This window comes from Nocardioides ginsengisegetis, from assembly GCF_014138045.1.
Lineage (GTDB): Bacteria > Actinomycetota > Actinomycetes > Propionibacteriales > Nocardioidaceae > Nocardioides > Nocardioides ginsengisegetis.
Genome location: NZ_JACGXA010000003.1, coordinates 1 through 224,960 on the forward strand (window position 1 = coordinate 1; position 224,960 = coordinate 224,960).

The window sequence follows — 224,960 nt, forward strand, 5'->3', positions numbered from 1 at the left end:
CGGTAGTAGGACTCGTCCGGCAGCCCGAGGCCGCCCTGCACGAGGTGGAAGAGGTAGCGGTCGGAGTCCTTGTTGTCGGTGGCGATGTAGCTGCCGAAGAGGCCGTGCCCGCCGATCCGCTCGAACTCGCCGAGGAACGCCGCCAGGTCGCGGGTGTCGCGCAGGGCGGCGACCGCGTCGATCAGCGGCCGCACGGGCCGCAGACCGCGGTGGTTGATGGTCTCGGTGTCCATGAACGACGCGTAGAGGTCGTGGATCTTGCGCGCCTCGTCGTCCAGCGACGCCGGATCGGCGGACGCGATGTCCTCGATGATCCGGCGGACCTGCTCCTCGGCCACGTCGGCCAGCTGGACGAAGGGTCCCCAGCTCGAGCGGTCCGAGGGATCTCGGTCTCGTCGAGCCACCGCCCGTTCCCGTGTCCGAAGAGGTCGTCCTGGGGACGGATGTCGGGGGTTCATGCCCGGTCGGGCGTCATCCAGCATGCTCACGGGACCGACCGTAACCGATCGGTCAGTCGCGCACCCGGACGACCGGACTTGCCGAGGGTGCGGCGTTCGTCCATGTCGACCAGCGCCTGTCCGAAGTCCTCGAGCGCGTACGTCGCCCCGATCGGCGGCTTGATGACGCCCGACTCCATCATCGGCAGGATCTCGGCCCACTGCTCGTGCATGTAGCCCGGCCGCATCATCGCGTAGGCGCCCCAGCCGACGCCGCGGACGTCGATGTTGTTGAGGAGGAGCCGGTTGACCTTGACCTCGGGGATGCCCTGGCCGGACGCGAAGCCGACGACCAGCAGCCGCCCCTGCGCCCCGAGCACCCGCAGCGAGTCGGTGAAGGCGTCGCCGCCGACCACGTCGAGGACGATGTCGACGCCCCGGCCCCCGGTCAGCTCCATGACCTTGTCCTTGAAGTCGTCGGAGCAGCACCGCCTCGTCGGCGCCGGCGTCGAGGGCGACCTTGGCCTTCTCCTCGGTCGAGACGACCGCGATCGTGCGGGCGCCGTAGCCCTTCGCGACCTGGATGGTCGCGGTGCCGACGCCACCGGCCGCGCCGTGCACGAGCACGGTCTCGCCGGCCTTCACGTCGCCGCGCTCGGCCAGCGCGAACTGCGCGGTCAGGTAGTTCATGGGCAGCGCAGCCCCCTCGTCGAGGCTGATCGAGTCCGGCAGTGCGAACGTCGAGACCCGCCGGGTTGCTGACCAGCTCACCGGCAGCGCCGTACGGCGCCACCCCGGCGACCCGCGTCCCCGGAGCGAGCCCGCCGCCGGACACCACGACCCCGCGAAGTCCACGCCGAGGGTGAAGGGCGGCTCGGGCTTGAGCTGGTACTGCCCCTTGCTCAGCAGCAGGTCGGGGAAGGAGATGCCGACGCGGTGCCCTCGACGAGCACGTCGTCGGGGCCGGGCGTCGGCTCGGCGACGTCGCGGATCTCGAGATCGCTGGGACCGGTGGGCGTGATGACCTGGACGGCGCGCATGCCCGGCACGCTACCGACCGGGGCCCGCTCGCCGACCGGCCCATCCGATCCGCGAGCGGCTCCGAACGGGCTACGTGAGGATCGACGACGCCGTCCGGGCCGGGCTCATGCACGCACTCGCCCGCTTCACCCGTCCGCTATGGCGACGAGCTCCGCTTCGCCGGCGAGGACCTGCCGAAGCCGGAGAAGGTCCGCGTGCCCACGCGCTACGGCCACGTGCCGGTCCACCTCTACCGCCCGGTCCGCGCGGCCCGGCGCGCCCTCGGCGCCTACGTGCACTTCCACGGCGGCGCCTTCCTGATGCGCTACCCACAGATGGACGACTTCTGGTGCCGGTACGTCGCCTCCCGGGCGGGCGTCGTGGTCGCCAACGTCGACTTCCGCGCCGGCCCCTACGTGCGGTACCCCGTCGCCCAGCACGAGGCCCACGACGCCGCCGCCCACCTCGCCACCCGCGGCAGTGACCACGGCATCGACGGGACCCGCGTCGCCGTCGGCGGCCTCTCGTCCGGCGGGGCGCTGGCCGCCGCCACCTGTCTGCAGGCGCGCGAACCGCGGCTCCTTCGCCCCGGTCCTCCAGGTGCTCGGCGTCCCGGCCCTCGACATGGCCACCGCCGTCGACACCGGGGCGCCCGGGATGATCTCGCCCGCCCTGCGCAGGCTCGTGCGCCGGGTCTACTTCCCCGACCCCGCGACCCGTGCGGACCCCTACGCCTCGCCGCTGCTGACCGACACCGTGCGGGGGCTGCCGCCCGCGGTCGTCCTCACCGCTGAGCGGGACACCCTGCGTCCCGACGGCGACAAGTACGCCGCCCGGCTGCGCAACGCCGGGATCGAGGTCGTCTCCGACATGACGCCGGGTGCCGACCACTACTTCCTCTCGCACGACCTCGACCGGGCGCGACGGACCATGGAGATGGTCGCCGGACAGATCAGGCGTCGTACGTCGCCCGCCTGAGACTCACGCGTGGATTCAGCGGGGGTCGACCAGCGAGTTCATCTCGAAGTGCATCGGGTCGGTGTAGTGCCACCGGCCGCCCCAGGTGAAGCCCCACTTCTCGAAGATCGCGACGACCTGGCGGTCCATCTCGCCGACGGTGCCGCGCTGGTTGCCGGGCACGTTGAGGTCGAGGGCGAGCCCGAAGGAGTGGTTGGACAGCGTGGTCGTGCCGGCGATGAAGCGCGGGTAGTAGCAGCCGGCGTACTCGTCGGGGTGGATCTTGTCGGCCAGCCCCTGGTCGACGACCTCGTTGAGCGCGGCGGTGAGCTGCGGGAAGAGCAGCCGGTTGCAGGTGACGCTGCCCAGGATCGGGACCTGCTGGGTGGCGATGTGGGAGGCGACCCACGAGGCCTCCGGTGCGATCCGGCCGCCGCCGAGCACGGTGTAGTTGAAGGTGCCGACCGCGTCGGCGACCGAGCCGACGAGGAACGCCGTCTGCTTCGCGTGGATGTCCAGGCCGGCGCGCGCGACGATGTCGAGGCTCTGGACCGACGCGGTCGTGCCGGCGACCTTCTCGACGGGCTTGCGCAGCGAGGACGGCGACGTGCTGCCGGTGTAGATCAGCAGCGCGTTGTCCTTCTTCATGCCCAGCGAGTCGGCCCACTTCTCGTTGACGACGGCGTCGATGGCGTTGGGGATCTGCGGCGCGAACGCCCCGACGTGCAGCTCGGGGGCGTCCTTGCTGGAGCCGAGCTGGAGGTAGCCCTTGCCGGTGATCGGCAGCCGCTTCTTCAGCTCCGGGAGCAGCGCGACCTCGCCGCCCGCGACCCGGTCCCAGACGGCCTGCGTGGTGGCCGAGGCGTACGGCGTCCAGTTGCGGTAGGTGCCCGCGTCGACGGCCGCCACGTTGAGGGCGTGGTTCTCGATGCTGACCTGTGCCATCGAGAGGCTCTCGACGCGGGTGACGCCCTTCAGGTGCTGGATCCGCTTCACGACCGCGGGGCTGAGGGTGTCCTGGCTGTAGACGAGCATGTCGGCGGCGTAGAGCCGGCCGCTCAGCTTGCCGGGCGGGTCGACCGCGTGGTCGGCGTCGGCGACGGGGCTGGTGCTGTTGCTGGGGCTCGTGCCCGGGTCACCCGCGCCGGACGTCGCGGCCGCCGGGCTGGTGGCCGGGTCGTGGGCCGCGGCCTTCCCGTCGCAGCCGGCCGTCGTGAGCAGGGCGAGGGGCAGCAGCAGTGCCGCCAGTGCGCGCGCGTTCCGCATGTGCCCTCCCTCACGGGTCAGACTAGGTCGATGCGGCAAGCCGCACAGCCGGGTCCGCCGATCGTGACGTCACCGCGACCTGCCCCCGGACCTGCCCAGGCCGCCCGGCGTCCGGATCGTCGCCCACGACAGCAGCCCGCCGAGCACGAGCAGGACCGCGCAGGCGACCATCGCGGAGCGGTAGGCGTCGTCGAGCACGGCCGGGTCGGCGTAGTCGTCGCCCCGGAGCCCGACCAGCAGCGGCAGCGCCGCGACGGCCAGCAGCGAGCCGGCCCGCGCCACCGCGTTGTTGACCCCGCTCGCGAGGCCGGCGTGCTCGTCGGGCGCGGCCGCCAGCACCGTGGCCGTCAGCGGCGCGACCAGCAGCGGCAGGCCCAGCCCGAAGACGGTGATGCCGGGCAGCACGTCGAGGACGTACGTCGTCCCCGGACCCACTCGCGTCAGCAGCAGCACCCCCGCCGCCATCACCAGCGGCCCGAGGGTCATCGGGATCCGCGGCCCGATCCGGGACGCCAGCCGGCCACCGCGCCGGGCCAGCAGCAGCATGCAGACCGTGATCGGCAGGCTGGAGATGCCCGCGCGGAGGGCGCCGTACCCGACCACGACCTGGAGCTGCAGGACGAGGAAGAACAGCACGGCGCCGAGGGCGGCGTAGACGAGCAGCGTCATCGCGTTGGCGCTGCTGAACGTGCGGTCGGCGAAGATCCCCAGCGGCAGCATCGGGTGGTCGCTCCGGCGCTCGACGAGCACGAACGCGGCCGCGGCCAGCACGGCGACCCCCAACGCAACGGGCACGAGTGGCCGGCCCCACTCGATGAGCGCGTACGTCGTCCCGCCGAGCGTCAGGCACGCGAGCAGCGCCCCGGTCGCGTCGAACCGCGCGGGGGCGTGCGGGTCGAGCGTCTCGGGCACCGACCGGGTCGCGACGACCACGCTCAGCGCGCCGAGGGGGACGTTGAGGAAGAAGATCCAGCGCCAGTCGGCGTACTCGATGAGGGTGCCGCCGAGGAACGGCCCGAGCGCCGCCGCGATGCCGCCGAGGCCCGACCAGGCGCCGATCGCGGCCGCCCGGTCGTCACGCACGAAGGCGCCCTGGATCATCGCGAGGCTGCCGGGCATCAGCAGCGCCGCGCCGGCGCCCTGCAGGACGCGGGCCGCGATCAGCACCTCCGGTGTGGGCGCGAGCCCGCACAGCACCGAGGCGAGCGTGAAGGCGACGGTCCCGACGTTGAACACCCGCACACGGCCGAACCGGTCGCCCAGCGAGCCCCCGAGCAGGATCAGGCTGGCCAGCGAGAGGAGGTAGCCGTTGGAGACCCACTGGAGCTCGGCGAGCGTCGCGTCGAGGTCCGCGCCGATCGTGCGCAGCGCGACGTTGACGACGGTGCCGTCCAGCATGGTCATGCCCGAGCCGAGCAGGGCGGCGGCCACGACGGCCCGTCCGGCATGCGTGCCCATCCGGACCGCGCCCGGCGCCGAATGCTCCACGTGCCCCACACTATGCGCCACGCCGCGGCCCCTGCCCGTACGACGGAGCAGCGACTCGTCGACCACGTCGAGCGCCTGGGGGCCGAGCACCCGCCGATCGAGCTGTCGTCCGTCGACTTCACCGTGCACCGGCCCGCCGTCCTCGCCGAGCGCTACGGCCACGTGCTGGACTACATGGCCCGGGTCGAGCTCGAGGTGGACCGCAACGTCCTCGAGCTCGTCACGCTGCTCCCGGACCCGCCCGAGGTCGACCGCCGCTTCTTCGCGGACGTCTGGCAGCCGCAGGAGGTCCAGCACGGGCTGATCCTCGACCGCCTGCAGGTGCAGGTCGGCCGGCCGCCGGCCACCCCCGACCTCGACACGGTGGGGGCGAAGATCAAGGTGCTGGGGATGCTCGCCCACGTCGCCGCGATCCAGGACGTCGTGCGGATGCTCTACTACCTGACCGGCGCGGCCACCGAGCGCTCCGCGGTGCTGGCCTACAACCTGCTGCACCGGGGGGTCACGGAGATGGGCGAGACGGCGGTGGCCGACACCGTGATCGCCCCGATCCGTCGCCAGGAGCCCGGCCACTTCGCCTTCTACCAGCTCTCCGCGCGCGGTCTGTGGAGCGAGCTCACCGGCTGGCAGCGCTGGCTGGTGCGCCGGTTACGGCGATTCTCGTTCGCCCCAGTGGGCGCCAACCACGACGGCCAGCGGGCCGATTTCGGCGAGGTGATGGCCACCCTGGGCATCGCCGACGAGCCGAGCCGCTTCGCTGGCGAGATCTCCCGGGTCGAGCGCGAGCTGCTGTGGGCCCGCGAGCAGGGCCTCAAGGTCCCGGCGTACGTCGCCCGCGGGTTCCACGAGGCCGTCGAGCTCGCTCATGCCCGGGCCCGCCGCGCGACGGGCTGAGGGCTAGGGGCGCAGCACCCGCGCGGCGATCCAGGCGATGTCGGCGGACGTGTCGGCCGGGGAGGCCGAGGGCTGCATGACATGGCTGAGCACCACCCGGACGACCATGTCGATGGCGGCCTCGAGGTGCTCGTCGTCGAGGGCGAGCGCGTAGGGCTCGATCCGGTCCTTGATGACGATCTTGGCCGCGGCGAGCAGGGACTCGGCGTGGGTCGTCAGCAGCGGCAGCAGCTCGGTGTCGGCGCCGTGCGTCGCGGAGACGACGGCGTGCAGGAGCGGGTTGTCCTGGGCCAGCTCGAGGACCCCGCGGGTCGCCCCCCGGATCGCCTCGACCAGGTCGGTCGGGGCGTCGTCGAAGGCGAGGTTGACCACGCCGAGGAAGCGGTCGAGCTCGTGCAGGATCATCGCCTCGGCCAGGCCCGGCTTGGTGCCGACCTCGTTGTAGACGGTCTGCCGGGAGACCCCCACCCGGTCGGCGATCCGGGCCATCGTCACCTGGGCCCAGCCGACCTCGGTGGTCAGCGCCACGGCGGCCTCGACGACCCGCTCCCGCATCGTCGCCGTCAGGGGGGCTCGGTCGGGGGCGGTCGTCACGGCACCAGTCTAGGGAGCCGGTCGTGCTCAGTCGGTCAGGGACAGTGCGAGCACCGGGCAGGACGCAACGGCCGCGGCCACCTGCCCACGGTGCTCCTCGGCCGGCGTCTCGTCGCGCAGGTGCATGACGTCGTCACCTCCCTCATCCTCACGGAGCTCGAAGAACTCGTGCGCCATCGCCTCGCACATGCCGAGCCCCTCGCACCGGTCGCGGTCCACGTGGATGCGCATCAGAGGGCCTCGCTCCGGCTCAGGGGGATGAAGTCGACCTTCTCGCGCACGCCGCAGTCCGGGCAGCACCAGTCGGCGGGGATGTCGGCCCAGGCCGTCCCGGCGGCGAAGCCCTCATGCTCGTCGCCGGCGTTGACGTCGTAGGTGTAGGAGCAGCCGGGGCAGCGGGCCGCGAGAACCTCCTCGATCGGCTGGTTTCGAGACGGTTGCAGAGCAACCTCCTCAACCACCGATGGCGGGGGCGGGTACGCCGCGAGGATGCGCTCGCGCTTGCGGGGCTGGAGGTTGGCGCGGGTCAGGTCGCCATCGAAGTGGGCGAGGACGCGGGGGTCCATCACCCGGCGCCAGACCGGCGGGAGGATCGCGAGCACGATCATGCCGGCGTACCCCGTGGGCAGCACCGGGCTCTCCTCGAAGTCGCGCAGGGTCTGGTAGCGACGCGTCGGGTTGGCGTGGTGGTCGCTGTGCCGCTGCAGGTGGTAGAGCAGCACGTTGGTCGCGATGTTGTTGGAGTTCCACGAGTGCGAGGGGTCGACCCGCTCGTAGCGCTGGCGCTCGCCGACGCCGACCTTCTGCCGCAGCATCCCGTAGTGCTCCATGTAGTTGACGACCTCGAGCAGCGAGAAACCGACGACCGCCTGCACGACGAGGAACGGCAGGATCCCCACGCCCAGCCAGGCGACCAGGCCGCCCCACAGCACCGCGGACATCAGCCAGGCGTTGAGCACGTCGTTGCCGAGCCGGAAGGGGTGCTGTTGCTTGCGGGCGTAGCGCCGCTTCTCCAGCCGCCAGGCCGAGCGCAGCGACCCGATCACCGTGCGCGGCCAGAACTGGTAGAAGTTCTCGCCGAACCGGCTGCTGGCGGGGTCCTCCGGGGTGGCGACCCGGACGTGGTGGCCGCGGTTGTGCTCGATGTAGAAGTGGCCGTAGAAGCTCTGCGCCAGCGCGATCTTGGACAGCCAGCGCTCGTTGGCCTCCTTCTTGTGGCCGAGCTCGTGGGCGGTGTTGATGCCGATCCCGCCGATGCAGCCGATCGAGATCGCCAGGCCGAGCTTGTCGAGCGTGGTCAGGTCGCCGAAGCCGCCGGCACCGTGGGCGATGACGTAGAAGGCGCCGACGAAGCCGACGTACTGGATCGGCAGGAAGAGATAGGTGATCCAGCGGTAGTAGCGGTCCTTCTCCAGCGCCTCGATCGCGTCGTCGGGCGGGTTGGAGCGGTCCAGCCCCGCGAGCAGGTCGATCGCCGGGACGACGCCGAGGATCACGATCGGACCGATCCAGAACCACACGCCCCACCCGGTCAGCGCCCACATCCCGCCGGCGATGAACGCCAGGCTCGGGACGACGAGGCCGATCAGCCACAGGTAGCGCTTCTTGTCCTTCCACGCCTCGGTCGAGCCGAGGGGGACCGTCGCGTTGGCGGTGCTCATGCGGGAACCTTCCTGCCGGGGTTTACATGACCATAGGGTTTGTAAACCACTTTGACAAGAGGTTCTGGTTTGTAAAGTCAGGCCCAGCGGACCGCCGACAGGTCGCGCCAGTCGTCCAGCACGCCCCGCGTGTCGACGCAGTCCTCCTCGGCGTCCGAGCGGTTCCACAGCGTCAGGTAGAGCCCGACCGACGGGCCGGTGAGCGTCACGTCGGCCTCCGCCACCGGGCCCGTACGCCGCGTGGTCACCGGCGGGTGCGCGCCGATCTGCACGCGCCACCAGTCGGGTCCGTCCGTGGGAGCCACCACCAGCGTCGTCTCCTCCGGGCGCCGCAGCCGCGACCGGGGCCGGGGCAGGAACCCGCCGAGCAGCTCGTCGATGCCGTCGCGGGCGAGCACGGGGTCGATCCAGGTCTCCGACCCGCGGGGGTAGCGACCCAGTGAGGCCGCGAGCGCGTCGACGGCGTGGATCGTGGTCTCGTGGCACTGCCGCCGCGCCCAGAAGGCCCGGGCCGGCGGGGCGTCGAGCAGGAACACCGGCGCGGCCACCCGCTCGGGCGCGCTGGTCACCGCCGCGGCCACCTCGACGGCCCCGTCGCGCAGCCACTCCAGCGGGTCGGGCGAGGAGCGACCGTCGCGTTCGAGGTCGTCCGGGTCGACCCGCTCGCCGCGGAGCGCCGCCGCGGCCCACCGGTGCACCATCCCCTGGTGCGCGACGAGGTGCCGGACGGTCCAGTCGGGGCAGGTCGGGACGGGCGCGCGAAGGCCGGCCCGCTCGGCGTACCGGACGAAGGAGACCAGGGCAGCACGCAGTCCCTCGAGGTGCTGGGGCGTGGTGAGCTCGGTGGGCATGCCACGAGCCTGACACCTCGGCCGTCCGCAGGCCTCCGATATTTCGTCCGGCGGCCGGCCCGTCAGGCGCTCGTCACTGGAGCCGGGTGCCGTGCGGGCGGTACTTCAGCGTCGTGCAGACGTCGACCTTCAGTGGCAGCCGGTAGTAGCGGTCCACGTCGTGGATCTTGAGCCGGAAGGCCGTGGTCGCCTTGGCGTGGCACTGGCTCGGCACCGTCGGCCCCGGGTCGGTCCAGCTCAGCACCGACTTCACCGTGGCCCCGGCAGAGATCACGACGGGGACGCCCTCGGTGCCGTCGGTGACCGTGTTGGGCGTCGACTCGTGCCCGATCGGGCCGGCCGCGTTGCGGAACCGGTAGGCCGTGTAGCCCATCGTCTGGCAGGCGGTCTCCGAGGCGTTGGTGACGCGGACCGTGAGGAAGCGCGACCCCGCGGCCCCCTCGAGAGCCCCCTTGGACGCCGTGAGGTCGGGGCCGGTGCACACGCGCACGTCCCCCGAGGACGGTCCGTTGACCGACGCGCTCGCGGCGCCCACGGGGGTGGGGGCGCCCAGGGCCAGCGCGAGCGCGGCGGCGACCGTGGGGGCGATCGCGGCGATCGGGTGCCGGCGGGTCCTGATGTCCATCGTAGTCCTCCGTCCGGGGCCCGGACGGGCCCTCATCTCTGGCACGCAGCCGGGGCCGCGAGGGTTGCTTCCGGGGTTGCTTCCCGCCCTCCGGACGGCGAGATTGTGCCCATGAGCGGCGACCTCCCCTTCGGCATCGACTTCGGCGGCACCGGCATCAAGGGCGCGCCCGTCGACCTCGGGACCGGCGACTTCGCGGCCGAGCGCGTGCGCGCGACGACGCCCAAGCCCTCCACCCCCGAGGCGGTGGCGGAGGTGTTCGCGGGGATCCTCGAGCAGTTCCCCGACTCTCGGGGTCCGGTCGGCGTGACCGTGCCCGGCGTCGTACGCCACGGGGTGGTGCACTCCGCCGCCAACATCGACAAGTCCTGGCTCGGCACCGACGCGGACGCCCTCTTCACCAAGGCGACCGGCCGCGACGTGCATGTCGTCAACGACGCGGACGCCGCCGGCCTGGCCGAGGTGCGGTACGGCGCCGCCCGCGGGCGCGACGGACTGGTCATCGTCACCACCCTCGGCACCGGCATCGGCTCCGCCCTGGTGTACGACGGCGTGCTGGTGCCCAACTCCGAGCTCGGGCACCTCGAGATCGACGGCCACGGCGCCGAGAAGCGCGCCGCCAACAGCGCCCGGGAGTCCGAGGACCTGTCCTGGGCGAAGTGGGCCCAGCGGCTCACGACGTACTACCGGACCCTGGAGATGCTCTTCTCGCCCGACCTCTTCGTCGTGGGCGGCGGGATCAGCAAGAAGTCCGACGAGTTCCTGCCGCTGATCGACATCGACACCGAGATCGTCCCGGCGACACTGCGCAACAAGGCCGGGATCGTCGGGGCCGCGCTCTGCGCGACCCGCTGACGGGGACCCGGCTCAAGACCCGGCTCAGGACTCGGCGAGCGCCTTCAGCTTCGTCATCGCGTCGAGGGTCTGCCTGGGCAGCGCCCGCTTGATCATCGGCGTGAAGAGCTTGCCGAAGCCCTTGGTCTGGATCGTGATCTCGTGGGTCAGCGACGTCTCGGCACCCATCGGCGCGACCTTGAAGTCGACCGTCACGTCGGTCATCTTGTCGACGAAGTGCAGGGTGAGGTGGCGGTCCTGCTCGCGCGCCGCGACCTCGCCGTCCATCGTGCCGGTGCGGCTGCCGTCCTTGTAGTGGTACTTCAGCGGCAGGCCGGCGTGGTTGGGGCCGTCCTCGAGCTTGTCGATGCCCGTGCAGCGAGTCAGCCACTCCGGGGTCCGGGTGAAGTCGTCGATGATCGCGAAGACGTGCTCCGGGGAGGCGGCGACGGTCTCGGTGTGCGCGAAGCTGGGCATGCGCTCAGGCTAGCCCGCCCCGGACTCAGTGACCGCGGATCGCCGCGGCGACCGCCTTCGGCACGTCGGGGTGGAAGACGGTCGGGATGATGAAGTTGGGGTTGAGCTCCTCGTCCTTGACGACCAGGGCGATCGCCTCGGCCGCCCGGAGCAGCATGTCGACGGTGATCTCGGAGGCCCGCGCGTCGAGCAGGCCCCGGAAGACGCCCGGGAAGGCCAGCACGTTGTTGATCTGGTTGGGGTAGTCCGAGCGGCCGCTCGCCACCACGGCGGCGTACTTCTCGGCCTCGGCGGGGTCGACCTCGGGGTCGGGGTTGGCCAGCGCGAAGACGACCGCGTCGTCGGCCATGTCCTTGATCCACTCGGGCTTCAGCACGCCGGGCGCGCTCACGCCGATGAACACGTCGGCGCCGGCCAGCACCGTGTGCAGGTCGCCGGTGACGCGGCGGGGGTTGGTCGCGGCCGCCAGCTCGCGGTGCGCGGGCGCGAGGGTGTCGTCGTCGGCCGACAGGGCGCCGGCCCGGTCGACCACGACCACGTCGGTGACGCCGGCGGCGAGCAGGAGCGTGACGATGGCGGTGCCGGCGGCACCGCCGCCCGAGACCACGACCCGCACGTCGGCGAGCTGCTTGCGCACCACGCGCAGCGCGTTGGTCAGCGCGGCGAGCACGACGATCGCGGTGCCGTGCTGGTCGTCGTGGAAGACCGGGATGTCGAGGCTGGCGCGCAGCCGCGCCTCGATCTCGAAGCAGCGCGGGGCCGCGATGTCCTCGAGGTTGATGCCGCCGAAGCCGGGCGCGATCATCTCGACGGCCCGGACGATCTCGTCGGTGTCCTGGCTGGCCAGGCAGATCGGCCAGGCGTCGATGTCGGCGAAGCGCTTGAACAGCGCGGCCTTCCCCTCCATCACCGGCATCGCGGCGCCGGGGCCGATGTTGCCGAGGCCGAGGACGGCCGAGCCGTCGGTGACGACCGCGACGGAGTTGCCCTTGACCGTCAGCCGCCAGACGTCGTCGGGGTGCTCGGCGATCGCCATGCTCACCCGACCGACGCCGGGGGTGTAGGCCATGGAGAGGTCGTCGCGGTTCTTCAGCGGCACCTTGGAGGCGACCTCGATCTTGCCGCCGAGGTGCAGCAGGAAGGTCCGGTCACTGGTCTTGTGGACCTCGACCCCGGCCACCGCGTCGACCGCGGCCTCGAGGAGCTTGGCGTGGTCGGCGTCGCTGGCCGAGCAGGTCACGTCGACCACGAGCCGCTCGTGGCTGGACTCCGCCACGTCGATGGCGGTCACGATGCCGCCGGCCTGGGCGATCGCGGTCGCGACCGCTCCCACCACCCCGTGGTCCGGCGCCGTGTAGAGGCGCATGGTGATGGAGTACGACGAGGTGGTGGCGGCCATGCCAGCACCTTGCTCTCGGCGCGTGGTTACGAGCAAGTCACCTCCGACCGCAACGACCAGAAGTGACCGCGATCACGGGTCGACCGTCAGGCGGCCAGCGCCTTCTCGATGTCGCCGGTGATCTTCTCCGGCGGGGTGGTCGGCGCGTAGCGACCGATCACCTTGCCGTCGCGGTCCACGAGGAACTTGGTGAAGTTCCAGCGGATCTTGTTGCCCAGCAGGCCGCTCTTCTGCTTGCGCAGCCACTGGAAGACGGGGTGGGCGTTGTCGCCGTTGACGTCGACCTTCGCGAAGAGCGGGAAGGAGACGCCGAAGTTGCGCTCGCAGAAGGACGCGATCTCGTCCTCGCTGCCCGGCTCCTGCCCACCGAACTGGTCGCACGGGAAGCCCAGCACGCTGAACCCCTGGTCCTCGTAGCTGTCGTGCAGCTCCTGGAGGCCGGAGTACTGGCCGGTGAAGCCGCACTGGGAGGCGGTGTTGACGACGAGGAGCACCTGGCCGTCGTACGTCGCGAGGTCCACGTCGGTGCCGTCGATCGCGCGCGCGGAGAAGTCGGTGAGGGAGGGAGCCATGCCTCGAGTATGCGTAACAGGGGGTTACTCCAAACATCAACCGTGTCGCACACCACATGCCGAACTAGGTCTGGACCACGTTTCCGATAACCGGCGCTGGGCACGTTCCTCTCGGGCCGCAACCGGTCCGCGACGGAGTCGGTCCACACCCGCCTTCACCCAGGAGTGAGAGATGTCGTTCGTCACCGTGTTCACCGCAGGCGCCATGGGCTTCGTGCTGCTCGCACCGGTCCTCATGGTCTCGGTCCTCGTGTTCGCCAGCGTCCAGCTGCGCCGGCCGAGTGCGCTGGAGGAGTCGGTGACGGAGAACGGGACGAACGACGTCCTCCCCGCCCCGGCCACCCTCAGCCGCGCCGCCTGAGCACGACCGCCAGCAGCACGAGCGACACCGCCTGGCAGGCGCCGAGCACGACCACCAGGTCGAGCCGACCGCCGCTGTAGAGCCACCCGGCGAGCGCACCACCGGCCAGGGCCGCGGCGCCCTGGAAGGCCGCGAACACGCCGTACGCCGTGGCCAGGCGCCCGCTCGGCACCAGGTCGGCCACCAGCGCCTTGACCGTCGAGTCTTGGACGCCGACCGCCGCACCCCACACCACGACGCCGGTGAGGGCCAGGCCGAGGCGGTCGTCGAGCGCGAGCAGCGGCACCGCGGCCACGAGGAACGGCAGCACCAGCAGCACCTTCGCGCCGATCCGGTCGTAGGCGAAGCCGGTCGCCAGCGCCGAGATCGCCTCCACGCCCATCGCCACGGCATAGACGACGGGGACGAGCGCCGGTCGCACCAGGTTGGCGTCGGCGAGGTGGAAGCCGATGATCCCGAAGGTCATCAGGCCCAGCGTGCTGGCCGCGCAGGAGAGCGCGAAGAGCCGGAAGTCGCGCGGCAGCTTCGTCGGCGCTCCGACACGCACGCCGGTCGCGCTGGTGAGGGGCGCCTCCGGCTCGTCGTACACCGTCATGTCGGGCACCCGCGCCCGGATCACCGCGAGCAGCACCAGCGCGATCACTCCGGGGACGGCCAGGGCGGCCAGGCCTGCCCAGGTGTGGGTGGTCAGCGCGACCATGCCGGCCACGACCAGCGGGCCGGCGAAGGCGCCGACCTGGTCGAGCGCCTTGTGCACTGCGAAGCCGCGCCCCCGGCCGACGCTCCGTGCCGCGTGGGCGAGCAGGGCGGACTTCGAGGGGCTCCGGATCGCCTTGCCGGTCCGCTCGAGCAGCACCATCGTGGCGCCGAACGCCAGTCCCGCGCCACCGAGGAAGGGCGCGACCGCCATCAGCGGGACGCACACCACCGTCAGCCCGTAGCCGACGATCGTCAGGGCCCAGTAGCGCCCGCTCCGGTCCGCCAGTGGCCCCGACCAGAGCCGCAGCACCAGCGCCGCCGCCTCGCCCGCACCCGTCACCACGCCGACGACGAGCGCGCTCGCGCCCAGCGAGGCCAGGAACGGTCCGGTGATCGACCGGGCGCCCTCGTAGACCATGTCCGCGGCGAGGCTGACCACCCCGAACCACACCACCGTGCGCCACGGGGACCAGGTGGGCTGTTCTCGTACGTCGGTCACGCGGTCATTCTGGTCGAGTCGGCGCAACTGCCGGGACTGTGGGCTGGTTGCGCGCCGACGTCGGCTGCGGGGCCTCGCGCCTTCGGCGCGTAGATTCATTGATTTCCTTGGTCACCGCAGGATTCACACGGGGTGCCTCCGGACCCTGGTTCCTGGCTTTCGGCTTCTTCGCTCGACCGTCGTGATCGAGGTTTCAAAATTCTCTCGATTCTTTACCTTCTTCGGTCGAAATAGGGGCTCTGGCCTGCGGTTTTGTCGGTGGTCCCTGCTGGAATTGATCCATGACAGCGATGGTTCAGCAGGCTCCTCGACACCAGGTGTCGCGGGCCGTGGCCGCTGTCCACGCAAGCTTGGACGAGGTCTCCGATTCCTCGCTGTGGTCGATGTCGACCGAGGAAGCCGCCGCGACTTTGGCTGAGGCCACCCGGATGGTCGCGCGGGCCCAGGAGATCGAGCTGCGGGTCGCCGAGCACGCCAAGACCGTCGGGGTTGGGGAATCGGTGGGTGCGACCTCGACGGCGAACTTCTGGGCGTATTCCACCCACCAGACCCGGACGTCTGCGCACGGGAAGATGCGCCTCGCGGTCGCGCTCGCGGCGCGGCCCGCGTTGCGGACGGCGGTGGCCGCGGGCGACGTCCTCGTGGAGCAGGCGAGGGTGATCGTCGCTGCGGTCGAGGTCCTCCCCGCCGAGCACCGCGACGAGGCCGAGGCGATGCTGATCAAGTTCGCCGCCGAGCACGACGCGCAGGCGTTGAAGAGACTGGGCCGACGGATCCTGGAGCTGCTGGACCCCGAGGCCGCCGAGGCCCACGAGGCCAAGCAGCTCGAGGACGAAGAACGCGACGCCGCCCGGTCCACCAAGCTGACCATGACCGATGACGGGCACGGCAAGGTCCATGGCCGGTTCACGCTGCCGTCCGCGCAGGCCGCGATGTTGAAGAAGGCGCTGCTCGCGTTCGCCGCTCCGAAGCACCGGGCCGCCGTCGACGGTTCAGTTGGCGAACGGCGGCCCAGTGCGGAGCGGATGGGGCAGGCGTTCGTCGAGCTCATCGAGCGCTACCCGACCAAGAAGCTCCCCAAGGCCGGCGGCGTCAACGCAACCGTGGTCGTCACCATGGACATCTCCACCCTGATGGGCGGCCTCAAAGCAGCCTCGTTGGACACGGGAGAGCGGATCACCGCCGGCCAGGCCCGGAGGCTGGCCTGCGAGGCCGGGATCATCCCGGCCGTCCTGGGCGGGAAGTCCCAGGTCCTCGACCTGGGCCGCAAGCGCCGGTTCCACAGCGAGTCCCAGCGGATCGCGATGGCCATCGAGCAGGGCGGCTGCAACGCCGAAGGATGCGACTGGCCACCCGGCCTGTGCCACGGACACCACCCCATCCCCTGGAGCGAAGGCGGCGAGACCAACAAAGACGGCATGCTGCTCTGCCCCCCATCACCACGCCCGGGCCCATGACCCGAAGTTCACGATGACCAAACAGGCCGGCGGGAAGGTCGCCTTCACCCGGCGGACCTAGGCCGACCGGCCGCAGGATCGCTTTCATGTCGCGTTCATCGTCCGGCGGCTACGGTCGGCGCGTGAGCCGGACCCGCGAGACGAGCATGCCGTGAGGGTGCTCGTCGCCGAGGACGAGGTCCGGTTGGCCGTCCTCCTCGAGCAGTCGCTGACCGAGGCCGGATTCGAGGTGGACGTCGTCGGCGACGGGCGGGCGGCGTTCGCGGCGGCCCTGGACGTCGGCGACGCGGCGTACGACGTCCTGCTGCTGGACTGGATGCTGCCCGGGCTGGAGGGGCTGACCGTCTGCCGCAGGCTCCGCGAGGCGGGGGTCCGGACCCCGGTCCTGATGCTGACCGCCCGCTCGGCCGTGCCCGACCGGATCGCGGGGCTCGAGGCCGGCGCCGACGACTACCTCGGCAAGCCGTTCGACCTCGACGAGCTGATCGCCCGGCTGCGGGCCCTGCACCGGCGGGCGCGGTCCGACGAGCTCGAGGGTGCCGTGGTGCAGGTCGGCGACCTGTCGCTGGACCGCGAGGGCCGCCGGGTGCACCGGGGCGGCACCGAGATCACCCTGTCGGCTCGGGAGTTCGACATCCTGGAGCTCCTGATGTCCCGGGCCGGCCGACTGGTCACCCGGTTCACGATCCTCGACGAGGTCTGGGACGGCGACACCGACGTGCGCAGCAACGTCATCGACGTCCACGTCGCCGCCCTGCGCGCCAAGATCGACCGGCCCTTCGGCACCGACACGATCCGAACGCTCCGCGGGTCCGGCTACCGGATCGACCCGTGAGCCTGCGCGAGCGCGTCACCCGGCTGCCGCTCCGCGTGCGCCTGGTCGCCGGCTTCTCCGCGACCATGCTGGTCGTCCTGACCGCGGCCGGCGGCTTCGTCTACTGGCGCGTGCAGTTCGCCCTGGACCGACAGCTCGACGGCGACCTCACCGCCAGCACCCGGGTCCTCATCCCCCTGATCCAGCCCGACGGGACCGCCACGGCCGACGCCAGCCGGCTCGGGAGCAGCGAGCTCTATCAGGTGCTGGACAGACGGGGGCGGGTCCTGTCCTCCAGCCCCACCTTGGACGGTTCACCGCTGATCACCCCGGCCACCGCGCGGGAGTCCTTGGACGGGCCCGTGCGCCGCGACATCGGGGCCCTGCTGCCGACCACCCGCGACCCCCTGCGGGTGCTCGCCACCCGGATCCCCGCCACCGATCCGGCCCAGCCCGCGGCGGTGCTCGTCGTGGCGGTCCGACGCGACCACCGCGACGAGGCCCTGCTGGAGCTGCTCGGCCAGCTGGCGGCCGCGCTCTTCGGCGCCTTGCTGGTGACGGCCTTCGTCGGCGACCGCCTGGCGCGGTTCGCGCTCCGCCCCGTCGACCGCTACCGGGCCCAGGCGGACGACATCATCGCGGGCGCCAGCGGCGTCCGCCTCGAGGTGCCTCCGGGACGTGACGACGAGGTGACCCGCCTCGGCCACACGCTCAACGCCATGCTGGACGCCCTCGAGGAGGCGGTGGACCGCGAGCGGCACTTCGTCAACGACGCCAGCCACGAGCTGCGGACACCGCTCACCCTGCTCACGACCAGGGTCCAGCTGGCCCGGCGCCGGACCCGGTCGGTCGCCGAGCACGAGGCGGTGCTGGCCGAGATCGAGACCGACGTGGTCCGGCTGGTGCAGCTGGCCGAGCACCTCCTCGACGTGGGCCACGGCAGCGCCGAGGACACCGAGGGCTGCGACCTGGCCACCGTCGTCGAGGACGAGGCGCGGCGCCACGGGGCCGGCCACGAGGTCGCCGGTCCCGTCCCGGTGCGGCTGACCCCCGCCGCCGTGCGTCAGCTCGTCGGCAACCTGCTCGACAACGCGGCCCGGCACGGCGGCGCGCCGATCGTGGTGCGTGTCGACGCCGTGGGCGAGTCCGCCCGGCTCCAGGTGGTCGACGGCGGGCCGGGCATGTCGCCCGAGCTGCTCGCCACCGCCACCCGTCGCTTCACCCGCTCGCCGGAGTCCCGGGCCACGGAGGGCTTCGGGCTGGGGTTGTCCCTCGTCGAGGCACTCGTGGTCCGGTCGGGCGGCGAGCTCCGGCTGTGCAGCGGCGGCCGCCACCACTCCTACGGCACCCTGGCGGCTGCCCCGGCGTGCGCGCACGACGGCGCGATGCGCGTCAGTGTGCTGCTCCCGCTCGACCGCTCCTGACGGTCACCCCACCAGGCGGGCGCGCACCTGCGCGGGCTGCTGGTAGCCCACGTCGTTGCTGTGCCCGTCGAGCTCGATCGCGACCGAGCGGTCGCCCAGGTCGATGACGACCTGGTGCTCCGCGACGTGGGAGACCTCGCCACGGACGAGGTAGAGGTCGCCGTCGAGGCGCTCGAGCGCAGAGCCCGGGGCGCACCGCTCGACGTCGTCGACGGCGATGCCGCGGAGTTGGGGGCGCAGCCGGCCGCGGAAGCGCCAGGCGAGCAGCACCATGCCGAGCAGGGCGAGGTCGGCGATGATCGTGACGACCAGTCCGAGGCTGCTGTGCGCCTGGCCCTCGACCTCGAACGCCGCGGGGTTGCCCGGGAGGACGCGGACGGCGACCTGCTTGCTGGCGCTCGCGTCGTCGTACGTCGCCTTCTCGACGTCGGCGCTCCACAGCGTCTGGTCGGGGTCGACGTCCTTGCTGAAGTGGAACTTCACGAAGTACTGCGGGCTCTCGCCGGCGACGGTCTCGGCGTCGACCACCGTCGCGGTGACGTCGACGCCGGAGCGGTCGACACGCCAGCTCGTGATGGAGCTGTGCACGAGGGGCAGGTTGATCATCACCACCACGAGGGCGATGAGCAGCCAGGCCTTGGTGCTGAATCCGCGCTTCACCGGGTCAGTATCCCGGGCGGTGGTGGGTCAGGCGGTCGCCGGGGCGGCGCGGCCGAGGAGACCCGCGAAGAACGCCGAGCGCTGGTCGTCGGTGGAGCGGTCCAGCTCCTGGGCGACCCGCGAGACGGTGTCGATGCGTTCGAGGGCGCTCGCGCCGTGGGGCACGAGGTGGTCCAGGAGCGTCGCACGCTCGTCGTCGAGCCATGGCAGGTGGGCGAGAGCGCTCAGTCGGGCTCGCACCGACCGCTCGATCTCCCCGAGAAGGTCGGCATCGCGGACTTCGGCTCGCCAGTCCACGGTGCGCCAGTGGTCACCCATGCACGGGAACCTATGTCGAGGCCCGGTCCCGTGGACAGACCCGGGTGGGTGAAATCACCAGAGGGCCCCGGAGTTTCCTCCGGAGCCCTCTGGATCACGTGCGCGAGGGGGGAGTTGAACCCCCACGTCCTTTCGGACACACGGACCTGAACCGTGCGCGTCTGCCTATTCCGCCACTCGCGCGTGATGCGGCGCTCACGTTATCCCAGCGGTTCGGACATTCCCAAACCGGGTAGAGGGCTTGCGTCACGGCTCGATGCCACCCCGTTACGATCGGTCGCAACCCGGCACCCCCGCTGGGCGGCGCGGCATGCCGTGGCCCCGACCATCTCGACCGACAGGTCGGGGGCGACACCCCTGGTGACGACAACGGCCGAGAGGCGAGAGGAGGCGGGCAGTGAGCGGACTGTCGAAGTTCGAGCACAAGCTGGAGACGATGATCTCCGGTGCCTTCGCACGCGCATTCCGGTCGGCGGTGCAGCCGGTGGAGATCTCCGCGGCCCTGCAGCGTGAGTGCGACAACAACGCGCAGATCCTCTCGCGCGACCGGAGGATCGTGCCCAACGACTTCCACGTCGAGCTGGCGGCCATCGACCTCGACCGGCTCAACCCGATCGACAACGGCCTCGCCGGCCACTTCGCCACGCAGCTCAAGGAGCACGCCGACCAGCAGGGCTACCAGTTCCCCGGCGCGATCTCGATCGAGTTCGAGGCCGCCGAGGACCTGACCACCGGCCGGTTCCGGATCCGCAGCCGCTCGCAGGCCAAGGTCACCGGCAACGCCTCCTACACGCAGGTACGTCGCGCCCGCGCGGTGCTCGAGGTCAACGGCACCCGCCACCCGCTGCAGGCCCCGGGCCTGGTGATCGGCCGCGGCACCGAGGCCGACGTCCGCATCAACGACCCGGGCGTCAGCCGGCGCCACATCGAGTTCGTCGTCGACGCCAACGGCGACGACGTCCGCATCGAGGTCCGCGACCTCGGCTCGACCAACGGCATGCTGGTCGACGGCCACCGCATCACCCAGACCGGCGTCCACGACGGGACGCAGGTCAAGATCGGGAACACCACGATGACCGTGCGCGTCATCGAGGAGGACGTGCATGTCTGAGCTGACCCTGTTCCTGATCCGCATCGCCTACCTCGCGATCCTGTGGATCTTCGTCCTCTCCGCGATCTCGGTGATCCGCTCCGACATGTTCGGCGCCCGTGTCCCCGAGGGCGCCCGCGCCACCCGGGGCTCGCGCGCCAAGGCCGGCAAGGCCAAGCCGGCCAAGGCGCCGCCGAAGCGCCGCGGCTCCCCGACCCACGTGCTGGTCACCGAGGGCGCCAACACCGGTGAGCGCGCCGAGCTCGAGAACGCCCCCATCCTCATCGGCCGCGGCACCGACGCGGCCATCCGGCTCGACGACGACTACGTCTCCACACGCCACGCGCGGATCGCCGCGTCCGGCGACCAGTGGTTCGTCGAGGACCTCGGCTCCACCAACGGCACCTACATCGGCAGCGTCCGCATCACCCAGCCCACCACGCTGACGCTCGGCACGCAGGTCCGGATCGGGAAGACCATCCTCGAGCTGAGGAAGTAGCCCCATGACCTCCCCCGACCGCCCGCCGGGCCTGCGCCTCGACTACGCCGCCATCTCCGACGTGGGCCGGGTCCGCAAGGACAACCAGGACTCCGGGTACGCCGGCCCCTGGCTGCTCACCGTCTGCGACGGCGTCGGTGGCGCCGCCCGCGGCGACATCGCCTCCAGCACCGCCGTCCACCAGCTCCGCAAGCTCGACGAGCCCCCCACCGACGACCTCCTCGGCCAGGTGGCCGGCGCGCTGCACCGCGCCCACGACCGGATCGGCGAGCTCGTCGACGAGGACCCGGCCCTCAACGGCACCAGCACCACCGCCACGGTCGCGCTCTTCGACGGCAACCGGCTCGGCATCGGGCACGTCGGCGACAGCCGCGCCTACCTCTTCCGCGGCAAGGAGATCAGCCAGCTCACGCACGACCACACGTTCGTGCAGTCGCTGATCGACGAGGGCCGGATCACCGAGGAGGACGCTCGGGTCCACCCCCACCGCAACCTCATCCTCAAGGCCCTCGACGGCATCCATGAGGCCGAGCCCGACCTCTTCCACGTCGAGCTCCAGCTCGGCGACCGGCTGCTGCTGTGCTCCGACGGCGCGTGCGGCGTGCTCGACGACGGCCGGCTGGCCGACATCCTCTCCACCGGCAGCCCGGAGTTCGCCGCGGTCGAGCTCGTGCGCGCCAGCCTCGAGGCCGGCAGCTCCGACAACGTCACCTGCATCGTCGCCGACGTCGTCGACCACGAGCCGCCGGCCGGCCACGACCTGTCCCCGCTGATCGTGGGCGCGGCGGCCGAGCTGCGCCGTCGTACCCCTCGCGGCCTCTTCCGCGGGCACCGCTCGGGCGACACCGGCGAGCTCGAGCCGATCCACGAGGAGATCCCGGGCGACCTCCCCTTCGCGATCTCCAGCGACCCGATCGACCCCGAGCAGGCCCGCTACGCGCCGCGCCCGCCGCGCCGCTTCGTGTGGCTGCGCCGGCTGCTCGGCGCCGCGATCGTGGTCGGCATCGTGTGGGTCGGCGCCGCGGCGGCCTGGTCCTGGAGCCAGGACCAGTACTTCGTCGGCGAGCACGACGGGGCCGTGGTGATCTTCCGCGGCATCAACGCCGACCTGCCCGGCGTCTCCCTGTCGTCGGTCTACGAGACCACCGACGTCCAGCTCGACCAGCTCTCCGACTTCGACGCGGGCAAGGTCCGCGAGGGGATCGACGCGGGCGACCTCGACGACGCGCACCGCACCGTCGACAACCTCGCGGCCAAGCAGTCCGGCTCCGGCTCCGACTCCAGTTCCGCGTCCAAGACGGCGAACGGCTGACCGGGATGGCTCAGAACGGCGCCCTCATGGGATTCGTGCACCGGCGGCGCCGGGGTGCGGAGCTCTTCCTCCTCGTCCTGGCCCTGCTCGTCGGCATCGGCGCCTACGCCGCGGTCGGCATCGGCGTCGAGGGCACGATCCCGGCCGACATCGTCGGCTATGGCGGCTGGCTGGCGGTCCTGATCATCGCCGCCCACGTCGTGGTCCGGATGGTGGCGCCGTACGCCGATCCCGTCCTGCTGCCCGTCGTGGCAGCCCTCAACGGCCTCGGGCTGGCGGTCATCCACCGGCTCGACCTGGCCTACGAGGCCGACGACAAGGCCCACGGCTTCGCCCAGCAGCAGCTGATCTGGATGACGCTCGGCGTCGTCCTGTTCATCGTCACCCTGATCGGGCTGCGCGACCACCGGGTGCTGCAGCGCTTCACCTACACCAGCGGCCTGTCGGCCATCGTGCTGCTGCTGCTCCCGCTGCTGCCCGGCATCGGCACCACCATCAACGGCGCCCGGATCTGGATCCACCTCGGCCCGTTCAGCTTCCAGCCCGGTGAGGTCGCCAAGGTCCTGCTGGTCATCGCGTTCGCCGGCTACCTCGTGCTGCACCGCGACGCGCTGGCCCTGGCCGGCCGCCGGGTCGTCTTCGTCGACCTGCCGCGCGGCCGCGACCTCGGTCCGATCCTCGGCATGTGGCTGGTCAGCCTCGGCATCCTCGTCTTCGAGAGCGACCTGGGCTCCAGCCTGCTGTTCTTCGGCCTCTTCCTGGTGGCGCTCTACGTCTCCACCGAGCGCCCGGGCTGGCTCGTGCTCGGCGGCGGGCTGTTCCTCGTCGGCGCGCTCGCGGCCTACAAGCTGGTCTCCCACGTCGCCATCCGCGTGGACGTGTGGCTCAACCCGCTGCACTACTACGACGACAAGTTCGGCGCCAAGAGCTTCCAGCCGGTCGAGGGCATGTTCGGCATGGGCTGGGGCGGCCTGATCGGCCGAGGCTTCGGCGGCGGCAGCCCCGAGCGGGTGCCCTACGCCAACTCCGACTTCATCATGAGCTCGATCGGCGAGGAGCTCGGCCTGACCGCGGTCATCGCTGTGATCCTCTGCTACGGCCTCATCGTCGAGCGCGCGCTGCGGGCCGCCCTGGTCTGCCGCGACGGCTTCGGCAAGCTGATGGCGACCGGCCTCGGCGCCGTCTTCGCGCTCCAGGTCTTCGTCGTCATCGGCGGCGTCACCAGCCTCATCCCGCTCACCGGTCTGACCACGCCGTTCCTGTCCTACGGCGGCTCCTCCCTCGTCGCGAACTGGGTGATCATCGCGTTGCTGCTCCGCATCTCCGACCAGGCCCGTCGGCCGATCCCGGACCTCTCGGCCCCGGACGACACCGCGGCCGACAGCGAGCAGACCCAGGTGGTCAAGGCGGTGAGGAGCGAGTCATGAACAAGCCGATCCGCACGATCTCGCTGTTCTGCCTGCTGCTGTTCCTGGCCCTGATGGTCAACGCGACCTACCTCCAGTACTACAAGGCCGGCGACCTCAACAACGACCCGCGCAACCGCCGGGTCATCGAGGCGTCCTACTCCCGCGAGCGCGGGGCGATCCTCGTGGGCCGCGACCCGGTCGCGGAGAGCGTGAAGTCCGACGACCAGTACAAGTTCCAGCGCACCTACGCGCAGCCGTTCAAGTACGCCCCGATCACCGGCTACTTCTCCTACTACAGCCAGACCGGCATCGAGCAGAAGCAGAACGACGTGCTGTCCGGCGACGACTCGCTGCTGTTCGTGACCAAGCTGGTCGACCTGCTCAGCAACAACGCCTCCAAGGGCGGCAGCGTCCAGCTCACGATCAACCCCGACGCCCAGACCGCGGCGTACGACGGCCTCACGGCGCTGGGCGCCGACGTGCAGGGCGCGGTCGTGGCGATCGAGCCCAGCACCGGCAAGATCCTGGCGCTGGCCTCGACCCCGAGCTACGACCCCAACAAGCTGGCCAGCCACGACCTGACCCAGGTCAGCCAGGACTACAACCGGCTCAACCAGGACCCGCGCGAGCCGCTGCAGGACCGCGCGATCCAGACCATCCTGCCGCCGGGATCGACGTTCAAGCTCGTGACGGCCGCGGCCGCCCTGGAGTCCGGCAACTTCAACCCCGACTCGCAGGTCCCCGGCGGCACCACGCTCGACCTGCCGCAGACCACGCACGACCTGCACAACGAGAACGGCTCGAGCTGCGGCGGCGACCGGATCACCCTGACCCAGGCCCTCGACGTCTCGTGCAACGTGACCTTCGGCTGGCTCGGGCTGCAGCTCGGCGACGACAAGCTGCGCGACCAGGCCGAGAAGTTCGGCTTCGGCCAGCACTACCTCGACGACCTGTCCCCGCAGGCGATCAGCCGGTTCCCCGACGGTGACGTCAGCCCGCCCAACACGGCGCTGTCGGCGATCGGCCAGTACGACGTCGCGGCCACGCCCCTGCAGATGGCCCTCATCTCAGCCGGCATCGCCAACGGCGGCACGGTCATGAAGCCCTACCTCGTCGACGAGGTGCAGTCGCCCGAGCTCGACGTGCTCAACAAGACCGAGCCGTCGGAGTTCTCCCAGGCGATCTCGTCCTCCACCGCCCGCGACCTGACCACGATGATGGAGTCGGTCGTCCAGAACGGCACCGGCACCGCCGCCCAGATCCCGGGCATCCCGGTCGCCGGCAAGACCGGCACGGCACAGTCGACGCCGGACCGGCCGCCGTACGCCTGGTTCACCTCGTTCGCGCCCGCCGACGACCCACAGGTCGCCGTCGCGGTCCTCGTGCAGTCCAGCAGCACGGCCCGCAGCGAGATCGCGGGTGGCCTGCTGTGCGCCCCGATCGCCAAGGCCGTGATGGAGGCGGTGATCAACCAGTGAGCACGATGCCCCCCGACGACGGCGCCGAGCGCTTCGCCGACGACGCCCACCGCTACCGCCTCGACTCGCGGATCGCGACCGGCGGGATGGGCGAGGTGTGGCGCGCCACCGACACCACGCTCGGCCGCCTCGTCGCGGTGAAGCTGCTCAAGCACGAGTACGCCGACGACGCGTCGTTCCGGTCCCGCTTCGAGACCGAGGCCCGGCACGCCGCGTCGCTGCACCACCCGGGCGTCGCCGCGGTCTACGACTTCGGCGAGGCCTCCCCGACCGACGGGTCCGGCGTCGCCCGCCCGTTCCTCGTGATGGAGCTCGTCGACGGCCAGCCGCTGTCGGCCCTGCTGCGCGGCGAGCCGATGGACCCCGACGTGGCCCGCGACCTGCTCGCCCAGGCCGCCGAGGCCCTCGGCGCCGCCCACGCCGCGGGGATCGTGCACCGCGACGTCAAGCCCGCCAACCTGATGGTGACCCCCGACCGCGAGGTCAAGATCACCGACTTCGGCATCGCCCGCGCCGCCGACGGCGTGGGGCTGACCCAGACCGGCCAGGTCATGGGCACGCCGCAGTACCTCTCGCCCGAGCAGGCCGCCGGCACCGCCGCGACCCCCGCCTCCGACGTCTACTCCCTCGGCTGCGTGGCCTTCGAGTGCCTGGCCGGCGAGCGCCCGTTCGTCCGCGACAGCCCGATCGCCACCGCGCTGGCCCACCTCCGCGACGACGTCCCCGACCTGCCGGCGAGCGTGCCGGCCGACCTTGCCAACGTCGTACGCCGCGCGCTGGCGAAGAAGCCCGAGGACCGCTTCCCCGACGCCCACGCCTTCGCGGCCGCGCTGCGCGACCCGGCGAGCGTGGCCCCCATGGCCGCTGCGGCGGGCGCGGCTGCCGCCGCGGGAGCGGCCGTCGCCGCCGACGACGGCACCCAGGTCCTCACCGGCCTGGGCCCGGCCGGCGTCGCGGGTGCGCCCGACCCGACCCCCACCCCCGTGCCGGCCGCCGCCCGGCGCCGCCGCCGCGTCCCGTGGCTGATCGTCGGCACCGTCGTGCTGATCCTGGTCGCGGTCATCGGGGTCATCGCGTTCGCCACGGGCGGCAACGACTCGACGCCGACCGACACGCCGACCAAGCACGCCACCAAGCACAGCAGCGCGCCCTCGGCTCCCACGAGCTCCACGGCCCCCAGCTCGACCGCGCCGACCGCGCCGAGCTCGAGCGCCACCTCGGCCTCGCCGACGGAGACCCCGAGCGAGACCCCCACGACGACGCCGAGCACCAGCCCGACGGCGCCCACCAGCTCCACCCCGGCGGCCCCCTCGTCGTCGGCGGCCGCGTCCCAGCCGCCGTCGAGCCCGTCCGCCTCGCCCGCGAGCAGCACCGCCCCCAGCCCCTCCGCGAGCGCGGCGCCGAGTGCGCAGTCCTCGCCTACCGCGTTCGCCGAAGGAAAGGCCGCCCGCTGATGAGCAACCCCGGTCCGACCACGGTCGGCGGACGCTACGAGCTCGGCGAGCTGCTGGGCCGTGGCGGCATGGCCGAGGTGCGCAAGGGCACCGACACCCGGCTCGGCCGGGTGGTCGCGGTGAAGCGCCTGCGGACGGACCTGGCCAGCGACGCGACGTTCCAGGCCCGGTTCCGGCGCGAGGCGCAGTCCTCCGCCTCGCTGAACCACCCGGCGATCGTGGCGGTCTACGACACCGGCGAGGAGCTCGCGACCGACGGGTCCGAGGTTGCCCAGCCCTACATCGTCATGGAGTACGTCGCCGGACGGACGCTGCGCGACATCATCCGCGAGGGCCGCAAGATCCTGCCCGAGCGGGCCCTGGAGATCACCAGCGGCGTGCTCTCGGCCCTGGACTACAGCCACCGCGCGGGGATCATCCACCGCGACATCAAGCCCGGCAACGTCATGCTCACCCCCAGCGGTGACGTGAAGGTCATGGACTTCGGCATCGCCCGCGCGATCAGCGACGCCTCCTCGACGATGACCCAGACCGCGGCCGTGGTCGGCACCGCCCAGTACCTCTCCCCGGAGCAGGCCCGCGGCGAGACCGTCGACTCCCGCTCCGACGTCTACTCCGCCGGCTGCCTGCTCTACGAGCTCCTCACCGGTCGCCCCCCGTTCGTGGGCGACAGCCCGGTCGCGGTGGCCTACCAGCACGTCCGCGAGCCGGCGATGCCGCCGTCGGACCACGACACCGACCTCCCCCCGGAGATCGACGCGATCGTGATGAAGGCGCTCGCCAAACGGCTCGAGGACCGCTACCAGTCCGCCGCGGCGATGCGCAGCGACATCGAGCGCTACCTCGCGGGGCGTCCCGTGCACGCCGCCGTGCCGCCGCCGTCGACCGCGACGACGATGATCCCGCCCGTGGTCCCCGCGCCCGCACCGACCACCACCGTGCCCGCCCACGCGATGACCGACGACGGCGACGACCGCCGGCGGACCGGCACGATGGTGCTGCTCGGCCTGCTCGTCCTGCTGCTCATCGGCGGGGCGGCGTACCTCCTGCCGAAGATGTTCGAGTCGGCGCCCCAGCAGGTCCCCGTCCCCAACCTCATCGGGTTGAGCGAGAAGGACGCCCGCAAGGCCATCGGTGACGCCGGCCTCGCCGTCGGCAACGTCTCCTACCAGGCCGACGACCGCGGCGGGAAGGGCAAGGTGCTGAGCCAGGACCCCAACCGCGACCAGTACGTCGATCCCGACACGACCGTCGACATCGTGGTGTCGGCCGGCAAGCCCCTCGTCGAGATGCCCTACCTCATCGGGCAGGACAAGGAGGCGGCCAAGTCGGCCCTGGAGGCCAAGCACCTCTCGGTGACGCTCACCGAGAAGGAGTCCGACGCGCCCGCCGGCCAGGTCGTCTCGACCGACCCGGCGCAGGGCGAGCAGGTGCCGGAGGGCTCGCAGGTCACCGTCTTCTACTCCGACGGTCCGGAGGAGGTGCCCGACGTGGTCGGGCTCCAGCAGTCCGACGCGGAGAAGGTGCTGCGGGACGCCGGCTTCCAGCCGCAGGTCGTGGAGTCCTCCAACACCACGGAGCCGGCCGGCACGGTCATCCAGCAGAGCCCGCAGGCCGGCCAGCCGCAGCCTGAGAACACCGTCGTGACGATCGTGGTCTCGACGTTCACGGAGCCGACCGAGTCCCCGACGCCCACCGAGACGCCGACCGAGAGCCCCTCGATCCCGACCCCGTCCGCCCAGCAGCGGTCGGCGCCCGGGCGGCTCAGCTCGTCAGCGGCTTGGCGTAGTTGAGGTCCAGCAGGCCGTCGTACGCCGGAGCGGTGAGGCTCTCCTCGGCCTGCACGTCCCAGCCGACCTGGATGAGCGGGTTGGCCGCGTCGGCGCGGTAGTAGCCGAGGTAGTCGTCGCGGTCGATCGCGCTCAGGATCGAACCCTGGTCGCCGACCGCGGAGATGACGTAGGGCTGGGAGTAGGGCACGCCCTGGAGCTGGACGGCGTTGCCCTCGCACTTGATGCCGGTGGTCGAGACGATCCGCTGGCCGTTGATGGTGACCGCGGTGGCGCCGCCGACCCACATCGCGTTGACGACGGCCTGGATGTCCTGCTGGTGGACGACGAGGCGGTTGGGGTCGACGTCGGAGTCGTTCTGGACGTCGGCCGGTGCGTCGGCCAGGGTCACCGTGACGCCGGGTCCGGTGTGCGCGACCAGCCCGGCGGGATCCTTGAGCTTCTCGATCTTGCGCTGGAAGCGGCGTACGTCGCTGTCGTTGACGGAGTTGGTCAGCACCTGGACATCGTCGTTGAGCTGGGCGACCCGCTGCTTGAGGGCGTCGTACTGGTCGGACTCGCCCTGCACGAGGGAGGCGAGGTCGGTGTAGCGGCCCGGGCGCAGGTCGGTGCCGTGGCTGTTGTGCGCGCTGACGATGAACAGGCCGCCGCAGAGCAGCACGACCACCGGCGTGCCGACCCGCCACGGCCACGTGGAGCGGGTCGGGCGGCTGCGCCGCAGCCGGGCGAGCGGGGCTCTCCGGGCGAGCGCGCGCAGCGAGGAGAGACGGGGCTGCTCCTCCTCGGCGGGCCTCGCGTGGGATCCGGGTGTCACGCCGACTAAGGTAGCCCGCGACCTGTGACGACGCGTCATGGGCGCGCAACGCACGCACGTGTCACCACCCGTGTCACCACCAAGGAGCAGCAGTGTCCAAGACGAAGGCCAAGCAGGCGGATGTCCTCGACCCCGGCGCGGGACCGACGTTCTCGGTGCGGTTCCTGGTCGCCGTGCTCCTCGTCGTCGTGGGGATCGCCTGGATCGCCTACTACTACGCCGCCGTCCGGGTCGACCCGACCGTGCTGCCCGCCCCTAAGGCCGGCAGCCCGGCGTTCATGGCCGACCTGAAGAACTGGAACTACCTCATCGGCTTCGGCGCGATCATGGTCGGCCTGGTGATCTCGGCCCACCCCGACACTCCCCTCGGCCGCGGCCGCGGCGTCGTGGTCGGCATGCTCGGCTGCTTCATCATCGGCCTGCTGTGGATCTGCACCTTCTACGTCATCTCCGACGACATCTCCCGCCTGCCGGTCTTCGACGACCTGGCGCAGAAGAACCTCATGGTCGGCATCGCCTTCATGGCGGTGGGCTTCACCTTCGCCACGCGCTGGGAGTGAGTCGAGTCGGCGCAAGCAGCGACCGCGACTGAGGGCTGGAGTCGCGACGAAGCGTGACGCGAAAGCCCCCCGCCCGATCGGCGGGGGGCTTCGTGTTCTCCGCTGCCGATGGGTGGCCTGCGTCTCGTGGGGTGCGCCTGCAGCACTCCGAACGTCGGAATCACCGGTTAACCGGTGATTCCTCCCGCCGGAGTGCGCAGGATCATCACCGAGCGCCGTGAAGTGATGATCCTGCGCACACAGGGCCCCGGCCCCAGCACCTGACCAAGGCCCGACGTCAATGACGCGGGGAGACGGACGGCCACGAGCGCGGGGCGCCCCCGTCCGGCGGCGCCACGGTCCGTGCGAACACCGGTTCACCCTGCTGGGGAGGGCCGGCGTTTGTGCACAGTGGGGATAACACTGTGGAGAACTACATCGATGTAGTTCTCCACAGGCTCCTCCACAACTGGGGACAAAGGATCTGTGGATAACTCCTGCAGACGCGCCGACTCGACCCGGCTGCGGAGGCTGTCCTCCCCGGTGGTTCCTCGACCACGGTGGCTGTCCTACCCGTTCCCTTGCTGGGGAAACGCCCGGGCCTACCCCGATTTGGGGACCGCTTCGTGGGCGCGTCAGGCGAGGGCGGCGGTGCGGAGCAGGGTGGCCACGACCAGGACCACGCCGACAGCGGCGAGGCCGGCCACCTGCCACGTCGTACGACGCTGCCGCGGGGCGTAGACGAGCGCGGCGGCGATCAGGAGGCCGCCGAGGAAGCCGCCGAGGTGGCCCTGCCAGGAGATGAAGCCGCGGCCGACCACGGTGATCAGGAAGTTGATCCCGATCCAGGTCAGCACCGGCTGCATCTGGGCCCGGACCTTGAAGGCCAGGACGAGCAGGGCGCCCATCAGGCCGAAGATGGCGCCGGACGCGCCGAGGGTGGAGCCGCCGACGGGGGCGGCCCAGTAGACCAGGACCGAGCCGGCGAGCCCGGAGAGCAGGTAGAGGGCGAGGAAGCGCGCGCGCCCGACCGCGAGCTCGAGCTGGGGGCCGAGGACCCACAGGGCGAGCATGTTGAAGCCGATGTGCCAGATCTCCACATGGGTGAAGGCGCTGGTCAGCAGCTGCCAGTAGGCCCCGTCGCTGACGCCGGGGATCCACTCACGGGCGGCGGAGGCGGTGCAGACGGCCTCGCTGTGCAGCTGCGGGAAGTACTGGGACGGCTGGCCCGCGGGCACGCACCGGCCGGTGGGCAGCAGCGAGAGCCGGGCGATCCAGACGCTGGCGGACCCGCCGGTCGCCATCACCAGCAGCCAGACGGCGGCGTTGATGCCGATCAGGACCATCGAGGTGATGCCGGCGTTGCCGGGCCGGAGCCCGCCGTACGCCGTGCGTCCGCTCCGGGTGGTCTTCTTGCCCTCGGCGACGCACGTGGGGCACTGGAAGCCCACGGCGGCGTCGCGCATGCAGTCGGGGCAGATCGCCCGGTCGCAGCGCTGGCAACGGATGTAGGACTCGCGGTCGGGGTGCCGGTAGCACGTGGGCACCCCGACCGCCGGAGTCTGGTGCTCGTTCAGCGAACGACCTGGACCGACTCGATCACGACCGGCTCGACCGGGCGGTCGCCCGGGCCCGTCGCGGTGGTGGCGATGGCGTCGACGACGTCGCGACCGGCCTGGTCGGCGACCTCACCGAAGATCGTGTGCTTGCCGTTGAGCCACGAGGTGGCGCCGACGGTGATGAAGAACTGCGAGCCGTTGGTGCCCGGGCCGGCGTTGGCCATGGCGAGCAGGTAGGGCTTGTCGAAGACCAGGCCGGAGTTGACCTCGTCCTTGAACGTGTAGCCCGGGCCGCCGGTGCCGGTGCCGAGCGGGCACCCGCCCTGGATCATGAAGCCGGAGATGACCCGGTGGAAGCCGAGGCCGTCGTAGAACGGGCCGGTGCGGCCGTTGCCGGCGTCGTAGGACTTGGTGCCCTCGGCAAGGCCGGTGAAGTTGTCGACCGTCTCGGGGGCGTGGTCGGGGAACAGGTTGATCGTGATGTCGCCCCGGTTGGTCTTCAAGATGGCCTGGGTGTCAGCCATGACTGCCTCTCACGTGTGGTGGGTACGGCACGGGTGGATCGATGCTGTCCGTGCGTCCCCGATCCTCGCACGCGTGCCAAGTGGTGTTCGAGCGTGGGCCGAGCGTGGGCCGAGCGTGGGCCGAGCGTGGGCCCAGCCTGAGCCGGGTCTGGTTCGGGGCGGGCGGGCATGATCGAATGGAAGAACCAGACGAGAGGAAGTGCCACGAGATGCGTCTCCGCCAGAAGAAGTCCCTCCTCGACCAGGCCGGCGAGTACGTCGAGGCCGTGCGGCCCCAGATCGAGTCCGCGGTCGACAAGGCCATGGACTACGTCGAGCACACCGCACTTCCGCTGCTCCACGAGGCGCGGGACAAGGCCGCTCCCGTGATCGCGGACGCCCGTGCCAAGGCCGGCCCCGCGCTGGCCGACGCCCGGGACAAGGCGGGGCCGGCGCTCGCCGACGCCCGTGCCAAGGCCGGCCCCGCGCTCGCCGACGCTCGCGACAAGGCGGCGCCGTACGTCGCCGAGGCCCGTGAGAAGGCCGCCCCGCTCATCGCCTCCGGCGCGGCGTACGCCGCGGAGAAGGCCACCGTCGGCGCCAACCTGGCCGCGGAGAAGGCCGCTGCGGGCCGTGACCTGGCCGCCGCCAAGGTCGCCGAGCTCCAGGGCAAGCCGGTGAAGAAGAAGGGCGGCAAGCTCAAGAAGGTCCTGCTCCTCGGTGGTCTCGCGGCCATCGCCGGCGCGGTCGCCAAGAAGCTCCAGGGCAACCCGGCCGCCGACAACTGGCAGTCGTCCTACGTGCCGACGCCGGCTCCGCGTCCCAGCGCGCCGGCTCCCGCTCCCGCGGCGACCTCGACCGACGACTCCGACGACTCCGGCGGCTCCTCGCCCGACGAGGCGCTCGCCGACCAGGCCGAGGGAGCACACCCGGTGACGACGCCGGACGACCCGGCCGAGGTCGTCGACATCGACGACGCCCCCACCGCCAACGGGGGCAACCACAAGGCCTGACGGTCGGACAGCACGGTCAGCGCCGGCCGGGGGAGAGATCCTCCGGCCGGTTCTGCTCCACCCAGGCGTCGATCCGCTCCCACCACCCGAAGAGCCACTCGATCCGCGCCTCGCGGCCCTCGGGGATCTCCGCGCGCGGCACCTGCCACCAGCGCATCACGATCACCTTGTCCATCGGCAGCTCCCGCCACACGTCGGCGACGGTGAGCAGGTGGTCGAGCCCGGTGTGGGCCACCAGCACCACGTCGGCGTCGGGTGCCGCGTCCAGCGCGGCGATGAAGCCGCCCGGGCGCGGCGCCAGCACGTTGGTCATCGCCTCGGCCCGCCGGGCCATCCGGTGCATGCCGAGCTGGTTGAGCCGCTCGATCGCCCGCTCCCGGCGGTGCGGGGTGAAATTGCCGCCCTCGGGGAAGATGACGAACGCGTCGTTCTCGTCCAGGCCGGAGGCGAGCTCGGCGATCTGCGACTCCAGGTCCTCGCCCTGACCGGGGTTGGGCGTGATGAACCGTGCCGGGATCCGGTGCAGCACCACGTCGATCATCGGGTCCCAGCCGAGCGTGTCCTTGAGGACGACCCGCGGCTCGCGGGAGTACCAGTGCATCAGCGCGTGGATCAGCGTGAAGGAGTCGCCCGGTCCCGCGTGCCGGCACGCGACGAGGATCGGCACGCCCGGGTGCGCGTCCGGCGCCAGGCCGTCGGTCTCGATCCGCAGCCGCAGCACCCGCCGCGCCTCGCGGAAGAACACCCACATCAGGCCCTGCACCAGGTCGTAGTGGATCCCCTCGAAGTACGGCGTCCGGATCCGCCGGCCGAACCCGCTGGCCAGCCACAGCCCGAGGAGCACCATGAGCATCAGCGCCTCGCAGCTCAGGTAGAGGATCAGCAGCCACAGCAGCCGCAACGCCCGCCACCGGCCCGGCAGGAGCGGCGACAGCGCCGCCGCCGCGATCAGCCACAGCGGGAAGGTCACCCACAGCAGCACCGTCAGCACGACGACCGCCGGGGCGAGGACGCACCGCCGCAGGAACCAGATCACGGCCGGGCGTCCAGGCCGTCCAGATAGGCCACCGAGGCGTCGTACGTCTCCTCGATGCGCTGCAGGACCGTGGAGAAGTCGCGGGTGCCGAGGAGGGTGTCGTCGCGGGTGGACGTGCCGCGCGCGGGCAGCACGTGCGCCTCGACCCCGGGTGGCAGCTCGGCCAGCTCCCGGGCGAAGCGGTGCCTCCGGGCGATCTCGAAGGACACCCGCGCCACCTCCCACGGCCGGCGCGGCACGGTCAGCGGCCGGTCGATGCGGCCGACCTGAAGGACGTAGACGGTGGTGGCGCCGAGCTGGACGGCGCGGCCGAGCGGCACGGAGTTGACGATGCCGCCGTCGAGGAAGTGCTCCTCGCCGACCTTCGCCGGCGGCAGCAGGCCGGGGACGGCGGCGCTGGCGACCACGGCGTCGACGACCCGGCCGGTCTCGAACCAGTGCTCCGCGGCCCGCTCGATGCTGGCCGCGCACACCTGGAACCGCACCGGCAGCTCCTCGAAGGTGATCTCGCCGAGCTCCTCGGCGAGCCGCTTCTTCAGCGGCTTGGCGGAGTAGATGTGGGTGCCGGTCGCCACCGCGCGCCGGACGGTCCGCAGCGCGCGGTCGCCGTACACCTCGCGGGAGTTCTCGCTCGCGCCACGCCACAGCTCGGTGAGCCGCTCGAGGGAGTCCAGCGTGGGGTCGCGGGCGACCATCGCGCCGTTGAGGGCGCCGACGCTGGTGCCGAGCACCAGGTCGGGGGTGATGCCGCGTTCGAAGAGGGCCCGCAGCATGCCGACCTCGACCGCGCCGAGGACGCCACCGCCGCCCAGCACGAACGCGGTCGTCACCGGGTCAGACCCCGGTCGTGCTACCGGTGGTCGAGCCTGCCGAGACCAGCTCGGGGTGCTCGGCCCGCAGCCGCTGGGTCACCTTGTGCTCGACCCAGAAGATCAGCAGCGGCACCAGGCCGGCGACCAGGGCGACGATCGTGAAGCCGGGGGTCCAGCGGGCCCGGCGGGACAGCAGGAACGCGACCACGACGTAGATCATGAACGCCCAGCCGTGGGCGACCCACAGGATGCTGGCGTTCTCGCCGAAGGTCTGCAGGCTGCCGCCCTCGGTGGCGAGGTACTTCAGGGGCATGGCCACCAGGGCGCAGAAGGCGAGCAGGACGCCGACGACGATGGCCAGCACGCGGTAGGCGTTGAACAGCTTCTTCACGCGCCCAACCTACTGGCCGTCCACAGCGGCGCCCGCGACGATCGCCTCCACGGTGCCCTCGCGGGTGGCCTGCGTCTCGTCGCGCATCCAGCGGACCCACACGAAGAGGGCGAACCCCGCGAAGAACCACCACTCGATGGCATACAGCAGGTTGCGTACGGCGGTGAAGGTGCTCGCGTCCGGCAGCTGCTCCAGCGTTGCCGGCTCGAGGCCGGCGGTGCCGTCGTTGGTCGCGGCCGCGCCGATCGGCCACTTCCCGGGCGCGGCCTCGGTCGCCACGACCGCGTAGGCGCCGTAGAGGTCCTGGTGGACGTGCTGGATCACGTCGGCGATCCGCAGCTGCGGCAGCACGTCGTCGGTCGGGTCGGTGTCGCCCTGCCCGGTGCCCTCCGGGGGCTGGAGCCAGCCGACGAGCTCGCCGTAGCCGGTCGGGGCGGCGGGTGCGTCCGCGGGATCGGCTACCCAGCCACGCACGACCGGGATGGCCGAGGCATCCGCGGCGCCGATCGCGAGCGGGGTCACGACCCAGTAGCCCGTGCGGCCGTCGTGCTCGCGGCCCGACACGTAGACCGTGCCGTCGGGCACCCACTGGCCGCCCAGGATCACCGGCTGCCCCACCCGGTTGCCGGGGAACGGGTCGTCCGGGCCGATCACCGAGCGCAGCGGCAGCGGCTCGACGCGGGTCAGGTCGGCGGCCTCGGCGGCCCGCCGCGCCGACCACGCGTCGTACTGCCAGACGCCGAGGCCGACCGCCGCCGCGGTGAGCACCAGGGCCAGCAGGTGCATCGCCCAGTAGCGCGGGGCGAGCAGGGTGGGCACTCCTTCATCCTACGAACGGCGCCTCACCACCCGGCCCGCGGGCAAACTGGTCAGACCACTTGACCACCAGCCAGAACACGTTCTACCCTACGACGCATGCCACTCCAGCCCGTGAACCGCCGATCGGTGCCCGACGAGGTCTTCGACCAGGTCCTGGCCGAGGTCGTCGACGGCGAGATCGAGGCCGGGGAGACGCTGCCGAGCGAGCGCCGGCTGGCCGAGGTGCTCGGGGTCTCCCGCCCGGCCGTCCGCGAGGCGCTGCAGCGGATGACCCAGACCCGGCTGCTCGACGTGCGCCACGGCGGGGCCACCACCGTGCGCGACTACCGGAAGTTCGCCGGCCTCGACCTGCTGCCGGCCCTGCTCGTGCGCCGCGGCAACCTCGACGCCAAGGTTGCGCGCAGCATCCTCGAGGCCCGGCTCGTCGTCGGCCCCGGCGTCGCCGCGCTGGCCGCCGAGCGCGGGGGACCGGCCCTGGCCGCCCAGCTCACCGATGCGGTCGACGCGCTCGCCGCGGCCGAGGACGGGCCCGCGGGCGACGTCGAGCGGCAGCTGCACGCCCTGACGTTCTGGGACCTGGTCGTCGACGCCGCCGACTCGATCACGTTCCGCCTGATGTTCAACAGCCTGCGCACGGCCTACGAGCCGGCGCTGGAGGCCCTCGCGCCGCTCATGGCCGAGGAGGTGGGTCAGGTCGGTGCCTACCGGCTGCTCACCGCCGCCATCGGGGAGGGGGACCCCGAGACCGCCCGGGTCGCCGCGGAGCGCGTGCTCCGTCCGGCGACCACCAGCCTGATCAGCGCCCTCGACGCGCTGGCCGACCTCCCCTCCCAGGAGCACTGATGACCAAGGCATCCCCCGAGATCGAGGCCCTCGCCGCCCAGCGGCTGGCGGTCGACGAGGACCGCATCACTGGCTCGCGACGGACCAACGTGTCGCTCGCGGGCGCCTGGGGGTCCTTCTGGCGGCACCCCTCGCCCTACATGATCGGCAGCTTCCTCGTCGGCTCCGTCGTGGCGCGGGTCCTGGTCGGCGGCGGCTCGTGGTGGGAGCTGGCGATCCCGGCCGCGCTCGTCGCGCTGTTCCCGGTGATCGAGTGGGTGATCCACGTCGGCATCCTGCACTGGCGCCCGCGCAAGGTCGGTCCCGTCCCGATCGACTCCCTCCTGGCCCGCAAGCACCGCGAGCACCACGCCGACCCGCGCCAGATCCCGCTCGTCTTCATCCCCTGGCCGGTGCTGCTCTGGCTGCTCCCGGCGTACGTCGCCGTCGCGCTGCTCGCGGTGCCCTCGCTGTCCGCGGGGCTCACCCTCCTGGTGTCGGTCTACGGCCTGAAGTTCGGCTACGAGTGGACGCACTACCTCGTGCACAGCGACTACCGCCCGCAGTCGGCGTGGTTCCGGTCGGTGTGGCGCAACCACCGCCTGCACCACTACAAGAACGAGCACTACTGGTTCACCGTGACCACGGCCGGCACCGCTGACCGGCTCTTCGGGACCTACCCCGAGCCGTCGGAGGTCCAGACATCACCGACCGTGCGCGCGCTGCACGCCGCCGAGGGGCTGTAATCACCACCGTGACCATCCATCACCTCAACTGCGCCACCCTCCGTCCGCACGGCTCCTTCGGCGGCCGGGTCTCCCCGGCGCAGATGGTGGCCCACTGCCTCCTCGTCGAGCGACCCGGCGGCCTGCTGCTCGTCGACAGCGGCTTCGGCACCGGCGACATCGCCGACCCGCGCCGGCTGGGCCGGCCCTTCACGGCCGTCCTGCGCCCGGCGCTGAACCTCGCCGAGACCGCCCAGGCGCAGGTCAGGGCCCTGGGGCACGCCATCGAGGACGTCACCGACATCGCGCTCACCCACCTCGACCTCGACCACGCCGGCGGCCTCGGGGACTTCCCCGGCGCCCGGGTCCACGTGTTCGGCGCCGAGCTCGACGCCGCCCTGCACCCGACGATGCGGGAGAAGGCGCGCTACATCGGCGCCCAGTGGGCGCACGGCCCGCAGTGGACCCGCCACGACGAGGCGGGCGACGACTGGTTCGGCTTCCGCGGGGTCACGGCCCTCGGTGAGGACGTCGTGCTGGTGCCGCTGCACGGGCACACCCGCGGGCACTGCGGCGTCGCCGTCCGCCGCCCCGACGGCGGCTGGCTGCTGCACGCCGGCGACTCCTACTTCCACACCAGCGAGAAGGAGACACCCCCGTCCCCGCCGGTCGGGCTGCGCGCGTTCCAGACCCTGATGGCCGTGGACAACAAGCAGCGCAAGGCCAACCAGGAGCGGCTCCGCGAGCTGCACGCCGCGCACGGCGAGATCACGATCTTCTCCGCGCACGACGCCAGCGAGTACGCCGCCCTCGCGGGCTCCTAGAGTCCCGTCGGCTCGGCGATCGGGTCGACGCTGTTGCAGATCCCGAAGGGCAGGGTCTCACCGAGCGCCAGCTCGGCCGCGAGCGGCGGGTGCGGCACGTCGTAGCCGATCCGGCCGGTCGCCGGGTCGCCCACGCCCTGCCGAAAGCCGTCCTCGAACGCCGGGGAGCCGTCGCGTGGCCACCAGTCGCCGACGTGCAGCCGGTCGAACAGGTCGAGGCGGTCGACGGGCATCCGCACGGTCGCGAGGTGGTCGCCGAACTCGAGGACGACCGCGTCGAGCGGATCAAGGTTGGTGACGTCGTAGTGCGCCGTGACGCGGTCCTGGTCCTCGCCGGTCGGCTCGGGCCCCAGCGCATCGGCGAAGGGGAGGCAGCCCCGGTGCACGTACGTCGCCTCGGCGGGCGCGCCGACGAGGCCCACGAACGCCGGGTCGGTGGCCCAGCTGTCGGCCCCGTCGGTCGCGGTGCCGAAGGTCACCAGATGGCCCTGCACGTGCCCGCCCGCCAATGCCCCGACGCCGGCCCGGACTGCGCTCGCGACCGGCGCCATGTCGAGGTCGGGACGGAAGGCGAGCACCCAGCCGGCCCCCTGGTCCCCGGTGAAGTGCGCCTCCCAGTCGACGTCGTCCTCGGTGAAGCCGTAGTCGAGCATCAGCTCGGAGTTGTCCGGGCGCAGCAGCCCGTCGGTGAGGAGCGGCGCCTCGGTCGCCGCCCGCTGCCAGAACTGCTCGCGATCGGTCACGAGGTCGTCGCTGGTCATGTCCGGCACGCCGAGCTGGACCCGGACCTCGTCGAGGTCCGTCACGGTCAGGGTCGTCGCCGTGGCCGGGACCAGCGGCAGCACCGCCTCGGCCGGCTCCAGCCCGGCGTCGTACGTCGGGGTGCCGGACAGCCGCGCGGGCGGCGGTGCCACGTCGGGCGGCGGCGGCCCGTCGTCCCCGCAGCCCGCGAGGGCGGCCAGCAGGGCACCGCACATGGCGGCGACAACCGCACGAGAGATGGTGGTGGAGCCTAGGGGACTCGAACCCCTAACCCCCTGCTTGCAAAGCAGGTGCGCTACCAATTGCGCCAAGGCCCCGTGTCGGGCGCGAGCCCGGAGTGGTCAGGCCTTGTCGACGTTGTCGGTGGCCTCGGCCCAGAGGGCCTGCTCGGCGCGACCCTCGTCCATCTTCTTCTTGGCGAAGACGGCACCGGCGGCGGCCAGCAGGACCAGGAGGATCTTCTTCATGCGGGGCTCCAAGCGGTCGGGGCAAGCGGTCATCGGGACGACTGCCTCGACGGGCTCGAGGAGCCGGAGTGGTGGGCCTAACAGGACTTGAACCTGTGACCTCTTCCTTATCAGGGAAGCGCTCTAACCGTCTGAGCTATAGGCCCGTTCCGACACACGACAACGTGCACCGGGGGGGTGGCCGACGAGCGACCGAGGCTGAACGTTACCCCACGCCTCGACGGCCCGACAAAACGGGCCGTCCGTGCTCGGGGAGACCCCTCAGCTGTCCTCGGCCAGGGTGACCTCGATGCCGCCGAGGAGCGCCGCCGCCATGTTGTAGAGGAACGCGCCGAGGGTCGCGATCGCGGTCAGCAGGACCACGTCGATGACCGCCACGAGCATCGTGAAGCCGAGCACCCGTGAGGTGCCGACGTAGTTCTGCACGTCGAACGACGAGGCGTCCTGGCCGCCGACGATGTCTTGGACGGTCTTGTTGATGGAGTCCCAGACGCCGGCCGCGCCGAGCACCGACCAGACCATCAGGACCGAGACGATCGTGACCACGCCGAAGGCGACCGAGAGCAGGAACGCCGTCTTCATCACCGACCACGGGTCGATGCGGGAGAGCCGCAGCCGGGCGCGACGCGGTGGCCGGGAGCCCTGGGCGGCCTTCTTGACGGCCACCTTGGAGTCCGGGTTGGCGTTGGCACGGTGCTCGTCCGCCGCGTTGCTCAGCTTGGCCGAGATGCGCTCGGTCAGGGGCGTGCGGGTCGTGGCGTTCCCCGCCGGGGCAGCAGGCGGGATGGGACGTGGCTTGCTGGCCGGCTGCTCGGAGGTCGGGCGGTCGAGGCCGGTGCGGGTGGAGGTCCGCTCGACGGGTCGTTCCGTCATCAGCTCTCGCTCTCCCCGCTGTCGGACACCTCGGTGTCGGACGCGGTCTGGTCGATGTCGGTCTCGTCGATTGTCGCACCCGCGGCAACCTCAGACGACCCAGCGACGGTGACGTCGGCCACCTCGGCCACCTCTCCCTCGACCCCGCCCTCGGTCAGGCCCTCGAGCTCGTCCTCCTCCTTCGACTCCACCGAGCGGGCCACGACGGCGACCGCGTCACCCTTCTTGGGCGTCACGAACTTCACGCCCATGGTCGACCGGCCGGTCGCCCGGAACTGGTCGTTGATGGGGCTGCGCACGACCTGGCCCGACTGGGTGATGGAGAGGATCTCGTCGCCCTCGACCACGATGAACGCGCCGACCAGGCCGCCGCGGTCCTCGTTGGCCAGCGACATCGCCTTGATGCCGAGGCCGCCGCGGGACTGCAGGCGGTAGTCGCTGATCCGGGTGCGCTTGGCGAAGCCGCCGTCGGTGATGGTGAAGACGTACTGCTCCTTGACGTCGGGGAGCTCTCCCGGTGCCGTCGAGTCGCCGGCCTCCACGGCCTTGGCCTCGGCCGCCTCCTCGGCGGCGACCTGCTCGGCGCGGATCACCGACATCGACAGCAGGGAGTCGCCCTGGCGGAACTTCATGCCCGAGACGCCGGAGGTGGCCCGGCCCATCGGCCGCAGCTGGCTGTCGTCGGCGGGGAAGCGGATCGCCTGGCCCTTGCGGGAGACCAGCAGGATGTGGTCCTCGGAGTTGACCAGCTCGGCGCCGATCAGCTCGTCGTCGTCCTCGCGGAAGTTGATCGCGATGACGCCGGCCTGGCGGGGGCTGTTGTAGTCACCGAGGCGGGTCTTCTTGACCAGGCCGTTGCGGGTGGCCAGCACGAGGTAGGGAGCCTGCTCGTAGTCGCGGATCGCCAGCACCTGCGCGATGTTCTCGTCGGGCTGGAAGCTCAGCAGGCCGGCGACGTGGCCGCCCTTCGCGTCGCGGGACGCCTCCGGGAGGTTGTAGGCCTTCGTGCGGTAGACCCGGCCGGCGGTGGTGAAGAAGAGCAGCCAGTGGTGGTTGGAGGTCGCGATGAAGTGCTCGACGACGTCGTCGCCGCGCAGCGTCGCGCCGCGGACGCCCTTGCCGCCCCGCTTCTGGGTGCGGTACTGGTCGGCGCGGGTGCGCTTGGCGTAGCCGCCGCGGGTGATGGAGACGACGAGGTCCTCGTCGGGGATGAGGTCCTCCATCGACAGGTCGCCGTCGGCCGCGATGATCTGCGTGCGGCGCTCGTTGCCGTACTTCTCCACGATCTCGGCGAGCTCGTCGGAGATGATCTGCCGCTGGCGGGACTCGCTCGCGAGGATGTCGTTGAGGTCGGCGATGACGGCCTCGAGCCGGGCCAGCTCGTCGATGATCTTCTGGCGCTCCAGGGCGGCGAGGCGACGCAGCTGCATGTCGAGGATCGCCCGGGCCTGCACGTCGTCGATGTCGAGCAGGTCGATCAGGCCCTGGCGGGCCTCCTCGACGTCGGGCGAGCGGCGGATCAGCGCGATGACCTCGTCGAGGGCGTCCAGCGCCTTGACCAGGCCGCGGTAGACGTGGGCCTGGCGCTCGGCCTCGGCGAGACGGAAGCGGGTACGCCGCTGGATGACCTCGATCTGGTGGGTGACCCAGTTGGAGATGAACTGGTCGATGGTCAGCGTGCGCGGCACGCCGTCGACCAGGGCCAGCATGTTGGCGCTGAAGTTGGTCTGCAGCTCGGTGTGCTTGAGCAGGTTGTTGAGCACCACGCGGGCCACCGCGTCGCGGCGGAGCACCACGACGAGCCGCTGGCCGGTGCGGCCCGAGGAGTCGTCGCGGACGTCGGAGATGCCCTGGACCTTGCCGGAGTCGGCGAGCTCGGCGATCTTCAGCGCCAGGTTGTCAGGGTTGACCATGTAGGGCAGCTCGGAGATGACCAGGCAGGTCCGGCCCTTGGCGTCCTCGTCGATCTCGATGACCGCGCGCTGGGTGACCGAGCCGCGGCCCGTGCGGTAGGCCTGCTCGATGCCCTGGCGGCCCACGATCAGCGCACCGTTGGGGAAGTCGGGGCCCTTGACCCGCTCGATGAGTGCGTCCTGCAGCTCCTCGCGGGTGGCGTCGGGGTGCTCCAGCGCCCAGGTGGCGCCCTCGGCGATCTCGCGGAGGTTGTGCGGCGGGATGTTGGTGGCCATGCCGACCGCGATGCCGGCCGAGCCGTTGACCAGCAGGTTGGGGTAGCGCGACGGCAGCACCGTCGGCTCCTGGGAGCGGCCGTCGTAGTTGGGCTGGAAGTCGACGGTGTCTTCCTGGATGTCGCGGACCATCTCCAGGGCCAGCGGCGCCATCCGGCACTCGGTGTACCGCATGGCCGCGGCGGAGTCGTTGCCCGGCGAGCCGAAGTTGCCCTGGCCGTGGACCAGCGGCGCCCGCATCACCCAGGGCTGCGCGAGGCGGACCAGGGTGTCGTAGATCGCGGTGTCGCCGTGCGGGTGGTACTGACCCATGACGTCACCGACGACGCGCGAGCACTTGGAGAAGCCGCGGTCGGGGCGGTAGCCGCCGTCGTACATCGCGTAGAGCACCCGGCGGTGCACGGGCTTGAGGCCGTCGCGTACGTCGGGGAGCGCCCGGCCGACGATGACCGCCATCGCGTAGTCGATGTAGGCGCGCTGCATGGAGGTCTGCAGCTCGATCGGCTCGATCCGCCCGCCGGGGCCGGGGCCTTCCGGTCCGCCGGTGCCCAGGTTGCTCGGGGTCTCAGTCATGATTGGTCTCTCTCGCCATGTCTAACGGAAGTCTTAGATTCGTCAATATGGTGCAAGCCAGGAGTCACGAGGTGCGTCCGATCGCAAGGCGGAGGCGCGAAGGCGACCTTCGAGCGAAGCGGGTCGTCGAGCGCCGACAACGCAGCGAGCGGGCGCGCATCGTGTCTCCTGCTAGATATCCAGGAATCGGACGTCCTTAGCGTTGCGCTGGATGAAGGAACGACGCTGCTCGACGTCCTCGCCCATGAGGATCGAGAAGATCTCGTCCGCCTGGGCGGCGTCGTCGAGGGTCACCTGGAGCATGAGCCGCTGCTCGGGGTTCATGGTGGTGTCCCACAGCTCCTCGGCGTTCATCTCACCGAGACCCTTGTAGCGCTGGACGGGGTTCTCCTTGGGCAGCTTCTTGCCCGACTCCAGGCCGTCGCGCATGAGCGCGTCGCGCTCGGCGTCGGAGTAGACGAACTCGTGCTCGGCCGGCTTGTTCCAGCGCAGGCGGTAGAGCGGCGGCTGGGCCATGTAGACGTAGCCGTGCTCGATCAGCGGCTTCATGAAGCGGAACAGCAGCGTCAGCAGCAGGGTGTTGATGTGGTGGCCGTCGACGTCGGCGTCGGCCATCAGCACGACCTTGTGGTAGCGCAGCTTGTCGAGGCTGAACTCCTCGTGGATGCCGGTGCCGAGAGCGGAGATGATCGCCTGGACCTCGGTGTTGGCCAGCACCTTGTCGATGCGGGCCTTCTCGACGTTGAGGATCTTGCCGCGGATCGGGAGGATCGCCTGGACGCGCGGGTCCCGGCCCTGGCGGGCCGAGCCACCGGCGGAGTCGCCCTCGACGATGAAGACCTCGCACTCGGAGGGGTTGGTCGACTGGCAGTCCGACAACTTGCCGGGCAGGCCTCCGCCGCCGAGCAGGCCCTTGCGGTTGCGGGCGAGGTCGCGCGCCTTGCGGGCCGCGATCCGGGCCTGCGCCGCGGCCTGGGACTTGCGGATGATGTCGCGGCCCTCGGCGGGGTTCTTCTCGAACCAGTCGCCGAGCTGGTCGTTCATGATCCGCTGCACGAAGCCCTTGGCCTCGGTGTTGCCGAGCTTGGTCTTGGTCTGGCCCTCGAACTGCGGCTCACCGAGCTTGACCGAGATGATCGCGGTGAGGCCCTCGCGGATGTCGTCACCCGAGACGCGGTCCTCGGGCTTCTTCATCAGGCCCCACTCGAAGCCCCAGTTGTTGACCAGGGAGGTCAGCGCCGCACGGAAGCCCTCCTCGTGCGTGCCGCCCTCGTGGGTGTTGATGGTGTTGGCGAAGGTGTGGACCGACTCGGTGAACGAGGTGTTCCACTGCATCGCCACCTCGAGACTCATGTGGTTCTCGACCGAGTCGGGCGTCTCCGCCTCGAAGGCGATGACCGAGGGGTTGGCCACCTGCTTGCGGCGGTTGAGGTGCTCGACGTAGTCGACGAGGCCGCGGTCGTACTTGAAGACGCGCTCGATGCCGCCGCCCTCGCTCTTGCGGATCGCGTCGGTGCCGGCCTGGTCGACCTCGTTGGCGATCGTCTCGTCGGCGACGGCCTCGAGCAGCTCGTCGGCCGCCGGGCGCTCGTCGCGGACCACGATCTCGAGGCCCTTGTTGAGGAAGGCGTACTCGCGGAAGCGGGTGGTGATGGTCTCGAAGGAGTAGGTCGTGGTCTCGAAGATCTCCTCCGAGGCCCAGTAGATGACCGTGGTGCCGGTGCGCTCGCCGGGCTCCATCGCGCGGACCTGCTCGAGCTCGCCGTCGGGGACACCGATCGTGAAGCTCTGGCGCCACAGGTGGCCGCGGTTCTTCACCTCGACGATGAGGTGGCTCGACAGTGCGTTGACCACCGAGACGCCGACGCCGTGGAGGCCACCGGAGACCTTGTAGCCGCCGCCGCCGAACTTGCCGCCGGCGTGCAGCATCGTGAGGGCCATCGTGACGGCCGGCATCTCCTGCCCGGGCGCGGTGTCGGTCGGGATACCGCGGCCGTTGTCCTCGACGCGGATCGCGCCGTCGGCCTGCAGGGTCACCACGATGCGGTCGCAGTAGCCGGCCAGCGACTCGTCGACCGCGTTGTCCACGATCTCCCAGATCAGGTGGTGCAGGCCGCGCTCGCCGGTCGAGCCGATGTACATGCCGGGACGCTTGCGGACGGCCTCGAGGCCCTCGAGGACCTGGATCGCGGAGGCGTCGTACGACGCGCCTGCATCGGGGGCGGTGCCCCGGAGTGCGGGGGGTGCCGGTGCTTCCGCGGAGAGCTCGGTCGGGACGTCGACGGGGGCTTCGTCGGTCACACACACCTCATACACGTTGGGCGGCACGGCATCGGAGCCGGGCTGCTGGGAGATCTGGTCACACACAGAAGGTCGCGGCGTGGAGGAGCCTGCGACCCGATCGCCATGATACCGGCCACAGCGCCGCATTCCACGTCTCGACCCCGAAGAATGGGGGGATCCTGTGGAAATAGGGCCCCTCAGGGGCTCGTGAGGGCGGCTGCGAGCGCCGAACAGGGGGGCGAACGGGTCCCCGTACGTCCGTGCGGCTCCCAGATCGTCTCCCGTGGCCTCCTGTTTCATGTGAAACCAGGGGCTCCGATCGGGCCCGGGACTCAGCCGTAGGTGTCGCGCGGACCCCGGCCGTCGCGCGCGGACCGGAGACCCTTCTTCCACGTGGGCAGGTGCGGGCCGAGCACCTCGATCAACGCCACCGTGCCGTGCCCCAGCTCCTCGTTGAGGCGGCGTACGACGGTCGGTGCGAGCAGCTTCAGCTGGGTCGCCCACGCGGTGGAGTCGGTGCGCACCACGAGCTTGCCATCGGCGAAGGACTCCGGCGTGCAGTGGGCGGCCACCTCGTCGCCGACCAGCTCGGCCCACCGGCCGAAGACGCCGTGGACCCGGAGGTCCAGGCCCCAGCCGTGGTCGGCAACGAGGCGACCGAGCGTGGCGTCGAGCAGCTGGGGGTCGCGCTCGTCGGGGTGTGCCCCCGACACCCGGCCGCGCGGGGTCCTCAGGTCGCGGCGCTTCTTCTTCCCTTTGGCCGGGGGAGTGGAGCGCGCGGCGCCGCGGGCCATCGCGCGGGCCAGGTCGAGGCCGTCGTCCTGGTGCGGTGCGGGCTCGGGCTCCCCGACGGTCGGGGCCTCCGGCTCGTCGAAGGTCTCACCCTCGGGCTCCTCCGGCTCCGCGTCCATCAGCCGACCCCGTCGGTGCGGCGTACCTGGCCACCGGCGACCTCGAACCGGGCGCCCGCGAGCGCCGCCGGGACATCGGCCGCGACGGCCGCGGTCACGAGCACCTGCTCGGCGCCCGCCACCAGGTCCGCCAGCTGCGCGCGCCGCTCGGTGTCCAGCTCGGCGAAGACGTCGTCCAGGATCAGGATCGGGTCGTCGCCGTCGGAGCGGAGCAGGTCGTAGGAGGCCAGGCGCAGGGCGAGGGCGAAGGACCAGGACTCCCCGTGCGAGGCGTAGCCCTTGACCGGGAGTCGTGTCCCCGAGTCGCCGGGGCCGTTGCCCAGCGTGAGCAGCAGCTCGTCGCGGTGCGGGCCGACCAGGGACACGCCGCGGTCCAGCTCGTCCCTGCGCCGGCGTTCGACCTCCTCGAGGAGGGCCTCGGTCAACTCGGCCTGCGTGGGGTTTCGAGACGGTTGCTGCGCAACCTCCTCAACCACCGAGCGGGGCAGCTCGAAGGACGGCTTGTAGGTGATCTCGGCGTCATCGCGCGAGGCGCCCCGGGCCACGGTCTCGTAGGCCTTGCCGACGTAGGGCCGCAGCTGGTCGACCAGCGCGATCCGCTCGGCGAGCAGCTCGGCGCCGGTGCGGGCGAGGTGGGCGTCCCACACCCCGAGCGTGGCGAGCGCCCCCTCCTGCGAGGACGACCCGCGACGCGCGTGACCGGCCGTCTTGAGCAGCGTGTTGCGCTGCCGCAGCACCCGGTCGTAGTCGGCGCGGACCCCGGCCAGCCGGGGCGTGCGCAGCACCAGGAGGTCGTCGAGGAAGCGCCGCCGGTCCGACGGGTCGCCCTTGACCAGGGTGAGGTCCTCGGGCGAGAAGACCACGGTGCGGACCAGGCCGAGCAGCTCGCGGGCGCGGGGGAGCGGCGACTTGTTGATCCGGGCCCGGTTGGTCCGACCCGGGTTCAGCTCGATCTCGAGCGTCGCCGTCCGCCCGTCCCGGACCACCGCCGCGCGCACCACCGCCTGCTCCGCACCCGCCCGGATCAGGGGTGCGTCGGTCGCCACCCGGTGGGAGGTGAGCCGCGAGAGGTAGTCGATCGCCTCGACCAGGTTGGTCTTGCCCTGCCCGTTGCGCCCGATGAACGCAGTGACGCCCGGCTCCAGCGCGACGTCGGCGGAGGCGTAGGAGCGGAAGTCGTGCAGGGAGAGGTGGGAGACGTACAAGCGGCGCCTAGTCCTTCGTGGGCGCGTCGCCGCCGGCGGGCGGCTGGGTGCGTACGGCGTGACCGCCGAACTGGTTGCGCATGGCGGCGATCGCCTTCATGGCCGGGCTCTCGTCCTGGCGGGAGACGAACCGGGCGAAGAGCGAGGCGGCGATGACGTTCATCGGCACCGCGTTGTCGATCGCGGCCTCGACGGTCCAGCGGCCCTCGCCGCTGTCCTCGGCGTAGCCGGAGATCTTGTCGAGGTGGGTGTCCTGCTTGAGTGCCTCGACCAGCAGGTCGAGCAGCCAGGACCGGATGACGGTGCCCTCGCGCCAGGAGTCGAAGACGTCGGTGACGTTGTCGACCAGGTCGACCTTCTCCAGCAGCTCCCAGCCCTCGGCGTAGCTCTGCATGATGGCGTACTCGATGCCGTTGTGGACCATCTTGGAGAAGTGCCCGGCGCCGACCTTCTTGCCGGCGTGCACGAACCCGGACTCGCCTTCGGGCTTGAGGGTGTCGAAGGCGGGCTGGACCTTGGCGACGTCCTCGTCGGAGCCGCCGCACATGAGGGCGTAGCCGTTCTTCAGGCCCCAGACCCCACCGGAGACGCCGCAGTCGACGAAGCCGACGCCCTTCTGGGCGAGCAGGTCAGCGTTGATCTGGTCGTCGGTCCACTTGGAGTTGCCGCCGTCGACCACGAGGTCGCCCTCACCCAGCAGCTCGCCGAGGGCCTTGATGGTCTCGCGGGTGGGGTCACCGGCCGGCACCATCACCCACACGACCTTGGGGGAGGGCAGCTTCCCGACCAGCTCCTCCAGGCTCTCCACGTCGGACAGGTCCGGGTTGCGGTCGTAGCCCACGACCGTGTGGCCGCCCTCCCGCAACCGGGTCCGCATGTTGCCGCCCATCTTGCCCAGGCCGATGAGTCCGATGTCCATGCGTTCCTCCGATGTGGATCTGGGTCGTGCGGTGCTGCGATCTGCCGGTTGCCCGGCCCGCTCAGGAGAGCAGGCGGCGCGGCATCAGCAGGTAGCGGAACGGTGAGTCCTGCTCGCCGTCGGCCGTGGACCCGCTGATCACGACGGGCTTGGAGGCCTGCGTGAAGGCGAGCTCGACCACGGGCTGGTCGATCGCGGTGAGCCCGTCGAGCAGGAACTGCGGGTTGAAGCCCGTGGTGATGTCCTCGCCGTCGATGGTCGCCTCGATCGACTCCGAGGCCTGGGCCTCGTCGCCGGACCCGGCGTCGAGGGTCAGCACGCCGTCGGAGAAGGCGAGCTGGACCGCGGTGTTGCGCTCGGCGACGAGGGCCACGCGCTTGACCGACTCGATCAGCGCGGCCTTGTCGACCTTGGCCACCATCAGGTGCTCGTTGGGGAACAGGCTGCGGACCTTGGGGAACTCGCCGTCCAGCAGGCGCGTGGTCGTACGGCGCACGCCGCCGGGGGCCGCGCCCTCGAAGCCGATGATGCCCTCGCCGGCACCGCTCGCGGCGAGGGCGATGGTGACCTCGCTGCCCGCGGTCAGCGACTTGGCGGTGTCACCGAGCACCTTGGCGGGGACCAGCGCGGCCATCGACTCGTCGGGGGTGCGGGGGTCCCAGCCGAGCTCGCGGTGCGAGAGCCGGAAGCGGTCGGTGGCCAGCAGCGAGATCGTCGAGCCGTCGATCTCGATCCGCACGCCGGTGAGCACCGGCAGCATGTCGTCGCGGCCGGCGGCGGTCACGGCCTGGGCGACGGCGTGGGCGAACTGGTCGCTCTGCACGGTGCCGGTCGCGGTGGGCATGTCCGGGAGGGACGGGTAGTCCTCGACCGGCATGGTCTGGAGGCTGAAGCGCGCCGACCCGCAGGTGAGCGAGACCCGACTTCCGTCGAGCACCATCTCGACCGGCTTGGCCGGAAGGCTGCGGCAGATGTCGGCCAGGAGCCGGCCGCTCACGAGGGCACGGCCCTCGTCGGCGACGTCGGCCTTGAGGGTGGCGCGCGCCGAGGTCTCGTAGTCGAACGTCGAGAGCACGAGGCCCTCGTCGGTGGCATCGATCAGGAGGCCGGCCAGCACGGGGACGCTGGGACGCACCGGAAGGCTGCGGGCAGCCCAGGCGACGGCATCGGCGAGGACGTCACGGTCGACGCGGAACTTCACAGTGGGTCCTTCGTGGTGGAGAGGCGGTCGCGTGGGCGGACCGGTGTCTTCTGGACTGTGAATCCTGCCATGAGCCGCCAGCCCTTGGGAGGTTCGGTGGGCAATCCACGTTCCCCGGTCGGCCCGCAGGGCGAGCAGGGAACGACAAGTTCGGGAGGTTGTCCCCAGATCGGGGCCCGGATCGATGTTGACAGAGGATCGATCTGTCTGGAGGTACGGAGGAGTCATAGCAACGGTGGAATCTGTGGAGAGGCGACAAAACCGCAGGTCATCCCCCGCAATGGCTCTCCACAGGGGGTGTGGAACTGCCTGGGTGACGACCAGGGGTGGCTGTGCACTCGGAACTCCGTGTCGTTCGTTCTCCCGGGTTCTCCACAGGGGGTGTGGGAAGTCGGCGCCTCTGGCCCACAGGTCGTCCACAGGCCGGGGAACGACAGGAAAGGTGCAGAAATGGCTCGTCAGAAACCGAAATGAGAGCGACGCCCGACCACTGGTCGGACGTCGCAGGTGCTCGCGGACCCCCAGAACGGTTTCTGGAGAGCCATTTTCGGGTCAGGTCAGGTGGATCAGGACTGGCGCGCCTGCATCTTGACCCGGTTGGTCAGCTCGGAGACCTGGTTGAAGACCGCGCGGCGCTCGGCGAGCAGCTGGTTGATCTTGCGGTCGGCGTACATCACGGTCGTGTGGTCGCGGTTGCCGAACTGGGCGCCGATCTTGGGCAGGGAGAGGTCCGTGAGCTCGCGGCAGAGGTACATCGCGATCTGGCGGGCCATGACCAGGTGCCGGCCGCGGCTCGGTCCGGTGAGCTCCTCGATGGAGAGCCCGAAGTAGGCCGCGGTCTGGGCGATGATCAGCCCGGCGGTGATCTCGGGCTCGCCGCCCTCGGGGATCAGGTCCTTGAGCACGATCTCGGCCAGGGTCATGTCGACCTCCTGGCGGTTGAGGTTGGCGAAGGCCGTCACCCGGATCAGCGCACCCTCGAGCTCGCGGATGTTGGTCTGGATCTTGGAGGCGATGAACTCCAGGACGTCCGGCGGCGCGGTGAGCCGGTCCATCGCAGCCTTCTTGCGCAGGATCGCGATGCGGGTCTCGAGGTCGGGGGGCTGCACGTCGGTGATGAGGCCCCACTCGAACCGGTTGCGCAGCCGGTCCTCGAGCGCCTCGAGCCGCTTGGGCGCGCGGTCGGAGGTCAGCACGATCTGCTTGTTGGCGTTGTGGAGCGTGTTGAACGTGTGGAAGAACTCCTCCTGGGTCTGGGTCTTGCCCTCCAGGAACTGGATGTCGTCGATGAGCAGCACGTCGACATCGCGGTAGCGACGCTTGAACCGGTCCTGCCGGTCGTCGCGGATCGCGTTGATGAACTCGTTGGTGAACTCCTCGCTGGAGACGTAGCGCACCTTGGCCCCGCTGTAGAGGCTGCGCACGTAGTGACCGATCGCGTGGAGCAGGTGGGTCTTGCCCAGGCCGGAGTCGCCGTAGACGAGCAGCGGGTTGTAGGCCTTGCCCGGTGCCTCGGCGACCGCGACCGCGGCCGCGTGGGGGAACCTGTTGGACGAGCCGATGACGAAGGTCTCGAAGGTGTACTTGGGGTTGAGCCGGGTCTCGAGTGCCGTGGCCGGGCGGCTGGCGGCCTCCGGCGGCTCGGGCAGGGCGACCTGGGGAACGACCCCGGCCACACCGGGTGCATTTGTCGACATGTCGATCTGTTGACTTGTCGAGGTGTCGATCTGTTCTGCGGGTGCCTCGGCCATCGCCTGCTCGTCGAGCTGCGGGTTGACCGTGACCGCGATGCGGATCTCGCGCCCGAACGCGACGGTGAGCGCATCCTCGAGCTGGGCGCGCAGCCGGCCCTCGAGCTGGGTGCGCGTGAAGTCGTTGGGCACCGCGATGATCGCGGTGCTCTCGTGCAGGGTCACCGGCTCACTGGCCCGCAGCCAGGCCCGCTGGTTGGGCTGGAGGTCGTCGACGACTCCCCGCCAGGCGCTGCCCAGATCGGAAGTGCCCGAGTTCGAGCTGTGCTCCACGGTGTCCCCGCCTTCTTGTCTTCGTGCTGCTGGTGTCGCGGGCGGCCGGGTGCTGTGCCGAGGCCGTTGCGGCCGCTCTCCGGTGCCCATGCTCGGTCCTCGTCGGCCGGCTCGCAGGAGAACTGCGGCGGAACGCGAGGCGATGTTTCGTGTCCACAACTTTGTCCACAGGTTGTGAACCCGACCCGTCCACTGTGGAAAGAGCCGCTCCGGGACCCACCCCGCTGTCGTCCGGTGATGCGTTTCCGCAGGTCAGAGGCCCTTTGACCACAATTGTGGCGGGGGTCACACGAGCGGGTGAGCGGTGGATGACGGGGGTGGCGGGGAACCCCGGAGGCTGCGAACGTAACAAGCCTGCTGGGCGTGGAGCAAGACGTCATCCACAGGCTGCCGCCGGGGTCCGTACCGTCGGTTTGACCCTGTTGAACGCCAGCGCGTACCGTTGGCCGGTCACCCGGTGTCGACCGGTGCCGCATGTCCACGGGGAAGCCTCGCGCCCTCCGCGGGTGGGCGGTGCCAGCCGAAAGGCGTCAACAGTTCCAACGGCACTGCCGATCCGCCGGTCGTGGCTGCCCCTGAACCACCATGGAGAGAAGCTCGTGAGCAAGCGTACGTACCAGCCGAACAACCGCCGCCGTCACAAGGTGCACGGGTTCCGCCTGCGCATGCGCACCCGTGCGGGTCGCGCGATCCTGTCCTCGCGTCGCCGCAAGGGTCGCAAGGATCTGGCCGTCTGACGGCCAGCCTCCCCAGGCCGGCCGCGTGTTGCCCGAGGCCGCGAGGCTGAGGGATCCCGAGTCCTTCCGGACGACCACACGCCGCGGTCGTCGGGCCGGGTCCCGCACCCTGGTGGTCCATCTGGCCACCGGGGCTGCTGTGGACTCCGCACCCACTCCGGCTGCGCCGGCGCGGGTGGGGTTCGTGGTCAGCAAGGCCGTGGGGAACGCAGTCATCCGCAACCGCGTGAAGCGCCGACTCCGACACCTGGCCCGGGAGCAGCTCACCGCTCTCCCGGGCTCTGCTGTGCTCGTGGTCCGGGCGCTGCCGGCCGCCGCCGAAGCCTCCTACGAGGAACTCGGCGCGGACCTCACGCGTTCCCTCCAGCGGGTGCTGACGTGAAATACCTCCTCATCGGCCTGCTCAAGGCCTACCGCGCGGTGATCAGTCCGCTCTACGGCCAGGTCTGCCGCTATCACCCGTCCTGCTCCAAGTACGCCCTGGACGCGGTGACCGAGCACGGCAGCCTGCGCGGCAGCTGGCTCGCCGTACGACGCCTGGCCCGCTGCCACCCGTGGGCGGCCGGCGGCTACGACCCGGTGCCCCGCCGTGCGGACCGCACCGAGCACGCCCCCTCGACTCCAACCACTCAGCAAGGAGCCTGACCCGTGGGAATCTTCGGCGACATCGGCCACTTCATCATGACGCCGCTGTACTACCTCGTCTCGGCGGTCCTCGTGGGCTGGCACAAGGTGTGGGGCACGGTGCTCAACGCGGATGGCGGCATTGCCTGGGCGCTGTCGATCATCGGCCTCACCCTGGTGATCCGGGCGGCGCTGATCCCGCTGTTCGTCAAGCAGATCAAGTCCAGCCGCAACATGCAGCTCATCCAGCCCAAGGTGAAGGAGCTGCAGAAGAAGTACGGCCACGACCGGGAGAAGCTCGCCCAGGAGACGATGGCGCTCTACAAGGAGACCGGGACCAACCCGTTCGCCTCCTGCCTGCCGATCCTGATCCAGATGCCGATCTTCCTGGCGCTGTTCCGCCTGATCGACAAGGCCGCCAAGGACCAGACCGGCAACGGCTTCCTCAGCGACGCGCTGGCCAAGAACTTCGGTGAGTCGAAGCTGTTCGGCACGATCCCGATCTCGGCCTCCTTCACCAGCCCCGACGGGCACACCAGCGTGCAGATCGTGGCCGCGATCCTCGTGGTCGCGATGACGGCCACGACCTTCCTGACCCAGCGCCAGCTGATGAGCAAGAACATGCCGGCCGACGCGCTGAGCGGGCCCTACGCCCAGCAGCAGAAGCTGCTGCTCTACGTGCTGCCGCTCGTCTTCGCCGTTGGTGGCATCGCCTTCCCGATCGGCGTGCTCCTCTACTGGACGACGTCGAACCTGTGGACCATGTGCCAGCAGTTCTACGTGATCCGCAACAACCCTGCTCCCGGCACGCCGGCCGCCCAGGCCAAGGCTGACCGCGACGCTGCGAAGGCCCGCCGTCACGGCGGCGCCGCGGTGGCCACCGAGGTCGCCACCGAGCCCGAGGTCGACCGCCGCCCGGCGACCCGCCAGCAGCCGAAGAAGCAGACCCGCGAACAGCGCAAGAAGTCCGGTGGCGCGAAGCCGTCGGGCACGACCCCCGAGGGAGACCAGCAGTGAGCGACCCGACGACCGACACGACGGTGACCGACGCGACCGACACCCCCGACGTCCTCGACGAGGACACCGTGGACACCGAGGGCACGGAGAGCGCCGACGAGACGGTGACCCCGGCCTCGCGCGCGGACCGCGTCCAGCAGCTCGAGCAGGAGGGCGACATCGCCGCCGACTACCTCGAGGAGCTGCTCGACATCGCCGACCTGGACGGCGACCTGGACATGGACGTCGAGGGCGACCGGGCCGCGGTCTCCATCGTCGGTGCCGACCTCAGCCAGCTCGTGGGCGCGCGCGGCGAGGTCCTCGACGCCCTGCAGGAGCTGACCCGGCTCGCGGTCTACCGCGAGACCGGCGAGCGCTCCCGGCTGATGCTCGATGTCTCCGGCTACCGGGCCGAGAAGCGCGAGCAGCTGGTCGCCCTGGCGGAGGAGACGATCGCGCGGGTGAAGGAGTCCGGCGAGCGGGTCGCCCTGGATGCGATGACCCCGTTCGAGCGCAAGGTGGTCCACGACGCCGTGGCCGCCGCCGGCCTGGTCTCGGAGTCGGAGGGCGTCGAGCCCCGCCGGCACGTGGTGGTCCTCCCCGACTGATCATGAACGACGATGTTTCACGTGAAACACCCTCCGCGCCCGACGTGGCCCGGAGGGTGTTCCGTATCGAGAGGCTTCCCCTCGCCGAGCGCTACGCCGAGCTGCTGGCGACCGACGGGGTCGTGCGCGGGCTGATCGGCCCACGCGAGGCGCCGCGTCTGTGGGACCGGCACCTGCTGAACTGTGCGGTGCTGGGCGACCTGCTGCCCGAGGACTCCTCGGTGTGCGACATCGGGTCCGGAGCCGGCCTCCCCGGCCTCGTCCTGGGGATCGCCCGGCCTGACCTGCGGATCACCCTGGTCGAGCCGCTCCTGCGCCGGACGACCTTCCTCGAGGAGGTGGTGGCCGAGCTCGGCCTGGACCACGTCGAGGTGGTCCGGGGCCGGGCCGATGCGCTGCACGGGTCCCGCCGGTTCGACGTCGTGACGTCCCGGGCGGTGGCTCCCCTCGGCCGGCTCCTGACCTGGTCGATGCCGCTGGTGGCGCCCACCGGAGCCCTGGTGGCGATGAAGGGCTCCTCCATCACCGAGGAGATCCTCGAGGCCGCAACTGAGCTCGAGGCCTTCGGCTGCGCCGAGCCCGAGGTGATCGTCCTGGGTGAGGACGAGCTGGATTCGACCACTCTGGCGGTGCGAGTGGCCTGGGCCGATCCGGGCCGGGTATCTTGGCCGCTTGCGACGGCGCCGGTGAGCAAACCCGGTGCCAAGTCCCGCAGGACGAGCAAGAACCGGAGGCGTGGGGCGTGACGGACGAGTCTCGGCAGGGGACGGAGCACGGCTCCGCCTTGGTGAGTGACAAGTTATCCACCGCCTCGACCCCGCTCGGTGAGCGTGGTTATCCACAGACAAGCGCCAGTCATCCACAACATGGGACGGACACCGACAACGCCGTGGTTTCACGTGAAACACCGACCGCCCGTCCCTTCACCGTCCGGACCGCGGCCGACCTCGCCGACGCCGGGCCGGTCTTCGACGACCACGCGACCCCGCTGGCGCGCGCCGCGGAGCACACCGTGATGGCCCGGACCGGTGCCCGGATGCGGCCGGCCCTGCCCCGCCCGGACGCCACGCGGGTCCTGGTCGTGGCCAACCAGAAGGGCGGCGTCGGCAAGACCACGTCGACCGTGAACGTCGCCGCGGCCCTGGCCCAGCTCGGGCAGCGGGTGCTGGTTATCGACCTCGACCCGCAGGGGAACGCGTCGACGGCGCTGTCGGTGGAGCACCGCCGCGGCGTGCCCTCGACGTACGACGCCCTGGTCGAGGGCGTGCCGCTCGACGAGGTCATGGCCGTGTGCCCCGACATCGACAACCTCTTCGTGGTCCCCGCGACCATCGACCTCGCGGGAGCGGAGATCGAGCTGGTCTCGGTCGTGGCTCGCGAGAACCGGCTCCACCGCGCGATCCAGGCCCACCCCCGGGTCGGCACGGCCGACGAGGTGGGCGAGGAGCGCTTCGACTTCGTCTTCATCGACTGCCCGCCGTCCCTCGGCCTGCTCACCCTGAACGCCCTCGTGGCGGGCGCGGAGATGATGATCCCGATCCAGGCGGAGTACTACGCGCTGGAGGGGCTGGGTCAGCTGCTCGAGACCGTGGAGATGGTCAAGGCGCACCTCAACCCGCGCCTGCAGGTCTCCACGATCCTCGTGACGATGTACGACGCCCGCACCCGGCTCGCGGCCGGCGTGGCCGACGAGGTGCGCGAGCACTTCGGCGAGCGGGTCGTGAAGACGACGATCCCGCGCTCGGTGCGCGTCTCCGAGGCGCCGTCCTACGGCCAGACCGTGATGACCTACGATCCCGGTTCGCCGGGAGCCCTCTCCTACCTCGAGGCCGCCCGCGAGATCGCGATCAAGGGAGTTCCCGCATGATCCTCACCCCACGAAACCACTCGCTTCGCTCCTGCTTCCGAGGGGACCCCGCATGAGCAGCACCACCAACACGGGTCGACCGCAGCAGCGCCGCGGTCTGGGACGCGGGCTGGGCTCCCTGATCCCCACGGCGCCGCCGGCGGCAAGCGAGACGGACGGGGCTTCCCAGGCGTCCACCCCTGTCGACGGTACGCCCACGGCCCCGCCTGCGTTGCCGTCGGCGCCCGTCGACCCGGCTGCCGAGGGGCTGGCCCCGGTCTCGGGCGCCTACTTCGCCGAGCTGCCGCTCGCGCAGATCACGCCCAACGCGGTCCAGCCGCGCCAGGTCTTCGACGAGGAGGCCATGGGCGAGCTGGTGCACTCGATCCGCGAGGTCGGGCTGCTCCAGCCCGTCGTCGTACGCCGCACGGGCCCGGTGACCTTCGAGCTGGTCATGGGCGAGCGGCGCTGGCGCGCCTGCCAGCAGGCCGGCCTGGAGACGATCCCCGCGATCGTCCGCGAGACCGACGACAACGACATGCTGCGCGACGCGCTGCTGGAGAACCTGCACCGCTCGCAGCTCAACCCGCTCGAAGAGGCGGCCGCCTACGCGCAGATGCTCGACGACTTCGGGTGCACCCACGAGGAGCTGGCCACCCGGATCGGCCGGTCGCGGCCCCAGATCAGCAACACGCTGCGCCTGATGAAGTTGAGTCCGGCCGTCCAGCGCCGGGTGGCCGCCGGAGTGCTCTCCGCCGGCCACGCCCGTGCGCTCCTCGCGGTCGTCGACTCCGAGGTGCAGGACCGCCTCGCCGCACGGGTCGTCGCCGAGGGCATCAGCGTGCGTGGCCTCGAGGAGATCGTCGCGGTCGGCGACCACGGCACGGCTCCCCAGCGCGTCACCCGGCGCAAGCCGGTCGCGCCCGGACTCGTCGAGCTGTCCGACCGGCTCTCGGACCGTCTGGAGACGCGCGTGAAGGTGGACCTGGGCAAGAACAAGGGGCGGATCACCGTCGAGTTCGCCTCGATGGACGACCTCCAGCGCATCGTGGACGTCATGGACCCGCGCAACCGGAACGATCGCCCCATCTGAATCGATAAGTCGCTTTGTCGACAAAGCGACAAGTCGCTGAGCAAGCGACCAGAACTGGCATGAAAGAGCCCCCCGATCGCCGGATCGGGGGCTCTTCGGTTCTGTCAGAGCGATTCTGAGCGAGGTGGCGCTGCGGGGGCGGCCGTCAGCAGGACCGGAATTCGCTCCCAGCGGCTCCTGATGAGGCCGATTCCGGGGGTCTCCACCCGCCGCGGACGATGTTTCACGTGCAACATCGAGGTCAGGACCGGGCTGCCCTCTTCGCGGCGCGCTTCGCAGCCCGCTCCCGCTTCTCGGCGGCGTCGAGGGCGGCGGCCTCCTCGAGCGTCGGCGCGGTGCCGCCGTGCCTGGCCGGCACCCACCAGGACCCCGGCGGCTGCTCGTCGGCCGGGTAGTCGGCGATCGCGCGATCGAGCATCTCCGTCATGACGCGCTTGAGCTCAGCGGTCTCGGCGACCGCGTTCTCGCCGGTCGGGTGCAGGGGCTCGCCCACGTGGATCGCGATCGTCTTGCCGCGGGAGAAGTCCTTGGGGTGGTCCTTGGTCATCATCCGCTGGGTGCCCCACAGGATCACCGGCACCAGCGGGACGCCCGCGTCGGCGGCGATCCGTACCGCGCCGGACTTGAACTCCTTGAGCTCCATGGCCCGCGAGATGGTCGCCTCGGGGAAGATCCCGACGGCCTCGCCGGCCCGGAGGTAGTCCACGGCGGTCCGGTAGGACGCGAGTCCCTCGCCGCGGTCGACCTCGATGTGGTGCAGCGAGCGCATCAGGGGACCGGTCCAGGTGTGGTCGAAGAGCTCGCGCTTGGCCATGAAGCGCACCTTGCGCCCGGAGGGGTTGGCGGCGAGGCCGCCGTAGACGAAGTCGACGTACCCGATGTGGTTGTAGGCCAGCAGCACGCCGCCCGTGCGGGGCACGTTCTCCGTCCCGGTCATCTGGAAACGCTGGCCGAGCACCCGGAAGGCGGTCTTGGCCGTGGCGATGATCGGGGGGTAGGTGAGGTCTCGCATGGGGTGACTCTAGGGGCACCCCGGTGACCGGCGGGCGTCGCGGAGGCGCTGTCTCAGCAACGGACCAGCGGCGGATCAACGACGGGTCAGCGACGCATCGCCAGGAAGTCGCCGATCCGCCCGATGGCCTCCTCGAGCATCGCCACGTCGGGCAGGGTCACCAGCCGGAAGTGGTCGGGCTCGAACCAGTTGAAGCCGGTGCCGTGGGTGACGAGCAGCTTCTTGGCGCGCAGCAGCTCGATGACGAACTGCTCGTCGTCCTCGATGGGATAGACCTCGGGGTCCAGGCGCGGGAAGCAGTAGAGCGCGCCCTTCGGCTTCACGCTGGAGACGCCGGGGATCTCGTTGAGCAGCCGGTGGGCGAGCATGCTCTGCTCGTAGTAGCGGCCACCGGGACCGATCAGCTCCTCGACCGACTGGTAGCCGCCCAGGGCGGTCTGGATCGCGTGCTGGGCCGGGACGTTGGAGCACATCCGCATGTTGGCGATCAGGGTGAGGCCCTCGAGGAAGTCGGTGGCCATCTCCTTGGGGCCCGAGATCATCACCCAGCCGGCGCGGTAGCCGCACACGCGGTAGGCCTTGGACAGCCCGCTGAAGGTCAGGCAGAGCACGTCGTTGCCGGCGTACGTCGCGGCGTGGTGGTGGACCGCGTCCTCGAAGAGGATCTTCTCGTAGATCTCGTCGGCGAACACGACCAGCTCGTGCCGGCGAGCGATGTCGACCAGCCCCCGGACGGTCGCCTCGCTGTAGACCGCGCCGGTGGGGTTGTTGGGGTTGATGATCACCAGGCCGTGGGTGTTCTCGGTGATCTTGGCCTCGATGTCGGCGAGGTCGGGGTTCCAGTCGTCGGCCTCGTCGCAGCGGTAGTGGACCGCCTTGCCCCCCGACAGGGTGATCGCACCGGTCCACAGCGGGTAGTCCGGCGCCGGTACGAGGATCTCGTTGCCGTCGTCGAGGAAGGCCTGAAGCACCATCGAGATCAGCTCGGAGACGCCGTTGCCGATGAAGACGTCCTCGACCGAGACGTCCTTGAGGCCGTGGGACTGGTAGTAGTGCGCGACGGCGGTGCGGGCCGACCAGATGCCCCGCGAGTCGGCGTACCCCTGCGACTTCGGCAGGTGGTGGATCATGTCGGCCAGGATCGCCTCGGGCGCCTCGAAGCCGAACGGTGCGGTGTTGCCGATGTTCAGCTTGAGGATCCGGTGGCCCTCGGCCTCCAGCCGCTGGGCCTCCACGAGGATGGGGCCGCGGACGTCGTAGCGGACGTTCTGGAGCTTCCTGCTCTGTCGGATCGGGCGCACGCGCTCATCCTGTCAGGGACCCGGACGCGGCGCGCCGCCCGGCTCGCGGCCTGATACTCCCCAGACCCCTCCGGGTGCGGCCTATGGTGGGAGGTGACGCAGGCGCCCACGCGGTTCCAGCACGACGGGGCGCCGGGGAGGATGCCATGTCGCGCAAGATCGTCCGGCTCACCCTGGACCACCTCGACGCGCTGCCCTCGCCCTGCCGCTCCTGCCTGTTCTGGGAGCTCGACCCCGTCCGCCGCGCCCGGGTCGACGACCCCTGCGGCGAGAAGGACGCGTGGGTCTCCCAGGTGCTGCGGGAGTGGGGCTCGTGCGGGCGGATCGCCCTCGTCGACGACCAGCCGGTGGGCTACCTCATCTACGCCCCCGAGGCCTACGTGCCCGGCGCCGCCGGCTTCCCGACCGCGCCGGTCTCGCCCGACGCGGTGCTGCTGACCACGGCGTACGTCGATCCGGCGCACGCCGGCGGCGGGCTGGGCCGGATGCTCGTGCAGGGGATGGCCCGCGACCTGATCGAGCGCGGCGGCTTCCGGGCGGTGGAGGCCTTCGGCGACACCCGCGGCCGGCACGCCGGCACCTGCGTGCTGCCGGAGGCGTTCCTGGGGGGAGTGGGCTTCAAGACCCAGCGCGCGCACAGCACGACACCGCGGATGCGGATGGAGCTGCGCTCGGCGCTGACGTGGAGGGACGAGTTCGAGGTCGCGCTGGAGCGGCTGCTGGGCGTGGTGCGCCCGCACAAGCAGAAGGCGCCCGCCCCCACGCCGAAGGCGACGAGGAGCGGGCGCCAGGCCCTGTGACGGGCCCTGCGTGAGCAGAGCTCAGGCGATGAAGTCGGAGAGCTCGTTGAGCAGCGTCGCCTTGGGGCGCGCGCCGACGATGGACTTCACGACCTCGCCGCCCTGGTAGACGTTGATCGTCGGGATGCCGGTCACCCGGTAGGACGAGGGGGTGACGGGGTTCTCGTCGACGTTCATCTTCAGGAACGTGATCTTGTCACCGTGGGCCGTCGCGATCTCGTCGAGGATCGGGGCGACCTGGCGGCACGGGCCGCACCACTCGGCCCAGAAGTCCACCAGGACGGGCTTGTCGGACTTGAGGACCTGCGCCTCGAACTCGGCGTCGGTCACGGCAGCGATGTTCGCCACGGGAACTCCCTTTCGGTTGGTGCTTGTCGGTGAAGCGTGCTGGTGCTGAAGTCTGCGATGAGTGAACACGACGCCGGGGACATCTGTTCCCGCGCCGCTCCGTGACGGCTCCGGGGTGACTCAGAGGCCGGCGGTCTGCACCGTCTCGGTCAGCACCTCGGCGGTGCCGGCGTCCTGGGTGCTGGCGGCGTGGTCGAGGTCGGCGAGATAGCGCTCGGCGTCGAGGGCGGCCGCGCAGCCGGTGCCGGCGGCGGTGATGGCCTGGCGGTAGTGGTGGTCGACCAGGTCACCGGCGGCGAACACGCCGGCGAGGTTGGTCCGCGTCGAGGGCTGGTCGACCAGGACGTAGCCGTTGTCGTCGAGGTCGACCTGGCCCACGAGGAGCTCCGAGCGGGGGTCGTGGCCCACGGCGATGAACAGGCCGGTGGCGTCGAGCTCGCGGGTCTCGCCGGTGACGGTGTCCTTGAGGGTGAGCGACTCGAGGCGGTCCTGGCCGTTGATCTCGTCGACGGCGGAGTTCCAGAGGATCTCGATCTTGGGGTCGGCGAACGCGCGCTCCTGCATGATCTTGGAGGCGCGCAGCTCGTCGCGGCGCACGATCAGCGAGACCTTGGAGCCGAACCGGCTCAGGAAGGTGGCCTCCTCGACGGCGGAGTCGCCACCGCCGACGACGGCGATGTGCTGCTCGCGGAAGAAGAACCCGTCGCACGTCGCGCACCAGGACACGCCGCGGCCCGAGAGCTCCTCCTCGCGGGGCAGGCCCAGCTTGCGGTAGCCCGAGCCGGTGGCCAGGACCACCGCGCGGGCGGTGTAGGTGTCGGTGGCGGTCTTGACGACCTTCACGTCCCCGGTGAGGTCGACCTCGACGACGTCGTCGGCGACCAGCTCGGCGCCGAAGCGCTCGGCCTGGGCCCGCATCTCGTCCATCAGGGCCGGGCCCATGATGCCGTCGCGGAAGCCCGGGAAGTTCTCGACCTCGGTGGTGTTCATCAGGGCGCCACCGGCGGTCACCGAGCCCTCGAAGACGAGGGGGTGGAGGTTGGCCCGCGCGGCGTACACGGCTGCGGTGTAGCCGGAGGGGCCGGAGCCGATGATGATGACGTTGCGGGTGTCGGACTGGGACTCGGGCATGGAGTCGATGTCTCCTCGATCGCGGGCTGGGCCTTGGTAGAACCGATCGTAGGTGAGGAATCTTCCCGGCCGGGCCCCGACCAGCCCCGACCGGACGCGACTGGACGCGGCTGGACGCGACTAGGGAGCGGGCAGGGTGATCGAGCGGAGGGCCACGTCGCTGCCGCAGGCGAAGAGGTCGACGACCTGGGTGTCGCCGGCCACGGCGCGGAACACCAGGACCGCCTGCTGGCCGTCGTAGGTGGCCGGGACCAGCCGCCCGGAGCCCCAGTCGCCCCGGGGGCAGGGGCCGACGGCGGTGCTCGCGCTGGTGCCGTCGAAGCTCTGGTCCTGGGTGGACCGCAGGGTGCTGCGCAGCAGCCGGCGGGCGTGGCGTACGTCGGCGGAGAAGTGCTGCTCGCGCACCCGGACCGGTCGCGGGAGGGCGTAGGAGTCCACCGAGTCACCGGCCGCGCTGCCGGCGAGCGCGCTCTCGCTGGACGGGGCGTCCTTCTGGGCGGTCATGGGGACCTCGCGGGCCGAGTCGGCGCTGGAGGCCGCGCCCGAGCCGGAGTCCGAGCCGCCGCCCACGACCTGGCCCAGGCCGACGCCGACCGCGACCACGGCGGCCGCGGCCACCAGCATGCTCGCGGCCCGGCGGCGCCGGTGCGAGGCGAGCTGGACGACGGGGGCGGGGACGGGGATGGGGTGCTCGCCCCGGGCGAGCTCGCCGAGGACCCGGTCGAGCCGGGTGGCGACGTCCTCGGGGATCGGAGCGGTGTGGCGCGCGTCGGCGAGCAGGCGGCGTACCTCCTGCTCCTGCTCGGGGGTCAGGTCCGGCTCGTGGGGCTCACGGCTCATGGGGGCGCCTCCTCTCAGGGGTCTCGGCGGGAGTGCGGTCGGGGGGGGCCGGTGGTCAGGCCGGTGGCCCGCGGGGGGTCTTCTGGGATCGGACGGCCCGGCCCGGGGGCGGGTTCCCCGGATCGGGGTGGTCCGGGTCACGGTCGGGGCGCAGCACGTCGAGCAGCTCGGCCAGCCGTGCACGTCCGCGGGAGCAGCGGGACTTGACCGTCCCCACCGCGCAGTCGAGCATCACCGCCACCTCGGCGACGGGGTAGCCCTCCATGTCGACGAGCACGAGCGCGGCCCGCTGCTCGGCGGGCAGGGAGTGCAGCGCGGCGAGCACGGCGCGACGGCGCTCGTCCCGGACCGACAGGTCGGCAGGGTCCTCGGCCGCGTCCGTGGCCGAGGCCAGCGACCCGCGGTTGCCGTACTCCTCGAGGTCGTCGGGCAACGGGTCGGCACGGCGCACGCGCGCGGCCCGGATCCGGTCGAGGCAGGCGTTGACGACCACGCGGTGCAGCCAGGTCGTCACGGCCGCGTCGCCACGGAAGGACCCGGCCCGCCGGTAGGCGGCGACCATGCCGTCCTGGAGCCCGTCCGCGGCGTCCTCGGGGTTGCCGAGGGTGCGCAGGGCAACGGCCCAGAGCCGGTCCCGGTGGCGCGCGAAGAGCACGCCGAACGCGTCGTGGTCGCCGTCGACGTGGGCGTGCAGCAGCTCCGCGTCGGTGCGGCCGTCCTCGGGCGGCGTCATCCGCGGACTCCCACCTCGGCGATCTCGCCCCGGTAACCGCCCGCGATCTGGGGCAGCGAGGTGAGCCACACGGTGACGTAGCGACCCGTCACCGGCTCGTCGAGGGGCACCCGTTGCCGGGCCGCGGCCGTCACGCTGGCGGCGGGCGTCAGGCCGCGTACGCCGGTGGGTGCGGTGTCGGTGACGTAGATGCTCACGCCGGTGGCGGCACCCACGAGCGTCAGGTCGACCTCGGACACGTCGTGGCTCTCGCCGAGGTCGATGGTGAGCCCGACCCCGGTCTTGAGGCCGCCGGGACCCATGTTCTGGTCGTAGGTCATCGTCCGCCAGGCCGTCGTGGCGTCGCCGTCGACCGCGAGCGGGGCGAGGTCGGGGTTCTCCTCCGGCGGGTCGCCCTGGGGGTCGAAGTCGGAGGCGGTCAGGGTGGTGATCGGGGTGCTGGAGGCGACAGGAGTGCCCTTGGCGCTGCTGGAGCTCGAGTCGTCGGGCTCGGCGCCGAGCGGGGTCTTGCCCCGGCCGAGGTTGTAGGCGACCAGCACGGCCACGAGCAGCACCAGGGCGGCCAGGATCCCGAAGGCCAGGCGCAGCCAGCTGCGACCGGGGACCTCGTCGTCCTCGTCCTCGTCGGGGACCGGGACCGCTCCCGTCCCGGTGCCGGTGCTGGTGTCCCACGGCCAGTAGTCCCGCGACCCGGTCGCCGCCGACGGCCGGGTCTTGCGGACGGGCTGGCCGTCCTCGGGGTCGGGGGCGAAGAGCGGGCGCTCGGGGTGCGGCTCGAAGGGCGGGGGCGGCGGGGCCTTCTCGGCGCGGGCGGTCAGCCAGGACACGTCGTCGGTGGCGTCGTCGAAGATCGGCAGCCCGGCCTGGGTGGGCAGGTCGACCGAGGGGGTGGCGGCCGGGGTCGGCGCGGCCCCGGGCAGCTGGTCGTGGGTCGAGGTGATCGCGGCGTCGTCGGGCACCGACTCGTCGACCGGGTCGGACACCGGCGCGCTCACCGGGCCCGGGACCTCCTCGGCCTCGGGCTCCGGCTCGGGCATCTCGGCCAGCGGGGGCAGGACCGGCATCCGCGCGGTCTCCTGCCCGCGCGAGCCCTCGCGGCGCTCGCGGCTGGTCACCTCGGCCTCGGCCATCCCGGACGGGTCGCCCACGAAGTCGGTGAGGGCGTCGCGGATGCCCTGGGCGGTGGTCAGGTCGTGGCCGTCGCGGCTCGAGGGCACGGCGTACGGGTTGACGACGGCGTCGCAGAGCAAGTCGAGGGTGCGCGGGATGCCCGCCCGGACCTGGCGGGGTCGCAGCAGCCGGCCGTGCTCCTGGGGTGCGGCGGGCACGCTCGAGCGGGAGACCCCCGGCCACCGGCCGGTGAGCGCGCAGTAGAGCAGCCCGCCGAGGTCGGCGACGTCGGTGGAGACCCGGCCCGGAGGGAGGCCGTGCAGGGCCGCGTCGACGGAGAAGCCGATGATGCGCACCGAGCCGGAGCGGTCGACGATGACGTTCTCGGGGACCAGCCGGCCGTGGGCGACGCCGACGGCGTGGGCCGCGGCCAGCGACGCGGCCACCTCCGAGACGAGCCACGCGGCGCGGCGGGTGGCGAGGGGGCCCTCGTCGGCGAGCATCACGTCGAGGGAGTGCCCCGACCCCCACTCGTTGACGACGTAGGTGAGGCCGTCGACCTGGTCGGCGTCGAGCACGCGCAGCAACCGCCGGTCCGGGACCGTCGCGGACTGCCGGGCGGCCTCGAGGAGCCCGGGCGCCCGCTCGTCGTCGGCGTCGATCACGTGGAGCGCGACGTGGCGCTGCAGCACCTTGTCGTGGGCCCGCCAGAACCGGCCGCCCTCGCTCTCGGCCAGGAGGTCGACGAGTCGGTAGCGGTCGGCGAGGACGTCGCCGGGCCGGATGGAGTTCGGCACGCAGCTCCCCTCTTCCTCTCGTCCCCGCTCGGGCTGTCTCCCGGCCATCGTAGGGCGCGTCAGGACTTGCGGGCGGAGGGGAACCGCCGGGTGACGGTGTCGATGACGGAGGTCACTTCCGTGAGCCGGAGGACACGGGCCATCACGACGAAGACGGCGACGTCCACGACCGTCACGACCAGGGCCCGGAGGGCGGCCAGCACCCAGTACGGGTCCTCGGCGAGGCCGTGCAGCAGCCAGGCGACGACCAGCGCGACGGCGCTGGAGACGAGGGCGGCGATGCCGAGCCGGACCACGAACCGGACCAGCTCGGGCGTGCGGAGGCCGCCGAGGAGCCGGCGCAGGACGGCGTACGAGATGAGGGAGCCCACGACGTAGGAGACCGTGTAGGCGACCACGAGGGCGGGCGAGGTGTGCCGGGGGTCGGTGCGGGCGACGAGGAGCAGCGCGGCGGCGATGTTGGAGCCGGCGACGGCGCACTGGATCCAGAAGACCGTGCGGGTCCGCTCGAGCGCGTAGAAGCCGCGCAGCATCAGGTAGTGGACGGTGAAGAAGACCAGGCCCGGCCCGAACAGCGCCAGCGACGGCGCGTAGAGGTCGAAGTTGGACGACGCGGCGCCGTGGCCCCACACGACGTGGGACAGGTCCAGCGCGATCAGCGGCAGCAGCAGCGCGAAGGGCACCACGACCGACAGGGCCGTGCGCAGGGTGGACGCCAGGGACCGGGCCAGGCCGGGGAGGTCGCCGTCGGTGGCCCGGCGGGAGAGCTGCGGCAGGATCGCGGTCGCCAGCGAGACGGTGATGATCGAGTGCGGGACCATCATGATCAGGAACGTCGAGGAGTAGACGGTGTAGCCGGTGCCCTCGGTCGCCGGGTGCGGGCCACAGCCGCCCGCCGACGTACCGCCCGAGGCGAGCTTGACCACGACGGTGTAGGCGACCTGGTTCACCACGACGAACAGCACGGTCCAGATGCCCAGGCGGAGCGTGTGGCCCAGGCCGCTGTTGCGGAAGTCGAAGCGGGGGCGGAACGTGAAGCCGGCCTTCCGGAGGTAGGGCACGAGGATGAACAGCTGGGCCGCGATGCCGAGCGTCGAGCCGAGGCCGAGCAGCAGCTCCTGGTGGGAGGAGTACGCCGAGGAGAGCTGGGTCTGGGGGACCGGGCCGAAGGCGAGCAGGTAGATCGCCAGCACCGCCACCGAGATGACGTTGTTGGCGATCGGTGCCCACATCATCGGGCCGAACCGGCCGCGCGAGTTCAGGATCTGCCCGACCAGCACGAACATGCCGTAGAAGAAGACCTGCGGCAGGCAGTAGCGGGCGAAGTCGATGACCGACTCCCGCTGGTCGGCGAGGTTGGCGCAGGAGAACGAGCTGTCGAGGTAGAGCGACATCACCTGTGGCGCCGCCAGCACGAGCGCGACCGACACGGCCGCCAGGAAGAGCGCGGCCAGCGTGATCACCCGGTTGGTGTAGGCCTCGCCGCCGTCCGGGTCGTGCTTCATGGCGCGGACCAGCTGCGGCACGAGCACGGCGTTGAAGACGCCGCCGGCCAGCAGGATGTAGAGCATGTTCGGGATCGTGTTGCCGATCGTGAACAGGTCGGCGTGCAGCATGTTGCCGAGCGCCGCCGCCAGCAGGAACGACCGGACGAAGCCACTGAGGCGGGAGACCACGGTGCCGGCGGCCATGAGCGCGCTGGAGGCGAGGACCTGCTGGTCCTCCCCGTCGACCCGGTCGCTCATGCGACCGACCCGGCGGCCGAGCGGGCGCGGCGGGCGGCGCGCACGCGGCGTACGAGACGGACGGCGATCGCGCCGAAGAGCAGGACGACGCCGGTGCCGAGGATCACCCAGATCACCGTGCTGACCTGGGCCGAGCGGATCGGGAGCTGGTCGGAGGACCCGAGCGGGGTGCCGTCGAGGTCGGTGACGACGAGCGTGACGTTGTGGACGCCCAGCGTGCTGGTGTGGGCGTTGAGCAGGACGGTGTTGCGGCCGTGGGGTGCGACGACGACCTCCTGGGGTCCCTCGATCGTCATCGGCTGGTCGGACAGCGCCTTGATCCGGACCGTCACCGGCTGGTCGAGGCCGTTGCTGACCGTCGCCGCGAACCTGCCCGTGGTGCTGGAGAGCGTCACCGCGCTCGGTGCCTCGACGGCGATGGAGGCGAGCTGGCCGTCGATCCACTCCCGGGAGCGGTCCGCCGAGGCGCGCGAGCCGTCGGGGTGCAGCCGGGCGGAGTACGACGTGGAGGTCATCGCCTGGTCCGCGACCGCGCGGGCGACCGTGGTGTTCTGGGTCAGCACGTTCTGGAGGGTCTTGCCCGCGTCGACCAGCGCCTCGGCCGAGGTGAAGTTGGCGACGTCGAGCTCGCGGTCGGCCTGTCGCTGGGGGTAGTGCAGCGCGTCCTCGGGGACCGGCCGGCCGGTGCGGCTCGCGGCTCCGGAGACGGTCGTGAGGTCGAGCCACGGGATGTCGAGGCCCTCGAAGAAGCCGCTGGTGTCGGTGGGCACCCAGTCGTGGGGCAGCACCACGACCAGCGGGGGCCGGCCGGGCTCGAGCAGCCGCAGGGCCGCCTCGCTCACGATCCGCTGGCGCAGCGCGACCGACGTCAGCCGGTCCTCCGGACCGGGGCCTCCGGTCGACGCCGCGTTGGAGGTGGTCACCAGCGTGTGGCCGGGCGCGCGGGCCACGGTCGGGGCGTCGCCGTCGATCATCCGGTCGGTGACCAGCACCGTGTCGGAGGGGTCGGCCAGGTGGATGGCCTGGGTGGAGAGGTAGCCGCTGGGCGCGCCGATGGCCGGGTGCATGGACAGCCCCCAGGGCGCGAGGGTGGTGCCGCTGCGTCGCCGGGCGCGCTCGTAGAGGCCGGGGTCGCTCGCCGCCGCGGCGGAGACGTCCAGGTCGCCGTAGGGAAGGGCGAGGATCTCGCTGTTGCGCAGCGCGTCGTGGAGGCGGTCGAGCCAGGCGTCGCCGGCGACGGTGGCCGCGCTGTCGGCGGCCTGCTGGTCGGCAGTCGTGGCCCCGTCGCTCGGGCTGGCCGAGTCGGACGGGCTCGGGGACTCCGTCGCGCCCGGGTCGGTGGTGTCGGTCGGGGCGATCGAGCGGGGCGCGTTGCCGTCGGCCAGCCGGCGCACCGCGTCGGGCAGGGCGGGGTCGAGCAGCCAGGTGATCGGGCGGGAGCCGGCCGAGGCCCCGAAGTCGACCAGGGAGCGGAGCCGCCCGCCGGGGGCGAGGTCGTCGGTCCACCCCGGACCGTCCTCGAGGCTGCCGTCGGGTGCCCAGGAGATGTCGCGGCGCAGCGGCACCACCAGGGCCGTGTCGACGCTCTTGCGGGTGGGGTCCACCAGGGGGAGGAAGGTCCGGGCGCGGCCGTCTGCGCCGTCGACGCGGCCCTCGGGAGTCGCCCCCAGGGCGTGCACCCCGAACCAGTAGACGCCGGCCGCGCTGACGGGGAGGTCCTTGCGGGGGACCTTGATGGAGTACGGCGCGCTGGCGCCCGGGTCGATCTGGTCGATCGTGTCGAAGGTGCCGGGCTCGGTGATCCGGTCGCCGACGTACTCCTCGGGGTCGACGGCCGCGGCGTCCTTGAGCTCCTCGGCACTGGTCATCGGCGTGCTCGAGATGAAGGAGTAGGCGCGGACGTCGGTCCACACCTCGTCGGAGTTGTTGGTGACCGAGCCGGTGACCCGGATCGGGCCGCGACGCGGCACGTAGGCCGGGGTCAACGTGTCGATCGAGACGTCGAGCGGGGCGTCGTAACGCGGGGCCGCTCCGGCGCGGGGACGCGGCGCCGCGGCGTGCAGGGCGGTGCGCACGGCCGAGCCCGCGGCGATGCTGCTGGTCTCGGGGACGGGCAGCGCGCAGGCCGGTCCCGCGAGCGCGAGGGGACCCGTCAGCGCCGCCGCGGCCGCCACGAGGGCAGGCAGGAGCGACGCGGGGCGGACCATGGCGTCGACTCTATCGGCCGGGTCGGCGCCCGCCCCGCTGGTCCGCCGGGGCGTCGGAGCCGGGTCGGACGATAGAGTTGCCTCCCGTGCCTGACGCTCCGATGCCCCCACTCCAGCTGACCGACGTCCAGCGGTCGGTCGCTTCGGAGCTGGACCGGATCGCCCCGGTCATCGACGAGCTCGGCCGCCGCTTCGCGGACGCGGGCCACGAGCTGTCCCTCGTGGGCGGCCCGGTGCGCGACGCGATGCTCGGTCGCCACCACAACGACCTCGACCTCAGCACGTCCGCGCGCCCCGAGCAGACCGAGCGGCTGCTCAAGGGCTGGGCCGAGGCGATCTGGGACATGGGCCGCGCGTTCGGCACCATCGGCTGCCGCAAGGGCGAGTGGCAGGTCGAGATCACGACGTACCGCTCGGAGTCCTACGACCCCTCCTCCCGCAAGCCCGACGTGGACTTCGGCGACTCGCTCGTCGGCGACCTCGGCCGCCGCGACTTCACCGTCAACGCGATGGCGGTGCGGGTCCCCGGTCGTGAGGTCGAGGACCCGTACGGCGGGGTCGTCGACCTCGCCCACCGGGTGCTGCGCACGCCGGGCAGGCCCGAGGACTCCTTCTCCGACGACCCGCTGCGGATGATGCGGGCCGCGCGGTTCGCCGCCCAGCTCGGCTTCACCGTCGACGAGTCCGTGGTCGCGGCGATGACCGCGATGGCCGACCGGATCGAGATCATCTCCGCCGAGCGGGTCCGCGACGAGCTGGTGAAGCTGGTGTGCGCGCCCTACCCGCGCCTGGGGCTGGCGCTCCTGGTGGAGACGGGCCTGGCGGAGCGGGTGCTGCCCGAGCTGCCCGCGCTGGCGCTGGAGCGGGACGAGCACCACCGGCACAAGGACGTCTACGAGCACACGCTGACCGTGCTGGAGCAGGCCATCGATCTCGAGCCGCGGCTGCCCGGGGAGGGCCCGGACTTCGTCTCCCGCTTCGCCGCGCTCATGCACGACGTCGGCAAGCCGCGGACGCGGCGATTCGTCGACGACGGCACCGTGACCTTCCACCACCACGACGTGGTCGGCGCCAAGATCACCCGCAAGCGGATGAAGGCGCTGCGCTTCTCCAACGACGACATCGAGGCGGTCTCGAAGCTGGTCGAGCTGCACCTGCGCTTCCACGGCTACGGCACCGGCGAGTGGACCGACTCGGCCGTCCGGCGCTACGTCCGGGACGCGGGCGACCAGCTCGAGCGCCTGCACGTCCTCACCCGGGCCGACTGCACCACCCGCAACCAACGCAAGGCCGACCGGCTCCGTCGTACGTATGACGAGCTGGAGGAGCGGATCGCCCGGCTCTCGGAGGAGGAGGAGCTGGCCTCGATCCGGCCCGACCTCGACGGCAACCAGATCATGCAGATCCTGGGGATCGGGCCCGGCCGCGAGGTCGGCCAGGCCTACCAGCACCTCCTCGAGCTGCGGATGGACCTCGGCCCGATGACCGAGGAGCAGGCGCGGGACCATCTGCTCACCTGGTGGGCCGCCCGGGGCTGAGCCGGCTCAGCGCACGACCTTGACGTTGAACATGCCGGTGCCGAGCGCGCCCATGGTGCGCAGCCACAGCGGCAGGAACATCTCGGTGCCGCGTGCGGTCTCGATCCCGCCGAGGTCGATGACGTCGTCGTGGCCGAGCGAGGCGAGCAGGTCGGTGACCGTGGCCTTGGCATCGGCGTCGTCGCCCGAGACGAAGACGGTGGTGCTCTCGTCCAGCAGCTTCGGGTCGACCATCAGCGGGGCGGTGAGCGTGTTGAGCGACTTGACCACGCGCACGTCGGGGAAGGCGCGCTGGATCTGCTCGCCCAGCGAGTCGGTGTCCTTGACGAACAGGCTCGGCGGGAAGCCGGCGGAGAAGTCGAGCGGGTTGGAGATGTCGACGAGCACCTTGCCGGCGAGGTTGTCGGCACCGGCGGCGGTGACCATGTCCAGGGCGGCGAACCCGTTGCCGGCCAGCACCACGAGGTCGGCACCGGACGTGGCGTCGGCGTAGGTGGCGAGCTCGACGTCACCGTGCTCGGCGTGCCAGGCCGAGAACGGCGGGTTGCCCATGCCGTCGGTGTCGGTGCGGGCCAGCGTGGCCTCCGGGTCGCGGGTGCCGATGACGACGTGGTGACCCACGCGCGTGAGGCCACCGGCCACTGCCTGGCCGACCATGCCGGTGCCGAGAACTGCGATCTTCATGGGGAGTCCTTCGTGAATCAGATCCATCGGTAGACAGGTCTGTCTATCTCGTGACATGGACGTTAACAGACAGGTCTGTCTATGATCAAGGAGTGACCTCTCCGTCGGCCCGGGACCGCATCCTCGACACGGCCTTCGGGCTCTTCTACGCCCGCGGCATCAGGGCCGTCGGCGTCGACCTGATCATCGCCGAGTCCGGCGTGGCCAAGGCGACCTTCTACAAGCACTTCCCGGCCAAGGACGAGCTGGTGCTCGCCTACCTGGACCGGGTCGACGGGATCTGGAGCGGACAACTGCGCGCGGCCGCCGAGGCCGCCGGACCGGACCCCGCCGACCAGCTGGTCGGCCTCTTCGACGCGCTGACCAGCGCGTGCCGGCGGGAGAGCTACCGGGGCTGCGCCTTCATCAACGCCGCCGCCGAGGCGATGCCGGGCACGCCCGTCCACGACCGGACGGTCGCCCACAAGCAGTCGGTCCTCGCGTGGCTGCGGGAGCTGACGGCGGCGGCCGGGGCGATCGACCCGGACGGCCTGGCGCGCTCGCTGGCGCTGCTCCTCGACGGTGGGCTGGCCGACGGCGCGTTGTCGGCGGACATCGAGGCGGCGGCCGCGGCCCGGCGCACCGCGGAGGTGCTGGTGGCGGCGACCGTGCCGGCTGCCTGAGCTGACTGGCTGAGCTGACTGGGTGAGCTGACTGGGTGAGGTGACGCGTGGGAGTGGCCGGTCTCACGGTGCGCTGTTGAACATCTGTCAGTAGGTTCGACGGGAACGTGTTCCACCTCGTCCTGCCCGTCCGACTCCGGAGCGTCCCATGAGCACCTCGACCGACCCGTCCGCCCAGATCGAGCCCCTGCTGGAGGAGACCATCGAGGTCGCCGCGACTCCGGCCACCGTCTGGTCCCTCGTCTCCGACCTGCCCCGGATGGCGCAGTGGAGCCCCCAGGTCGTCAAGACCTTCGTCCGCGGCGGCGGCCCGGTCGAGCTGGGCACCCGCACCTTCAACATCAACCGGCGCGGCCTCCTGGTGTGGCCCACGCAGGCCAAGGTCGTGCGGTTCGACCCGCACACGGAGATCGCCGTACGGATCAAGGACAACTTCACCATCTGGTCCTTCACCCTCGAGCCCACCGGGACCGGCACGAGGATCACGCAGCGCCGGGAGACCCCCGACGGCATCTCGTCGATCTCGCTGAAGCTGACCGACGCCGTCATGGGCGGGCAGACGAAGTTCACCGGTGAGCTGCGGGCCGGCATGCGGCAGACCCTGGAGCGGATCAAGGCCGAGGCCGAGGCCTGACCGACCCGTCGTTTCCTGACCCCGAAACGCGCCGACCCGTCGTCAACTGACGACGGGTCGGCGCGTTATTGCTTCCATGAGCGACGGGTCAGCGGATGGTGACGAACCCTTCCAGGTAGGCCCGGCCGCGGGTCACGACGAGCCGCAGGGTGTGGCTGCCGTCCCCGAGGTCGGAGAAGACCTGGTGGTAGCGGATCCGGGGGGCGGTGTCGTCGCTGTGGAACGACACGGTGCCCACCTTCTCGCCGTCGATGTAGACCGTCGCCGCGCCACCGCGGGTCGAGCGTCCGTGGAAGACGTCGATCTGCGGGCCCTTGAAGTGCAGGGTCAGGGTGTCGGCGCCCGTGCCCTTGCCGGCGTTGTCGCAGTAGTCGCCCTTGGGCGCCTGGCGCTGGTTGACCTGGCGCCAGCTGCCGGTGCGGGACACCTTCGGCGACCAGCAGGCCGTCGCCCGGCGGACCAGGATCCGCTGCGGGACGGTGTCGGACTTCCCGCCCTCGTCGGTGACGGTGAGGGTGATCGTTCGGTAGCCGGGCTGCTTGAACTTCGTGTGGACCCTGCGGCCGGTCGCGTCGACCGTGGCGCCACCGTCACCGAAGTTCCACTGGTAGACGAGGTCGCCCGCGGCGGTCTCGGCATCGCCCGAGCCCGCGGCGTTCAGCAGCGTGTTCGTGGTGATGTACGGCGAGCCGGGCTTCACCTCGAACTTCGCCACCGGCGCCTGGTTGCCCGGCGGGTCGGTGACGGTCACCTGCACCGTGTCGGTGTCGGTCTTGCCGCCGGGGTCGGTGACCAGGAGCGTCACGTCGTAGGTGCCGGGCGAGTTGAACGCGTGGCTGACGTCCCGGCCGGCAGCGTCCTTGGTGCTGCCGCCGTTGTCGAAGTCCCAGCTGTAGTCCAGGTTGTCCGGCGTCTCGGCGTCGGTGCTGCCGACCCCGCTGAACGTCACGGTCTCGCCGGTCTTCGCCGCCTTCGGCGTGGCGTGAGCAGCGGCGGTCGGCGCGGTGTTGGCCGGGGCCGACACCGGCGTGTAGCCGTAGTCGAAGGGCGCGCAGCCGCTGCCCATCGTGAACTGCACCGCGCCGGTCAGGTCGCCGTCGGACGTGGCGGGGCCGTCGGCCTGACCGCTCATCTGGGTGACCTTGAAGCCCAGGCAGTTGTAGCGGAACCGCCACGGGTTGGGGACGTCGGAGTACCGGCTGTCCACGACCGTGTTGGCCGGGTCGGTGTAGTTGTCGGTGTGCCCCTCGCCCGAGTCGGAGTACGTCGACCGGTCGGCCGCCGCGGTGAAGGCGGCGTCGTTCAGGTCGGGCGTCTCGTTGCCCGGGTCCGGGACGGCGTCGAGCGGGGACTGCGCCGGCGGGTCGTCGGTGCCGGCGTTGCCGTAGCCGTGCGCCTCGTCGGTGTAGGAGAGGTAGAGGCCCGCCGCCCAGCCGATCGGGTCGCGGTCGATCTGGCCGTGCCCGTCGAGGTCGAAGCCCGACCGGTCGCGCATCTCGAGGTAGTAGGCGTGGTCCTGCGCGGACTCGGCCCCGGCCTGGAGGTACTTCCAGCCCTTCGTGCACTCCTGGGCGGTGGTGAGGTCCTCGCGGCAGCCGCCGTTGAAGACGCGCGGGTCGTCGGGACCGCCGTCGGACTCGAAGTCGGTCTTGAGCAGGACCTTGTCGCCGCTGGGCGTCGTCGCGGTGACCACGACGTCGTCGATGAACCAGCCCGGCCGGGCCACGCCCGGGTCGGTGGCGTAGCTGAACCGCAGCGCGCCCTGGGCCTTGCCCACGAGGTCGCTGATGTCGTAGCTGTCCTGGAGGAAGACCGGGGCGGGCGTGTTGCCCAGCTTGCGGTCGGTCGCCTCGCTGCCGGCGGCGTAGGAGCCGCTGGTGCCGGTGATGCCGTTGTCGTACTGCTGCTGGCAGGCGTTCTGGTTGGGGTTGCCGGCCAGCGGATCGGTGTTGGAGGTCGTGTAGCCGTTCTCCGAGGCGTGGGACGTGTAGGTCTTGCCGCCGTCGGTGGTGGTGAGCACGAAGCCGTAGTCGAAGTCCCACTCCGCGTCCCAGTTGGACTTGAAGGAGAGGTTGACCTTCGTGCCGGCCGGGAGGGTGGCCAGCGCCGGGATCGACAGGTCGAGGTTGCGGCCGCCGCTCGGCGCGCAGCCGAAGTCGTTGCCCGAGCCCGACCACCAGGCGTGCGACTTGCTGGCCTTGTCACCGGTGTCGAACACCGCCGGGTCGAGCAGCTGCCGGCCGGGCAGCTTGGCCACGAACATCTCGGAGTTGTGCACGATGCCGTCGGTCCCGTTGACCAGCGTGTACGGCGTGCCGTCGGGACGCTGCCACACGATGGTGCCGGTGTCCTGCTTGGAGTCGGTCCAGCCGCTGACGGTCTTGCTCGTCCCGGGCTCGAGGACCTGCGGGACGACCCAGCCGAGCTCCTGGCGGGAGAAGGCGTCCATGTTCTGCGACTTGTCGGTCGCCATCAGGTTCCAGTCGCCGTAGGTCTCCCGGCTGCCGGTGGAGTAGAAGTCCGGCAGCCCGAGGGAGTGGCCGTACTCGTGGGAGATGACCGAGGCCTTGTCGATCGCGGTCTCGGGGTTGATGTTGTAGGGACCGACCCGGACGAAGACCTTGAGGGCGTCGCCCTTGTCGGTGGTCGTCATGGTCTTGCGGGTCGTGTCGGTGTACCAGAGCGGCCGGCCCTCGAGGTCCTTCAGCTGGTCGTCGGTGGTGTAGCCGGCCAGCCCCGTGACCGGGTCGGTGTAGTAGTACTCCAGCGAGGAGGAGTGCGGCCAGGGGTTGTCGTACGGCGCGTCCGGGGTGCCGGTGTTCGGGTTGGGCAGGTCGCACCCGGCGACGGACAGCTGGGAGGAGCCGTTGCCGCCGCAGCCGGCGAAGACGGCCATGAAGAAGTCGACCACGCCGTCCTTGTCGGTGTCGTAGTCGGAGTAGTCGATCTCCGGGTCCGCGATCGCGGCCGCGTCGTAGACCAGCTTGCCCGGGGACCCGCAGCCCCCGTCGATGCTCTGCAGCGCGCCCACGCCCGCGAGCGAGCCGATGATGGCCGAGCCGTTGGCGTCGTCGCCGTAGTAGTCGGTGTTGCCCGGCAGGTTGTAGATGCCGTCGGTGATCCGCTCGGTGTACGCCGGCCCGCCGACGGTGCCCGGGGCCGGCAGCGGCCCGGTCTGGGTCAGCCCGTGGCAGGTCTGGCCGGGCTGGATCTGGGTGAAGCTGAACCCCGGACCGTAGGTGAAGTCGCGGGAGGCGATCCCCGTGGACGGCACGGTGCCGTGGGGGAAGAGCTGGCCCAGCGACATCTCCTGGTAGAGGTTGAACGTGGAGCCCGGTCGCGCCGGGTCGTTGATGACCTTGTCCAGGTCGCCACCCGAGTGGGTCGGCTGGTAGGCGCGGTCGCGGAACTGGACCGGGACGACCGGGAACGGGCGGTCGCCGTACCGCGCGGTGTCGAAGGCGTCGGACGGCGGGATCACCTTGGGACCGTGGCTGGTGGCGGCCCTGGTGGTGCCGCCCAGCGTCACCTGCGCGGTGCTGGACAGGTCGCGCCAGACGATCTCGGGGTTCTGCGTCGTGGTGTCGGCGACGCTGTCGAGGACCAGCGTCTGCTTCTTGCCGGCCGCGACGGGCGGCACGGTCCAGGTCGCGGTGTGGCCGCCGGGGGCGACGGTGGCGCCGGAGCCGGCGCCCACGATCGTCGAGCCCTCCGGCGCGGTGACGGTGACCGTGGCGCCGGTGACCGGCAGGTTGGTCGGCACGGCCGGGTCGGCGGGGTTGGTGACGATGATCCGGGAGGGGTAGGCCTGGCCGGGCTTCACCCAGCCGACCGACGACACGAAGCTGTTCTCCACCTCCAGGCCGCCCACCGTGACGGTGCTGGCCGAGGGTGCGGATGGGCGGACGGCGGCGGCCGCGAGACCGCGCCCCGCTCCGGCGGCGTGCGCGGACGTGACGGGGAGGGCGGCGAGACCGGTGGCGAGGCCGGCGACCAGTGCGGTGGTGACCGCTGCGGTGCGCAGGCGTCGCGGAGGCAGGACAGGCATGGGCATCCTCGGAGTGGTGGGTCGCGGATGGCGCGACGCGATGCCCCGTGAACGACGGGGTGCCGAGGAGGGTTACGAACTGGTCTGGACAGGTGACAGGCAGCCTGCTGGCAGGTGCTGGCAGGTGACGGGCAGGAAATGAGAAAGGCCCGGCGGGACCGAAGTCCCACCGGGCCACACTCGTCAGGCGCAGGTCACTCTTCGCCCTTGATGAAGGCCTCGACGCGGCGACGGCCCTCGTCGTCCGGCAGCTGCACCGGCGGCGACTTCATGAGGTACGACGACGCCGAGATGATCGGGCCACCGATGCCGCGGTCCTTGGCGATCTTCGCGGCGCGGATCGCGTCGATGATGATGCCGGCGGAGTTCGGGGAGTCCCAGACCTCGAGCTTGTACTCGAGGTTGAGCGGGACGTCACCGAAGGCGCGACCCTCGAGGCGGACGTAGGCCCACTTGCGGTCGTCGAGCCACGCGACGTAGTCGGACGGGCCGATGTGCACGTTGCGGTCGTTGATCTTGTCGGCCAGCGAGCCGTGCAGGTTGGACGTCACGGCCTGGGTCTTGGAGACCTTCTTGGACTCCAGGCGCTCGCGCTCGAGCATGTTCTTGAAGTCCATGTTGCCGCCGACGTTGAGCTGGTAGGTGCGGTCCAGCGCGACGCCGCGGTCCTCGAACAGCTTGGCCATCACGCGGTGGGTGATGGTGGCACCGACCTGCGACTTGATGTCGTCGCCGACGATCGGGACGCCGGCGTCCTCGAACTTCTTGGCCCAGACCGGGTCGGAGGCGATGAAGACGGGCAGGGCGTTGACGAAGGCCACGCCGGCGTCGATCGCGCACTGGGCGTAGAACTTGTCGGCCTCCTCGGAGCCCACCGGGAGGTAGGACACCATCACGTCGGCCTGGGTGTCCTTGAGGACCTGGACGACGTCCACGGCCTCGACGTCGGACTCCTCGATGGTCTGGCGGTAGTACTTGCCGAGGCCGTCGAGGGTCGGGCCCTTCTGCACGGTCACGCCGAGCGGCGGGACGTCGGCGATCTTGATGGTGTTGTTCTCCGAGGCCTGCGTGGCCTCGGACAGGTCGAAGCCGACCTTCTTGGCGTCGACGTCGAACGCGGCGACGAACTCGACGTCCTTGACGTGGTAGTCACCGAAGAGGACGTGCATGAGACCCGGGACGGTGCCGTTGGGGTCGGCGTCCTTGTAGTACTCCACGCCCTGGATCAGGGAGGTGGCGCAGTTGCCGACTCCCACGATTGCTACTCGTACCGAACCCATCGGGGTTTCCTTCCTAGTCCAACTTCTGGAGATCTGTGGCTTGCGGACCTGTGTGACGGGTGAGCCGCTCAGGTCTGGCTGTTGAGGGGAGTCGCGGAGGACTCGTGGGGGGACTCGTGTGGTGAGTCACGAGGGGGTGGCGGGTTGCCCATGTCGGGACCCATCTCCCCCTGCGTGCGCTCGGCGGTGATGAGGTCCGAGAGCCACCGGACCTCACGCTCGACCGATTCCACGCCGTGGCGCTGGAGCTCCGCGGCGTAGCGGTCGACCTCCTTCTGCGTCATCGAGAGCTGGTTCTGGACGCGGTCCAGCCGCTCCTGGAGACGAGTACGACGCCCCTCGAGGACGCGCAGCCTGATCTCCATGTCGGTCCGCCCGAAGAACGCGAAGCGGATGTCGAAGTTGTCGTCCTCCCACGCCGTGGGACCGACCTCCGACATCAGCCGCTCGAACTCGCGGTGGCCGGCCTCGGTGACCTGGTAGACGATGCGGGGCCGACGCGTCACCGGGGTGAGCGTGGTCGCGGTCTCCTCGATGAGGGCGCCGCGCAGCATCTTCTTCAGGGTGGGGTAGAGCGAGCCGTAGGACAGCACGCGACCCCAGCCGAGCATCAGGTTGAGCCGCTTGCGCAGCTCGTAGCCGTGCATGGGTCCCTCGTGCAGCAGTCCGAGGACTGCCAGCTCGATGGTCTCTGCACGACGTGCCATGCGACCTATCGTACCGATATATCCACGTGACGTGAACAACGCGCGACGTGTCGGGGTCGGTCAGGCTGCTGGCAGGCCTCCGGCGTGAGCCTCGTCGCGAGAGATCGTCTGGCCACGGTCCCTTGCGTACCCTGTGGACGGCGCGCGCCCCGCACGTGCGGCTCGTGCGCGCCGTACGCCCCCCGAGTCGACACTGGAGAGCCGAAGTTTGAGTGCAAAGCGCAGGGCCGACGGTCCCGCCGTCAAGACGAGGCCGAAGCAACCGGTCAGTGCCAGGCAGCGGGTCCTCAAGGTCCTCAAGTGGCTGCTGATCGCCGGTCTGGTCGGGGCGCTCTTCCTCGTCGCGGCGTTCGCCTACCTCTACAAGACCACCGACATCCCGGACCCGAACAAGGACTTCCAGACCCAGACGTCCTTCGTCTACTACGCGGACGGCAAGACCTCGCTGGGGCAGTACGCCACCCAGAACCGTGAGTCGATCTCGTTGAAGGAGATGCCGCAGACGATCCAGGACGCCGTGGTGGCCGCGGAGAACCGCAGCTTCTGGACCGACAAGGGCATCGACCCCAAGGGCATCCTCCGGGCGGCGTTCAGCAATGCGTCGGGCGGTGCGACGCAGGGGGCGTCGACCATCACCCAGCAGTACGTCAAGATCCTCTACCTCTCGCAGGAGCGCTCCTACACGCGCAAGCTCAAGGAAGCGATCCTGTCGCTGAAGATGCAGCGCTCGCAGAGCAAGTCGCAGATCCTCGAGGGCTACCTCAACACCATCTACTTCGGCCGCGGTGCCTACGGCATCCAGGCGGCCTCGCGTGCCTACTTCAACACCGACGCCAAGAACCTCACGCTCTCCCAGTCGGCGGTCCTCGCGTCGGTGCTGAACAACCCGACGCACTTCGACCCGGCCAACGGCAAGGCGTCCAAGCAGGACCTCAAGGAGCGCTACGACTACGTCCTGGACGGCATGGCCAGCGCGGGCAACATCACCGCCGACCAGGCCACCAAGGCCGAGAAGCGGCTCCCGAAGTTCCCCAAGATCCAGGCGCAGAGCCAGTACGGCGGCCAGAAGGGCCACATGCTGAGCCTGGTCAAGACCGAGCTGCACGCGCTCGGCTTCTCCGACGAGGACATCGACGGTGGCGGCCTGCGGGTCACGACCACCTTCACCCCCAAGGCGATGGACGCCGCCGAGCAGGGCGTGCTGGAGGGCAAGCCCGACGGCTTCGGCGACAAGGAGCTGCACATTGCGGTCGCCAGCGTCGAGCCCGGCACCGGCGCCCTGCGCGGCTTCTACGGCGGCCAGGACTACCTCCAGTCGCAGATCAACTGGTCGGTCGCCGGCGGCATGGTCGGCTCGACCTTCAAGCCGATCACCCTCGCCACGGCCCTCGACAACGGCTACTCCCTCAAGGACACCTTCGACGGCAACTCGCCCTACGAGTTCCCCGACGGCCTGACGGTCCGCAACGAGGGCACCGGCTCCGACGGCCAGGGCAACGACTACGGCTCGGCGGTCGACGCGACCTACGCGCTCGAGCAGTCGATCAACACGGCGTACGTCGACATGTCCAACTCGATCCCCGACGGCCCGGACAAGATCGCCGCGATGGCCAACGCGATGGGCATCCCGCCCACCAAGGCCACCAAGAAGTACCCCGGCATCCCGAGCACCAGCCGCGACCTCGACTCCGACGCCCTGATCACGCTGGGCAAGGCCCGGATCAGTGCGATCAACATGGCCAACGCCTACGCCACGATCGCCAACGGCGGCAAGCGCGCCAACGTGCACGTCATCGACAAGGTGACCCGCAACGGCGAGACGCTCTACGACTACAAGCAGTCGACCACCGACGCCATGAGCGAGGACATCGCGGCCGACACGTCCTACGCGCTGCAGCAGGTCGTCCAGCAGGGCACCGGCAAGGCGGCCCTGGCCCTCGGGCGACCGGCCGCGGGCAAGACCGGCACCGCGACCAACAGCAAGGACGAGGTGTCCTCGGCGTGGTTCGTGGGCTACACCCCGCAGCTCGCGACGGCCGTCATGTACGTCCGCGGCGACGGTGACAACCAGCTCGACGGCTGGCTGCCGTCGTACTTCGGTGCGGACTACCCGGCCCAGACCTGGACCGACGTGATGAAGCGGGACATGGAGGGCCTCCCGGTCGAGGAGTTCCCGCCGCCCGCGAACGTCGACGGGACCGCGCCGGACAGCGGCCACGACCCCTACACGCCGCCGCCCTCGCCGACGCGCACCGCGCAGCCGTCGAGGTCGCCGAGCCAGACGCCGAGCGAGACCCCCTCGGAGACGCCGACCGAGACGCCGAGCGACACCCCGTCGCAGTCGCCGACGCCGACGTGCACCGTGCTGGGCGGTTGCGACTCGCCGACGCCGTCCGACTCGTCGTCGCCCTCGTCGAGCCCGACCTCGCCGCAGCCAAGCAACCCGCCGGCCTCCCACGGCAACCACGTCAGCGGGACGGCGGCGCGCGAGCCCTTCTGGTACGCCTGGTGACGACGGACGGCGACCGGGACGACCGGGTGCACCCCACTCGGGAGGACCCGGTCGCCACCGCCCTCAGTGAGGGCATCGGGGGACCGATGGGGGTGCACGGCCGCGGCCACCGCTGGTGGACGCCGGTGCGGGTGGTGCTGCTGCTGACCGCGCTGTGCTTCGCACTCGGCATGGTGCAGAAGGGCAGCTGCTACGCCCAGACCTGGCAGAACGGCACGTCGCGCTACTCCCACATGTGCTACTCCGACATGCCCTACCTCTACACGGGGCGCGGGTTCGCCGAGCTGAACTGGCCCTACACCGGCGACCCGCAGGTGCGGGCCCGCTACGAGGTCATGGAGTACCCCGTCGGGATCTCCTACTTCGCCTACGCCGCCGCGTGGGTGACCCACTGGGGCAGCGGGTCGCCGGACGTCACCGAGCGGTTCGGGCACTCCGTGGACTACCTCTTCTCCGAGGCGCCGGTGCGCAACGAGGTCCGGCTCTTCGTGGTCGTCAGCGCGCTCGGGCTGGCCGCGGCGACGCTGCTGGCCGCCTGGTTCCTCGCGTCCCTGGACCGGCTGCGGCCCTGGGACGCGCTGCTCTTCGCGCTCTCACCGGCGCTCGCGCTCAACGCCCTGGTCAACTGGGACCTGCTCGCCGTCGCCGCGACCGCGGGTGCCCTGTGGGCCTGGGCGCGCGGCAAGCCGGGGCTGACCGGCGTGTTGATCGGTCTCGGGACGGCCACCAAGCTCTACCCGCTGTTCCTGCTCGGCGGGCTCCTCGTGATCTGCCTGCGCGACCGTCGCGCCGACCCCTTCGTCCGCGCGCTGTCGGCCGCGATCGTGTCGTGGGTGCTGGTCAACGCCCCGGCGTACCTCACCGGGGCCGCGGAGTGGAAGGTCTTCTGGCACTTCAACAGCGACCGCGGTGCGGACCTCGGGTCGATCTGGCTGGTGCTCCAGCAGATCAAGGACACCCCCGCCAGTCCCTTCGCCTTCCAGGCGCACACCATCAACACCTGGTCCTGGCTGGTCTTCGGCACCTGGTGCATCGGGGTGTTCCTGGTGGGGATGCGGGCGCCGCTGACGCCGCGCCTCGCCCAGCTCGGCTACCTGGTGGTGGCCGGCTTCCTGCTGGTCAACAAGGTCTACTCGCCGCAGTACGTCCTGTGGCTGCTGCCGCTGGCCGTGCTCGCGCGACCGCGGTGGCGGGACCAGCTCGTGTGGCAGTCGACCGAGGTCTTCTACTTCGCCTGCGTGTGGTGGTACCTCGGCGGCTTCCTGGCCCCGGCCGCCGGCGGCGACGCCGGCTTCTACTGGATCGCCATCCTGCTCCGGATGGCCGGCGAGCTCTTCCTGGTCGCGATGGTGGTGCGCGACGTGCTGCACCCCGAGCACGACCCGGCCCGGCACGCGCGGCTGCCGGACGGGCCCGACGAGCCCGCCGAGTCCGTGGCTCCGGGTCAGTCGACGACGACCCGGTCGAACGCCGTGGCGGTGTAGCGCACGCGTACGTCGACCTGGTCGCCCACGGCGGGCACGTGCGCGCCGTGGGGGAGGAACAGCATCGAGGCCTGCATGTGCGGGGGCTCGGCGAACAGGCGCTGCTTGCCGTCGATGGAGAACGGCGAGCGGACGAAGCCGACCGCGTCGAGGCCGCCGCGCGCGAGGGTGGCCGCCCGCGCCTTGAGCGACCCGTCGCCGGTGGGCGCCTCGAGGCCGATGCCGTGGGCGGTGCCCCCGCTGACGACCAGGATGTGGCCGTGCTTGGGGGCGGTCCGGCCGCGATAGCCGAAGACGTCGCCGCGCTCGACCTCGTGCACGTCAAGGACCGTGGCGGTCACCGACAGTGCGCCGCGGTCGCCGAGCCAGAGGTCGGTGCCGATCCGGGGCCGGATGGTGAAGTCACCCCACGAGGAGCGCAGCTGGGTGAGCTCGTCGGGGGTGAGGTGGCTGACCCAGACCGTGGTGGTCGACAGCCCGCTGGCGACGACGTCGTTGAGCAGCCGGTCCACCTGGGAGAGGTGGGAGCCCTGGGCGAGCGGGAGGTGCATCGCGATGCCCTCGAGCCGCGCCCTCGGGTGGTCGGCCAGGATCGGGGCGACGGCCCACAGCTCGCGGGAGGTCAGCCCGTGACGCAGCATCGTGGTGACCTGCTCGAGCACGAAGCGCGCGTCGGGCTGGCGGGCCAGCAGCGCCGTGACGTCCTCGACCCGGCTGACCGTGTGGACGACCCGGTCGGCCAGGGACGGGTCGACCTCGAGGGCGGCGCCGAAGGGCCGCCACGGGGTGAGCACGAGCAGGTCGCCGCCGAAGCGCTGCGCGACGTGCGGCAGCTCGTCGTAGGTGCCGACCGCGAGGGTGTCCACGCCCAGGCCCTGGTCGTCGAGCCACTGCGCCTTGCGGGCGAGGCGGCCGAGGGTGAAGCCGTAGCCGTTGCCCTTGGCGACCGGGACGATGCCGGGGTTGGCGGCGGCCACCGCGCGCAGGTGGGTGCGCCAGCGGTCGCCGGAGACGGTGAGGGTCAGGCTCATGGTCAGCCGCGCCGCTTCATGTAGAGGTCGAACGCCTTGTAGAGCGGCTTGTTGATCGGCAGGTCCCACTCGCCGGCGTACTCGACGGCCTCGCCGCCCGTGCCGACCTTGAACTGGATCAGGCCCACGTGGGAGTCGTCGGGGTCGAGGGTGTCGGTGATGCCCCGCAGGTCGTAGACGTCGGCGCCGGCGGCGAGCGCCTCGCGGATCATCGCCCACTGCACGGCGTTGGAGCCGCGGACCTCGCGCTTCTCGGTGGAGGAGGCGCCGTAGGAGTACCAGGCGTGGGCGCCGACCCGGATGGAGATCGTGGCCGCGACCAGGTCGCCCTCGTGGCGGGCGAAGTGGAGCCGGATCCGGTCGGGCTCCTCGGCGCCCAGGGCCTCGGTCATCGTGCGGAAGTAGGAGAGCGGCCGCGGGGTGAAGTGGTCGCGCTCGGCCGTGTGGAGGTAGAGGTCGTGGAAGGCCTGGAGGTCGCCGGACCCGACGACACCCTCGGTGGTGCTGACCTCGACCCCCTGCTTGTCGGCCTTCTTGATGTTGCGGCGCCAGAGCTGGTTCATGCCCTTGAGGACGTCGTCCTCGGTGCGCGCGGTGCCGTCGGCGTCGCGCAGCGGGATCTGGAAGTTGTACTGCGGCTGGCCGGCCGCGAAGCCGCCCTCGACCGACTGGGGCCGCCAGCCGAGCTCGTGGAGCTGGGAGACGACGCGGGCACCGGTGTGACCGCGCTCGGTGGGCGGCAGGTCGCCGAGGGTGCGCACCGACTCGTCGGCGATGCCCTCCTTGACCTGCGCGGCGCTCCACCGGCGGGTGACCACGGGCGGGCCCATCCGGACACCGAAGGCGCCCTCGGCCTTCAGGTGGGCGGTCAGCGGCGCGAGCCAGGCGCCGAGGTCCTCGGACTCCCAGTCGATGACCGGGCCCTCGGGGAGGTAGGCGAGGTAGCGCTTGACCTTCGGCAGCTGGCGGTAGAGCACGAGCGCGGCGCCGACGAGCTCGCCGTCGAGGAACCAGCCCAGGGACTGACGGCGCCACTCGGACTTGACCCGGCCCCAGGCCGGCGTCTGCAGGAAGCTCGCGGAGCGCTGGGCGCGGATGAAGTCGAGATGCTCCGTCTCGGAGATCTCACGGACGGCAGGGGCGCTCGGCACGCCGCCGAGAGTACCGGTGTCCGGGCCGCTCACAGGCGCTCGGCCAGCCAGGCGAAGTCGGCGGTGTGCTCGGCGGCACCACCCGGCGTCTCGCACACCACGGGCGCCCCGGCGTCGCGGACGACGGCGGCCAGCAGGTCGGGGTCGATCCGGCCCGCGCCGAAGTTGGCGTGCCGGTCGGCGCCGGAGTCGAAGTCGTCGCGGCTGTCGTTGCAGTGGACCAGGTCGATGCGGCCGGTGATGCGACGCACGTCGTCGACGACCGTCTCCAGGGCGTTGCCGCCGGCGTGGGCGTGGCAGGTGTCGAGGCAGAAGCCGACCCGGTCGGACTGCTCGGCGCTGGAAATCGCGTCGAAGACCCGGCCGATCCGGTCGAGGTGGCGGGTCATGGCGTTGTCGCCGCCGGCGGTGTTCTCGATGAGCAGCGGCAGCTTGAGGTCGGTCGCCTCGATCGCCTTGCGCCAGTTGTCGAAGCCGATCGCAGGGTCGTCGTCCTTGTTCACGTGGCCGCCGTGGACGATCAGGCCCTTGGCGCCGATCGAGGCCGCCGCGTCGACGTGCTGCTGGAGCAGCTTGCGGCTGGGGATGCGGATCCGGTTGTTGGTCGTGGCGACGTTGACGATGTAGGGGGCGTGGACGTAGAGGTCGATGCCGGCCGCCTCCGCGTCGGCGCGCAGCCCCTCGGCGCCGCCCGCGTAGGCGAACTCCGGGCCCTTGTAGCCCTGCGGGTCGCCCAGGAAGAACTGCACCAGCGGGGCGTTGCGGGCCCGGGCCTCGGCGATGGGGTCGGTCTGGTCCACGTGGGCGCCGATCGGGACAGTCATGCGGCCATCGTAGGAAGGCGCGGGGACGTCGTCCCGGCCGGGCCTCGGCGAATTCTGCGCTGCCCCGCGCCGCTGATAGCCTTGGGCGTTCTTCGTGTCCGCCCCCACCGACGGGGACCCGGCCGCGGGGAGCCCCCACGTGACGACCGGACCTCCGGCGCGCGCGGGGAACGCACAGCCCTCCTGCCACGGAGAGACCGTGGTCGCCTTAGTCCAGAGGAGGTGGAGACCCGCTATGCGTGCTTATGAAGTGATGGTCATCCTCGACCCCAGCCTTGAAGAGCGCACTGTCGAGCCGTCGCTCGACAAGTACCTCAACGTCATCCGCAAGGATGGTGGATCGGTCGAGTCCGTCGACGTCTGGGGACGTCGCCGGCTGGCCTACGAGGTCAAGAAGAACGCCGAGGGCATCTACGCCGTCATCTCGCTGAACGCCGAGCCTGCCACGGTCAAGGAGTTCGACCGCCAGCTCAGCCTCAACGAGTCGATCCTCCGCACGAAGGTCATCCGCCCCGACGCCAAGTGAGGCGTCGACCTGTGGATTGACCCTTTCGCCTGTCGGTGCCACCGGCAACGATGGGCGCGGACCTGATCAGAACTAGCTAGGAGATCGCATGGCAGGCGAGACCGTCATCACCGTGGTCGGCAACCTCGTCGACGACCCGGAGCTGCGCTTCACCCCCTCGGGTGCGGCCGTGGCCAACTTCCGGATCGCGTCGACGCCGCGCACGTTCGACCGACAGGCGAACGAGTGGAAGGACGGCGACGCGCTGTTCCTCTCCTGCTCGGTGTGGCGCCAGGCCGCGGAGAACGTGGCCGAGTCCCTCCAGCGCGGCATGCGTGTCGTGGTGCAGGGTCGCCTGAAGCAGCGCTCCTACGAGACCCGTGAGGGCGAGAAGCGCACCGTCGTCGAGCTCGAGGTCGACGAGGTGGGCCCCTCCCTGGCGTTCGCCACGGCCAAGGTCACCCGCGCCTCCCGTCAGGGCGGCGGCGGTGGCGGCGGCTTCTCCGGTGGCGGCAGCCAGGGCGGCCAGTCCCGTCCGCAGGCTCCGGCCGGCGGGGACGACCCGTGGGCCACCCCGGCACCCCAGTCGGGTGGCGGCGGCTTCGGCGGCGGCCAGCCCGCGGGCGGCAACGACCCGTGGGGCGCTCCCGGCGTGGGCTCGGACGAGCCCCCGTTCTGACAGGTTTCGAGACGGGCGCCCAGGCGCCCTCCTCAACCAACGAAAAACATCCGAATCCCTCAACCATTCCGGCGCAAGCCGGGCTTCTAGAAAGGAAGCACCACAATGGCCAAGGCAGTGATTCGCAAGCCCAAGAAGAAGGTTTGCCAGTTCTGCAAGGAGAAGGCGACCGGTGTCGACTACAAGGACACCACGCTGCTCCGCAAGTTCATCTCCGACCGCGGCAAGATCCGCGCGCGTCGGGTCACCGGCAACTGCGTCCAGCACCAGCGCGACGTCGCCATTGCCGTCAAGAACGCCCGTGAGGTAGCCCTGCTGCCCTACACCTCGACCGGTCGCTGAAAGGAGCCAGGCAGATGAAGCTCATCCTGACCCAGGAAGTGACCGGCCTCGGCGCCCCCGGCGACGTGGTGGAGGTCAAGGACGGTTACGGCCGCAACTACCTCGTCCCGCGCGGTGTCGCCATCCGCTGGACCCGCGGTGCGGAGAAGACCGTCGAGTCGATCAAGTCCGCGCGCGCCTCGCGTGCGGTCCGTGACCACGACCACGCCGAGCAGATCAAGACCAAGCTCGAGGCCAACCCGGTCTCGGTGAAGGTCCGCTCGGGCGAGGGCGGCCGCCTCTTCGGCGCCGTCACCGTCGCCGAGATCGCCGGTGCGCTCACCGACGCCTCGGGCGAGGCCGTCGACAAGCGCACGATCGTGCTCGGCAACCCGATCAAGTCCCTGGGCTCGCACCAGGTCTCGGTCAAGCTGCACGACGAGGTGTCCGCCACGGTGGCCCTCAACGTCATCCCGGCCTGACGCCGGCAGCGCAGCGGCGAAGCAACGCGACGAGCCCGTCCCCCTCGGGGGGCGGGCTCGTTCTCGCATCAGGACCTGGTGCCGGCTACTGCCGGGTGTAGACCGCGTCGACGCGGACGAAGCCGTTGCGCGGCACGGACTTGACCCGGATCCGGATCGTGCCGGAGACCAGCGGGTCGTAGGCGCCACGGACCTTGTAGATGTGGAAGCGCTCATAGGTCGTCGCGGCCAGGTTGACGGTGCGCCAGATGCTGTGGCCGATCCGGACCTCCACCTTGCCCAGCTGCGGACCGGCCGGGGCGATCAGGCGCAGCACCCGGACGTTCTTGCCCGGGGCCTTGAGCTGCGCGCCGACCTGGTCGGTCTGGAGGAAGTCGCCGGCGTAGTAGCCGCCCTGGCGGACGGTGCGCCACGGCGCGCTCCCGGTCAGGTTGCGCGGGGAGTAGAAGACGACCGAGTCGGGCGTCGGGTCGGTGTTGCCGGCCTGGTCGGTGGCGGCGGCCTCGAACCGGTGCCGGCCCGGGCCGACCTTGGTCAGCGTGGTGATCCCGTCGGCGCACTCCACCGAGGCTTCGTCGAGGGTGCAGGCGTACTTCACCGGGTGGTCGGCGTCGCCCTCGTTGCTGGCGAGCCGGACCTGGACCGCCGGCGAGCCGACCATCGGGTTGGTCGAGTCGTCGCCGTACACCTCGTAGGTCTTGGACTCCAGGAAGACGTAGGTGGTCGGCGTCATGGTGTCGACCCTGACCGTCGCGGTGGCCGGGCTCTCGTCGTAGTCGGGGGTGTCGGTGGCCGGCTGGGTGCAGAACGGCTCGGGAACGGCACAGGCGGTGTTGACCGTGATGGCGTTGTCGACCGAGTCCACGGCCCGCACGAAGAACCGGTAGGGCAGCGCGCCGGAGTCCTGGAGGTTGCCGTAGCTGGCGGACGTGCCGTCGGTGCCGTTGCAGGCCTCCCAGCTCGCCTCGACCGGCTGGGTCGCGGTGCCGAACTGGCACTGGTAGGTGATCGGGTCGGCGTCCGCGTCGGTGTAGGCGCCGGAGAAGCTGAACGAGACGTGGTCGACCTTGATGTAGCCGCGCCCGTTGGGCGTCGGGGACGTGGCCCCCATCGTGGTCTCGGGCGCCGAGGAGTCGTCGCAGTAGGCCATCGTGACCGGGGTCGGGTTGGTCGGCTGCTCGGACGTGCACCCCGCGTCGGCGCGGGCGGGAGCGCCCGCCACCAGCACGGGCAGGAGTGAGGCGACCAGCACGGCGGCGGTCGCGGCCGCGCGGTGCCGGACGTGGTGGGTGGTGGTCATCGGCGTCTCCCCGTGGTTGCCCTGCTCTGCCCGGACAACGCGCCGGGCGACCTCAGGCTACGAAGTGGCCGGAGGACCTGCTGCTGATTGCTGAACTCCGGCGAGCGCCCAGGGACGGGCGTTCCAGGAGAAGAGTCCCCAGATCAGGGCGACCGCAACCATCCCGGCGGCGAGGTACGTCGGGTCCTCGAGGGAGTCCATGCCGGCGCCGAAGACGAGGACGGGGAGCAGGCCGACCACGATCGACCCCGTCCGGAGCAGGCCGAGCCAGCGGGCTGCCCGGGTGTCGCCGACCGCCGCCGCGCGGGCGGCGAGCGCGTGGCAGAGCAGCGCCATGAACCCGACCTGCGGCAGGTTGGCCGCCCAGCCCAGCGAGGCGTCCTGGTCGTAGAGCGCGTCGGTGACCGCCGGGAACCACAGCACGACCGAGACGGCGGCCGCCAGGACGGCCAGCGAGGTGAGCCGGGACCGGTGGACGAGCTCGGCCGGCAGGTCGCGCAGCCCGAGCAGCACGAGCAGCCAGCCGAAGGGGTCGGCGAGCGCGTCGTAGCCGTGGAAGCGCGCCGAGAGCACGACGACGAGCAGCCCCATGGCGATCGACTGGAGCGGCTTCATGCGCGCCAATCTACGTCCCGGTGACCAGCCACGCGTCGCCCCGCGCCCGCTGCACGAGCACGGCGAAGCGGGCGAGCATGAAGAGTCCGGCGAAGGCGACCCAGAGGACGGTCAGGCCGGCCGCGGTCGAGGCGACGAGCAGCGCCACGGGTGCGTAGACCACGAGGGTGACCAGGCCGCCGCGGGCGAGGTAGGCGCCGTCGCCGGCGCCGATCAGCACCCCGTCGAGGACGAACACGACCCCGGCGACCGGCTGGAAGAGCGCGGCGACGAGGAGGACGGGCACGAGCAGGTCGCGGACCGCCCGGTCGTCGGTGAACAGGGCGCCGAGGAAGGGGCTGGCGGTGGCGAGCAGGAGTCCGGTCACGACCCCGCCCCGGACGCCCCAGGTGACCATCCGGCGGGTCACGGCGCGGGTGCCGTCGACGTCCCCGGCGCCGAGGTAGCGGCCGGTGATCGCCTGGGCGGCGATCGCGATCGCGTCGAGCACGAACGCGAGGAACGTCCACAGCGTCATCGCGAGCTGGTGGGTGGCGAGGTCGACCTGCTGGTCGCGGGCGGTGGTGGCGGCGACCGTGACGGCGTACGTCGTGACCAGCAGGGCGGCACGCAGGGTGAGGGTGCGGACGACGAGGGCGACTGCGGCGTGCGCGGCGGCCCGGATGCCGGGCAGGTCGGGTCGCAGGGACGCACCCTCGCGGCGGGCGGCCCGCACGACGACGCCGAGCAGGCCGGCGGCGCTGGTCACCTGGGCGAGGACCGAGCCGAGGGCCGAACCGGCGATGCCGAGGCCGCCCCAGCCCCCGGTCCCGTGGACCAGCACGAGGTTGAGCACGACGTTGAGGGCGTTGCCCGCGACGGCGACCACGAGCGGGGTGCGGGTGTCCTGCAGGCCGCGCAGGACGCCGGTCGTCGCGAGCATGACCAGGAGCGGGACGGTGCCGAGGAAGGCGATGCGGAGGTAGGTCGCGGCGGGCGCGGTGACGCTGGCGTCGGCGCCGAACGCGTGCACCAGCGGCTCGGTGAGGACGACGCCGAGGACGGTGGTCAGGCTGCCGATGGCGACGGCCAGCCACACGCCGTCGACGCCCTGCGCGATCGCGCCCCGGAGGTCGCCGGCGCCGACGTGGCGGGCCACGCCGGCGGTGGTGCCGTAGGCCAGGAACACGCACAGCCCGATGGCGGTCTGGAGCACCGCGGCGGCGATGCCGAGGCCCGCGAGGGGCGCGGTGCCGAGGTGCCCGACGATCGCGGCGTCGGCCAGGAGGAAGAGCGGCTCGGCGACCAGCGCGAGGAACGCCGGGACGGCGAGGCGGAGGATCTCGCGGTCGTGGGCCCTGGCCATGGCGTGAGTCTAGTCATAGTAAGAGGCAGATGCCCTTACTGTCCCCAACGGGACTAGTCCGACCTTGCCTGTGGGTAACTACCCCATACCTGTGGGAATCCCCGGTTGTCAGCGCTTTGTCGATAAAGCCTCCGGCGTACCGAGCGTGTCTGGCGGGTGAACGAAATTAGTTCTCGGGGATTTTCCCTCCACAGGTGTGGAAACGCATTCATGCAGGTCAGCGACGTGGTACGTGCCGGATCTGATCGCCTGTCCACAGCGAACTCCCCAAGCTGTGCACACCAACGCGCGTGTCGTCCACGGGGATTGCACAGTTATCCACAGAGCCTGTGGACAACCGGCTGTCCCCAGCCCCCTCCGGACGCGTACGGTCCACGAGTCGCCCCCCGGTGACGGGGGCCCGTCCGGGCCCTGCGATCCGGTCCGGGCGGCGGGCTCCGCAGGGGGCGCGGGCGGAGTGTCGGTGGTCGTGGCTACCGTCGGGGCAACGCGTCCGAGGGGTCGACCGGGAACGATTCAGGAGACACGATGAGCGTCACCGAGCACGACTCGAGGAGCTTCCCCGAGCCGCCGATCGACGACTGGGGCGACGGCCCCGCGTCGTACGCCCCCGGCGAGCGGCCCACGAGCCCGGGCGACCGCACGCCGCCCCAGGACATGGCCGCCGAGCAGTCCGTCCTCGGCTCGATGCTGCTGTCCAAGGACGCCATCGCCGACGTGGCCGAGGTGCTGCGCGGGACCGACTTCTACCGGCCCTCGCACGAAACGATCCACGACGCGATCATCGACCTCTACAGCCGCAGCGAGCCGGTCGACATGATCACCGTCGCCGCCGAGCTCCAGCGCCGCGGCGAGCTCCAGAAGATCGGCGGGGCGCCCTACCTCCACACGCTGTCGGCCAACGTGCCGATCGCCGCCAACGCCGGCTACTACGCCGAGATCGTCCGGGAGAAGTCCATCCTGCGACGGCTCGTCGACGCCGGCACCAAGATCGTCCAGATCGGCTACGCCGGCGAGGGACAGGTCGACGACGTGGTCGACCAGGCGCAGGCCGAGGTCTACAAGATCGCCGACAAGCGCTCCGGCGAGGACTACGTCCCGCTGAGCGACATCATGGACGGCGTCCTCGACGAGATCGAGGCGATCGGCAACCGCGAGGCCGGCCTCTACGGTGTGCCCACCGGCTTCGCCGACCTCGACGACCTGACCAACGGTCTGCACTCCGGCCAGATGATCATCGTCGCGGCGCGACCTGCTATGGGCAAGTCGACCCTGGCCCTCGACTTCTGCCGGGCGGCGTCGATCCACAACAACCTGACCAGCTGCTTCTTCAGCCTGGAGATGACGCGCTCGGAGATCACGATGCGCCTGCTCTCGGCCGAGGCGAAGGTGCCGCTGAACCACATCCGCAACGGCCAGATGAACGACGACGACTGGGCCAAGCTCGCGCGCAAGATGGGCGAGGTCTCCTCGGCGCCGATGTTCATCGACGACTCGCCCAACATGACGATGATGGAGATCCGGGCCAAGGCCCGTCGCCTCAAGCAGCGCCACGACCTGCAGCTGATCGTCATCGACTACATGCAGCTGATGAGCTCGGGCAAGAAGGTCGAGTCCCGCCAGCTCGAGGTCTCGGAGTTCTCGCGCCAGATCAAGCTGCTCGCCAAGGAGCTCGAGCTCCCGATCATCGCGCTGTCCCAGCTCAACCGTGGTCCCGAGCAGCGCGGCGACAAGCGCCCGATGATGAGCGACCTGCGTGAGTCGGGATCGCTCGAGCAGGACGCCGACATGGTGATCCTGCTGCACCGCGACGACGTCTACGAGAAGGAGTCGACCCGCCCCGGCGAGGCCGACCTGATCGTGGCCAAGCACCGCAACGGCCCGACCCGCGACATCACCGTCGCGTTCCAGGGCCACTACTCACGCTTCGTCGACATGGCCCACTGACCTGTCACACCTGCCTGTCACACCTGGGGGAACACCGATGGACCTGCACCACCTGCACCGACCGCACCCGTTGTCGCGCGCGCTGATCGTCGGCGCGGGCGTCGTCGTCCTGCTGACGCTGGCCTCCGTAGTCGCCCTCGTCGCCGACGTCTGGGGACAGCTGCCCGCTGGGCTGCTGCTGGCCCTGCTCGTCACCGAGCTGGCCGGTGCGCTGGTGTGGATGCGCAGCCGCCGGCGGTCGCCGGGGCAGGTCGTCGGGCAGGCGCCGGAGCAGGTGGTGGGCCCGCACCTGACCCTCGTGGAGTCGAGCACCTCGCCGAGCTGAGGCTCGGTCCGGGCTCAGGCCTCGTCCTCGAAGCGGACCCGGGCGGCGGGGAGCACGGTGCCGTCGATGTCGCGCTGGGCGACGTGCCCGATCACCTCACGCACCTGTGAACGCTGGGCGGGTGAGCACTCGACCAGGAGCCGCTCGGCGCCCCCGCTGGTGTCGACGACCGAGACGAAGCCGCTGAGGCTCAGCTCGGCCATCAACGGCACCGGGTCCTGCCCCTCGGGCACGACGTAGGCGACGGTGGACGTGTGCGGGTCGTGCAGGTGCGCCTCGGTGGCGGCGGTGCTGCGACCCAGGGAACGCAGGCCCCAGGCGCCCGCGACGAGCAGGGCGAGGACGCCGATCAGGACCAGACCCATACCGATGACCATGGCTCCTCCTCTGGATACCACCGACCGGGACCGCACGTCTCCGGTCCCTTGCAGTCTGCGTCCCGCGGCGGAGCGGCCGTCAGGGCCGAGAGTCACCCCTCCGGGGCCGGTGGTCCCGGTGGGGGCTCGGGGGTCGGCTCGACCTCGGCGAGGTGGACGACCGCGTCGCCGCTGTTGACCAGCGGCGCCTCGGTGCGGCCGATGACGATGCCGGCGCGGTCGGCGTGCACGAGGCGGACCCGCTTGCCGAAGGAGTCGAAGAGACCGCCCAGGCGCTCACCGGCCTCGACCCGCTGGCCCAGGTCGGCCTCGAGGTGGAGCATGCCGGTGCCGCGGGCGCGCACCCAGCTGCTGCGCCAGGACTCCGCGCTCGGTGGGGGCGGTTCCTCGTCGACCGGGTCGGTCATGCCGAGGGCGGCGAGCACCCGGCGTACGCCGCGGACCCCGGCGTCGATCGCCCAGGCGTCCATCCGCCAGGCCTCGCCGGCCTCGTAGAGCAGCACCTTGGCACCCTGCTCGCGGGCGGCGTGCCGCAGCGAGCCGTCGCGGAGCTTGGCGTGCAGCATGACGGGCGCACCGAAGGCGGCGGCCAGCTCGCGAGTGCGGGGGTCCTCGAGGTCGGTGCGGATCTGGGGCAGGTTGGAGCGGCGGTCCGAGCCGGTGTGCAGGTCGATGCCGACCTCGCACTTGGCCACCACCTCGGTCATCATCAGGTGCGCGATCCGGGAGGCCAGCGAGCCACGGGCCGACCCGGGGAAGGACCGGTTCAGGTCGCGGCGGTCGGGCAGGTAGCGGCTGCCGGTCATGAAGCCGAGCACGTTGACGATCGGCACCGCGATCAGCGTGCCGCACAGGGTCTTGGGGTCCAGGGCGGCCAGCACCTGGCGGACCACCTCCACGCCGACGGCCTCGTCGCCGTGGATCGCCGCGTCGATCCAGACCGTGGGGCCCGGCTCGCGGCCGTGCACGACCCGGACCGGGAGCTCGACGTCGGCCCCGGTCACCAGCCGGGTGATGGGCAGGGACAACGACTGGGACTTGCCGGCCCGGACCCGGACGCCGCCGATCTCGAAGGACGCGCGGGCCATCAGCGACCCCGGTTCCGGCGACGCATCGCCACCGGCGGGCGGCCGCCGAGGTAGGAGCTGCCGGGGTCCACGACGTACCCCTGGCGCAGGCCCTCGCGGCCCACGAGCATCCGGAAGCCCATCTCGTCACGACGGCTCAGCGTCATCTCGGTGGTGATGGTGCGCCCCATCAGGGTGACGTCCATCGGCACCACGATCCGGTCCTCGCTCTGGCCCGACGAGCTCCGCACGGCGCGGACGTCGAGCACCTCGGCCTCGACCTCGACCACGTCGGCGTCCGACTTCTGCCACGGGTGGATCGAGAAGCGGACCCAGGGCTTCCCGTCCTTCTCCCACTCCTCGACGTCGAAGGCGTGGATCGACGACGAGCGGGCACCCGTGTCGAGCTTGGCCTTCACCCACGGCACCCCGGCGCCGGGGAGACTCACCCACTCGCGCCAACCTGCAACGGTGTAGGAAGGTTCTGCTGACACGTCCGTCCTCTCTTCGGGGGAACATGAAAATCGCGATCCTGTCCCGTGCGCCCCGCTCGTACAGTACGCAGCGCCTGCGCACCGCCGCCCTCGACCGGGGCCACGACGTCAAGGTGTTGAACACGCTGCGGTTCAGCATCGACCTGTCCGGTGACGAGCCGGACCTGCAGTTCCGCGGGAGAACCCTCTCGCACTACGACGCCGTCCTGCCGCGGATCGGCAACTCGATCACCTACTTCGGCACCGCCGTCGTGCGGCAGTTCGAGCAGATGGACGTCTACACGCCCAACACCTCCTACGGGATCTCCAACTCGCGCGACAAGCTGCGGGCCACCCAGATCCTGTCGAAGCACAACATCGGCATGCCGGCCACGACGTTCGTCCAGGGCCGCGCCGACGTGATCCCCGCCATCGAGCGGGTCGGCGGGGCGCCGGTCGTGATCAAGCTCCTCGAGGGCACGCAGGGCATCGGGGTGATCCTCGCCCCCGAGATCAAGACCGCCGAGGCGATCATCGAGACGCTGCAGAGCACCAAGCAGAACGTGCTCATCCAGCACTTCGTCAAGGAGAGCAAGGGCCGCGACATCCGCGCCCTCGTCGTCGGCGACCGGGTCGTCGCGGCGATGCGCCGGGTCGCGAAGGGCGACGAGTTCCGCTCCAACGTGCACCGCGGCGGCTCCGTCGAGCCGGTGGACCTCGACCCGGAGTTCGAGAAGGCCGCCGTGCGCGCCGCCCAGATCATGGGCCTGCGGGTCGCGGGCGTGGACATGCTCGAGGGCAACGACGGCCCGCTGGTGATGGAGGTCAACTCCTCGCCCGGCCTGGAAGGCATCGAGCGCGCCACCCTGCTCGACGTGGCCGGCTCGATCATCGACTACATCGACAACCAGGTCGCCTTCCCCGAGATCGACGTGCGCCAGCGGCTCACCGTCTCGACCGGGTACGGCGTGGCCGAGATCCTTGTGCAGGCAGCCTCCGACCTCGTCGGCAAGACGCTGGGCGAGTCCGGACTGCGGGAGCGCGACATCTCGGCGCTGACCCTGCAGCGCGGCACCAACGTGATCCCCAACCCGAGCGACCGGCACGTGCTGGAGGCCGGGGACCGGCTGCTCAGCTTCGGCAAGCTCGAGGAGATGCGCTCGATGATCCCGAGCCGTCGCCGGCGTACGCGCAAGGTCAAGAAGCTGCCCGCGGAGCCGATCCACGAGGGCTAGGAGCGGTCCCGCCACTCGTCGGCGAGCACCGCGTAGGCGTAGCTGTCCAGCCAGCGGCCGGAGCGGTGCAGCGACTCGGCGACGTAGTGCGCCTCGCGCCGCATGCCGACCCGCTCCATCAGCCGCCACGACGCCTCGTTGTCGGCGAAGCAGAGCGCCTCGACCCGGTGCACGCCGAGGTCCTCGAAGCAGACGCGGAGCAGCGCGGCGACGGCCTCGGTGGCGATGCCGCGACCGGCGTGGTCGGGGTGGACCACCCAGCCGAGCTCGACCTGCTTCCGGCGGCCCTGCTCCTCGACCTCCGACTGAGCCCAGGCGTCCTTGAGCCAGAGCATCAGGTCGCCGACGATCGGGCCGCCGGGCTCGCCGAGCTCGATGACGAGCGTGCGCGACAGCCGGAGCGGCCGGTCGAAGCGGTCGCGGTAACCCTCGAGGTCGCTGGGCAGCGAGGTCAGCCACGCGCTGACCTCGGGCCGCCGGCGGAACTCCCACGTCGGCTCGAGGTCCGCGACCGTGGCCGGCCGGATCGAGAGCCGCTCGGTCCGCACGGGCCAGGGCACGGCGGACAGGTCCTGCACGGGCACGGGATCGTGAGAGCCGGTCACTGCAGGGCCTCCAGGAGGTGCGCGTAGGTGCTGTCGGGATCGCCGTCGTGGCTGCGGATGATGATCGTGTGCGCGCGGTGCGCGGCCAGGTCGAACAGGGCCCGGTGCTGGGCGATCAGGCCGGCCTCGCCCATCGCCGCGACGGCCTGCCTGGCGTGGTGGTGCCAGGGGTCGCGGGTGACGCGCCGGTGGAACCGGTCGACCGCGGCGACGGGGTTGTCGGTGAGCAGGACGTGGACGTGGTCCGCGCCGGACTGCCGGGCGGCCGCCTCGAACCGCTCCAGCTCGCTCAGCCGGGCCACCAGCTGCGGGAGCACCACGTCGTGGCCGGTGGCGAGGTGCTCGGAGATCAGGGCGAGCGCCGCCGTACGGGCCAGGGCCCCGGCCCCGCGAAAGTCGGCCTCCCATCCCCCGACGAGGGTGCGGAGGACGTCGATCTCGCAGTCGAGGACGCCCGGGTGCTCGTCCACGTAGCGGCGTGCCAGCGTCGACTTCCCGATCCCGGGAGGACCATTGAGGTGGATCAGCCGGCTCACGTGGTGGATCGTAGGCCCGCGGGGATCCGGCGACAGGAGGACGGCGTGGCACAGAGGTACGACACGGTCGACGAGTACGTCGCGTCGTTCCCCGTCGAGGTGCAGGTGAAGCTGCAGGCGATGCGGGCGACCGTGAGGGCCGCGGCGCCCGCGGCCGTCGAGCTGATCTCCTACGGGATGCCGACCTACAAGCTGGACGGCCGGGCGCTGGTCCACTTCGCCGGCTGGACGAGCTACCTCAGCCTCTACCCGACGCCCGCCGAGGACGACACCGACGGCGCCCTCGAGCGGGAGCTCAGGCCCTACCGGGCCACCAGGGCCACCGCGCGCTTCCCGCTCGACCGCGAGCTGCCGCTGCCGCTGGTGGCGCGGATCGTCGAGGCTCTGCTGCGCCAGCGCGAGGACGGGCTGGGCGCTCTGTAGTCAGCGTTGCCCGGGGACACCGTCGAGCAGGTAGACGGTGTAGCCGTCGAGCGCGGTCACCGGGTGGTAGAGCCGGACGAGCGCCGCCTGGGCGTTGCGGTCATCGACGCCCCAGGTGGCCAGGGTCGAGCCGCTCACCACGACCCAGGTCGGCCGCGCCGGTCCCTCCAGCACGCGGGTCAGCTCGGCCAGCTGCGGGTCGCGGACCCGGACCGGCAGGCTCCACAGCTCCTCGTAGGGGCTGGCCAGTCCGGCCGCCCGGAGCACGTCTGGGTGCCCGAAGGCCATCACGCCGGTGTCGCCCGGGTGGGCGTGGGTGCGCAGGTAGGACTCGACGGCGGCGTCCTCGCGCCAGGTGGGGTGGGCGTGCACGACCAGGCCGAGGGAGACCACGGCCGAGACGGCCGCGAGTGCGACGAGGGCGCGGGTGGCGAACCGGTGCAGCCGGGAGTGGGTGAGGGTCGCGGCGACGGCGACGACCAGTCCGGGGACCGCGCCGATCAGGTAGTGCAGCCAGTAGCTGCCGCCCCCCACGACCCCGACGACCTCCCACGCGAGCAGGGCCACGGCGAGCGCGTGCGCCCGCGTGAACCGTCGCCGGAGCAGGAACGTGGAGCCGAGCAGCAGCACGATCGGGATCGCGCCCGACAGCAGCGCCGCCAGGGTCATCCCGATCGCCCGCCCGGGCGTGGTGGCCGTGGACGAGGCGTGGATGACCGCGGCTGCCTGGAAGCGGAACGTCACCATCGCGTCCCACAGCTCGACCGGGTCGGTGCCGCGCGCGGCCGCCCAGCCGACGGCGAGCGCGGTGACGACCCCCGCTCCGACGACGGAGTACGCCGCCCGCCGGACGACCGCCCGGCTCGCCCCCGCCCGGACCATCAGCACGGTCAGCACCGCGACCGCGACGAAGACGTCGAGGAGGTTCTGCTTGACCAGCGCGGCGCAGGCCCCGGACGCCCCGGCGAGCAGCCACCAGGTGCGGCTGTTGCGGCCGACGGGATCGGCGTACGCCTGGAGGGCGGCGGCCAGGCCGGCCATGACGAACGGCAGGGCCAGCACCTCGCCGTCGACCTCGCCGATCCCGAAGAGCGGGGTGGAGAGGAAGACCGCGGCGGTGGCGGCGCACCAGACCGGGACCGAGCGGCTCCACGGGGCGAGCTGGTGACCGACCCGGCCCGCGAGCAGGACGGTGACGACCACGGCGAGCATCCCCATGAGGCGCAGCCCGACGGCGCCGCCCGCCAGGTCGAAGAGCTGGATCAGCAGCGGCGGCCGGTCCACCCAGTAGTCACCGTAGAGCGAGGTGCCGGGGGACCACTGCGCGGCGACCATCAGGAAGCCGCCCTCGTCGGAGCTCAGGGGCTTGGTGACGTACGGCGCCCACGCGGCCGCGCCGGCGAGGGCTGCGACCAGCACGCCCCACGGCACCTGGCGCGGCGACCACCACGGCGACGTCCGGGTCCGGTCCTGCGACCCGTGGCCGGGGGAGTGGTGGAGCGGGGCGAGCGAGCTCATGGGGCTGCCTCCGCGGCCAGTCTCGCGTCGCAGCCGTGGTCGCGGAGGGGCCCAAGGTCCTGTCCGTCCCGGTCCCAACGGTCCAGCAGGATCGCGCTCGCGGCCAGCGTGCGCTCCCAGGAGCGGGGCGCCGAGGTGCGGTCGGTGTCGTGCAGCAGCACGGTGCCGCCGGGGGCGAGCCGTCGCTCGACGGTGCGCACGATGCGGGCCGGGGTCGCACCGGCCTCCCAGTCCCGGCCCCACGCGGTCCACAGCACGGTGCGCAGTCCGGCCGCCCGGGCGGCGTACAGGGCCGGGGTGGTGAGGACGCCGTAGGGCGGGCGGTACCACCGCGGGGCCTCGCCGGTCAGCTGCTCGAGGAGCCGGGCACTCTCGCGGAGGTCCCGCGCGAGGGTGCCCGGCCGCTTGAGGGCGACGCACGTGTGGTCCCAGCCGTGCACGGCCAGCTCGTGGCCGCGGGCCGCCATCTCGGCGACGAGCACGGGGTGCCGGGCCGCGTGGGCGCCGAGCAGGAAGAAGGTCGCGGTGCGGCCGTGGGCCTCGAGCAGGTCGAGGAAGTACGGCGTCGTGGCCGGGTCGGGCCCGTCGTCGTAGGTCAGCGCGATGTGCGGGCCGGGGCCGACCCCGGACAGGCCGGGCAGCAGGTGGCGGCGCAGCGGGCCGATCGAGGCGAGCGCCGGAGCGTGCGCCACGACGGCGGCGGCCGCCAGGGCGGCCCGCTTCATGCCGGCACCCGCTGGGTGGCGAGGGCGTGGACGAGGGTGGGGCGGGTGGGCGCCGGCAGCGGCGCCTGCGGCTGGGCGAAGGCCTCGACCAGGGCGGGCGAGAGCTCCTCGGGGGACCGCACCCAGGGGACCAGGCCGGCCTCCTCGAGGGCGGCGGCGTTGGTCATGCCGTGGCCGGGCAGGCAGCGGTAGGTCAGCACCGGGACGCCCGCGTCGAGCGCCTCCAGCGAGGTGAACCCGCCGGCGTTCTGGATGACGAGGTCGACGGCACGCAGCAGGGTGGGCAGGTCGTCGCGCCAGCCGAGCGCGACCACACCGGTGACCAGCTCGAGCCGCCGCTGGAGGACGGCGTTGTGGCCGCACAGGACCACGGGCACGGCGAGTCCGGTCGCGAGGACGTCGAGGGCGGCGGCGGTGAGCTCCCCGATGCCGAGCGACCCGCCGACGACCAGCGCGAGGCGGGTCCCGGGCTCGAGCCCCCACGCGGCGCGGCAGACTGCGCGGGTGCCCTCGGGGGCGACCAGGTCGGGATCGACGTGCGGGACGAGCGGCTCGATGACGCTGGCCCGGCCGCCGAGTGCGACGGCCTGGCGGGCGGCGATGTCGTGCAGCGCGAGGTGGTGGTCGACGAAGCGGTGCACCCACAGCGGGTGGACGGAGAGGTCGGTCAGGTAGGTGACGACCGGCGTGGTGAGCCGGCCGCGCATCCGGAGCCGGCCCAGGGCCTGGCTGGCGAACGGGTGCGTGGAGACGACCAGGTCGGAGCCGCGGGCGATCCCGAGCAACCGGCGCGCGGTGATGGCCAGCGCCCGCGTGACCAGGCGGTGCAGGACGCCACCGGGCTGGAGGTGGCGCAGCAGCACGCCCCACGAGGTGGGGCTGACCTCGAGCTGCTTGAGGTACGCCGCGCGCAGGATCCGTCCGATCGCGGCCGGGAACAGGTCGACGACGTCCCAGACCTGCACCAGGTGGCCCTGAGCCGTGAGCCGGATCGCGATCTCGCGGGCGGCCGCGTCGTGGCCCGCCCCGAAGCTGCCGGACACGATGTGCACCTCGGCCGGCCCGTCCTCGGGGTCCAGGAACGGGAAGCCGGGACCCCGACGGCGCGAGTGCCACAGCGACGGGGAAGCGGTCGCCGGGCCCTCGAGCATCGCGGTCATGGTCGAAGCGTGGCTCGCTGTTGCTGCCGACAACCTGAATGCTGCAGCGTCAGCGCAGGGACGCGAAGACGTCGTCGAGCAGGGGCCGCCCGGGCGCGCGGCCCACCTCGCGGAACCACTCGGTCCCGAGCACGCGCCGGGCCAGCGGAGCCGGCAGCCGGAGCAGCAGCGCGAGGGTCCGGGCGCCGCCATCCCCGGTCGCCTGGGAGGCGTGGGCCCGCATCGAGGCGCGCTTGGCCGCCAGGTGGTCGCGGACGTCGACGCGGTGGGTGAGGTCAGCGCGGGCGGTGTAGGCGGCGTCCAGCGTCGGCAGGGCGGGGAGCGGCAGGACGCGGGCGAGCCGGGCCAGCCAGCCCACGGCGCGCTGCAGGGACTGCCGGTCGATCGTCGCCTCCAGGACGACCGGCGTGCCGGCGAGGGCGGCGGCCACCAGTCCGGCGCGGTGCACCTGCACGTGGTCGGGGTGGCCGTAGCCGCCGGCGGGGTCGTAGATCGTGAGCACGTCGGCCTCCTCCTCGACGAGGATCGCCGCGAGGTCCTCCGCGACCCGACGCGCGTCCGTGGTCGCGAAGGTCGTGCCGCGTCCCCGGACCGGCGCCGGCCAGCCGGAGTCGGCGTAGCCGAGCACCTCGACGCGGGCCGCGCCGATGGCGGCGGCCGAGGCCTCCAGCTCCGCGAGACGGCGGTCCCCGAGGTCGGTGCGGTCCTCGGCCAGCCCGGCCTCGCCGGCAGTCGCGACCACGACCACGACCCGGTGCCCCTGCGCCGCGGCACGGGCCAGCGTCCCGGACACGAGCAGCGCCTCGTCGTCGGGGTGGGCGTGGAACGAGACGACCGTCCAGCTCATCCGGCCACCGCCGTACGTCGATCGCCGGCACGCAGGACGGCCCGGTCGTAGAGCGCGTCGGTGCGGGCCCGGGCCACGTCCCAGCCCAGGTCGGGGGCGACCTGCCGGTTGTGGGCCGCGATGTCGGCTCGGAGCCCGGGCGTGGTCAGGAGCTCGACGAGTGCGTCGACCATGCCGTCGTCGGAGTCCGCGAGCAGGCCGTCGACGCCGTGGGTGACGAACTCGCCGAGGCCGCTGCGGCTGCTGCCCACGACCGGCAGGCCGGCGCAGCGCGCCTCGAGGGCCGCGATGCCGAACGACTCGAGGACCGCGGGGGCGACGTACACGGAGGCGGCGGCGAGGTGGTCGCGGATCGCGCTCCGCTCGAGGCGGCCGGGGACCGAGACCCAGTCGGCCATGCCGTGCCGGTGCAGGTAGGCCTCGAGGCGCGGGCGCTGCGGGCCGTCCCCGATGACCACGGCGCGGACCGGCATGTCCTCGGGCAGCCGACCTCGCAGGTCACGCAGCATCCGGGCCAGCGCGAGGGGTCGTTTGGTCCAGGCGAGCCGGCCGACGGTGACCAGGGTCGGCACGTCCACGAGGGCCGGGGGCAGCCGCCAGTCGGCCGGGTCGACCGCGTTGGGGAGGACGTCGACCGGCACGTCCGGGCCGAGCATCGCGCGGATCGGCCCGGCGGCGCGGTCGCTGACCGCCGACCAGTGCACGGGCCAGTCGCGGAGGCCCAGGACGCCGCGGGCCAGGGCGGGGAGCGGGCCGAGGTAGGTCCACAACGAGTGGATGGTGACGAGCGTGGGGAGGCCGAGTGCTGCGGCCCGGCGCGCGGCGATGCTGGCGAACGGCGACCAGACCGAGACGTGCACGTGGACCACGTCGGGGCGCTGAGCGGCGAGCACCTCGGCGATGGCGGCGTCGAGCGCGAGCGGCCCCGATGCGGGGAGCCGGTGCACCCAGGCGGGGTCAGTGGCGTCGGGGTCGGGCGTCGTGGTCAGCACGCGGGCGTCCGAGCCGGCGGCGCGCTGGTGGGCCACCAGGTCGGAGACGTGCATCTCGATGCCCCCGAGCCGCGGCAGGTAGCAGTCGGTGACGTGCAGGACCCGCCTCACCGGTGGGCCCACAGCCACGCGGCGAGCCCGGCGCCGCCGACCGGGATCTCGATGCCGAACGTGAAGACGCGGTAGAGCAGCACGCCCGCCACCGCCGCCACCGGCGCGCCACCGAGCGCGACCGCGACGCCCACCAGGCCGACCTCGACGACGCCCGCGCCGCCCGGGGTGAGCCCGGCCAGGGTGAGCAGCCGCTCGACGGCGAACGCCAGCAGCACCGCGCCGGGCCCGATCCCGACACCGGCGATGGCGAAGCAGGCGAGCATGAGCAGGGCGAGCATCGCGGTGTAGGCGCTCATCCCCAGCGTCAGCTGGCGCCAGCGGTGCCGGACCAGCCAGCTGCACTGCGACTGAAGGCCGAGCAGCCACGCCTCGACGTGCGGCTCGCGGGTCGAGCCGAGCCGGCGCAGCAGTGGCCGGGCGGCCCGGTCGACGGCCCGGCCGGTCCGCTCCGCACACACGGGGCTGGCGGCCAGGACCGCCACGACCGCGGCCGCGACGGCCAGGAGCACCGTGGCGACGGTCGCCGTACCGGCCCAGCGCGTGAGCGCGCCGTGGTCGAGCAGCAGCGCGACCGGCAGCACCAGCAGGGGGAGCAGCAGCTTGGCGAGGACGTCCCAGGTGTTGGTGACGACGGTGTACGCCGCGAAGGCCGCCCGGTCGTGCCCCCAGGCCCGGACCATCCGGTAGTTCAGGGCGATCCCGGCCGCGCCGCCCAGCGGCAGCACGTTGGCGACCGCGCTGCCGGTCAGGCTCAGGGTCAGCGCGCGGCGGTGGGTGAGGCCGGGCAGGGCGCCGGTCAGCGTGATGGTGTGCAGGAGCAGGCCGGTCGCCCAGAGCAGGCCGAGGAGGCCCAGCTCCGGCACCGGGACGCGGGCGAGCTGCTGTCCGACGAGGGCCCAGGGCGCGCCCGAGACCCGCGGCACCACGACCACGAACAGGGCCGTGACCGCCGCGACCACGACGAGGGTGCGGGCGGCCGCCCACGGGCCCGGTCGGGCCGGGGCGACGACAGCGGTGGTCATGCCGCGATCGTCCGGCGCGATGCCTGCCAGCCACCTGAACGTGTCGACCCCGGTCAGGCAGGGTGCAGGCGCGGGCGGCCACCCTTCGGCCGTGACCTCCCTCGCCGACCTCTCGCGCGCCGTCAGCCCTGTACGAGACGCCGCCGACCCGGGCACCGACGAGCCCGACATGGGCTGGGTGGGCCGGGTCTGGCTGGTCGTGCTGGCCTTCGCGGCGGTCACGGCCTGGCGCTCGTGGGAGGTCGGGATCCCGGTCCGCGACCCCGGCGGCGAGATCCTCCGGACCCGCATCACGATCACCCTCGCGCTGCTGGTGGCACTCGCCGCGGTCGACGCCGTACGTCGCACGCCGCGCGGGCTCCGCACGCCGGCGACCGTGTGGGCGACCCTCCGGGCGCGCTGGACACCGACCCGGACCGGGCTGGTGCTGGCCGGACTGGCGGCCTACCACGCGGTCTACTTCTGCTACCACAACCTCAAGAGCTGGGACGTCCTCAACACCGAGCGCGACGCGCTGCTGACCCGCGTCGACGAGGCGCTGTTCCTGGGCCACTCACCGGCCGTGCTGCTGCACGACCTGCTGGGCCAGCACCTCGCGGCGTACGTCCTGATCGCGATCTACGAGTCCTTCCCGACCCTGGTGTCGGTGGCGTTCGTGGCGGCCCTGGCGCTGACCGACCGGGTGCGGGACGGCTGGTTCTTCATCGCCTCGATGGTCTGGGTCTGGATCCTCGGGGTCGGCACCTACTACCTGGTCCCCTCGCTCGGGCCCTTCCACCAGTCGCCGGAGGACTTCGCGGGCCTGCCGGACACGATCGTGACCGACACCCAGGCCCGCTACCTCGCCCAGCGCGACCAGCTGCTCGCACATCCGGGCTGGCACGACTCCTTCGCCCAGGTCTCGGCGTTCGCGAGCCTGCACGTCGGGGTGACGACGGTGATCCTGCTGATGGTCAGGCACCACGGGATGCGCCGCGCGACCCGCGCGATGACGCTCTTCCTCGCCGGCACCCTGGTCGCCACGATCTACCTCGGCTGGCACTTCGCCGTCGACGACCTCGCCGGGCTGGCGATCGCGGCGCTGGCCGTCTGGCTGGGCCGGCGGACGGTGTACCCGTGCCGAGCGGGCGCCGATGGTGCAGGCTGCGCACATGCACTTCGTCGGCGTGGACCTCGCTTGGGGGGAGAAGAAGCCCACCGGGCTGGCGGTCCTCGACGCTGACGGTGCCCTCGTGCACGTCCAGGCGGCGGGCAACGACGACGAGATCGTCGAGGCCCTGGGCTCCTGGGTCGACGGTCCCTGCCTGGTCGCGATCGACGCCCCCCTGGTCGTCACCAACCCGACCGGGTCGCGGCCGGCCGAGCGCGCGCTGAGCAAGGACTTCCGCCGCTTCGAGGCCGGCACCCACCCCTCCAACACCGGCAAGCCGGAGTTCGCCCACGGCTCCCGCGGCGGCCGGCTGGTCGCCCGGCTCGGCCTCGACATGGACCCGCGGTCGGGCCGCGACCGGCGCGCGATCGAGGTCTACCCGCACCCCGCGACCGTCGTGCTGTTCGGGCTGCCCCGGACGCTGAAGTACAAGGACAAGCCCGGCCGCTCCTTCGACCAGCTGCGGTCCGAGCTGCTCGTGCTGATGGGCTTCGTCGAGGGCGTCGTCCGCACCAACGGCGCGTGGTCGGCGCTGCGCCGGGCGGTGGAGACCGCGACGAAGAAGGCCGAGCTACGGGTCGTCGAGGACCAGGTCGACGCCGTCGTGTGCGCCTACGTCGCGCTCTTCGCGCACCGCTGGCCCGAGCGCACCACGACCTACGGCAACCCCGAGGCCTACCTGACCGAGGGCTACATCGTGACCCCCACGCTGCGCACGGAGGACCTCGCCCGCCAGGAGGTCGTCCAGGCCGCGATCAGCGAGTACGCCGCCCGCCACGCCGAGCTGCGCGAGGCCGGCGCCGCCTTCGTCGAGCTCGTCGAGTCGGTCCTCGACGAGGCCGGCATCAACTACCTGAGCGTCACCGGCCGGGCCAAGAGCGTGTCCTCGTTCGCGGCCAAGGCGGCCCGGACCGTCGACGGCGTCCCGGTCTTCGTCGACCCGCTGCGCGACATCACCGACACGATCGGCATCCGCGTCATCACCTACGTGCACAGCGACGTCGCCGCGGTCGCCGACCTGCTCGGCGACCAGGTCGTCATCCACGACGACCGCGACATGGGGCAGGAGACCGCGAGCCAGGGCCGCTTCGGCTACGCCTCGCGGCACCTGCTGATCGGGCTGGACGCGACGCGCGAGGGGGAGCCGGCGTACGCCGCCCTCGCCGGGCTCCGCGCGCAGGTGCAGATCCGGACCGTGCTGCAGCACGCGTGGGCGGAGTTCGAGCACGACATCCGCTACAAGGGCACGATCCCCGACGAGCACGTGCCGGACTTCGACCGGCGGTTCACGCTCGCGGCCGGGCTGCTGGAGCTGGCCGACCGCGAGTTCTCCACGATCCGGGACCGGCTGACCACCCAGGTGGCGCCGAGCGAGCCGAGTGCGCCCGAGGACGACGACCCGCGCATCGACCCGCGCGAGCTCGCGGCGTTCCTGGCCGGGCAGTACGCCGACGCCGGCTGGTCGCGCACCGACCACTACACCTGGATCTCCGGGCTGCTGCTCGAGCTCGGCGTCACCTCGCTGGTCGAGCTGGCCGACGTGCTGCGGACCGTCGAGGCGCTCGACCTGACCGCGCGGATGGACTACCGCTACCCGCCGGGCGCCGTACGCCGGCTCGACGACGCGCTCCTCGCGGCGTTCCGCGAGCGCTACGTCGGGCTGCACGGTAACGCCCACCGTGCTGCCGCGTTGACCGGTCGGCTGGAGAAGCTGGCCCTGGACCGACCCACCTCCTGAGGAGTGCGCGTGACCGAGACCAAGACCGACCCGCTGACCGCCCGCGCGGCCCAGGCCGCGATCTCCGTCGGCCGCGCCGTGCAGAGCCGGATCTACCGCGAGGGCGTCTTCGGTCGCCGGCCCGTCGTACCGGTCGAGCCGGCGGCTCTCGAGGCCGAGGCGGAGCGCCGGATGAGCCCCGAGGCGTGGGCCTACGTCGCGGGCGGTGCCGGGCAGCAGCGCACGGTGCGGGCCAACCTCCAGGCCTTCGACAAGCACCGGATCGTGCCGCGGATGCTGGTCGACGTGGAGGACCGCGACCTGTCGGTCGAGCTGTTCGGCCGCCGGATCCCCGCGCCCGTCCTCTTCGCGCCGATCGGCGTGCTCGAGATGGCGCACCCCGAGGCCGAGCGGGCGGTCGCCGCGGCCGCCCGGTCGCTGGGGTTGCCGATGGTGATCTCGACGCAGGGCTCGATCCCGATGGAGGAGACCGCGGAGGCGCTCGGTGACTCGCCGCGGTGGTACCAGCTCTACTGGAGCCGGAACGACTCCGTCGTCGACTCCTTCGTGCGGCGGGCCGAGGCGATCGGCAGCGAGGCCATCGTCGTCACGCTCGACACCCACGTGCTCGGGTGGCGCACCCACGACCTCGACCTCGGCTACCTCCCGTTCGCGCGGGCCGAGGGCATCGCGCAGTACACCAGCGACCCGGCGTTCCGCGCGCTCGCCGAGGCCCGGGCGGCGACCCCGTCGTCCGAGCCGACGCCGCGGCCGACGCTGTCCGCGGTCAAGGCGCTGTTCTCGATGGCCCGGCACTACCCCGGTGGGTTCGTCGACAACCTGCGCTCGCCGGTGCCGCGGGCGGCGGTCGAGACGTTCCTCGACGTGTTCTCCCGGTCCACGCTGACCTGGGACAACCTCGACTACCTGCGCTCGCGGACCTCCCTGCCCATCCTGCTCAAGGGCATCCAGGACCCGCGCGACGCCGCGCTCGCGATCGAGCACGGCATGGACGGCATCGTGGTCTCCAACCACGGCGGCCGCCAGGTCGACGGCGCGATCGGCTCGCTCGACGCCCTCCCGCGGATCGTGGAGGAGGTCGGCGACCGGATCCCGGTGCTGTTCGACTCCGGCGTCCGCAGCGGCGCCGACGCCTTCAAGGCGCTGGCGCTCGGCGCCTCGGCGGTCCTCGTCGGACGCCCGTGGGTCTACGGCCTCGCGCTCGGTGGCGCCGCCGGGGCCCAGGCCGTCATGGAGCACGTGCTCGCCGAGCTGGACCTCACGATGGCGCTCACCGGCGTCTCCACGGTCGACGAGATCACCCGGGACCTCCTGGCCTGACTCAGGGGCAGGACGAGCCGCTGGCGTCGCGGACGTAGAGGGTGCGGTCGGCGGGGACGAGGGCGGTGCGCTGCCACAGCGAGAGGCCGACCTCGGGCCAGTGCGCGACCGACAGCAGCCCGTCGGCGTCGTCGCCGCCGCAGGCACCGTCGCGGAAGCCGATCTCGAGGGTGACCTTGACGGTCCGCCCGTCGCGCACGACCCGATCGACGGGGAGCTCGGCGTCGAGCCCGTCGGGGTTGGTGTCGGCCTTCGTCCGGGCGACGGCGGTGCCGCCCGCCATGCTCCCGAGGCCCGGCGCGACGACGCTGTCGACGTGCACGTCGCGGCCCGAGCGGTTGGTGACCGCCAGGGTGATGCGGCAGCTCATGGCAGGCCGCGCGCCGATCACCCAGCCGTCCCGGTAGGGCTTGACACTCGCCCCGGTGCAGGCCGGCGCCCCGGCCCACTCCGCCTCGACCTGGCCGAGCTCGTGGCGCGCACCGACCACCCAGACCGTCATCGCCAGCGAGGCGGCGACGAGCAGCGCGAGCACGGCGTACGACGCCCGGGACCTGTCCACGGCCGGATCATGACAGCCGTGGTCACCGATCTGTGGGATGGGCTCGGCGCCGACCGCGGCATAGCCTCGAGGGCATGACCCCTGCCGAGCTCCTGCTGGACGCCTTCGGGCGGATCGCCGAGGGCGGGTGCGCCGTCGTGGAGGGCCTCGAGCCCGACGAGCTGACCCACCGGGTCGGGCCCGACGCCAACTCCATCTCCTGGCTGGTCTGGCACCTCACCCGGATCCAGGACGACCACGTCGCCGAGGTCGCCGGGACCGAGCAGGTGTGGACCGAGCAGGGCTTCGACGCGCGCTTCCACTTCCCCTTCGACACCGCCGCCACCGGCTACGGCCACACCCGCGAGGAGGCGGGCCGGGTGCGCGCGTCCGCGGGCCTGCTCGCCGCCTACCTGACCGCCGTCCACGAGCGGTCCGTGGCGTTCCTCAAGACCGTGACCGAGGCGGACCTCGACCGGGTCGTCGACGAGCGCTGGGACCCGCCGGTCACCCTGGGCGTCCGGCTGGTCAGCGTGACCGGCGACGGGCTGCAGCACCTCGGTCAGGCGAAGTACGTCCGCGGCCTGCTGGCCCGCTGACGAGGCGGCAACCGGCCGGGTGGTCCGGCGCGCCCGCCTCCCGGGCATGCTGGCCCCATGGGAACCCCGACGTCGAGCACCCAGCGGTACGCCGCGCTCGCCCGCCTGCTCGTCCGCCACGGCCGCTCCGACCTGCTCGCCGGGGCGGGTCTCGACGAGTTCTCGATCGACGACGACATGCCAGCGGGCGACGTCGACGAGGCCGAGGCGTTCGCGCGCGACCTCGAGAACCTCGGGCCCACCTACGTGAAGCTCGGGCAGCTGCTGTCCACGCGCTTCGACCTGCTGCCCACGGCGTACACGACCGCGCTCGCGCGGCTCCAGGACGCGGCCGAGCCGTTCCCCTTCGAGCAGGTGCAGGAGATCGTCGAGGGCGAGCTTGGCGGCCAGATCCGCCACCTCTTCGCCGACTTCGACCCCGAGCCGATGGCCGTCGCCTCGCTCGGGCAGGTCCACCGGGCCACCCTCCCGAGCGGCCGCCGGGTCGTGGTGAAGGTGCAGCGTCCCGACGCGCGCGACCAGGCGCGCGAGGACATGGAGGTGCTCGCGAAGCTCGCCGGCCTGGCCGACCGGCACACGGGGGCGGGCCGGCGCTACGGCTTCGGCGACCTGCTCACGCAGTTCCGGCGCTCCCTGGCGGGCGAACTTGACTACCGGCGCGAGGCCCGCAACCTGGCGAAGTTCCGGGAGCTGTGCGCCGGCTACGACCTGCTGGTCGTCCCCGAGCCGGTCCCGGACCACTCCAGCTCGCGGGTGCTCACGATGGAGCGGCTCGACGGCCGCAAGGTCACCGACGTCGGTCCGCTCGGCCTGCTCGAGGTCGAGGCGCGGCCGATGGTCGACCAGCTCTTCGCCTGCTACCTCAAGCTGATGCTCCAGGACGGCGTCCTGCACGCCGACCCGCACCCGGGCAACGTGCTCCTCACCGACGACGGGCGGCTCGGCCTGCTCGACCTCGGCATGGTCACCACGGTCCCCGGGCGGCTCCAGGACCGCCTGGTCCGGCTGCTCCTGGCGATCGGGGACGGGGACGGGGACGAGGCCGCCGCCGTGCTGGCCGGCATGGGCCACCCGCTCGACGACTACGACGCCGCCGCCTTCCGGGACGAGGTCGCCCACCTGGTGACCGAGGCGGCCGTCGCCGGGTCCGACGTCCAGGCGGGCACCGTGCTGATGGAGCTGAGCCGCACCTCCGGCCAGCACGGGCTCCGGCCGCCGGCCGAGATGTCGATGGTGGGCAAGGCGCTGCTCAACCTGGACCGGGTCACGTTGCACCTCGACCCCGACTTCGACCCCGCCCAAGCCATCCGCAGCAACGTCGGCGACCTGCTCACCAGCGGGCTCAAGGTGAGCCCGGCCGGGGTGATGGCGGCCGCGATCGAGGCCAAGGAGTTCACCGCCCTGCTGCCCAAGCGCGCCAACCGGATCCTCGACGCCCTCGCCGAGGGCGAGTTCTCCGTGCGCGTGCAGGCGATGGACGAGGAGCGGCTCCACCGGGTGCTGCAGCGGGTCGCCAACCGGGTCACCCTGGGCATCATCATCGCGGCGACCGTCCTGGGCGCCGCCCTGATGATGCGGGTGCCCACCGACCACCGGATCTGGGGCTACCCGGCGCTGGCGATGGGGTTCTTCATGTTCGCGGTGCTCGCCGGCGCCGCGCTGGCCGGCTGGATCGTGCTGACCGACCGGAAGGTCGCCCGGCAGGACCGGACCGGCACCTGACCCCTCGACTCGCGGGTCACCAGGGGCTCGGCTTGAAGTCCTTCACGAAGCAGCCGAAGAGGTCCTGCCCCGCCTCGCCCATCACGATCGGGTCGTAGACGCGGGCCGCGCCGTCGACCAGGTCGAGCGGCGCGTGCCAGCCCTCGGCCGCGATCCGCAGCTTCTCCTGGTGCGGGCGCTCGTCGGTGATCCAGCCGGTGTCGACGGCCGTCATCAGGATCCCGTCGGTCTCGAACATCTCGCCCGCGCTGGTGCGGGTCAGCATGTTGAGCGCGGCCTTGGCCATGTTGGTGTGCGGGTGGCCGGGGCCCTTGTAGGACCGGGAGAACTGCCCCTCCATCGCGGACACGTTGACCACATAGGTACGCCGCGCACCGGCCGCGCGGGCCGCCCGCATCGCCGGCCGCAGCCGCGAGATCAGGATGAACGGCGCCGTCGCGTTGCAGAGCTGGACCTCGAGCAGCTCCAGCGGGTCGACCTCCTCGACCTTCTGGGTCCAGGAGTTCTCCGTCTGCAGGTCGGGCAGCAGGCCGCCCGCGTCGACGGCGGTCCCGGCGAGGTGCGCCTCGAGGCTGGCGTTGCCGGCGGTCAGGGCCAGCGCGGTCATCGACGCCGCGGTCTGCGCCGCGATCGCCTCCTCGACCGACTCGCCCTCGTGGTGGGCCACGGCGTGCTGGCGCAGGGTGCCGGCGATCGCCGCGGGGTGGGCCTCGCTGATCCGGTCGAAGGTGACCATCTCGGGCAGCCCTGACAGTTCGCTGTGGTCGGGCAGCGGCGCCGACTCCATCTCGACCAGCTGGCTGTAGGAGCCCGGGGAGCGCCGCACGGTCTGGGCGGCGTTGTTGATCAGGATGTCGAGCGGGCCGGCCGCGGCGACCTCGTCGGCGAGCGACACGACCTGGGTGGGGTCGCGCAGGTCGATGCCGACGATCTTGAGCCGGTGCAGCCAGTCGGCGCTGTCCTCGAGGGCGGCGAAGCGGCGTACGGCGTCCTTCGGGAAGCGGGTCGTGATGGTCGTGTGGGCGCCGTCGCGGAGCAGGCGCAGCGCGATGTACATGCCGATCTTGGCGCGGCCGCCGGTGAGCAGCGCCCGCTTGCCGCTGAGGTCGGTGCGCTGGTCGCGCTTGGTGTGGGAGAACGCCGCGCAGGTGGGGCAGAGGTAGTGGTAGAACGCGTCGACCAGCGTGTAGTCGTTCTTGCAGATGTAGCAGCCGCGCGGGTTGATCAGCTCGCCCGCGAAGGCGCCCTTGACCGACGAGACCAGCGGGATGCCCTGGGTCTCGTCGTCGATCCGCATCGGCGAGCCGGTGGCGGTGCGCTCGGTGACGGCCCGGTCCGCGGCCAGCTCGGCGGCGCGCTTGCGGGTGCGGCGCTCGCGCTTGAGCGCCTTGTACATGTGCGAGGCCGCGTGCTTGACCGTCCGGATGTCCGGGTGGTCCTCGGGCAGGTGGTGCAGCTGCTGCAGCACCCGCACCGTGGTCGCGAGGTCCTCGGGGTCGACGCCCGCCTCGGCCGCCAGAGCCGGGTCGAGGGCGGCGTCGAGGGCGGCGTCGAGATCGTCGGTGCTGCTCGGATTCACCGGTCGATGGTAGGCGTGCCCGGCCGCACAGCCTGCATCCACCGATCTCCGCCTGCTGCGCGCCACCATCCGGGCACGCTGGCTACGTTGCCGAGGCTCGAAAGACGTCCAGTCTGCCTTCGCCCCGGTCGCCTTGCCAGCGCACCCGTCTGGTGACGCTCGCGACGGCGGCCATCGGTGGATCCAGGCTCAGGCCGCTTCGGCGGTGGGCCGGGTGATCCGGTAGCGCACGAAGGACGGCACGGCGATCGCCGCGACGACCGTCCCGACCACGACGAGCACGCCGCCGCCGGCGGCCGCCGCGGCCGTGCCGACCGCCGCGGCCGTGGCCCCGTGGGCGACGTCCGCGATCCGCGGCCCGCCGGCGACCACGACGATGAAGACGCCCTGCAGCCGGCCGCGGACCGAGTCGGCCGCCGCGCTCTGGAGCATGCTCGTGCGGAACGCCGCCGAGGCCATGTCGGCCGCCCCACCGAGCACCAGCATCGCGACCGCGGCACCGAGCATCGGGGTGCGCCAGTGGCCGGCGAGCCCGACCGCGACGCCGAAGCCGATCATCGCCAGGCCCCAGACGAGGATGCAGACGATGACCGCGCGGCCCTGCCGGTCGACCCGGGAGACCCACCCGGAGAAGACGCCGCCGACGACGGCGCCGGCGGGGATCGCGGCGAACAGCAGCGCGAACGCCAGGCCACCGCCGGACGGGCCCCCGAAGCCCTCGTGGGCGATCTGCGGGAAGAGCGCCCGCGGCATGCCGAAGACCATCGCGATCAGGTCGACCACGAAGGACATCAGCAGCACCGGGTGGCCGCGCAGATAGGCCAGCCCCTCGACGACCGACCGCAGCCCGGGCGTGGCCGTGGGTGCGCCCTCGACGGCGAGCCGGGGAAGGCGGACCACCGCAGAGAGGGTGGCGAAGAGCGTGAGCGTGTCCAGCAGGTAGAGCCAGGAGAAGCCGAGCACCGGGATCAGCGTGCCGGCGACGAGCGGACCCGCGATAGCGCCCGCCTGCATGATCGTCATGTTCAGGGAGTTGGCGGCGGGCAGCTGCTCGAGCGGCAGCAGCTTGGGCAGCACCGCGCTGCGGGTCGGCTGGTTGACCGCGAAGAACGCCTGCTGCACCGAGAAGAGCCCCAGCAGCAGCCACACGTGGCCGCCTCCCGCTGCCGCCTGCAGCCAGAACAGCGCGCTGGTGCCGATCAGGCCCGTGGTCGTGCAGATCAGCATCGTGCGCCGGTCGAAGACGTCGGCGAGCGCGCCGCCCCACAGCCCGAAGACGACGAGCGGGACCAGGCCGAAGAGCCCGGTGAGGCCGACGTACGCCGAGGAGTGGGTCTCGGCGTAGATCTGCGCCGGGACCGCGACGACCGTCAGCTGGGCGCCGATCACCGTGATGATGTTGGCGGTCCACAGTCGGCGGAAGTGCGGGTTCTGCAGGGGCCGCGTGTCCGCCACCAGGTCCTTGATGCCGTCCCGGAGCCTCGCCACGGTCCAGAACCTACGTCCGAACGCGGCCTGCGCCCCAACCGCGTCCAGCGTGACGCCCCCGCGTCGCTCGGAGGCCGGTGTGTCACAACCGGCTAACGAACCGCTCGACGTAATTGCGTTGACGTGCATCACTACGGTGTCCTGTGCACCGGACCAGGGGGGTCCGAGCGGGAGGGTGAAGTGACCACGCTGGACAGCGGGCGGGACGTCCGTTACGACATCGGCGAGCTCGGTCGGCCGGGGGGCATCGGCATCCGTTGCCAGGGCGTCGTGCATCTCTACCGGACCTTCGAGGGCCACGACGTCGTCGCCCTCCAGGGCGTCGACCTGACCATCGAGCCCGGCGAGCGGGTCGCGTTCCTCGGACCCAGCGGCTCGGGCAAGTCGACTCTCCTCACGCTGCTCGGCGGCATCCAGAAGCCCAGCGCCGGCCGGATCTTCCTCGGCAACGAGGAGATCTCGCGGATGGGGGAGCGCTACCTCGCCCGGATCCGCTCCCGCCGCGTCAGCACCATGCTCCAGGGCTCGACCCGCAACCTGCTGGCCTACGCGACCGCCCGCCAGAACATCGCCTTCGCCCGCCTCGCGATGACCTCGGCGGAGCGCAAGGACGCCGTCGCGGACATCGACCTGCTCCGCGTCGTCGGCCTCGACCAGCAGATCGACCAGGTTGTCTCGACCATGTCCGGCGGCCAGCGCCAGCGCCTCGCCCTCGCCTGCGCGGTCTCGACCGGCCCGCAGCTGCTGCTCGCCGACGAGCCGACCAGCCAGCTCAGCCACGAGGACCGCGACCACGTCATCGAGCTGATCCACAACCTCGGCGACGACCTCGGCACCACCATCGTGGTCGTCACCCACCAGCCCGAGGTCGCCGCGACCTTCCCGCGCACCGTGACCATGAAGGGCGGCCGGGTCGGCGCCGAGGGCCGCGACGGCGCCGAGTACGTCGTGATCGGCGCCGAGGGCGTCGTCCACCTCCCGACCCACCTCGCCGAGCAGTGGCCGCAGGGCACCCTGGTCCGGATCGAGCCCGAGGACGTCGACCGGCTCGTCGTCTCCCGGCCCTCGGACACGCCCGAGGCGCCCGTTGGCCACCCCGTTGGCCACCCCGCTGACCACGCCGCTGAGCACGCAGCCGACCACTCCGCCAGCACGACCGAGGAGCTGGCATGAGCCTGAAGCTCGACCACGTCACCTACGTCGTCTCCCGCACGCTCCTCGACGACGTCGACCTGGAGTTCAAGGCCGGCGAGCTGACCGCGCTGTCCGGGCCCAGCGGCTCCGGCAAGACCACCCTGCTCTCCATCGCCGGCGGCCTCGTCGAGGCCACGTCGGGCACGGCGTCGTACGCCGGGGAGTCGATGTGGCAGGGCACCGGCGACCCGCGCCCGGAGGTCTCCTTCGTGCTGCAGGTCTATGGCCTGGTCCCGATCCTGTCCGCCCGCGAGAACGTCTCGGTCGCCCTGCGCGCCCGCGGCGTGAAGCCGGCCGACGCCGACGAGCGCGCCGAGGCGGCGCTCGCCCGCTTCCACATCGCCGACCTCGGCGACCGCCAGGTCGAGGAGCTGTCCGGTGGTCAGATGCAGCGGGTCGCGCTGGCCCGCGGCCTGTGCGTCGACGCCCAGGTGCTGCTCGCCGACGAGCCGACCAGCGAGCTCGACGAGGGCAACCGCGGCCTGGTGCTGGCCGAGCTCCGCAAGGAGGCCGACCGCGGCGCCGTCGTGGTCGTGGCCACCCACGACCCGGCCGTGGTCGACGCCTGCGACCGGCACTACGTGCTCGACGAGGGCAAGCTGGTCGACCACATCGAGCCGATCGACCTGCACCACTTCGACCACCCGGAGCGCCGGATCATCGAGGAGGCGGCGCCGCCGCACTTCGACGAGGAGGTCGCGCCCGAGCCGGTGACCGAGCCGGCCGAGCCCACGGGTGAGCCGGTCCTGGTCGAGACGCCCGCCGACGCGGACGCCGCCTTCCGCCGTCCCTCCACCGACTCGTGATCCGCACCTTCCGGGGCGCCTGGTCCCGGAGGGGGACGCTGCTGCCGCTCCTCCTCCTGACCATGGTCGTCGTGACCGGTGCCGTCACCACGATCGGCTTCGCCCAGCACGCGAACACCTCGGCGGCCCTGGCCGTCCCGCTGTTCGTCCTCGGCGCCTTCGCCGTGCCCGCAACGGGTCGCGAGCTCGCGGCCGCCCGGCGCGGTGAGATCGCGATCGCCCGGCTGCGCGGCCTCCAGGGCGGCGAGCTCGCCACCCTGCTCGCCGTCGAGCCGCTGCTCGTGCTGCTCGCCGGCGGTGCGGCCGGCCTCGTGCTCGGCAGCGCCGGGTCGTGGCTGGCGACCGCCGTCTGGACCGGCGGGCCCGGTGGGCTGCCCGGCCTCACCGCCGTCCTCGCCGGCCTCGGCATCGTCGCGGTCGGCCTGGTCGCCACGATGCTCGGCATGCTCAGCGCGCTGCGCGAGCCGCTCAACCTGCAGGTCTCGATCGCCTCGCGGCCGCACCCGGCCGGCACCGGCGCGATCTTCGCCGACGTCCTGATCGTCGTGGGCGCCGTCGTCGCGGTCTACCGCAGCGGCGTGGCCGATCCCGGCCACCCCGACGTGCTGGTCCTGGCCGGTCCGGCGCTCGTCGGCCTGGCGATCGGCCAGCTGGTCGTCTGGCTGGTCCGGATCAGCGCCCGGCTCGCCGTCGGCCGCACTGCCAACGGCGGCCTGACCGGCTTCCTCGGCGTACGCCGCCTGGCGCGCGTCGCCGACGCCGCCACCCCGATCCGGGTGCTGGTCGCGGCCGCCGTGGTCGCCGCGCTCGCCCTCACCGGCGCCACCGAGGTCAACGGCTGGACCGACGACACCGCCCGGCTGCGCAGCGGCGCACCCCTCCGGGTCGACGTCGACGAGGACGCCGTCGGCGCGCTGGCCCTGACCCGTGACCTGGATCCCGACGGCCGCTACCTGATGGCGGCGGTGCTGGTGCCGGGCGAGGGGAGCGCGGCGGCCAGGCGGGCCTTCCTCGACACCGGCCGCTACGCCGCGGTCCTCGGCGACTTCTACGCCGACACCCCGGCCGCGGCGATCGCGGACCAGGTGGACGGCCTGGGGGGTGCGGACTCCTCGGTCGCCTCCGGCGACACCGTGACCGCGACGGTGCGGGGCGTGAGCGCCCGGACCAGCGGTGTGATGCGCCCACGCGTCGTCGTGGCCTACCTCGACGAGCACGGCACCGACCAGCGCGCCGAGATCGGCGTGGAGCTGCCGCTGACGGGCGCCGCCCAGACCGGCAGCGCGGCGCTGACCGGCTGCGACGGCGGCTGCGTCATCACCTCGGTCACCCTGGCCAGGACCCGCGGCGACCGCACCCTGCCGTGGGTGCTGACCGCGCTCGACTTCGGCGGCACCGACGCGATGGCCACGACGTGGAAGCCCGCCTTCCCGGGCCGCTTCGGCCAGCCCGGCGGCCCGGTCGTGGTCGACGAGGGCCTGCTCGCGCCGGCCAGCAACCGACCGCTGGTGGCCGAGCCGCTCTCGAGCGGCCCGAAGATGCCGGTGCTCGCCACGCCCAGCGTCACCTTCGACGGCCGCCCCCAGCTCGACTCCACCGGCGGCGACGAGCGCCCGGCCCAGGTGCTCGCCACCGTGCCCGCGCTCCCGCTCGTCGAGGCCGACGGCCTGCTCGCCGACCTGCCGCGCGCCGCGGCCGGTGCGCCGCCGACCGTCCCGGCTGCGCAGGTGATGGTGCTGGCCCGGGCCGACACCCCGGCCGCGCTGCTCGCACAGCTGACCGACGCGGCCGGACACGACCCGCGCACCCTCACCCAGGTCGATGCCGCGGTCTCCGACGAGACCGGCGCGACCCAGGCCCGGGTCTACTCCCTGATGGCGGTCTTCTGCCTCGTGGCCGCCCTCCTGGTGCTCGCCGCCGCCGTCGGCCGCCAGCGCTCGGCGTGGGCGCGCGAGGTCGCGGCCCTGCGGGTCGTCGGCGTCGACCTGGCCACGCTGCGGGGCTCGGGTCGCCTCGAGATCGCCTGGCTCGCCATCGCCTCGGTGCTCGCGACGGTGGGCGGCGCGCTGCTCGCCGTACGCCTCCTGCTCGCGCACCTCTCCCTCGTCGACGTGCCGACCCACTCGGTGCCGCTCGTGACCGGCGTGGCCGCCTGGCCGCTCGTCGTGGCCGCCGTCGTGGTGGCGGGTGTCGTGCTCGTCGTCAACGGCCGCGGTCGCGCGCTGCACCCCGACCGGACCCGTCCGGCCATCCTGCGTGAGGAGGGCGCGGCATGAGGACCATGCTGGCCACCGTCATCCGCGGCCTCCGGGCCCGCGGCCTGCTCTCGGCCGGGTCGGTGCTGCTCACCGCGCTGGCGATCGGGTCGGCCGTGCTCGGCCCGATCTTCCAGGTCGCGGTCACCAGCTCCTACCTCGTCACCCGCCTCGACGAGGCGCCCAACCAGCTGACCGGGCTGACCTGGACGTTCGACCCGAGCCCCGGCACGACGCGGACGACGTACGACGCCGTCCAGCACGCCGTCGACGCCACCGACGGCGGCCCCGGCCCCTACGCGGCGCCGCAGACCTCGCTGGAGTCCGTGCGCGCGTCGGCCCTGGGTGGCATCGCCATGCTGCTCGCCACGCCCGACGGCGGTGCCTGCGCCCACCTCGAGGTCACCGGCGCCTGCCCGCAACAGCCCGGCGAGGTGCTGATGCTGGGCGGCGACCTGCGCGACACCCACCACGCGATCGGCGACACCATCACGATCGACGACCCCCTGGGCGATGTCGTCGTGGTCGGCAGCTACCGGGTGCCGCCGAGCGCGGAGGACTACTGGTTCGACCTCGGCCGCTTCGCCAGCACCCCGCGCCGCACCGACGAGCGCACGGGCGTCGTGACGCCCTACACCCCGGCGCCGTTCGTCACGGTGCCCGCGTCCTTCGGGGAGCTGCCGGTGTCGGCCTGGAGCGTGCGGGTCGACCGGCGCCTCGTCGCCCCGGCGGACCTCACGATCGCCGACATCGACGACGCCCAGGCGGCCGCCGACGCGCTTCCGATCGAGCAGGCCGCCGAGGTCGAGGGCGGCCGGTTGAGCAGCACCTCCATCAACGACATCCGCGCGATCGCCGCCGAGGTCCGCGCCCAGCAGCGCACGGCCAAGGCCTCGATCGCCCCGGCCGTGCTGTCACTCGTGCTCGTCGCGCTGGCCCTGCTGCTGCGGCTGCTGATGGCCGCGGCCGACCTGCGGCTGCCCGAGCTCGCGCTGGCTTCGCTGCGTGGATTGTCCCGACGCCAGATGTGGGCGCTCGGCCTGTCCGAGCCGATCACCCTCCTGCTGCTCTCCGTCCCGACCGGCGCGGTGGTCGGCATCGGCCTCGCACTGGGGCTGGTCCGCTGGTGGCTGGTCCCGGGCCTGCCGCTGCCGCTCCCGTGGACGGCCATCCTGGCCGGCGGTGCCGTCGCGCTCGCCGCGATCGGCGTGGCCGTGCTGGCGGTGGGGCTCGTCCTGCGGGTCTCGCTGTCCGAGCAGCTCACGGGCGTACGTCGCCCCCGCGAGACCTCCCGCACCGGCCTCATCGTGCAGCTGGTGCTGGTGGCCGCGGCGATCGCCGTGCTCGTGAGCAAGCTGTCGGGCGGCAAGCCCGGCGACCCCGACGTGACCGACCTGGTCCTGCCGGTGCTGCTCGCGGTGGTCGCCGGTGTGGCCGCGACCCGGATCACCGCCGGAGGAGCCACCTGGTGGACCCGGGCCCGTCGCCGGACCCGCTCGCTGGCCAGCTTCGTCGCCGCCCGGGCGATCAGCCGCCGCCAGGAGGGCACGCTGGTGATCCTGCCGGTGACCGCGGCGATCGCGATCTGCGTCTTCGGCGCCGGCGTCTACGGCTCCGCCGCCCAGTGGCGGGCCAGCGTCGCCGCGACCGCGGCTCCCGCGCCGGTCGTGTGGACCTCGCCGCTGCCGATGAACCGCACCGTCGCCCTGACCCACACCCTCGACCCCGACGGCCGCTACCTGATGGCGGTCAGCCGCCTCAACACGCTCGGCCCGACCTACACCGTCGCGGACACCTCGCGCCTGGCCCGGGTCTCGTCCTGGCAGGAGCAGTGGACCCCCGGCGTCCCGGTCGAGCAGGTGGCCGCGGCGCTCGCCCTCAAGGCCGACGTCCCTCGGGTGACCGGTCGCAGGATCGGGATCACGGTCGACCAGCAGCTCGAGAGCGACAGCGACGTCTACGTCCGGCTGCGGCTGGGCGTCGAGGGCGACCGCGCGCACTACGTCTTCCTCGGCCCGTTCGGGGCCGGCACCTCCAGCAGGGCCGGCGCCGCGCCGTACTGCTCGAAGGGCTGCGACCTCGAGGGCATGACCATCGGCGGTCCGGCCGCGCTGACCGCGCAGATGAAGGGCACGCTGACCATCAGCGGCATCGAGGTCGACGGCACGCCCGTCACGGGCGGCATCGACGGGGCGGGCTGGGTGCGCGCGCCCGACTCCTCCGCCGCCGAGGCCGTCACCGACATCCGCAGCTCCGGCGACAGCCTCGAGGTCGACATCGACTCCGGCGGCGACCGGGTCATCGCCCAGCTCGCCTCCGGCGCGCTGCCCACCGCGCTGCCGGTCGTCAAGGGCGTGGACGCGTCGACGTCGGCGCAGGCCGGCTCGTTCGGCAGCACCAGCTCGACGGAGTTCGCCGTCGACCCGGTGATCACCGCCCAGAGCGTGCCGTTCCTCGGGCCCAACGGGCTCCTGATCGACTACAAGATGCTCACCACCGACCGGACGATCTACGAGCAGAAGTCCACCGTCTACGTGCTCGCCCGCAGCGATGCGCCGAAGTCCGTCACCCAGGGCCTGCAGGACCGCGGCGCCTCGATCTCCACGACCTTCGCCGAGGTGCAGCACACCCTCGACCAGGGCGCCTACGCGCTCGCGCTGCGGCTCTACGCCGTGGTCGCGGTGCTCGTGCTGCTCATGGCGCTGGCCGGCCTGTTCGTCAGCACCGCCGTCCAGCTGCCCGCGCGGCGCCGGGACGCGGCGGCGCTGCGCGTCGTCGGCGTGCCCCGTGGCTCGGTGATGTCCGCCGTCATCCGCGAGTTCGCGGTCGTGCTCGGCGGCACCGCCGTCGCGGGCCTGGCGGCCGGCACCCTGGCGCAGTACGTCGTCCTCCGCACCGTGACGCTCGGCTACGTCGAGAACCTCTCGACACCGGCCCTCGTCGCCGCGGTCGACGTGCCGCGGCTGCTGCTGCTCACCGCCGCCACCGCGCTGGTGTTCGGGACGGTGGCGCTGGCCAGCGCCGGGCTGACCGTGCGGGGTGCGCGCGGCGCGACGCTGAGGGAGAACGCCCGCTGACCGGCCTCCGGCTAGCGTGACGACATGCAGCTGCAGCGCACCGTCCGCACCACGGCCAGCCCCGACGTCGTCTTCGACTACCTCAGCGACTTCACCACCACCACCGAGTGGGACCCCGGCACCGTCTCGACGGTGCTGCTCTCCGGCGACGGCGGGGTCGGCACGACCTACCGCAACGTGTCGTCGTTCCTGGGCCGGGAGTCCGAGCTGACCTACACCGTCGTCGAGCGGATCTCGCCGACCCGCTTCGCCCTGCGCGGCGAGAACAAGACCGTCGTCGCCCACGACACGATGGAGGTCCACCCCGAGGGAGCCGGGACGCGGGTGACCTACACGGCCGATTTCACGTTCAAGGGCGTCGCGAAGTTCCTCGCCCCCCTGCTCCGCCCGGCGCTGACCCGGCTCGGCGACCACGCCGAGGAGGGGCTCGCGGCCGCGCTCGGCAAGCTCGCGTGAGGGCCCGTCCCTGGCCGCAACCGGACCCGGTCGGGCCCGGTCAGGAGTCGGTGTGGGTCTACCCCCGTCCGCCGCGCCTGGAGACCACGACGGCCCTGCTGGAGGTCTGGCTCGGGGGCGTCGTCGTGGCCAGCACGCGGGACGGGTGGCGGGTGCTGGAGACCAGCCACCCGCCGACGTACTACCTGCCGCACGAGGCGTTCGCGCCCGGCGTGCTGCGTGCCGCCGAGGGGTCGTCGTACTGCGAGTGGAAGGGTCGCGCGGCCTACTACGACCTGCTGTCCGGCGGGGTCGTGGCTCCGCGGGCCGCCTGGACCTACCCGCAGCCGACGCCGGGGTTCGAGCCGATCGTGCACGCGCTGGCGGTGATGCCGGCGCTCGTCGAGCGGTGCGCCGTCGACGGCGAGACGGTCGTCCCGCAGGCGGGCGGCTTCTACGGCGGCTGGGTGACCAGTCGGGTCGCCGGGCCGTTCAAGGGCGAGCCCGGCTCGATGGGCTGGTAGCGCTCAGCCCTTGCCGAGCAGGCGCTTCGCGCCCTTCGGCCACCACTCGCCGGACGGCGGCCCGCCGTGGCAGGTGTCGTCGCTGGACTGGCCGTCGGACTCGCCGGGGTGCTTGACCCAGAGGTAGCCGTCGAGCGGGCCGTAGGCCTTGTCGTTGGTGAACAGGAGCCGCGGCTTGCGGCCGATCCGCGCCCACGTCGGGTTGCAGACGTCGCCGTCGACGATGTCTGCACGCGGGGCGCCGTTGCGGGCGGTCTCGGTGACGTAGCGCTTGCCGGTGACGCCGAGCTTCTTCAGCTCGCGGACCACGGCCTTGGCGTAGGCGATCTCGTCGGGGCTCTTGCGGTAGTTGCCGACGTTGGTGCTGAAGCCACGGGCGAGCGCGATGCCGGAGGCCTTGAGCAGCCGGGCGATGTCCTCGGGCGTGCGCCACCCGGAGTGCCCGGCGTCGATGTAGACCCACGCGCCCGCGTCGGTGAACGTCCGGGTCGCGAAGCGCAGCAGCCCGGACCGCTCGGCGATCTTGTCGGCGTCGCACTCGGGGTTGCCCATGAACGGCACGGCGTCCGGCTCGAGCACGACCATCGCGTGCTGGTCCTTCATCCCGGCCGCCGCCTGCTTGACCCAGGCCTTGTACGACGGGGAGTCGGGCAGCCCGCCGGCGGAGTAGAGGCCGCAGTCGCGGCCCGGGATGGCGTAGATCGACATCACGGGCGTCTTGTCCGCGTCGTTGGCGTCCTCGGTGTAGGCCGCCACGGCGGCCTTGACCTGGTCGGTGGCGTAGTAGTCGGTGATCCACAGCGCCTGCGCGGTACGGCCGATCGGCGCGAAGACCGCGTTGCGCTGGGCGGCGCTGGCCGCCGGCATGTTCGGGTCGACGAACAGCCCGCGGGTGAGCCGGGGGTCCTTGGCCAGCGCGGCGCGGGCGTGGGCGGGGGACCGGTCGGTGCCGGCCCCCACCGCGCCGACGGCAGGCAGGGACGCCACCAGGGTCAGCACGACGCCGGCGCCGAGGGTCCGGGCGCGAGGGAGCACGGTCCTCAGGGTAGGTCGGGGGTCCCGCCGGCGTGGCCGTATCGGGTCAGGCGACGATCGTGCGTGTGCAGACGTCCGACGCGGTCCGGACCTCGAAGCCCGCCCGGCGGTAGAGGGCGGGGGCGTCGTGCGGGTTGTTCCCGTCGACCATCAGCGTCAGGGTCGTCGACCCTTCGCCGGCCGCGACGTGGTGGGCGTGTCGGAGCAGGACGCTGGCGAGCCCGCGCCGGCGGTACGCCGGGGAGGTGGCGAGCTCGAGGACGTGCAGGCCGCCCTGCTCGGCGTTGCGCCGGCTCAGGATCATCGCGGAGGCGGCGACGCCGTCGACCTCGGCGAGGACCCACAGGTCCGGGGCGTGCCCGGGCAGCGCCTCGTGGAAGGCCATCCAGTCGGCGTACCCCATCGGCTCGTAGCCCCACTCGCCGGCGAACGCATCGTCGAGGAGCCGGTGCACCCGCGCGGGATCGGCGGCCGCGGTGACGATGACGCCCTCGTGCTCGCGGAGCCCGTCGGGGACGGCGGCGACCGGCGCGACCATCTCCCAGAGGGTGCGTTCGTGGGAGAAGCCGGCCGCCTGCAGCCGGCGCTCGGCGGCGCGATCGCCCTGCGCCATCATCGACTGGACCACGACCTCGCCCTCGCCCACCGCCTCGTCGCGCGCCCAGCCGAGCAGGGCGTCGTACCCCGCCCCGGCGAGCAGGTCACCGACGCGCCCGGGCAGGTCGGGATGGGTGCGGACCCGGGCGAAGAACATCGTCGCGCCGGAGTCCCTCAGGGCGTAGCACCACTGCACCAGCCGGCCCGACCGGTCCCGCACGACCAGCTGGTCGGACCGGGTCGTGGCGGGGAGCTCGAGGTAGGAACGGACGTCCTCCCTGGTGGCCGGGCAGAAGCCGAACACCGCGGTCAGCTCGGCCTCGACGAGCGCGAAGGCCTCGTCGACGTCGGTGACCGCACCGACGGAGAACTCGCTCGCCAGGCTGGCGTCCAGCAGGAGGGGAACCATCGTTCGAGTCTGCGGCCGCGACCGGCGCGCGGGCCATGGTCCATCGTGGTGGCGGCCAATGGCCCGTTCAGGCGTCGGTGAAGAGGCAGAACGGGTGGCCTGCCGGGTCCAGCATCACGCGTACGTCGTCCTGTGGCTGGTGCCCGGCCTGCGTCGCACCGAGCGACTCGGCGTGGGCCACGCCGGCCTCGAGGTCGGCCACGCCGATGTCGAGGTGGGCCTGCATCTGCTGGTCGCCGGGGCCGGCGGGCCACGTGGGCGGGACGTGCCCGTCCTCGAGCTGGAAGGCCAGGCCGATCGAGGGGCCGGTCGCTCCCGGTGGCTTGAGCACCACCCACTCGTCCTCCTCCTCGCGAAGCTCCCAGCCCAGCAGCGCTCGGTAGAAGCGGCCCAGCGCGCGGGGGTCCGGGGCGCCGAGGACGGTGTTGGACAGCCGGTAGGTCGGGGCGGTCATGGGCCGACCCTAGAAAGTCGGGGCAGTTTCGGAAAGGGTTGTCGTATCCGCTGCCGCCTGACCGTGGTGGTTTCGAGACGGTTGCTGCGCAACCACCTCAACCAACGATCACGACCTGCCCATTCAGGAGGAAATCCCATGTCCCAGTACCTGCTCTCGGTCCACCACACCCCGGACGACCCGATGTTCGACCTCACGCCCGAGCAGATCCAGCCGATCTTCGAGGCCGTCGACGCGTTCAACGAGAAGCTCCGCGCCGAGGGGGCGTGGGTCTTCGCCGGCGGCCTGCACCCGATCGAGTCGGCCACCACCGTCGACTACACCGGCGACGAGCCGGTCGTCACCGACGGGCCGTTCAGCGAGTCCAAGGAGTGGCTCGGCGGCTTCTGGGTGATCGAGGCCGCCGACCTCGACGCCGCCCTGGCCTGGGCGACCGCGGGCTCGAAGGCCTGCGCCGGCAAGGTCGAGGTCCGTCCTTTCCAGGACGAGCCCGAGGCCTGACCTCCCGGATGCAGGAAGCACAGGCGATCGAGCGGATCTACCGCGCGGAGTACGGCCGCGTGGTCGCCTCGCTGGTCCGCCGCTTCGGCGACATCGACATCGCCGAGGAGGCGGCCGGCGAGGCCCTGCTGGTCGCCGTCGAGAAGTGGCCCGTCGACGGCGTTCCGCCCAACCCGGGCGGCTGGCTGACCACGACGGCCGGCAACCGGGCCATCGACCGGATCCGGCGCGAGTCGCGCCGCGACGCCAAGCACCAGGCGGCACTCATGCTGGAGGACGACACCCCCCACGAGCCGACCGGGATCGTCGAGGACGACCGGCTGCGGCTGATCTTCACCTGCTGCCACCCCGCGCTCGCCCCGGACGCGCGGGTGGCGCTGACCCTGCGGCTGCTCGGCGGCCTGACCGTCGCGGAGATCGCGCAGGCCTTCTTCGTCCCCGAGACGACCATGGCCCAGCGGATCACCCGCGCGAAGAAGAAGATCAAGGACACCCACATCCCCTATCGGGTGCCGGGTCCCGAGGACCTGACCGCGCGGCTCGGCGCGGTCCTCGCGGTCGTCTACCTCGTCTTCAACGAGGGCTACCTCGCCAGCTCGGGCGACGCCCCGATCCGCGAGGAGCTCACCGGCGAGGCGATCCGGCTCGGGCGGGTGCTGCGGCAGCTCCTCCCCGACGTCCCCGAGGTCACCGGGCTGCTGGCGCTGATGCTGCTCACCGAGTCACGGCGTACGACGCGGGTGGCCGGCGGCGAGCTCGTCCCGCTGCACGAGCAGGACCGCGGCGGCTGGGACCGCGCCCTGATCGCCGAGGGCCACGACCTGGTCCGGGCGTGCCTGGCCGCCGGCCGACCCGGGCGCTACCAGCTGCTCGCCGCGATCAACGCGGTCCACACCGACGCCCCGGCCGCCGCCGACACCGACTGGGGCCAGATCGCCACGCTCTACGGTCAGCTCGAGGCGCTCGCGCCCAGTCCCGTCGTCACCCTCAACCGCGCGGTCGCGGTCGCCGAGCTCGACGGCCCGGACGTGGCGCTGGCGATGGTCGACCGGCTGCCCCTGCAGGGCTACCACGCCTGGCACGCCACCCGCGCCGACCTGCTCCGCCGCCTCGGCCGCAGCGCCGAGGCGAGGGCGGCGTACGACGCGGCGATCGCGGCCACCGACAACGACGCGGAGCGCGCCTACCTCAGCCGGAGGCGTGGCAGTCTGGCGCCATGAGCGACTCCAGGACTGCCCAGCCCCTGCAGCTGCCCGCCCCCGACGCCACCCGTGAGTGGGTCGAGGCCCGCACCCGCGAGGGACTCGACGGCGTCCGCGCCCTCGTCGAGGAGTTGCGCACGTCCCCGCCGGCCGACGCCCTCGGCGTGCTGCGCCAGTGGGACGAGGTCACCCTGCGGCTGAGCAACGTGGCCGCGGTCGGGTCCTTGCTGTCCAACGTGCACCCGCTCGAGGACGTCCGCACGACCTGCGAGCAGGCCGAGGTCGCCGTCGACAAGCTGGCCACGGAGCTCCGCCAGGACCGCGCGCTGTACGACGTCTTCGCCGCCCTCGACCCGGCCGGGCTCGACGCCGGCGCGGCCCGGCTGCTGGACAAGACGCTGCGCGACTTCACCCGCGCGGGCGTCGACCGCGACGACGCCACCCGGGCCCGGCTGACCGAGATCAACGAGCGGCTGACCACGCTGGGTCAGGACTTCAGCCGCAACATCCGCGACGACGTCCGCACCGTCCGGGTCGCACCCGAGCGGCTGGCGGGGCTGCCGCAGGACTGGCTCGACGCGCACCCCGCGGGCGACGACGGGCTGGTCGGGATCACCACCGACTACCCCGACGCGGTGCCGGCGCGGATGTTCGCGCACGACCCTGAAGTGCGGCGCGACGTGACGGTCGCGTTCCAGTCGCGCGGCTACCCGCAGAACGAGCCGCTCCTGAACGAGATGTTCGCGCTGCGGCACGAGCTCGCCACGCTGGTCGGCTACGCCGACTGGGCGTCGTACGACGCCGAGGTGAAGATGATCAAGGAGGGCCCGGCGATCCCGGCCTTCATCGACCGGATCGCCGACGCGGCGGCCGAGCCTGCCCGTCGCGATCTCGACGTGCTGCTGGCCCGCTTCCGCCAGGACGTGCCCGACGCCGACGCGCTGACCGCGGCCGACGCGTCGTACTACGAGGAGCTGGTCCGCAAGGAGCAGCTCGACGTCGACGCGCAGCTGGTGCGGACCTATTTCGACTTCACCCGCGTGCGGCAGGGCCTCCTCGACGTGACCGGCCGGCTCTTCGGGGTGCGCTACGAGCAGGTCGACGTCCCGGTGTGGCACGAGGACGTGGCGGTGTACGACGTCTTCGCGCTCGACGCGACGGCACCCCTCGGGCGCATCTACCTCGACCTGCACCCGCGCGAGGGGAAGTACAAGCACGCCGCCCAGTTCACCCTCGCCGACGGCGTGGCCGGCCGGCAGCTCGCCGAGGGCGTCCTGGTCTGCAACTTCTCCCGCGGGCTCATGGAGCACGACCACGTCGTCACGCTCTTCCACGAGTTCGGCCACCTCGTGCACCACGTGCTCGGCGGCGGCCAGGAGTGGACCCGCTTCTCCGGCGTCGCCACCGAGTGGGACTTCGTCGAGGCGCCGAGCCAGATGCTCGAGGAGTGGGCGTGGGACCCCGAGATCCTGGGCAGCTTCGCCACCAACGCCGCTGGCGAGCCCATCCCCGCCGACCTGGTCGAGCGGATGCGCACCGCCGACGACTTCGGCAAGGGCTACCAGGCGCGCACCCAGATGTTCTACGCCGCGGTGTCCTACTGGTTCCACACCGACCGGCCCGCCGACCTGACCTCGGCGATGGTCGCGCTGCAGGAGAAGTACGCGCCGTTCCCGTGGATCGAGGGCACCCACTTCTTCGCGAGCTTCGGCCACCTCGGCGGCTACTCCTCGGCGTACTACACCTACATGTGGTCCCTCGTGATCGCCAAGGACCTCTTCAGCGCCTTCGACCCCGCCAACCTCTTCGACCCCGAGGTCGCCGGCCGCTACCGCGACCGCGTCCTCGCCCCCGGTGGCAGCAAGGACGCCGCCGACCTCGTCGCGGACTTCCTCGGCCGGCCCTACACCTTCGACGCGTACGCCGCCTGGCTGGCGCGGTAGCGCTGGCGACTACGACGGCAGGGCGGCGCACCCAGGCCCGGCGGCGAGGATGAAGTGCGCGTTGTCCTGCCAGATGTAGTGGTGGGAGCCTTGGTGGTAGTAGACCCGCAGGTGCTCGATCTCGGCGGTCACCTCGGGATCCTCCAGGTGGAGGTACATGAGCACGTTGTCGATGGCGCCGGTCGACGCGGGGGCCAGCGCGAAGCCCGTCAACGGTCGGCTGGACCGCATCAGCAGGCGCTGCTCGTCGCTCATCTCCCGCGGCGGATCCCCCTGGACGTGCCCCAACAGCGATCGATCGCCGCTCACGTCAGCGACACGGGCCGCCGTGAGGGTGACGCGCGTGGCCCCGACGAGCTCGGCACTGTCCAGCGTGACGGGCTCGTCCGAGGCGTTCCGGACGACATCGAGCCCGACCACCATGTCGGTCGCGTCCCGCTTGGTCATGCACGACGTGACGGAGTCACCCCCGGGTCCGAGCGGGCCGCCCAGCATCGGCGGCGTAGACCAGGGTGAGGTGGCCGCCCAGCTCAGGACGAGGACGGCCGCGCCTGCGCCAACGATCAGTGGCATCCGGGTGCCGGCGCGCAGTGTTCGGTCGAGCATGGGACCCCCGAGAGTCGAAACAACACGTGAGCGCATCCTGCACGACGAGCCGTCCCACACCTTCGACGCGCACGTCGGCCTTGGGCGACGCCGTCGGGTGCAGGTGGCCGCGCCTGCGGCGCGGTTCACAGGATTACGTGGTCACCGCAGGGTTCGCACGAGGTGCCTCCGGGCCCTGCTTGCCGGCTTTCGGTCGCCTGGCTCGACCGTCGTGATCAAGGTTCACAGATTGATCGTCCGTCGGTCCATGCCCGCCCCGCCCCGGCCGGCTCAGCTCGGCCGGCTGACGTCGGGGCGCACCGAGGGGTTGCACCGGGCGCAATTCTCCCGGCGGCCGCGGTGCTGGAAGCCGGTCGCGGTGATGTGCCACAGGCCGAACCAGACGTTGTAGCCCGGTTTCATCCCCTGCGCGTCCATGTGTCCACTCTCGCGTGCGTTTGGTCGGTCGGTCTATGTCCGCCTTGTGAAGGCGACCTTCCCGCCGGTCTGCTTGGTCATCGTGAACTTCGGGTCATGGGCCCGGGCGTGGTGGTGCGGGCACAGGAGCATGCCGTCCTTGTTGGTCTCGCCGCCTTCGCTCCAAGGGATCGGGTGGTGTCCGTGGCACAGGCCGGGTGGCCAGTCGCATCCTTCGGCGTTGCAGCCGCCCTGCTCGATGGCCATCGCGATGCGCTGGGACTCGGTGTGGAAGCGGCGCTTGCGGCCGAGGTCGAGCACCTGGGACTTGCCGCCGAGGACGGCCGGGATGATGCCCGCTTCACACGCCAGCCGGCGGGCCTGGCCGGCGGTGATCCGCTCGCCGGTGTCCAACGACGCCGCCTTCAGCCCACCCATGAGCGTCGAGATGTCCATGGTCACCACGACGGTGGCGCTGACGCCGCCGGCCTTCGGGAGGCGCTTGATCGGGTAGCGCTCGATGAGCTCGACGAACGCCTGACCCATCCGCTCCGCCGACGGTCGCCGCTCACCAACTGAACCGTCGACCGCGGCGCGGTGCTTGGGAGCCGCGAACGCGAGCAGTGCCTTCTTCAACATGGCGGCCTGCGCGGACGGGAGCGTGAACCGGCCGTGCACCTTGCCGTGCCCGTCGTCGGTCATGGTCAGCTTGGTGGACCGGGCCGCGTCGCGCTCCTCGTCCTCGAGCTGCTTGGCCTCGTGCGCCTCGGCGGCGTCGGGGTCCAGGAACTCCAGGATCCGCCGGCCCAGCCTCTTCAACGCCTGCGCGTCGTGCTCGGCGGCGAACTTGATCAGCATCGCCTCCGCCTCGTCGCGATGCTCGACCGGGAGGACCTCGACCGCATCGACGATCACCCGCGCCTGGTCGACCAGGACATCGCCCGCGGCCACCGCCGTACGCAACGCGGGCCTCGCCGCGAGGCCGACGGCGAGCCGCATCTTCCCGTGCGCCGTCGTGCGGGTCTGGTGGGTGGCGTGCGCCCAGAAGTTCGTGGTCGAGGTCGCGCCGACCGAGTCCCCGACCCCGACGGTCTTGGCGTGCTCGGCGACCCGCATCTCCAGCTCCGCGAGCTGGGCGGACAGCCGGGTCACGGCCGTCAGGGTCGCGGCGGACTCCTCCGGCGACATCGACCACAGCGACACATCCGAGAGCTCCGCAAGCTTCGACTGCATGGCCTCGACAGCACGCGACACCTGGTGTCGAGGCGGCTGCTGGACCATCGCTGTCATGGGTCAACTCAACACATGACCACCGACAATTTCGGGCCTGAAAGCCACCTATCCACAGCGTTGGAAAGTAAAGCTTTGAACCTCGATCACAACGGTCGAGCAAGGTGACCGAAAGCCGGGAATCAGGGTCCGGAGGCACCTCGTGCGAACCCTGCGGTGGCCACGTAATTCTGTGAACCGCGCCGAAGGCGCGAGGACCTTGTGTGGCCCGTCTTCGCGATCTACGCTAGCGATATATCGCGAACAGTCGCCGACAGTCACCGAACAGTCGCCGTGACGCGATACTCCGAACCATGGAAAGGAGTCCTGTCATGGGACACAAGGGATTCAACCGACAGTGGGCCGCCCACGCCGAGCAGGAGTGGTGCCAGCACCGCAACCGCGGCGGCTGGGGCGGCTTCGGGCCGGGTGGACCGGACGGCTTCGGCCGCTCCGGACGCCAGGGCCCGCCGCCGTGGGTCGCCGGCCTCTTCGGGCTGGCCCAGGGCGAGCAGCAGCGTGGACCGCGGGTCCGCCGGGGCGACGTACGCGCCGCCATCATCGACGTCGTCGCCACCGGCACCGAGTCCGGTGAGCCGATGAACGGCTACCAAGTCATCCAGCAGATCGCCGAGCGGTCGGGCGGGGAGTGGCGGCCGAGCCCGGGCTCGGTCTACCCGACGATCCAGCAGCTCCAGGACGAGGGCCTGATCCGGACCGAGGACGTCCGCGGCCGGGTCACGCTCCACCTCACCGACGAGGGTGCGGCGTACGTCGAGGCCAACCCCGACGAGCTCGCCTCGGTGTGGGCGCCGTTCGAGCGGCGCAGCCAGCGTCGCCCGGACTACGGCGACCTCAAGCCGGAGATCGGGCAGGTCATGGGCGCGGTCTGGCAGATCGTCACCACCGGCACCGACAAGCAGCGCCGCGACGCGATCGAGGTCCTCATCGAGACCCGCCGCAAGCTCTACGGCCTGCTGGCCGAGGGCGACGCCGCGGACGTCGACGAGGAGAACGGAGAGGAACAGTGAGCGAGCAGCACCTGCGGATGAGCGACGCCGAGCGCGAGCAGGCGGCCGCCGAGCTGGGCGAGCACTACGCCCAGGGCCGGCTCACCGCCGAGGAGCACGCCGAGCGGCTCGACCAGGTCTGGGCCGCCCGCACGCGCGGCGAGCTGACCCCGATCTTCTCTGACCTGCCCGGGCAGTTCGGCCGCACGCAGCAGCGCGCGACGTTCACCGCCCCGCGCAGCCCGTCGTACGACGGACGCCGCGGCGGCCCCTTCCGCCGAGGCATCCCGGGGCCGGTCTTCGTGGTGCTGGCGATCCTGCTGGTGTTCACCGTCGTGACGCACCTGCCGCTGATCGTGCTCGGGCTGCTGGTGTGGTGGTTCGTGGCGACCCGCCACCACCGCCACCACCCGCTCGCCCGCGGGCGTCGCTGCTGATCGGGGAAACACACCGCGTGGGATCTCGGGCGCGGCGATACTCGCCAGGTGATCTCGGCTCGTTCAACCACCGTGGCGGTCGCCCTGATCCTGACGGCCACCGCCTGCACGGGTCCCGGCTCCGCGTCGGACCCAGCGCACGACGCCTGGACCGCGCGCGATGCGCTTCCCAGTTGTGGCCGCGTCCGGATGGATCAGGGTGACTCGCTGCAGCGCGCGAGCGCCGACGGCATGCAATGCCTTCTGATGGCGATGCGTTCCGGCGAGGGCGGGGAGTTCGTCCTGACCCGCCCCACGACCGAGGGGGACCCGATCACCACCTACTACCGGGTCCTGCCGGACGGCACCTTCGAGACCTACGTCGACAACACGGCCGACCACTACGGCAGCGGTCGGTGGGAGTACCGACGCTGCAGCACGCGCAGCCCGTCCCTGAGCCCCTGCTAACCGACGAGCTTGAGCGCCACGATCGCCAGGAGCAGCAGCACCACGAGAGCGGCGACGCCGGCCAGCACGCGCGGCAGCATCGAGCGGCCGGCGGACTCCTCGGTGCGGTCCCGGTCGACGAAGGCCTGGAACATCTGGGTGCTGGCGGCGGGGTCGAGATCGTTGTCCGGCATGGGCGACAACGCTACCGGGCGCGCTCCTGCCTAGGCTCGGCGCCATGAGCGCGAAGTCCCCCGAGCAGATGATGGCCGCCGTCACCGCGTCGATGGCCGAGCGCACGGGGCGCACCCTCGACGAGTGGGTGGCCGCGGTCGAGGCGAGCGGGGTCGACCCGCTCGACCAGAAGGCGGTGCGCGCCTGGCTCAAGGACACGCACGGCGTCCTGCAGAACACCCAGTGGGCGATCGCCTTCGAGGCGGCCCGCCGCAACGGCTGGGTCGAGCCGGACGTGGAGGGCTACATCGAGAGCCAGTACGCCGGCCCCAAGGCCGGGATGCGGCCGGTCTTCGACGCGGTCCGGGCGCTGCTCGAGTCCCTGGGTGACGACGTGTCGGTCGAAGGGCGAGGCGGCTACACGCCGTTCGTCCGGCGCCGCCAGTTCGCGGCGGTCGCGGCGGCCACCCGCACCCGCGTCGACCTCGGGCTGCGGTTCACCGACGCCCCCGACTCGTCGCTGCTCACGCCCGCCACCGCGCCGGGCCAGTCCACGCACAAGCTCGGGCTGACGAGCACCGACGACCTCACCGACGAGGTCGAGGCGCTGGCGCGGGCGGCCTACGACCAGAACGGCTGATGCGGAGCAGGCCCCCAGCCGGTCGAGACCACCTCACGAGGAGTCTTCCGCGACCCCGACCTCCGGGGTTACCGTCCGATTGCCGGACGTCGGGGGCGTCGGCCGGTCTCGGGCAGGAGCGCCACCGCTACGCGCCGTACCCCCTGCCCGAAGCTCCCCCCGCATCGGGCAGGGGGGTCGGTCACGCGCCGGCGCGCTCGCGCAGCAGCTCCCGGGTCCACGTGAAACAAGCCGCGGACAGCTCCACCGGATCGCCTGCGCCCGGCAGCAACGCCGTCAGCCGCTCGGCCACGTCGGTCGGCAGGTCGGTGTGCAGGTAGCGCAGCCCGAAGTCGTGCCGCCACGGGCAGTGCTTGACGCGCAGCAGCCGGACCAGCGGGGTGAAGCCGAACGCCAGGTAGAACTGGGTGGCCTCAGCCTCCTGCCCGCGCCGGATCGCCCGGTTGACCAGCCACTCCGACGTCGCCGTGCGTTGCCCGATCTGGTCGACGGCCTCCGCGATGGCCCGCTGCAACGCCTCCTCGTCGTCGTGCCGCAGCACGACGAGCCCCTCCGGGTCGTGGACGACGACGGGCGTGCCGTGCCGGCGTACGTCGACGTGCCGGTGCTCGTCGGACAGGTCCGACAGGTGCAGGTCGACGATCCGGGTCGGCGCGGTCAGCGCGCCGGGGTCCGGGGCGTGGTTGACGAAGCACTGGCGTCCGTCGGGCCAGGTCGAGAGCGGCAGCTCCCACACGTGGTCGACGTCGAAGTCGGCGCGGATCCGCGTGAGCAGCCGGTCGTAGACGTCGTGGACGGTGCCCGGGGTGCAGAGCACGTCGAGGTCGAGGTCGGACCACTCGTCGTACCCGCCGGTGGCGGCGGAGCCGCCGACCCAGATGCAGAGGACGTCGGGGTCGGACTCGCCGGTGGCGGCCAGCCAGGCCAGCCAGTCGTCGTAGCGGGAGAGGTCAGTCGGCACGCAGCAGACCCTAGGAGGCGGTCGGCCCCGGGGCGACCCGGTTTTGGTGGCCTAGGGTCGGGGTACTCATAGGTCACCACACTCGGAGGTGCACATGACCGACGCGCCCGACCGCCCGAACGGCGGATCATCGCGAGGACTCTGGATCCTCATCTACTGCCTGCTCGTCCCCGCGGTGGTCGTCCCGCTGCTGGTGCCGCTCTACGACAAGGCCGGCCCGACGCTGTTCGGGTTCCCCTTCTACTACTGGTTCCAGTTCGCGCTGATCATCGGCGCCGCGATCCTGACGCTGAGCGCCTACGTGGTGTCGACGAAGGCCGACGCCCGCGAGCGCGCCGCCCGCCTCGAGCGGAGGGACCGGCGATGAACGGCGTGGTGGTCGGAGTCTTCGTCTTCCTGTTCCTGCTGGTCACCGTGCTGGGCTTCGCGGCCGCGCGCTGGCGCCGGGCGGAGTCGCTGGACAGCCTCGACGAGTGGGGGCTGGGCGGCCGCGGCTTCGGCACGTTCGTCGCGTGGTTCCTGATCGGCGGCGACATCTACACGGCGTACACCTTCATCGCGGTCCCCGCGACGTTGTACGCCGGCAGCGTGGTCGGCTTCTTCGCGGTGCCCTACACGATCGTGATCTACCCCCTGATCTTCCTGTTCCTGCCGCGGCTCTGGTCGGTCTCGCACAAGCACGGCTACGTCACGCCGGCCGACTTCGTGCAGGGCCGCTACGACTCCAAGGGCCTCGGCCTCGCGGTCGCCGTCACCGGCCTGCTCGCGACGATGCCCTACATCGCCCTCCAGCTGGTCGGCATGCAGGTGGTGCTCGAGGTGATGGGCCTGGGCACCGGCAGCGACAACTGGTTCGTGCAGGACCTGCCGCTGTTCCTGGCGTTCGCCGTGCTCGCGGCCTACACCTACTCCTCGGGGCTGCGGGCGCCCGCACTGATCGCCTTCGTCAAGGACACGCTGATCTACATCGTGATCCTCGTGGCCGTCTTCTACCTGCCCTCGCAGGTCGGCGGCTGGAGCCACATCTTCAGCGCCGCCCAGGACAGCTTCAATGCGTTCAACACCGACAACGCCGACGCGGTCGCGGCCGGCACGGTCCCCGGCAAGGGCACGATCCCGCCGGGTGCCGCCCAGTGGGCCTACGCCTCGCTCGCCCTCGGGTCGGCGCTGGCGCTGTTCATGTACCCGCACTCGATCACCGGCGTCCTCTCCACCCGCAGCCGCAGCGTGATCCGGCGCAACGCGGCCCTGCTGCCGGCGTACTCCTTCCTGCTCGGGCTGCTCGCCCTGCTCGGCTTCGTCGCCATCGCGGCCGGCGTGAAGGTCGACAACCCGCAGCAGTCGGTGCCGCAGCTGTTCGAGAACGAGTTCCCCGCGTGGTTCGCCGGCGTCGCCTTCGCGGCGATCGTCATCGGCGCGCTCGTGCCTGCGGCGATCATGTCGATCGCGGCCGCCAACCTGTGGACCCGCAACGTCTACAAGGCCTTCATCAACCCGGCGGCGACGCCGAAGCAGGAGGCGACCCAGAGCAAGGTCGTCTCGCTGCTGGTGAAGTTCGGCGCGCTGGTCTTCGTGCTGGCGCTGTCCGACCAGTTCGCGATCAACCTGCAGCTGCTGGGCGGTGTCTGGATCCTGCAGACGTTCCCGGCGATCGTGGTCGGGCTCTACACCCGCTGGCTGCACCGGTGGGCGGTGCTGGCCGGCTGGGCCGTGGGCATGGCCTACGGCACCTGGCTCGCGTACGGCGTCCCGCTGCCGACCGACCCGTCCAGCCACTTCGGCGGCCCGCTGGTGCTCTTCCCGGGCACCGACACGAAGGTCTACATCGCGCTGATCGCGTTCCTGGCCAACCTGCTGGTGGCCGTCGTGCTGACCGTGGTCCTCCGCGCAGCCGGTGTCGGGGCGGGCGTCGACCAGACCCACGCCGACGACTACACGGCCGACGTCGGTGAGGAGGGTGTCGCCGAGGAGCTCGACGTCCACGCGCCGGCGCACGCCTGACCCGGATCGGTATGGTCGAGGACGTGACGACCCCATCGTTCGAGCTCGGCCAGGACCACCTCGACCTGAAGGCCTGGGTCCACGACTTCGCGGCGGAGGTGATCCGACCAGCGGCGTCCGAGTGGGACGAGCGCGAGGAGTTCCCGTGGCCGGTCCTCGAGGAGGCCGCGAAGATCGGGCTCTACTCGATCGACTTCTTCGCCACCCAGAGCTTCGACGAGACCGGCCTGGGCATCCCGATCGCCATGGAGGAGATCTTCTGGGGCGACGCCGGCATCGGCCTGTCCATCGTCGGCACCGCGCTCGCCGCGGCCGGGGTGAGCTCCAACGGCACCCCCGAGCAGGTCGGCGAGTGGGTCCCCCAGATGTTCGGGAGCCCTGGTGATCTCAAGCTGGCCGCGTTCTGCTCCTCCGAGCCCGACGCCGGCAGCGATGTCGGCGCGATGCGCACCCGGGCGACGTACGACGAGGCCACCGACGAGTGGGTCCTCAACGGCACCAAGACCTGGGCCACCAACGGGGGCCTGGCCGACATCCACGTCGTGACGGCGGTCGTCGACCCCGAGCTGCGCACCCGCGGCCAGGCCAGCTTCATCGTGCCGCCGGGCACGAAGGGGCTCAGCCAGGGCCAGAAGTTCCACAAGCACGGCATCCGCGCCAGCCACACCGCCGAGGTCGTGCTCGAGCAGGTCCGGGTCCCCGGCCGCTGCCTCCTCGGCGGCAAGGAGAAGCTCGACGCCCGCCTCGCCCGGGCCCGCGAGGGCGGCGCCAGCGGCGGCAAGAACGCCAGCATGGCGACCTTCGAGCGGACCCGCCCGGCGGTCGGCGCCCAGGCGATCGGTATCGCCCGCGCGGCCTACGAGGTGGCGCTGGACTACGCCAAGACCCGCGAGCAGTTCGGCAAGCCGATCATCGAGAACCAGGCCATCGCGTTCATGCTCGCCGACATGGCGACCTCCATCGAGGCCAGCCGCCTGTTGGTGTGGCGGGCCGCGTGGCTGGCGGCGAACGGCAAGCCCTTCGACCAGGCCGAGGGCTCGATGTCCAAGCTCTTCGCCGGCGAGACGGCCGTGAAGGTCACCGAGCGCGCCATGCAGATCCTCGGCGGCAACGGCTTCACCCGGGAGTACCCCGTCGAGCGGATGGCCCGCGACGCCAAGATCTACACCATCTTCGAGGGCACCTCGGAGATCCAGCGCCTCGTCATCGCGCGAGCCATCTCCGGGGCGCCCATCAGGTGAGCCGGCTCGGGCTGCCCGCGCGACCTCGGTGGGTCGGGCGCGGGCGGCTCCGGGACCCAGTCTTCTGGGCCGAGGTCATCCAGGTCGTCAAGACCGTGGCCGCCGGCGTCATCGCCTGGCTGCTCGCCACGCGCGTCTTCGATCTCCAGCAGTCGTTCCTCGCCCCTTGGGCCGCCCTGCTGGTCGTGCACGCCACCGTCTACCGCACGTTCTCCCTCGGCGCCCGCCAGGTGGGGGCCACGGTGGCAGGCGTCCTGGTGGCCTGGCTGGTCGGCCACGCTCTCGGGCTCGACCCGGTCGCGGTGGGCGCGGTGCTCCTGGCGGGGCTGGCGATCGGCGCGCTGCCCTGGTTCGAGGACCAGGGGACCACCGTGGCCGCTACGGCACTGGTCGTGCTGACGACCGGCTTCTCCACCAACGACCACGCGCTGGTCTCGCGCCTGCTGGACACCGGCATCGGCATCGGGGTCGGGCTCGTGGTCAACCTGGTCGTGTGGCCACCCCTGCGACAACGTACGGCGATCGCCGCGCTGGACGCGCTCGACGACAAGATCGGGCGGCTGCTGGTCGACATGGGCGAGGGGCTGCTCGGGGACCTGTCGGGCGACACCGTCCACGACTGGCTCGAGCGCCTCCGCCAGTTGGACAGCGATCTCGACCACACCTGGGCGCTGGTGCGCCAGGCCCGCGAGAGCGCGCTGCTGAACGTGCGGCGCCAAGCTCACGCGTTCCGCGACCCGCAGCTGTGGGTCCGGTTGCTGCAGGGCCTGGAGCAGGCCATCGCCGAGACGATGAGCATCTCGCGCACCCTGACGCTGGCGACCCAGGACGGACCGGCCTGGCACGACGAGTTCCGCTCCGAGTACGCCCGGATCCTGCGCGCGAGCGGTGAGGCGATCGAGGCCGCGGACCGGGCCCGGTTGCGGCGGTGCCGCGATGACCTGGACCGGATGGTGGAGGTGGGGGCGCGGGGCACCGCCGACCTGTGGCCGGTCTACGGTGCCCTGGTGGTCAACCTGCGCAACATCCTCGACGCCCTGGACGAGGTGGCCGCGGTGAATCCGCTGGCCCAGCCGCCCAAGCCCTTCCGGCGGACCGCATGAGTGAGCGCCTCCGCTTCGCCGGCCGGATCGCCGGCCTCGGGTCCACCAGCGGCACGCGCGTCGTCGTGGGCCGCTGGCAGGACACGCCGTACGGCGCCTTCGCGGACGCGATGGTCGAGACCTCCGACGGGCACCGGGTGCTCCTCGCGCCGACCCGCGAGGTGGCCGACCTGCTCGACGCGACGTACTTCTTCGACGAGGTGCGCGTCGAGCCCTTCGCCGTCACCGACTCCCCGCACGGCTGGGACGTCCGGTCGCCCTCGTTGGCGCTGGACCTGGTCCTCGGCCGCCGCCGGCCCGTCGGGCACGTGCTGCGGGCCGTGCCGCGCCGCCTTGCCGAGCACCCGGCGTGGTGCACGGTGACCGACCCCGGCGCCCGGCTCGTGATGCGCGGGGTCCGGACCCGTGGCTCGGCGCGCGGCGGCCGCCGTGAGTGGTACGGCGCCACCGACCTGCACGACCTCACCTGGGCCAGCGGCTCGTTCGACGGCGCCGACCTGGGCGAGCTCGCCCCCGTCGACCCGCCGTGCCGCTACGGCTTCAGCTCCGCACCGCGGCGCCCGTCGGTCACCCGCGTGGTCAGCACCATCGAGGTCTGAGCCTGCTCAGAGCGCGATCGCGCGGTTGACCCAGTTGGAGGTCACGACCATGCCGACCTTCTCGTAGAGGCTGAGCGCGCCGGTGCGGGAGTCGGTCGACAGCTCGCAGCTCTTCGCGCCGTGCGCGACGGCCTCGCGGAAGGAGTCGACGAGCAGGCACTGGGCCAGGCCGCGGCCGCGCTCGTTCTTGTCGGTCGCGAGCCGGGCGATGAAGCCGCCGGCGGGCCCGAGCTGGACGTTGGCCATCGCCACGACCGATCCCGAGGCGTCGGTGACGCAGCGCAGCTGCCACGGCGCGAAGCCCGGGCGGCCGACGATCTCGGCCTGCCAGTCCTCGAACGGCTCGCGGTCCCGGTCGGCCCACTCGAGGAAGGCGTCCTCCTGGACGGTCCAGCACGCGGCGTACTCGGACTCCTCGGCCGTGCGGACGGCGTAGCCCTCGGGGAGCTCGCGGTCCGGGATGGTCGCGCCCTCGGGGAGCTGGAGCACCCAGCTGTTCCAGCGGACGTGGTAGCCGAGGCCCTCGAGGAGGCGGTCGCCGGGCGAGTCCGCCGGGACCGGCATGCCGATGACGGAGTAGCCGCGCTCGCGGGCCTTGTCCTGCATCCAGGTGGCGATGGCGGTGCCGAGGCCGCGGCCGCGGTGGTCGGGGTGGACGGCGGCGTCGCCGCGCTCGTGGCCGACGACCTCGCCGTAGCCGACGAGGTGGCCGCCGACGAAGACGCCGAGCGAGCTGGCGCCGAGGTCGTGGCTGGGGCGGGCCCAGTCGCCGACGATGTCGGCCTCCTCGATCACGGCCTCGCCGATGTCGTGCCGCTCCTGCGCGGCCATCAGCTCGAAGACGGCGGTGGCGTCGCCCTGCTCGAGCGGGCGCGTGGTGTAGCCGGACGGGATGCTCATGGGAGGTATGAAGCCACAGAAATGCCGAACGGGCCGCCCATTTTCATGGGCGACCCGTGCAGTGGTCCTGACCGGCCCCGCAGATCAGGCGTTCTTGATGGCCGAGACGTCGAACTCGAGCTTGACCTTCTCCGAGACGAGCACGCCGCCGGTCTCGAGCGCAGCGTTCCAGCTCAGGCCCCAGTCCTTGCGGTTGATCGAGGTCGCGCCTTCGAAGCCGACGCGGAGGTTGCCGAAGGGGTCCTGGGCCGAGCCGGTGGACTCGAACTCGATGGTGACCGGCTTGGCGACACCCTTGACGGTCAGGTCGCCGGCGATGGTCCAGTCGTCCCCGTCGCGCTCGACCTTGGTGGAGACGAAGGTGATGGTCGGGTTGGCCTCGGCGTCGAAGAAGTCGGGGGACTTGAGGTGGCCGTCGCGGTCGGCGACACCGGTGTCGATGCTGGCGGTCTGGATGGTGAGCTCGACCTTCGAGGCGGCCGGGTTCGCGGTGTCGATGTGCGCGGTGCCGGCGAAGTCGGTGAACTGGCCGCGGACGGTGGTGACCATCGCGTGGCGGGCGCTGAAGCCGAGACGGGTGTGGGTCGGGTCGATCGTGTAGTCGCCGGTGATGTCCTCGACGACCGTGGTGGGGGCGTCGAAGGCGTGGTCGAGGACGGCGGTCTTGCTGCTGCGGTTGAAGAAGTTCATGGGGTGCTCCTGGTCTGCCTTGTCGGGGTCTTCGTACAACTTTCAATCAGTAGAACCGGACCTCGGTCCGGTTCATTCCCGACAGGCTGTGATCTGGACCACACCGTTACCCGGCCCGGTCAGCGGAAGGCGGACTCCCCGGTGAGGGCCTGCCCGATGACGAGCTGGTGCACCTCGGACGTGCCCTCGTAGGTCAGCACCGACTCCAGGTTGTTGGCGTGCCGCATCAGCGGGTACTCCAGCGTGATGCCCGCGGCGCCCAGGATCGTCCGGCACTCCCGCGCGATCGCGATCGCCTCACGGGTGTTGTTGAGCTTGCCGATGCTGACCGCCTCGGCCGGCAGCCGCCCCTCGTCCTTGAGTCGGCCCAGGTGCAGCGCGAGCAGCATGCCCTTGCCCAGCTCGACGGACATGTCGGCGAGCTTGGCCTGGGTGAGCTGGTAGGACGACAGGCGGCGGTCGAAGATCTCGCGCTCCGCGGCGTACGCGATGGTCGTCTCCAGGCAGTCGCGGGCCGCGCCGAGGGAGCCGAAGACGATGCCGAACCGCGCCTCGGTCAGGCAGGACAGCGGTCCGGACAGGCCCCGGGCCTCCGGCAGCATCGCGGAGGCGGGCAGCCGCACCTCGTCGAGGGAGAGCTCGGCGGTGACCGACGCCCGCAGCGACATCTTGTGCTTGATCTCGGTCGCTGTGAAGCCCGGGGTGTCGGTCGGGACCACGAAGCCGCGCACGCCGTCCTCGGCCCGCGCCCAGACGACCGCGACATCGGCGACGGTGCCGTTGGTGATCCACATCTTGTTGCCGGTCAGGACCCAGTCACTCTGCGGATTTCCTGGGGCGTCCAGCCTGGCCCTCGTGCGCATGCCGCCGGGGTTGGAGCCGAAGTCGGGCTCGGTCAGCCCGAAGCAGCCGATCGCCTCGCCGGTGGCCATCCGCGGCAGCCACTCGTCCTTCTGGGCGTCCGAGCCGTGCTTCCAGATCGCGTACATCGCCAGCGAGCCCTGCACCGACACGATCGAGCGCAGCCCGGAGTCGCCGGCCTCGAGCTCCAGGCAGGCCAGGCCGTACGCCGTGGCGCTGGTGCCCGCGCAGCCGTAGCCCTCGAGGTGCATGCCGAGCAGGCCGAGCTTGCCGAACTCCAGCGCGAGGTCGCGGACCGGGACGTCGGCGTTCTCGTACCAGCCGGCGATCTCCGGCTTGAGCCGCTCCTCCACGAAGGAGCGGACCGTGTCGCGCATCGCGCGGTCGTCGTCGCCGATGAGGGAGTCGGTGTCGAGCAGGGAGAGCGGGGTGCGGGTCATGCGCCCATCATGGCGCGCCGGAAACGCAGGAGCCGCGACCCCCGGTGGGGGTCGCGGCTCCGGTGCTGGGTGGGTGCGTCAGGCGGCGTGGACGTGGGTCTGCGCCGGGGCCTGCGGGGCCGGGCTGACCCAGCGAGCCTCGAGGTGCTCGCGACCACGCGCGTCGACGACGCTGACCCAGGTCTGGACGAGACCGGCGGTCATCTGCGTGTTCATCATGGGACACCTTTCGTTCACCTTCTGTTCACCAAGAGTAGCGCACACCCACCCGGGGGGTGGCATTTCGACGGATGTCGGGCTCGTTCCTCCACCTGGACCCTTGGCGACGCCGCGCGACGGCCTCTTTGCTCCCTTTCGGGCATCCACAGGGGGTCGGCCACATACCGCCGTACGGGGGCCGTGACCCACTTCGGGGAATTCCTGCCCGATTTCGGGCAGAAACTTGCTGTTGAGACTGGTCCGGTCCACCATCGGTCCGTGCCCGTCGACGCCGCGCTGATCGCCCACCTGGTCGCCACGACCGGACTGAGCCCGGCCGAGGCGACCCGCGTGGTGGAGGACGTGGTCGCCTTCCACGCCGAGCCCGTGGAGGACTACGTCCGGCGGCGGCACGCGGACCTGAAGACCTACGGCGCCAAGAATCCCGAGATCTTCGCCCGGATCGCCGAGGAGCTGGCCGCCCGCGTGGTGGCCGCTCCGCAGCTCAGCGAGCGGCAGCTGCGGCGGCTGGTCTACGGCTGATCGGGCTTCGAGACGGTTGCTGCGCAACCTCCTCAGCCACCGAACCTCACCACCGAACACAGGAGACACGAGATGTGCGGAATCGTCGGCTACATCGGCACCCAGCAGGCCGCGCCGCTGCTGCTGGAGGGCCTGACCCGGCTCGAGCACCGCGGCTACGACTCGGCCGGCGTCGCCGTGCTCGGGGGTAGTGGGGTCAGGGTCGCCAAGAAGGCCGGCCGGGTGCGGGACCTGACCGAGGGGCTGCCCAAGCGCTTCACCGGCCAGGTCGGCATCGGCCACACCCGGTGGGCCACCCACGGGCCGGCCAACGACGCCAACGCGCACCCGCACACCGACGAGGCCCAGCGGGTCGCGGTGGTCCACAACGGGATCATCGACAACGCCGCGGCGCTCCGGCAGCAGCTGAGCGACGACGGCGTCGAGCTCACCTCCGACACCGACACCGAGGTGCTCGCCCACCTGGTCGCCCGCTCCGGGGCCGACACGCTCGAGGGCAAGGTCCGCGACGCGCTGGCCGCCATCGAGGGCACCTACGGCGTGGCCGTGCTGCACGCCGACTTCCCCGACCGCATCGTCGTCGCGCGCAACGGCAGCCCGCTGATCATCGGCGTCGGCGAGAAGGAGATGCACGTGGCCAGCGACCTGGCCGCGCTGGTCCGCTACACGACGACGGTCGCCCACCTCGACGACGGGGAGCTCGCGACGCTCACGGCCGGCGGCTTCACCACCTACCGCCAGGACCTGTCCACCACCCACAAGCTCGCGGAGCAGGTCGACGTCGACCCCGCGTCGTACGACGCCGGCGAGCACGACTCCTTCATGCACAAGGAGATGCAGGAGCAGCCGGCCGCGGCCGACCGGGTCCTGCGCGGCCGGCTCGACGAGCGGTTCGGCACCGCCCGTCTCGGCGGCCTCAACATGGACGCGCGCGAGACCCGCGCGATCCGCCGCGTGAAGATCCTCGGCTGCGGGTCGGCCTACTACGTCGGGCAGATGGGCGCCGCCCTGATCGAGGAGCTGGCGCGGATCCCCGCCGACGCCGAGGCGGCCAGCGAGTTCCGCTACCGCAACCCGATCATCGAGCCGGACACCCTCTATGTCGCGGTCAGCCAGTCGGGGGAGACGCTGGACACCCTGCTGGCCGTGCAGGAGATCCGCCGCAAGGGCGGCCGGGTGATCGGCCTGGTCAACGTGGTCGGCAGCGCGATCGCGCGCGAGTGCGACGGCGGCATCTACCTGCACGCCGGCCCCGAGGTCGCGGTCGCCTCGACCAAGGCGCTGACCAACATGTTCATCGGGTTCTCGCTGCTGGCGCTCCAGCTCGGCCGGGTGCGCGACCTGTCCATCGCCGACGGCAAGCGGCTGATCGCGGGCCTGACCCGGCTTCCCGACCAGATCCAGGCGATCCTCGACCGCGAGGACGAGCTGGCCGAGGTGGCGCGGACGCTGGCCGGGGCCGAGAGCCTGTTCTTCGTCGGCCGGGTGCGCGGCTTCCCCGTCGCCCGCGAGGGGGCCCAGAAGTTCAAGGAGATCTCCTACCGGCACGCCGAGGCCTACCAGACCTCCGAGCTCAAGCACGGCCCGCTCGCGCTGATCAGCGAGGCGGTGCCGACCGTCGCGCTGGTGCCGTCCGACGAGCTGACCGACCGCAACGTCGGCGCCCTGCACGAGATCGCGGCCCGGCGTGGCCCGCTCGTGGTCATCACCCACGAGGACGTCGACCTCGGCGACGTGGCGGCGCTGCGCATCGACGTACCGCGCAACGAGCGGGAGCTCGACCCGATCCTGCTGACCGTGCCGCTCCAGCTGCTGGCCTACCACGCGGCGCTCCACCTCGGCCACGACATCGACAAGCCGCGCAACCTGGCCAAGTCGGTCACCGTCGAGTGAACCCGGTCCGGGCGTGACGAAGGACTCCGCGACCTGGAATCCCGCGTGAGGCGCAACACCCACTAACGTCGGTGTCCATGAGCAACGACGAGAACGAGCCCACCGGCGAGGCGACCCCGAGCTTCGTGGACCTCGGACTCGACGAGGCAGTGCTGAAGGCGTTGCGCGACGTCGGCTACGAGACTCCCTCGCCGATCCAGGCCGCGACCATCCCGCCGCTCCTCGAGGGGCGCGACGTGGTCGGCCTGGCGCAGACCGGCACCGGCAAGACCGCGGCGTTCGCGCTGCCGATCCTGTCGCGCCTCGACCTGTCCCAGAAGACCCCGCAGGCGCTGGTCCTCGCGCCGACCCGCGAGCTCGCGCTCCAGGTCTGCGAGGCGTTCGAGAAGTACGCCGCCCGCATGAAGGGCGTGCACGTCCTCCCCGTCTACGGCGGCCAGGGCTACGGCGTCCAGCTGTCCGCGCTCCGCCGCGGCGTCCACATCGTCGTCGGCACCCCGGGCCGGATCATGGACCACCTCGAGAAGGGCACGCTCGACCTGTCCGAGCTGCGCTTCCTGGTGCTCGACGAGGCCGACGAGATGCTCAACATGGGCTTCGCCGAGGACGTCGAGACGATCCTCGCCGACACCCCGGTGGACAAGAACGTCGCGCTGTTCTCGGCCACGATGCCCAAGCAGATCCGCCGCATCTCGCAGCAGTACCTCAAGGACCCCGTCGAGATCACCGTCAAGAACACGACGGCCACGGCGCCCAACATCACCCAGCGCTACCTGATGGTGAGCTACCCCCAGAAGGTCGACGCCCTCACGCGCATCCTCGAGGTCGAGAACTTCGAGGGCACCATCGTCTTCGTCCGCACCAAGAACGAGACCGAGACGCTGGCCGAGAAGCTGCGCGCACGCGGCTACTCCGCGGCCGCCATCAACGGCGACGTCCAGCAGAACGTTCGCGAGCGCACGGTCAACCAGCTCAAGGCCGCCAAGCTCGACATCCTCGTGGCCACCGACGTCGCCGCCCGCGGCCTCGACGTCGAGCGGATCAGCCACGTCATCAACTACGACATCCCGACCGACACCGAGTCCTACGTGCACCGGATCGGCCGCACCGGTCGCGCCGGCCGCAGCGGTGAGGCGATCTCGTTCGTGACCCCGCGCGAGCGCTACCTGCTCAAGCACATCGAGAAGGCCACCCGCCAGCCGCTCACCCAGATGCAGCTGCCGTCGGTCGAGGACGTCAACGTCACCCGCCTGAGCCGCTTCGACGACGCGATCACCACCGCGCTGTCGCAGACGAGCCGGATCGACAAGTTCCGCGACATCATCAAGCACTACGTCAGCGAGCACGACGTGCCCGAGGTCGACGTCGCCGCCGCGCTGGCCGTGGTCGCGCAGGGCGAGACCCCGCTGCTGCTCGACCCGCGTGACGAGCCCGCGCCGGTGCGCGAGGAGCGCCCGCGTCGCGACGACCGCGGTGGCGACCGGTTCGACCGTGCCGACCGAGGCGACCGCCCGGCACGCAAGCCGCGCGGCCGCACCGACGTGCCGATGGCGACGTACCGGATCTCGGTGGGCAAGCGCCACAAGGTCGAGCCCCGCCAGATCGTCGGCGCCATCGCCAACGAGGGCGGCCTGGGCCGCCAGGACTTCGGCCACATCGACATCCGCGGCGACCACTCGCTCGTCGAGCTGCCCGCGGGCCTCGGTGCCGACGTGTTCGACAAGCTGTCGACCACCCGGATCTCCGGCAAGCTCATCGAGATCGAGCTCGACAACGGCTCCGGCGGCTCGCGGGACTTCGAGGACCGCAAGCCCCGCCGCAAGCCGCGGCACTGAGCGTCAGCGGCGCCGGGCTCCCGGCACCGTCAACGTGGCGATCGCCGTCGTGAGCGGCACGGCCAGCACCAGGCCGATGCTGCTCGCGAGCGCCCGCACGACCTCCTGGCCGATCTCCTCGGTGACGAGCAGGTCGACGAGCGGCCGGTCGTAGAGCTGGATGACGAGCAGCACGGTCAGGGCGGCGCCGGCGTAGGCGAAGACGATCGTGTAGATCGTCGAGGCGATGTGGTCGCGGCCGATCCGCATGCCACTGGCGAAGAGCGCGCGGCGCCGCATCTCGGGCGCGGCGCCGCGCAGCTCCCAGACCGCCGAGGCCTGGGTGATCGTCACGTCGTTGAGCACGCCGAGCCCGGCGATCACGATCGCGCAGGTGAGCAGACCCTGGTAGCCGAGGTCGTTGACGAAGCCGCTCAGGACGCTGCCGCTCTCGTCGTCGACGCCGGTCAGGTGGGTCGCGCCGACCGACCAGACGCCGATCCCGGCCGTGATCGCGACGCCGGCCAGGGTGCCGGCCAGGGCGGCGCTCGTCCGCATGGACAGGCCGTGGGTCGAGTAGAGGACGACGTACATGATCGCGGCGGAGGCGACCAGGCCGACCAGGAGACCGGACTCGCCGGTGAGCAGCGCGGGCAGCACGAACTTCCAGACCACGACCCCGCTGACGCCGAGCCCCACGAGCGCGAGCAGGCCGCGGAGCCGCGCGACCGCCACGACCACGAGGGCGAAGGCGATCGCCAGCACCCACAGGGGTCCCGAGCGCTCGGTGCCGACGTAGGAGAACTGCGCCGGCTGGCCCTGGGCGGGCGGGGAGCGCAGCAGCTGCACGGTGTCGCCGGCCGACAGGCCGGCCGCGGCGACCTGGGGCGGGACGACGACGGAGACCTTGGTGCCCTCGTCCTTGCCGCTGTCGACGGTGGCGCTCAGGTGGCCGCACGCGGTCTGGTCGCCGGACCCGTCGCGGGCGCAGGGCTGCTCGACCGACACGACCGTGGCGTCGGGGAACGTCGCACCCGGGGCGGCGTAGGCGACCGACTTCGTGATCGCGTCGGCCTTGCCCGCGTCGGGCCACAGGAGGACGAGCCCGGCGATCGTCGCGGCGGCGACGGCCACGAGGATCGTGAGGAGGACGGCGCGTGGCGTGCGGGCGACCGTGACGCCGTCGTCTCCGTGGCCGCGACCGGCGCGGTGCGAGTGTCCGTGACCCATGCGCGACATCCTCGCCCAGACCACGCCGACATGCCTCTGGTCAGCAGGACCGACGGGTGCTTGAGTGATCCCGGTCACACCGGGTGGCCGCTCGATCGTTCTCGGAGGTCCTCGTGCGTGTCCGCCCGCGTCTTCTCGCCACCGCTGCCTTCCTCGCCTCGTCCGTCGCGACCCTGCTCGTCCCGGCCGCGCCGGCCACCGCCGCCGCTCCGGTGTACGTCGCCCTCGGCGACTCCTACTCCTCGGGCGTCGGCACCCGCAGCTACATCAGCGACGGCACGTCCTGCCAGCGCTCGACCTACGCCTACCCCAGCCTGATCGCGGCGGCCCGCGGCTACGCCTTGAACTTCCGGGCCTGCTCGGGCGCGAAGATCCCCGACGTCACCAACAGCCAGCTCTCGGCGCTGACGGCGGCGACGAGCTACGTGACGATCTCGGTCGGCGGCAACGACGCCGGGTTCAGCGACGTGCTGACCGAGTGCGCCCAGCCCTGGTGGTCGAGCAACTGCGACGGTGCGATCAACACCGCGCAGGCCTACATCAACAACACCCTGCCGGGCGCGCTCGCGACGCTCTACTCCTCGATCCGGTCCCGGGCGGCCAACGCGAAGGTCGTCGTCGTGGGCTACCCGCGGCTCTTCCAGGGCGAGGACTGCAACGCGGCGACGTGGTTCAGCCCGGCCGAGGAGACCCGGCTCAACCAGACCGCCGACCTGCTCAACTCCAAGCTGGCCAGCGCAGCGGCGGCCCGGGGCTTCGCCTTCGCGAACCCGACCAATGCGTTCATCGGCCACGCGGTCTGCGACAGCGTGGAGTGGCTCAACGGGCTGTCCAACCCGATCAGCGAGAGCTACCACCCCAACCGGTCCGGGCACTCCTCCGGCTACGCCCCGCTGGTCAGCCCGCTGCTCACCGGCGCCCCGCTGACGGTCACCGCCGCCACGGTCGCCGCGGCCAGGGCCCAGGGACCGGCGATCGCCGTACAGCAGCGGCGGTACGCCGACCTCGACGCCTCCATCGAGCCCGAGTCGTTCCGCGCGCCGGTGGTCCCGACGCGCCGCTGATCGTCGCGGCGTCGGCGACGGCTGGTAGAACCGGGCCATGCGTCGCGACACCAGGACCGCCACCGCCACGTTCGCCGCCGGGCTGCTCGCCGTCGGCCTGCTGAGCGGCTGCGACGCGGCCGAGAAGGTCACCGGACCGGACGCGACCGACGCCGCCGACACGCTGGCGGGCGCGTTGTCCTCGGGGGACTTCGGCGACGTCGGCGTGGACGGCGGCACCCCGGATGCGGTGAGCCAGGACTACGCGACCCTCGTCGACGGGATGGGCGACGTGACCCCGTCGGTCACCGCCGGCGAGGTGCAGGAGTCGGGTGACTCCGCGAAGGCCACGCTCCAGTGGACCTGGCCGATCGCCGGCGACGAGTGGACCTACTCCACGACCGCCGAGTGGACCCTCGTCGACGACGAGTGGCTCGTGGACTGGGACCCCGCCGTCGTGCAGGGCGACCTCGTGGACGGGCAGCGGCTCGACGCCACGCCGATCGCGGCCCGGCGCGGGCCCGTCGTCGGTGCCCACGGGATCAAGCTGGTCACCGACCGGGCGGTGATGCGGTTCGGGATCGACCGCTCGCAGGTGCCGGCGAAGAAGGCCGGCGACTCGGCGCGGCGCCTGGCCGCGCTGGTCGGCATCGACCCGAAGGCCTACGTCAAGCTGGTCGAAGCGTCGGGGGACAAGGCGTTCGTCGAGGCGATCGTCTACCGGCAGGGCGAGGTGCCGCGGGCGCTCGCGCGCGCCGACGACATCCCCGGGGTGCTGTCGGTCTCCGGCGAGCTGCCGCTCGCGCCGACCAAGGAGTTCGCGGCGCCCATCCTGGGCCGCGTCGGTCCGGTGACGGCCGAGATGATCAAGGACGACCCGGACACCTACCACCTGGGCGACGAGGCCGGCACCTCCGGACTCCAGGCCCGCTACGACGAGCAGCTCCGCGGCGTCGAGGGCGTGGTGGTCGAGCGGGTCGACGACCAGGGCAGCGGGACCGAGCTGTTCCGGGTGGCGGCGCAGGCCGGCACGCCCCTGCGGCTGACGCTCGACGTCGACCTCCAGCTGGAGGCGGAGCGGCTGCTCGCCGACGTCGGTCCGGCGAGCGCGATCGTCGCGCTCCGGCCCTCGACCGGCGACATCCTCGCCGCGGCCAACGGTCCCGGCGCCGACGGCTACAACATGGCGACCTACGGGCAGTTCGCGCCGGGGTCGACGTTCAAGAGCGTCAGCAGCCTCGCGCTGCTCCGGGCCGGCCTCACCCCCGACAGCGTCGTGCCGTGCACGCCGACGATCACGGTCGACGGCAAGACCTTCAAGAACTACTCCGACTACCCCGCGACCGGGATCGGCCGGATCCCGCTGCGCACCGCGCTGGCCAACTCCTGCAACACCGCCTTCATCAGCCAGGCGGGCAAGGCCGGCCGGTCGGGCCTCGTCGACGCGGCCGCGTCGCTGGGGCTCGGCGTCGACCACGACCTCGGCTTCCCGGCGTACTTCGGCAACGTCGAGCCACCCGCCTCGGAGACCGAGGGCGCCGCCGACATGATCGGGCAGGGCACGATCCTCGCCTCGCCGATGGCGATGGCCGCGGTGATCGGCTCGGTCCAGTCGGGCCGGCTCGTGGTGCCGCGGCTGGTGGAGTCGGTCGACGTGGGCCCGCCCGACGGGGTCGAGAAGCTCACGGCCGCGGAGGATGCCGCGCTCAAGTCGATGCTGCGTGGCGTGGTGCTCAACGGGAGCGGCCGGGGGTTGCTCGACGTGCCCGGCCCGCCGGTGATCGCCAAGACCGGCACCGCGGAGTTCGAGTCCGACGGCGGCAAGGTGCTCACCCACGCCTGGATGATCGCCGCCCAGGGCGACCTGGCCGTGGCGGTCTTCGTCGACATCGGCGAGTCCGGGTCAGGCACGGCCGGGCCGATCCTCGAGGCGTTCCTCCGGGCCGCCCGCTGACGCGGGCGACCCGCGGGATCAGGACAGCCGCACCCGCGGGTCGAGGATGCTGTAGACGACGTCGACCAGGATGTTGCTCATGATCAGCACCGACGCGCTGAAGAGCGCCGTGGCCGACACGACGGGCAGGTCGCGGGCACCGACGGCCTGGAGGCTCCAGAAGCCGATGCCCTGGATGTCGAAGATCCGCTCGGTGAAGATCGTGCCGGCCAGCAGGGTGCCGAACTCCAGCCCGAAGATCGTCACGACGGGGACGAGCGCCGCGCGCAGGCCGTGGCGGTAGACCACCCGGCGCGGCGCCAGGCCCTTGGCCTTCGCGGTGCGGATGTAGTCCTCGCTGAGAGCCTCGACCATCGCGCCCCGGCTGTAGCGAGTGAACTGCGTCGAGCCGTAGATGCCCAGCGCCACCCAGGCCAGCAGCATCCCGGAGAACCACGAGGCGGGGTTCTCGGTGATCGGGTGGTAGCCCGGGTTGCTCAGCCCCGGCACCTCGAAGATGACGGTGCAGTAGAGCCACGCGAGGAGGGCGAACAGGTAGTAGGGCACCGAGCTGATGACCAGGAAGCTCGACACGAGGGCCTTGTCCGCGACGCTGCCCCGTCGTCGGGCGGCCGCCACCCCGATCGGGATGCCGAAGGTCAGGTAGAGGAACGCGCCGCCGATCGCCACGGAGAACGTCGCCGGTAGCCGCGACTTCATCTCGGTCCACACGGGGACCTTGGTGCGGTAGGAGTAGCCCAGGCAGGGCGCCGGGCAGTCGTAGGCCGTCGGGCCGATCTTGATGGTGCGGCCGACGAAGACGCCCTTGGCGAACTTGCCGTACTCCTCGTAGACCGGGTTGTCGTACCCGAGCGAGTGCTCGAAGGTCGCGAGCCGGGCCGGGCTGCACCGGTTGTTGGTCTCGCGGTCACAGATGGGTTGGGCCGGGCTCGAGGGGCCGTACCAGAACAGCAGGAAGATCGCCATGGAGACCAGGCCCACCACGACGACGCCCGCGAGCAGGCGCTTGACGACGTAACCGAACATTCCGAGAACCCCCTAGGCGTGCCGCGACAGCCGCGCGACCGGGGCCGTTCTACTCCACGGGGCGGGCGAAGTCGATCCCCTTGCAGTGATTGACCGCCGGCTGCGGGGGAGCGGTCGTCAGGACAGGCGCACGCGCGGGTCGAGGACGCCGTAGACGACGTCGACCAGGATGTTGCTCAGGATCAGGACGGCCGCGCTGAACAGCGCCGTCGCCGACACGACCGGCAGGTCGCGGGCGCCGACGGCCTGCACGCTCCAGAAGCCGATGCCCTGGATGTCGAAGATCCGCTCGGTGAAGATCGTGCCGGCCAGCAGGGTGCCGAACTCCAGTCCGAAGATCGTCACGACCGGCACCAGGGCGGCCCGCAGGGCGTGCTTGTAGACGACGTTCCGCGGCTGCAGGCCCTTGGCCTTCGCCGTGCGGATGTAGTCCTCGCCCAGCGCCTCGACCATCGCGCCGCGGCTGTACCGGGTGAACTGCGTGGACCCGTAGATGCCCAGCGCCACCCAGGCCAGGATCATCCCGGAGAACCACGTCGCCGGGTTGTCGGTGAGCGGGTGGTAGCCCGGGTTGCTCAGTCCCGGCACCTCGAAGATGACGGTGCAGTAGAGCCAGGCGAGCAGGGCGAAGAGGTAGTAGGGCACCGAGCTGATCACCAGGAAGCTCGAGACCAGGGCCTTGTCGGCCGTGCTCCCGCGCCGCCGGGCGGCCGCCACGCCGATCGGGATGCCGAAGGTCAGGTAGAGGAAGGCGCCGCCGATGGCCACGGAGAACGTCGCGGGCAGGCGGGACTTCATCTCCGCCCAGACCGGGACCTTCGTGCGGTAGGAGTAGCCCAGGCACGGGGCCGGGCAGTCGTAGTCGGTGGGGCCGATCGTGATCGTGCGCCCGACGAAGACGCCCTGGGCGAACTTGCCGTACTCATCGTAGATCGGGTTGTCGTAGCCCAGCTGGTGCTCGAACCGGGCAAGCCGGACGGGGGTGCACTTGTTGCTGGTCTCGTGGTCACAGATCGGCTGGGCCGGGCTCGAGGGGCCGTACCAGAACAGCGCGAAGATCGCCATGGAGACGAGCACGAGCACCACCACTCCGGCGAGCAGGCGCTTCACGACATAACCGACCATCCCAGAACCCCCCAAGGGCAACGCAGTGCGCACCCGGCGGCGCCGGGACTGGGAAGTTCTACTGCACCGGCGCCCGGAAGTCGATCACTTCGGGCCGATCGAGCGCGCCACGTCGTCGGGCATGGCCTCGTAGTGGGCGAAGGTGCGGGTGAACGTGCCGGCACCATGGGTGGCCGAGCGGAGGTCGACGGCGTAGCGGACCAGCTCGGTCTGCGGCACCTCGGCGAGCACCTGGGTGCGCTCGTCGCCCGCCTGGTCGGTCCCGAGCAGTCGGGCCCGGCGCGCGGACAGGTCGCTCATCACCGGCCCGACGAGCTCGTCGGGGACCACGACGGTGACGGTGTCGTAGGGCTCGAGCATCGTGACCGTGGTCGTCGCGGCGGCCTCGCGCAGGGCGAGCGCTCCGGCGGTCTGGAACGCCATGTCGGAGGAGTCGACGCTGTGCGCCTTGCCGTCGGTGAGGGTGACCCGGAGGTCGACGACGGGGTAGCCGTTGCGGACCCCGCGCTGCATCTGCGCCCGGACGCCCTTCTCCACGCTCGGGATGAACTGCCGCGGCACCGCACCGCCGACGACCTTGTCGACGAACTCGAACCCCGACCCCTCGGGCAGGGGCTCGACCTCGATGTCGCACACGGCGAACTGGCCGTGGCCGCCCGACTGCTTCACGTGCCGCCCGTGACCCTTGGCGGGCCCGGAGAAGGTCTCCCGCAGCGAGACCAGGAACGGCTCCTGGTCGACGTGCACGGAGTAGCGCGAGGTGAGGCGCTCGAGCACCACGTCGGCGTGCGCCTCGCCCATGCACCAGAGCACGAGCTGGTGGGTCTCGGAGTTGTTCTCGATCCGCAGCGACGGGTCCTCGGCGCCGAGCCGCGCCAGCGCCTGGGAGAGCTTGTCCTCGTCGGCCTTGCTGTGCGCCACGATCGCGACCGGCAGCAGCGGCTCGGGCATCGTCCAGGGCCGCAGCACCCGCGGCTCCTCGATGGGGGACAGGGTGTCGCCGGTCTCCGCCCGGGTCAGCCGGCCGATCGCGCACAGGTCGCCGGCGATGATCCGGCCGGCCGGCACCTGGGCCCGGCCGAAGGGGTGCGCCAGCGCCCCGATCCGCTCGTCCTCGTCGTGGTCCTCGTGCCCGTGGCCGTCGCCGAAGAACGAGGTCACGTGACCCGACACGTGCACCGGCTGGTCGGGGCGCAGGGTCCCGGAGAAGACCCGGACCAGGCTGAGGCGACCGACGTACGGGTCGCTGGTGGTCTTCACGATCTCGGCGACGAGGGTGCCGTCGGGGTCGCAGGTGATCGTGCCCGCGGCCTTGCCGGCCGGGGTGAAGACCTCCGGGGCGGGATGCTCCACGGGCGAGGGGAAGCCCCGCACCACGAGGTCGAGCAGCTCGGTGCAGCCGACCCCGCTGGTCGAGCAGACCGGCACGACCGGGAAGAAGGTCGCCCGGGCCACGGCCCGCTCGAGGTCGGCGGTCAGCACGTCCTCGCCGATCACCTCGCCGCCGACGTAACGGTCCATCAGGGTCTCGTCCTCGGACTCCTCGATGACGCCCTCGATGAGCTCGCCGCGGAGCTCCTCGTGCTCGTCGTCGCCGGGGGCCAGGAGGCCGGTCAGGGAGACGACCTCGTCGCCGGAGCGGACCGGGACGTAGAGCGGCATCACCCGCTCGCCGAACGCTTCCCGCGTCTGGCGCAGCACCCCGTCGTAGTCGGCGCGGGCCTGGTCGAGCTTGGCCACCACCACGGCGCGGGGCATGCCGACCTCGGCGCACTCGGCCCACAGCACGCGGGTCGCCTCGTCGACGCCCTCGTTGGCGGCCACGACGAACAGCGCGCAGTCGGCGGCCCGCAGCCCGGCCCGGAGCTCGCCCACGAAGTCGGCGTAGCCGGGGGTGTCGACGAGGTTGACCTTCGTGCCGGCGTGCACGAGCGGTGCGACCGCGAGGGAGATGGAGCGGCCGTGGGCCTGCTCGGACTCCTCGAAGTCGCAGACGGTGGTGCCGTCGCGGACCGAGCCGGCGCGGGTGACGGCGCCCGAGGCGGCGAGCAGGGTCTCGACCAACGTGGTCTTGCCGGAGCCACTCGGGCCCACGAGCACGACGTTGCGGATCCGATCGGGGCTGCTCGCCTCCAGATCGTGGCCCGATGCTCTCCGGGAGCTTCCCTTCTCGGCCATCACGCACCTCCGACCCGGCACCGGCCGGGTGCGGGTGCCCTGTCTCCGAGGCAACTCCTGTTGGGGCCCGCGCGCAAGGGGGGATTTGGGGAAAGAGGAGTGCTCACACGCACGCGGGGGACCGGGCAGCGGCCGGTCGACCCCGCGTGCGTGCATGGCTGGCCCGGATGCGTGGGGACGTGCCCGGGGCCGAGCGAGGGTGAACCCCTCGCTGCATGGGGTCAGCAAGGGGTTCATTGCCGACGACAGGGTGCTCCCTCCGAGGTCGACATCCGTAGAATCCCACGAACCCGCCGACGCTGTCCCCTGTTTCGGGCAACCTCTGGGGTGCAAGGGTGGTCCCATGACCGCTCACACTCCTGCACTCGACCTGCTGGCTCCGGACCAGCGCGGCATCCTCATCGGCGGCACCTGGCGCGAGGCCGACAGCGGCGACCGGTTCGAGGTCATCGACCCCGCCGACGGGTCCGTCATCACGACCGTCGCCGACGCCTCGGCGGGCGAGGCGATCGAGGCCCTCGACGCGGCCGTCGAGGCCCAGCACTCGTGGTCCCGGACGCCGCCGCGCGAGCGTGGCGAGATCCTGCGGACCGCCTTCGAGCTGGTCACGGCGCGGGCCGACGAGTTCGCGGCACTGATGAGCCTGGAGATGGGCAAGACCGTGGCCGAGGCGCGCGGCGAGGTGGCCTATGGCATCGAGTTCTTCCGGTGGTACGCCGAGGAGGCGGTGCGCATCCACGGCCGCTACATGCAGGCCCCCGCCGGTGGCAGCCGGCTGCTGACGCTGAAGAAGCCGGTCGGCCCGTGCCTGTTCGTGACGCCCTGGAACTTCCCGTTGGCCATGGGCACCCGCAAGATCGGGCCGGCCATCGCGGCCGGCTGCACGATGGTGGTCAAGCCCGCCCACCAGACGCCGCTGACGATGCTGGCGCTGGCCGGCGTGCTCGCCGAGGCCGGCCTGCCCGACGGCGTGCTCAACATCGTGCCGACCACCGACGCGGCCGGGGTGAGCGAGGCTCTGATGGCCGATGACCGCCTCCGCAAGGTCAGCTTCACCGGCTCGACCGGCATCGGGAAGGTGCTGGTCCGCCAGTCCGCCGAGCAGCTCCTGCGGGTGAGCATGGAGCTCGGCGGCAACGCGCCGTTCCTGGTCTTCGAGGATGCCGACGTCGACGCGGCCGTCGACGGCGCGATGCTGGCCAAGATGCGCAACATGGGCGAGGCCTGCACGGCCGCCAACCGGTTCCTCGTGCACCGCTCGGTGGCCGCGGAGTTCGCCGAGAAGCTCGGCAAGCGCATGGGCGCCCTGACCGTCGGCCGCGGCCAGGACACCGGCGTCGACGTCGGTCCGCTCATCGACGAGAAGGCGGTCGAGTCGGTCAGCCAGCTGGTCACCGACGCGATCCACGACGGGGCGACCGTCGTCTGCGGCGGCCAGGCCCCCGACGGCCCCGGCTTCTTCTATCCCCCGACCGTCCTGCTCGACGTGCCGGCCGAGTCGGCGATCAACGCGGAGGAGATCTTCGGCCCGGTCGCGCCCATCACGACCTTCGACACCGAGGAGGAGGCCGTCGCGCGGGCCAACGACACCGAGTACGGCCTGTCGTCCTACGCCTACACCCGCGACCTGGCCCGCACGATCCGGCTGGCGGAGTCGCTCGACTACGGCATGGTCGGGATCAACACCGGCCTCGTCTCCAACCCGGCGGCGCCCTTCGGTGGCGTCAAGGCCAGCGGGTTCGGGCGCGAGGGCGGCTTCGAGGGCATCGAGGAGTACCTCGAGACGACGTACGTCAACCTGCCTGCCGGCTGAGTCCGCGGCCCCGGGCAGGATGGCGCCATGGAGCTGTGGACCGGGGTGGCCGAGCAGTACGCCGACTTCGCGTCGTACGCCGGGGACTCCCCGTGCTTCGAGGCGTGGGCCCGGGGCGTGGTCGAGGATCCCGACGTGCTCGCCTGGATCGGCGGCCTGCCGCAGATCAAGCAGCAGCCCAACCTGGTCTTCGCGGCCGCGCGCTGGCACGGCGTCCCCGCCCCCGGCCCGTACGCCGGCCTCCGCGACGCCCTGCTCGGCGACGACGGCTCGATCCGCGCCACGATCCTGGCGCGCGCCACCCAGACCAACGAGGTCGGCCGGCTGGCGACGCTCGTGCCGGCGTTCGCGCGGGTGGCGCGGGGTCGTCCAGTGGCGCTGCTCGAGGTGGGGGCGAGCGCGGGCCTGTGCCTCTACCCGGACCGCTGGTCCTACGCCTGGGCCGTCGGTGGGGGCGAGGTCGACGAGGTGGTCGAGGCCGGCGTCGGCCCGCGCCTGTCCTGCCGGGTCAAGGGCGATCTCGACCGTCCGGTCGGGATCCCGTCCGTGGCGTGGCGGGGCGGCATCGACCTGAACCCGCTCGACGTCACCGACGAGGACGAGATGGGCTGGCTGACCACGCTGGTCTGGCCCGAGCACGACGACCGCCGCGAGCGGCTCGTCGCCGCCATCGAGATGGCCCGCACCGACCCGCCCGACCTGGTCCGCGGCGACCTCCTCGAGGAGCTCCCCGCGCTGGTCGAGCGCGCCGCCGCGCACGCGCCGGTCGTGGTCTTCCACTCGGCCGTGATCGCCTACCTCGAGCCGGACGACCGGGAGCGCTTCCACGACCTGATGACCGGGCTGGTCGCCGAGGGCCGCTGCCATTGGGTCTCCAACGAGGGCAAGCGGGTGCTGCCGCGGGTGACCGCGACCGGCCCGGACGTGGCCGCGGAGCGGCCGACCTTCGTGCTTGGCGTCGACGGGCAGACGGTGGCGTGGACGCACGGCCACGGCCGGTCGATGCGGTGGTTCGGCTAGGCCGCTCCGGTCAGCCGGGGGTGCCGAGCGTGGCCGCGAGCCGGGTCCGGGAGCGGATCCCGAGCTTGCGGTAGACGTGCGAGAGGTGCCACTCCACCGCCTTCACGGTGACCACGAGCTCCTCGGCGATCTGCCGGTTGGTCAGCCCCTGGGCGGCCAGCCGGGCGACCTTCCGCTCGGACATGGTGAGCGCGGCGAGCGCCTCTCCCTGCACGCGGCGCGGTGTCTCGCCGAGCCGCTCGAGGAGCCGCCGCACGCGACCCTGGAGCGGCCACAGCTCCTGCCGTCCGGCGTACTCCTCGGCAGAGCGGAGCAGCGCCAGCGCCTCGGCCTCGTGGGTGTCGCCCGGCAGGAGCAGGAGCCCCGCCAGGTCGGTGTCGATCTGGGCGCCGAGCCGCCGCGCGCCGGTGCCGTCGATCACGGCGCGGGCCTCGCGCAGCAGCGCCACCCGGTCGCCGGCGGCGTCGGCGGTGGCCAGGGTCCGCAGCGCCTGCGCCCGGGCGTACGCCGACCCCGACGGGCGGGTGTGCCCGAGGTGCTCCCGGGCCAGCTCGGCGGCGTCCCGGCGCCGTCCGAGCCGGAGGGACGCCAGCGCCAGGCCGGCCCGCCACGGCAGCACCTCGGGGTCGTCGTCGGCCGGCCCGATCCGCCTCCCGGCCTCCTCGAAGTGGTGCAGGGCGGACTCGAGCTCGTTGAGCGCCGACGCCAGCTCGCCCCGCGCGTGGTGGGCGATCGCCCCGACCGGGCCGGTCGCCTCGAGGAAGTCCCCGAGCTCCTCCCCGAGCGCCAGCGCGTCCCCGACGTCCCCGCGGGCGAGCCGGCACTCCAGGCCGATCGCCAGCAGCATGACCTGCTCGCGAGGTGGCAGCGGTCCGGACGCCCGGAGCGCGTCCAGCTCGGCCAGGGCCTCGGTGACCTGCCCGGCCCGAGCCAGCCCGATGACCGCGGTGACGCGGGTGGCGTCGGTCTCGGTCGCGTCCGGGGCCTGCATGTTCGAAGGTTAGGAAGCGGCGTCCGGATGCGGGCTCGTTCCGCCGCGATTTTGCCGAGCTGGACCAGATAGGTGTCGGCCCAGGAACTCCAGCAGGTGGATGTCGGCCCCCGCGTCGTCCGCGGCGGACCGGGCCCGGTCGAAGCGCAGGCCGCGGTCGGTCGGGTCGACCACCCGGTGCGCGACCGGCAACAGGTCGGCGGCGAGATCGGCGGGGATCGGCGTACGACGTCCCGTGGCCTGGGCGACGTCCCAGCCGTGGACGGTGATCTCGAGGGCGGCGGTCGCCACGAGCACCTCGCTGGTGACCTCGACGTCGCCGACGACCACGTCCGGGCCGGCGGTTCGCGCCGCCCGCGCCGCGTGCGACCAGGCGCCCAGCAGTGCGCAGGCCTTGTCCTGCAGGGTCGAGACCCGGGGCACCGGACTCGCGGGTCGGCGGACCGAGACCGCGCCGCCCGCGGCCTCGGTGAACGCGTCGAGGGCGTCCTCCATGTGCCTGAGCAGCTGGTCCAGGGTCCAGGCCGAGCAGGGCGTGGGCCGGTCGAGCAGGTCGGGGCCGACGCCCTCGAGCGCCCCGCGCGTGTAGACGAGGGACCGCCCGAGCAGCTCGACCGCGGCCTCGAGCCGCGGGGTCACCGGTGGTCCGCGGCGTCCCGGAAGTCGGCCGGCAGCCGGGCGGGGAGGCCGAAGGTGGCGAACAGGCTGGTGTCGAAGAAGGCGCTGACGTGCCGGACGCGGGTGTCGTCGAGCTCGAGCACCTGGAGCTGGAACGGCACGAAGTCGCCCTCGGGCGTGCGCATGTAGAGGCCGAACGCCGGCTGGCCGTTGGCGGACGTCTCCAGCATCGGCATGTCGAAGCTGCCGCCCGGGCAGTGGTTGCCGATCAGGTCGCCGATGTGGTCGGGGCCGACGTACCAGCTCGTGAACGGCGGCATCTCCCAGACCGCCTCGGCGGTCAGCATCGAGACGATGGTGTCGACGTCCTTGCGCCAGAAGGCCTCGACGTAGCGGTCCAGCAGCTCGCGCTGCTCGGCGTTGAGGTCGGGCTGGACGGTGTCCTCGGTGAGGCCGCGCGCGGCGAGCTGGGCGTGGGCGCGCTGCAGGGCGGAGTTGACCGCGGCGACGGTGGTGTCGAGGGCCTCGGCGACCTCGGCGGCGGTCCAGCGGAGCACGTCGCGCAGGATCAGCACCGCGCGTTGGCGGGCCGGCAGGTGCTGGAGTGCGGCCACGAAGGCGAGCCGGATCGAGTCGCGCTCGGCGACCACGACGGCGGCGTCGGGGACCGGCTCCAGCCAGGCGATCTCGCCGTTCTCCCGGAGCTCGTCACCGGGCAGCGCGTCGGCGGTGCCGAGGCCGGTCGGGAGCGGACGGCGGGGTCGGCCCTCGAGGTTGGTGAGGCAGACGTTGGTGGCGATCCGGTAGAGCCAGGTGCGGACCGAGGACCGGCCCTGGAAGTCGGCCGAGGCCTTCCAGGCCCGCAGGAACGTCTCCTGGACGAGGTCCTCGGCCTCGTGGACCGAGCCACTCATCCGGTAGCAGTGCGCGAGCAGCTCGCGCTGGTAGCGCGCCGTCAGCGTGGGGAAGTCCTGCAGCTCGTCCGTGCTGGGGGTGGTGCTGGTGGTGCTCGTGCCCGCGGTCATGGTCGCTCCCTCGTCCTCGTCCAGTCTGCCTCGTGGGGCAGACCGGCGGAACGGGCCGGACTCATCGGTGACCGGCGCGGTGCTTCTCGACCAGCTCCAGGGCGCGCACGGCGGCGGGCAGCGCGGCGGCCCGGTCCTCGGGGACCAGTCCGACGCGGGTGCGCCGGTCGAGGAGGTCGTCGACGTCGGCCGCACCCTCGTGGGTGACGCCGAAGACCAGCTCGGCCAGGGTGACCGGCACCCGGTCGCTGACCGGGGCGAGCAGCTCCTCGTCGGGGAGCCCGGTGACCTCGCGGGCGTTGGCGAGGACCAGCTCGGCATCGGTGCCGTAGCGACGCACGAGCCGGGCCGGCTGCTCGAGGAGCGCGAGCCGGACGCGGGTGTCGGCGCCGCTGATCGGCAGGTGGCGGGTGCGGCAGGGGCTCGCCTCGAGGTGGCCCTGGGTGACCGCGGCGTCGACGGCGTCCTCGGCCATCTGGCGGTAGGTCGTGAGCTTGCCGCCGACGATCGTGACGACGCCGGAGGCCGAGGTGAGCACGGCGTGCTGCCGCGAGAGGTCGGCGGTCGAGCCGTCGCCGGCGTCGATGAGCGGGCGCAGGCCGGCGAAGGCGCCGACCACGTCGTCGCGACGCAACGGCCGGGCGAAGGCGGCCGACACGACGTCGAGGAGGAAGCCGATCTCGGGCTCGGTGGGCTCGGGCACGTCGGGGATGTCGCCGTCGGTCGGCTCGTCGGTGAGGCCGACGTACACCGTCCCGTCGGGCTGGGGCAGGACGAGCACGAAGCGGCTGGTCGAGCCGGGGACCGGGGCGAAGACGCTCACCTGGAGGCCGGGGAGGCTCTCGGCGCGGAGCACGAGGTGGGTGCCGCGGCTGGGGCGGAGGGTGACCTCCTCCACCAGCTCGCCGGCCCAGACGCCCGTGGCGTTCACGACCGCCCGGGCCGTGACGGTGGACGTGGCGCCGGTCAGCTCGTCGCGCAGGTGCACCTGGCTGCCGGTGGCGGACAGGACGCGGGCACGGGTGCGGACGTGCGCGCCGTGCTGGGCGGCGGTGCGGGCGATGGTCGTGACGAGGCGGGCGTCGTCCTCGAGCTGGCCGTCCCACGACAGGAGGCCGCCGCGGAGGCCGGACGGGCGCAGCGGCGGCGCCAGGGCGAGCGCCTCGGTGGCCGAGACGCGGCGGGGCCGGGGGAGGGTCTCGGGCGAGGTGCGCGCGCCGCGGCGGAGCACGTCGCCGGCGATCAGGCCGGCGCGGGTGACGGCGGCCTGGAACGTGGTCACGCTGGAGTTGAGGGGCACCAGCATCGGCATCGCGTGGGAGAGGTGAGGGGCGGTGACCTCCATGAGGATGCCGCGCTCGACGGCGCTCTCGTGGGCGACGCCGACCTGCCCCTGGGCGAGGTAGCGGAGCCCGCCGTGGACCATCTTGCTCGACCAGCGCGAGGTGCCGAAGGCGAGGTCGTGGGCGTCCACGGCGAGCACGGTCAGGCCGCGGGTGACCGCGTCGAGCGCGACCCCGACGCCGGTGATGCCCAGGCCGATGACGACGAGGTCGACGTCGGCGGGGGCGTCGGCAAGCCCGGGGGTGATGAGGGTGGCGGGTCCGGTCATGGCGTGAGGCTCCGGGTCAGCAGGGTGGCGAGCTCGGCGTCGAGCTCGTCCTCGGAGGCGTCGCCGTCGACCATGGTGTGGGCGGAGAGGACGAAGCCGTGGGCGGCCAGGAGCAGGCCGCGGGCGATCGCGACCGGGTTGCCGGCCCGCATCCGGCCCTCGGCCTGGCCGGCCCGGATCGCCTCGGTGGTGAGGGCGAGGATCGCGTCCTGGGAGCGGCCGCGGCGCGCGAGCAGGTAGGGGAGCAGCAGCTCGGGGTCGAGCTCCACGATGCGGAGGAACAGCTCGTTCTCGCGGAGCGTGCGGACCGTCCCGACGATGTCGGAGACCAGCCGGTCGACGGGCGACGCGGAGGCGTCCTCGTCGGCCACGATCGCGGTCACCACGCCGGACCACTCGCGCGTCATCAGGTCGCCGAGCAGCTGCTGCATGTCCGACCAGGAGCGGTAGATCGTCATCCGCGAGACGCCGGCCCGTCGCGCGACCTCGGTGAGCGTCGTACGGCGCCAGCCGACGTCGAGGATGCAGGTGCGGGCGGCGTCGAGGTAGGCGTCGCGGGGATCGCTCTCGGATCCGCTGTTGTGACGAAGTGACGTCATGTGTCACACTGTAACACATGACGGACTCGACGACCTCCCCCGCAGCAGCCCCGGGGCTGCCCTTCGAGCAGACCGAGATGCACCCCCAGCGCTGGGGCAGCCCGGACCGCGCGGCCGCCCTGCCCGAGTCGGCGCGCGGCCTGGTCGAGATGGCCTTCGGCGTCGACGAGCGGCCCGCGCTGGAGTCCCCGGCGCTGCCCGCTCCGGCGATCGAGCCGTCCCTGCTGGACGCCCTGCGCGACCTCGTCGGCGCCGAGCACGTCATCACCGACGACGAGACCCGCCGGCTCCGCACCCGTGGCAAGTCGACCCCCGACCTGATCCGCGCCCGCACCGGCGACCTGTCCGACGCTCCCGACGCGGTCGTGCGCCCCGGCGGCCACGCCGACGTCGTGGCCGTGCTGGCCTGGGCCGTGGAGCACCACGTGGCGGTCGTCCCCTTCGGCGGCGGTACGTCGGTCACGGGTGGCCTGGCCGCCCGCCGCGACGGCTACGCCGGGCTCGTCTCGCTCGACCTGGTCCGGATGAAGTCGCTGCTGGCGGTCGACCCCGTCTCGATGACCGCCACCCTCGAGCCCGGCCTGCGCGGACCCGAGGCCGAGGCGCTGCTCGCCGAGCACGGCCTGACCCTGGGCCACTACCCGCAGTCGTTCGAGTACGCCTCGATCGGCGGCTTTGCCGCGACCCGTTCCTCGGGCCAGTCCAGCGCCGGCTACGGCCGCTTCGACGCGCTCGTCGTGGGCCTGACCGTGGCCACCCCCACCGGCGACCTGACCCTCGGCTCGGCGCCCGCCAACGCGGCCGGCCCCGACCTGCGCCAGCTGCTGCTCGGCTCCGAGGGCGCCTTCGGCGTGATCACCGCCGTCACCGTCCGGGTCCGGAAGCTGCCGGCCGTCAAGCTCTACGAGGGCTGGCGCTGGGCCTCCTTCGCCGAGGGGGCCGCCGCGATGCGGACCTTGGCGCAGACCGGGCTGCTGCCCACGGTCATCCGGCTCTCCGACGAGTCCGAGACCGCGATCAACCTGGCCCGCCCCGAGGAGATCGGCGGCGAGGCCGCCGGCGGCTGCCTGATGATCACCGGCTACGAGGGCGAGCAGGCCGCGGTCGACGCCAAGCGCGCCGCGGTCACCGCCGTCCTGGAGGGGCTCGGCGGCACCGCCCTGGGCGAGGGCCCGGGCGAGGCGTGGGCGCACGGTCGCTTCAACGCGCCCTACCTCCGTGACTCCATGCTCGACGTCGGTGTGCTGGTCGAGACGCTGGAGACCGCGACGTTCTGGTCCAACATGGACACCCTCTACACCAGCGTGAAGTCCGCCCTCGAGACCTCGCTCGGCGCCGGGACGATCGTGCTCTGCCACATCTCGCACGTCTACGAGACCGGCTGCTCCCTCTACTTCACCGTCGCCACCAAGGAGGCCGAGGAGCCGCTCGCCCAGTGGCAGGCCGCCAAGGTCGCGGCCAGCGACGCGATGATCGCGGCCGGTGCGACGATCACCCACCACCACGCCGTCGGCACCGACCACAAGCCGTGGCTGGCCCAGGAGATCGGACCCGTCGGCGTGCAGGTGCTGCGCGCGGTCAAGGCCGAGCTCGACCCGACCGGCATCCTCAACCCGGGGGTCCTGATCCCGTGAGCCTCCAGACCCGATCGTTCACGTTCCTGGTCAACCCCGCCTCCGGCGGCGGTGCCGCCCCGGACGCCGTCGTGCCCGTCGCGCGGCTGCTCCGCGAGGCCGGCTCGACCGTCGACGTCACCTACTCGCCCGGGCCCCGGGCGATGGGCGCGATCGTCACCTCGGCCATCGAGCGCGGCGACGTGGTCGTCTCGGTCGGCGGCGACGGCATGCTCTCCTCGCTGGCCGGCGCCGTCTCCACCGGCGGCGGCACGCTGGCCGTGCTGCCGGCCGGGCGCGGCAACGACTTCGCCCGGATGCTCGGGCTGCCCGACGCCCCCGATGCGCAGGCACGGTTGCTGCTCGAGGGCGACGTACGCCGCGTGGACCTGCTCGCCCTCACCCTCCCCGGCGCCGAGCCGCGGCTGGTCGCGGGCTCGGTCTACTCCGGCGTGGACGCGCGGGCCTCGGAGATCGTCGACCGGGCGCACTGGCTGCCGCGGAAGCTGCAGTACCCCTATGCGGCGCTGCGTTCGCTCGCGGCCTACCAGCCCGGCCGCTACCGCGTCAGCGTCGACGGCGTCGAGCGGGAGTACTCCGCCGCCACCGTCGTCGTCGCCAACTCCGCCTACTACGGCAAGGGCATGAAGATCGCCCCGTCCGCCTCCGTCGACGACGGCATCCTCGACGTGGTCGTCATCGAGGCCGCGTCCAAGCTCGAGCTGATGCGCTCGCTGCCGACCGTGTACGACGGCGCGCACGTCGACCGGCCCGAGGTCACCATCCTCACCGGTCGCCGCGTGGAGATCCGCGGTCGCGCCCGCACGCCGATCCCGGTCGGCGGTGACGGCGAGCCACTGGGTCACCTGCCGGGGCTGACCGACCAGCCGGCGACCGTCGAGGTGCTGCCGGGGGCGCTGGCCGTCATCGCCTGACGCCTATCCGGGGAACGTCCAGACGAGCAGCTCGGTCGGCACCGCCGCGGTCACCTCGACCCCGGGCACGTCGGTGAACCGGAACGCGTCGCCCTGCGACAGCGGCTCGGCCAGGGACGAGCGGATCAGTGCGCCCTTGCCGACGTAGACGTGCTGCAGCGGGTCGTCGGGCAGCGTCAGGGTGTCGCCGGCCGCGAGGCTGGCGACCAGGAAGCGGCCGCCGGCGACGGCCGCCGCCTCGACCAGCTCGCCGGACACCAGCGCCACCTCACGCACGTCGTACGACGGCTCGCCGCCCGACGTCTCGGGGCGCAGCCAGGCCTGGACGAAGCGGGTCGGCCCGACGCCGGTCGCGGCCACCTCGGCGTGCGTGATGCCCGTGCCGGCCGACTGCACCTGCACCATCCCGGGGCGGACGAGCGTGGCCGCGCCGGTGGAGTCGGTGTGCTCGACCGCGCCGTCGAGGACCCACGTGACGATCTCGAGGTCGGAGTGCCGGTGCTCGGGGAAGCCCACCCCCGGGCCGAGCAGGTGCTCGTCGTGGCAGACCAGCGGCCCGAAGCCGAGGTTGTCGGGGTCGTAGTGCTCCCCGAAGGCGAACGAGTGGCGGGTGTCCCGTCCCCGATCTCGGGTACGGAATCGTTGGGTAGCCCGACGGATCTCAACAGTCACGGGCATGATTGTCGCGTGCCCCCGCCCCACCCCGAGAGCCACCCCGAGCTCCCTCCCGGCTTCCGCTTCGGCACCAGCACCGCGGCGTACCAGATCGAGGGCGCCGCCCACGAGGACGGCAAGGGCCCCAGCGTCTGGGACGCCTTCGCCGCGCAGCCCGGACGGATCAAGGACGGGTCGACGGGCGAGGTGGCCTGCGACCACTACCACCGGTACGCCGAGGACGTCGCGCTGATGAAGCAGCTCGGCGTCGGCGGCTACCGCTTCTCGCTGTCCTGGCCGCGGATCCAGCCCACGGGCGCCGGCAAGCCCAACGAGAAGGGCCTGGACTTCTACGACCGGTTGATCGACACGCTCCTCGACGCGGGCGTGCAGCCGATGGTCACGCTCTACCACTGGGACCTGCCGCTGGCCCTCGAGGACGACGGCGGCTGGATCAACCGGGCCACCATCGACCGCTTCGCCGACTTCGCCAGCATCGTCGGGGAGCGCTACGCCGACCGGGTCGAGCACTGGATCCCGATCAACGAGCCCAACGTCGTCACGATGATGGGCTACGCGACCGGGGTGCACGCGCCGGGCCGCACCCTGATGTTCGACGCCCTGCCCGTCGCCCACCACCTGCTCCTCGGCCACGGACGCGCCGCGATCGCGCTGCGTGCCGCCGGCGCCACGAGCATCGGGTGCGCCAACAACCACGCGCCGATGTGGCCGGCCAGCGACCTGCCCGAGGACGTCGGGGCGACCAAGCTCTTCGACGCGATCTGGAACGGCATGTTCCTCGAGCCGATGCTGCTCGGGCGCTACCCCGCCGACCTCCAGCCGTTGCTCGCGAACAACATCGAGCCCGGCGACATGGCCACGATCCGGCAGCCCCTCGACTTCTACGGTGTCAACTACTACAACCCCATGAAGGTCGCGGCGGCCCCGGAGGACTCCGAGATGCCGTTCCTCCTGGGCGAGCTGCTCGGCTACCCGACCACCGACTTCGGCTGGCCGGTCGTCCCCGACGCGCTGCGCGAGTGGCTGATCACCTTCCGCGCCCGCTTCCGCGCCGCCCTGCCGCCGATCATGATCACCGAGTCGGGCTGCTCCTACGGCATGGGTCCCGACGCCGATGGGGTGGTCGACGACCAGCCCCGCATCGACTACCTCGACGCCCACCTGCGTGCCGTCGCCACCGCCGTCCAGCGCGGGGTCGACGTGCGCGGCTACTACACGTGGTCGTTGCTCGACAACTTCGAGTGGGCCGAGGGGTTCACGCAGCGCTTCGGGCTCGTGCACGTCGACTACGAGACGCAGAAGCGCACGCCGAAGCGCTCGTTCCAGTGGTACGCCGACACGATCGCGGCGCAGACCAAGTCCGTCGGCTAGCCGGCTCGCTGGTTGGGGCCTACACCGACGTCGGGTGCGGGTTGCCGCGCCTGCGGCGCGGTTCAGAGAATTACGTGGCCACCGCAGGGTTCGCACGAGGTGCCTCCGGGCCCTGCTTTCCGGGTTTCGGCTTCTTCGCTCGACCGTCGTGATCGAGGTTTCAAAATTCTCTCGATTCTTTACCTTTCTTCGGTCGAAATAGGGCCTCTGGCCTGCGGTTTTGTCGGTGGTCCCTGCTGGAATTGATCCATGACAGCGATGGTCCAGCAGCCTCCTCGACACCAGGTGTCGCGCGCTGTGGCTGCTGTCCATGAACTGTTCGACGCGGTGTCCGATGCGTCGTTGTGGTCGATGTCGACCGAGGAGGCCGCGGCGACTCTGGCGGCGGCCACCCGGATGGTCGCGCGAGCGCAGGAGATCGAGATGCGGGTCGCCGAGCACGCCAAGACCGTCGGCGTCGGGGAATCCGTCGGGGCGACCTCGACGACCAACTTCTGGGCGCACGCGACCAAGCAGACTCAGACCGCCGCGCACGGCAAGATGCGCCTCGCGGTCGCGCTGGCCGCCCGGCCGGCTCTGCGTACGGCGGTCGCCGCGGGTGACGTGCTGGTCGACCAGGCGCGGGTGATCGTCGATGCGGTCGAGGTCCTCCCGGTCGAGCATCGCGACGAGGCCGAGGCGATGCTGATCAAGTTCGCCGCCGAGCACGACGCGCAGGCGTTGAAGAGGCTGGGTCGGCGGATCCTGGAGTTCCTGGACCCCGAGGCAGCGGACGCCCACGAGGCGAAGCAGCTCGAGGCCGAGGAACGCGACGCCGCCCGGTCCACCAAGCTGACCATGACCGATGACGGGCACGGCAAGGTGCACGGACGGTTCACGCTGCCGTCCGCGCAGGCCGCGATGCTGAAGAAGGCGCTGCTCGCGTTCGCCGCCCCGAAGCACCGTGCCGCGGTCGACGGGTGTGTCGGTGAGCGGCGGCCGTCGGCGGAGCGGATGGGGCAGGCGTTCGTCGAGCTGATCGAGCGCTACCCGACCAAGTTGCTCCCCAAGGCCGGCGGGGTGTCCGCCACGGTCGTGGTGACGATGGACATCTCCACCCTGATGGGCGGCCTGAAGGCAGCCTCCCTGGACACCGGGGAGCGGATCACCGCCGGCCAAGCCAGAAGGCTCGCCTGTGAGGCGGGGATCATCCCCGCCGTCCTCGGCGGGAAGTCCCAGGTCCTCGACCTCGGCCGCAAGCGCCGGTTCCACAGCGAGTCCCAGCGGATCGCGATGGCCATCGAGCAGGGCGGCTGCAACGCCGAGGGGTGCGACTGGCCACCCGGCCTGTGTCACGGCCACCACCCCATCCCGTGGAGCCTGGGCGGCGAGACGAACAAGGACGGCATGCTCCTCTGTCCCCACCACCACGCGAGGGCCCATGACCCGAAGTTCACGATGACCAAACAGTCCGGCGGGAAGGTCGCCTTCACCAGGCGGACATAGGCCGACGTACGACCAATCTGTGAACCTTGATCACGACGGTCGAGCCAGGCGACCGAAAGTCGGCAAGCAGGGCCCGGAGGCACCTCGTGCGAGCCCTGCGGTGACCACGTAATCCTGTGAACCGCGCCGTAGGCGCGGCCACCTGCACCCGACGGCGGCGCCCAAGGCCCTGAGTCTGGGGCGGGTCGAGGGAGCCCGCGACCAGGTCGGCCGCGTCTGTGTTGCCGCCGCCGGGCGGACATGGGTCAGCGATCGTTCCGTTTGGCAAGAAACAGTCGGGGTAGCGTGCCGCCAATGAGCAACGAGTCAGAAGACACCGGGCTGACCACCAGTCAGTTGTGGCGCATGGCCTGGGTACTTGGCCTCGTCGCGGTGGGCTCCTGTTTCGTGCTCGGCCAGCACGCCGCAGACCACACTCGTGTGCAGTCAGGGCAGCTCGTCTGGCTCGCCGTCGGTATCACCTCAGCCATCTTCTCGGGCTGCTGCGCCGTGCTCGTCGGGGTCAAGTCCGCCGAAAGCCGACTCACACGGTGGGCACGGGAATCCGACCGCGCCGACCGCTAGGCGCTCAAGACCCCGCACACCCGTGCTCGCTCGGCACCTCGAGACCTGACCGCCGGATCGCTCGGGTGCGGTAGACGAGGCGGCGGTTGCGAGACCTGGGCCCGATCAGTCGGCCGCTTGGTCGTCGTCGAACTCGAGCCTGAGCGAGCTGCGGTAGGCCGCGGAGGGCTCTGTCGACTCCTGCTCCGGCGGGGACGGGTCCCCACCCGCGGGCCAGACGGCCGTGGCGCTGAACGCGTAGCCGTCCTGGTCGACAGGCTGGAACGTGAACTCCACGTCCTGCCCCGCGTCGAGCGTGCGGTAGCCACGGACCCGCACCACGCCGAAGTGCGCCCAGCAGCCGCCGGGAGTTTCCGCGGAGTCGATGACACCCCACCCGTCGTCGTGGTGCCATTCCCGCACCTGACCCTGGGAGCTCATGGGTCGAGTGTCCTCGGCGCCGCAGCCGATCGCACGGCGTTTGTTGACGCCCGGGGAGGTTCACGATCAGTGTTCGGGCATTCGGATCACGGAGTGGAGGTGCGGACATGAGGCCTGCACGTCACACGGCTGCCCTCGTCGCCTGCGGCCTGGCCCTGGTCGCGCTCGGGTCCGGATGCGGCGCCACGGCTGCCGATGACCGTTCCGCACCGGTGTCGGCGAGGTCCGCCACGCCCACGCCCACGCCAACGACGGCGCCGCTGGAGCTCCCCTCCAACTTCGTGCGCCTGATGGCACACCACGGCTATGTGCTCGACCAGGGGAATGCCGCCGACGCGAGCATCGACGCCGACACCGCTGTCATCAGGGCGCGCACGGGTTACGGCCTCTTCAGCGACACCGATCCCGCGGTCGCCGCCTACTACCTGGTCACCACGCCGCGCGGCGGGCCGCTGGAGAATCCCCAGGATCCGGGCTCTCCCGTGGAGCCCGACCTCGACCACGCGCCCATGTGGGTCGTCTACGCCCGGACCGACGTCCTCAAGGACGAGTCACACCCGTCGCGGGGGTGGGTTCTCGGCAGCGTCGTGGTCTTCGTGGACGCGACGACGGGCCGGGCCGAGCAGGCCATCACCTACTAGCGGCCGGTGGGTCAGGTCGAGTGCCGCACGGCCATCGTCGCGCGGACCTGCTCCTCGTCGTAGGGCTCGCCGAGCCAGGCGTACATCGCGGCGAGCGTCGACGGGTCGGCGACGTACTCGTCGTAGTGGACGCGGTACGCCGCGTCGCCGAGGTCGTCGGCGACGTCGAGGATCCGCCGCTCGATGCCGGCGAGCTGGTCGGACTTGTCGCCGTCGGCCCACCACTTGCTCTTGAGGACGTCGGCGTGGTCGCGGGTGTTGACGAGGAACCGGGCTCCGGGGAAGACCTCGCGCAGCCACGCGACGTACTCCGGGAGGTCCGGCTGGTACCAGCGGATCTCCTTGAAGCCGGTGACGCGGGTGTCCTCCTTGGGCCGCAGCACCGTGTCGAGGACGAGCCGCCGGGTCTTGGCGAGCGCCTTGCGGCGCGGGTAGTCGGCGGCGCCGAACCACGGGTGCGTGCGCATCCGGAGCGCGTCGGTGGGGCCGGCCTCGCTGGCCCGCTCCATCGCCCGGTGGAAGTCGTAGAGGTGGTGCACGGCGTCGTGGTTCTCGCCGCGGATGAGCCAGCCCGGCTGGGCGTTGAGCAGGCCGGAGAGCAGGGTGGAGCCCGACCGGCCGTAGGTCATGACGAACAGGTAGGACAGGTCCCTCATCGACGCCGCAGGACGTACATCGACTGCCCGTCGGTCTCCCGGCCGTGGACGTACTGCTCGACGGCGAGGCCGGCGTCCCAGAGCGTCGCCTCGAAGAAGCGGCGGTCGAAGCGCACGCAGTGCAGCGCGCCCTTCCAGTCCAGCTTGAGGTAGTCGGTGGGGTTCTCCACGCAGTCGGGGACGTCCTCCTCGACGAACGCGGTCATCCACGCGCGGCCCTCGGGCGACAGGATCCGGGCGATCGTGCGGCCGTAGCCGGCGATGTCCTCGGTGAGCATGTGGGAGAACACCGAGTAGGAGTAGAGGACGTCGACGCTGCCCGGCTCCGCCGGGATGTCGTAGGTCTCGTCGCCGTCGGGGTTGTAGCGCGCGTTCTTCTGGTCCACCAGCGTGAAGCGGGTGTGCGCGTCGCTGAGGTGGTCCCGTGCCCAGTTGAGCAGCTCGGGCTGGACGTCGACGCCGTGGTAGTCGGCCACGTGACCGAGCAGGTGCTTGACGCCGACGGCGAGGCGGCCCGCGCCGCAGCCCCAGTCGAGGAGCGTCTTGCGGCGGGTCAGGCCCGCCGTACGACGCAGCATCCGCACGTCACGGATCCCGGCCTCGATGAAGTCCTGGTCCTTCTTGAAGTGCGCGCCGCCCATGCGCAGCGGGCCGGGCGGAAGCGGGATGTCCATCGGCAGGTCGGTGCTCACCCGGGGGAGTCTACGAGCGGGTGGCGCGTTGTCGCAGGGCCGCGTCGAGCAGCGTGGCGGCGCGGGCGTCGAAGGAGTGCTCGGCCACCACCCGGTGCGCGGTGGCCAGGCGGGCGTCCGCATCGGGGTAGTGCCGCTCGAAGTCGCCGGTGGCGAGCCGTCGGAAGTCGTCGACGTCGCGGAAGACCGGCACCGCGTCGTCCACCACGTCGCTCAGCCCCGCCACGTCGTCGCTGAGCAGCCGGGCGCCGCAGGCCAGCGCGTCGAAGACGCGGTTGGAGACGAACCCCTCGGTCCGCATGTCCTCCCAGTGGTCGTTGAGCACCAGCCCGGCGCCGGCGTAGAGCCGCCCGAGCTCCTCGTTGGGCACCGACGTGCCCGCGACGTCGGGCCACCACTCGGCCCAGCCGGTGCCGTAGAGGGTGAGGTCGGCGCCGGTCTCGCGGGCCGCCGCGACCACGGGGCGCAGGACGCCGCGCGAGCCGCCGACGAAGAGGAGCCGGGGGCCCGTGTCGGGGGCGGCGAGGCCGGGGTGGAAGCGGGTCGGGTCGGTGCACTGGAGCAGCGGGGTGATCGGAAGGCCCCACTCGCGGCTGCGGTGCGCGGACCAGGCGGTGCCGGCGGCGAACGCGACGTCGTACGCCGCGCACTCGGCCCCCGTGACGTCCTCGGGGTGGCTGATCACCCACAGCAGGTTGACCGGGCCGGGCTGGGGGGCGACGGCGTCGAGGCCGCGGATCGTCAGCACCACGTCGTCGGTGCTGCGCGACGCGCGGCCGCGGGTCTCGGGGTGGTCGACGGTGACCCACTGGCCGAGCCGGCCCAGCGCGTCGGCGAGGGAGCGGGCGAAGTGCAGGTCGCCCCAGTGCCCGCCGATGCCGGCCGGGGCGGCGATGTCGAGGGCCCAGCGCAGGGCGGGGCGCCCTTCGACCACCCGGATCGGCTCCCCGGCCTCGTCGTACCCGGCCCGACCCAGCAACTGCTGGGTGGTGGACAGCCGGGCGGGGGTCGCCGGCTCGGACGGCGGCCCGTCCTCGCGGGGCTGGACGACCCGGCTCGACGCGACGAGGACCGTGTCGCCGTCGGCTCCCTCCCGGCGGGCGAGGACGCCCGGCCAGGGCGCCGGCAGCGCGAGGCCGTCGAGCCGCTCGGCGTCGCCGGTCGGATGCCCCACCAGCAGCGGGGCAACGCCATCCGAGGTGTACGCCGCTCCGGCGGCCGCGACGGTGAAGTCGGGCGCGAGCAGCAGCGGCTGGGCGGACGCGACCCCGTCGCGTTCCAGCGCGGCGACCAGGTCGTCGAGCCAGGGCCAGCGCGGGGCGTTGACCGACGGCCGGACGTCGACGACGACGCGCGCCGGGACGGGCTCGGTCGGGGCGACGACCCGCACGGACGGCAGTCCGCCCGCGACCGACCGCAGCACCCGTGTCGCGGCCACCCCGTCGGTGACGAGCAGCGCGGTGGCGTCGGGGTGGAACCGGGCGAGGTGCCGGGCCCAGCCGACGGCGCGCGCCGGGTCGGCCACCTCGACGCGGACGACGACGTCGGCGAGCGGCGACCGGGGCAGGTCGGGGAGCAGCTCGGCCGGGTCGTGGTCGGCCAGCCACTCCTCCAGCGGCCCGGTCTCCTCGATGTCCACGAGCGGGTGTGGCGAGCGGGTCCGCTCGTGCGGGGAGCCGAGGTAGAAGCTCAGGGGGTCGGGCGCCTTCTTGCGCCACTTGCCGCCGGGGTAGATCCACCGCGGCTCGAAGAGCGGGTGCGGCGAGAGCTCCTCGTCCTGCTCGGTCACCCAGTGGGTGGCGGCCTCGGCGCGGGAGCCGAAGGTCCGCCCGGCCTGCGCGGCGTACCAGTCGGGGTCGAAGAGACGCGACTCCACGACGAGCGCGATCGCGGCTTCCTCGGCGGCGCTGGGCATCGCTCGACTCCTCTCCCGGGGGTGCTGGCAGGGCCCAGCCTGCACCACACGGGGCGGCCCCGGCGTTGCCGTAGGCTGACCGCCATGTCGAGCCCCTCGGCGGACCGCCCCGCGTCCCGGCAGCCAGCCCCCGCATCCTCCCGTCGCATCGTGTTCGTCGTCGGCTCCGGCCGCAGCGGCACCAGCACGATGTCGGGGATCCTCCAGACGCTCGGGATGCACGTGCCCCAGCCCGAGGTGACCCCGGACGAGACCAACCCCAAGGGCTTCGGCGAGCCGCAGTGGGTCGTGGACCTCCACGACGAGCTGCTCAAGCGCAGCAACGTGGCCGTCTCCGACGCTCGCCCCGGCGCCTGGCTCGAGGCCGGCAAGCTCGCCACGGTCGACCCGCTGCGCGACCGCCTGCACGCCTGGCTGGAGCAGCAGTTCGAGGAGGGCGGCGACGCCCTGGTCATCAAGGACCCGCGGCTCGCTTGGTTCATGGGCCTGTGGCGCGCCGCCGCGATCCGGGCCGGTGCCGAGCCGACGTACATCACCATGCTGCGCCCGGTGACCGAGGTCGTCGGCAGCAAGCAGCGGCACTACAACTCCCGCTTCGGGGAGGTCAACCGGACCGCCGCGTGGGTCAACATGATGCTGCACACCGAGCGCGCCACCCGTGGCTCGACGCGGGCCTTCGTCCGCTACCACGACCTGCTCTCGGACTGGACCGTCCCGGTCTTCCAGCTCGGCGAGCGGCTGCACCTCGACGCCGTCCAGCGCGCGTCGGCCAACGACATCCGTGCGGTCCACCAGTTCATCGACCCCTCGCTGCGCCGCGTGCAGCTGACGTGGGACGACATGGAGGTGCCGGCCCGCCTGCAGGAGATCGCCGAGGAGTCCTCCCAGGCGCTCAGCCGGCTCGCGGACGAGGACGGCGACATCCCCGAGGTGCACGCCACGCTCGACGAGCTGCGCGCCGCCTACTCGGAGTTCTACGAGGAGGCCGAGGCGGTCACCCAGTCGACGGTCGCCGCCGTACGCCGCGCGGCCGGCGGTGGCCCCGGCGGCCCGGGCAACGGGGGGCCGAAGCAGCCCGAGCCGGAGCCGAGCCGGGTCGACGTCGTCCCGCACAAGGTGCGCGCGATGATCCCCGCCAGCGTCCGCCGCGGGGCCCGCAAGGCCCTGGGCAAGGAGCGCTGATCGCGTGACCGCCGAGATCACCGCCGACATCCCCAACCGCGAGGGCCACGAGGGCTTCGACGTCGTCTGGCCCTGGCAGGAGGGGCCGCTCAAGCCCGGCCTGACCTGCGTCTTCCGCGTCCGCAACGAGGCCCGCAACCTCCCGTGGGTGCTGCCGCCGATGCTCGAGGCGGTCCAGCACGTCGTCCTCGTCGACAACATGTCCGACGACGGCACCGGCGAGGTCGCCCTCGAGGTGGCCCGCTCGGTCGGCGCCGAGGACCGGTTCACGCTCGCGACGTACCCCTTCAACGTCAGCCGCGCCGGCGCCGAGCACCTGCGCACGCCGGCCGACTCGGTGCACTCGCTGACGCACTTCTACAACTGGTCGTTCTCGCACGTGAAGACCGCCTACTCCATGAAGTGGGACGGCGACATGGTGCTGACCCGCGAGGGCGTCGCCGCGCTGTCCGACCTGAGCTGGCAGCTGGAGAACTCCCAGGCCGTCGTGGCCGTGCCGCGCCACCCGCTCACCGTGGTCAACGAGTCCGAGGCGTGGATCGACCTCGGCATGAAGTTCCTGGAGCCGTGGGTCTATCCCATGGGCCCGGAGTTCACGTTCGTGAAGGCCTTCGAGTGGGAGGTGCGGGAGTTCCCCGAGACCTCCGAGCGGATCGTGCTCAACGACGGCCTGTGCGTGGAGCTGAAGTGGCTCGACCAGGACGAGTTCGCGCACTGGACCGACACCGACTTCGGCAAGGCGCGGGCGCCGCGCAAGCAGCGCGAGTGGGAGGTCGACCGGGCCATCCGCGAGGGGCGCGCCAACGCCGTGCCCGGGCTGGTCCGGATCGTCGCGCCGCCGGGCGTCCACGTCGTCGACCACGTCACCGACACCTGGCTGCCCGAGGCCGAGCGACCGCTCGTACGCCGCGGACGCGGCGCGGGCGGCATCTCCCGCGCCGCCGCGGAGACCGTGCAGGCGACGCAGGCCGCCGCGGCGTCGGCCGTGAAGGCCGCCGACCAGGCCGCCGCGGACGCCGATGACGACTCTGACGACGAGGACGACGACACCCCGGCCCAGCGCGGTCAGGGCGGCCAGGGGGGCGGTCGCCGCGAGGCCAAGATCAAGGACCTGCCGGGCGGCACCGGCGAGCTGACCGACGCCATCCTGGCCCGCAGTCCCCACGTCGAGCGGCTGCGCCAGTTCGTGCGCAACTCCCCGGCGCCGGCCCTGGTGATGCTGCACCCCGACCTGGAGTACCTCCGCCCGATCTTCCCCGAGGCCTGCGACCTGCTGGTGCTGCCGGCCCACGAGGTCCCGGAGGGGGGTCGCTGGGGGATGATCATGCTCGTCGCGCCCGACCGCGACGCCCTGCGGCGCACCTGCCCCGCGCTGCCGCCGACCCGCGGATCGCAGCGGATCGCGCTCTGGCTGGACGAGTCGGACCGGGCGATCACGCTCGACCCGCGTTCGGACTGGCCGGTGATGACCCACCTGCACGCGCGCCGCATCAGCCGCACCGCGGCCCTGACGATGGCGATCTTCGGCGACCCGGTCTCCGGGCACGCCGCGCTTGCCGAGATCGCCCGCCAGTCCGTGCCGCACGACGTCGGCAACCGCGGCCTCCGCGTCGCGGTCCACGGCGACGCGATCGCACCCCCGGGTGACGTCAACGCCGTGCGCATCGACGAGGTGCTCAGCGCCGCCGACCCCGAGCGCGACGTGCCGCCCGACGTGGTGCTCACCGACGGTCCCCGCGACATCGTGCTGCCCGAGCACCCGGTGCTCGGCCGGGCCCCGGTCGTCGTCGACGACACGTCCGGCCCGCTCGCGCTGGGCCCGCTCGACGAGCGGATCCTCAACCCGATCGGCTTCGGGCCGGTCGAGGACGACGCCACCAACGCCACCCTCGGTGTGCAGGAGGACGGCGCCACCTCGCTCGTGATCGACGGGCAGCTGCACCGCGTCGAGCTGGGCCGCGGCGCCACCGAGGCGCTGGTCCGCTCGCTGCGGCCGGCCCGCGGCGTCGAGCTGACCTGGCCCGAGACCGAGGACCGCGGCCTGGCCCGCGCCGTCGCCGGCCTCGCCATGACCGGTGTCCCGCTCGTCACCGCCACGGTCCCGACGTGGGCGGCCGACCTGCTCGGCCCGGCCGTCTCCGCGGCGATCACCGCCGAGGTCGACCTCGCCGACCGGCTGGCCCGCGAGGAGCACAGCATCGTCCAGCGGCGGGCCGCGCTGCGGGAGTTCGCGTCGTTCGGCTGGCGCAGCCGGATCGGCGCGGCCGTCGGCGTACGCGTCGCCAGCCAGCCGTCGGTCTCGGTCGTGCTCGCCACCAAGCGCCCCGACCGCCTCGACTTCGCGCTGCGCCAGGTGGCGCGCCAGCGTGGCCTCGACGGGCTCGAGCTCGTCCTCGCGCCGCACGGCTTCGACGTCGACGAGGCCCACGCCCGCAAGATCCTCGGCGAGGACAAGCAGCTCACGCTGCTCCCGCAGTCGGCGGACACGATGTTCGGCGACGTGCTCGCCGCCGCGACCACCGCGGCCTCCGGCGACGTGGTGCTGAAGATGGACGACGACGACTGGTACGGCCCCGACCTCGTGGCCGACCTGCTCCTCGCCCGCACCTACAGCGGCGCCGACCTGGTCGGCACGCCCGCGGAGTTCGTCTACCTCGAGCCGCGCGACCTCACGATCCGGCGCAACGACCCCTCGGAGATGTACGCCAAGTTCGTCGCCGGCGGCACGATGATGATGGAGAAGGGGACGCTGCGCAGCCTCGGCGGCTTCCGCCAGGTCCGCAAGTACGTCGACGCGACCCTGCTCTCCGACGTGCTCGGCGCCGGGCTGTCGCTCTACCGCACCCAGGGCCTGGGCTACGTCTTCCGTCGCGGCGACGCCGGGCACACGTGGGAGGCGTCGGTCGACTTCTTCCTCGACCCCGACCGGATCCAGGCGAAGTGGGACGGGCTGCGGCCCTCGCGGCTGCTGGAGCTCGACCCGGCCGACCTCTAGGGTCGCGACCCCGCGACGGCGGCGGCCAGCCGCTCGACCATCTGCTCCAGTCGGAGCGGCGTGGTCGCGGTGTTGAGGCGGACGTGCCCGGCGAGCCCGGGCTGGTAGGCCTGCCCGGCCGCGACCCGCACGCCGTGCTCCAGCCCGGCGGCGGCCGGGTCCTCGAGGCCGTAGTCGCGCAGGTCGACCCACGGGAGGTACGTCGCCTCCAGCGGCCGCATCCGCGCCTTGGGCAGGTGGGTCTCGAGCAACTGGGCCAGCAGGGTCCGTTGCTCGGTGAGCCGGGTGACGAGCGCGGCGTGCCAGTCGTCGCAGTCGGTCCAGGCGGTGACGGCGGCGATCATCCCGAGCGGGGAGTAGGCGTGGTTCTGGGGCAGCGGGATCGCCCGGAGGGCTGACTGCTCGGCCTCGTCGAGCACCACGACCTGGGCGGTGTGCAGGCCGGCGGTGTTGAACGTCTTGGAGTGGCTGGTGACGAGGATGCCGGTGGGGTCGACCTCCAGGTAGGGCGTGAACGTCGCTCCGGGCAGGACCAGCGGGCCGTGGATCTCGTCGGCGACCACGCGGGCGCCGTACTGCTGGGCGAGCGTGGCCAGGGCCTCGAGCTCGTCGCGTCGCGGGACCCGGCCGAGGGGGTTGTGCGGGTTGCAGAGCAGCAGCGTGCGGGCGCCGGCGGCGAAGGCTTCCTCGACCTGCTGCAGGTCGAGCGCTGCGGCGTCCTGGTCCTCGGTGTCCGGGTCGACGGTGACGTGCACGAGCTCGCGGCCGGTGAGGGTGACGATGTCGCGAAACGGCGGGTAGCACGGCAGCGGCACCACAACGGGTCCCGGCGGGCAGAGCACCTCGAGCGCGATCCGGATGCCGGCGATCACGTCGCCGACCACGACGCTCGCGTCGGCCGGCGGGCTCCACGACCAGTGCCGGTCGGCGAACCCGGTTAGCGCCGCGCCCACCCCGAGGTCGCCGAACGGCGGATAGCCGGCCGTGCCGCGACGCACGGCTGCCGTGACCGCCTCGACGATCGGCTCGGCCAGCGCGAAGTCCATCTCCGCCACCCACGCCGGCACCACCCCCGGCTCGACCGCGCCCCACTTGCAGGGCAGGGCCTCGCGGGCCTGTTCATCGGTGAGGTCGACGATCATGCGGCGACCCTAGCCAGCCGACGAATCTCCTCAGAGCGAGGCCGCCACCCGGGTGCCCTGCTCGATCGCCCGCTTGGCGTCCAGCTCGGCGGCGACGTCTGCCCCGCCGATGAGGTGCGCGCGGCGGTGGCGGCCGTCGGACGAGCCGGCGGTGAGCACCTCGTCGTACAGGCACCGGACGGACTCCTGGCCGGCGCAGAGGACGACGTGGTCGACGTCGAGGACGCGCGGCTCGCCATCGACGGTCACGTGCAGGCCTTCGTCGTCGACGCGGTCGTAGGTGACGCCACTGACCTGCACGACACCCGACTGCTTGAGCACGGCGCGGTGCGCCCAGCCCGAGGTCTTGCCCAGGCCGATGCCGATCGGGGTGGTCTTGCGCTGCAGCAGGGTGACCTCGCGGACCGGGGTGCGCGGCTTGCGCTCGGTCAGGCCGCCGGGGTGCACCGACGGGTCGCCGACGCCCCAGTGCGCCATCCAGTCGTCGAGGTCGTCGGCCGGGTCGTGGGTCAGGAAGTGGCTGACGTCGACGCCGATCCCGCCCGCGCCGATCACGGCCACGCGCCGCCCCGGCACGACGGCCCCGGACAGCACGTCGGCGTACGACACCACCTTGTCGTGGTCGATGCCCACCAGCTCCGGGACCCGCGGCCGGACGCCGGTGGCCACGACCACCTCGTCGTACGCCGCGAGGTCGGCCGCCGTCGCCTCGGTGCCGAGTCGCACGTCGACGCCGAGGACCTCGAGGCGGCGGGTGTAGTAGCGCAGCGTCTCGGCGAAGTCCTCCTTGCCGGGGACGGCCATGGCGAGCCGGAACTGGCCGCCGACCGACCCGGACTTCTCGAAGAGCGTGACCGCCAGCCCTCGCTCGGCGGCCGACACGGCTGCCGACAGCCCGGCGGGGCCGGCGCCGACGACCGCGACGGTCTTCTTCCGGACGGTGGGGGACAGGACGAGCGTGGTCTCGCGGCAGGCGCGCGGGTTGACCAGGCAGGAGGCCTTCTGGTTCTTGAACACGTGGTCCAGGCACGCCTGGTTGCAGGCGATGCAGGTGTTGATCTCGTCGGCCCGGCCGGCACGCGCCTTGGCCACGATCTCCGGGTCGGCCAGCAGCGGCCGCGCCATCGAGACCAGGTCGGCCTCGCCCGACGCGAGGATCTCCTCGGCCATCGCGGGGCTGTTGATCCGGTTGGACGCGCAGACCGGCACCGACACCTCGGCCTTGAGCCGCGCGGTCGCGGAGCGCCAGGCGCCCTGCGGGACCTGGGTGATGATCGTGGGCACGCGTGCCTCGTGCCAGCCGATGCCCGTGTTGAGGAGGGTGACGCCGGCCTGCTCGAGGCCGTGCGCGAGCTCCACGACCTCGTCCCAGGTCTGGCCGCCCTCAACCAGGTCGAGCAGCGAGATCCGGTACATGATCGGGAAGTCGTCGCCCACGAGGTCACGGGCCCGTCGCACGACCTCGAGCGGGAAGCGCATCCGCTTCTGCGCGGTGCCGCCCCACTCGTCGGTGCGGTCGTTGGTCCGCGCGGCGAGGAACTGGTTGATCAGGTAGCCCTCGGACCCCATCACCTCGACGGCGTCGTACCCCGCCTTCACCGCGAGCGCGACGGTCTTCGCGAAGTCGGTGGCGGTGCGGTCGACGGCCTTCGTGGACAGGGCGCTGGGGCGGAACGGCGTGATCGGCGACTTCTTGTTCGACGCGCTCACGCTCAGCGGGTGGTAGCCGTAGCGGCCGGCGTGGAGCACCTGCAGGGCGATCGCGCCGCCCTCGTCGTGCACCGCGCCGGTGACCTCGCGGTGCCGCATCGCCTGCAGCCGCGTCGTGAGCTCCGAGGCCAGCGGCTTGAGCCAGCCGCGCTTGTTGGGGGCGTAGCCGCCGGTGACGATCAGGCCGACCTCGCCGCGGGCGCGCTCGGCGAAGTACGCCGCCAGCGCCGGCAGGTCGCGGACGCTGTCCTCGAGCCCGGTGTGCATCGAGCCCATGACGACCCGGTTGCGGATCGTGAGGTTGCCCAGGGTGATCGGGGTGAGCAGGTGGGGGTAGTTCATCGCTCGTGTGCCTCCAGGTACTCGGTGAGCCACTCGACCCAGAACCGCTCCGTGCGGATGCCTCCGCGCAGGACGAGGTACTGGTCGAGCTCGGGTCCGGTCAGGGTCTCGGGGTGGGGGTGGTCGCGCTTCTCGAGCTGCTCGTAGTGCGCCAGCCGGAGCTGGTGGTCGGCCAGGTTGGCGCGGACGACCTCGAGCACCGCGCCGGGATCGGCGTACGACGCCCCGCGCATCTTCACGGCCAGCTCGCTGCGCAGCGGCTCCATCGGGGTGGGTGCGGCCAGCCAGTCGGCGAGCACGCGCTCGCCGGCCGGCGAGACGGCGTACACCTTCTTGTCCGGCTTGCCGGTCTGCGCCACCTCGGTGACCTCGACCCAGCCGTCGGCGTCCATCCGGGCCAGCACCTTGTAGATCTGCTGGTGGGTGGCGTGCCAGAAGAAGCCGATCGAGCGGCCGAAGCGCTTGGCGAGCTCGAGCCCGGACGCCGGCTGCTCGCGCAGCGCGACGAGGAGGGCGTGTTCGAGGGCCATGGCGGACATCGTGCCGGACCTATGCAACGAGTTGCAAGAGTCGGTCGCGTCACACCCCTTGATAGGTACCCCTAGGGGGTATATGGTCGCACCATGGACACTTCCTGGAAGATGGCGGCCACCGCGACCCTGCACTGCCTGACGGGCTGTGCGATCGGCGAGGTGCTCGGCATGGTCCTGGCCACCTGGTGGGGCTGGGGCAACGGCGCAAGCATCGTGCTGTCGGTCGTGCTGGCGTTCTTCTTCGGCTACCTGCTGACCTTCACCGGTGTTCGCCGCGCCGGCCTCGACGTCCCCACGGCCGTCCGCACGGCCCTCGCCGCGGACACCGTCTCGATCCTGGTCATGGAGATCGTCGACAACGGCACGCTGGTGGTCTGGCCGTCCGCGATGGACGCGACCCTGGCAGACGCGCTGTTCTGGGTGTCGCTCGCCGCGTCGCTGGCGATCGCCTTCGTCGTCACCGTCCCGGTCAACCGCTGGATGATCGGGCGTGGCCGCGGGCACGCCGTCGTGCACCAGATGCACGGCCACGCGCACCACTGACGCCCGAGCGGTGACCTGTGAACCCTTTCCCGACTCGCGATGGTTCATGGCTCACCGCTGGTCGCGTCCAGCGGTGAGCCATGAACCATCGCTGCGGCCCATTCGGTTCACCGCTCACCGCTGGACGGGCTGTCGTGGACCGACCGCCGTGGACACCCGCGCGAAGAGCAGTAGCCACCGCTCGCCGAAGCTCGGGGCGGGGCCGTCGTATCCCCGTGCAACCAGGGCTCGGTGGACGTCGAGGACGAGGCGCCGCGGCTGGGCCAGCTTCTCGTTGGTGATCTGGACGTAGGGGATCGAGGCGTTGCGGTAGAGCTCGTAACGGTCGATGTCCGAGACGTACTGGGTGCGGTCGAGCTGGTGCTGGGTGCCTTCGTACTCCAGGGCGAGCGGGCCCCACTTCCGATACAGCAGGTCGGGGGTCAGGATCACCCCGCCCACGTCGAGAGCCCCGTTGGACTCCGGACGGTCCAGGCCTGAGAACGTCAACATCGCGCGCGTCTCGCTCTCCTTGAGGGACCGGCTGCGTTCGTCGAGGTGGTCAAGGAGCCAGATCGCCTCGTGAGCGCCGTCGCGCCAGAGCGCGCCCAGGGCCAGGTCCCGCAGCTCGGCCCGGGTCATGTGGCCGTGGTGGAGCAGCCAGTCCCCGACCTTGATCGCATCGATGACGCGTGCGCGCGCCACGTAGGAGAGGTACGCCGCGGCGGGGGTGACCATCCGTCCAGCGGCCGGCGGCAGCTTCTTCGTCCGGTGCAGGAAGATGCCCTCGAGGGCGAGGTGATGGTCCCCCTCGATGACGAAGCGAAGCGGTTGCTGGGCGCCGAAGTCGAGGCCCAGGGCGCGGATCCGGCTGATGCCGGTCAGGAGCGCCCGGTCCGGCAGCGCGAGCATGGCCGCCGCGACCTGGTCGACCTCGGTCATCTCGAGGTCGCGATGTCGCCACACGCGCGGATGGACGCGGGCGAAGCGGGAACCCTGGAGCATCCGGTCGGTGATTCCGAGGTCCCGGGCGGTCCCACGCAGGAAGGGCCCGGTCAGGAGTTCGGGAGGAAGGGAGTGCATGTCCCGGATCGAACAGCGACGGATCCCGGATGCCAGGCGGCTGCGGGGCAGCCGGTGGAAGGCCATGCACGAGCGCAGCTCTGTGGAGGGTTCGCGGCGGGCGCCCGAGCGGTGACCTGTGAACCGAATGCTCGGCCGATTCGGTTCACCACTCACCGCTCCACGCGCCCAGCGGTGAGCCATGAACCCATTCCGCAACAGAAACGGTTCGCAGCTCACCGCCCCAGGCGCCAGCCGAGACCCTCGCGACCGTGACAGTGAACCTGTCATGATCGCCGGCATGAGCTACGAACTCGGTCAGGGCACGGGTCCGCTGAAGGGTGTCAAGGTCGTCGAGATCGCGGGCATCGGCCCGGGGCCGCACGCCTGCATGATCCTGGCCGACCTCGGCGCGGACGTGATCCGGGTCGAGCGGCCCGGCGGCCAGCTGCTCGCAGGTGGTCCGCACAACCTGCTCAACCGCGGCCGGCCGAGCGTCGCGCTGGACCTCAAGAACCCCGAGGCGGTCGCGACCGTGCTCGAGCTGGTCCGGGACGCCGACCTGCTCGTCGAGGGGATGCGGCCCGGGGTGGCGGAGCGGCTCGGCTTCGGCCCGGAGGACTGCCGGGCGGTCAACCCGCGGCTGGTCTACGGGCGGATGACCGGCTGGGGGCAGGACGGTCCGCTCGCCACTGCCGCCGGCCACGACATGAACTACATCTCGATCACCGGCGCGCTCTTCGGCCTCGGCCAGGACAAGGCGCGGCCGCACTTCCCGAGCAACCTCGTCGGCGACTTCGGCGGCGGGTCGACGTACCTCGTCATCGGCCTGCTCGCCGCGCTCCTGGAGGCCCGGGTCAGCGGCGAGGGGCAGGTCGTGGACGCCGCCATCGTCGACGGCACGGCCCACCTCAACGCCATGACCTCTGCCTTCCTCGCCGGCGGCGGCTATCGCGAGGAGCGGGCCGCCAACCTGCTCGACGGCGGCGTGCCGTTCTACGACGTCTACGCGACCTCCGACGGACGCCACGTGTCGGTCGGCGCCCTGGAGCCGCAGTTCTTCGCGACGTTCGTGGAGCTGCTCGGGCTGCCCGACGACGCGCCCGGCCAGGCCGACCTCGACCGGTACGACGAGCTCCGCGCGCTGATCACCGAGCGCTTCGCGAGCCGCACCCAGGCCGAGTGGATCGAGGTGTTCGAGGGCACCGACGCCTGCGTCGCCGGGATCATCCCGCTCAGCGAGGCGGCCCGCCACCCGCACATGGCCGCGCGCGAGGTCTTCGTCGAGCGCGACGGCCTGGTACAGCCCAGCCCCGCGCCGCGCTTCTCCCGCACCCGGCCGAGCCTGACCACCCCGCCGACGCCGGCGGCCGGCTCGGACACCCGCGAGGCGCTGAACGCCTGGGGGATCGCGGACGTCGACAAGCTGCTCGAGGCCGGGATCGCCGTCCAGGTCGACCCGTGAAGCCGTTCCTCTTCCTCGGCACCCGCGCCGAGGACGACGTCGCCGACGACGAGTACGCCTCGGTGCTGCGCTGCTGCGGCCTCGACGAGGGCGACGTACGACGGGTGCGCGTCGAGCAGGACGGCCTGGACCCCGTGGACCTCGACGACTGGTCGGGGATCGTGCTCGGCGGCGGACCGTTCAACGTCAGCGACCCGGAGTCGGCCAAGTCACCGGCCCAGCGCCGCGCCGAGGCCGACCTCCGCGACCTGGCCCTGCGCGTGGTGGAGGCGGACTTCCCCTTCTTCGGCGCCTGCTACGGCATCGGCACGCTCGGCAACCTCCGCGGCGGACTGGTCGACCGGACCTACAGCGAGCCGATCGGCGCAACCACGATCCGGCTGACTGACGCCGGCAGGGCGGACCCGCTCTTCGCCGGGGTGTCCGACGAGTTCGCGGCGTTCCTGGGCCACAAGGAGGCGGTCACCCGGCTGCCGGACGGGGCGGTGCTGCTCGCCTCGTCGCAGGCCTGCCCGGTCCAGGCGTTCCGGCTCGGCAGCCACGTCTACGCCACGCAGTTCCACCCCGAGCTGGACGTGCCGGGCCTGGTCCGCCGGGTCGAGGCCTACCGCGACCACGGCTACTTCGACCCCACCGAGCTCGAGCAGGTCCTGGCCCGGGCCCGCGCCGGGGTCGTCACCGAGCCGCCGCTCCTGCTGGCGCGCTTCGTGGAGCTCCACGCCCACTGACGGCCCTCCGTGACCCGAGTGACCTGCACCACTTCCACTGTTGAACATCTGTCAATAAAACCGTGGGAGGGCTACCGTCGGACCATGACTCCCGAGCACCCCGCGCACCCCGAGCACGTGGACGTGATCGTCGTCGGCGCCGGCCTGTCCGGCATCGGTGCGGCCTGCCAGCTGACCGAGAGGCACCCCGGGAAGTCCGTGGCCGTGCTCGAGGCGCGCGAGGCGAGCGGCGGCACGTGGGACCTGTTCCGCTACCCCGGCATCCGCTCGGACTCCGACATGTTCACCTTCGGCTACCGCTGGCGCCCGTGGCCCTCCGACACCGCGCTGGCCGACGGACCGCTGATCCTCGACTACCTGCGCACCGTCGCCCGTGAGTACGGCGTCGACGAGAAGATCCGCTACCGGCACCGGGTCGTCGGCGCCTCCTGGGACTCCGCCACCAGCCGCTGGACGGTCGAGGTGGACGTCGCCGGCGAGCGTCGCGTCCTCACGACCGGCTTCCTCTGGTCGTGCGGCGGCTACTACGACTACGAGCAGGGCCACGCGCCGGAGTTCCCGGGGGCCGCCGACTTCCGCGGGCAGGTCGTGCACCCGCAGTTCTGGCCCGAGGACCTCGACCACGCCGGCAAGAAGGTCGTCGTCATCGGCAGCGGCGCCACCGCGGTCACGCTGGTCCCGGCGATGGCCGGGACGGCCGAGCACGTGACCATGCTGCAGCGCTCCCCGTCGTACGTCGCCACGCGGCCGGGCCGCGACCCGCTCGCCCGGCGCCTGGAGAAGTTGCCGCGCGCCGTTGCCTACCCGGTGATCCGCTGGAAGAACATCCTCTATGCCGCCGCCACGTTCAAGCTCGCGCGGGTGCGGCCGTCGATCGTCAAGAAGGCGCTGCGCGACGCGGCGATCCGCCAGCTCCCCGAGGGCTACGACGTCGACCGGCACTTCAGGCCGACGTACAACCCCTGGGACCAGCGTCTCTGCCTGGTGCCCGACGGCGACCTCTTCAAGGCGATCCGCCGCGGTGAGGCCTCGGTCGTCACCGACACCATCGAGACCTTCACGGAGACCGGCATCCGGCTCACCTCCGGCGAGGAGCTCGAGGCGGACATCATCGTGACCGCCACCGGGCTGAAGCTGAAGCCCTTCGGCGGCTTCGACCTCACCGTCGACGGCGCCGCGGTCAAGGCCCACGAGACCATGGCCTACAAGGCGCTGATGCTCAGCGGAGTGCCCAACTTCGCGTTCACCATCGGCTACACCAACGCCTCGTGGACGCTCAAGGCCGACCTCGTCTCCGACTACGTCGTCCGGCTCCTCGAGCACCTCGACCGGACCGGCACGACCCGCGTCGTGGCCGAGCGCGACCCTGACGTCGGCGAGCGGCCACTGATGGACTTCCAGTCCGGCTACATCCTGCGCGCGCTCGACGACCTGCCGGTCCAGGGTGACCGGGCGCCGTGGATGCTCCGGCAGAACTACATCACCGACCTGCGCACCATCCGCCGCGGCGATCTCGAGGACGGCGTCCTGCAGTTCAGCTGACCACCACCCGGGCGGGTGGTTTGCCGGCGTCCCGATCGGGCACGAACCGTTCGGCAACCTGCGTCGCACCCGCGGCGCGCCCGACCTACACGGAGGACACCATGGGTTTCGGTGACAAGGCGGAGAACAAGGCCGAGGACCTCGGCGGCAAGGCCAAGGAGGCCACCGGCAAGGCGACCGGCAACGAGAGCCTCGAGGCCGAGGGCAAGGCCGACCAGACCTCGGCCTCGGTGAAGAACGCCGGCGAGCACGTCAAGGACGCCGCCAAGGACCTCAAGGACGGCCTCACCAAGTAGCGCCTGCTTGACAAGGATCACAGGCCGGTACGGCGGCGCGGATTGTCGCCGTACCGGCCGACTCCCCTAGGGTGGAGCCACGAGTTCGTCCAGTCTTGCCTCGGACTCCCGCGCGATCTGGCTCGGTCTTCTCGACCCGCAGCCCGCGCCCCTCCTCGTGAGGTTCGCTTCCCCAGTCACGCCGCCGGTGTGACCAGCGTGGTGAGACACCACGAAACGTGAGTGATTCCCGCATGTCTGCTGCTTCTTCCTCCGCCGCGCCGTCCTTCGTGGACCTCGGCGTCCCCGCCCCGCTCGCCGCCATCCTGGCCGCGCAGGGCATCACCACCCCGACCCCCATCCAGGCCGCGACGCTGCCGGACTCCATGGCCGGACGCGACGTCCTGGGCCGGGGCCGCACCGGCTCCGGCAAGACCTTCGCCTTCCTGCTGCCGCTCGTCGCGCGCCTCACGGCGTCCGGCCGCCCGGCCCGCAAGGGCGAGCCGCGCGCGCTGATCCTGGCGCCGACGCGCGAGCTCGTCGGCCAGATCCACGAGTCGCTCAAGCCGCTCGCGGAGTCCGCCGGCCTCACCACCATGACGATCTTCGGTGGCGTGGGCCAGACCCCGCAGGTCAACGCCCTCCGCCGCGGCGCGGACATCGTGCTCGCCTGCCCGGGCCGGCTCGAGGACCTCATCCAGCAAGGCCACTGCGACCTGGGTGCCATCGAGATCACGATCCTCGACGAGGCCGACCACATGGCCGACCTGGGCTTCCTCCCCGCCGTACGCCGCATCATGGACAAGACCCCGGCCGACGGCCAGCGGCTCCTGTTCTCGGCGACGCTCGACAACGCGATCAACGTGCTGGTCAAGCGGTTCCTGTCCCAGCCGGTGACCCACGAGGCCGACTCCGCGCAGTCCCCGATCTCGACGATGGACCACCACGTCCTGCACCTGTCGCGGGAGAACCGCGTCCCGGTGCTGGTCGACCTGACCAGCGCGCCGGGCCGCACGGTCGTCTTCACGCGCACCAAGCACGGCGCCAAGGCGCTGACCCGCCAGCTGAACAAGAGCGGTGTCCCGACCGTCGAGCTGCACGGCAACCTGAGCCAGAACGCCCGCACCCGCAACATGGAGGCGTTCCACTCCGGCAAGGCGAGCACCCTCGTCGCCACCGACATCGCCGCCCGCGGCATCCACGTCGATGACGTCGCGCTGGTCGTGCACGCCGACCCGCCGGTCGAGCACAAGGCCTACCTGCACCGCTCGGGCCGTACGGCGCGCGCCGGTGCCGCCGGCACCGTCATCACGCTGATGACCGACGACCAGGTGCGCGACGTCCGCGACCTGACCCGTGCGGCCGGCATCAAGCCGACCACCACCAAGATCCACGGCGCCTCGCACCCGCTGCTCGCCGAGCTCGCGCCCGGCAAGCGGGTGCACGTCCCCGGCGGCCTCGTCGTCGACGTGCCCGAGCAGTCCTCCGGCAACCGCTCCTCGGGCTCGGGCTCCGGCTCCGGCTCGGGTCGTCCGCGTCGTCGCCGCGGTGGCGGCGGCGGCCAGGGTGGCGGTCAGGGCTCCGGCCAGGGCTCCGGCCAGGGCGCCAAGTCCCAGGGCGGCCGCCAGCAGGGCACCAAGCAGCAGGGCGCCAAGCCCGCCGCCAAGCAGGGCTCCGGCGGCAACGGCGGCGGCAACCGCAGCCGCTCGAACCGCGGCCCCGCCGCCGGCTCGGGTCGCCCCGGCCAGCACAGCGCGGCGAGCTTCAGCTCCGGCCGCCGCTGACCCGTTCCCGTCCCGTGTGCCCCACGACGCGCCAGAGCGCGTCGTGGGGCACACGCGCGTGGTGAGGCCTCCCCCGTAGGCTCGCCGGACGGAAGGGGGTCGGTGTGCGGACCTGGCTGCAGCGCGCGTTGTGGGACGTCGTCCCGCGCGACCACCGGGAGTCCCCGGACGCGCTGCGCCGACGACAGCTCGTGACGGCGACCTTCGTGGTGATCGGCGGCGTGGTCCTCGGCCTGTCGCTGCGGATCGAGCCCGGCAGCGCCTGGTTCTACCCCGCGACCCTCGTGCTCGCCGGGGTCTGGACGGTCGGCGCGTTCGCGTCCGGGCCGCTCCACCTCGGCCGGATCGCCCACGCCCGGGGCGACCGGCGCCCCGTCGTCGCGCCGATCCTGCTCGGGCTCGGCCTGGCCGCGGTCTTCGCCGCGGGCGGGCTGCTGGTGCGCGAGGTGCCGTTCCTCGAGCACCAGGTGAGCTCCGTGCTCGACCACGCGGACCAGGGCTCGTGGCCGCTGCTGGTCCTGATCACGGCCGTCAACGGGGTCGCGGAGGAGCTGTTCTTCCGCGGCGCGGCGTACGCCGCCATCACCCGGCACCCAGTCGTCTGGACGACCGTGGCGTACGCCGTCGCGACGCTGGCCAGCGGCAACGTGATGCTGTCGTTCGCGGCCGTGCTGCTCGGCGCGCTGGTCGGCCTGCAGCGCCGCGCGTCCGGCGGGATCCTCGGGCCGATCCTGACCCACGTCACCTGGTCGGTCTCGATGCTGTTCGTGCTGCCGGCGCTGTTCGGCTGAGGACGGCTACGAGCGACCGCTCTCGTCCAGCGCACGGCGCACGGCTTCGGCGTACGGGATCGGCTCGCCGGGGACGATGTCGAGGATCGACCGGTCGGTGACGACGACCTCGGTGCCCATCGAGTCGATCAGGTTGCGGCCGGTGGTGACGTCGACGTCGGTCACGAGGGCCAGCCAGTACGACGACAGCCGCGGCGTCAGCACCGGCACCCGCACGATCGGCACGCGGTGCCCCGAGGAGATCTCGGCGGCGACCTGGAGCATCTCGAGGTAGGTCAGCTGCTCGGGGCCGCCGATCTCGAAGACCCGGTCGAGCGCGGCCTCCTGGCCGATGACGCCGGCGAGGTAGCGGACGACGTCGTCGAGCGCGATCGGCTGGGTGCGGGTGGAGACCCAGCGCGGCACGATCATCGCGGGGAGGTTCTTGACGAGCTGGCGGGTCAGCTCCCACGAGATTCCGCCCGCCCCGACCACGATCGCGGCGCGGAGCACGGTCACCGGCACGCCGGCCTCGCCGAGCAGCCCCTCGACCTCGCGGCGCGAGCGCAGGTGCGGCGACAGGTCGCTGCCCTCCTCGCCGAGCCCGCCGAGGTAGACGATCTGCTGCACGCCCGCCGCCTTGGCCGCCCGGCCGAAGGTCCGCGCGGCCTCGGCGTCCTTGCGCTCGAAGTCGGGGTCGTCGAGGGAGTGCACGAGGTAGATCGCCACGTCGGCGCCCGCGAGGGCGTCGCTCAGCGAGGCGCGGTCGGTGACGTCGCCGCCCACGGCCACGCCGGGTCCGTCGTACTGCTCGGGGCGGCGGGTCATCGCCCGCACGTCGAGCCCGCGCGCGACGAGCTCGGGGACGAGGCGGCGGCCGACGAACCCGGTGGCGCCGGTGACGAGGACGGTCGGGGCGTCGGTCATGGGCCCACCCTAGAGAGGAGGCCCGCGCGAGCGCGCCTTGTGGATCGGAACGTGGCCGCGTACGGTGTGGTTGAAAGTTGCACCAAGGAGATCCATGCCTGCTCCCACCGTCGCCGCCCGCGCGCTCGCGTCGGCCCGCGACGAGCGCCGGACGCTCGAGCGGTTCACCGCCACGGAGCCCGACCTCGACGAGGCGTGGGGCCTGGCCGTCCAGGACCTCGACCGGGCCGCCCGGCTGGCCGCGGGGGAGCGGGTGACCGGCGCGAAGCTCGGCCTCACCAGCGCGCCCAAGCAGCAGACGATGGGTGTCCACCAGCCGATCGTCGGCTTCCTCACCGACGCGATGGCCGAGGGCGCCTTCGACGTCGACGCCCTGGCCCAGCCCCGGATCGAGCCGGAGGTCGCCTTCGTCCTGGCCGTGGACCTGGGCGGACCCGTCGCCGACGTCCGCGACGTCGTCGCGTCGGTGTGCGTCGCCCTGGAGGTGCTGGACTCCCGCTGGACCGGCTACCGCTTCGGCCTGGCCGACGTGCTCGCCGACAACACGAGTGCGGCCGGCTACCTGCTCGGCGCCCCCGCACCCCTGCCGGACGACCTGCGGGGACGGGAAGCCCGGTGGTACGTCGACGGTGAGCTCCGGTCGACCACGACCCCCGCCGCGATCCTCGGCGACCCGCTCGCCGCCCTCGCCCACCTCGCGACCCATCTCGGGCGGCGGGGCGAGGTCCTGCCCGCCGGCTCGGTGGTGCTGGCCGGGGCGATGACCGACGCGGTCCCGCTGCTGCCCGGCACGTCCGTGCGCGTCGAGGTCGACGGCCTGGAGCCGCTCGCCTGGACGCGCCCGGCAGCCGGCTAGCGCACCCGCTGGGCGATGCCCTCGCGCTTGGTCTCGTCCATCGCGGCCTCGTAGGCCTGCACGAGGCTGGCGATCGAGAGCGGCTTGAGCCGCTCGACGACCTCGCGCACCCGCTCCGGCGACGCGCCGGACTCCTTGTAGACCGGCCACGCCTTGGTGCGGAACACCTCGTAGAGCTCCTCGGCGATCTGCCGGCCGTGCGCGGCGTAGACGTCGGCCGCGGCGAGCGCCGCCTCGGTCGGGAAGCCAAGGTCGAGCAGGCCCAGCCCGATCGAGAGCTGCGAGACCGCGACCTGGTGCTTGCCACGACGGCCCGGGTGGACCACGCCGAGGGCGGCGAGGGTGGTGAGGTCGTCATCGGTGAGCTCGCGGCCGGCGCGCTTGTCGAGCTCGGCCCGGGACATCTCGATCGGGGTCTCGTGCTGCCACGGCGCGAGCATGGCCCGCTGCAGGGCGATGTCCTCGGGCGTGGCGTCGCGCGGGATGTTGGCGACGTACGTCGAGATCGCCGAGAGCGTGAACCCGTGGCTCTGCAGCTCCTGGACGAGCTCGAGCCGGGCCACGTGGTCCGGGGTGTAGTAGCCCGAGCGGCCGCGCCGGATCGGCGGCGGGACGAGCCCCTTGGTCGTGTAGAAGCGGACGTTGCGCACGCTCATGCCGACCCGGTTGGTCAGCTCGTCGAGGGTGAGCAGCTCCCGGAGCGCTTCGACGCTCTCCTCCATCGACACTCCTCGGGTCGTCATCTCGGATCAATCTCCCACGGGCGCCGGGTGAGCCAGACCACAGTCCACCCGACCTTGACCGTGACACCAATAGTGTCACAATCGGGACATCAGCTGAACCGCAAGCAGCCGCAAACAGCAAGGACGGTCATGGCAGAAGCATTCGTGTACGACCACATTCGTACGCCGCGTGGCAAGGGCAAGAAGGTCGGCACCCTGCACGAGGTCAAGCCGATCGACCTGGTGGTCGGGCTCCTCGAGGAGGTCCAGAAGCGCAACCCCACCCTGGACCCGAACCGCATCGACGACGTCGTCCTCGGCGTGGTCTCCCCGATCGGCGAGCAGGGCAGCGACATCGCCAAGACCGCCGCGCTCAAGGCCGGCCTCCCCGAGACCGTCGCCGGCGTCCAGCTCAACCGCTTCTGCGCCTCCGGCCTCGAGGCCGTCAACCAGGCTGCGTCGCGCGTCCGCGGTGGCTTCGAGGACCTGATCCTCGCCGGCGGCGTCGAGTCGATGAGCCGCGTGCCGATGGGCTCCGACGGCGGCGCCTGGGCGGCCGACCCGGCCACCGCGCTGCAGACCGGCTTCGTCCCGCAGGGCATCGGCGCCGACCTGATCGCCACCCTCGGTGGCTGGACCCGCGCCGACGTGGACGCCTACGCCGCCGAGTCGCACCACCGCGCCGCCAAGGCCTGGGCCAACGGCTACTTCGCCAACGCGGTCATCCCGGTCAGGGACATCAACGGCCTGACCATCCTCGACCACGACGAGACGATCCGCCCCGACACCAGCCCCGAGGGCCTGGCCGGGCTCAAGCCGTCCTTCGCCGACATCGGCAAGAACGCCGGCTTCGACGACGTCGCGCTGGAGAAGTACCACTGGGTCGAGAAGATCGACCACGTCCACCACGCCGGCAACTCCTCGGGCATCGTGGACGGCGCCGCGATCGTGGCGATCGGCACCGAGCAGGTCGGCACCGACCTCGGCCTGACCCCGCGGGCGCGGATCATCGCCACCGCCGTCTCCGGCGCGGACCCGACGATCATGCTGACCGGCCCGGCCCCGGCCGCCCGCAAGGCGCTGGCCAAGGCCGGCCTGACGGTCGACGACATCGACCTGTTCGAGATCAACGAGGCCTTCGCGGCCGTGGCGATGCGCTTCATGCAGGACATGGGCATCAGCCACGAGATCACCAACGTCAACGGCGGCGCCATCGCGATGGGCCACCCGCTCGGCGCCACCGGCGCGATGATCCTCGGCACCCTGGTCGACGAGCTCCAGCGACGCGACCTGCGCCGCGGCCTCGCCACGCTCTGCGTCGGCGGCGGCATGGGCATCGCCACCATCGTCGAGCTCGTCTGAGCGCCCGACCGGAACTGACAAAGGACTTCACCAGAATGACCGAGACCCAGACCCAGTCGGCTGTGCGCTACGACAAGGACGCCGACGGCATCGTCACCCTCACGCTGGACGACCCCACGTCCAGCGCCAACACCATGAACGAGCTCTACCTCGACTCCATGAAGGCGGTCGTGGATCGCCTGTACGACGAGGTCGACACCGTCACCGGTGTCGTCGTGGCCAGCGCCAAGAAGACCTTCTTCGCCGGCGGCAACCTCAAGGGCATGGTCCAGGCCACCAAGGACGACACCGCCCAGATCTTCGCCATGGGCGAGGGCGTCAAGGCCGGCCTGCGCCGCCTCGAGCAGTTCCCCCGCCCGGTCGTCGCCGCCATCAACGGCGCCGCGCTCGGCGGCGGCTTCGAGATCTGCCTGGCCTGCAACCACCGCGTGATCGTCGACGACGACAAGGTCGAGATCGGCCTGCCCGAGGCCTCGCTCGGCCTGCTCCCCGGCGGCGGCGGCGTGACCCGCATCGTCCGGATGCTCGGCATCCAGTCCGGCCTGATGGACGTGCTCCTCCAGGGCACCCGCTTCAAGCCGGGCAAGGCGCTCGAGAAGGGCCTGGTCGACGAGCTCGTCCCGACCCGCGAGGACCTCGTCCCCGCCGCGAAGGCGTGGATCAAGGCCAACCCCGAGGCCTCGCAGAACCCGTGGGACAAGCCGGACTACCGGATGCCCGGCGGCACGCCGAGCAACCCCAAGCTCGCGGCGTTCCTGCCCGCCTTCCCGGCGCTGCTGCGCCAGCAGACCAAGGGCGCGGTCTACCCCGCCCAGCGCGCGATCCTCGCGGCCGCGGTCGAGGGCGCGTCGACCGACTTCGAGACCGCCTCGCGGATCGAGTCGCGCTACCTGACCAACCTGATCGTCAACCAGCAGTCGAAGAACATGATCCAGGCGTTCTTCTTCGACCTGCAGGCGATCAACTCCGGCTCGCTGCGACCCGACGGCATCCCCCCGTACAAGGCGGTCAAGGTGGGCGTCCTGGGCGCCGGCATGATGGGCGCCGGCATCGCCTACTCCTGCGCCCGCGCGGGCATGGAGGTCGTGCTCAAGGACGTCGCCGCCGAGAGCGCCGAGCGCGGCAAGGCCTATTCCGAGAAGCTGATGACCAAGGCCGTCGAGCGCGGCCGGTCGACGGAGGAGAAGAAGGCCGAGCTGCTGGCCCGGATCACGCCGACGGCCGACCCCGCCGACCTGACCGGCTGCGACCTGGTCATCGAGGCGGTCTTCGAGGACCCGGCCCTCAAGCACCAGGTGTTCGCCGAGATCGCGCCGTACGTCAACAAGGACGCGCTGCTCTGCTCCAACACCTCGACGCTGCCGATCACCGAGCTGTCCACGGGCGTGGACCGCCCCGCCGACTTCATCGGCCTGCACTTCTTCAGCCCCGTCGACAAGATGCCGCTGGTGGAGATCATCCGCGGCCGCGACACCTCCGACGAGGCGCTGGCCAAGGCCTACGACGTGGTGCAGCAGATCCGCAAGACCCCGATCGTGGTCAACGACTCGCGCGGCTTCTACACCTCGCGGGTCATCGGCACGATGGTCAACGAGGGGCTCGCGATGCTGGCCGAGGGCGTGCACCCGGTCTCGCTGGAGCGCGCGACCACGCAGGACGGCTACCCCGTCGGCGTGCTGCAGCTCGCCGACGAGCTCAACATGGAGCTGTTCCAGAAGATCGCCAAGGCGACCAAGGACGCGGTCGAGCGCGACGGCGGCACCTACACGCCGCACCCCGCCGAGCAGGTCGTGCGCACGATGGTCGAGGGCGGTCGCCCGTCGCGCCTGAAGGGTGCCGGCTTCTACGAGTACGACGAGAACGGTGCCCGGCAGGGCATCTGGAAGGGCCTGGCCGAGACGTTCCCCGTCAACCCCGAGGCCGTGCCGTTCCAGGACGTCAAGGACCGCCTGCTGTTCGTCGAGGCGCTCGAGACGGCCAAGTGCTTCGAGGAGGACGTCATCACCTCGGCGGCCGCCGCGAACATCGGCTCGATCATGGGCATCGGCTTCCCGCCAAACACCGGCGGTGCGGCGCAGTTCATGACCGGCTACCAGGACCCCAACGACCAGGACGCCCCGATCGGCCTCGCGGCCTTCGTGGCCCGGGCCGACGAGCTGGCCGCCAAGTACGGCGCCCGCTTCGAGCCCACCCCCTGGCTGCGCAACCTGGCCGAGACGGGCGGCTCCTTCCCGGCCTGACCGCTCGAGTCGGCGCACCTGCCGGGGGACTCCCGGCAGGTGCGCCGACTCGGCGATTTGCCGGGAGTTTCACGGTGACTCCGGCGTTTGCCCGGTGCCGCGCGCCGAGTCGGCGGACACTGGCGGGATGACGAACTCGGAACCGGTCGTCGACGTACGCGGCCTGCACGTGCGCTTCGGCGAGGTCGAGGCGGTCGCGGGCATCGACCTGGCGGCGTACGCCGGGCAGGCCACCGCCCTGCTCGGCCGCAACGGCGCGGGCAAGTCCACGACGATGCGCGTGCTGGCCGGGGTGGTCCCGCCGACGGCCGGCACCGTCCTGGTCGCCGGCCACGACGTGCGCCGCGACACCCTCGCGGCCAAGCAGGCCACGGGCTACTGCCCCGACGTGGGCGGGCTGGTGCCGCGGGCGACCCCGTGGGAGCACCTGCAGCTCTCGGCGCGGCTGCGCCGCCTCGACGACTGGGAGGGGCCGGCCCGCGACCTGCTCGAGCGCTTCGAGCTCGGCGACGTCGCCCACCGGGTGACCGCGGGCTTCTCCCACGGCATGGGCCGGCGGCTCTCGGTCGTGCTGGCCGCGATGCACCAGCCGCAGGTGCTGCTGCTCGACGAGCCCTTCGACGGCGTCGACCCGATCGGGGTGGACGCCACCATGGACGTCATCGCCGACGCCCGCGCGCGCGGCGCCTGCGTGCTCGTCTCCACCCACCTGCGCGAGCTCGCGATCCGCGCCTGCACCACGGTGTCCGTGCTCCGCGGCGGCTCCCGGGTCGCGACCATGGGCTCGGCCGACATGCAGGGGGAGGAGGGGGCGCGTGCCTACCGCAGCCTCCTCGAGTGAGCTCCTCCAGGGCATCCGCGGCACCCGCCGCGCCGTCGTCGACGTCGGCCACCTGCTCCGCTTCCGCAGCGCCCGCGTACGCCGGCGGCGGGTCCTCGTCGCCCTCGCCCTCGTCTTCGTCGGCCTGACCTCGGCGGCGGCCGTGCTGCCCGCCCTCCTGCCCGGCGCCGGCACCGGCCGGCACGCCCAGGACGCGCTGGTGCTGCTGCCGAGCGGCTTCGCGGGCTTCATCGCGCTGGCCGTCGTGGCGGGTGTCGCGTCCGGCGGCGGCCGCGAGCTGCTGGCCCGCGAGCACGCGGTGATCCACCCGGTCAGCCCGACCACCGACCACCTCGGGGCGCTGCTGATGGCCCCGCTCAACATCTCCTGGCTGATCCAGGCGTGGGTGCTGCTCGGCGCCGCTGCCTTCGGCATCGGCCGCGACCCCGAGCGGCTGGCCGCGATCCAGATCGGCGTGGTGGCCTGGCTGCTCGCCGCGACCGCGCTCGGCCAGGTGGCCGCCTGGGCGCTGGAGGCGATGCGCCGCGAGCCGCACGGCGTCGGCGCGGTCCGCGGTCTCGCCGTCGTCGGCGTGGTCGCGGTGGTCGGGCTCCAGCTCAGCGGCTCGTTGACCGGGGCGCTCGACCAGGTCCCGACCCTGACCCTCGTCGTGGGGCTGCTCGGCGGCTTCTCGGGGCAGTGGGTGCAGAGCATCGCGGTCGAGCTCGCCCTGCTGGTCGCCTCGGTGGTGGTCGGCGCCGTGCCCGCCCACCTCGCGGCCCGGCGTACGCCCCACGACGAGCAGCGGCTCGAGACCGACGCCCACGAGGCCCGGCCGATGCCGCGCACTCCGCTCGCCGGCCTGGTCCGCACCGACCGCGCCTCGGTGTGGCGGGCGGTCCCGATGCGTCGCGGCCTCACGGTCCTGGCGCTCGGCCCGGGCGTGATCGCGCTCGCGGGCGACGTGCCGTGGGACATCATGACGATCCTGCCGGGGCTCGTCGCCTCGGGCGGCTCGCTGCTCTTCGGCGTCAACGCCTGGTGCCTCGACGGCCGGGGCGGGCTGTGGCGCGAGAGCATGCCGGTCTCGCCCGGCACGGTGTTCGACGCGCGCGTGGTCGTGCTGGCGGAGTTCCTCGCGCTGGCCTCGGCGGTGACGCTGGTGGTCTCCTCGCTCCGCGCTGGTCCGCCGACCGCGTCCGAGCTGGTCGCGGTCCTGGCCACCTGGGTGGTCGTGCTGGTGCAGGTGGTGGCCGCGGCGATGCGCTGGTCGCAGCTGCGCCCGTTCGCCGTGGACCTGCGGTCGGCGCGTGCCACCCCGGCGCCGCCGCTGATCATGGTCGGCTACTCCGTGCGGCTCGCGGTGAGCACGACGGTGACCGGCCTGGTGTTCACGGCCCTGTCGCACGCGCCCGACCCGCGGCTGCCACTGCTGTCGGCGGTGCCGTTCCTGTGCTGGTCGCTGGCGCGGCTCACCCGCACCCGGCGACGGTGGCTGGATCCCGTCGACCGGGCGCGAGTGGTCACCGCGGTGGCCGCCTGAGGTGTGGACCCAGGCGGTGTCGAGTCAGGCCGACTCGAACCACGGGTGGTGCAGGTCGTAGAACGTCGCGCCCGCCATGACCGAGTCGAGCACGGAGCGGACCTCCTCCGGCGGCTCGAGCCGCTCACCCTTGCGGGCGCTGGCCTCGTCGGTGAACGCGATCGTCTCGGTGAACGTGCCGTCCTCCTCGATCGCCAGCGTCGCGCCGAGGATCTCGGGCCGCATCTCGTGCAGCATGTCGGTGTCGCCCATCAGCTCCTTGAGCTTCGACGGGTCGTCGATCCGGCCGCGGATGATCTGGACGAAGCCGGCGGAGTCCGAGCCGCCGTCCATCATCAGCGTCACGTCGTTGCAGTCGTGGAACTCGACCGGGCCGTCCATGATGGCCATCATCTTCTCCGCCCACTGGCTCTGCTCGGGCCGCCGCGAGTTGGCCTCCGCCGCCTCCCTGGACTCGAAGCGGACCACGCCCACGAAGCGGTCGTCGTCGGTGAAGCCGTAGGTCCCGCCGAGCCAGCCGACCGCGCCGCGGCCCGCCTCGTCGCGCCACTTCGACGCCAGCTCGCGCAGCTCGTCCTGCCGGGTGCACTTGCCCTCGATGATCTGGATGAACATGTTGCCTCCTCGACGTCGGCCGCCCGGGGGATGGGCGGTCGGGGTGCCCATCCAAGGACGCTATGGCCCGGCCGGGAGCCCGTCCATGACGCGATCGGGCTGGCCCGGCCAGCCCTTGCTCAGCGGCGCTTGGCCCGCTCGGTGCACGCCGACTGCGCGCTGCTCAGGGTCTTCACCTCGGGGCCGTCGACCGAGCCGGTGAGGGTGGCGAGGACGGCGTCGTGCAGCTCGTCCCCGGTCAGCGCACCGCGCAGGCACGCGGCGTACACACCCGGGTCGACGGCGCCGTGGCTGACCGAGACTGCCGCCCGCGCGGCCGCCTCGACGTAGTCGACGCACGCGAACTGCGCCTGCACCCACGCCTCGCCCACGCTCTGGTCGAGGACGGGCAGCTCCGCGACGACGGCGTACGACTCGTCGAGGACGCCCGCCGCCCGCAGCTGCGCCGGGGTGACCCGGGCGACCAGCTCGCGGGCGAAGCAGTCGCCGTCGGCGAGGTCGGCGGCGGTCGGGTGGTCGCCGGCGAAGAGCGTGGCCAGGCCGTCGTGGATCGCGGCCCGGTCGGGGTCGGCGCCGGGGTCGGGACCGTCGGGGCCGTCGTGGTGCCCGCTGGTGCAGCCGGTGGCGAGCAGCAGCGCCACGAGGGCGAGGGCACGACGCATGGTGCTCACACTAGGGTGCCCGGCATGGACTTCTCCGCGTCTCCACGCGCCGCAGACCTGACCGCCCGCGTGGCGGCCTTCATCGCCGAGGAGGTCGACCCGGTCGAGGAGGGCTACCACCGTGACCTCGCCGAGCAGCGCCGCAGCGGCGACCCGTGGCAGCCGCTCCCGGTCCTCGAGGAGCTCAAGGCGAAGGCCCGCGCGCGGGGGCTGTGGAACCTCTTCCTGCCCGCCGAGCACGCCGGCGAGTACGCCGCCCGCTTCGGCACCGATGGCGGCCAGGGGCTGACCAACGTCGACTACGCCCCGATCGCCGAGCTCACCGGCCGGTCCGCGATCGCGCCGCTGGTGCTCAACTGCAACGCCCCCGACACCGGCAACATGGAGGTGCTGCTGCGCTACGGCTCGGAGCAGCAGCGCACGGAGTGGCTCGAGCCGCTGCTGGACGGGAAGATCCGGTCGGCGTTCACGATGACCGAGCCCGGCGTGGCGTCCTCCGACGCCACCAACATGGAGGCCACCGCGATCGTCGACGGCGACGAGATGGTCATCAACGGCCGCAAGTGGTGGTCGACCGGGGTGGGCCACCCGGACTGCCGGATCTTCGTGTTCATGGGGCTCACCGATCCCGACGCCGACCGCCACCACCGGCACTCGATGGTGCTGGTCCCGCGCGACACCCCCGGCGTGAAGATCGAGCGGATGCTCAACACGATGGGCCTCTACGACGAGCCGCTCGGCCACGGCGAGGTGTCCTTCACCGACGTGCGGGTGCCGCTGACCAACGTGATCAGCGGGCCCGGCATGGCCTTCGAGATCGCCCAGGGCCGGCTCGGCCCCGGCCGGATCCACCACTGCATGCGGCTGGTCGGGCTCGCCGAGAAGGCGCTCGAGCTGGCCTGCACCCGCGCCCTGTCGCGCGCGGCCTTCGGCAAGCCGATCGCCAACCTCGGCGGCAACCGCGAGCGGATCGCGGACGCCCGGATCGCCATCGACTCCGCGCGCCTGCTCGTCCTCAACGCGGCCTGGAAGCTCGACGTCGGGGGACCGCTCAACGCGCTGTCCGAGGTCTCCCAGATCAAGGTGGCCGTCCCGAACATGGCCCAGCAGGTGATCGACCTGGCCATCCAGCTGCACGGCGGCGGGGGCCTGTCCGACGACTTCCCGCTCGCCGGCGCCTGGACCCAGGCCCGGGCGCTCCGGCTGGCCGACGGGCCCGACGAGGTGCACCGCGGCGTCATCGCCCGGCTGGAGCTCGGCAAGCACGGAGCCAGGCGATGACGGGGCAGCGGGTGCTGGTCACCGGCGCCGCGTCCGGCCTGGGGGCCGCGCTGGCGGCCGCGTTCGAGGCGCGCGGCGACGAGGTGCTGCGGACGGACCTGACCGGCGGTGACCTGACCCTCGACATCACCTCCGACGACGACTGGGCCGCGGCGCTCGCCCACGTCGAGGCGACGTGGGGCGGGATCGACGTCCTGGTCAACAACGCCGGCGTCGCGGGCGGCGGCCGCCTCGACGTCGCGACGATGGACGAGTGGGAGTGGATCACCGACATCAACCTCTTCGGCGTGGTCCGCGGCACGCGCACGTTCGTCCCGACGTTCAAGCGCCAGCGCAGCGGCCGGATCGTCAACGTCGCCTCGCTCGCGGGTCTCGTCCACCCGGCGGGGATGGCGTCCTACAACGCGGTCAAGGCCGCGGTCGTCGCGCTCACCGAGACGACCGGCCACGAGCTCGCGGCCTACGGCGTGACCGCCCACGTCGTGTGCCCGTCGTACTTCCGCACCAACCTGATGCACTCGCTGCGCGGCGCCGACGAGGACCTCGGCGCGATCGTCGCCGGCCTGGTCGCCAACTCGCCGATCTCGGCCGACGACATCGCGGCCGCGGTGCTCGAGGGGCTCGACCGGGGTGACGAGGTGATCGTGCCGGACCGGCCGGCGCGCGAGGCCTACGGCCTGAAGCTGCACGACCGGCCGGCGTACGACGCGGTGATGCGCGCGCAGGCCGCCAAGCTCGAGAAGGGGATCTGAGTGGTCTCGGCAAGCTCGACCAACGACGGCAACCCGGCCAACGACGAGGGCAACCCGGCCAAGCCGGTCCGGGCGGAGGACGCGTTCGACGTCGAGGCGGTCGCGGCCTGGCTTCGTGAGCACGCGACGGCCTTCCGCGAGGACCTGGAGGGGACGCCCGACGTACGGCAGTTCCCCGGCGGCGCCTCCAACCTGACCTACTTGCTCCGCTACCCCACCCGAGACCTGATCCTGCGCCGGCCACCGACGGGTGCGAAGGCCGCCGGGGCGCACGACATGGGTCGCGAGTTCCGGATCCAGTCGGCGCTGGCGCCGGTCTTCCCCTACGTGCCGCGGATGGTCGGGTTCTGCCAGGACGAGGCGGTGATCGGGTCGGACTTCTACGTCATGGAGAAGCTCGACGGCACCATCCTGCGCCGCGACCTGCCCGCGCCGATGAGCGCGGAGGAGGCCTCGACGCTCTGCGCCCACGCCCTCGACGTCCTGGTCGACCTGCACTCCGTCGACGTGGCGTCCGTGCCCGAGCTGGAGCAGCTCGGCCGCGGTGACGGGTACGTCGGGCGCCAGGTCTCCGGCTGGATCCACCGCTTCGGCAAGGCCCGCACCGACGACACCGGTGACTGGTCCGACATCGTGGCCTGGCTCGAGGCCCACCAGCCCGCCGACGTCGCGCAGACCCTGATCCACAACGACTACCGGCTCGACAACATGGTCCTGGCGCCCGACGGCTCGTTGCGGATCATCGGTGTCCTGGACTGGGAGATGGCCACCGTCGGCGACCCGCTGATGGACCTCGGCGGGATGCTGTCCTACTGGGTGCAGGCCGACGACGACGAGTTCTTCCTGATGTTCCGCCGCCAGCCCACGACCGAGCCGGGCATGTGGACCCGGCAGGAGTTCGTGGAGCGCTACTGCGATCGGATGGGCTTCACGGTCACGCCCGCTCAGTGGCGCTTCTACGAGGTCTTCGGGCTGTTCCGGCTGGCCGTGATCGCCCAGCAGATCTGGTACCGCTACTTCCACAAACAGACCACCAACGAGGCGTACGCCGTGTTCGGCCCCGCCGTCGGCTACCTCGAGCAGCGCTGCCGCCGCCTGGTCTCGGCAGGCTCGACCGACGGAGCGCCCTGATGGGGATGGTCCTGCTCGTCCGGCACGGTCAGGCCTCCTTCGGCGCCGACGACTACGACGTGCTGTCCGAGACCGGCTGGGAGCAGTCGCGGGTGCTCGGCCGGTGGCTGGCGGCGCGCGGCGTGAAGCCCGACGTGGTCCTGCGCGGCGACATGCGCCGGCACCGGGAGACCGCGGAGGGGATGGCCGAGGGCGCAGGCTGGCCGTCCGCGGTGGAGGCGGACCCGGGCTGGAACGAGTTCGACCACCTCGGCGTGGTCTCGGCCTACCTCGCGCTCCCCGAGAACGCCGCCCCCGACCACGAGCTCGACCGCCGGGAGTTCCAGCAGGTCTTCGAGCGGGCCACCCAGCGCTGGACCGGCGGCGACCACGACGAGGACTACCCCGAGTCGTTCCCGGCGTTCCGCGGCCGCGTCGCGGGGGCCGTCGACCGTGCGACCGCGCTGGCCGGGTCCGGATCGACCGTGGTGGTGGTCAGCTCGGGCGGCCCGATCGCGACCGCCTGCGGCTCGCTCGTCGCACCCGACGCCGCCGACCCGGCCCTGGTGTGGGAGCTGTGGGGCCGCTTCAACACCGTCGTCGTCAACACGTCGGTGACGCGGGTGGTGGTCGGCTCGACCGGTCCGCGGCTGCTGACGTTCAACGAGCACAGCCACCTCGACGGCGACCTGCTGACCTACCGCTGAGGCGCCCGGCTACATCAGCTTCTTGAAGACCGGCAGCGGCGCATGCTTCATCACCAGCGACAGCGGCGCCCAGGGGAGCGCGGGCACGCAGGCCGAGTCCTTCTCCTTCTCGATGGCGTCGACCATCGCCCGCACGCCCTTCTCGGTGCTCGCCATCATCGGCGTGCTCTGGGCGACCTTCTCGTTCATCTCCGAGGCGATGTAGCCGGGGTAGAGCACGGTGACCTTGATGGGCGTGCCGTGCAGCTCGTTGCGCAGGCCCTCGGCGAGGTGGGCGACCCCGGCCTTGGTGGCGGCGTACGTCGTCATCGTCCTGGGCAGCCCGCGCATGGCCGACATCGACGAGATCATCACGAAGTGTCCGGCGTCCTGGGCGCGGAAGATCTCCATCGCGGCCTCGCTCTGCGCGAGTGCGGCGACGAAGTTGGTCATCGCGGTCTCGCGGTTGGCGGCGTAGCCGCCGGTGCCGAGCGGTGCGCCCTTGCCGAGCCCGGCGTTGATGACGACCCGGTCGATGCTGCCGAAGTCGGAGGCGAAGCCGCGGAAGACCTCGAAGACCTGGTCGTCGTCGGTCACGTCGAGCGCGCGGATCTCGACGCGGCGGTCCGGATGGGCGGCCAGGATCTCGGCGCGGAGCTCCTCGAGGCGGTCGAGACGTCGCGCGCAGAGCGCGAGGTCGTGGCCGAGCGCCGCGAACTGGCGGGCCATCTCGGCGCCCAGTCCGCTGGAGGCGCCGGTGATCAGGACGGTCTTCGCTGTACCTCTGCTCATGCCCGGGAGTCTCGCGTAGTGTCCGATGGCATGAGCGGACGGGTCGTGCACTTCGAGATTCCCTTCGACGAGGCGGGGCGCGCGCAGGCGTTCTACCGCGAGGTCTTCGGCTGGAACCTCATCGACATGCCGGAGATGTCCTACACGCTGGTGACCACGGGGCCGACGGGTGACCAGGGCGCCACCGAGCCCGGCTTCATCAACGGCGGAATGCTGCGTCGCGAGAGCCCCAACGAGAGCCCGATCGTCGTCATCGACGTCGAGGACATCGACGCGTCGCTGGCCAGGATCGAGGAGCTCGGCGGACAGACGCTGCTCGGCCGCCAGCAGGTCGGCGACATGGGGTGGGCTGCCTACTTCAAGGACGTCGAGGGCAACAGCATGGGCCTGTGGCAGTCGGCGTGACCCGCGCCTGCATCATCGGCGCCGGCTCGTCCGGCATCACCGCCGCCCAGGTCCTGGCCGCACGCGGCATCGACTTCGACTGCTTCGAGATGGGCTCCGGCGTCGGCGGCAACTGGCGCTACGGCAACGACAACGGCGTCAGCTCGGCCTACCGGTCGCTGCACATCAACACCTCGCGGACCGCGATGGAGTACGCCGCCTTCCCGATGCCCGAGACCTACCCCGACTACCCGAGCCACTGGCAGATCGCGACGTACTTCGACGACTTCGTCGACGCCTTCGGGCTGCGCGAGCGGATCACGTTCCGCACCGAGGTCGTGAAGGTCTCGGCAGGCTCGACCACCGGGGGCGGCGGCTACGACGTCACCGTGCGACACCGCGACACCGCCCGCGAGTCCGAGACCCGCCACTACGACCACGTGATCGTGGCCAACGGCCACCACTGGGACCCGCGCTGGCCCGAGCCGGGCTTCCCCGGCGCCGAGACGTTCCCCGGCGAGCAGGTCCACGCGCACTACTACCGGACCCCGGACCTCTTCGAGGACAAGCGGGTCGTGGTGCTCGGCATCGGCAACTCCGCCACCGACATCGCGGTCGAGTCCTCCCGGGTGGCCCGCGAGACCTGGCTCGCCATGCGGCGGGGCGCCTACGTGCTGCCGAAGTACCTCTTCGGCGTCCCCACCGACCACCTCACCAACTCGCCCCTGGCGCGCGGTCCGCTGGCGGTCCAGAAGGCCGGCATGAAGGCGATGCTGCGGCTGGCGGTCGGCAGGATGACCGACTACGGCCTGCCGCAGCCCGACCACGACGTGCTCGAGGCGCACCCGACGATCAGCGACGACCTGCTGAGCCGGCTCGGGCACGGCGACATCGCCGTCAAGCCCAACATCGACCGCTTCGAGGGCTCGAAGGTGTTCTTCACCGACGGCACCGCGGTCGAGGCCGACGTGGTCGTCTACTGCACGGGCTACAAGGTCACGTTCCCGTTCCTCGACGACACCGTGGTCCGGGCCCGGGACAACCACGTCGACCTCTACCGGCGGGTGGTCTCGCCGGACCACCCCGGGCTCTACTTCGTGGGCCTCATCCAGCCGCTCGGCGCGGTGATGCCGCTGGCCGAACAGCAGGCGCACTGGGTCGCCGACCTGATCGCCGGCGAGGTGCACCTGCCGCCCGTGGCCGAGATGCGCGCCCAGATCGCGTCGTACGACGAGGCGATCCGCAAGCGCTACGTCGCCTCCAAGCGCCACACCATCCAGGTCGACGCGCACACCTACCGCGCCGAGCTGGAGAAGGAGCGCAAGGAGCGACGCCGCTCCTAGCGATCAGCCCTTCGGCTGGTTGACCACGACGGTCTTGAGGATCTTGTCGGCGAAGGTCTGGCGCTTGGAGTCCCACAGCGGCCACAGGAAGCCGAGGTAGCAGGGGAGCGCGTCGATGATGTGCGCGAGCTGGCGGACGAACGCCATGCCGGCGCCGATCGGCTGGCCCGTGCCCTCGTTGACGAGCTTGATGCCGAGGACGCCCTTGCCGATGGAGTAGCCCGTGCGGCCGGCCTTCATGCAGGTGTTCCACACGAAGACGCCGATGTAGAGCATGATCCCGACCAGGGTGAGCAGCAGGCCCGCGGCCGTGGCGCCGTCGGCGCTGTTCGCGTTGATCGCCGTGCCGACGTAGGCCGGGATGTAGGCGATCAGCAGGATCAGGGCGTCGATCACGTAGGCGCCGACGCGCTTGGGCCAGCCGGCGTAGTCGTAGGCCGGGGCCGCGGGCATGCCGTAGCCGGGCTGCTGGCCGTAGGCGGGCTGGCCGTACGCCGGCTGCTGGCTGTAGGGGTTGGTCTGGGCCGGCGGCTCGCCGTACGGGTTGGGCTGGGTGGGGTCCTGCGGCGGGGTGCCGTAGTCGGACATGTGGTTCCCCCTCGAGAGTGGCGCCCGGACCGGGCGCTCGTGGACGTCACCGTAGTGACGCGTGTGGCTCGGGTCATGCCCCGTGACGTGAGGGGGAAACGTGTCGCGGGCAGGAAATCGGCAGGATGCGCCGGGCTCCGCCGCCCTCTCGCACCACCTGGCCCGAAGCGGCTGGCCTGAACCTGGGTTTCAACAGGGTCCGGATGAGGAAGGAGACCCGCGACACCAAGGGGGACACACATGGCTGGCAAGCACGGACAGGAGCTCGGCGCGGATCTCGGTGCGCTCTGGTACGCCGGAAACCACGACCTGCCACAGGTCGCCGACGACTACTGGGTCGCCTGGGCAGCGACGCCGTCATCGACCTCGGGGTCGTGCCGACGGGGCGGCGGTCTCGGCGTCGACCCCGGGGCGAGCATCGACGCCTTCGAGGACCGCATCAACAAGATGCTCCTCGACACCAACATCGCGCTGACCGAGGTGGGCAAGGCCCTGTGCTGGGTCGCCGACGAGTACCGCCGGACCGATGAGTCCTGCGAGGCGGAGTTCAACCGCAGGCGGGCCGCGCTCCAGGCTGCGGGAGGTGCGTGATGACGTTCGACGTCGGGCAGCTGCCGGGCCGGGCGGCCGAGCTCAAGCAGGCCGGCATCGACGCCGCCTACCGGGAGATGACCCGCTTCGGCGCCGGTGGCCAGGGCGGCGGCTACAGCAGCCTCTACGCAGCGGCCGAGAAGTACATGGAGGGCGTCGAGAGCATCTACGACGACTTCCTCGACATCCCCGCCCCCGAGGACTTCGCCGGTCAGGTCCAGTCGCTCGCCTCGGCGATGGGCAAGCTCGCCACCGAGGGCCAGACGAACGACCCGGTCACCAACTCCCAGTCCGTGTCCGGCCACAACCCCAACCTCTCCAAGATCGGCTCCAGCGGCGACCTGCTGGACAGCTGGACCGGCGACGCGGCGTTCACCTACAACCGCAACTTCGCCGACGCGTTCGAGCCGACGGCCTCCTCGCAGTACGCCGCGGTGTCGGTGCTCCGCAACGCGATCAACGCGGAGGCCGCCGTCTGGGCGGGTGTGCGGGACGACCTCGACCGCCTCTCCCAGGACGCGATCGAGGTGATGAAGGAGGCCGGCAACAAGGGCGGCAACGACTGGGCCGCGGTCCTCTCCATCGCGGCGGCGGTCATCGCCGTCCCGGTGACGGGCGGCGCCTCGGCCATCGCGATCCCGGCGGTGGCCGCCGGCCTGTCGATCGCGGCGACCGGGATCAGCGCGGCCTCCGGCGGCAGCGGACCCGACGAGCTCGGCCTCGACGGCGGCTCCTCCGACAAGGTCATCTCCAGCCTCCAGAAGGCGCTGACCCGGATCAAGGAGCACATCGTCACCGGTGAGCAGGAGATCGTGAACGCCATGAACGGCTCGTGCTCGGCGCTCGACGACAACTGGCGGGTCTTCTGCCTGCCGGAGCCGGCGATCACCGACGCCAAGCACCACCCGGTCAACGACCAGACCATGGCGGGGCACGATGCCTGAGCCGCTGGCGCCGGCCACGCCGATGGAGCAGGAGTGGGAGCGGACCGAGGTCGAGGTCGAGTCGCCCAACGGCCGCGTGCGGGTCACGCTGCGCGGCGACCACGCGCTCACCCTGTGGGTCGACCCGACCTGGTACGCCACGGTGCCGGTCGACGCCCTGGAGTCCGAGCTGGCCCGCACCGCACGACTGGCCTACGTGGAGCGCACCCGCGCCTACTACCGGACCTGGAGCCGGCTGGCCGGACGGGAGATGCGCCCGGCGACCGTGCCGGCGAGCCCGGAGCAGGCGGAGTACCTCGACCGGCTGCAGGACGTCCACGCCGAGGGCAGCGCCGACGGCGGCCGCGTGGTGCTGACCATGGTGGGGCTCTCGCAGTTCGCGGTCACGATCGACCCGGCGGTGCTCCGCGAGCTCGACGCGCCGGCGTTCGCCTCCGTGGCCGCGCGGGCAGCCCTGGACTGCCTGGCCGCGCACAACCGCGGGTGGCAAGAGCTGCACGCCGAGGTCTACCTGCGCAACCGCCCAGCGAGGGCGATGTCGTGGTGACCCCCAGGGGGATCGTGCGCCGGCGCGCGGCCGTGCTTGCGACCGCGGCCCTGACCGCCTCGGTGCTGGTGGCCTGCGGCGACCGCACCGTGGCCGACGACGCGGTGCTGAGCGGGCTCGCGACGGTCGACGGCGAGCAGGCGTCGTTCGTGCTGCCGGTGGGCACGCTCACCGTGACGGTCGGCGACCCGGTCGACACGGTGGCGGGCTCCGACGCGCGCGACGCCCAGAACCACGCGGCCCCCGGCGGCTCGGAGCTGCTGCCCGTCGAGACGGCGCTGGACCTCCAGGGCCAGCCGTGGGGCGGTCAGCTCGCGACCGCGCCGGTGGAGGCCACGCTGGTCCTGCACGTCGGCGACCAGACCCGTGACCTGCCCTCGCCCTACCGCACCGACGGGCGCGCGATCGCGATGCAGCCCGACCACATGGCCTACGTCGCCGTGCCCGACGGCACCGACCCCACCGACGTGTCGGTGTCGGTGACCTATGACGGCCGCGACCAGACCGCGACCCCCGGGCAGGACCCGACGGGACCCGCGGCGGCGCTCGCCGACCTGCCGACCCAGCGCCCCGCCGCCCCGGCCTGCGGTGAGGGGTGGTCAGTGCGTCCGGCCGCCAGCGCCGAGGTCTCCTGCGACCTTTCCTACGCGGGTCGCACGCCCTACTGGCCCGGGAAGGGCTGGGCCGCCGAGGGGGCGACCTGGCTGGTCGTGGGCGTCGAGCGGCTCGAGGTCACCGGGCTCACCAGCGGCGGTGACGCGTGGGAGGTCGACACCGCGTCGACGCCCGAGGGGCGCGCCGACGCCGCCGGTCTCGAGCACGTCGGCTACGGCCCGACCAGCGTCGGGGGCGTGCTGGTGCTCGCCACGGCGAGCCCGACCGTCGATCTCGCCGTGGCGTTCCGCGCCACGAGGTCGGGCGGGCGGGACCCGGAGGAGGTCGTCGTCTCTCGTCGGGTGCGGGTCGGCTGACCTGTCCACGAACAAACAGTCAGGCTTGACTGTTTGTTTCTTGGCGGCCACGATGGCCGGGTGACGACGACCACCCGGGTGCCCCAGGCCGACCGGAGTCGTGCCATGCGGCTGCGGCTGCTCGAGGCCACGGTCGAGGTGCTCGTCGAGCGCGGCTTCTCCGGCACCACGACCACGGTGGTCTCCGAGCGGGCGGGTGTCAGCCGGGGCGCCCAGCTGCACCACTTCCCGACCCGCAACGACCTCGTCGTCGCCGCTGTCGAGCACCTCACGGTGCTGCGGGGCGCCGAGCTCGCCGAGGCGCTGTCGGGGCTGCCGCGCGGCAAGGGCCGCAGCCGCGCCGTGCTGCGGGTCCTGGGCGACCACTTCTCCTCGCCGGTCTTCACCGCCGCGCTCGAGCTCTGGGTCGCGGCCCGCACCGACGAGCAGCTGCTCGCCGCGGTCGGGCCCCTCGAGCAGCGGGTCGGCCGCGAGACCCACCGCCTCACGGTCGAGGCGCTGGGCGCGGACGAGCAGCAGCCCGGCGTACGCGAGCTCGTCCAGGCCACCCTCGACCTCGTCCGCGGGCTCGGGCTGGCCGACACCATCACCGACGACGGTCGCCGCCGGGGCCGGATCCTCGACCGCTGGGCCGACGTGCTCGACCAACAGATCCACCACCAGACCACGACGGAGACCGCATGACCCTGCTCGACGACCTGCTCGCCGACCTCAAGGCCGAGGGCGACCAGCTCTGGAACGCCGTCGCCGGCCTCGACGAGGCCGCGTGGCGCACCCCCACCCCGGCCGCCGGCTGGGACGTCGCCACCCAGGTCGCTCACCTGCTGTGGACCGACGAGGTGGCCACGCTCGCGGCCACCGACAAGGCCGGGTGGGACGCGGTGGTGCTGCAGGCGATGGAGGACCCGACGGGCTTCGTCGACACCGCCGCCCTCGAGGTCGCCCGGCTCTCGCCCCCGGCCCTGCTGGCCCGCTGGGGAAAGGCGCGTACGGCGCTCACCGACGCCCTGCGCGGCTTCCCGGCCGGCGAGAAGATGCCGTGGTTCGGTCCGCCGATGAGCCCGGCCTCGATGGTCACCGCGCGGTTCATGGAGACGTGGGCGCACTCCCTCGACGTCTACGAGGCGCTCGACTGCGTGCCCGAGCCGACCGACCGGATCCGGAACGTCGCCCACCTCGGGGTGCGGACCCGCGGGTTCGCGTTCACGGTCCACCAGCTCGAGCCGCCCACCGAGGAGTTCCGGATCGAGCTGAAGGCGCCGAGCGGCGAGATCTGGACGTGGGGCCCCGAGGAGGCGGCCCAGTCGGTGCGCGGATCGGCGTACGACTTCTGCCTGCTGGTGACCCAGCGCGTGCACCGCGACGACACCGACCTCGTCGCCGTCGGCGACGACGCCGAGAAGTGGCTGACGATCGCGCAGGCGTTCGCCGGCCCCGCGGGCGAGGGACGAGCGCCCCGATGAGCGAGGTCCTGCGCGTCGGCAACTGCTCCGGCTTCTACGGCGACCGTCTCTCGGCGATGCGCGAGATGCTCGAGGGCGGCCCGTTGGACGTGCTGACCGGCGACTACCTCGCCGAGCTGACCATGCTGATCCTCGGCAAGGACACGATGAAGGACCCGAGCCTCGGCTACGCCCGCACCTTCGTCCGCCAGGCCGAGGACTGCCTCGGCCTCGCGCTCGAGCGCGGCGTCAAGATCGTCGCCAACGCGGGCGGCCTCAACCCCGCCGGGCTCGCCGACCGCCTCCGCGAGGTCGCGACCGGCCTCGGCGTGGACGCGAAGGTCGCGCACGTCGAGGGCGACGACCTGCGCCCGTTGGGCCTGTGGGAGGGCGCGCTCACCGCCAACGCCTACCTCGGGGGCTTCGGCATCGCCCGGGCGCTGGAGCAGGGCGCCGACGTCGTGGTCACCGGCCGCGTCACGGACGCCTCCCTCGTCGTGGGCTCGGCGATCGCGCGCTTCGGCTGGTCCCCGAAGGACCACGACCGGCTTGCCGGCGCGGTCGTCGCCGGCCACGTCCTCGAGTGCGGCACCCAGGCCACCGGCGGCAACTTCTCGGGCTTCCGCTCGCTGCCCCACGACGGCAAGCCGCTCGGCTTCCCGCTGGCCGAGATCGGTGCGGACGGGTCGTTCGTGGTCACCAAGCACCCCGGCACCGGCGGCGCCGTCACCGTCGACACCGTGACCGCGCAGCTGGTCTACGAGATCCAGTCGACCCGCTACCTCGGCCCCGACGTGACCACCCACCTCGACTCGATCCTGCTCGAGCAGCAGGACACCGACCGGGTGGCGGTCTCCGGGGTCGTCGGCAGCCCGCCGCCCGCCCGGCTCAAGGTCTGCGTCAACGAGCTCGGCGGCTTCCGCAACACCGCGGAGTTCGTGCTGACCGGCCTCGAGATCGAGGCGAAGGCCGACTGGGTGCGCGAGCAGCTCACCCCGCAGCTCACGGCCGCCACCGTCAGCTGGACCCGTACCGCCCTCCCGCCGGCGGACGCCGACACCGAGGAGGGCGCGTCCTGCCTGCTGCGCTGCACCGTCATGGACGCCTCGCCCGACCCGGTCGGCAAGGCGTTCACCGGCCCGGCGATCGAGCTGGCGCTCGCGTCGTACCCCGGCTTCACGATGACCGCCCCGCCCAGCGCGCCCACGCCCTACGGCGTCTACCGCCCGGAGTACGTCGACCGCGGGCAGGTCACGCACACCGTGGTGCACGCCGACGGCACCCGCGAGACCGTCGCCGACCCCACCGACTTCAGCGAGCCGGACCCGGTCGAGGGGCTGCGGCCCTCGCCCTACCCCGCGCCCGCCGACCTCCTCAACCGGCGGATGCCGCTCGGCACCTTCGTCCACGCCCGGTCCGGCGACAAGGGCGGTGACGCCAACCTGGGGCTCTGGGTCACCCACGACGGGTCGGACAAGTACGACGCGCGCGTCACCTGGCTGACCAAGCTGATCACCCCCAAGAAGGTGCGCGAGCTGGTCCCCGAGGCGGCGGACCTCGAGATCGAGGTCTACGTGCTGCCCAACCTCGGCGCGGTCAACGTGCTGATCCGCGGGCTGCTCGGGCAGGGCGTCGCGGCGTCGACCCGCTTCGACCCGCAGGCCAAGGGGCTCGGCGAGTGGGTCCGGTCGCGCCCGGTGCACATCCAGGAGGCGCTGCTGTGAACGTGCGTGAGATCGCGGCCGAGTTCACCCGGCGCGAGGTGGCGCCGCACCTCCAGGAGTGGGAGGACGCCGGGGAGGTCCCGCGCGCCCTCCACCTCGCGGCCGCGAAGCAGGGACTGCTCGGCGTCTCCTTCCCCGAGTCCGTCGGCGGCGAGGGCGGCGACCTGCTCGACTCGGTCGACCTGCAGGAGGGGATGTTCGGGGCCGGTGCGTCCAGCGGGCTGATGGCGGCGCTGTTCACCGGCGGCATCGCGCTCCCGCACATGGTCAGTGACTGGGCGGCGTCCGGCAACGCCGACCTGGTCGACCGGTTCGTCCGTCCGACGCTGGCCGGCGAGACGATCGGCTCGCTCGCCGTCACCGAGCCGGGTGGCGGGTCCGACGTGGCCGGGATCCGCACGACCGCCGTGCGCGACGGGGACGTCTACGTCGTCAACGGCGCCAAGACCTTCATCACCAGCGGCATCCGCGCCGACTTCGTCACCACGGCCGTCCGCACCGGCGGGCCCGGGCACGGCGGGGTGAGCCTGCTCGTCGTCGAGAAGGGCACGCCCGGCTTCACCGCCGACCGGGCCCTGTCCAAGATGGGCTGGCACTGCTCCGACACCGCCGAGCTGTCCTACGTCGACGTGCGCGTCCCGGTCGCCAACCTGGTCGGCGAGGAGAACGCCGGCTTCTACCAGATCGCCGAGCAGTTCGTCGTCGAGCGGATCGGCCTGGCCGTGCACGCCTACGGCATCGCGGCCCGCTCGCTCGAGCTCACCGCGGCGTACTGCCGGGAGCGCGAGACCTTCGGCAAGCCGCTCATCGCCAACCAGGTCGTGCGCCACAAGCTCGTCGAGATGCGCCGGCAGGTGGAGGTGGCCCGCACCTACACGCGCGAGATCGCCGCCCGCCACGTCGGGGGAGAGAACGTGATCGCCGAGGCGTGCCTGGCCAAGCAGACCGCCTGCGACGCCGCGACGTACGTCTGCAACGAAGCCGTCCAGCTGCACGGCGGGACGGGATACATGCACGGGACCGAGGTCGAGCGGCACTACCGCGACGCCCGGATCCTGCCGATCGGAGGAGGTGCGACCGAGGTGCTGACCGACCTGGCCGCCAAGTTGTTGGGATACGCGTCGTGACCAACAGGGAAGCGATGCTCGAGAAGCTCGCCGACCTCGACGCCGAGCACGCGAAGGCGGTGGCCGGCGGCGGTGAGAAGTACGTCGACCGCCACCGCGCGCGCGGCAAGCTGATGCCCCGCGAGCGGATCGAGCTGCTCGTCGACCCCGGCAGCGCGTTCCTCGAGCTGAGCCCGCTGGCCGGCTGGGGCTCGGACTTCACCGTCGGCGCCAGCGTCGTCACCGGCATCGGCGTGATCGAGGGCGTGGAGTGCATGATCACCGCCAACGACCCGTCGGTGAAGGGCGGCGCGAGCAACCCGTGGACCGTGCGCAAGATCTTCCGGGCCAGCCAGATCGCCGAGGAGAACGGCCTCCCGACGGTCGCGCTCGTCGAGTCCGGCGGCGCCGATCTCCCCACCCAGAAGGAGATCTTCATCCCCGGAGGCAAGCTCTTCCGCGACATCACCCGCTCGAGCGCCGCCAAGAAGCCGACCGTCGCGCTGGTCTTCGGCAACTCGACCGCCGGCGGCGCCTACGTGCCCGGCATGAGCGACTACACCGTGATGGTCAAGGAGCAGGCCAAGGTCTTCCTCGGCGGCCCGCCCCTGGTGAAGATGGCCACCGGCGAGGAGTCCGACGACGAGTCGCTCGGCGGCGCCGAGATGCACGCCCGGACCTCCGGGCTGGCCGACTACCTCGCCGAGGACGAGCACGACGCCATCCGGATCGGCCGGCGGATCGTCGCCCGGCTCAACTGGCGCAAGGCGGCTGCTGAGCCGACCTCCTTCGCGGAGCCGGACGCCGACCCCGACGGCCTGCTCGACCTGATCCCCACCGACCTCAAGGAGCCGTTCGACCCGCGCGAGGTGATCGCCCGGATCTGTGACGGCGTGAGCCCGACCAACGGCGCGGTCTTCGACGAGTTCAAGCCGCTCTACGGCACGTCGCTGGTCACCGGCTGGGCGAAGATCCACGGCCGCCCGGTCGGGATCCTCGCCAACGCCCAGGGCGTGCTGTTCAGCGAGGAGGCCCAGAAGGCGACGCAGTTCGTCCAGCTGGCCAACCAGACCGACACCCCGCTGCTCTTCCTGCACAACACGACCGGCTACATGGTCGGCAAGGAGTACGAGCAGGGCGGCATCATCAAGCACGGCGCGATGATGATCAACGCGATCAGCAACTCCACGGTCCCGCACCTGACGGTGATCATGGGCGCGTCGTACGGCGCCGGCAACTACGGCATGAACGGCCGCGCCTACGACCCGCGCTTCCTCTTCACCTGGCCCTCCGCCAAGTCCGCGGTCATGGGCCCGGCCCAGCTCGCCGGCGTGCTGTCGATCGTCGCCCGCGCGGCGGCGGAGGGGCGCGGCAAGGAGTACGACGAGGAGGCCGACGCCGGCATGCGCGCCTTCATCGAGGCGTCGGTGGAGGAGCAGAGCCTGCCGTTCTTCCTCTCCGGGATGCTCTACGACGACGGCGTCATCGACCCGCGGGACACCCGCACCGTCCTGGGCATCTGCCTGTCCGTGATCGACAACGAGGCGTTCAGCGGCACCGACCGCTTCGGCGTCTTCAGGATGTGATGGGAATGCCGATCCAGAGACTGCTCGTCGCCAACCGCGGCGAGATCGCCCGCCGGGTCTTCGCGACCTGCCGCCGCCTCGGCATCGAGACCGTGGCCGTCCACTCCGACGCCGACGCGGGGCTGCCGTTCGTGCGCGAGGCCGACGTGGCCGTGCACCTGCCGGGCGCCACCCCCGCCGACACCTACCTGCGTGCGGACCTCGTCCTCGACGCCGCCCGCCGGGCCGGGGCCGACGCGATCCACCCCGGCTACGGCTTCCTGTCCGAGAACGCCGACTTCGCCCGCGCGGTGGTCGACGCCGGCCTGACCTGGGTCGGTCCCGCGCCCGAGTCGATCGAGCAGATGGGCTCCAAGGTGGAGTCCAAGAAGCTGATGGAGGCCGCCGGGGTGCCGGTGCTGGCCAACCTGACGCCGGACACCGCCACCGAGGCCGACCTGCCGCTGCTGGTGAAGGCGTCCGCCGGTGGTGGCGGCCGGGGGATGCGGATCGTCCGGGCGCTCGCCGACCTGCCCGGTGAGATCGAGAAGGCGTCGTCCGAGGCCGAGTCGGCCTTCGGTGACGGCACGGTCTTCGTCGAGCCCTACGTCGAGCACGGCCGGCACGTCGAGGTCCAGGTCGTCGGCCACGCCGAGGGGGTGCTGGTGCTGGGCGAGCGCGACTGCTCCCTCCAGCGTCGGCACCAGAAGGTGGTCGAGGAGACCCCGGCACCCGGCCTGTCCGACACCACCCGGCACTCCCTGCACGAGGCGGCCCGGGCCGCGGCCGCGGCGATCGACTACCGGGGCGCCGGCACCGTGGAGTTCCTCGTGGACGCCGCGGACACCAGCCGCTTCTGGTTCCTGGAGATGAACACCCGGCTCCAGGTGGAGCACCCGGTCACCGAGCTGGTGCACGGCGTCGACCTGGTCGACCTCCAGCTGACCGTGGCCGAGGACCGGCCGCTCGACGGGCGCGCGATCGGCGAGACCTACGGGCACGCCATCGAGGTCCGGCTCTACGCCGAGGACCCGGCCGCCGACTGGCAGCCGCAGAGCGGCACGCTGGCGACGTTCGACGTACCCGGCGTGGACGGGGAGTTCGACCTCCTCAACCGCCCGGGCATCCGGCTCGACTCGGGCTTCGAGTCCGGCAGTGAGGTGTCCACGCACTACGACGCGATGCTGGCCAAGGTGATCGCGTGGGGCACGTCCCGCGACCAGGCGGCCCGCCGGCTCGCCGACGCCCTGGCCAAGGCGCGGCTGCACGGGCTGGTCACCAACCGCGACCTGCTGGTGCGGATCCTCCGGGCGCCGGAGTTCGTCGCCGGCGACGTGAGCACCGACTTCTTCGACCGGACCGACGTGGTCTCGACAGGCTCGACCGACGAGGGCGACCGCGGGGCCGCCGTGGCCGCGGCGATCGCGCTGGCCGAGCGGGACCGGCTCGCGCGCACCGTCCAGCGCGGCATCCCCGTCGCCTGGCGCAACGTGGTGGCCCATCCCCAGCGGACCGAGTTCGAGGTATCGACAGGCTCGACCACCGAGGTGGTCGAGTGGTTCGGCGGCCGCGACGGCTACGCCGTCGACGGGTTCAGCGTCGTGGCCGCGTCGCCGACGACGGTGACGCTCGAGGTCGACGGCGTGCGGACGTCGTACGACGTGGCGGTCGGGGCGACCGGATCGCATGACGTCGACGTCGACTCGCCGGCCGGCCACGTCCGGCTCAGGCTCGTGCCCCGCTTCACCGACCCGGCCGACGCCGTGGCGAGCGGCAGCCTGCTGGCGCCGATGCCCGGCACGGTCGTGCGGGTCGCGGTCGAGGTCGGCTCGCAGGTCGAGGCCGGCCAGGCCGTGCTGGTCCTGGAGGCCATGAAGATGCAGCACACCGTGAGCGCCCCGACGGCCGGCACGGTGACCCAGATCGATGTCCAGCCCGGCGCGCAGGTCGCCGCCGGAGACGTGCTCGCCGTTGTCGAAGGAGACGAAGCATGACCATCGCGTTCAGTGAGTCCGAGGAGCGCCAGGAGCTGCGCAAGCAGGTCGCGAAGCTGGCCTCGAAGTACGGCCGCGAGTACTTCACCGAGCAGGCCCGCAAGGGCGCCAAGACCACCGACCTGTGGCTGGAGATCGGCAAGAACGGCTACCTCGGGATCAACATCCCCGAGGAGTACGGCGGCGGTGGCGGCGGCATTGGCGACATCGCGGCCGTCTGCGAGGAGCTCGCCGCCCAGGGCTGCCCGCTGCTGATGATGGTCGTGAGCCCGGCGATCTGCGGCACCGTGATCAGCCGCTACGGCACCGACGAGCAGAAGCGCCGCTGGCTGCCCGGCATCGCCGACGGCACCAGCACGATGGCCTTCGCGATCACCGAGCCCGACGCCGGCACCAACTCCCACAACATCACCACCACCGGCCGCCGCGACGGCGACGGGTGGATCCTCAATGGCCGCAAGATCTACATCTCCGGCGTCGACGAGGCCGACAACGTGCTCGTCGTCGCGCGGACCGAGGACGCGAAGACCGGCAAGCTCAAGCCCTGCCTGTTCGTGGTCCCGACGGACGCCGAGGGCTTCGAGTACTCCCGCATCCCGATGGAGATCGTCTCGCCCGAGTCGCAGTTCCAGGTCTTCATCGACGACGTCCGGCTGCCCGCCGACGCGCTCGTCGGCGACGAGGACGCCGGGCTCGTGCAGCTCTTCGCCGGCCTCAACCCCGAGCGGATCATGGCCGCGTCGTTCTCCAACGGCCTCGCGCGCTTCGCCCTCGGCAAGGCCACGGCGTACGCCAAGGAGCGCACGGTCTTCAAGGAGCCCATCGGCTCCCACCAGGCCATCGCGCACCCGCTCGCGCAGTCGCACATCGAGATCGAGCTCGCGCGGTTGATGACCCAGAAGGCCGCCGCGCTCTACGACGCCGGCGACGACATGGGGGCCGGCGAGGCCGCGAACATGGCGAAGTACGCCGCCGCCGAGGCCGCCTGCGACGCCGCCGACCGGGCCGTGCAGACCCACGGCGGCAACGGGATCACGCAGGAGTACGGCATGGCCGGGCTCCTCGTCGCCACCCGCGCCGGCCGGATCGCGCCGGTCAGCCGCGAGATGATCCTGAACTTCGTCGCCATGCACTCGCTGGGGCTGCCGAAGTCCTACTGACCTGTGTGGCCCGGGTGCGGGCAGGATCGTTCAATTGCTGGGAAATGCACCTGGTTCAGGCCAATTCAGGTGTCAAACCGAGCAATTGAACGATGGTGCGCAACCCCGGGGCAGCCCCCCACGGGGTCGCGGCGCGCCTCCGGTCAGCCGGTCAGCTTGGCCCGCAGCGCGTCGAGCACGCCGTCGGACAGGCCGAGTCCCTCGGTGAGGTAGGCGTGCAGCGAGCCGTACGACGCGGCGACGGCGAAGTAGGCCTGGGCGAGGTAGGCCTCGTCGGCGACCAGCACGCGCTCGTAGGTCTCGACGAGGTGCTCGCCCATGGCGGAGGAGACGATCTCGAGGTACGTCGCGCGGCTGGACGCGGCGTGCTCGTTGGTCGCGAGGTAGTCGGCGAGGACGATCTCCTCCGGGACGCCCGCGAGGTGGAGCAGGAGCGCGGCGGCCCAGCCGGTGCGGTCCTTGCCCGCTGTGCAGTGGAACAGCTGCGGCCCGTCGGGCTCGGCCAGCTGCTCGAACATCGCACCGAAGGCCGCCCGGCAGTCCGGGTCGGCGACGAAGCCGGCGTAGATCCGCTCCATCATGTCGATGGCCGCCTCGGGGCTGCCGAGCGAGGCGATCTCCTCCATCGGGATGCCCAGGACCGGGAAGCCGTGCCAGGTCGCGCCGGGCACGACCGCGTCGGGGTGCGCACCGGTCTCCTCCGCGACCCGCAGGTCGTGGATCCGGGTCAGCCCGAGCCCGGTGAGGGACAGCACGTCCTCGTCGGTCAGCTGCAGCTCGTTGGACCGGTAGAACACGCCGGGCCGCACGTGGCCGCCGTCGACGGTCGGGTGGCCGGCGCCGGCGCCGGCCACGTCGCGGAAGTTGTCGGCCGAGGCCAGGCGGAGAAGCTCGCGGGCCAGCCCGGCATCGGACCCGGCTTCGCGCTCGGCGTCGCGCTCGGCGTCGGGCTCTCGGGTCACTTCCGTGACTGTACGGGCCGGATGTTGCGGCCGGGGAAACGCCGGGAATGCGTGCCTCGCGAGCGTGCCGTCGACCACACTGTGCGCGTGATCAAGCTCGACCTGCTCGTGGCCGTCGTGTCCTTCGCGCTCTGGGTCTACTGCCTCATCGACGTCATCGGCACACCCGAGGCCCGGATGCGCAACCTGCCGAAGGTGGTGTGGGTGCTGCTCGTGCTGCTGTTCCCGCTGGTCGGGTCGATCGCCTGGCTGGTCGCCGGGCGCCCGGAGTCCTCGACCCGGGGGTCGACGTACGGCCCCGCCTCACCGGACTTCCCGGAGTACGACCGCCCCGGCCGCGCGGCCCCCGCCGACCCAGCCAAGGACGAGGAGTTCCTCCGCCAGGTGCGCGAGCGGGCCGAGGAGCAGCGCCGGCGCCACGAGCTGGCCCGACGAGAGCGGGAGCGGCTCGCCGAGGAGGAGCGCGAGCGCCTGCGCAAGCGCAAGGACAGCCCGGACGCCTAGCGCTTCCGCGGCGGCAGCGGCACGAACATCGACGTCCGCGCGGCGTACTCCGGGTAGCCGGGTCGCCGCATCATCGTCTGCTCGAGCAGGCGGGCGCCGGTCGCGAAGACCAGGAAGTAGGTCATCATCGCCGGCGCGATGATCGTCAGGACGGCCGGCAGCCAGCCGGACGCCAGCCCGCCGGCGACCCAGAGCCCCCACCAGACGCACGCGTCGCCGAAGTAGTTGGGGTGCCGGGTCCACGCCCACAGGCCGCGGTCCATGACCGGTCCGCGCTGGGGGTCCGCCTTGTACGCCGCCAGCTGGGCGTCGCCGACGCTCTCGAACACCACGCCCAGCAGCCAGATCGCCACGCCGACCCAGACCACGACCGGCCACGCGACGCCCCAGATCGCCGCGGCCTGCAGCGGCAGCCCGACGAACCAGATCGCCACGCCCTGCACCAGGAAGACCTTGCGGACGGCCAGCGCGAAGCCGACCTCGGACAGCGGGCCGCCGAGCATCGCCTCGTAGCGCGGGTCCTCGCGGTGCCCGCCCCCGCTGGAGCGCCGGAAGATGTGCCACGAGAGCCGGCCGCCCCACACCGCGACGAGCGCGAGCAGCACCCACGACTGCCAGGTGCCGGCCACGAGCGCGCAGACCAGCGCCACCGCGACCAGGCCGATTCCCCAGGCGACGTCGACGACGGCGACGCGGCCGACCCGGCGGGCGGTGAGCGCGGTCGCCGTCATCACGACCGCAGCCGCGAGGAACGACAGGACGACGACGGGCCAGAAGTGGTTCACCGGGTGATCATCCCGCGGATCAGAAGGAGCGGACGGCCGGCAGCGTGTGCGGCGCGCCGGGGCGGACCATCAGGATCTGGTCGACCCCCATCCGGCCGTCGCGGAAGGACATCGCGCCGCCGACGAGGTAGAGGCGCCACACGCGGACGACCTCCTCGCCGACCAGCTCGGTGAGGCGCTCGACGTTGGCCTCGAAGCGCTCCAGCCAGCCGGCGACGGTGAGCACGTAGTGCTCGCGCAGGCCGTGCACGTCGCGGACCTCGAGGCCGCCGCGCTCGAGGTGGGCGACGGTCTCGCCGACCGGCCGCATGTACATGTCGGGGGCGATGAACGACTCGATGAACGGGCCGCCGCCGGGCCACTTGCCGGTGCGCGACATCTGCTGGATCAGCACCCGGCCGCCGGGTCGGACCGAGCGGCGCAGCACCTCGGCGTACGTCGGGTAGTTCTTCTCGCCGACGTGCTCACCCATCTCGATGGAGGACACGGCGTCGAAGTGGTCGCGCTCGGGGACCTCGCGGTAGTCCTGGAGCCGGATCTCGACCCGGTCCTGGAGGCCGCGCTCGGCGATCCGGGCGTCGATGAACTTCTTCTGCTCGGCCGCGATCGTGACGCCGGTGACGCGGGCGCCGAAGTGCTCGGCGGCGTGCAGCGAGAGCGACCCCCAGCCGCAGCCCACGTCGAGGAGCGTCATGCCCGGCTCGAGGCCGAGCTTGGTGCAGACCAGCGACAGCTTGGCGCGCTGCGCCTCCTCGAGGGACACGTCCGGGGTGGCGTGGTAGCCGCAGGAGTAGGCCATCGACTCCTCGAGGATCAACGAGTAGAACTCGTTGGAGAGGTCGTAGTGGTGGCTGATCGCACGCCGGTCCCGCAGGGCGCTGTGCAGCCGGCCCTTGATGTTGGCCTGGGAGGCGGGGGCGGCCGGCGGGCGACCGAGGGCGCCGAGGCCGACGGCGGTGCGGACGGCCTGCGCGAGGGCTGCCGGCGAGGGCCGCCCACCGGGGAGGCCCCGCTCGCGGGCCACCGCGAAGGCGTGGGTGAGGGCCTGGTCGAGGTCCCAGCCGCCGGTCTCGTGCACCTCGAGCTCGCCGGTCACGTAGGCCTGGGCGGCGCCGAGCTCGCCCGGGTGCCACAGCAGGCGGCGTACGGCGTCGACCGAGCGCAGCTCGACCAGCGGCGCGTCGACGGGGCCGGCCTCGGAGCCGTCCCAGGCGCGGAGCCGGACCGGCAGGTCGCCACCGACGAAGGGCCGGACGGCGTCGGCGAGCCGGAGCGCGATCCCGCTGTCGACGGACGTCGTCGTGCGCTGGTCGATCGTGGCCGTCATCGGGCGGTCTCCTGCGGGTCGGTCGGGCGGGTGAAGGTGAGCTGGTTGACGTCGATGTAGCCCGACGCGAAGCCGCCGCGGCTGTACTCGAGGTAGAAGTGCCACATCCGCAGGAACGTCTCGTCGAAGCCGAGCTCCAGCACGCGGTCGTGACCGGCCTGGAACGTCTCGTCCCACAGGCGCAGGGTCGCGGCGTAGTGGGCGCCCATCGACAGCCGGCCGGTGAGCCTCAGCCCGGTGCGCTCACGGGTGATCTCGTCGATCACCTGCACCGAGGGGAGGAAGCCGCCGGGGAAGATGTACTTGTTGATCCACGTGAACGTGTTCTTGGTGGCGCGCATCCGGTCGTGCGGCATGGTGATCGCCTGGATGCCGACCCTGCCGCCGGGCGCGAGCACCCGGTCGATCGTCTCGAAGTAGGTCGGCCAGTACTGCCAGCCGACCGCCTCGATCATCTCCACCGAGACGACGGCGTCGTAGGAGCCGGTCACGTCGCGGTAGTCGCACAGCTCGACCTCGACGCGGTCGCTGAAGCCGGCGTCGGCGATCCGCGCGTCGGCGAGGGCCTTCTGCTCGGTCGAGAGGGTGATGGTGTGGACGTGGGCGCCCCGGCGGGCGGCGCGGATGGCCAGCTCACCCCAGCCGGAGCCGATCTCGAGGACCCGCGAGCCCTCGCGGACGCCGGCCTCGTCGAGCAGGCGCTCGATCTTGCGGCCCTGCGCCTCGGCGAAGAGCTCGTGCGTCGCGGCGTACGGCGCCCCCGCGACCAGGTGGTCGCCCACGTGGTCGTGGGCGGTGGTCACGTCGGACTCGAACAGCGCGGCGGAGTAGCTCAGCGACTCGTCGAGGAACAGCTCGAAGAGGTCGTTGGAGAGGTCGTAGTGGTGCGCGATGTTGCCGCGGGTGTTCTTGGTGCTGTTGCGGTGCATCCGCGGCGGGCGGGCCACGACCATGGCGCGCAGCTTCTGGAGGTTCTGCGGGACCAGGTCCTGCACCTCGGCCGCGAGCACGGTGAGGAAGGCACCGAGGTCCTCGGCGTCCCAGGCCCCGGTGAGGTAGGCCTCGCCGAAGCCGATCAGCTGGTGCCGGCCGATCCGGGCGTAGAACTCCTCGGACCGGTGGATGGTGGCCTCGGGGCCACCGCGGCCGATGGTCTCGCCGTCGACGTGCACGGTGACGTCGAGCCGGTTGACCGCGGCGTGGAAGAGCCGGCGGGCCACGCGCGAGCTGACGGCGGAGCGGGGGCCGGAGGGGATCACGTCCAGGCCGGGCCAGTAGTTGGCCGCCTGGCGGGCGGGGGCGAGGGTCATCTCGTCACGCCTTCCTGGTGGTGGGCCGGTCGGGGGCGGACCGGCAGTCGGCGCGCCCAGAGCCAGATGCCGTGGGCGCGGATCAACAACGACCCGACCAGCGCGGCGGGTGCGGCGCGCAGGGCGGTCGTGCGGTCGGGGTGACCGAGGGACGTCCCGGTCAGGGACGCGCTGAACGCGGCGCCGTCCTCCGTGCGCAGCGTGACCGCCACGTGGAGGCGGCCGGAGGGCACCGGGACCGCGAGGTCGTAGGTGCCGTCGGTGCCGTGGAACGGCGAGACGTACATCGCCTTGGCCGTCGTGGCCCGGCCCTGGGCGTCGGGGTGGACGAGGTAGGCGTGCCGGTCGCCGTAGGTGTTGTGCACCTCGACGACGGTCGCGGCCTGCCGGCCGGCGGCGTCGAAGCACCAGAACACGCTGATCGGGTTGAAGCAGTAGCCGAACGCCCGCGGCTGCGCGGCCATCAGCACCCGGCCACCGGCCAGGTCGATGTCCGACTGCGCGAGGAACGCCTCGAGGTTCTCGCGGATCGTGCGGTCGGGCGACCCGAGGTGGTCGCGTGCCTCGAAGCTGCCCAGGACCGGGGCGAGCGGCCCGTGGTCGGGCAGCGCGTCGAGGTCGA

215 protein-coding genes, 3 tRNA genes and 3 pseudogenes (1 of these 221 running past the window's edge) are annotated in these 224,960 nt (G+C 72.1%); 110 read left to right on the forward strand and 111 right to left on the reverse strand.

Translation table 11 applies throughout. The features are described from left to right. The 4 genes and pseudogenes from FB382_RS19540 to FB382_RS21890 form a co-directional block, all read right to left on the reverse strand. Positions 1-404, reverse strand: a pseudogene (locus tag FB382_RS19540) (M13 family metallopeptidase N-terminal domain-containing protein); the annotation flags it as partial. A gap of 80 nt (positions 405-484) precedes the next feature. Then, on the reverse strand, positions 485-895 hold the full coding sequence (locus FB382_RS22675) for a zinc-binding dehydrogenase (protein WP_220481933.1): 411 nt from the start codon (positions 893-895) through the stop codon (positions 485-487). An 82-nt stretch (positions 896-977) separates the two neighbouring features. Continuing rightward, positions 978-1,127: pseudogene (locus FB382_RS23150) on the reverse strand (NADPH:quinone oxidoreductase family protein); the annotation flags it as partial. 212 nt (positions 1,128-1,339) lie between these two features. Beyond that, positions 1,340-1,477, reverse strand: a complete 138-nt coding sequence (locus tag FB382_RS21890) for a hypothetical protein (protein WP_220481934.1) — start codon at positions 1,475-1,477, stop codon at positions 1,340-1,342. Between the two features lie 216 nt (positions 1,478-1,693). Here FB382_RS21890 and FB382_RS23155 point away from each other — a divergent pair. Both FB382_RS23155 and FB382_RS22685 read left to right on the forward strand, forming a co-directional pair. After that, a pseudogene (locus FB382_RS23155) lies at positions 1,694-2,014 on the forward strand (alpha/beta hydrolase); the annotation flags it as partial. Continuing rightward, complete coding sequence (locus tag FB382_RS22685) at positions 1,938-2,435, forward strand: alpha/beta hydrolase fold domain-containing protein (protein WP_343055687.1); 498 nt, start codon at positions 1,938-1,940, stop codon at positions 2,433-2,435. The pseudogene FB382_RS23155 and the gene FB382_RS22685, both read left to right, overlap by 77 nt. Positions 2,436-2,450: 15 nt before the next feature. Here the strand turns inward: FB382_RS22685 and FB382_RS19555 are convergent, their stop codons facing one another. Next, positions 2,451-3,680 carry a M15 family metallopeptidase gene (locus FB382_RS19555; RefSeq protein WP_182541273.1) on the reverse strand — a complete coding sequence of 410 codons (1,230 nt, stop codon included), beginning with the start codon at positions 3,678-3,680 and terminating at the stop codon, positions 2,451-2,453. A 69-nt stretch (positions 3,681-3,749) separates the two neighbouring features. Continuing rightward, on the reverse strand, positions 3,750-5,168 hold the full coding sequence (locus FB382_RS19560) for an MFS transporter (protein ID WP_343055671.1): 1,419 nt from the start codon (positions 5,166-5,168) through the stop codon (positions 3,750-3,752). Between FB382_RS19560 and FB382_RS19565 the strand changes: the two genes are divergently transcribed. Further along, on the forward strand, positions 5,169-6,062 hold the full coding sequence (locus FB382_RS19565) for a GTP-binding protein LepA (protein ID WP_343055672.1): 894 nt from the start codon (positions 5,169-5,171) through the stop codon (positions 6,060-6,062). Between the two features lie 3 nt (positions 6,063-6,065). On the opposite strand, the gene FB382_RS19570 is transcribed toward FB382_RS19565, so the two are convergent. The 5 genes from FB382_RS19570 to FB382_RS19590 form a co-directional block, all read right to left on the reverse strand. Then, complete coding sequence (locus FB382_RS19570; protein ID WP_343055673.1) at positions 6,066-6,656, reverse strand: TetR/AcrR family transcriptional regulator; 591 nt, start codon at positions 6,654-6,656, stop codon at positions 6,066-6,068. Between the two features lie 27 nt (positions 6,657-6,683). Further along, complete coding sequence (locus FB382_RS19575) at positions 6,684-6,887, reverse strand: ferredoxin (RefSeq protein WP_182541274.1); 204 nt, start codon at positions 6,885-6,887, stop codon at positions 6,684-6,686. Next, positions 6,887-8,317, reverse strand: a complete 1,431-nt coding sequence (locus FB382_RS19580) for a fatty acid desaturase (protein ID WP_182541275.1) — start codon at positions 8,315-8,317, stop codon at positions 6,887-6,889. The genes FB382_RS19575 and FB382_RS19580 overlap by 1 nt, the downstream gene beginning before the upstream one ends. 77 nt (positions 8,318-8,394) lie before the next feature. Then, positions 8,395-9,168, reverse strand: a complete 774-nt coding sequence (locus tag FB382_RS19585; RefSeq protein WP_182541663.1) for a maleylpyruvate isomerase family mycothiol-dependent enzyme — start codon at positions 9,166-9,168, stop codon at positions 8,395-8,397. Positions 9,169-9,241: 73 nt separating this feature from the next. Continuing rightward, the gene (locus tag FB382_RS19590; RefSeq protein WP_182541664.1) at positions 9,242-9,793 is read right to left on the reverse strand and encodes a DUF4232 domain-containing protein; all 552 of its coding nucleotides are present in this window, start codon (positions 9,791-9,793) and stop codon (positions 9,242-9,244) included. A gap of 111 nt (positions 9,794-9,904) precedes the next feature. Between FB382_RS19590 and ppgK the strand changes: the two genes are divergently transcribed. Further along, positions 9,905-10,648, forward strand: a complete 744-nt coding sequence (gene ppgK / locus FB382_RS19595) for a polyphosphate--glucose phosphotransferase (RefSeq protein WP_182541665.1) — start codon at positions 9,905-9,907, stop codon at positions 10,646-10,648. A gap of 24 nt (positions 10,649-10,672) precedes the next feature. Here ppgK and FB382_RS19600 read toward each other — a convergent pair whose 3' ends face one another. The 3 genes from FB382_RS19600 to FB382_RS19610 all read right to left on the reverse strand — a co-directional run bounded on the left by FB382_RS19600 (position 10,673) and on the right by FB382_RS19610 (position 13,075). Next, positions 10,673-11,104, reverse strand: coding sequence for an SRPBCC family protein (locus FB382_RS19600; RefSeq protein ID WP_182541666.1), 432 nt, complete (start codon positions 11,102-11,104; stop codon positions 10,673-10,675). Between the two features lie 25 nt (positions 11,105-11,129). Further along, the gene (locus FB382_RS19605) at positions 11,130-12,503 is read right to left on the reverse strand and encodes an NAD-dependent malic enzyme (protein WP_182541667.1); all 1,374 of its coding nucleotides are present in this window, start codon (positions 12,501-12,503) and stop codon (positions 11,130-11,132) included. A gap of 86 nt (positions 12,504-12,589) precedes the next feature. Beyond that, a complete protein-coding gene (locus FB382_RS19610) occupies positions 12,590-13,075 on the reverse strand; it encodes a glutathione peroxidase (protein WP_182541668.1) in 486 nt (161 codons plus the stop codon). Positions 13,076-13,247: 172 nt separating this feature from the next. Between FB382_RS19610 and FB382_RS19615 the strand changes: the two genes are divergently transcribed. Further along, entirely contained in the window at positions 13,248-13,436 is a 189-nt protein-coding gene (locus FB382_RS19615; RefSeq protein ID WP_125037000.1) for a hypothetical protein, read from the forward strand. Here FB382_RS19615 and FB382_RS19620 read toward each other — a convergent pair. Next, positions 13,420-14,634: an MFS transporter gene (locus tag FB382_RS19620; protein WP_343055688.1), complete on the reverse strand. Its 1,215-nt coding sequence runs from the start codon at positions 14,632-14,634 to the stop codon at positions 13,420-13,422. The genes FB382_RS19615 and FB382_RS19620 overlap by 17 nt on opposite strands. A gap of 383 nt (positions 14,635-15,017) precedes the next feature. Here FB382_RS19620 and FB382_RS19625 point away from each other — a divergent pair, with 383 nt between their 5' ends. The 3 genes from FB382_RS19625 (at position 15,018) to FB382_RS19635 (ending at position 18,329) form a co-directional block, all read left to right on the forward strand. Beyond that, positions 15,018-16,091 (forward strand): HNH endonuclease signature motif containing protein, encoded by a 1,074-nt coding sequence (locus FB382_RS19625; RefSeq protein ID WP_246378462.1) that lies wholly within the window; start codon positions 15,018-15,020, stop codon positions 16,089-16,091. 151 nt (positions 16,092-16,242) lie between these two features. Further along, a complete protein-coding gene (locus tag FB382_RS23005) occupies positions 16,243-16,926 on the forward strand; it encodes a response regulator (protein WP_182541670.1) in 684 nt (227 codons plus the stop codon). After that, positions 16,923-18,329, forward strand: a complete 1,407-nt coding sequence (locus FB382_RS19635; protein WP_343055689.1) for a sensor histidine kinase — start codon at positions 16,923-16,925, stop codon at positions 18,327-18,329. The genes FB382_RS23005 and FB382_RS19635 overlap by 4 nt, the downstream gene beginning before the upstream one ends. 3 nt (positions 18,330-18,332) lie before the next feature. On the opposite strand, the gene FB382_RS19640 is transcribed toward FB382_RS19635, so the two are convergent. The 3 genes from FB382_RS19640 to FB382_RS19650 form a co-directional block, all read right to left on the reverse strand. After that, entirely contained in the window at positions 18,333-18,989 is a 657-nt protein-coding gene (locus FB382_RS19640) for a hypothetical protein (RefSeq protein WP_182541671.1), read from the reverse strand. A 27-nt stretch (positions 18,990-19,016) separates the two neighbouring features. After that, complete coding sequence (locus FB382_RS19645) at positions 19,017-19,307, reverse strand: hypothetical protein (protein ID WP_182541672.1); 291 nt, start codon at positions 19,305-19,307, stop codon at positions 19,017-19,019. Positions 19,308-19,406: 99 nt separating this feature from the next. Further along, positions 19,407-19,490, reverse strand: a tRNA-Leu gene (locus FB382_RS19650). A 214-nt stretch (positions 19,491-19,704) separates the two neighbouring features. Here FB382_RS19650 and FB382_RS19655 point away from each other — a divergent pair. The 7 genes from FB382_RS19655 to pknB are packed head-to-tail and all read left to right on the forward strand — an operon-like array spanning position 19,705 to position 28,342. Beyond that, positions 19,705-20,418 (forward strand): FhaA domain-containing protein, encoded by a 714-nt coding sequence (locus tag FB382_RS19655; RefSeq protein WP_182541673.1) that lies wholly within the window; start codon positions 19,705-19,707, stop codon positions 20,416-20,418. Then, positions 20,411-20,896 (forward strand): FHA domain-containing protein FhaB/FipA, encoded by a 486-nt coding sequence (locus tag FB382_RS19660; RefSeq protein ID WP_182541674.1) that lies wholly within the window; start codon positions 20,411-20,413, stop codon positions 20,894-20,896. Before FB382_RS19655 ends, FB382_RS19660 begins: the two co-directional genes overlap by 8 nt. Before the next feature lie 4 nt (positions 20,897-20,900). Beyond that, positions 20,901-22,208 carry a PP2C family protein-serine/threonine phosphatase gene (locus FB382_RS19665; RefSeq protein ID WP_182541675.1) on the forward strand — a complete coding sequence of 436 codons (1,308 nt, stop codon included), beginning with the start codon at positions 20,901-20,903 and terminating at the stop codon, positions 22,206-22,208. 5 nt (positions 22,209-22,213) lie between these two features. After that, complete coding sequence (locus FB382_RS19670) at positions 22,214-23,635, forward strand: FtsW/RodA/SpoVE family cell cycle protein (RefSeq protein ID WP_182541676.1); 1,422 nt, start codon at positions 22,214-22,216, stop codon at positions 23,633-23,635. Continuing rightward, positions 23,632-25,095, forward strand: a complete 1,464-nt coding sequence (locus FB382_RS19675; protein WP_182541677.1) for a peptidoglycan D,D-transpeptidase FtsI family protein — start codon at positions 23,632-23,634, stop codon at positions 25,093-25,095. The genes FB382_RS19670 and FB382_RS19675 overlap by 4 nt, the downstream gene beginning before the upstream one ends. Positions 25,096-25,100: 5 nt before the next feature. Next, complete coding sequence (locus FB382_RS19680; protein ID WP_182541996.1) at positions 25,101-26,549, forward strand: serine/threonine-protein kinase; 1,449 nt, start codon at positions 25,101-25,103, stop codon at positions 26,547-26,549. Further along, on the forward strand, positions 26,549-28,342 hold the full coding sequence (pknB, locus tag FB382_RS19685) for a Stk1 family PASTA domain-containing Ser/Thr kinase (RefSeq protein ID WP_182541678.1): 1,794 nt from the start codon (positions 26,549-26,551) through the stop codon (positions 28,340-28,342). Before FB382_RS19680 ends, pknB begins: the two co-directional genes overlap by 1 nt. On the opposite strand, the gene FB382_RS19690 is transcribed toward pknB, so the two are convergent. Further along, positions 28,314-29,153: a DUF881 domain-containing protein gene (locus FB382_RS19690; protein ID WP_343055690.1), complete on the reverse strand. Its 840-nt coding sequence runs from the start codon at positions 29,151-29,153 to the stop codon at positions 28,314-28,316. The genes pknB and FB382_RS19690 overlap by 29 nt on opposite strands. A 92-nt stretch (positions 29,154-29,245) precedes the next feature. Here FB382_RS19690 and FB382_RS23010 point away from each other — a divergent pair, with 92 nt between their 5' ends. Continuing rightward, positions 29,246-29,713: a cell division protein CrgA gene (locus tag FB382_RS23010; protein WP_182541680.1), complete on the forward strand. Its 468-nt coding sequence runs from the start codon at positions 29,246-29,248 to the stop codon at positions 29,711-29,713. A 614-nt stretch (positions 29,714-30,327) separates the two neighbouring features. On the opposite strand, the gene FB382_RS19700 is transcribed toward FB382_RS23010, so the two are convergent. Continuing rightward, a complete protein-coding gene (locus FB382_RS19700) occupies positions 30,328-31,239 on the reverse strand; it encodes a rhomboid family intramembrane serine protease (protein ID WP_343055692.1) in 912 nt (303 codons plus the stop codon). Positions 31,240-31,265: 26 nt separating this feature from the next. Then, positions 31,266-31,775: a peptidylprolyl isomerase gene (locus tag FB382_RS19705; RefSeq protein ID WP_125037064.1), complete on the reverse strand. Its 510-nt coding sequence runs from the start codon at positions 31,773-31,775 to the stop codon at positions 31,266-31,268. A 209-nt stretch (positions 31,776-31,984) separates the two neighbouring features. Here FB382_RS19705 and FB382_RS19710 point away from each other — a divergent pair, with 209 nt between their 5' ends. After that, positions 31,985-32,767, forward strand: a complete 783-nt coding sequence (locus FB382_RS19710; RefSeq protein WP_182541681.1) for a hypothetical protein — start codon at positions 31,985-31,987, stop codon at positions 32,765-32,767. Between the two features lie 16 nt (positions 32,768-32,783). Here FB382_RS19710 and FB382_RS19715 read toward each other — a convergent pair whose 3' ends face one another. From FB382_RS19715 to FB382_RS19730, 4 genes are read right to left on the reverse strand one after another with little or no spacing between them, the layout of a single operon-like run. After that, positions 32,784-33,803, reverse strand: a complete 1,020-nt coding sequence (locus FB382_RS19715; protein ID WP_182541682.1) for a 1-acyl-sn-glycerol-3-phosphate acyltransferase — start codon at positions 33,801-33,803, stop codon at positions 32,784-32,786. Next, positions 33,800-34,633, reverse strand: coding sequence for a patatin-like phospholipase family protein (locus tag FB382_RS19720; RefSeq protein WP_182541683.1), 834 nt, complete (start codon positions 34,631-34,633; stop codon positions 33,800-33,802). The genes FB382_RS19715 and FB382_RS19720 overlap by 4 nt, the downstream gene beginning before the upstream one ends. Before the next feature lie 4 nt (positions 34,634-34,637). After that, complete coding sequence (locus FB382_RS19725) at positions 34,638-35,006, reverse strand: DUF3817 domain-containing protein (protein WP_182541684.1); 369 nt, start codon at positions 35,004-35,006, stop codon at positions 34,638-34,640. A gap of 9 nt (positions 35,007-35,015) precedes the next feature. Beyond that, positions 35,016-35,825 carry an SURF1 family cytochrome oxidase biogenesis protein gene (locus FB382_RS19730; protein ID WP_182541685.1) on the reverse strand — a complete coding sequence of 270 codons (810 nt, stop codon included), beginning with the start codon at positions 35,823-35,825 and terminating at the stop codon, positions 35,016-35,018. A gap of 96 nt (positions 35,826-35,921) precedes the next feature. Here FB382_RS19730 and FB382_RS19735 point away from each other — a divergent pair, with 96 nt between their 5' ends. The 3 genes from FB382_RS19735 to FB382_RS19745 are packed head-to-tail and all read left to right on the forward strand — an operon-like array spanning position 35,922 to position 38,196. Further along, entirely contained in the window at positions 35,922-36,668 is a 747-nt protein-coding gene (locus FB382_RS19735; RefSeq protein WP_182541686.1) for a FadR/GntR family transcriptional regulator, read from the forward strand. Then, positions 36,668-37,393: a sterol desaturase family protein gene (locus tag FB382_RS19740; RefSeq protein ID WP_182541687.1), complete on the forward strand. Its 726-nt coding sequence runs from the start codon at positions 36,668-36,670 to the stop codon at positions 37,391-37,393. Before FB382_RS19735 ends, FB382_RS19740 begins: the two co-directional genes overlap by 1 nt. Before the next feature lie 8 nt (positions 37,394-37,401). After that, on the forward strand, positions 37,402-38,196 hold the full coding sequence (locus tag FB382_RS19745) for an MBL fold metallo-hydrolase (protein WP_182541688.1): 795 nt from the start codon (positions 37,402-37,404) through the stop codon (positions 38,194-38,196). On the opposite strand, the gene FB382_RS19750 is transcribed toward FB382_RS19745, so the two are convergent. The 12 genes from FB382_RS19750 to dnaA form a co-directional block, all read right to left on the reverse strand. Beyond that, positions 38,193-39,173: a hypothetical protein gene (locus FB382_RS19750; RefSeq protein ID WP_182541689.1), complete on the reverse strand. Its 981-nt coding sequence runs from the start codon at positions 39,171-39,173 to the stop codon at positions 38,193-38,195. The two genes, FB382_RS19745 and FB382_RS19750, sit on opposite strands and share 4 nt — an antisense overlap. A gap of 26 nt (positions 39,174-39,199) precedes the next feature. Continuing rightward, positions 39,200-39,275 (reverse strand) — tRNA-Ala (locus FB382_RS19755). Between the two features lie 24 nt (positions 39,276-39,299). After that, a complete protein-coding gene (locus FB382_RS21905; RefSeq protein WP_220481937.1) occupies positions 39,300-39,425 on the reverse strand; it encodes a DLW-39 family protein in 126 nt (41 codons plus the stop codon). 69 nt (positions 39,426-39,494) lie between these two features. Further along, positions 39,495-39,571 (reverse strand) — tRNA-Ile (locus FB382_RS19760). 115 nt (positions 39,572-39,686) lie between these two features. Beyond that, the gene (locus tag FB382_RS19765) at positions 39,687-40,298 is read right to left on the reverse strand and encodes a DUF3566 domain-containing protein (RefSeq protein WP_182541690.1); all 612 of its coding nucleotides are present in this window, start codon (positions 40,296-40,298) and stop codon (positions 39,687-39,689) included. Then, entirely contained in the window at positions 40,298-42,970 is a 2,673-nt protein-coding gene (gene gyrA, locus FB382_RS19770; protein WP_246378548.1) for a DNA gyrase subunit A, read from the reverse strand. The genes FB382_RS19765 and gyrA overlap by 1 nt, the downstream gene beginning before the upstream one ends. Before the next feature lie 261 nt (positions 42,971-43,231). Beyond that, on the reverse strand, positions 43,232-45,361 hold the full coding sequence (gene gyrB / locus FB382_RS19775; protein WP_182541692.1) for a DNA topoisomerase (ATP-hydrolyzing) subunit B: 2,130 nt from the start codon (positions 45,359-45,361) through the stop codon (positions 43,232-43,234). A 314-nt stretch (positions 45,362-45,675) separates the two neighbouring features. Further along, positions 45,676-46,254: a DciA family protein gene (locus FB382_RS19780; protein WP_182541693.1), complete on the reverse strand. Its 579-nt coding sequence runs from the start codon at positions 46,252-46,254 to the stop codon at positions 45,676-45,678. Continuing rightward, complete coding sequence (recF, locus tag FB382_RS19785; RefSeq protein WP_182541694.1) at positions 46,254-47,459, reverse strand: DNA replication/repair protein RecF; 1,206 nt, start codon at positions 47,457-47,459, stop codon at positions 46,254-46,256. The genes FB382_RS19780 and recF overlap by 1 nt, the downstream gene beginning before the upstream one ends. A 7-nt stretch (positions 47,460-47,466) precedes the next feature. Continuing rightward, positions 47,467-48,378, reverse strand: a complete 912-nt coding sequence (gnd, locus tag FB382_RS19790; protein ID WP_182541695.1) for a phosphogluconate dehydrogenase (NAD(+)-dependent, decarboxylating) — start codon at positions 48,376-48,378, stop codon at positions 47,467-47,469. A 61-nt stretch (positions 48,379-48,439) separates the two neighbouring features. Beyond that, the gene (gene dnaN / locus FB382_RS19795) at positions 48,440-49,579 is read right to left on the reverse strand and encodes a DNA polymerase III subunit beta (protein WP_182541696.1); all 1,140 of its coding nucleotides are present in this window, start codon (positions 49,577-49,579) and stop codon (positions 48,440-48,442) included. 566 nt (positions 49,580-50,145) lie between these two features. Then, positions 50,146-51,603: a chromosomal replication initiator protein DnaA gene (gene dnaA / locus FB382_RS19800; RefSeq protein ID WP_182541697.1), complete on the reverse strand. Its 1,458-nt coding sequence runs from the start codon at positions 51,601-51,603 to the stop codon at positions 50,146-50,148. A gap of 599 nt (positions 51,604-52,202) precedes the next feature. On the opposite strand from dnaA, the gene rpmH reads away from it, so the two are divergent. The 8 genes from rpmH to FB382_RS19840 all read left to right on the forward strand — a co-directional run bounded on the left by rpmH (position 52,203) and on the right by FB382_RS19840 (position 57,507). Further along, entirely contained in the window at positions 52,203-52,340 is a 138-nt protein-coding gene (gene rpmH, locus FB382_RS19805; protein ID WP_028637884.1) for a 50S ribosomal protein L34, read from the forward strand. Between the two features lie 25 nt (positions 52,341-52,365). Next, the gene (gene rnpA, locus FB382_RS19810) at positions 52,366-52,722 is read left to right on the forward strand and encodes a ribonuclease P protein component (RefSeq protein ID WP_182541698.1); all 357 of its coding nucleotides are present in this window, start codon (positions 52,366-52,368) and stop codon (positions 52,720-52,722) included. Then, a complete protein-coding gene (gene yidD, locus FB382_RS19815) occupies positions 52,719-52,985 on the forward strand; it encodes a membrane protein insertion efficiency factor YidD (RefSeq protein ID WP_182541699.1) in 267 nt (88 codons plus the stop codon). The genes rnpA and yidD overlap by 4 nt, the downstream gene beginning before the upstream one ends. Before the next feature lie 3 nt (positions 52,986-52,988). Beyond that, the gene (gene yidC, locus FB382_RS19820) at positions 52,989-53,981 is read left to right on the forward strand and encodes a membrane protein insertase YidC (protein WP_182541700.1); all 993 of its coding nucleotides are present in this window, start codon (positions 52,989-52,991) and stop codon (positions 53,979-53,981) included. Then, positions 53,978-54,568 carry a Jag family protein gene (locus FB382_RS19825; RefSeq protein ID WP_425490139.1) on the forward strand — a complete coding sequence of 197 codons (591 nt, stop codon included), beginning with the start codon at positions 53,978-53,980 and terminating at the stop codon, positions 54,566-54,568. Before yidC ends, FB382_RS19825 begins: the two co-directional genes overlap by 4 nt. A 56-nt stretch (positions 54,569-54,624) precedes the next feature. After that, the gene (rsmG, locus tag FB382_RS19830; RefSeq protein WP_425490140.1) at positions 54,625-55,314 is read left to right on the forward strand and encodes a 16S rRNA (guanine(527)-N(7))-methyltransferase RsmG; all 690 of its coding nucleotides are present in this window, start codon (positions 54,625-54,627) and stop codon (positions 55,312-55,314) included. A gap of 143 nt (positions 55,315-55,457) precedes the next feature. After that, positions 55,458-56,435 (forward strand): ParA family protein, encoded by a 978-nt coding sequence (locus FB382_RS19835; RefSeq protein WP_343055693.1) that lies wholly within the window; start codon positions 55,458-55,460, stop codon positions 56,433-56,435. A gap of 52 nt (positions 56,436-56,487) precedes the next feature. Further along, entirely contained in the window at positions 56,488-57,507 is a 1,020-nt protein-coding gene (locus tag FB382_RS19840) for a ParB/RepB/Spo0J family partition protein (RefSeq protein ID WP_182541702.1), read from the forward strand. A gap of 241 nt (positions 57,508-57,748) precedes the next feature. Here FB382_RS19840 and FB382_RS19845 read toward each other — a convergent pair whose 3' ends face one another. Together FB382_RS19845 and FB382_RS19850 are read right to left on the reverse strand one after the other, a co-directional pair. Next, positions 57,749-58,519 carry a lysophospholipid acyltransferase family protein gene (locus FB382_RS19845; RefSeq protein ID WP_182541703.1) on the reverse strand — a complete coding sequence of 257 codons (771 nt, stop codon included), beginning with the start codon at positions 58,517-58,519 and terminating at the stop codon, positions 57,749-57,751. Between the two features lie 86 nt (positions 58,520-58,605). Then, positions 58,606-59,820, reverse strand: coding sequence for an aminotransferase class I/II-fold pyridoxal phosphate-dependent enzyme (locus FB382_RS19850; protein ID WP_182541704.1), 1,215 nt, complete (start codon positions 59,818-59,820; stop codon positions 58,606-58,608). 146 nt (positions 59,821-59,966) lie between these two features. On the opposite strand from FB382_RS19850, the gene FB382_RS19855 reads away from it, so the two are divergent. Further along, positions 59,967-60,620, forward strand: a complete 654-nt coding sequence (locus FB382_RS19855; protein WP_182541705.1) for a GNAT family N-acetyltransferase — start codon at positions 59,967-59,969, stop codon at positions 60,618-60,620. A gap of 21 nt (positions 60,621-60,641) precedes the next feature. On the opposite strand, the gene trxA is transcribed toward FB382_RS19855, so the two are convergent. The 7 genes from trxA to FB382_RS19890 form a co-directional block, all read right to left on the reverse strand. Next, on the reverse strand, positions 60,642-60,968 hold the full coding sequence (gene trxA, locus FB382_RS19860; protein WP_125037091.1) for a thioredoxin: 327 nt from the start codon (positions 60,966-60,968) through the stop codon (positions 60,642-60,644). Between the two features lie 120 nt (positions 60,969-61,088). Further along, a complete protein-coding gene (gene trxB, locus FB382_RS19865; RefSeq protein WP_182541706.1) occupies positions 61,089-62,099 on the reverse strand; it encodes a thioredoxin-disulfide reductase in 1,011 nt (336 codons plus the stop codon). A 120-nt stretch (positions 62,100-62,219) separates the two neighbouring features. Next, entirely contained in the window at positions 62,220-62,939 is a 720-nt protein-coding gene (locus tag FB382_RS19870; protein WP_182541707.1) for a hypothetical protein, read from the reverse strand. Between the two features lie 55 nt (positions 62,940-62,994). Beyond that, positions 62,995-63,672: an RNA polymerase sigma factor SigM gene (sigM, locus tag FB382_RS19875; protein ID WP_182541708.1), complete on the reverse strand. Its 678-nt coding sequence runs from the start codon at positions 63,670-63,672 to the stop codon at positions 62,995-62,997. Then, positions 63,669-65,579 carry a protein kinase family protein gene (locus tag FB382_RS19880; protein WP_182541709.1) on the reverse strand — a complete coding sequence of 637 codons (1,911 nt, stop codon included), beginning with the start codon at positions 65,577-65,579 and terminating at the stop codon, positions 63,669-63,671. The genes sigM and FB382_RS19880 overlap by 4 nt, the downstream gene beginning before the upstream one ends. Before the next feature lie 59 nt (positions 65,580-65,638). Then, the gene (gene murJ / locus FB382_RS19885; RefSeq protein WP_182541710.1) at positions 65,639-67,324 is read right to left on the reverse strand and encodes a murein biosynthesis integral membrane protein MurJ; all 1,686 of its coding nucleotides are present in this window, start codon (positions 67,322-67,324) and stop codon (positions 65,639-65,641) included. Next, positions 67,321-69,531 carry a DUF6049 family protein gene (locus FB382_RS19890; protein WP_182541711.1) on the reverse strand — a complete coding sequence of 737 codons (2,211 nt, stop codon included), beginning with the start codon at positions 69,529-69,531 and terminating at the stop codon, positions 67,321-67,323. Before FB382_RS19890 ends, murJ begins: the two co-directional genes overlap by 4 nt. Positions 69,532-69,632: 101 nt before the next feature. Here FB382_RS19890 and FB382_RS19895 point away from each other — a divergent pair, with 101 nt between their 5' ends. Beyond that, positions 69,633-71,069, forward strand: coding sequence for a CCA tRNA nucleotidyltransferase (locus FB382_RS19895; RefSeq protein WP_182542001.1), 1,437 nt, complete (start codon positions 69,633-69,635; stop codon positions 71,067-71,069). 6 nt (positions 71,070-71,075) lie between these two features. Here FB382_RS19895 and FB382_RS19900 read toward each other — a convergent pair whose 3' ends face one another. Then, on the reverse strand, positions 71,076-71,753 hold the full coding sequence (locus tag FB382_RS19900; protein WP_182541712.1) for an NADPH-dependent F420 reductase: 678 nt from the start codon (positions 71,751-71,753) through the stop codon (positions 71,076-71,078). 92 nt (positions 71,754-71,845) lie between these two features. On the opposite strand from FB382_RS19900, the gene FB382_RS19905 reads away from it, so the two are divergent. After that, entirely contained in the window at positions 71,846-72,415 is a 570-nt protein-coding gene (locus tag FB382_RS19905) for a TetR family transcriptional regulator (RefSeq protein WP_182541713.1), read from the forward strand. 148 nt (positions 72,416-72,563) lie between these two features. Continuing rightward, positions 72,564-73,049: an SRPBCC family protein gene (locus FB382_RS19910; RefSeq protein ID WP_220481939.1), complete on the forward strand. Its 486-nt coding sequence runs from the start codon at positions 72,564-72,566 to the stop codon at positions 73,047-73,049. A gap of 88 nt (positions 73,050-73,137) precedes the next feature. On the opposite strand, the gene FB382_RS19915 is transcribed toward FB382_RS19910, so the two are convergent. The 3 genes from FB382_RS19915 to FB382_RS19925 form a co-directional block, all read right to left on the reverse strand. Continuing rightward, positions 73,138-77,097: a PKD domain-containing protein gene (locus tag FB382_RS19915; RefSeq protein ID WP_182541714.1), complete on the reverse strand. Its 3,960-nt coding sequence runs from the start codon at positions 77,095-77,097 to the stop codon at positions 73,138-73,140. A 194-nt stretch (positions 77,098-77,291) separates the two neighbouring features. After that, the gene (locus FB382_RS19920) at positions 77,292-78,377 is read right to left on the reverse strand and encodes an inositol-3-phosphate synthase (RefSeq protein WP_182541715.1); all 1,086 of its coding nucleotides are present in this window, start codon (positions 78,375-78,377) and stop codon (positions 77,292-77,294) included. A 68-nt stretch (positions 78,378-78,445) separates the two neighbouring features. Beyond that, entirely contained in the window at positions 78,446-79,084 is a 639-nt protein-coding gene (locus FB382_RS19925) for a PadR family transcriptional regulator (RefSeq protein ID WP_246378467.1), read from the reverse strand. A 208-nt stretch (positions 79,085-79,292) separates the two neighbouring features. Here FB382_RS19925 and FB382_RS19930 point away from each other — a divergent pair, with 208 nt between their 5' ends. Next, entirely contained in the window at positions 79,293-81,596 is a 2,304-nt protein-coding gene (locus FB382_RS19930; RefSeq protein ID WP_182541716.1) for a transglycosylase domain-containing protein, read from the forward strand. Next, a complete protein-coding gene (locus FB382_RS19935; protein WP_343055694.1) occupies positions 81,593-83,080 on the forward strand; it encodes a glycosyltransferase family 87 protein in 1,488 nt (495 codons plus the stop codon). Before FB382_RS19930 ends, FB382_RS19935 begins: the two co-directional genes overlap by 4 nt. On the opposite strand, the gene FB382_RS19940 is transcribed toward FB382_RS19935, so the two are convergent. The 3 genes from FB382_RS19940 to FB382_RS19950 are packed head-to-tail and all read right to left on the reverse strand — an operon-like array spanning position 83,041 to position 86,086. After that, positions 83,041-84,111 carry an alanine racemase gene (locus FB382_RS19940; RefSeq protein WP_182541717.1) on the reverse strand — a complete coding sequence of 357 codons (1,071 nt, stop codon included), beginning with the start codon at positions 84,109-84,111 and terminating at the stop codon, positions 83,041-83,043. The two genes, FB382_RS19935 and FB382_RS19940, sit on opposite strands and share 40 nt — an antisense overlap. Positions 84,112-84,113: 2 nt before the next feature. After that, on the reverse strand, positions 84,114-85,262 hold the full coding sequence (locus FB382_RS19945) for a peptidoglycan bridge formation glycyltransferase FemA/FemB family protein (RefSeq protein WP_182541718.1): 1,149 nt from the start codon (positions 85,260-85,262) through the stop codon (positions 84,114-84,116). A 29-nt stretch (positions 85,263-85,291) separates the two neighbouring features. Continuing rightward, on the reverse strand, positions 85,292-86,086 hold the full coding sequence (locus FB382_RS19950) for a deoxyribonuclease IV (RefSeq protein ID WP_182541719.1): 795 nt from the start codon (positions 86,084-86,086) through the stop codon (positions 85,292-85,294). Between the two features lie 235 nt (positions 86,087-86,321). On the opposite strand from FB382_RS19950, the gene rpsF reads away from it, so the two are divergent. The 4 genes from rpsF (at position 86,322) to rplI (ending at position 88,073) form a co-directional block, all read left to right on the forward strand. Continuing rightward, entirely contained in the window at positions 86,322-86,612 is a 291-nt protein-coding gene (gene rpsF, locus FB382_RS19955; RefSeq protein WP_125037106.1) for a 30S ribosomal protein S6, read from the forward strand. Between the two features lie 88 nt (positions 86,613-86,700). Beyond that, positions 86,701-87,270, forward strand: coding sequence for a single-stranded DNA-binding protein (locus tag FB382_RS19960; RefSeq protein WP_182541720.1), 570 nt, complete (start codon positions 86,701-86,703; stop codon positions 87,268-87,270). Positions 87,271-87,375: 105 nt separating this feature from the next. After that, positions 87,376-87,612, forward strand: a complete 237-nt coding sequence (gene rpsR, locus FB382_RS19965; protein ID WP_017933521.1) for a 30S ribosomal protein S18 — start codon at positions 87,376-87,378, stop codon at positions 87,610-87,612. A 14-nt stretch (positions 87,613-87,626) separates the two neighbouring features. Beyond that, on the forward strand, positions 87,627-88,073 hold the full coding sequence (gene rplI, locus FB382_RS19970; protein WP_125037108.1) for a 50S ribosomal protein L9: 447 nt from the start codon (positions 87,627-87,629) through the stop codon (positions 88,071-88,073). 85 nt (positions 88,074-88,158) lie between these two features. Here rplI and FB382_RS19975 read toward each other — a convergent pair whose 3' ends face one another. Genes FB382_RS19975 through FB382_RS19985 form a run of 3 tightly spaced genes read right to left on the reverse strand, consistent with a single transcriptional unit; the run spans position 88,159 to position 91,333 of the window. Beyond that, positions 88,159-89,373 (reverse strand): hypothetical protein, encoded by a 1,215-nt coding sequence (locus FB382_RS19975; protein WP_182541721.1) that lies wholly within the window; start codon positions 89,371-89,373, stop codon positions 88,159-88,161. A gap of 57 nt (positions 89,374-89,430) precedes the next feature. Continuing rightward, positions 89,431-89,988, reverse strand: a complete 558-nt coding sequence (locus FB382_RS19980; RefSeq protein WP_182541722.1) for a hypothetical protein — start codon at positions 89,986-89,988, stop codon at positions 89,431-89,433. 10 nt (positions 89,989-89,998) lie between these two features. Then, positions 89,999-91,333, reverse strand: coding sequence for an MATE family efflux transporter (locus FB382_RS19985; RefSeq protein ID WP_182541723.1), 1,335 nt, complete (start codon positions 91,331-91,333; stop codon positions 89,999-90,001). 528 nt (positions 91,334-91,861) lie between these two features. Here FB382_RS19985 and dnaB point away from each other — a divergent pair. Next, positions 91,862-93,280 (forward strand): replicative DNA helicase, encoded by a 1,419-nt coding sequence (dnaB, locus tag FB382_RS19990; RefSeq protein WP_182541724.1) that lies wholly within the window; start codon positions 91,862-91,864, stop codon positions 93,278-93,280. Between the two features lie 37 nt (positions 93,281-93,317). After that, a complete protein-coding gene (locus FB382_RS19995) occupies positions 93,318-93,605 on the forward strand; it encodes a hypothetical protein (RefSeq protein ID WP_182541725.1) in 288 nt (95 codons plus the stop codon). 14 nt (positions 93,606-93,619) lie between these two features. Here the strand turns inward: FB382_RS19995 and FB382_RS20000 are convergent, their stop codons facing one another. The 3 genes from FB382_RS20000 to FB382_RS20010 form a co-directional block, all read right to left on the reverse strand. Next, the gene (locus FB382_RS20000; protein ID WP_182541726.1) at positions 93,620-93,982 is read right to left on the reverse strand and encodes a hypothetical protein; all 363 of its coding nucleotides are present in this window, start codon (positions 93,980-93,982) and stop codon (positions 93,620-93,622) included. 92 nt (positions 93,983-94,074) lie between these two features. Next, positions 94,075-95,070 (reverse strand): succinylglutamate desuccinylase/aspartoacylase family protein, encoded by a 996-nt coding sequence (locus tag FB382_RS20005; RefSeq protein WP_182541727.1) that lies wholly within the window; start codon positions 95,068-95,070, stop codon positions 94,075-94,077. Then, positions 95,070-95,543 (reverse strand): putative ATP-dependent zinc protease, encoded by a 474-nt coding sequence (locus tag FB382_RS20010; RefSeq protein WP_182541728.1) that lies wholly within the window; start codon positions 95,541-95,543, stop codon positions 95,070-95,072. Before FB382_RS20010 ends, FB382_RS20005 begins: the two co-directional genes overlap by 1 nt. A gap of 23 nt (positions 95,544-95,566) precedes the next feature. Between FB382_RS20010 and FB382_RS20015 the strand changes: the two genes are divergently transcribed. Then, entirely contained in the window at positions 95,567-96,757 is a 1,191-nt protein-coding gene (locus FB382_RS20015) for a RimK family alpha-L-glutamate ligase (RefSeq protein ID WP_182541729.1), read from the forward strand. Here FB382_RS20015 and FB382_RS20020 read toward each other — a convergent pair. Together FB382_RS20020 and FB382_RS20025 are read right to left on the reverse strand one after the other, a co-directional pair. Beyond that, positions 96,754-97,335 (reverse strand): GNAT family N-acetyltransferase, encoded by a 582-nt coding sequence (locus FB382_RS20020; RefSeq protein ID WP_182541730.1) that lies wholly within the window; start codon positions 97,333-97,335, stop codon positions 96,754-96,756. The two genes, FB382_RS20015 and FB382_RS20020, sit on opposite strands and share 4 nt — an antisense overlap. Before the next feature lie 23 nt (positions 97,336-97,358). After that, positions 97,359-97,898: an AAA family ATPase gene (locus FB382_RS20025; protein WP_182541731.1), complete on the reverse strand. Its 540-nt coding sequence runs from the start codon at positions 97,896-97,898 to the stop codon at positions 97,359-97,361. 45 nt (positions 97,899-97,943) lie between these two features. Here FB382_RS20025 and FB382_RS20030 point away from each other — a divergent pair, with 45 nt between their 5' ends. Continuing rightward, on the forward strand, positions 97,944-98,321 hold the full coding sequence (locus tag FB382_RS20030; protein WP_220481940.1) for a DUF1801 domain-containing protein: 378 nt from the start codon (positions 97,944-97,946) through the stop codon (positions 98,319-98,321). On the opposite strand, the gene FB382_RS20035 is transcribed toward FB382_RS20030, so the two are convergent. The 6 genes from FB382_RS20035 to FB382_RS20060 are packed head-to-tail and all read right to left on the reverse strand — an operon-like array spanning position 98,322 to position 104,699. Next, complete coding sequence (locus tag FB382_RS20035; protein ID WP_182541732.1) at positions 98,322-99,839, reverse strand: ArnT family glycosyltransferase; 1,518 nt, start codon at positions 99,837-99,839, stop codon at positions 98,322-98,324. It lies immediately after the preceding gene. Then, complete coding sequence (locus FB382_RS20040; protein ID WP_182541733.1) at positions 99,836-100,564, reverse strand: polysaccharide deacetylase family protein; 729 nt, start codon at positions 100,562-100,564, stop codon at positions 99,836-99,838. The genes FB382_RS20035 and FB382_RS20040 overlap by 4 nt, the downstream gene beginning before the upstream one ends. Beyond that, entirely contained in the window at positions 100,561-101,724 is a 1,164-nt protein-coding gene (locus FB382_RS20045; RefSeq protein WP_182541734.1) for an MGDG synthase family glycosyltransferase, read from the reverse strand. Before FB382_RS20045 ends, FB382_RS20040 begins: the two co-directional genes overlap by 4 nt. 49 nt (positions 101,725-101,773) lie before the next feature. Next, positions 101,774-102,571 (reverse strand): PIG-L family deacetylase, encoded by a 798-nt coding sequence (locus FB382_RS20050; protein WP_182541735.1) that lies wholly within the window; start codon positions 102,569-102,571, stop codon positions 101,774-101,776. After that, complete coding sequence (locus FB382_RS20055; protein WP_182541736.1) at positions 102,568-103,674, reverse strand: glycosyltransferase; 1,107 nt, start codon at positions 103,672-103,674, stop codon at positions 102,568-102,570. Before FB382_RS20055 ends, FB382_RS20050 begins: the two co-directional genes overlap by 4 nt. Next, positions 103,671-104,699, reverse strand: a complete 1,029-nt coding sequence (locus tag FB382_RS20060; protein ID WP_182541737.1) for a lysylphosphatidylglycerol synthase domain-containing protein — start codon at positions 104,697-104,699, stop codon at positions 103,671-103,673. The genes FB382_RS20055 and FB382_RS20060 overlap by 4 nt, the downstream gene beginning before the upstream one ends. Positions 104,700-104,790: 91 nt before the next feature. On the opposite strand from FB382_RS20060, the gene FB382_RS20065 reads away from it, so the two are divergent. Genes FB382_RS20065 through FB382_RS20075 form a run of 3 tightly spaced genes read left to right on the forward strand, consistent with a single transcriptional unit; the run spans position 104,791 to position 108,907 of the window. Beyond that, positions 104,791-105,921 carry a phosphatase PAP2 family protein gene (locus tag FB382_RS20065; protein ID WP_343055695.1) on the forward strand — a complete coding sequence of 377 codons (1,131 nt, stop codon included), beginning with the start codon at positions 104,791-104,793 and terminating at the stop codon, positions 105,919-105,921. Continuing rightward, complete coding sequence (locus tag FB382_RS20070) at positions 105,851-107,587, forward strand: DUF429 domain-containing protein (RefSeq protein ID WP_182541738.1); 1,737 nt, start codon at positions 105,851-105,853, stop codon at positions 107,585-107,587. The genes FB382_RS20065 and FB382_RS20070 overlap by 71 nt, the downstream gene beginning before the upstream one ends. Positions 107,588-107,596: 9 nt before the next feature. Further along, on the forward strand, positions 107,597-108,907 hold the full coding sequence (locus FB382_RS20075; RefSeq protein ID WP_343055696.1) for an alpha-hydroxy-acid oxidizing protein: 1,311 nt from the start codon (positions 107,597-107,599) through the stop codon (positions 108,905-108,907). A gap of 1 nt (position 108,908) precedes the next feature. On the opposite strand, the gene FB382_RS20080 is transcribed toward FB382_RS20075, so the two are convergent. Beyond that, positions 108,909-109,469, reverse strand: a complete 561-nt coding sequence (locus tag FB382_RS20080) for a hypothetical protein (protein ID WP_182541739.1) — start codon at positions 109,467-109,469, stop codon at positions 108,909-108,911. Positions 109,470-109,543: 74 nt separating this feature from the next. Between FB382_RS20080 and FB382_RS20085 the strand changes: the two genes are divergently transcribed. Further along, a complete protein-coding gene (locus FB382_RS20085) occupies positions 109,544-110,047 on the forward strand; it encodes a mycothiol transferase (RefSeq protein ID WP_182541740.1) in 504 nt (167 codons plus the stop codon). Positions 110,048-110,104: 57 nt separating this feature from the next. After that, positions 110,105-111,769 (forward strand): ABC1 kinase family protein, encoded by a 1,665-nt coding sequence (locus tag FB382_RS20090; protein ID WP_182541741.1) that lies wholly within the window; start codon positions 110,105-110,107, stop codon positions 111,767-111,769. Between the two features lie 16 nt (positions 111,770-111,785). Here FB382_RS20090 and FB382_RS20095 read toward each other — a convergent pair whose 3' ends face one another. Together FB382_RS20095 and FB382_RS20100 are read right to left on the reverse strand one after the other, a co-directional pair. Further along, the gene (locus tag FB382_RS20095) at positions 111,786-113,348 is read right to left on the reverse strand and encodes an SDR family NAD(P)-dependent oxidoreductase (protein ID WP_343055698.1); all 1,563 of its coding nucleotides are present in this window, start codon (positions 113,346-113,348) and stop codon (positions 111,786-111,788) included. Between the two features lie 189 nt (positions 113,349-113,537). Next, positions 113,538-114,836: an MFS transporter gene (locus FB382_RS20100; protein WP_343055699.1), complete on the reverse strand. Its 1,299-nt coding sequence runs from the start codon at positions 114,834-114,836 to the stop codon at positions 113,538-113,540. A gap of 180 nt (positions 114,837-115,016) precedes the next feature. On the opposite strand from FB382_RS20100, the gene FB382_RS20105 reads away from it, so the two are divergent. From FB382_RS20105 to FB382_RS20130, 6 genes are read left to right on the forward strand one after another with little or no spacing between them, the layout of a single operon-like run. Next, positions 115,017-116,009: an ATP-binding cassette domain-containing protein gene (locus FB382_RS20105; RefSeq protein ID WP_220481942.1), complete on the forward strand. Its 993-nt coding sequence runs from the start codon at positions 115,017-115,019 to the stop codon at positions 116,007-116,009. Next, entirely contained in the window at positions 116,006-116,836 is an 831-nt protein-coding gene (locus tag FB382_RS20110) for an ABC transporter ATP-binding protein (RefSeq protein ID WP_182541743.1), read from the forward strand. The genes FB382_RS20105 and FB382_RS20110 overlap by 4 nt, the downstream gene beginning before the upstream one ends. Then, a complete protein-coding gene (locus tag FB382_RS20115) occupies positions 116,833-119,112 on the forward strand; it encodes an FtsX-like permease family protein (protein ID WP_182541744.1) in 2,280 nt (759 codons plus the stop codon). The genes FB382_RS20110 and FB382_RS20115 overlap by 4 nt, the downstream gene beginning before the upstream one ends. Continuing rightward, the gene (locus FB382_RS20120) at positions 119,109-122,168 is read left to right on the forward strand and encodes an FtsX-like permease family protein (RefSeq protein ID WP_182541745.1); all 3,060 of its coding nucleotides are present in this window, start codon (positions 119,109-119,111) and stop codon (positions 122,166-122,168) included. Before FB382_RS20115 ends, FB382_RS20120 begins: the two co-directional genes overlap by 4 nt. 24 nt (positions 122,169-122,192) lie before the next feature. Then, positions 122,193-122,624, forward strand: a complete 432-nt coding sequence (locus FB382_RS20125) for an SRPBCC family protein (RefSeq protein WP_182541746.1) — start codon at positions 122,193-122,195, stop codon at positions 122,622-122,624. A 50-nt stretch (positions 122,625-122,674) separates the two neighbouring features. Continuing rightward, on the forward strand, positions 122,675-123,127 hold the full coding sequence (locus FB382_RS20130) for a DUF427 domain-containing protein (protein ID WP_182542009.1): 453 nt from the start codon (positions 122,675-122,677) through the stop codon (positions 123,125-123,127). A 3-nt stretch (positions 123,128-123,130) separates the two neighbouring features. Here FB382_RS20130 and FB382_RS20135 read toward each other — a convergent pair whose 3' ends face one another. The 3 genes from FB382_RS20135 to FB382_RS20145 form a co-directional block, all read right to left on the reverse strand. Then, positions 123,131-124,162, reverse strand: coding sequence for a glycoside hydrolase family 6 protein (locus FB382_RS20135; RefSeq protein ID WP_182541747.1), 1,032 nt, complete (start codon positions 124,160-124,162; stop codon positions 123,131-123,133). Between the two features lie 46 nt (positions 124,163-124,208). Then, the gene (locus FB382_RS20140) at positions 124,209-125,168 is read right to left on the reverse strand and encodes a GNAT family N-acetyltransferase (protein ID WP_182541748.1); all 960 of its coding nucleotides are present in this window, start codon (positions 125,166-125,168) and stop codon (positions 124,209-124,211) included. A gap of 67 nt (positions 125,169-125,235) precedes the next feature. After that, positions 125,236-125,622, reverse strand: coding sequence for a VOC family protein (locus tag FB382_RS20145; protein WP_182541749.1), 387 nt, complete (start codon positions 125,620-125,622; stop codon positions 125,236-125,238). 138 nt (positions 125,623-125,760) lie between these two features. Here FB382_RS20145 and FB382_RS20150 point away from each other — a divergent pair, with 138 nt between their 5' ends. Genes FB382_RS20150 through FB382_RS20160 form a run of 3 tightly spaced genes read left to right on the forward strand, consistent with a single transcriptional unit; the run spans position 125,761 to position 129,268 of the window. Beyond that, positions 125,761-126,123 (forward strand): YciI family protein, encoded by a 363-nt coding sequence (locus FB382_RS20150; RefSeq protein ID WP_182541750.1) that lies wholly within the window; start codon positions 125,761-125,763, stop codon positions 126,121-126,123. Between the two features lie 8 nt (positions 126,124-126,131). Continuing rightward, positions 126,132-127,343, forward strand: coding sequence for an RNA polymerase sigma factor (locus tag FB382_RS20155; RefSeq protein WP_182541751.1), 1,212 nt, complete (start codon positions 126,132-126,134; stop codon positions 127,341-127,343). After that, positions 127,340-129,268, forward strand: a complete 1,929-nt coding sequence (locus tag FB382_RS20160) for a M3 family metallopeptidase (protein ID WP_182541752.1) — start codon at positions 127,340-127,342, stop codon at positions 129,266-129,268. The genes FB382_RS20155 and FB382_RS20160 overlap by 4 nt, the downstream gene beginning before the upstream one ends. A 9-nt stretch (positions 129,269-129,277) precedes the next feature. On the opposite strand, the gene FB382_RS20165 is transcribed toward FB382_RS20160, so the two are convergent. The 3 genes from FB382_RS20165 to FB382_RS20175 all read right to left on the reverse strand — a co-directional run bounded on the left by FB382_RS20165 (position 129,278) and on the right by FB382_RS20175 (position 131,503). Further along, positions 129,278-129,874 carry a hypothetical protein gene (locus FB382_RS20165; protein WP_182541753.1) on the reverse strand — a complete coding sequence of 199 codons (597 nt, stop codon included), beginning with the start codon at positions 129,872-129,874 and terminating at the stop codon, positions 129,278-129,280. Between the two features lie 270 nt (positions 129,875-130,144). Next, positions 130,145-130,291, reverse strand: coding sequence for a hypothetical protein (locus FB382_RS20170; protein ID WP_182541754.1), 147 nt, complete (start codon positions 130,289-130,291; stop codon positions 130,145-130,147). A gap of 33 nt (positions 130,292-130,324) precedes the next feature. Next, positions 130,325-131,503 carry an HNH endonuclease signature motif containing protein gene (locus tag FB382_RS20175; RefSeq protein ID WP_246378470.1) on the reverse strand — a complete coding sequence of 393 codons (1,179 nt, stop codon included), beginning with the start codon at positions 131,501-131,503 and terminating at the stop codon, positions 130,325-130,327. A gap of 368 nt (positions 131,504-131,871) precedes the next feature. Between FB382_RS20175 and FB382_RS20180 the strand changes: the two genes are divergently transcribed. From FB382_RS20180 to FB382_RS20190, 3 genes are all read left to right on the forward strand, one after another. After that, the gene (locus FB382_RS20180) at positions 131,872-132,570 is read left to right on the forward strand and encodes a PadR family transcriptional regulator (RefSeq protein ID WP_220481943.1); all 699 of its coding nucleotides are present in this window, start codon (positions 131,872-131,874) and stop codon (positions 132,568-132,570) included. Continuing rightward, positions 132,567-132,986: a DUF1707 domain-containing protein gene (locus tag FB382_RS20185; RefSeq protein WP_220481944.1), complete on the forward strand. Its 420-nt coding sequence runs from the start codon at positions 132,567-132,569 to the stop codon at positions 132,984-132,986. The genes FB382_RS20180 and FB382_RS20185 overlap by 4 nt, the downstream gene beginning before the upstream one ends. 246 nt (positions 132,987-133,232) lie before the next feature. Further along, a complete protein-coding gene (locus FB382_RS20190) occupies positions 133,233-133,433 on the forward strand; it encodes a hypothetical protein (RefSeq protein ID WP_182541757.1) in 201 nt (66 codons plus the stop codon). Here the strand turns inward: FB382_RS20190 and FB382_RS20195 are convergent. Beyond that, positions 133,430-133,606 (reverse strand): hypothetical protein, encoded by a 177-nt coding sequence (locus FB382_RS20195; RefSeq protein ID WP_182541758.1) that lies wholly within the window; start codon positions 133,604-133,606, stop codon positions 133,430-133,432. The genes FB382_RS20190 and FB382_RS20195 overlap by 4 nt on opposite strands. Positions 133,607-133,650: 44 nt before the next feature. Between FB382_RS20195 and FB382_RS20200 the strand changes: the two genes are divergently transcribed. Further along, on the forward strand, positions 133,651-134,226 hold the full coding sequence (locus tag FB382_RS20200) for a DUF5655 domain-containing protein (protein WP_182541759.1): 576 nt from the start codon (positions 133,651-133,653) through the stop codon (positions 134,224-134,226). A 181-nt stretch (positions 134,227-134,407) separates the two neighbouring features. On the opposite strand, the gene FB382_RS20205 is transcribed toward FB382_RS20200, so the two are convergent. Continuing rightward, positions 134,408-135,187 (reverse strand): hypothetical protein, encoded by a 780-nt coding sequence (locus FB382_RS20205; protein WP_182541760.1) that lies wholly within the window; start codon positions 135,185-135,187, stop codon positions 134,408-134,410. Positions 135,188-135,281: 94 nt separating this feature from the next. Here FB382_RS20205 and FB382_RS20210 point away from each other — a divergent pair, with 94 nt between their 5' ends. From FB382_RS20210 to FB382_RS20230, 5 genes are read left to right on the forward strand one after another with little or no spacing between them, the layout of a single operon-like run. Next, positions 135,282-135,554: a DUF3311 domain-containing protein gene (locus FB382_RS20210; RefSeq protein WP_182541761.1), complete on the forward strand. Its 273-nt coding sequence runs from the start codon at positions 135,282-135,284 to the stop codon at positions 135,552-135,554. After that, positions 135,551-137,188, forward strand: coding sequence for a monocarboxylate uptake permease MctP (mctP, locus tag FB382_RS20215; protein ID WP_182541762.1), 1,638 nt, complete (start codon positions 135,551-135,553; stop codon positions 137,186-137,188). Before FB382_RS20210 ends, mctP begins: the two co-directional genes overlap by 4 nt. A 23-nt stretch (positions 137,189-137,211) precedes the next feature. Further along, positions 137,212-138,429 carry an acyl-CoA dehydrogenase family protein gene (locus FB382_RS20220; RefSeq protein ID WP_343055701.1) on the forward strand — a complete coding sequence of 406 codons (1,218 nt, stop codon included), beginning with the start codon at positions 137,212-137,214 and terminating at the stop codon, positions 138,427-138,429. Then, a complete protein-coding gene (locus tag FB382_RS20225) occupies positions 138,426-139,532 on the forward strand; it encodes an aromatic acid exporter family protein (protein ID WP_182541764.1) in 1,107 nt (368 codons plus the stop codon). The genes FB382_RS20220 and FB382_RS20225 overlap by 4 nt, the downstream gene beginning before the upstream one ends. Then, on the forward strand, positions 139,529-140,131 hold the full coding sequence (locus FB382_RS20230; RefSeq protein WP_182541765.1) for a hypothetical protein: 603 nt from the start codon (positions 139,529-139,531) through the stop codon (positions 140,129-140,131). Before FB382_RS20225 ends, FB382_RS20230 begins: the two co-directional genes overlap by 4 nt. 6 nt (positions 140,132-140,137) lie before the next feature. Here the strand turns inward: FB382_RS20230 and FB382_RS20235 are convergent, their stop codons facing one another. The 4 genes from FB382_RS20235 to FB382_RS20250 form a co-directional block, all read right to left on the reverse strand. Beyond that, positions 140,138-141,031: a GNAT family N-acetyltransferase gene (locus FB382_RS20235; protein WP_182541766.1), complete on the reverse strand. Its 894-nt coding sequence runs from the start codon at positions 141,029-141,031 to the stop codon at positions 140,138-140,140. An 84-nt stretch (positions 141,032-141,115) separates the two neighbouring features. Further along, positions 141,116-141,721, reverse strand: a complete 606-nt coding sequence (locus FB382_RS20240; RefSeq protein WP_182541767.1) for a YceI family protein — start codon at positions 141,719-141,721, stop codon at positions 141,116-141,118. A gap of 119 nt (positions 141,722-141,840) precedes the next feature. Next, positions 141,841-143,022 (reverse strand): acyl-CoA dehydrogenase family protein, encoded by a 1,182-nt coding sequence (locus FB382_RS20245; RefSeq protein ID WP_182541768.1) that lies wholly within the window; start codon positions 143,020-143,022, stop codon positions 141,841-141,843. A 78-nt stretch (positions 143,023-143,100) separates the two neighbouring features. Beyond that, the gene (locus FB382_RS20250) at positions 143,101-143,238 is read right to left on the reverse strand and encodes a hypothetical protein (RefSeq protein ID WP_182541769.1); all 138 of its coding nucleotides are present in this window, start codon (positions 143,236-143,238) and stop codon (positions 143,101-143,103) included. 261 nt (positions 143,239-143,499) lie between these two features. On the opposite strand from FB382_RS20250, the gene FB382_RS20255 reads away from it, so the two are divergent. From FB382_RS20255 to FB382_RS20265, 3 genes are all read left to right on the forward strand, one after another. Next, positions 143,500-143,763, forward strand: a complete 264-nt coding sequence (locus FB382_RS20255; RefSeq protein WP_182541770.1) for a hypothetical protein — start codon at positions 143,500-143,502, stop codon at positions 143,761-143,763. Positions 143,764-143,835: 72 nt separating this feature from the next. Next, positions 143,836-145,656: a glutamine--fructose-6-phosphate transaminase (isomerizing) gene (gene glmS / locus FB382_RS20260; protein WP_182541771.1), complete on the forward strand. Its 1,821-nt coding sequence runs from the start codon at positions 143,836-143,838 to the stop codon at positions 145,654-145,656. A gap of 77 nt (positions 145,657-145,733) precedes the next feature. Further along, entirely contained in the window at positions 145,734-147,491 is a 1,758-nt protein-coding gene (locus tag FB382_RS20265; RefSeq protein WP_125037157.1) for a DEAD/DEAH box helicase, read from the forward strand. Positions 147,492-147,494: 3 nt separating this feature from the next. On the opposite strand, the gene FB382_RS20270 is transcribed toward FB382_RS20265, so the two are convergent. Next, positions 147,495-148,700, reverse strand: a complete 1,206-nt coding sequence (locus tag FB382_RS20270) for a YibE/F family protein (RefSeq protein WP_246378472.1) — start codon at positions 148,698-148,700, stop codon at positions 147,495-147,497. Positions 148,701-148,813: 113 nt separating this feature from the next. Between FB382_RS20270 and FB382_RS20275 the strand changes: the two genes are divergently transcribed. Continuing rightward, complete coding sequence (locus tag FB382_RS20275) at positions 148,814-149,764, forward strand: GDSL-type esterase/lipase family protein (protein ID WP_182541773.1); 951 nt, start codon at positions 148,814-148,816, stop codon at positions 149,762-149,764. 37 nt (positions 149,765-149,801) lie between these two features. Then, entirely contained in the window at positions 149,802-151,697 is a 1,896-nt protein-coding gene (locus FB382_RS20280; RefSeq protein ID WP_182541774.1) for a penicillin-binding transpeptidase domain-containing protein, read from the forward strand. Positions 151,698-151,715: 18 nt separating this feature from the next. On the opposite strand, the gene FB382_RS20285 is transcribed toward FB382_RS20280, so the two are convergent. From FB382_RS20285 to FB382_RS20295, 3 genes are all read right to left on the reverse strand, one after another. Next, positions 151,716-152,723, reverse strand: coding sequence for an ABC transporter permease (locus FB382_RS20285; protein WP_182541775.1), 1,008 nt, complete (start codon positions 152,721-152,723; stop codon positions 151,716-151,718). A 117-nt stretch (positions 152,724-152,840) separates the two neighbouring features. Beyond that, positions 152,841-153,848: an ABC transporter permease gene (locus FB382_RS20290; RefSeq protein ID WP_182541776.1), complete on the reverse strand. Its 1,008-nt coding sequence runs from the start codon at positions 153,846-153,848 to the stop codon at positions 152,841-152,843. Between the two features lie 84 nt (positions 153,849-153,932). Next, entirely contained in the window at positions 153,933-156,026 is a 2,094-nt protein-coding gene (locus FB382_RS20295; RefSeq protein WP_182541777.1) for an elongation factor G-like protein EF-G2, read from the reverse strand. 343 nt (positions 156,027-156,369) lie between these two features. Here FB382_RS20295 and FB382_RS20300 point away from each other — a divergent pair, with 343 nt between their 5' ends. Together FB382_RS20300 and FB382_RS20305 are read left to right on the forward strand one after the other, a co-directional pair. After that, a complete protein-coding gene (locus FB382_RS20300) occupies positions 156,370-157,839 on the forward strand; it encodes an NAD-dependent succinate-semialdehyde dehydrogenase (RefSeq protein ID WP_182541778.1) in 1,470 nt (489 codons plus the stop codon). 27 nt (positions 157,840-157,866) lie between these two features. Further along, on the forward strand, positions 157,867-158,859 hold the full coding sequence (locus tag FB382_RS20305) for a DUF2332 domain-containing protein (protein ID WP_182541779.1): 993 nt from the start codon (positions 157,867-157,869) through the stop codon (positions 158,857-158,859). A gap of 10 nt (positions 158,860-158,869) precedes the next feature. Here the strand turns inward: FB382_RS20305 and FB382_RS20310 are convergent, their stop codons facing one another. From FB382_RS20310 to FB382_RS20330, 5 genes are all read right to left on the reverse strand, one after another. Further along, positions 158,870-159,850, reverse strand: a complete 981-nt coding sequence (locus tag FB382_RS20310; RefSeq protein ID WP_182541780.1) for a helix-turn-helix transcriptional regulator — start codon at positions 159,848-159,850, stop codon at positions 158,870-158,872. A 9-nt stretch (positions 159,851-159,859) separates the two neighbouring features. Beyond that, positions 159,860-160,489 (reverse strand): TIGR03086 family metal-binding protein, encoded by a 630-nt coding sequence (locus tag FB382_RS20315; RefSeq protein WP_182541781.1) that lies wholly within the window; start codon positions 160,487-160,489, stop codon positions 159,860-159,862. Further along, on the reverse strand, positions 160,486-161,493 hold the full coding sequence (locus tag FB382_RS20320) for a sigma-70 family RNA polymerase sigma factor (RefSeq protein ID WP_182541782.1): 1,008 nt from the start codon (positions 161,491-161,493) through the stop codon (positions 160,486-160,488). Before FB382_RS20320 ends, FB382_RS20315 begins: the two co-directional genes overlap by 4 nt. 61 nt (positions 161,494-161,554) lie before the next feature. After that, complete coding sequence (locus tag FB382_RS20325; protein WP_182541783.1) at positions 161,555-163,105, reverse strand: glycerol-3-phosphate dehydrogenase/oxidase; 1,551 nt, start codon at positions 163,103-163,105, stop codon at positions 161,555-161,557. Beyond that, positions 163,102-163,704 carry a TetR/AcrR family transcriptional regulator gene (locus tag FB382_RS20330; RefSeq protein WP_182541784.1) on the reverse strand — a complete coding sequence of 201 codons (603 nt, stop codon included), beginning with the start codon at positions 163,702-163,704 and terminating at the stop codon, positions 163,102-163,104. The genes FB382_RS20325 and FB382_RS20330 overlap by 4 nt, the downstream gene beginning before the upstream one ends. Before the next feature lie 17 nt (positions 163,705-163,721). Between FB382_RS20330 and FB382_RS20335 the strand changes: the two genes are divergently transcribed. Together FB382_RS20335 and FB382_RS20340 are read left to right on the forward strand one after the other, a co-directional pair. Further along, the gene (locus FB382_RS20335) at positions 163,722-165,338 is read left to right on the forward strand and encodes an FAD-binding oxidoreductase (protein WP_246378474.1); all 1,617 of its coding nucleotides are present in this window, start codon (positions 163,722-163,724) and stop codon (positions 165,336-165,338) included. Further along, positions 165,335-166,252: a diacylglycerol kinase family protein gene (locus FB382_RS20340; RefSeq protein WP_182541785.1), complete on the forward strand. Its 918-nt coding sequence runs from the start codon at positions 165,335-165,337 to the stop codon at positions 166,250-166,252. Before FB382_RS20335 ends, FB382_RS20340 begins: the two co-directional genes overlap by 4 nt. Positions 166,253-166,255: 3 nt before the next feature. Here FB382_RS20340 and FB382_RS20345 read toward each other — a convergent pair whose 3' ends face one another. Continuing rightward, complete coding sequence (locus tag FB382_RS20345; protein ID WP_182541786.1) at positions 166,256-166,924, reverse strand: pirin family protein; 669 nt, start codon at positions 166,922-166,924, stop codon at positions 166,256-166,258. A gap of 15 nt (positions 166,925-166,939) precedes the next feature. On the opposite strand from FB382_RS20345, the gene FB382_RS20350 reads away from it, so the two are divergent. From FB382_RS20350 to FB382_RS20360, 3 genes are all read left to right on the forward strand, one after another. After that, positions 166,940-168,298, forward strand: a complete 1,359-nt coding sequence (locus FB382_RS20350) for a GH1 family beta-glucosidase (RefSeq protein ID WP_182541787.1) — start codon at positions 166,940-166,942, stop codon at positions 168,296-168,298. A gap of 297 nt (positions 168,299-168,595) precedes the next feature. Further along, positions 168,596-169,783: an HNH endonuclease signature motif containing protein gene (locus tag FB382_RS20355; RefSeq protein ID WP_343055703.1), complete on the forward strand. Its 1,188-nt coding sequence runs from the start codon at positions 168,596-168,598 to the stop codon at positions 169,781-169,783. 294 nt (positions 169,784-170,077) lie between these two features. Then, positions 170,078-170,347: a hypothetical protein gene (locus tag FB382_RS20360; RefSeq protein ID WP_182541789.1), complete on the forward strand. Its 270-nt coding sequence runs from the start codon at positions 170,078-170,080 to the stop codon at positions 170,345-170,347. Positions 170,348-170,452: 105 nt separating this feature from the next. Here FB382_RS20360 and FB382_RS20365 read toward each other — a convergent pair whose 3' ends face one another. Then, positions 170,453-170,767: a cold shock domain-containing protein gene (locus tag FB382_RS20365; RefSeq protein WP_182541790.1), complete on the reverse strand. Its 315-nt coding sequence runs from the start codon at positions 170,765-170,767 to the stop codon at positions 170,453-170,455. Positions 170,768-170,874: 107 nt separating this feature from the next. On the opposite strand from FB382_RS20365, the gene FB382_RS20370 reads away from it, so the two are divergent. Then, entirely contained in the window at positions 170,875-171,408 is a 534-nt protein-coding gene (locus tag FB382_RS20370; RefSeq protein ID WP_182541791.1) for a hypothetical protein, read from the forward strand. A gap of 11 nt (positions 171,409-171,419) precedes the next feature. Here the strand turns inward: FB382_RS20370 and FB382_RS20375 are convergent, their stop codons facing one another. From FB382_RS20375 to FB382_RS20385, 3 genes are read right to left on the reverse strand one after another with little or no spacing between them, the layout of a single operon-like run. Further along, positions 171,420-172,064, reverse strand: a complete 645-nt coding sequence (locus FB382_RS20375) for a sulfotransferase (RefSeq protein ID WP_182541792.1) — start codon at positions 172,062-172,064, stop codon at positions 171,420-171,422. Further along, a complete protein-coding gene (locus tag FB382_RS20380; RefSeq protein ID WP_182541793.1) occupies positions 172,061-172,756 on the reverse strand; it encodes a methyltransferase domain-containing protein in 696 nt (231 codons plus the stop codon). Before FB382_RS20380 ends, FB382_RS20375 begins: the two co-directional genes overlap by 4 nt. A gap of 10 nt (positions 172,757-172,766) precedes the next feature. Beyond that, positions 172,767-174,671 (reverse strand): glycosyltransferase family protein, encoded by a 1,905-nt coding sequence (locus FB382_RS20385; protein ID WP_182541794.1) that lies wholly within the window; start codon positions 174,669-174,671, stop codon positions 172,767-172,769. A gap of 84 nt (positions 174,672-174,755) precedes the next feature. Here FB382_RS20385 and FB382_RS20390 point away from each other — a divergent pair, with 84 nt between their 5' ends. Together FB382_RS20390 and FB382_RS20395 are read left to right on the forward strand one after the other, a co-directional pair. Then, positions 174,756-175,853, forward strand: coding sequence for a sulfotransferase family protein (locus FB382_RS20390; protein ID WP_182541795.1), 1,098 nt, complete (start codon positions 174,756-174,758; stop codon positions 175,851-175,853). Positions 175,854-175,857: 4 nt separating this feature from the next. Further along, on the forward strand, positions 175,858-178,848 hold the full coding sequence (locus tag FB382_RS20395) for a hypothetical protein (RefSeq protein ID WP_182541796.1): 2,991 nt from the start codon (positions 175,858-175,860) through the stop codon (positions 178,846-178,848). On the opposite strand, the gene FB382_RS20400 is transcribed toward FB382_RS20395, so the two are convergent. From FB382_RS20400 to FB382_RS20410, 3 genes are read right to left on the reverse strand one after another with little or no spacing between them, the layout of a single operon-like run. Continuing rightward, positions 178,845-179,990, reverse strand: coding sequence for a MalY/PatB family protein (locus tag FB382_RS20400; protein ID WP_182541797.1), 1,146 nt, complete (start codon positions 179,988-179,990; stop codon positions 178,845-178,847). The genes FB382_RS20395 and FB382_RS20400 overlap by 4 nt on opposite strands. A gap of 30 nt (positions 179,991-180,020) precedes the next feature. Beyond that, a complete protein-coding gene (locus FB382_RS20405; protein ID WP_182541798.1) occupies positions 180,021-182,042 on the reverse strand; it encodes an oxidoreductase in 2,022 nt (673 codons plus the stop codon). Beyond that, positions 182,039-182,572 carry a PadR family transcriptional regulator gene (locus FB382_RS20410; protein ID WP_125037181.1) on the reverse strand — a complete coding sequence of 178 codons (534 nt, stop codon included), beginning with the start codon at positions 182,570-182,572 and terminating at the stop codon, positions 182,039-182,041. Before FB382_RS20410 ends, FB382_RS20405 begins: the two co-directional genes overlap by 4 nt. Positions 182,573-182,665: 93 nt before the next feature. On the opposite strand from FB382_RS20410, the gene FB382_RS20415 reads away from it, so the two are divergent. After that, entirely contained in the window at positions 182,666-183,118 is a 453-nt protein-coding gene (locus FB382_RS20415) for a DUF4396 domain-containing protein (RefSeq protein WP_182541799.1), read from the forward strand. A 114-nt stretch (positions 183,119-183,232) separates the two neighbouring features. Here the strand turns inward: FB382_RS20415 and FB382_RS20420 are convergent, their stop codons facing one another. Continuing rightward, positions 183,233-184,180, reverse strand: coding sequence for a hypothetical protein (locus FB382_RS20420; protein WP_182541800.1), 948 nt, complete (start codon positions 184,178-184,180; stop codon positions 183,233-183,235). Positions 184,181-184,460: 280 nt separating this feature from the next. Here FB382_RS20420 and FB382_RS20425 point away from each other — a divergent pair, with 280 nt between their 5' ends. From FB382_RS20425 to FB382_RS20450, 6 genes are all read left to right on the forward strand, one after another. Then, positions 184,461-185,624 carry a CaiB/BaiF CoA transferase family protein gene (locus tag FB382_RS20425; protein WP_182541801.1) on the forward strand — a complete coding sequence of 388 codons (1,164 nt, stop codon included), beginning with the start codon at positions 184,461-184,463 and terminating at the stop codon, positions 185,622-185,624. Continuing rightward, positions 185,621-186,352 carry a glutamine amidotransferase gene (locus FB382_RS20430; protein ID WP_182541802.1) on the forward strand — a complete coding sequence of 244 codons (732 nt, stop codon included), beginning with the start codon at positions 185,621-185,623 and terminating at the stop codon, positions 186,350-186,352. Before FB382_RS20425 ends, FB382_RS20430 begins: the two co-directional genes overlap by 4 nt. A gap of 84 nt (positions 186,353-186,436) precedes the next feature. After that, entirely contained in the window at positions 186,437-187,894 is a 1,458-nt protein-coding gene (locus FB382_RS20435; RefSeq protein ID WP_182541803.1) for a flavin-containing monooxygenase, read from the forward strand. Positions 187,895-187,995: 101 nt separating this feature from the next. Continuing rightward, complete coding sequence (locus FB382_RS20440; protein ID WP_182541804.1) at positions 187,996-188,190, forward strand: CsbD family protein; 195 nt, start codon at positions 187,996-187,998, stop codon at positions 188,188-188,190. Between the two features lie 233 nt (positions 188,191-188,423). After that, positions 188,424-189,953 carry a DEAD/DEAH box helicase gene (locus FB382_RS20445; protein WP_182541805.1) on the forward strand — a complete coding sequence of 510 codons (1,530 nt, stop codon included), beginning with the start codon at positions 188,424-188,426 and terminating at the stop codon, positions 189,951-189,953. A gap of 104 nt (positions 189,954-190,057) precedes the next feature. Further along, on the forward strand, positions 190,058-190,744 hold the full coding sequence (locus FB382_RS20450; RefSeq protein WP_182541806.1) for a CPBP family glutamic-type intramembrane protease: 687 nt from the start codon (positions 190,058-190,060) through the stop codon (positions 190,742-190,744). 6 nt (positions 190,745-190,750) lie between these two features. On the opposite strand, the gene FB382_RS20455 is transcribed toward FB382_RS20450, so the two are convergent. Then, on the reverse strand, positions 190,751-191,650 hold the full coding sequence (locus FB382_RS20455) for an NAD(P)H-binding protein (RefSeq protein WP_182541807.1): 900 nt from the start codon (positions 191,648-191,650) through the stop codon (positions 190,751-190,753). A gap of 94 nt (positions 191,651-191,744) precedes the next feature. On the opposite strand from FB382_RS20455, the gene FB382_RS20460 reads away from it, so the two are divergent. Then, positions 191,745-192,506: a 2-keto-4-pentenoate hydratase gene (locus FB382_RS20460; RefSeq protein WP_182541808.1), complete on the forward strand. Its 762-nt coding sequence runs from the start codon at positions 191,745-191,747 to the stop codon at positions 192,504-192,506. Here FB382_RS20460 and FB382_RS20465 read toward each other — a convergent pair. After that, positions 192,503-193,228, reverse strand: coding sequence for a MerR family transcriptional regulator (locus tag FB382_RS20465; RefSeq protein WP_246378507.1), 726 nt, complete (start codon positions 193,226-193,228; stop codon positions 192,503-192,505). The two genes, FB382_RS20460 and FB382_RS20465, sit on opposite strands and share 4 nt — an antisense overlap. Before the next feature lie 150 nt (positions 193,229-193,378). Between FB382_RS20465 and FB382_RS20470 the strand changes: the two genes are divergently transcribed. The 4 genes from FB382_RS20470 to FB382_RS20485 all read left to right on the forward strand — a co-directional run bounded on the left by FB382_RS20470 (position 193,379) and on the right by FB382_RS20485 (position 199,193). Beyond that, entirely contained in the window at positions 193,379-194,590 is a 1,212-nt protein-coding gene (locus FB382_RS20470; RefSeq protein ID WP_182541810.1) for an acetyl-CoA C-acetyltransferase, read from the forward strand. A gap of 35 nt (positions 194,591-194,625) precedes the next feature. After that, a complete protein-coding gene (locus tag FB382_RS20475; RefSeq protein WP_182541811.1) occupies positions 194,626-196,830 on the forward strand; it encodes a 3-hydroxyacyl-CoA dehydrogenase NAD-binding domain-containing protein in 2,205 nt (734 codons plus the stop codon). Positions 196,831-196,957: 127 nt separating this feature from the next. Next, positions 196,958-197,671: an ABC transporter ATP-binding protein gene (locus tag FB382_RS20480; RefSeq protein WP_182541812.1), complete on the forward strand. Its 714-nt coding sequence runs from the start codon at positions 196,958-196,960 to the stop codon at positions 197,669-197,671. Next, on the forward strand, positions 197,646-199,193 hold the full coding sequence (locus FB382_RS20485) for a hypothetical protein (protein ID WP_182541813.1): 1,548 nt from the start codon (positions 197,646-197,648) through the stop codon (positions 199,191-199,193). Before FB382_RS20480 ends, FB382_RS20485 begins: the two co-directional genes overlap by 26 nt. A gap of 24 nt (positions 199,194-199,217) precedes the next feature. Here FB382_RS20485 and FB382_RS20490 read toward each other — a convergent pair whose 3' ends face one another. Continuing rightward, entirely contained in the window at positions 199,218-199,808 is a 591-nt protein-coding gene (locus tag FB382_RS20490; protein ID WP_182541814.1) for a hypothetical protein, read from the reverse strand. Positions 199,809-199,927: 119 nt separating this feature from the next. Beyond that, positions 199,928-200,470: a hypothetical protein gene (locus FB382_RS20495; protein WP_182541815.1), complete on the reverse strand. Its 543-nt coding sequence runs from the start codon at positions 200,468-200,470 to the stop codon at positions 199,928-199,930. Between the two features lie 24 nt (positions 200,471-200,494). Between FB382_RS20495 and FB382_RS20500 the strand changes: the two genes are divergently transcribed. From FB382_RS20500 to FB382_RS20515, 4 genes are read left to right on the forward strand one after another with little or no spacing between them, the layout of a single operon-like run. Beyond that, positions 200,495-201,751, forward strand: a complete 1,257-nt coding sequence (locus FB382_RS20500) for an acyl-CoA dehydrogenase family protein (RefSeq protein ID WP_182541816.1) — start codon at positions 200,495-200,497, stop codon at positions 201,749-201,751. Continuing rightward, positions 201,748-202,503, forward strand: a complete 756-nt coding sequence (locus FB382_RS20505; protein ID WP_182541817.1) for an SDR family NAD(P)-dependent oxidoreductase — start codon at positions 201,748-201,750, stop codon at positions 202,501-202,503. Before FB382_RS20500 ends, FB382_RS20505 begins: the two co-directional genes overlap by 4 nt. Beyond that, complete coding sequence (locus tag FB382_RS20510) at positions 202,504-203,634, forward strand: phosphotransferase (protein WP_182541818.1); 1,131 nt, start codon at positions 202,504-202,506, stop codon at positions 203,632-203,634. It begins immediately after the preceding gene. Continuing rightward, positions 203,634-204,320: a histidine phosphatase family protein gene (locus FB382_RS20515; protein ID WP_182541819.1), complete on the forward strand. Its 687-nt coding sequence runs from the start codon at positions 203,634-203,636 to the stop codon at positions 204,318-204,320. The genes FB382_RS20510 and FB382_RS20515 overlap by 1 nt, the downstream gene beginning before the upstream one ends. A 9-nt stretch (positions 204,321-204,329) precedes the next feature. On the opposite strand, the gene FB382_RS20520 is transcribed toward FB382_RS20515, so the two are convergent. Continuing rightward, positions 204,330-205,091, reverse strand: coding sequence for an SDR family oxidoreductase (locus FB382_RS20520; protein ID WP_182541820.1), 762 nt, complete (start codon positions 205,089-205,091; stop codon positions 204,330-204,332). A gap of 30 nt (positions 205,092-205,121) precedes the next feature. On the opposite strand from FB382_RS20520, the gene FB382_RS20525 reads away from it, so the two are divergent. Further along, positions 205,122-205,496 (forward strand): VOC family protein, encoded by a 375-nt coding sequence (locus tag FB382_RS20525; RefSeq protein WP_182541821.1) that lies wholly within the window; start codon positions 205,122-205,124, stop codon positions 205,494-205,496. Next, complete coding sequence (locus FB382_RS20530) at positions 205,481-206,818, forward strand: NAD(P)-binding domain-containing protein (RefSeq protein WP_220481946.1); 1,338 nt, start codon at positions 205,481-205,483, stop codon at positions 206,816-206,818. Before FB382_RS20525 ends, FB382_RS20530 begins: the two co-directional genes overlap by 16 nt. A gap of 3 nt (positions 206,819-206,821) precedes the next feature. On the opposite strand, the gene FB382_RS20535 is transcribed toward FB382_RS20530, so the two are convergent. Beyond that, positions 206,822-207,406, reverse strand: coding sequence for an RDD family protein (locus FB382_RS20535; RefSeq protein ID WP_182541822.1), 585 nt, complete (start codon positions 207,404-207,406; stop codon positions 206,822-206,824). A 240-nt stretch (positions 207,407-207,646) separates the two neighbouring features. Here FB382_RS20535 and FB382_RS20540 point away from each other — a divergent pair, with 240 nt between their 5' ends. Genes FB382_RS20540 through FB382_RS20590 form a run of 11 tightly spaced genes read left to right on the forward strand, consistent with a single transcriptional unit; the run spans position 207,647 to position 219,450 of the window. Further along, a complete protein-coding gene (locus tag FB382_RS20540) occupies positions 207,647-207,997 on the forward strand; it encodes a hypothetical protein (RefSeq protein ID WP_182541823.1) in 351 nt (116 codons plus the stop codon). After that, complete coding sequence (locus FB382_RS20545; RefSeq protein WP_182541824.1) at positions 207,997-208,941, forward strand: hypothetical protein; 945 nt, start codon at positions 207,997-207,999, stop codon at positions 208,939-208,941. Before FB382_RS20540 ends, FB382_RS20545 begins: the two co-directional genes overlap by 1 nt. Continuing rightward, positions 208,934-209,488, forward strand: coding sequence for a YbaB/EbfC family nucleoid-associated protein (locus FB382_RS20550; RefSeq protein WP_182541825.1), 555 nt, complete (start codon positions 208,934-208,936; stop codon positions 209,486-209,488). Before FB382_RS20545 ends, FB382_RS20550 begins: the two co-directional genes overlap by 8 nt. Beyond that, a complete protein-coding gene (locus FB382_RS20555; protein WP_182541826.1) occupies positions 209,482-210,459 on the forward strand; it encodes a hypothetical protein in 978 nt (325 codons plus the stop codon). The genes FB382_RS20550 and FB382_RS20555 overlap by 7 nt, the downstream gene beginning before the upstream one ends. Before the next feature lie 60 nt (positions 210,460-210,519). Beyond that, positions 210,520-211,143 carry a TetR/AcrR family transcriptional regulator gene (locus tag FB382_RS20560; protein WP_343055704.1) on the forward strand — a complete coding sequence of 208 codons (624 nt, stop codon included), beginning with the start codon at positions 210,520-210,522 and terminating at the stop codon, positions 211,141-211,143. Beyond that, positions 211,140-211,922 (forward strand): TIGR03084 family metal-binding protein, encoded by a 783-nt coding sequence (locus tag FB382_RS20565; RefSeq protein ID WP_182541827.1) that lies wholly within the window; start codon positions 211,140-211,142, stop codon positions 211,920-211,922. Before FB382_RS20560 ends, FB382_RS20565 begins: the two co-directional genes overlap by 4 nt. Further along, the gene (locus FB382_RS20570) at positions 211,919-213,625 is read left to right on the forward strand and encodes an acyclic terpene utilization AtuA family protein (RefSeq protein WP_182541828.1); all 1,707 of its coding nucleotides are present in this window, start codon (positions 211,919-211,921) and stop codon (positions 213,623-213,625) included. Before FB382_RS20565 ends, FB382_RS20570 begins: the two co-directional genes overlap by 4 nt. Beyond that, positions 213,622-214,752, forward strand: coding sequence for an acyl-CoA dehydrogenase family protein (locus FB382_RS20575; RefSeq protein ID WP_343055705.1), 1,131 nt, complete (start codon positions 213,622-213,624; stop codon positions 214,750-214,752). Before FB382_RS20570 ends, FB382_RS20575 begins: the two co-directional genes overlap by 4 nt. Positions 214,753-214,766: 14 nt before the next feature. Beyond that, positions 214,767-216,317, forward strand: coding sequence for an acyl-CoA carboxylase subunit beta (locus tag FB382_RS20580; protein ID WP_182542015.1), 1,551 nt, complete (start codon positions 214,767-214,769; stop codon positions 216,315-216,317). 5 nt (positions 216,318-216,322) lie between these two features. After that, positions 216,323-218,290, forward strand: coding sequence for an acetyl/propionyl/methylcrotonyl-CoA carboxylase subunit alpha (locus FB382_RS20585; protein WP_182541829.1), 1,968 nt, complete (start codon positions 216,323-216,325; stop codon positions 218,288-218,290). Beyond that, on the forward strand, positions 218,287-219,450 hold the full coding sequence (locus FB382_RS20590) for an acyl-CoA dehydrogenase family protein (RefSeq protein WP_182541830.1): 1,164 nt from the start codon (positions 218,287-218,289) through the stop codon (positions 219,448-219,450). The genes FB382_RS20585 and FB382_RS20590 overlap by 4 nt, the downstream gene beginning before the upstream one ends. Before the next feature lie 143 nt (positions 219,451-219,593). Here the strand turns inward: FB382_RS20590 and FB382_RS20595 are convergent, their stop codons facing one another. Beyond that, entirely contained in the window at positions 219,594-220,412 is an 819-nt protein-coding gene (locus tag FB382_RS20595) for a tyrosine-protein phosphatase (protein ID WP_182541831.1), read from the reverse strand. Between the two features lie 87 nt (positions 220,413-220,499). Between FB382_RS20595 and FB382_RS20600 the strand changes: the two genes are divergently transcribed. Beyond that, a complete protein-coding gene (locus FB382_RS20600) occupies positions 220,500-220,916 on the forward strand; it encodes a PLDc N-terminal domain-containing protein (RefSeq protein ID WP_343055706.1) in 417 nt (138 codons plus the stop codon). Here the strand turns inward: FB382_RS20600 and FB382_RS20605 are convergent. The 4 genes in view from FB382_RS20605 to FB382_RS20620 are tightly spaced (at most 19 nt apart) and all read right to left on the reverse strand, a layout consistent with a single transcriptional unit that may run on beyond the window. Next, positions 220,913-221,701: a DUF1295 domain-containing protein gene (locus FB382_RS20605; protein ID WP_343055707.1), complete on the reverse strand. Its 789-nt coding sequence runs from the start codon at positions 221,699-221,701 to the stop codon at positions 220,913-220,915. The genes FB382_RS20600 and FB382_RS20605 overlap by 4 nt on opposite strands. A 19-nt stretch (positions 221,702-221,720) precedes the next feature. After that, entirely contained in the window at positions 221,721-223,028 is a 1,308-nt protein-coding gene (locus FB382_RS20610) for an SAM-dependent methyltransferase (protein ID WP_182541833.1), read from the reverse strand. Further along, complete coding sequence (locus FB382_RS20615; protein ID WP_182541834.1) at positions 223,025-224,338, reverse strand: SAM-dependent methyltransferase; 1,314 nt, start codon at positions 224,336-224,338, stop codon at positions 223,025-223,027. The genes FB382_RS20610 and FB382_RS20615 overlap by 4 nt, the downstream gene beginning before the upstream one ends. Beyond that, on the reverse strand, positions 224,335-224,960 hold the end of the coding sequence (locus FB382_RS20620) for an FAD-dependent oxidoreductase (RefSeq protein ID WP_182541835.1). 1,414 nt of this gene lie beyond the right edge of the window; the window shows 626 of its 2,040 coding nt (coding positions 1,415-2,040); its start codon lies off the right edge, out of view — the gene reads right to left on this strand; it ends in the stop codon at positions 224,335-224,337. Before FB382_RS20620 ends, FB382_RS20615 begins: the two co-directional genes overlap by 4 nt.

Bases quoted from the DNA above. Each gene is read 5' to 3' on its own strand.
- FB382_RS20175 (WP_246378470.1), bottom strand. From the start codon at position 131,503: ATGCAGTCGAAGCTTGCGGAGCTCTCGGATGTGTCGCTGTGGTCGATG.
- FB382_RS19625 (WP_246378462.1), top strand. From the start codon at position 15,018: ATGTCGACCGAGGAAGCCGCCGCGACTTTGGCTGAGGCCACCCGGATG.
- FB382_RS20195 (WP_182541758.1), bottom strand. From the start codon at position 133,606: ATGCCGGACAACGATCTCGACCCCGCCGCCAGCACCCAGATGTTCCAG.
- FB382_RS19925 (WP_246378467.1), bottom strand. From the start codon at position 79,084: ATGGCACGTCGTGCAGAGACCATCGAGCTGGCAGTCCTCGGACTGCTG.
- FB382_RS20505 (WP_182541817.1), top strand. From the start codon at position 201,748: ATGACGGGGCAGCGGGTGCTGGTCACCGGCGCCGCGTCCGGCCTGGGG.
- FB382_RS20590 (WP_182541830.1), top strand. From the start codon at position 218,287: ATGACCATCGCGTTCAGTGAGTCCGAGGAGCGCCAGGAGCTGCGCAAG.
- FB382_RS19665 (WP_182541675.1), top strand. From the start codon at position 20,901: ATGACCTCCCCCGACCGCCCGCCGGGCCTGCGCCTCGACTACGCCGCC.
- FB382_RS20495 (WP_182541815.1), bottom strand. From the start codon at position 200,470: ATGCGTCGTGCCCTCGCCCTCGTGGCGCTGCTGCTCGCCACCGGCTGC.
- FB382_RS20585 (WP_182541829.1), top strand. From the start codon at position 216,323: ATGCCGATCCAGAGACTGCTCGTCGCCAACCGCGGCGAGATCGCCCGC.
- FB382_RS19735 (WP_182541686.1), top strand. From the start codon at position 35,922: ATGCCACTCCAGCCCGTGAACCGCCGATCGGTGCCCGACGAGGTCTTC.
- FB382_RS20375 (WP_182541792.1), bottom strand. From the start codon at position 172,064: ATGAGGGACCTGTCCTACCTGTTCGTCATGACCTACGGCCGGTCGGGC.
- FB382_RS20110 (WP_182541743.1), top strand. From the start codon at position 116,006: ATGAGCCTGAAGCTCGACCACGTCACCTACGTCGTCTCCCGCACGCTC.
- FB382_RS19855 (WP_182541705.1), top strand. From the start codon at position 59,967: ATGTCGCGCAAGATCGTCCGGCTCACCCTGGACCACCTCGACGCGCTG.
- FB382_RS20490 (WP_182541814.1), bottom strand. From the start codon at position 199,808: ATGTTCATCCAGATCATCGAGGGCAAGTGCACCCGGCAGGACGAGCTG.
- FB382_RS20295 (WP_182541777.1), bottom strand. From the start codon at position 156,026: ATGGCCGAGAAGGGAAGCTCCCGGAGAGCATCGGGCCACGATCTGGAG.
- FB382_RS20300 (WP_182541778.1), top strand. From the start codon at position 156,370: ATGACCGCTCACACTCCTGCACTCGACCTGCTGGCTCCGGACCAGCGC.
- FB382_RS20400 (WP_182541797.1), bottom strand. From the start codon at position 179,990: ATGATCGTCGACCTCACCGATGAACAGGCCCGCGAGGCCCTGCCCTGC.
- FB382_RS19910 (WP_220481939.1), top strand. From the start codon at position 72,564: ATGAGCACCTCGACCGACCCGTCCGCCCAGATCGAGCCCCTGCTGGAG.
- FB382_RS19765 (WP_182541690.1), bottom strand. From the start codon at position 40,298: ATGACGGAACGACCCGTCGAGCGGACCTCCACCCGCACCGGCCTCGAC.
- ppgK (WP_182541665.1), top strand. From the start codon at position 9,905: ATGAGCGGCGACCTCCCCTTCGGCATCGACTTCGGCGGCACCGGCATC.
- FB382_RS20085 (WP_182541740.1), top strand. From the start codon at position 109,544: ATGACCCCTGCCGAGCTCCTGCTGGACGCCTTCGGGCGGATCGCCGAG.
- FB382_RS19580 (WP_182541275.1), bottom strand. From the start codon at position 8,317: ATGAGCACCGCCAACGCGACGGTCCCCCTCGGCTCGACCGAGGCGTGG.
- FB382_RS20440 (WP_182541804.1), top strand. From the start codon at position 187,996: ATGGGTTTCGGTGACAAGGCGGAGAACAAGGCCGAGGACCTCGGCGGC.
- FB382_RS20455 (WP_182541807.1), bottom strand. From the start codon at position 191,650: ATGACCGACGCCCCGACCGTCCTCGTCACCGGCGCCACCGGGTTCGTC.
- rplI (WP_125037108.1), top strand. From the start codon at position 87,627: ATGAAGCTCATCCTGACCCAGGAAGTGACCGGCCTCGGCGCCCCCGGC.
- dnaB (WP_182541724.1), top strand. From the start codon at position 91,862: ATGAGCGTCACCGAGCACGACTCGAGGAGCTTCCCCGAGCCGCCGATC.
- FB382_RS19890 (WP_182541711.1), bottom strand. From the start codon at position 69,531: ATGGTCCGCCCCGCGTCGCTCCTGCCTGCCCTCGTGGCGGCCGCGGCG.
- FB382_RS20330 (WP_182541784.1), bottom strand. From the start codon at position 163,704: ATGACGTCACTTCGTCACAACAGCGGATCCGAGAGCGATCCCCGCGAC.
- FB382_RS21905 (WP_220481937.1), bottom strand. From the start codon at position 39,425: ATGAAGAAGATCCTCCTGGTCCTGCTGGCCGCCGCCGGTGCCGTCTTC.
- FB382_RS20045 (WP_182541734.1), bottom strand. From the start codon at position 101,724: ATGACCGCGATGCTCGAGGGCCCGGCGACCGCTTCCCCGTCGCTGTGG.
- FB382_RS20310 (WP_182541780.1), bottom strand. From the start codon at position 159,850: ATGCAGGCCCCGGACGCGACCGAGACCGACGCCACCCGCGTCACCGCG.
- FB382_RS20475 (WP_182541811.1), top strand. From the start codon at position 194,626: ATGACCGAGACCCAGACCCAGTCGGCTGTGCGCTACGACAAGGACGCC.
- FB382_RS20325 (WP_182541783.1), bottom strand. From the start codon at position 163,105: ATGACCGGACCCGCCACCCTCATCACCCCCGGGCTTGCCGACGCCCCC.
- FB382_RS19950 (WP_182541719.1), bottom strand. From the start codon at position 86,086: ATGACTGTCCCGATCGGCGCCCACGTGGACCAGACCGACCCCATCGCC.
- FB382_RS19590 (WP_182541664.1), bottom strand. From the start codon at position 9,793: ATGGACATCAGGACCCGCCGGCACCCGATCGCCGCGATCGCCCCCACG.
- FB382_RS20405 (WP_182541798.1), bottom strand. From the start codon at position 182,042: ATGAACTACCCCCACCTGCTCACCCCGATCACCCTGGGCAACCTCACG.
- FB382_RS20535 (WP_182541822.1), bottom strand. From the start codon at position 207,406: ATGTCCGACTACGGCACCCCGCCGCAGGACCCCACCCAGCCCAACCCG.
- rpsF (WP_125037106.1), top strand. From the start codon at position 86,322: ATGCGTGCTTATGAAGTGATGGTCATCCTCGACCCCAGCCTTGAAGAG.
- FB382_RS19975 (WP_182541721.1), bottom strand. From the start codon at position 89,373: ATGACCACCACCCACCACGTCCGGCACCGCGCGGCCGCGACCGCCGCC.
- FB382_RS20040 (WP_182541733.1), bottom strand. From the start codon at position 100,564: ATGAAGCGGGCCGCCCTGGCGGCCGCCGCCGTCGTGGCGCACGCTCCG.
- FB382_RS19610 (WP_182541668.1), bottom strand. From the start codon at position 13,075: ATGGCTCCCTCCCTCACCGACTTCTCCGCGCGCGCGATCGACGGCACC.
- FB382_RS20050 (WP_182541735.1), bottom strand. From the start codon at position 102,571: ATGAGCTGGACGGTCGTCTCGTTCCACGCCCACCCCGACGACGAGGCG.
- FB382_RS20290 (WP_182541776.1), bottom strand. From the start codon at position 153,848: ATGGTCGGTTATGTCGTGAAGCGCCTGCTCGCCGGAGTGGTGGTGCTC.
- FB382_RS19750 (WP_182541689.1), bottom strand. From the start codon at position 39,173: ATGTGCGGTGCCCTGCTGGCCGCCCTCGCGGGCTGCGGGGACGACGGG.
- FB382_RS19675 (WP_182541677.1), top strand. From the start codon at position 23,632: ATGAACAAGCCGATCCGCACGATCTCGCTGTTCTGCCTGCTGCTGTTC.
- FB382_RS20550 (WP_182541825.1), top strand. From the start codon at position 208,934: ATGCCTGAGCCGCTGGCGCCGGCCACGCCGATGGAGCAGGAGTGGGAG.
- FB382_RS19740 (WP_182541687.1), top strand. From the start codon at position 36,668: ATGACCAAGGCATCCCCCGAGATCGAGGCCCTCGCCGCCCAGCGGCTG.
- mctP (WP_182541762.1), top strand. From the start codon at position 135,551: ATGAACGGCGTGGTGGTCGGAGTCTTCGTCTTCCTGTTCCTGCTGGTC.
- FB382_RS20580 (WP_182542015.1), top strand. From the start codon at position 214,767: ATGCTCGAGAAGCTCGCCGACCTCGACGCCGAGCACGCGAAGGCGGTG.
- FB382_RS20140 (WP_182541748.1), bottom strand. From the start codon at position 125,168: ATGGTTCCCCTCCTGCTGGACGCCAGCCTGGCGAGCGAGTTCTCCGTC.
- FB382_RS20155 (WP_182541751.1), top strand. From the start codon at position 126,132: ATGCAGGAAGCACAGGCGATCGAGCGGATCTACCGCGCGGAGTACGGC.
- FB382_RS20000 (WP_182541726.1), bottom strand. From the start codon at position 93,982: ATGGTCATCGGTATGGGTCTGGTCCTGATCGGCGTCCTCGCCCTGCTC.
- FB382_RS20525 (WP_182541821.1), top strand. From the start codon at position 205,122: ATGAGCGGACGGGTCGTGCACTTCGAGATTCCCTTCGACGAGGCGGGG.
- gyrA (WP_246378548.1), bottom strand. From the start codon at position 42,970: ATGCAGCGCGCCTACATCGACTACGCGATGGCGGTCATCGTCGGCCGG.
- FB382_RS20240 (WP_182541767.1), bottom strand. From the start codon at position 141,721: ATGAACTTCTTCAACCGCAGCAGCAAGACCGCCGTCCTCGACCACGCC.
- FB382_RS20415 (WP_182541799.1), top strand. From the start codon at position 182,666: ATGGACACTTCCTGGAAGATGGCGGCCACCGCGACCCTGCACTGCCTG.
- FB382_RS19605 (WP_182541667.1), bottom strand. From the start codon at position 12,503: ATGGCCGCCACCACCTCGTCGTACTCCATCACCATGCGCCTCTACACG.
- FB382_RS21890 (WP_220481934.1), bottom strand. From the start codon at position 1,477: ATGCGCGCCGTCCAGGTCATCACGCCCACCGGTCCCAGCGATCTCGAG.
- FB382_RS20425 (WP_182541801.1), top strand. From the start codon at position 184,461: ATGAGCTACGAACTCGGTCAGGGCACGGGTCCGCTGAAGGGTGTCAAG.
- FB382_RS20480 (WP_182541812.1), top strand. From the start codon at position 196,958: ATGACGAACTCGGAACCGGTCGTCGACGTACGCGGCCTGCACGTGCGC.
- FB382_RS20540 (WP_182541823.1), top strand. From the start codon at position 207,647: ATGGCTGGCAAGCACGGACAGGAGCTCGGCGCGGATCTCGGTGCGCTC.
- FB382_RS19895 (WP_182542001.1), top strand. From the start codon at position 69,633: ATGCCCCCACTCCAGCTGACCGACGTCCAGCGGTCGGTCGCTTCGGAG.
- FB382_RS20445 (WP_182541805.1), top strand. From the start codon at position 188,424: ATGTCTGCTGCTTCTTCCTCCGCCGCGCCGTCCTTCGTGGACCTCGGC.
- FB382_RS20060 (WP_182541737.1), bottom strand. From the start codon at position 104,699: ATGACCACCGCTGTCGTCGCCCCGGCCCGACCGGGCCCGTGGGCGGCC.
- FB382_RS19920 (WP_182541715.1), bottom strand. From the start codon at position 78,377: ATGGGTTCGGTACGAGTAGCAATCGTGGGAGTCGGCAACTGCGCCACC.
- FB382_RS20090 (WP_182541741.1), top strand. From the start codon at position 110,105: ATGGGAACCCCGACGTCGAGCACCCAGCGGTACGCCGCGCTCGCCCGC.
- FB382_RS20180 (WP_220481943.1), top strand. From the start codon at position 131,872: ATGGGACACAAGGGATTCAACCGACAGTGGGCCGCCCACGCCGAGCAG.
- FB382_RS19645 (WP_182541672.1), bottom strand. From the start codon at position 19,307: ATGGGTGACCACTGGCGCACCGTGGACTGGCGAGCCGAAGTCCGCGAT.
- FB382_RS20515 (WP_182541819.1), top strand. From the start codon at position 203,634: ATGGGGATGGTCCTGCTCGTCCGGCACGGTCAGGCCTCCTTCGGCGCC.
- FB382_RS20035 (WP_182541732.1), bottom strand. From the start codon at position 99,839: ATGAGCTCGCTCGCCCCGCTCCACCACTCCCCCGGCCACGGGTCGCAG.
- FB382_RS20120 (WP_182541745.1), top strand. From the start codon at position 119,109: ATGAGGACCATGCTGGCCACCGTCATCCGCGGCCTCCGGGCCCGCGGC.
- glmS (WP_182541771.1), top strand. From the start codon at position 143,836: ATGTGCGGAATCGTCGGCTACATCGGCACCCAGCAGGCCGCGCCGCTG.
- FB382_RS19845 (WP_182541703.1), bottom strand. From the start codon at position 58,519: ATGCGAGACCTCACCTACCCCCCGATCATCGCCACGGCCAAGACCGCC.
- FB382_RS19840 (WP_182541702.1), top strand. From the start codon at position 56,488: ATGAGCAGCACCACCAACACGGGTCGACCGCAGCAGCGCCGCGGTCTG.
- FB382_RS19940 (WP_182541717.1), bottom strand. From the start codon at position 84,111: ATGAGCCTGACCCTCACCGTCTCCGGCGACCGCTGGCGCACCCACCTG.
- FB382_RS20460 (WP_182541808.1), top strand. From the start codon at position 191,745: ATGCCTGCTCCCACCGTCGCCGCCCGCGCGCTCGCGTCGGCCCGCGAC.
- FB382_RS19600 (WP_182541666.1), bottom strand. From the start codon at position 11,104: ATGCCCAGCTTCGCGCACACCGAGACCGTCGCCGCCTCCCCGGAGCAC.
- FB382_RS19985 (WP_182541723.1), bottom strand. From the start codon at position 91,333: ATGGCCAGGGCCCACGACCGCGAGATCCTCCGCCTCGCCGTCCCGGCG.
- FB382_RS20230 (WP_182541765.1), top strand. From the start codon at position 139,529: ATGAGTGAGCGCCTCCGCTTCGCCGGCCGGATCGCCGGCCTCGGGTCC.
- FB382_RS19995 (WP_182541725.1), top strand. From the start codon at position 93,318: ATGGACCTGCACCACCTGCACCGACCGCACCCGTTGTCGCGCGCGCTG.
- FB382_RS20410 (WP_125037181.1), bottom strand. From the start codon at position 182,572: ATGGCCCTCGAACACGCCCTCCTCGTCGCGCTGCGCGAGCAGCCGGCG.
- trxB (WP_182541706.1), bottom strand. From the start codon at position 62,099: ATGCCCGAGTCCCAGTCCGACACCCGCAACGTCATCATCATCGGCTCC.
- FB382_RS19705 (WP_125037064.1), bottom strand. From the start codon at position 31,775: ATGGCTGACACCCAGGCCATCTTGAAGACCAACCGGGGCGACATCACG.
- FB382_RS20145 (WP_182541749.1), bottom strand. From the start codon at position 125,622: ATGACCGCCCCGACCTACCGGCTGTCCAACACCGTCCTCGGCGCCCCG.
- FB382_RS20070 (WP_182541738.1), top strand. From the start codon at position 105,851: ATGCACTTCGTCGGCGTGGACCTCGCTTGGGGGGAGAAGAAGCCCACC.
- FB382_RS20015 (WP_182541729.1), top strand. From the start codon at position 95,567: ATGAAAATCGCGATCCTGTCCCGTGCGCCCCGCTCGTACAGTACGCAG.
- FB382_RS19980 (WP_182541722.1), bottom strand. From the start codon at position 89,988: ATGAAGCCGCTCCAGTCGATCGCCATGGGGCTGCTCGTCGTCGTGCTC.
- gnd (WP_182541695.1), bottom strand. From the start codon at position 48,378: ATGGACATCGGACTCATCGGCCTGGGCAAGATGGGCGGCAACATGCGG.
- FB382_RS20365 (WP_182541790.1), bottom strand. From the start codon at position 170,767: ATGAGCTCCCAGGGTCAGGTGCGGGAATGGCACCACGACGACGGGTGG.
- FB382_RS20470 (WP_182541810.1), top strand. From the start codon at position 193,379: ATGGCAGAAGCATTCGTGTACGACCACATTCGTACGCCGCGTGGCAAG.
- FB382_RS20210 (WP_182541761.1), top strand. From the start codon at position 135,282: ATGACCGACGCGCCCGACCGCCCGAACGGCGGATCATCGCGAGGACTC.
- FB382_RS20500 (WP_182541816.1), top strand. From the start codon at position 200,495: ATGGACTTCTCCGCGTCTCCACGCGCCGCAGACCTGACCGCCCGCGTG.
- FB382_RS20190 (WP_182541757.1), top strand. From the start codon at position 133,233: ATGGCGATGCGTTCCGGCGAGGGCGGGGAGTTCGTCCTGACCCGCCCC.
- FB382_RS20610 (WP_182541833.1), bottom strand. From the start codon at position 223,028: ATGACGGCCACGATCGACCAGCGCACGACGACGTCCGTCGACAGCGGG.
- FB382_RS20280 (WP_182541774.1), top strand. From the start codon at position 149,802: ATGCGTCGCGACACCAGGACCGCCACCGCCACGTTCGCCGCCGGGCTG.
- FB382_RS20285 (WP_182541775.1), bottom strand. From the start codon at position 152,723: ATGTTCGGTTACGTCGTCAAGCGCCTGCTCGCGGGCGTCGTCGTGGTG.
- FB382_RS20570 (WP_182541828.1), top strand. From the start codon at position 211,919: ATGAGCGAGGTCCTGCGCGTCGGCAACTGCTCCGGCTTCTACGGCGAC.
- FB382_RS20360 (WP_182541789.1), top strand. From the start codon at position 170,078: ATGAGCAACGAGTCAGAAGACACCGGGCTGACCACCAGTCAGTTGTGG.
- FB382_RS20200 (WP_182541759.1), top strand. From the start codon at position 133,651: ATGAGCGCGAAGTCCCCCGAGCAGATGATGGCCGCCGTCACCGCGTCG.
- FB382_RS20235 (WP_182541766.1), bottom strand. From the start codon at position 141,031: ATGAGCATCCCGTCCGGCTACACCACGCGCCCGCTCGAGCAGGGCGAC.
- FB382_RS19870 (WP_182541707.1), bottom strand. From the start codon at position 62,939: ATGAGCCGTGAGCCCCACGAGCCGGACCTGACCCCCGAGCAGGAGCAG.
- FB382_RS20245 (WP_182541768.1), bottom strand. From the start codon at position 143,022: ATGACCCGCACCCCGCTCTCCCTGCTCGACACCGACTCCCTCATCGGC.
- FB382_RS20305 (WP_182541779.1), top strand. From the start codon at position 157,867: ATGGAGCTGTGGACCGGGGTGGCCGAGCAGTACGCCGACTTCGCGTCG.
- FB382_RS20320 (WP_182541782.1), bottom strand. From the start codon at position 161,493: ATGACCGCGGGCACGAGCACCACCAGCACCACCCCCAGCACGGACGAG.
- FB382_RS19680 (WP_182541996.1), top strand. From the start codon at position 25,101: ATGCCCCCCGACGACGGCGCCGAGCGCTTCGCCGACGACGCCCACCGC.
- FB382_RS20435 (WP_182541803.1), top strand. From the start codon at position 186,437: ATGACTCCCGAGCACCCCGCGCACCCCGAGCACGTGGACGTGATCGTC.
- FB382_RS20265 (WP_125037157.1), top strand. From the start codon at position 145,734: ATGAGCAACGACGAGAACGAGCCCACCGGCGAGGCGACCCCGAGCTTC.
- FB382_RS20150 (WP_182541750.1), top strand. From the start codon at position 125,761: ATGTCCCAGTACCTGCTCTCGGTCCACCACACCCCGGACGACCCGATG.
- FB382_RS20160 (WP_182541752.1), top strand. From the start codon at position 127,340: ATGAGCGACTCCAGGACTGCCCAGCCCCTGCAGCTGCCCGCCCCCGAC.
- FB382_RS19670 (WP_182541676.1), top strand. From the start codon at position 22,214: ATGGCTCAGAACGGCGCCCTCATGGGATTCGTGCACCGGCGGCGCCGG.
- FB382_RS19960 (WP_182541720.1), top strand. From the start codon at position 86,701: ATGGCAGGCGAGACCGTCATCACCGTGGTCGGCAACCTCGTCGACGAC.
- FB382_RS20005 (WP_182541727.1), bottom strand. From the start codon at position 95,070: ATGGCCCGCGCGTCCTTCGAGATCGGCGGCGTCCGGGTCCGGGCCGGC.
- murJ (WP_182541710.1), bottom strand. From the start codon at position 67,324: ATGAGCGACCGGGTCGACGGGGAGGACCAGCAGGTCCTCGCCTCCAGC.
- FB382_RS20125 (WP_182541746.1), top strand. From the start codon at position 122,193: ATGCAGCTGCAGCGCACCGTCCGCACCACGGCCAGCCCCGACGTCGTC.
- FB382_RS19555 (WP_182541273.1), bottom strand. From the start codon at position 3,680: ATGCGGAACGCGCGCGCACTGGCGGCACTGCTGCTGCCCCTCGCCCTG.
- FB382_RS20520 (WP_182541820.1), bottom strand. From the start codon at position 205,091: ATGAGCAGAGGTACAGCGAAGACCGTCCTGATCACCGGCGCCTCCAGC.
- FB382_RS19900 (WP_182541712.1), bottom strand. From the start codon at position 71,753: ATGAAGATCGCAGTTCTCGGCACCGGCATGGTCGGCCAGGCAGTGGCC.
- FB382_RS19615 (WP_125037000.1), top strand. From the start codon at position 13,248: ATGTCGTTCGTCACCGTGTTCACCGCAGGCGCCATGGGCTTCGTGCTG.
- FB382_RS19710 (WP_182541681.1), top strand. From the start codon at position 31,985: ATGCGTCTCCGCCAGAAGAAGTCCCTCCTCGACCAGGCCGGCGAGTAC.
- FB382_RS20165 (WP_182541753.1), bottom strand. From the start codon at position 129,874: ATGCTCGACCGAACACTGCGCGCCGGCACCCGGATGCCACTGATCGTT.
- FB382_RS20465 (WP_246378507.1), bottom strand. From the start codon at position 193,228: ATGGAGGAGAGCGTCGAAGCGCTCCGGGAGCTGCTCACCCTCGACGAG.
- FB382_RS20385 (WP_182541794.1), bottom strand. From the start codon at position 174,671: ATGCCCAGCGCCGCCGAGGAAGCCGCGATCGCGCTCGTCGTGGAGTCG.
- FB382_RS22675 (WP_220481933.1), bottom strand. From the start codon at position 895: ATGGAGCTGACCGGGGGCCGGGGCGTCGACATCGTCCTCGACGTGGTC.
- FB382_RS19660 (WP_182541674.1), top strand. From the start codon at position 20,411: ATGTCTGAGCTGACCCTGTTCCTGATCCGCATCGCCTACCTCGCGATC.
- pknB (WP_182541678.1), top strand. From the start codon at position 26,549: ATGAGCAACCCCGGTCCGACCACGGTCGGCGGACGCTACGAGCTCGGC.
- FB382_RS19575 (WP_182541274.1), bottom strand. From the start codon at position 6,887: ATGCGCATCCACGTGGACCGCGACCGGTGCGAGGGGCTCGGCATGTGC.
- FB382_RS20565 (WP_182541827.1), top strand. From the start codon at position 211,140: ATGACCCTGCTCGACGACCTGCTCGCCGACCTCAAGGCCGAGGGCGAC.
- FB382_RS20390 (WP_182541795.1), top strand. From the start codon at position 174,756: ATGTCGAGCCCCTCGGCGGACCGCCCCGCGTCCCGGCAGCCAGCCCCC.
- FB382_RS20335 (WP_246378474.1), top strand. From the start codon at position 163,722: ATGACGGACTCGACGACCTCCCCCGCAGCAGCCCCGGGGCTGCCCTTC.
- FB382_RS20250 (WP_182541769.1), bottom strand. From the start codon at position 143,238: ATGAACACGCAGATGACCGCCGGTCTCGTCCAGACCTGGGTCAGCGTC.
- FB382_RS20270 (WP_246378472.1), bottom strand. From the start codon at position 148,700: ATGGGTCACGGACACTCGCACCGCGCCGGTCGCGGCCACGGAGACGAC.
- rpsR (WP_017933521.1), top strand. From the start codon at position 87,376: ATGGCCAAGGCAGTGATTCGCAAGCCCAAGAAGAAGGTTTGCCAGTTC.
- FB382_RS20615 (WP_182541834.1), bottom strand. From the start codon at position 224,338: ATGACCCTCGCCCCCGCCCGCCAGGCGGCCAACTACTGGCCCGGCCTG.
- sigM (WP_182541708.1), bottom strand. From the start codon at position 63,672: ATGACGCCGCCCGAGGACGGCCGCACCGACGCGGAGCTGCTGCACGCC.
- FB382_RS20370 (WP_182541791.1), top strand. From the start codon at position 170,875: ATGAGGCCTGCACGTCACACGGCTGCCCTCGTCGCCTGCGGCCTGGCC.
- FB382_RS19915 (WP_182541714.1), bottom strand. From the start codon at position 77,097: ATGCCTGTCCTGCCTCCGCGACGCCTGCGCACCGCAGCGGTCACCACC.
- FB382_RS19780 (WP_182541693.1), bottom strand. From the start codon at position 46,254: ATGGACGCGGAGCCGGAGGAGCCCGAGGGTGAGACCTTCGACGAGCCG.
- FB382_RS20170 (WP_182541754.1), bottom strand. From the start codon at position 130,291: ATGGACGCGCAGGGGATGAAACCGGGCTACAACGTCTGGTTCGGCCTG.
- FB382_RS20420 (WP_182541800.1), bottom strand. From the start codon at position 184,180: ATGCACTCCCTTCCTCCCGAACTCCTGACCGGGCCCTTCCTGCGTGGG.
- FB382_RS20545 (WP_182541824.1), top strand. From the start codon at position 207,997: ATGACGTTCGACGTCGGGCAGCTGCCGGGCCGGGCGGCCGAGCTCAAG.
- FB382_RS19585 (WP_182541663.1), bottom strand. From the start codon at position 9,168: ATGCCCACCGAGCTCACCACGCCCCAGCACCTCGAGGGACTGCGTGCT.